The sequence below is a fragment of the Humibacillus xanthopallidus genome (assembly GCF_006716675.1).
GTDB classification, from domain to species: domain Bacteria; phylum Actinomycetota; class Actinomycetes; order Actinomycetales; family Dermatophilaceae; genus Humibacillus; species Humibacillus xanthopallidus_B.
Map to the genome: position 1 here is coordinate 1 of NZ_VFPM01000001.1, position 230686 is coordinate 230686.

187 protein-coding genes, 4 tRNA genes, 1 other RNA gene and 5 pseudogenes (1 of these 197 cut by a window edge) are annotated in these 230686 nt (G+C 69.0%); 73 read left to right on the plus strand and 124 right to left on the minus strand.

Annotation, left to right across the window (positions count from 1 at the left end):
• From FBY41_RS23230 to FBY41_RS00030, 6 genes and pseudogenes are all read right to left on the minus strand, one after another.
• A pseudogene (locus tag FBY41_RS23230) lies at positions 1–520 on the minus strand (hypothetical protein); the annotation flags it as partial.
• Positions 517–1689, minus strand: coding sequence for a glycosyltransferase (locus FBY41_RS00010; RefSeq protein WP_141841404.1), 1173 nt, complete (start codon positions 1687–1689; stop codon positions 517–519). The gene FBY41_RS00010 and the pseudogene FBY41_RS23230, both read right to left, overlap by 4 nt.
• Positions 1690–1761: 72 nt before the next feature.
• Complete coding sequence (locus FBY41_RS00015; RefSeq protein WP_221629176.1) at positions 1762–2328, minus strand: zinc-binding dehydrogenase; 567 nt, start codon at positions 2326–2328, stop codon at positions 1762–1764.
• 68 nt (positions 2329–2396) lie between these two features.
• A pseudogene (locus FBY41_RS00020) lies at positions 2397–2747 on the minus strand (alpha/beta fold hydrolase); the annotation flags it as partial.
• 422 nt (positions 2748–3169) lie between these two features.
• Positions 3170–3508 carry an ANTAR domain-containing protein gene (locus tag FBY41_RS00025; protein WP_185748809.1) on the minus strand — a complete coding sequence of 113 codons (339 nt, stop codon included), beginning with the start codon at positions 3506–3508 and terminating at the stop codon, positions 3170–3172.
• A gap of 524 nt (positions 3509–4032) precedes the next feature.
• Positions 4033–4524, minus strand: coding sequence for a hypothetical protein (locus FBY41_RS00030; protein WP_185748810.1), 492 nt, complete (start codon positions 4522–4524; stop codon positions 4033–4035).
• Positions 4525–4590: 66 nt separating this feature from the next.
• Here FBY41_RS00030 and FBY41_RS00035 point away from each other — a divergent pair, with 66 nt between their 5' ends.
• Together FBY41_RS00035 and FBY41_RS24205 are read left to right on the plus strand one after the other, a co-directional pair.
• Complete coding sequence (locus FBY41_RS00035; RefSeq protein ID WP_141841408.1) at positions 4591–4803, plus strand: hypothetical protein; 213 nt, start codon at positions 4591–4593, stop codon at positions 4801–4803.
• 250 nt (positions 4804–5053) lie between these two features.
• Positions 5054–5275, plus strand: a complete 222-nt coding sequence (locus FBY41_RS24205; protein ID WP_141841409.1) for a hypothetical protein — start codon at positions 5054–5056, stop codon at positions 5273–5275.
• Positions 5276–5749: 474 nt separating this feature from the next.
• On the opposite strand, the gene FBY41_RS00045 is transcribed toward FBY41_RS24205, so the two are convergent.
• Positions 5750–6313 (minus strand): hypothetical protein, encoded by a 564-nt coding sequence (locus FBY41_RS00045; protein WP_141841410.1) that lies wholly within the window; start codon positions 6311–6313, stop codon positions 5750–5752.
• On the minus strand, positions 6307–8352 hold the full coding sequence (locus tag FBY41_RS00050; protein WP_185748811.1) for a GMC family oxidoreductase: 2046 nt from the start codon (positions 8350–8352) through the stop codon (positions 6307–6309). Before FBY41_RS00050 ends, FBY41_RS00045 begins: the two co-directional genes overlap by 7 nt.
• Before the next feature lie 846 nt (positions 8353–9198).
• Here FBY41_RS00050 and FBY41_RS00055 point away from each other — a divergent pair.
• The 3 genes from FBY41_RS00055 to FBY41_RS00065 all read left to right on the plus strand — a co-directional run bounded on the left by FBY41_RS00055 (position 9199) and on the right by FBY41_RS00065 (position 11952).
• Complete coding sequence (locus FBY41_RS00055; protein ID WP_141841412.1) at positions 9199–9666, plus strand: SRPBCC family protein; 468 nt, start codon at positions 9199–9201, stop codon at positions 9664–9666.
• Between the two features lie 56 nt (positions 9667–9722).
• Positions 9723–10481 (plus strand): hypothetical protein, encoded by a 759-nt coding sequence (locus FBY41_RS00060; RefSeq protein WP_141841413.1) that lies wholly within the window; start codon positions 9723–9725, stop codon positions 10479–10481.
• 127 nt (positions 10482–10608) lie between these two features.
• Positions 10609–11952, plus strand: a complete 1344-nt coding sequence (locus FBY41_RS00065) for a wax ester/triacylglycerol synthase domain-containing protein (protein WP_185748812.1) — start codon at positions 10609–10611, stop codon at positions 11950–11952.
• A 395-nt stretch (positions 11953–12347) separates the two neighbouring features.
• On the opposite strand, the gene FBY41_RS00070 is transcribed toward FBY41_RS00065, so the two are convergent.
• Positions 12348–12656, minus strand: a complete 309-nt coding sequence (locus FBY41_RS00070; RefSeq protein ID WP_141841415.1) for a phosphotransferase — start codon at positions 12654–12656, stop codon at positions 12348–12350.
• Positions 12657–12729: 73 nt separating this feature from the next.
• On the opposite strand from FBY41_RS00070, the gene FBY41_RS00075 reads away from it, so the two are divergent.
• Positions 12730–13895 (plus strand): IS3 family transposase gene (locus FBY41_RS00075; protein ID WP_141841416.1). Its coding sequence is split into 2 segments (ribosomal slippage): positions 12730–13014 and positions 13017–13895, totalling 1164 coding nucleotides; the frame shifts between segments, so codons are not numbered across the junction.
• 181 nt (positions 13896–14076) lie between these two features.
• Here FBY41_RS00075 and FBY41_RS00080 read toward each other — a convergent pair.
• The 3 genes from FBY41_RS00080 to FBY41_RS00090 all read right to left on the minus strand — a co-directional run bounded on the left by FBY41_RS00080 (position 14077) and on the right by FBY41_RS00090 (position 15903).
• On the minus strand, positions 14077–14373 hold the full coding sequence (locus FBY41_RS00080; protein ID WP_141841417.1) for an antibiotic biosynthesis monooxygenase: 297 nt from the start codon (positions 14371–14373) through the stop codon (positions 14077–14079).
• Between the two features lie 206 nt (positions 14374–14579).
• Positions 14580–14652, minus strand: a tRNA-Arg gene (locus FBY41_RS00085).
• 57 nt (positions 14653–14709) lie between these two features.
• A complete protein-coding gene (locus FBY41_RS00090; RefSeq protein WP_260439469.1) occupies positions 14710–15903 on the minus strand; it encodes a PrsW family intramembrane metalloprotease in 1194 nt (397 codons plus the stop codon).
• Between the two features lie 102 nt (positions 15904–16005).
• On the opposite strand from FBY41_RS00090, the gene orn reads away from it, so the two are divergent.
• The 4 genes from orn (at position 16006) to FBY41_RS00110 (ending at position 17741) form a co-directional block, all read left to right on the plus strand.
• The gene (gene orn / locus FBY41_RS00095; protein ID WP_141842938.1) at positions 16006–16605 is read left to right on the plus strand and encodes an oligoribonuclease; all 600 of its coding nucleotides are present in this window, start codon (positions 16006–16008) and stop codon (positions 16603–16605) included.
• Between the two features lie 155 nt (positions 16606–16760).
• Positions 16761–16836, plus strand: a tRNA-His gene (locus FBY41_RS00100).
• Between the two features lie 198 nt (positions 16837–17034).
• Positions 17035–17580, plus strand: coding sequence for a universal stress protein (locus tag FBY41_RS00105; RefSeq protein WP_221629177.1), 546 nt, complete (start codon positions 17035–17037; stop codon positions 17578–17580).
• Positions 17581–17668: 88 nt separating this feature from the next.
• Positions 17669–17741 (plus strand) — tRNA-Lys (locus tag FBY41_RS00110).
• A gap of 257 nt (positions 17742–17998) precedes the next feature.
• On the opposite strand, the gene FBY41_RS00115 is transcribed toward FBY41_RS00110, so the two are convergent.
• On the minus strand, positions 17999–18877 hold the full coding sequence (locus FBY41_RS00115) for an SDR family oxidoreductase (RefSeq protein ID WP_260439470.1): 879 nt from the start codon (positions 18875–18877) through the stop codon (positions 17999–18001).
• Between the two features lies 1 nt (position 18878).
• Entirely contained in the window at positions 18879–19556 is a 678-nt protein-coding gene (locus FBY41_RS00120) for an NADPH-dependent F420 reductase (protein ID WP_141841418.1), read from the minus strand.
• Between the two features lie 130 nt (positions 19557–19686).
• Between FBY41_RS00120 and FBY41_RS00125 the strand changes: the two genes are divergently transcribed.
• Entirely contained in the window at positions 19687–20343 is a 657-nt protein-coding gene (locus FBY41_RS00125) for a TetR/AcrR family transcriptional regulator (RefSeq protein WP_141841419.1), read from the plus strand.
• Here FBY41_RS00125 and FBY41_RS00130 read toward each other — a convergent pair.
• Positions 20305–21822, minus strand: a complete 1518-nt coding sequence (locus FBY41_RS00130) for an ABC transporter permease (protein ID WP_141841420.1) — start codon at positions 21820–21822, stop codon at positions 20305–20307. The two genes, FBY41_RS00125 and FBY41_RS00130, sit on opposite strands and share 39 nt — an antisense overlap.
• Positions 21823–21998: 176 nt before the next feature.
• Positions 21999–22961, minus strand: a complete 963-nt coding sequence (locus FBY41_RS00135; protein WP_141841421.1) for an ABC transporter ATP-binding protein — start codon at positions 22959–22961, stop codon at positions 21999–22001.
• Between the two features lie 151 nt (positions 22962–23112).
• On the opposite strand from FBY41_RS00135, the gene FBY41_RS00140 reads away from it, so the two are divergent.
• The 3 genes from FBY41_RS00140 to FBY41_RS00150 all read left to right on the plus strand — a co-directional run bounded on the left by FBY41_RS00140 (position 23113) and on the right by FBY41_RS00150 (position 28106).
• Positions 23113–24060, plus strand: coding sequence for a universal stress protein (locus FBY41_RS00140; RefSeq protein WP_141841422.1), 948 nt, complete (start codon positions 23113–23115; stop codon positions 24058–24060).
• A gap of 288 nt (positions 24061–24348) precedes the next feature.
• Positions 24349–25065: an inorganic diphosphatase gene (locus FBY41_RS00145; protein WP_141841423.1), complete on the plus strand. Its 717-nt coding sequence runs from the start codon at positions 24349–24351 to the stop codon at positions 25063–25065.
• A gap of 488 nt (positions 25066–25553) precedes the next feature.
• Positions 25554–28106 carry a PKD domain-containing protein gene (locus FBY41_RS00150; RefSeq protein ID WP_185748813.1) on the plus strand — a complete coding sequence of 851 codons (2553 nt, stop codon included), beginning with the start codon at positions 25554–25556 and terminating at the stop codon, positions 28104–28106.
• 408 nt (positions 28107–28514) lie between these two features.
• Here FBY41_RS00150 and FBY41_RS00155 read toward each other — a convergent pair whose 3' ends face one another.
• On the minus strand, positions 28515–29468 hold the full coding sequence (locus FBY41_RS00155; protein WP_141841425.1) for a DMT family transporter: 954 nt from the start codon (positions 29466–29468) through the stop codon (positions 28515–28517).
• 124 nt (positions 29469–29592) lie between these two features.
• The gene (locus FBY41_RS00160) at positions 29593–31500 is read right to left on the minus strand and encodes a CocE/NonD family hydrolase (protein WP_185748814.1); all 1908 of its coding nucleotides are present in this window, start codon (positions 31498–31500) and stop codon (positions 29593–29595) included.
• A gap of 283 nt (positions 31501–31783) precedes the next feature.
• Between FBY41_RS00160 and FBY41_RS00165 the strand changes: the two genes are divergently transcribed.
• Positions 31784–34831 carry a glycosyl hydrolase gene (locus tag FBY41_RS00165; protein ID WP_221629178.1) on the plus strand — a complete coding sequence of 1016 codons (3048 nt, stop codon included), beginning with the start codon at positions 31784–31786 and terminating at the stop codon, positions 34829–34831.
• A 95-nt stretch (positions 34832–34926) separates the two neighbouring features.
• Here FBY41_RS00165 and FBY41_RS00170 read toward each other — a convergent pair whose 3' ends face one another.
• Positions 34927–35142, minus strand: coding sequence for a hypothetical protein (locus FBY41_RS00170; RefSeq protein ID WP_141841428.1), 216 nt, complete (start codon positions 35140–35142; stop codon positions 34927–34929).
• Between the two features lie 285 nt (positions 35143–35427).
• Between FBY41_RS00170 and FBY41_RS00175 the strand changes: the two genes are divergently transcribed.
• Both FBY41_RS00175 and FBY41_RS00180 read left to right on the plus strand, forming a co-directional pair.
• Positions 35428–36327, plus strand: a complete 900-nt coding sequence (locus FBY41_RS00175) for an NADP-dependent oxidoreductase (protein ID WP_141841429.1) — start codon at positions 35428–35430, stop codon at positions 36325–36327.
• Positions 36328–36503: 176 nt separating this feature from the next.
• Positions 36504–37301 (plus strand): CHAP domain-containing protein, encoded by a 798-nt coding sequence (locus tag FBY41_RS00180; RefSeq protein ID WP_141841430.1) that lies wholly within the window; start codon positions 36504–36506, stop codon positions 37299–37301.
• 8 nt (positions 37302–37309) lie between these two features.
• Here the strand turns inward: FBY41_RS00180 and FBY41_RS00185 are convergent, their stop codons facing one another.
• The 3 genes from FBY41_RS00185 to FBY41_RS00195 form a co-directional block, all read right to left on the minus strand.
• A complete protein-coding gene (locus tag FBY41_RS00185; RefSeq protein WP_141841431.1) occupies positions 37310–37561 on the minus strand; it encodes a DUF3618 domain-containing protein in 252 nt (83 codons plus the stop codon).
• 61 nt (positions 37562–37622) lie between these two features.
• Complete coding sequence (gene bcp, locus FBY41_RS00190; RefSeq protein ID WP_141841432.1) at positions 37623–38096, minus strand: thioredoxin-dependent thiol peroxidase; 474 nt, start codon at positions 38094–38096, stop codon at positions 37623–37625.
• 62 nt (positions 38097–38158) lie between these two features.
• Positions 38159–38242 (minus strand) — tRNA-Leu (locus tag FBY41_RS00195).
• A gap of 62 nt (positions 38243–38304) precedes the next feature.
• On the opposite strand from FBY41_RS00195, the gene FBY41_RS00200 reads away from it, so the two are divergent.
• The gene (locus tag FBY41_RS00200) at positions 38305–38721 is read left to right on the plus strand and encodes a RidA family protein (protein WP_141841433.1); all 417 of its coding nucleotides are present in this window, start codon (positions 38305–38307) and stop codon (positions 38719–38721) included.
• Here the strand turns inward: FBY41_RS00200 and FBY41_RS00205 are convergent.
• The 7 genes from FBY41_RS00205 to clpS form a co-directional block, all read right to left on the minus strand.
• Positions 38708–40276, minus strand: coding sequence for a molybdopterin-dependent oxidoreductase (locus tag FBY41_RS00205; RefSeq protein WP_141841434.1), 1569 nt, complete (start codon positions 40274–40276; stop codon positions 38708–38710). The two genes, FBY41_RS00200 and FBY41_RS00205, sit on opposite strands and share 14 nt — an antisense overlap.
• Positions 40273–40893: an RdgB/HAM1 family non-canonical purine NTP pyrophosphatase gene (rdgB, locus tag FBY41_RS00210; protein ID WP_141841435.1), complete on the minus strand. Its 621-nt coding sequence runs from the start codon at positions 40891–40893 to the stop codon at positions 40273–40275. Before rdgB ends, FBY41_RS00205 begins: the two co-directional genes overlap by 4 nt.
• Positions 40890–41630: a ribonuclease PH gene (rph, locus tag FBY41_RS00215; RefSeq protein ID WP_141841436.1), complete on the minus strand. Its 741-nt coding sequence runs from the start codon at positions 41628–41630 to the stop codon at positions 40890–40892. The genes rdgB and rph overlap by 4 nt, the downstream gene beginning before the upstream one ends.
• A gap of 117 nt (positions 41631–41747) precedes the next feature.
• Entirely contained in the window at positions 41748–42617 is an 870-nt protein-coding gene (locus FBY41_RS00220; protein WP_185748815.1) for an aldo/keto reductase, read from the minus strand.
• Positions 42618–42699: 82 nt separating this feature from the next.
• Complete coding sequence (locus tag FBY41_RS00225; RefSeq protein WP_141841438.1) at positions 42700–43467, minus strand: MBL fold metallo-hydrolase; 768 nt, start codon at positions 43465–43467, stop codon at positions 42700–42702.
• A 57-nt stretch (positions 43468–43524) separates the two neighbouring features.
• The gene (locus tag FBY41_RS00230) at positions 43525–44193 is read right to left on the minus strand and encodes a DUF2017 domain-containing protein (protein ID WP_141841439.1); all 669 of its coding nucleotides are present in this window, start codon (positions 44191–44193) and stop codon (positions 43525–43527) included.
• On the minus strand, positions 44193–44498 hold the full coding sequence (clpS, locus tag FBY41_RS00235; RefSeq protein ID WP_141841440.1) for an ATP-dependent Clp protease adapter ClpS: 306 nt from the start codon (positions 44496–44498) through the stop codon (positions 44193–44195). Before clpS ends, FBY41_RS00230 begins: the two co-directional genes overlap by 1 nt.
• Before the next feature lie 128 nt (positions 44499–44626).
• Here clpS and FBY41_RS00240 point away from each other — a divergent pair, with 128 nt between their 5' ends.
• Positions 44627–45877 (plus strand): nicotinate phosphoribosyltransferase, encoded by a 1251-nt coding sequence (locus FBY41_RS00240; RefSeq protein ID WP_375869858.1) that lies wholly within the window; start codon positions 44627–44629, stop codon positions 45875–45877.
• 3 nt (positions 45878–45880) lie between these two features.
• A complete protein-coding gene (locus FBY41_RS00245; RefSeq protein WP_141841442.1) occupies positions 45881–46480 on the plus strand; it encodes an isochorismatase family protein in 600 nt (199 codons plus the stop codon).
• A gap of 127 nt (positions 46481–46607) precedes the next feature.
• Here FBY41_RS00245 and FBY41_RS00250 read toward each other — a convergent pair whose 3' ends face one another.
• The 3 genes from FBY41_RS00250 to FBY41_RS00260 all read right to left on the minus strand — a co-directional run bounded on the left by FBY41_RS00250 (position 46608) and on the right by FBY41_RS00260 (position 49613).
• Complete coding sequence (locus tag FBY41_RS00250) at positions 46608–47423, minus strand: DUF6299 family protein (protein WP_141841443.1); 816 nt, start codon at positions 47421–47423, stop codon at positions 46608–46610.
• A 182-nt stretch (positions 47424–47605) separates the two neighbouring features.
• The gene (locus tag FBY41_RS00255; protein ID WP_311769344.1) at positions 47606–48364 is read right to left on the minus strand and encodes an IclR family transcriptional regulator domain-containing protein; all 759 of its coding nucleotides are present in this window, start codon (positions 48362–48364) and stop codon (positions 47606–47608) included.
• Positions 48333–49613: a homogentisate 1,2-dioxygenase gene (locus tag FBY41_RS00260; RefSeq protein ID WP_141841445.1), complete on the minus strand. Its 1281-nt coding sequence runs from the start codon at positions 49611–49613 to the stop codon at positions 48333–48335. The genes FBY41_RS00255 and FBY41_RS00260 overlap by 32 nt, the downstream gene beginning before the upstream one ends.
• Positions 49614–49695: 82 nt before the next feature.
• On the opposite strand from FBY41_RS00260, the gene FBY41_RS00265 reads away from it, so the two are divergent.
• Entirely contained in the window at positions 49696–50550 is an 855-nt protein-coding gene (locus FBY41_RS00265; protein WP_141841446.1) for a hypothetical protein, read from the plus strand.
• A 46-nt stretch (positions 50551–50596) separates the two neighbouring features.
• A complete protein-coding gene (gene fahA, locus FBY41_RS00270) occupies positions 50597–51847 on the plus strand; it encodes a fumarylacetoacetase (protein ID WP_141841447.1) in 1251 nt (416 codons plus the stop codon).
• Between the two features lie 33 nt (positions 51848–51880).
• Here the strand turns inward: fahA and FBY41_RS00275 are convergent, their stop codons facing one another.
• The 5 genes from FBY41_RS00275 to hppD all read right to left on the minus strand — a co-directional run bounded on the left by FBY41_RS00275 (position 51881) and on the right by hppD (position 56902).
• Positions 51881–52336 (minus strand): group II truncated hemoglobin, encoded by a 456-nt coding sequence (locus FBY41_RS00275; RefSeq protein WP_141841448.1) that lies wholly within the window; start codon positions 52334–52336, stop codon positions 51881–51883.
• Positions 52337–52387: 51 nt separating this feature from the next.
• Positions 52388–53242: a hypothetical protein gene (locus tag FBY41_RS00280; protein ID WP_141841449.1), complete on the minus strand. Its 855-nt coding sequence runs from the start codon at positions 53240–53242 to the stop codon at positions 52388–52390.
• Between the two features lie 147 nt (positions 53243–53389).
• Positions 53390–54277 (minus strand): RDD family protein, encoded by an 888-nt coding sequence (locus FBY41_RS00285; protein ID WP_141841450.1) that lies wholly within the window; start codon positions 54275–54277, stop codon positions 53390–53392.
• Entirely contained in the window at positions 54274–55506 is a 1233-nt protein-coding gene (locus FBY41_RS00290; RefSeq protein WP_141841451.1) for a cation:proton antiporter, read from the minus strand. The genes FBY41_RS00285 and FBY41_RS00290 overlap by 4 nt, the downstream gene beginning before the upstream one ends.
• Before the next feature lie 151 nt (positions 55507–55657).
• The gene (gene hppD / locus FBY41_RS00295; protein ID WP_141841452.1) at positions 55658–56902 is read right to left on the minus strand and encodes a 4-hydroxyphenylpyruvate dioxygenase; all 1245 of its coding nucleotides are present in this window, start codon (positions 56900–56902) and stop codon (positions 55658–55660) included.
• A gap of 108 nt (positions 56903–57010) precedes the next feature.
• Here hppD and FBY41_RS00300 point away from each other — a divergent pair, with 108 nt between their 5' ends.
• Both FBY41_RS00300 and FBY41_RS00305 read left to right on the plus strand, forming a co-directional pair.
• Positions 57011–57520 carry an Lrp/AsnC family transcriptional regulator gene (locus tag FBY41_RS00300; RefSeq protein ID WP_141841453.1) on the plus strand — a complete coding sequence of 170 codons (510 nt, stop codon included), beginning with the start codon at positions 57011–57013 and terminating at the stop codon, positions 57518–57520.
• 12 nt (positions 57521–57532) lie between these two features.
• A complete protein-coding gene (locus FBY41_RS00305; RefSeq protein WP_141841454.1) occupies positions 57533–58843 on the plus strand; it encodes an alpha-amylase family glycosyl hydrolase in 1311 nt (436 codons plus the stop codon).
• Between the two features lie 100 nt (positions 58844–58943).
• Here FBY41_RS00305 and FBY41_RS00310 read toward each other — a convergent pair whose 3' ends face one another.
• From FBY41_RS00310 to FBY41_RS00345, 8 genes are all read right to left on the minus strand, one after another.
• Positions 58944–60815 carry a bifunctional metallophosphatase/5'-nucleotidase gene (locus FBY41_RS00310; RefSeq protein ID WP_141841455.1) on the minus strand — a complete coding sequence of 624 codons (1872 nt, stop codon included), beginning with the start codon at positions 60813–60815 and terminating at the stop codon, positions 58944–58946.
• 114 nt (positions 60816–60929) lie between these two features.
• Complete coding sequence (locus tag FBY41_RS00315; RefSeq protein ID WP_141841456.1) at positions 60930–62690, minus strand: DEAD/DEAH box helicase; 1761 nt, start codon at positions 62688–62690, stop codon at positions 60930–60932.
• A 128-nt stretch (positions 62691–62818) separates the two neighbouring features.
• Entirely contained in the window at positions 62819–63763 is a 945-nt protein-coding gene (locus FBY41_RS00320; protein WP_141841457.1) for a zinc metalloprotease, read from the minus strand.
• Between the two features lie 128 nt (positions 63764–63891).
• Entirely contained in the window at positions 63892–64227 is a 336-nt protein-coding gene (locus tag FBY41_RS00325) for a DUF3039 domain-containing protein (protein WP_141841458.1), read from the minus strand.
• Positions 64228–64270: 43 nt separating this feature from the next.
• A complete protein-coding gene (locus tag FBY41_RS00330; protein WP_141841459.1) occupies positions 64271–65140 on the minus strand; it encodes a glutamate racemase in 870 nt (289 codons plus the stop codon).
• The gene (locus FBY41_RS00335; protein ID WP_141841460.1) at positions 65140–65700 is read right to left on the minus strand and encodes a YqgE/AlgH family protein; all 561 of its coding nucleotides are present in this window, start codon (positions 65698–65700) and stop codon (positions 65140–65142) included. Before FBY41_RS00335 ends, FBY41_RS00330 begins: the two co-directional genes overlap by 1 nt.
• A gap of 142 nt (positions 65701–65842) precedes the next feature.
• Entirely contained in the window at positions 65843–68284 is a 2442-nt protein-coding gene (locus FBY41_RS00340) for a DEAD/DEAH box helicase (RefSeq protein ID WP_141841461.1), read from the minus strand.
• A gap of 287 nt (positions 68285–68571) precedes the next feature.
• Positions 68572–68949: a VanZ family protein gene (locus FBY41_RS00345; RefSeq protein WP_260439472.1), complete on the minus strand. Its 378-nt coding sequence runs from the start codon at positions 68947–68949 to the stop codon at positions 68572–68574.
• Between the two features lie 67 nt (positions 68950–69016).
• Between FBY41_RS00345 and FBY41_RS00350 the strand changes: the two genes are divergently transcribed.
• From FBY41_RS00350 to FBY41_RS00360, 3 genes are all read left to right on the plus strand, one after another.
• A complete protein-coding gene (locus FBY41_RS00350) occupies positions 69017–69643 on the plus strand; it encodes an SIMPL domain-containing protein (RefSeq protein WP_141841462.1) in 627 nt (208 codons plus the stop codon).
• 61 nt (positions 69644–69704) lie between these two features.
• Positions 69705–70091: a thioredoxin gene (trxA, locus tag FBY41_RS00355; protein ID WP_141841463.1), complete on the plus strand. Its 387-nt coding sequence runs from the start codon at positions 69705–69707 to the stop codon at positions 70089–70091.
• A gap of 4 nt (positions 70092–70095) precedes the next feature.
• Positions 70096–70548 (plus strand): YccF domain-containing protein, encoded by a 453-nt coding sequence (locus FBY41_RS00360; protein WP_141841464.1) that lies wholly within the window; start codon positions 70096–70098, stop codon positions 70546–70548.
• A gap of 585 nt (positions 70549–71133) precedes the next feature.
• On the opposite strand, the gene FBY41_RS00365 is transcribed toward FBY41_RS00360, so the two are convergent.
• Positions 71134–71436, minus strand: coding sequence for a hypothetical protein (locus tag FBY41_RS00365; RefSeq protein ID WP_141841465.1), 303 nt, complete (start codon positions 71434–71436; stop codon positions 71134–71136).
• Between the two features lie 590 nt (positions 71437–72026).
• Between FBY41_RS00365 and FBY41_RS00370 the strand changes: the two genes are divergently transcribed.
• Entirely contained in the window at positions 72027–74306 is a 2280-nt protein-coding gene (locus FBY41_RS00370; protein ID WP_141841466.1) for an NACHT domain-containing protein, read from the plus strand.
• A gap of 207 nt (positions 74307–74513) precedes the next feature.
• On the opposite strand, the gene FBY41_RS00375 is transcribed toward FBY41_RS00370, so the two are convergent.
• Together FBY41_RS00375 and FBY41_RS00380 are read right to left on the minus strand one after the other, a co-directional pair.
• Positions 74514–75560: a hypothetical protein gene (locus tag FBY41_RS00375; protein ID WP_141841467.1), complete on the minus strand. Its 1047-nt coding sequence runs from the start codon at positions 75558–75560 to the stop codon at positions 74514–74516.
• Between the two features lie 408 nt (positions 75561–75968).
• Positions 75969–76622, minus strand: a complete 654-nt coding sequence (locus FBY41_RS00380; protein WP_141841468.1) for a hypothetical protein — start codon at positions 76620–76622, stop codon at positions 75969–75971.
• Positions 76623–77903: 1281 nt separating this feature from the next.
• On the opposite strand from FBY41_RS00380, the gene FBY41_RS00390 reads away from it, so the two are divergent.
• Positions 77904–79070, plus strand: a complete 1167-nt coding sequence (locus FBY41_RS00390; protein ID WP_185748816.1) for a PD-(D/E)XK nuclease family protein — start codon at positions 77904–77906, stop codon at positions 79068–79070.
• A 24-nt stretch (positions 79071–79094) separates the two neighbouring features.
• On the opposite strand, the gene FBY41_RS00395 is transcribed toward FBY41_RS00390, so the two are convergent.
• On the minus strand, positions 79095–80111 hold the full coding sequence (locus FBY41_RS00395; protein WP_141841471.1) for a DUF7669 domain-containing protein: 1017 nt from the start codon (positions 80109–80111) through the stop codon (positions 79095–79097).
• 368 nt (positions 80112–80479) lie between these two features.
• Positions 80480–81367 carry a cysteine synthase CysM gene (gene cysM, locus FBY41_RS00400; protein ID WP_141841472.1) on the minus strand — a complete coding sequence of 296 codons (888 nt, stop codon included), beginning with the start codon at positions 81365–81367 and terminating at the stop codon, positions 80480–80482.
• A 652-nt stretch (positions 81368–82019) separates the two neighbouring features.
• Here cysM and FBY41_RS00405 point away from each other — a divergent pair.
• Positions 82020–82397, plus strand: a complete 378-nt coding sequence (locus tag FBY41_RS00405) for a VOC family protein (protein ID WP_141841473.1) — start codon at positions 82020–82022, stop codon at positions 82395–82397.
• Between the two features lie 271 nt (positions 82398–82668).
• On the opposite strand, the gene FBY41_RS00410 is transcribed toward FBY41_RS00405, so the two are convergent.
• Positions 82669–83157, minus strand: a complete 489-nt coding sequence (locus FBY41_RS00410) for a nitroreductase/quinone reductase family protein (protein ID WP_141841474.1) — start codon at positions 83155–83157, stop codon at positions 82669–82671.
• A 345-nt stretch (positions 83158–83502) separates the two neighbouring features.
• Between FBY41_RS00410 and FBY41_RS00415 the strand changes: the two genes are divergently transcribed.
• Complete coding sequence (locus FBY41_RS00415) at positions 83503–83817, plus strand: hypothetical protein (protein ID WP_141841475.1); 315 nt, start codon at positions 83503–83505, stop codon at positions 83815–83817.
• A gap of 249 nt (positions 83818–84066) precedes the next feature.
• On the opposite strand, the gene FBY41_RS23710 is transcribed toward FBY41_RS00415, so the two are convergent.
• On the minus strand, positions 84067–85050 hold the full coding sequence (locus FBY41_RS23710) for a helix-turn-helix transcriptional regulator (RefSeq protein WP_260439473.1): 984 nt from the start codon (positions 85048–85050) through the stop codon (positions 84067–84069).
• A 172-nt stretch (positions 85051–85222) separates the two neighbouring features.
• On the opposite strand from FBY41_RS23710, the gene FBY41_RS00425 reads away from it, so the two are divergent.
• Positions 85223–85609, plus strand: a complete 387-nt coding sequence (locus tag FBY41_RS00425; RefSeq protein ID WP_141841476.1) for a hypothetical protein — start codon at positions 85223–85225, stop codon at positions 85607–85609.
• Positions 85610–85804: 195 nt separating this feature from the next.
• Here FBY41_RS00425 and FBY41_RS00430 read toward each other — a convergent pair whose 3' ends face one another.
• Positions 85805–86746, minus strand: a complete 942-nt coding sequence (locus FBY41_RS00430) for an acetoacetate decarboxylase family protein (RefSeq protein WP_141841477.1) — start codon at positions 86744–86746, stop codon at positions 85805–85807.
• A gap of 262 nt (positions 86747–87008) precedes the next feature.
• Here FBY41_RS00430 and FBY41_RS00435 point away from each other — a divergent pair, with 262 nt between their 5' ends.
• From FBY41_RS00435 to FBY41_RS00480, 9 genes are all read left to right on the plus strand, one after another.
• Positions 87009–87305 carry a hypothetical protein gene (locus tag FBY41_RS00435; RefSeq protein ID WP_141841478.1) on the plus strand — a complete coding sequence of 99 codons (297 nt, stop codon included), beginning with the start codon at positions 87009–87011 and terminating at the stop codon, positions 87303–87305.
• Positions 87306–87534: 229 nt separating this feature from the next.
• Positions 87535–87888, plus strand: coding sequence for a hypothetical protein (locus FBY41_RS00440; RefSeq protein WP_221629179.1), 354 nt, complete (start codon positions 87535–87537; stop codon positions 87886–87888).
• Positions 87889–88298: 410 nt separating this feature from the next.
• Complete coding sequence (locus FBY41_RS00450) at positions 88299–88829, plus strand: hypothetical protein (protein WP_141841481.1); 531 nt, start codon at positions 88299–88301, stop codon at positions 88827–88829.
• 147 nt (positions 88830–88976) lie between these two features.
• Positions 88977–89180 carry a hypothetical protein gene (locus FBY41_RS00455; RefSeq protein ID WP_141841482.1) on the plus strand — a complete coding sequence of 68 codons (204 nt, stop codon included), beginning with the start codon at positions 88977–88979 and terminating at the stop codon, positions 89178–89180.
• A 423-nt stretch (positions 89181–89603) separates the two neighbouring features.
• A complete protein-coding gene (locus tag FBY41_RS00460; RefSeq protein WP_141841483.1) occupies positions 89604–89954 on the plus strand; it encodes a hypothetical protein in 351 nt (116 codons plus the stop codon).
• Positions 89954–90571: a hypothetical protein gene (locus FBY41_RS00465; RefSeq protein ID WP_141841484.1), complete on the plus strand. Its 618-nt coding sequence runs from the start codon at positions 89954–89956 to the stop codon at positions 90569–90571. Before FBY41_RS00460 ends, FBY41_RS00465 begins: the two co-directional genes overlap by 1 nt.
• Positions 90572–90689: 118 nt before the next feature.
• The gene (locus FBY41_RS00470; RefSeq protein ID WP_141841485.1) at positions 90690–91517 is read left to right on the plus strand and encodes a hypothetical protein; all 828 of its coding nucleotides are present in this window, start codon (positions 90690–90692) and stop codon (positions 91515–91517) included.
• 350 nt (positions 91518–91867) lie between these two features.
• Positions 91868–92674 (plus strand): ANTAR domain-containing protein, encoded by an 807-nt coding sequence (locus FBY41_RS00475; RefSeq protein WP_141841486.1) that lies wholly within the window; start codon positions 91868–91870, stop codon positions 92672–92674.
• A gap of 1448 nt (positions 92675–94122) precedes the next feature.
• Positions 94123–94428, plus strand: coding sequence for a hypothetical protein (locus tag FBY41_RS00480; RefSeq protein WP_185748817.1), 306 nt, complete (start codon positions 94123–94125; stop codon positions 94426–94428).
• Between the two features lie 327 nt (positions 94429–94755).
• Here the strand turns inward: FBY41_RS00480 and FBY41_RS00485 are convergent, their stop codons facing one another.
• From FBY41_RS00485 to FBY41_RS00495, 3 genes are all read right to left on the minus strand, one after another.
• Positions 94756–95160: a hypothetical protein gene (locus tag FBY41_RS00485; protein ID WP_141841488.1), complete on the minus strand. Its 405-nt coding sequence runs from the start codon at positions 95158–95160 to the stop codon at positions 94756–94758.
• 456 nt (positions 95161–95616) lie between these two features.
• Entirely contained in the window at positions 95617–97218 is a 1602-nt protein-coding gene (locus tag FBY41_RS00490; protein WP_221629180.1) for a cation:dicarboxylate symporter family transporter, read from the minus strand.
• Positions 97219–97301: 83 nt separating this feature from the next.
• A complete protein-coding gene (locus FBY41_RS00495) occupies positions 97302–98468 on the minus strand; it encodes a mandelate racemase/muconate lactonizing enzyme family protein (RefSeq protein ID WP_141841489.1) in 1167 nt (388 codons plus the stop codon).
• Positions 98469–98577: 109 nt separating this feature from the next.
• On the opposite strand from FBY41_RS00495, the gene FBY41_RS00500 reads away from it, so the two are divergent.
• Entirely contained in the window at positions 98578–99333 is a 756-nt protein-coding gene (locus FBY41_RS00500; RefSeq protein ID WP_260439474.1) for a GntR family transcriptional regulator, read from the plus strand.
• 47 nt (positions 99334–99380) lie between these two features.
• Positions 99381–99683, plus strand: coding sequence for a YciI family protein (locus FBY41_RS00505; protein ID WP_141841490.1), 303 nt, complete (start codon positions 99381–99383; stop codon positions 99681–99683).
• Between the two features lie 347 nt (positions 99684–100030).
• Here FBY41_RS00505 and FBY41_RS00510 read toward each other — a convergent pair whose 3' ends face one another.
• Positions 100031–101029: an ROK family protein gene (locus FBY41_RS00510; protein WP_260439475.1), complete on the minus strand. Its 999-nt coding sequence runs from the start codon at positions 101027–101029 to the stop codon at positions 100031–100033.
• Between the two features lie 84 nt (positions 101030–101113).
• Positions 101114–101287, minus strand: a pseudogene (locus FBY41_RS24210) (helix-turn-helix domain-containing protein); the annotation flags it as partial.
• Positions 101288–101699: 412 nt separating this feature from the next.
• Between FBY41_RS24210 and FBY41_RS00515 the strand changes: the two are divergent.
• From FBY41_RS00515 to FBY41_RS00535, 5 genes are all read left to right on the plus strand, one after another.
• Positions 101700–102866, plus strand: coding sequence for an extracellular solute-binding protein (locus FBY41_RS00515; RefSeq protein WP_185748818.1), 1167 nt, complete (start codon positions 101700–101702; stop codon positions 102864–102866).
• A 6-nt stretch (positions 102867–102872) separates the two neighbouring features.
• Positions 102873–103829, plus strand: coding sequence for a carbohydrate ABC transporter permease (locus FBY41_RS00520; RefSeq protein WP_141841493.1), 957 nt, complete (start codon positions 102873–102875; stop codon positions 103827–103829).
• Positions 103830–103839: 10 nt separating this feature from the next.
• Positions 103840–104733, plus strand: a complete 894-nt coding sequence (locus FBY41_RS00525) for a carbohydrate ABC transporter permease (protein WP_141841494.1) — start codon at positions 103840–103842, stop codon at positions 104731–104733.
• 200 nt (positions 104734–104933) lie between these two features.
• Complete coding sequence (locus FBY41_RS00530; protein ID WP_141841495.1) at positions 104934–106700, plus strand: alpha-glucosidase; 1767 nt, start codon at positions 104934–104936, stop codon at positions 106698–106700.
• 468 nt (positions 106701–107168) lie between these two features.
• On the plus strand, positions 107169–108836 hold the full coding sequence (locus tag FBY41_RS00535; protein WP_141841496.1) for an alpha-amylase family glycosyl hydrolase: 1668 nt from the start codon (positions 107169–107171) through the stop codon (positions 108834–108836).
• A 103-nt stretch (positions 108837–108939) separates the two neighbouring features.
• Here FBY41_RS00535 and FBY41_RS00540 read toward each other — a convergent pair whose 3' ends face one another.
• The 7 genes from FBY41_RS00540 to FBY41_RS00575 form a co-directional block, all read right to left on the minus strand.
• On the minus strand, positions 108940–110460 hold the full coding sequence (locus tag FBY41_RS00540; RefSeq protein WP_260439476.1) for a class-II fumarase/aspartase family protein: 1521 nt from the start codon (positions 110458–110460) through the stop codon (positions 108940–108942).
• A 632-nt stretch (positions 110461–111092) separates the two neighbouring features.
• Positions 111093–112100, minus strand: a complete 1008-nt coding sequence (locus FBY41_RS00550; protein ID WP_141841497.1) for a LacI family DNA-binding transcriptional regulator — start codon at positions 112098–112100, stop codon at positions 111093–111095.
• Between the two features lie 381 nt (positions 112101–112481).
• The gene (locus FBY41_RS24120; protein ID WP_185748819.1) at positions 112482–112652 is read right to left on the minus strand and encodes a hypothetical protein; all 171 of its coding nucleotides are present in this window, start codon (positions 112650–112652) and stop codon (positions 112482–112484) included.
• 219 nt (positions 112653–112871) lie between these two features.
• Positions 112872–113081: a hypothetical protein gene (locus tag FBY41_RS00560; protein ID WP_141841499.1), complete on the minus strand. Its 210-nt coding sequence runs from the start codon at positions 113079–113081 to the stop codon at positions 112872–112874.
• A 10-nt stretch (positions 113082–113091) separates the two neighbouring features.
• Positions 113092–114627, minus strand: a complete 1536-nt coding sequence (araA, locus tag FBY41_RS00565; RefSeq protein WP_260439477.1) for an L-arabinose isomerase — start codon at positions 114625–114627, stop codon at positions 113092–113094.
• Between the two features lie 34 nt (positions 114628–114661).
• On the minus strand, positions 114662–115339 hold the full coding sequence (locus FBY41_RS00570) for an L-ribulose-5-phosphate 4-epimerase (protein WP_141841501.1): 678 nt from the start codon (positions 115337–115339) through the stop codon (positions 114662–114664).
• A gap of 1 nt (position 115340) precedes the next feature.
• Positions 115341–116360: a LacI family DNA-binding transcriptional regulator gene (locus FBY41_RS00575; RefSeq protein ID WP_260439479.1), complete on the minus strand. Its 1020-nt coding sequence runs from the start codon at positions 116358–116360 to the stop codon at positions 115341–115343.
• Between the two features lie 112 nt (positions 116361–116472).
• Here FBY41_RS00575 and FBY41_RS00580 point away from each other — a divergent pair, with 112 nt between their 5' ends.
• Together FBY41_RS00580 and FBY41_RS00585 are read left to right on the plus strand one after the other, a co-directional pair.
• Positions 116473–118068, plus strand: coding sequence for a xylulokinase (locus tag FBY41_RS00580; RefSeq protein ID WP_141841502.1), 1596 nt, complete (start codon positions 116473–116475; stop codon positions 118066–118068).
• A 45-nt stretch (positions 118069–118113) separates the two neighbouring features.
• Positions 118114–118683: a DUF2218 domain-containing protein gene (locus FBY41_RS00585; RefSeq protein WP_221629182.1), complete on the plus strand. Its 570-nt coding sequence runs from the start codon at positions 118114–118116 to the stop codon at positions 118681–118683.
• Positions 118684–119116: 433 nt separating this feature from the next.
• Here the strand turns inward: FBY41_RS00585 and FBY41_RS00590 are convergent, their stop codons facing one another.
• The 5 genes from FBY41_RS00590 to FBY41_RS00610 are packed head-to-tail and all read right to left on the minus strand — an operon-like array spanning position 119117 to position 124602.
• Positions 119117–120340 carry an AGE family epimerase/isomerase gene (locus FBY41_RS00590; RefSeq protein ID WP_221629183.1) on the minus strand — a complete coding sequence of 408 codons (1224 nt, stop codon included), beginning with the start codon at positions 120338–120340 and terminating at the stop codon, positions 119117–119119.
• A gap of 2 nt (positions 120341–120342) precedes the next feature.
• Positions 120343–121458, minus strand: a complete 1116-nt coding sequence (locus FBY41_RS00595) for a glycerate kinase (protein ID WP_141841503.1) — start codon at positions 121456–121458, stop codon at positions 120343–120345.
• A gap of 2 nt (positions 121459–121460) precedes the next feature.
• A complete protein-coding gene (locus FBY41_RS00600; RefSeq protein WP_141841504.1) occupies positions 121461–122297 on the minus strand; it encodes a sugar phosphate isomerase/epimerase family protein in 837 nt (278 codons plus the stop codon).
• Entirely contained in the window at positions 122294–123454 is a 1161-nt protein-coding gene (locus tag FBY41_RS00605; RefSeq protein ID WP_141841505.1) for a dihydrodipicolinate synthase family protein, read from the minus strand. Before FBY41_RS00605 ends, FBY41_RS00600 begins: the two co-directional genes overlap by 4 nt.
• Positions 123451–124602: a Gfo/Idh/MocA family protein gene (locus FBY41_RS00610; protein ID WP_141841506.1), complete on the minus strand. Its 1152-nt coding sequence runs from the start codon at positions 124600–124602 to the stop codon at positions 123451–123453. The genes FBY41_RS00605 and FBY41_RS00610 overlap by 4 nt, the downstream gene beginning before the upstream one ends.
• A 285-nt stretch (positions 124603–124887) precedes the next feature.
• On the opposite strand from FBY41_RS00610, the gene FBY41_RS00615 reads away from it, so the two are divergent.
• Positions 124888–125604: a sugar phosphate isomerase/epimerase family protein gene (locus FBY41_RS00615; protein WP_260439480.1), complete on the plus strand. Its 717-nt coding sequence runs from the start codon at positions 124888–124890 to the stop codon at positions 125602–125604.
• Positions 125601–126608, plus strand: coding sequence for a hydroxyacid dehydrogenase (locus FBY41_RS00620; protein ID WP_221629185.1), 1008 nt, complete (start codon positions 125601–125603; stop codon positions 126606–126608). Before FBY41_RS00615 ends, FBY41_RS00620 begins: the two co-directional genes overlap by 4 nt.
• Positions 126609–126613: 5 nt before the next feature.
• Here the strand turns inward: FBY41_RS00620 and FBY41_RS00625 are convergent, their stop codons facing one another.
• The 4 genes from FBY41_RS00625 to FBY41_RS00640 all read right to left on the minus strand — a co-directional run bounded on the left by FBY41_RS00625 (position 126614) and on the right by FBY41_RS00640 (position 130974).
• Complete coding sequence (locus FBY41_RS00625) at positions 126614–127642, minus strand: LacI family DNA-binding transcriptional regulator (RefSeq protein WP_141842963.1); 1029 nt, start codon at positions 127640–127642, stop codon at positions 126614–126616.
• 353 nt (positions 127643–127995) lie between these two features.
• Complete coding sequence (locus FBY41_RS00630) at positions 127996–128817, minus strand: carbohydrate ABC transporter permease (RefSeq protein WP_221629186.1); 822 nt, start codon at positions 128815–128817, stop codon at positions 127996–127998.
• A gap of 55 nt (positions 128818–128872) precedes the next feature.
• Positions 128873–129706 (minus strand): carbohydrate ABC transporter permease, encoded by an 834-nt coding sequence (locus FBY41_RS00635; RefSeq protein WP_221629187.1) that lies wholly within the window; start codon positions 129704–129706, stop codon positions 128873–128875.
• 140 nt (positions 129707–129846) lie between these two features.
• Positions 129847–130974 carry an extracellular solute-binding protein gene (locus tag FBY41_RS00640; protein ID WP_185748820.1) on the minus strand — a complete coding sequence of 376 codons (1128 nt, stop codon included), beginning with the start codon at positions 130972–130974 and terminating at the stop codon, positions 129847–129849.
• Positions 130975–131257: 283 nt separating this feature from the next.
• Here FBY41_RS00640 and FBY41_RS24215 point away from each other — a divergent pair, with 283 nt between their 5' ends.
• The 3 genes from FBY41_RS24215 (at position 131258) to FBY41_RS23565 (ending at position 135295) form a co-directional block, all read left to right on the plus strand.
• On the plus strand, positions 131258–131899 hold the full coding sequence (locus FBY41_RS24215) for a DUF624 domain-containing protein (RefSeq protein WP_185748821.1): 642 nt from the start codon (positions 131258–131260) through the stop codon (positions 131897–131899).
• A 943-nt stretch (positions 131900–132842) separates the two neighbouring features.
• A complete protein-coding gene (locus FBY41_RS00650) occupies positions 132843–134933 on the plus strand; it encodes a hypothetical protein (RefSeq protein WP_141841511.1) in 2091 nt (696 codons plus the stop codon).
• A gap of 35 nt (positions 134934–134968) precedes the next feature.
• Entirely contained in the window at positions 134969–135295 is a 327-nt protein-coding gene (locus FBY41_RS23565; RefSeq protein WP_221629219.1) for a cation:dicarboxylate symporter family transporter, read from the plus strand.
• A 214-nt stretch (positions 135296–135509) separates the two neighbouring features.
• On the opposite strand, the gene FBY41_RS00660 is transcribed toward FBY41_RS23565, so the two are convergent.
• Positions 135510–138449, minus strand: a complete 2940-nt coding sequence (locus tag FBY41_RS00660) for a Tat pathway signal sequence domain protein (protein ID WP_141841512.1) — start codon at positions 138447–138449, stop codon at positions 135510–135512.
• A 336-nt stretch (positions 138450–138785) separates the two neighbouring features.
• Positions 138786–141290, minus strand: coding sequence for a carbohydrate-binding protein (locus tag FBY41_RS00665; protein ID WP_141841513.1), 2505 nt, complete (start codon positions 141288–141290; stop codon positions 138786–138788).
• 1027 nt (positions 141291–142317) lie between these two features.
• On the opposite strand from FBY41_RS00665, the gene FBY41_RS00670 reads away from it, so the two are divergent.
• The gene (locus FBY41_RS00670; RefSeq protein WP_185748822.1) at positions 142318–144252 is read left to right on the plus strand and encodes a glycoside hydrolase family 97 protein; all 1935 of its coding nucleotides are present in this window, start codon (positions 142318–142320) and stop codon (positions 144250–144252) included.
• 148 nt (positions 144253–144400) lie between these two features.
• Here FBY41_RS00670 and FBY41_RS00675 read toward each other — a convergent pair.
• The 3 genes and pseudogenes from FBY41_RS00675 to FBY41_RS00685 form a co-directional block, all read right to left on the minus strand.
• Positions 144401–144888: pseudogene (locus FBY41_RS00675) on the minus strand (transposase); the annotation flags it as partial.
• 176 nt (positions 144889–145064) lie between these two features.
• Entirely contained in the window at positions 145065–146534 is a 1470-nt protein-coding gene (locus tag FBY41_RS00680) for a hypothetical protein (RefSeq protein ID WP_185748823.1), read from the minus strand.
• Positions 146531–146920, minus strand: a complete 390-nt coding sequence (locus FBY41_RS00685) for a hypothetical protein (protein WP_141841517.1) — start codon at positions 146918–146920, stop codon at positions 146531–146533. The genes FBY41_RS00680 and FBY41_RS00685 overlap by 4 nt, the downstream gene beginning before the upstream one ends.
• Before the next feature lie 109 nt (positions 146921–147029).
• On the opposite strand from FBY41_RS00685, the gene FBY41_RS00690 reads away from it, so the two are divergent.
• Positions 147030–148016 carry a hypothetical protein gene (locus FBY41_RS00690; protein ID WP_141841518.1) on the plus strand — a complete coding sequence of 329 codons (987 nt, stop codon included), beginning with the start codon at positions 147030–147032 and terminating at the stop codon, positions 148014–148016.
• A 245-nt stretch (positions 148017–148261) separates the two neighbouring features.
• Here the strand turns inward: FBY41_RS00690 and FBY41_RS00695 are convergent, their stop codons facing one another.
• Both FBY41_RS00695 and FBY41_RS00700 read right to left on the minus strand, forming a co-directional pair.
• On the minus strand, positions 148262–149350 hold the full coding sequence (locus FBY41_RS00695; protein WP_141841519.1) for a DUF4192 domain-containing protein: 1089 nt from the start codon (positions 149348–149350) through the stop codon (positions 148262–148264).
• Positions 149351–149463: 113 nt separating this feature from the next.
• Complete coding sequence (locus FBY41_RS00700; protein ID WP_141841520.1) at positions 149464–149865, minus strand: hypothetical protein; 402 nt, start codon at positions 149863–149865, stop codon at positions 149464–149466.
• A gap of 307 nt (positions 149866–150172) precedes the next feature.
• Here FBY41_RS00700 and mobF point away from each other — a divergent pair, with 307 nt between their 5' ends.
• Positions 150173–156298: a MobF family relaxase gene (mobF, locus tag FBY41_RS00705; RefSeq protein WP_141841521.1), complete on the plus strand. Its 6126-nt coding sequence runs from the start codon at positions 150173–150175 to the stop codon at positions 156296–156298.
• A gap of 215 nt (positions 156299–156513) precedes the next feature.
• On the opposite strand, the gene FBY41_RS00710 is transcribed toward mobF, so the two are convergent.
• The 3 genes from FBY41_RS00710 to FBY41_RS24125 all read right to left on the minus strand — a co-directional run bounded on the left by FBY41_RS00710 (position 156514) and on the right by FBY41_RS24125 (position 159488).
• Complete coding sequence (locus FBY41_RS00710; protein ID WP_141841522.1) at positions 156514–156837, minus strand: histone-like nucleoid-structuring protein Lsr2; 324 nt, start codon at positions 156835–156837, stop codon at positions 156514–156516.
• Positions 156838–157037: 200 nt separating this feature from the next.
• A complete protein-coding gene (locus tag FBY41_RS00715) occupies positions 157038–157901 on the minus strand; it encodes a hypothetical protein (protein WP_141841523.1) in 864 nt (287 codons plus the stop codon).
• Between the two features lie 399 nt (positions 157902–158300).
• The gene (locus FBY41_RS24125; RefSeq protein ID WP_311769377.1) at positions 158301–159488 is read right to left on the minus strand and encodes an HNH endonuclease family protein; all 1188 of its coding nucleotides are present in this window, start codon (positions 159486–159488) and stop codon (positions 158301–158303) included.
• A gap of 623 nt (positions 159489–160111) precedes the next feature.
• Here FBY41_RS24125 and FBY41_RS00725 point away from each other — a divergent pair.
• The 5 genes and pseudogenes from FBY41_RS00725 to FBY41_RS00745 all read left to right on the plus strand — a co-directional run bounded on the left by FBY41_RS00725 (position 160112) and on the right by FBY41_RS00745 (position 165218).
• Positions 160112–161282: pseudogene (locus FBY41_RS00725) on the plus strand (IS3 family transposase).
• 185 nt (positions 161283–161467) lie between these two features.
• Entirely contained in the window at positions 161468–161896 is a 429-nt protein-coding gene (locus tag FBY41_RS00730; RefSeq protein ID WP_141841524.1) for a hypothetical protein, read from the plus strand.
• Positions 161897–161906: 10 nt separating this feature from the next.
• A complete protein-coding gene (locus tag FBY41_RS00735) occupies positions 161907–163091 on the plus strand; it encodes a tyrosine-type recombinase/integrase (RefSeq protein WP_260439481.1) in 1185 nt (394 codons plus the stop codon).
• A complete protein-coding gene (locus FBY41_RS00740; protein WP_141841525.1) occupies positions 163088–164434 on the plus strand; it encodes a tyrosine-type recombinase/integrase in 1347 nt (448 codons plus the stop codon). Before FBY41_RS00735 ends, FBY41_RS00740 begins: the two co-directional genes overlap by 4 nt.
• Before the next feature lie 355 nt (positions 164435–164789).
• Positions 164790–165218, plus strand: coding sequence for a nitroreductase/quinone reductase family protein (locus FBY41_RS00745; RefSeq protein ID WP_185748824.1), 429 nt, complete (start codon positions 164790–164792; stop codon positions 165216–165218).
• Between the two features lie 150 nt (positions 165219–165368).
• Here FBY41_RS00745 and FBY41_RS00750 read toward each other — a convergent pair whose 3' ends face one another.
• The 17 genes from FBY41_RS00750 to FBY41_RS00830 form a co-directional block, all read right to left on the minus strand.
• Positions 165369–168911: a hypothetical protein gene (locus tag FBY41_RS00750; protein ID WP_141841527.1), complete on the minus strand. Its 3543-nt coding sequence runs from the start codon at positions 168909–168911 to the stop codon at positions 165369–165371.
• Positions 168912–169516: 605 nt separating this feature from the next.
• Positions 169517–170191: a hypothetical protein gene (locus FBY41_RS00755; protein WP_141841528.1), complete on the minus strand. Its 675-nt coding sequence runs from the start codon at positions 170189–170191 to the stop codon at positions 169517–169519.
• Complete coding sequence (locus tag FBY41_RS00760; RefSeq protein WP_260439482.1) at positions 170188–171594, minus strand: type IV secretory system conjugative DNA transfer family protein; 1407 nt, start codon at positions 171592–171594, stop codon at positions 170188–170190. Before FBY41_RS00760 ends, FBY41_RS00755 begins: the two co-directional genes overlap by 4 nt.
• Before the next feature lie 131 nt (positions 171595–171725).
• Positions 171726–172187, minus strand: a complete 462-nt coding sequence (locus tag FBY41_RS00765) for a hypothetical protein (protein ID WP_141841529.1) — start codon at positions 172185–172187, stop codon at positions 171726–171728.
• Between the two features lie 47 nt (positions 172188–172234).
• Positions 172235–172573, minus strand: coding sequence for a hypothetical protein (locus FBY41_RS00770; RefSeq protein WP_141841530.1), 339 nt, complete (start codon positions 172571–172573; stop codon positions 172235–172237).
• Positions 172574–172596: 23 nt separating this feature from the next.
• Entirely contained in the window at positions 172597–174225 is a 1629-nt protein-coding gene (locus tag FBY41_RS00775) for a peptidoglycan DD-metalloendopeptidase family protein (RefSeq protein WP_141841531.1), read from the minus strand.
• A gap of 12 nt (positions 174226–174237) precedes the next feature.
• Positions 174238–175719, minus strand: a complete 1482-nt coding sequence (locus tag FBY41_RS00780) for an ATP-binding protein (RefSeq protein ID WP_141841532.1) — start codon at positions 175717–175719, stop codon at positions 174238–174240.
• Positions 175720–175837: 118 nt separating this feature from the next.
• Positions 175838–177391, minus strand: a complete 1554-nt coding sequence (locus FBY41_RS00785) for an SCO6880 family protein (RefSeq protein ID WP_141841533.1) — start codon at positions 177389–177391, stop codon at positions 175838–175840.
• Positions 177392–177408: 17 nt separating this feature from the next.
• Entirely contained in the window at positions 177409–178878 is a 1470-nt protein-coding gene (locus FBY41_RS00790) for a hypothetical protein (RefSeq protein WP_185748825.1), read from the minus strand.
• A gap of 2 nt (positions 178879–178880) precedes the next feature.
• Positions 178881–179930 carry a hypothetical protein gene (locus FBY41_RS00795; protein WP_141841534.1) on the minus strand — a complete coding sequence of 350 codons (1050 nt, stop codon included), beginning with the start codon at positions 179928–179930 and terminating at the stop codon, positions 178881–178883.
• Entirely contained in the window at positions 179930–180241 is a 312-nt protein-coding gene (locus FBY41_RS00800) for a hypothetical protein (RefSeq protein WP_141841535.1), read from the minus strand. The genes FBY41_RS00795 and FBY41_RS00800 overlap by 1 nt, the downstream gene beginning before the upstream one ends.
• Entirely contained in the window at positions 180238–181095 is an 858-nt protein-coding gene (locus tag FBY41_RS00805) for a hypothetical protein (RefSeq protein WP_141841536.1), read from the minus strand. The genes FBY41_RS00800 and FBY41_RS00805 overlap by 4 nt, the downstream gene beginning before the upstream one ends.
• The gene (locus FBY41_RS00810) at positions 181092–181295 is read right to left on the minus strand and encodes a hypothetical protein (RefSeq protein WP_141841537.1); all 204 of its coding nucleotides are present in this window, start codon (positions 181293–181295) and stop codon (positions 181092–181094) included. Before FBY41_RS00810 ends, FBY41_RS00805 begins: the two co-directional genes overlap by 4 nt.
• Before the next feature lie 81 nt (positions 181296–181376).
• Complete coding sequence (locus FBY41_RS00815; protein WP_141841538.1) at positions 181377–182189, minus strand: hypothetical protein; 813 nt, start codon at positions 182187–182189, stop codon at positions 181377–181379.
• A 504-nt stretch (positions 182190–182693) separates the two neighbouring features.
• Positions 182694–183113 (minus strand): hypothetical protein, encoded by a 420-nt coding sequence (locus FBY41_RS00820; RefSeq protein ID WP_141841539.1) that lies wholly within the window; start codon positions 183111–183113, stop codon positions 182694–182696.
• A complete protein-coding gene (locus FBY41_RS00825; RefSeq protein ID WP_141841540.1) occupies positions 183110–183589 on the minus strand; it encodes a hypothetical protein in 480 nt (159 codons plus the stop codon). Before FBY41_RS00825 ends, FBY41_RS00820 begins: the two co-directional genes overlap by 4 nt.
• A gap of 110 nt (positions 183590–183699) precedes the next feature.
• Positions 183700–185166, minus strand: coding sequence for a Fis family transcriptional regulator (locus FBY41_RS00830; RefSeq protein ID WP_141841541.1), 1467 nt, complete (start codon positions 185164–185166; stop codon positions 183700–183702).
• A 192-nt stretch (positions 185167–185358) separates the two neighbouring features.
• Here FBY41_RS00830 and FBY41_RS00835 point away from each other — a divergent pair, with 192 nt between their 5' ends.
• Genes FBY41_RS00835 through FBY41_RS00855 form a run of 5 tightly spaced genes read left to right on the plus strand, consistent with a single transcriptional unit; the run spans position 185359 to position 194095 of the window.
• Positions 185359–187503, plus strand: coding sequence for a hypothetical protein (locus FBY41_RS00835; protein ID WP_141841542.1), 2145 nt, complete (start codon positions 185359–185361; stop codon positions 187501–187503).
• Positions 187504–187505: 2 nt separating this feature from the next.
• Complete coding sequence (locus tag FBY41_RS00840) at positions 187506–189137, plus strand: class I SAM-dependent DNA methyltransferase (RefSeq protein WP_141841543.1); 1632 nt, start codon at positions 187506–187508, stop codon at positions 189135–189137.
• Between the two features lie 31 nt (positions 189138–189168).
• Positions 189169–190341, plus strand: coding sequence for a restriction endonuclease subunit S (locus FBY41_RS00845; protein WP_185748826.1), 1173 nt, complete (start codon positions 189169–189171; stop codon positions 190339–190341).
• Between the two features lies 1 nt (position 190342).
• Positions 190343–193588, plus strand: a complete 3246-nt coding sequence (locus FBY41_RS00850; protein ID WP_141841545.1) for a type I restriction endonuclease subunit R — start codon at positions 190343–190345, stop codon at positions 193586–193588.
• A 51-nt stretch (positions 193589–193639) separates the two neighbouring features.
• Positions 193640–194095: a hypothetical protein gene (locus FBY41_RS00855; RefSeq protein WP_141841546.1), complete on the plus strand. Its 456-nt coding sequence runs from the start codon at positions 193640–193642 to the stop codon at positions 194093–194095.
• Between the two features lie 524 nt (positions 194096–194619).
• On the opposite strand, the gene FBY41_RS00860 is transcribed toward FBY41_RS00855, so the two are convergent.
• The 12 genes from FBY41_RS00860 to FBY41_RS00915 all read right to left on the minus strand — a co-directional run bounded on the left by FBY41_RS00860 (position 194620) and on the right by FBY41_RS00915 (position 206373).
• Complete coding sequence (locus FBY41_RS00860) at positions 194620–198279, minus strand: LysM peptidoglycan-binding domain-containing protein (RefSeq protein WP_141841547.1); 3660 nt, start codon at positions 198277–198279, stop codon at positions 194620–194622.
• Entirely contained in the window at positions 198276–198689 is a 414-nt protein-coding gene (locus FBY41_RS00865; RefSeq protein WP_141841548.1) for a pilus assembly protein TadG-related protein, read from the minus strand. The genes FBY41_RS00860 and FBY41_RS00865 overlap by 4 nt, the downstream gene beginning before the upstream one ends.
• A gap of 125 nt (positions 198690–198814) precedes the next feature.
• Positions 198815–199279 carry a TadE family protein gene (locus FBY41_RS00870; RefSeq protein ID WP_141841549.1) on the minus strand — a complete coding sequence of 155 codons (465 nt, stop codon included), beginning with the start codon at positions 199277–199279 and terminating at the stop codon, positions 198815–198817.
• Positions 199276–199692: a TadE family protein gene (locus FBY41_RS00875; protein WP_260439483.1), complete on the minus strand. Its 417-nt coding sequence runs from the start codon at positions 199690–199692 to the stop codon at positions 199276–199278. Before FBY41_RS00875 ends, FBY41_RS00870 begins: the two co-directional genes overlap by 4 nt.
• A 25-nt stretch (positions 199693–199717) precedes the next feature.
• On the minus strand, positions 199718–199951 hold the full coding sequence (locus tag FBY41_RS00880; protein ID WP_141841550.1) for a hypothetical protein: 234 nt from the start codon (positions 199949–199951) through the stop codon (positions 199718–199720).
• A gap of 125 nt (positions 199952–200076) precedes the next feature.
• Complete coding sequence (locus FBY41_RS00885; protein WP_141841551.1) at positions 200077–200991, minus strand: type II secretion system F family protein; 915 nt, start codon at positions 200989–200991, stop codon at positions 200077–200079.
• Complete coding sequence (locus FBY41_RS00890; protein ID WP_141841552.1) at positions 200991–201884, minus strand: type II secretion system F family protein; 894 nt, start codon at positions 201882–201884, stop codon at positions 200991–200993. The genes FBY41_RS00885 and FBY41_RS00890 overlap by 1 nt, the downstream gene beginning before the upstream one ends.
• A complete protein-coding gene (locus tag FBY41_RS00895; RefSeq protein ID WP_260439484.1) occupies positions 201881–203353 on the minus strand; it encodes a CpaF family protein in 1473 nt (490 codons plus the stop codon). Before FBY41_RS00895 ends, FBY41_RS00890 begins: the two co-directional genes overlap by 4 nt.
• Before the next feature lie 161 nt (positions 203354–203514).
• Positions 203515–204261 carry a hypothetical protein gene (locus tag FBY41_RS00900; RefSeq protein WP_141841553.1) on the minus strand — a complete coding sequence of 249 codons (747 nt, stop codon included), beginning with the start codon at positions 204259–204261 and terminating at the stop codon, positions 203515–203517.
• 61 nt (positions 204262–204322) lie between these two features.
• Entirely contained in the window at positions 204323–204892 is a 570-nt protein-coding gene (locus FBY41_RS00905) for an SAF domain-containing protein (protein ID WP_141841554.1), read from the minus strand.
• Between the two features lie 147 nt (positions 204893–205039).
• Positions 205040–205702, minus strand: a complete 663-nt coding sequence (locus FBY41_RS00910; protein WP_185748828.1) for a PKD domain-containing protein — start codon at positions 205700–205702, stop codon at positions 205040–205042.
• A 227-nt stretch (positions 205703–205929) separates the two neighbouring features.
• Positions 205930–206373 (minus strand): hypothetical protein, encoded by a 444-nt coding sequence (locus tag FBY41_RS00915; protein ID WP_141841556.1) that lies wholly within the window; start codon positions 206371–206373, stop codon positions 205930–205932.
• Positions 206374–206917: 544 nt separating this feature from the next.
• Here FBY41_RS00915 and FBY41_RS00920 point away from each other — a divergent pair.
• The gene (locus FBY41_RS00920; protein WP_141841557.1) at positions 206918–207148 is read left to right on the plus strand and encodes a helix-turn-helix domain-containing protein; all 231 of its coding nucleotides are present in this window, start codon (positions 206918–206920) and stop codon (positions 207146–207148) included.
• 637 nt (positions 207149–207785) lie between these two features.
• Here FBY41_RS00920 and FBY41_RS00925 read toward each other — a convergent pair.
• The 3 genes from FBY41_RS00925 to ssrA all read right to left on the minus strand — a co-directional run bounded on the left by FBY41_RS00925 (position 207786) and on the right by ssrA (position 211282).
• A complete protein-coding gene (locus FBY41_RS00925) occupies positions 207786–208970 on the minus strand; it encodes an ATP-binding protein (RefSeq protein WP_141841558.1) in 1185 nt (394 codons plus the stop codon).
• A gap of 529 nt (positions 208971–209499) precedes the next feature.
• Entirely contained in the window at positions 209500–210579 is a 1080-nt protein-coding gene (locus FBY41_RS00930) for a tyrosine-type recombinase/integrase (protein WP_185748829.1), read from the minus strand.
• Positions 210580–210915: 336 nt separating this feature from the next.
• Positions 210916–211282, minus strand: a transfer-messenger RNA (tmRNA) gene (ssrA, locus tag FBY41_RS00935).
• 276 nt (positions 211283–211558) lie between these two features.
• On the opposite strand from ssrA, the gene FBY41_RS00940 reads away from it, so the two are divergent.
• Positions 211559–214936 carry a pyruvate carboxylase gene (locus FBY41_RS00940; RefSeq protein WP_141841560.1) on the plus strand — a complete coding sequence of 1126 codons (3378 nt, stop codon included), beginning with the start codon at positions 211559–211561 and terminating at the stop codon, positions 214934–214936.
• Positions 214937–215008: 72 nt separating this feature from the next.
• On the opposite strand, the gene FBY41_RS00945 is transcribed toward FBY41_RS00940, so the two are convergent.
• From FBY41_RS00945 to ftsE, 5 genes are all read right to left on the minus strand, one after another.
• The gene (locus tag FBY41_RS00945; RefSeq protein ID WP_141841561.1) at positions 215009–217027 is read right to left on the minus strand and encodes a DUF2207 domain-containing protein; all 2019 of its coding nucleotides are present in this window, start codon (positions 217025–217027) and stop codon (positions 215009–215011) included.
• A gap of 156 nt (positions 217028–217183) precedes the next feature.
• The gene (smpB, locus tag FBY41_RS00950; protein WP_141841562.1) at positions 217184–217657 is read right to left on the minus strand and encodes an SsrA-binding protein SmpB; all 474 of its coding nucleotides are present in this window, start codon (positions 217655–217657) and stop codon (positions 217184–217186) included.
• Positions 217658–217848: 191 nt separating this feature from the next.
• Positions 217849–219351: a M23 family metallopeptidase gene (locus tag FBY41_RS00955; protein ID WP_260439485.1), complete on the minus strand. Its 1503-nt coding sequence runs from the start codon at positions 219349–219351 to the stop codon at positions 217849–217851.
• A 112-nt stretch (positions 219352–219463) separates the two neighbouring features.
• A complete protein-coding gene (ftsX, locus tag FBY41_RS00960; protein WP_141841564.1) occupies positions 219464–220369 on the minus strand; it encodes a permease-like cell division protein FtsX in 906 nt (301 codons plus the stop codon).
• A 12-nt stretch (positions 220370–220381) separates the two neighbouring features.
• Positions 220382–221257 carry a cell division ATP-binding protein FtsE gene (gene ftsE / locus FBY41_RS00965; protein ID WP_141841565.1) on the minus strand — a complete coding sequence of 292 codons (876 nt, stop codon included), beginning with the start codon at positions 221255–221257 and terminating at the stop codon, positions 220382–220384.
• A 286-nt stretch (positions 221258–221543) separates the two neighbouring features.
• Between ftsE and FBY41_RS00970 the strand changes: the two genes are divergently transcribed.
• The gene (locus FBY41_RS00970; RefSeq protein WP_141841566.1) at positions 221544–222788 is read left to right on the plus strand and encodes an alpha/beta hydrolase; all 1245 of its coding nucleotides are present in this window, start codon (positions 221544–221546) and stop codon (positions 222786–222788) included.
• Positions 222789–222792: 4 nt separating this feature from the next.
• Here the strand turns inward: FBY41_RS00970 and prfB are convergent, their stop codons facing one another.
• Positions 222793–223905, minus strand: a complete 1113-nt coding sequence (prfB, locus tag FBY41_RS00975) for a peptide chain release factor 2 (RefSeq protein WP_141841567.1) — start codon at positions 223903–223905, stop codon at positions 222793–222795.
• Between the two features lie 230 nt (positions 223906–224135).
• Here prfB and FBY41_RS00980 point away from each other — a divergent pair, with 230 nt between their 5' ends.
• Together FBY41_RS00980 and FBY41_RS00985 are read left to right on the plus strand one after the other, a co-directional pair.
• Entirely contained in the window at positions 224136–224357 is a 222-nt protein-coding gene (locus FBY41_RS00980) for a hypothetical protein (RefSeq protein WP_141841568.1), read from the plus strand.
• A 178-nt stretch (positions 224358–224535) separates the two neighbouring features.
• A complete protein-coding gene (locus FBY41_RS00985) occupies positions 224536–225459 on the plus strand; it encodes a hypothetical protein (protein ID WP_141841569.1) in 924 nt (307 codons plus the stop codon).
• 104 nt (positions 225460–225563) lie between these two features.
• Here FBY41_RS00985 and FBY41_RS23240 read toward each other — a convergent pair whose 3' ends face one another.
• On the minus strand, positions 225564–227234 hold the full coding sequence (locus FBY41_RS23240) for a hypothetical protein (RefSeq protein WP_185748830.1): 1671 nt from the start codon (positions 227232–227234) through the stop codon (positions 225564–225566).
• 9 nt (positions 227235–227243) lie between these two features.
• Positions 227244–230686: the 3' portion of a hypothetical protein gene (locus FBY41_RS00995; protein ID WP_141841570.1), read on the minus strand. It continues 940 nt past the right edge of the window; only the last 3443 of its 4383 coding nucleotides appear in the window; its start codon lies beyond the right edge, outside the window — the gene reads right to left on this strand; the stop codon is at positions 227244–227246.

Sequence of the window (230686 nt, forward strand, 5' to 3'; positions counted from 1 at the left end):
TGGCATCCCACCGGGGCTGCCACCCGCCGACGATCGCGGCCTCCTCGGGCCAGGTCGCGATGAGCGCGGTGGCGCTGTCGTAGGCGAGCTGGTGCTGCCGGTCGCTGCGGTCGCCCGGCTTGACGAAGGTCGCCACCGGCACGCCGAGCAGGCGCCCGAGCAGAGCCACCTCCACCGACACGTCAGTCACGAAGACGGCGGGCTCGTGCTGCGCCACCCAGGCGGCGATCATCTGCATGCGATCGTGAAAGCCACTGTGCTGCAAGGGTGCCCAGTGCAGCACACCTCCGGCGGTGTGGTCGTGGCCCTCCGCGGCGTCGTCGCGCGGGAGCTCGACCCACCGTTCTGCGGGCCAGTCGTCAGGCCGGGGCGCCGAGCTGAGGATCGTCACGGCGGCCGCCATGCGCGAGCCCACGACGCGAGCCCGGGCGACGTGCCCGGCCCCGAGATGGTGGGCGTACCAGCCGACGACCGCACGGGGCGCGCCGTCCCGGGCCGCAGCGCCCACCCCGGGCGTCACGGGGCGGTGGCCGGCTCGCACAGCGCGCCGGTGGACTCCGCCACACGCTCGCAGGGCGTGGACGGCGCGGTGGCCGCTCGAGCCAGCAGGTCGGCATACAGCTGCTCGTGGCGCTGGCTGATGACGGACTGCTGCTCGGCGCGCGTCTGGGCGTCGGCCTGCCAGTGCGGGCGGTCCCAGAAGGCGAGCTGGACGGCCGAGAAGACCTGGCCCTCGTCGGGGTCCTCCCCCGGCCGCCAGCCGAAGGTCAGCATCGGCTCCTGCTCGACCCAGTAGCCGGTGCGGGGCGCGAGCACCGTCGTGCCGAGGTCGTAGCACGCCTCCACCCAGCCGGAGTGGGTGCCGAAGGCGTAGGGCAGCACGGCGAGGTCGAGCGAGCGCAGGTGCTCCCACAGCTGCTCGTCGGAGCGGCGCTCGTGCACGGAGAGGCGCAGGCGTCCGCGGCCCTGCAGGTCGTAGAGCGTCTGGAGCAGGAAGTGGTCGTGCCGCGGGTGGCGGGGGTCGAGCACATCTGCGTGCAGGTCGACGACGAGCTCCGCGTGGGGCAGGGTCGAGACGGCCTCGGACACGATGCGGACCACCGGCTCGGCCAGGACGTTGGCGCGCAGGCTCTTGAGGTCGATACCGACGACGAACGGGCGCCCGTCGTCGGGCGCACCCGGCCGCGGGGCCCCGACGAGCTCGAGCGGGGCCACGTGCGGGTGTGCGAGCACCTCTGCCGACCGTCCCCAGCGGCGCTCGATCTCGGTGGCGGCACCGGGCGTGAGCGTGATGACGGCGTCGGCAGCCGGCACGAGCACGTCGAGCCGCGCTGTGTGGTCGCGCTGGTCGCTGAAGTGCGGGTTGACGAGGTCGTGCACGGTGAGGACGAGCGGGATGCCCGCCTCACGCAGAGCACACACCCACCGTCTCAGGTCGTCCGGCGAGGCTGCGTCGAAGCCGAAGTGCAGGTGCACGATGTCGAGCTCGTCGGCGTGCTGGCGCACCCACTCGGCGTCGAGCGCCGTGGGCGGCCACCACTGCCCCGGCGGGGCACCGGGCACGGCGGGGTCGTCGAGGTGCACGACGCGGCTCGTGGCGGGTGTCGTGGAGCGCAGCCGCTCCGGGTACGGGTGGGCGCTCGGGATGGCGAGCACGCGCAGCGCTGGGGTGAGTCGGACCGATGGCAACCGAGGCTCCTGGGTGAAGGGGTATGCCCGTCAGTACCCGTTCGCGGCCCGCCCGCAACACGCTCGCCGTGCTCAGCCGGCCACCGTGACGACGACCTTGCCCCGGGCGGAGCCGCTTTCGACCAGAGCGTGCGCGTCCATGACAGACGACAGGTCGAAGACGCCCGGGTCGAGGATCGGCTGCAGCCGGCCGGCGTCGGCCATCGTCGCGGCGGCGCGCAGGATCACGCCGTGATGAGCCCGCCCGAGGCCGGTCAGCAGCGGCAACAGCGTGAAGACGCCGGAGTAGGTCGCCCCCCGGAAGCTGAGCGGCGCCAGGCTGTGGGTGCCCCAGCCGATGATGCTGACGACGTGACCGGTGTAGCGGCGGACGGCCCCGAAGGACGCGTCGAGAGTCGCGCCGACCAGGGTGTCTAAGATGACATCGAATCCCTCACCCCCGGTGGCCGACGCGACATACTGCTCGACCGTCGTGGCGCGGTAGTCGATCGGCTCCGCACCGAGAGCGTGGATGCGGTCCAGGTCGGCCTGCGAGCCCGTGGCGAACACCCTCGCGCCGCGCGCGACGGCGAGCTGTACGGCGATGTGCCCGACACCGCCCGCTCCACCGTGGATGAGGACGGTCTGTCCTCGACGCACCGAGGCACGGTCGACCAGTCCCTCCCAGGCCGTCACGACCGACAGCGGCAGGGCCGCGGCTTCGAACCCACCCGGTCGGAGCCGTGGCGCGACAGGTAGCGGGTCACCTCCCCGGTTCCCATCGAGAAGCCGACGAGGACGGCATCGCGAAGGTCGAGGTGATCGAGCAGCGCCGAGAGGTCGTCGGCGAAGGTGTCGTAGTCGAAGCCCACCGTCGTGTTGCTCGACTTTCCGAAGCCGCGACGGTCGTAGGAGACGACCCGGTAGCCGCTGTCGAGCAGGACCCGGGACTGCTTGTCCCATGAGCGTCCGTCGAGCGGGAACCCGTGGATGAGCACGACCGGCCGACCGGCTCCGTGATCCTCGTAGTAGAGCTCGATGGCGTGGTCGTTCTCGTGGCCGACGGTCAAGGTGGGCATGGGGACCTCCTGGGATGTGGTGCGGACACCGACGGAGGGTGGTCGCCGCCGGAGGGGCGGGAGGGTGGTCGCGAACGACTGCTCCCGGATCCGTCTCCGACTCTGCAACCGTCGGCGGGGCCGGTCATCAGTCACATGACTGCTCAGTCCGTCTGCCAGGTGAGGAGCACTGCACTGGTCGGCATCACCCCGCGCCCAGCTCGGGCGAGAGCCGCGGGCGTTGTGTCGAGGGGTCAGGACTGCGGCACGTCGTCAAGCTACTCGGCAACGGGGCACGGGCTCGGAATCTCGACCTCGCGCTCGACGTCACCTCGCCGACGTGCCTACAGGGAATGGCCCCCTGGCCTCGGGGGTCGGCGTGGTGCCCTTCGACCCCTACCTCGGCAGCCACTCCCAGTTCGTTACCGATTGACGTGTTCTGTTCATTCGATGGAGGGGAACTCGCCGGTCCTCACCACGTCCAACGCCAACTCGTAGAGCTTGCGGTTCTGGTCCTGACTCGTCCGACGGAGCAGCTCGAACGCTTCCGTCTGCTGCATCTTGTGCTGCGCCATCAGGATGCCCACCGCTGCCCCGATGTCACGGCTGTGGTTCAAGGCAAGCTGCAAGTGCTCCGCCTTCGCATCGGCGGCATCCAGCCGTTCTAGCATCTCCAGGATGAACTTCTCGGTCTCCGTCAGAGCCTCGTCCGCGACGGGTGCCGCAACCGCGGCCTCGGCTGCACGGGCGGGCTCCGGCATGGGGCGAGGGGTGGTCGACATCGTGCCGCTCCTGCAACGATAGGACTGAACGCCAGCTGTCTGCTCAACGGGCACGGGAAACCCTAGCCGCGGGGCGTGCATGCGGGAAGATGCGAGCTGCAATGGGTCCTGACCTCATCGGGGCAAGAGCCGGAGGTCGCAGTACAGTCCCGGAGGTTCCGCGGGCTGCCCTTCCGCATCTCGATAGCCCAGCCCGTCGGCGATGTCCTGGTAGGTGCGGCCTTCGATGGCGAACTGGATGGCGCGGACGTGCCGGGCAGCAGCGAGGGCACCGGTTTCGGTGCCGGCGGCTAACGGGGGAGAACCGCCGGGACGCTCATGAGCATCATTATCGCCGACCTCACTCGTAAGGGAGAGGAATCGCCAGCGCTGTGTGTCGCCGGAGCCACCCGGGCTCCCTCAGAATCGTGCGAGGCGCCATCGGACCCCTGAGCCGGTGGCGCCTCGCCTGAAGAGTGCTACACCTCCCCTGTTCGGGTCCTGTCGATTGACGGGTCCAGGTGGTCAGCGCATCAGGGTGACGGTCACGTTGCGTGGTGTCGCGGTGCCGGATGCCGTCGCGGGCGAGACGACGGTGAGTCCGCCGCCCTCGCGCCGTCGAGGACCTTGAGGTTGAGGATGACCTCTGCCGACGCGTACCCCCAGATGGCGCCGATCTGGGTGTAGTAGGACGCGTCGACGACCGTTTCGACCCGGATCCGGCGGACCGCAGCATCCGCTGCGAACGAGCCGCCCACCGAGGCCAGCTGTTGCTGCGAGCCGACCATCAGGAAGTTGTAGTTGGACAGCCGGCCGGTATTGCGGTCCGCGGTCGCGCTGCCCGTCGTCGATCCGAGGGTGTAGGGCTTCGGGATCGTGAGCGTCGACACTGACGTCGACACTGACGGCGGCGGGGGCGGCGGCGGAGGTGGCGGGATCCACCACGATCCGATGTTGATCGAGTACCCGACGAGGCCGGTCCCCAACAGCAGCCGGTCGGCGGCGCGCGTTCCCGCGACGTCGCGGGCCTTGGGCACATCGTCGCGCCGAGAACCGCCTTCGCCTCAGCCGCGCCCTGCTTCGGGTCGATCCCTGTCTCCGTCATGGCCTTCGACAGCTGGGGCGCGAAGGCGGCCCGAGCCTTCTCGAACCGCGTCAGCGCGCCGTCCTGGCCCGCTTCTGCGGCCGCCTCGAAGTCGGCGCGCATCGCCTCGACGTCCAGCCCGGCCGCGTCGACGCCCTTCCGGGCATCCTTCTCGTACTTCTTGGCGAGCTTCTCGAGAGCCTTCAGCTGGCCGTCGAGCTTCTGGCCGTGATCGGCGCGGTCCTTCTCCAGATGCTTTTCGTAGCCCTGCTGCAGAGTCGCCACGTCCCCCGCGCCGGGGCGCTCCCCCGCGCCGGGGCGCTCCTCTGCGCCAGCCTGCGGGGACAGTCAATGAGGCGCCCCCGACCGGGACTGCTGCGTGGATAGTTGACATCTCACCTGCGTCGATGTGTAGGCGACGCAGATGTGCACCATGCCCTGAGCGTGTCCAGGGAGTCCTTCCATGACGTGATTCCGACACCATGACGATTGTCGGGCACCAATCCGGTGCAGTGTTACTGGGGGTCTTTCAGGTCTCGAAGCTACACAACGCGTCCTCCGCTTTGGGGGTGCTCGGCGTGCTCGCGGCGCGCAGGTGGCGCGAGCCTCGTCCACGGCCCATCGGGGGGAGAGAGAGACTGGGACCGGCCGGGCGTTCTGGGCCGGGCCGTCGAAGTTCGTGGCCTGAGGTGCGGCACCGCTGACGAGATCGACCAACGGCCAGGCTGGCCAGGAGGAGGGCTCGAAGGCGGAGCTATCTGAAGCGCCTACTTCAGGTGGGCATCTCGGACGCTGCTTTTCGTTGTCTCCGTCAGGGTGGTTCCTTCCCTCACAGCCCGCTCGCAGCGTTTGCGTGGGCGTCCTCCACGGCGATGGTGTTCTGGTGTGCGAGAACTCCCTTGCATGATTGCGAGCCCTTCATCTCATCCGACGTCCGAGCCACCATTCATCTGACCCGTCGGTGCCCGCGGCAACCAGGGCCGAAAGGCGCGATCAGCTGGAGCGGTGACGAAGAGGTGGCCGACAGACTTCTTGCGGTCCTCGATGGCAATGGGTACGACAGCCGGCGCGCGGCGTGGACGGACCACGGAAGCGCACGTTCAATCCCGATAGGCTCGGACGCAAGGGCAACTACTGCTCGGTCTTCCTCATTGAGTCAAGGTGTGCGCCCTTGGCCTTCAAGCCCTGGGGATCTGTTGTAGCCGCTCGAGGGCGAACCAGCCGACGGGGACGCGTAGGTTCGCCACGGCGAGGAAGGCGTGACCGAGGAGCAGATCGTCCGAGCCCGGCGAGACGTGCACGAGGTAGTCGCGCAGCCGCCCCGCGACGCCTGGCTCGGGCGTCTGAACCGCTCCGTAGTCGAGGAGCAGAGCGTTGAGGTAGCGGTTGTCTGTGGCGGCCGCGTCCACGGGGGTGACGGTGAACCTGGCCCATTCGCGACGGCCGTCGCGCTGGGCTCGCTCGGTCCAGGGCGTGGTCAGGTCGCTGCCGACGACCGACACGTTGTATCCCTCCGCTCGTCCGTCGCGGGTGTGGAAGCCCTTGATGAAGCGCCGGATGCCGAGTACGCGCGAGGTGGCGGGCAGGTTCGTGCCGCGCCACTCCCAGCCGGACAGGGCGTCGAAGTCCGGTGTGCCTCCTCGTCGCATGACCTTGGTGAGCCGCCGGCTGGGTGTGGCGACGAGGGCCAGGTAGCCCGGTGAGGCTGGCGGAAGTGGTTGTGGCTCGGTGGGGGTCACCATGTCTCGATGATCCTTTCAGCGGCGCGGGTGGCCAGAGCCATGACGGTGAGCATCGGATTGACGCCGACCGGTCCGGGGAAGAGGCTCGCGTCGGCCACCGTCAGCCCACGCGTGTCGTGGACCGCGCCGCGTGGATCACACACAGCCGACAGGGGATCGGATCCCATCCGTGCCGTGCCCATCAGATGGACGGTCGACAGGTCGAGGTCGGAGGCCCGGACCCGGCGCGCTGCAGCGCGGCGAAGGTCATCGCCGGTGTGCAGCGGCTGGTGTCCTCGAATCGGAAGGTGCACCGTGTGGGCGCCCGCCGCCATGAGCGCCTCGCTCACATGGAGAACCGCGCGAGTCACCCGGTCAGCGTCGGCGGGCGTGACGGCATACGTGACGGCGACGCCGGCGCTTCCGACGGTTCGGACCCGCCCCTTGCCGGTGTCCTCGACGAGCACGCCGGCGGTGACCATGTGGTTGTAGGCGGTCATCGCCTCGCCGAGGTCGGCCCCGTCCAGCGGGAGCGCGCGAGCGACGAGCGACGGCGGGACGTTGACGGCAGCGAGGACGATCCCCTCGGACTCGAACTCACGCACCTGCAGGGACTGGTGGGCACCCTTCCACCCCTCGACGACCTCGTCGAAGACGGCCGTCACACCGGCCCCCGGGTGGAGGGCGAGGTTGCGCCCTAGCTGGGCGGAGGGGGGTCGCACCCCGGAGCGCTGCAGCAAGGCGGGGGTCTGGATCGCACCCGCGCAGACGACGACCTGACGCGCTCTCACCTCGAAGGTCCTGTCCGGCTCGGCGCCGCCGCTGACGCGCCCGCGAACGCCAACAGCCTGCTTGCCGTTCAGGAGGACACGCTCGACTCGACAGTCGGCCCACACGGTCGCCCCGAACGCCAACGCACGGGGCAGGTAGCTGACCAGGGTCGACTGCTTGGCGCCGGTCGGGCACCCCCACGTGCAGACGTTGCACCCGCCGCAGTGCAGATGGTTGCGCCTGTCCTCGACGACCCGCCAACCCAGCCGCTGCGCGCCGAGACGCAACAGATCCTGGTCGCGTCCGGCCGACCCGGCATCGGGTGGTCCCACTGACAGAAAACGCTCGACTCTCGCGTAGTAGTCGTCGAGGCCGTCGCTCGCGAGGGCGGGGTCGCCGCAGGCGGCGGCCCACCGGGACAGCACGCTCTCCGAGGGGCGGAAGGCCATGCCGCCGTTGACGACGGTGCCGCCCCCGACACAGCGCCCCTCGGCGTAACCGACCGCAGCCCGCCCCAGGGTGGCCGTCGCGCCGCCGTCGCGGTAAAGAGTCCGCAGGGCCCGGGTGGTGGATGTCGTGAACGACTCTGTCGGGTGGTGCGCGCCCTCCTCGAGCACCACCACGGACAGGCCCGCCTCGGCGAGCTCGGCCGCGACGACGCCACCACCCGCACCGGAGCCCACCACGACGACGTCGCACTCGAGCCAGCTCGGCATCTGCGTGCCGGGTCGGATGACACCACCCCGGTCACCAGCCCGGTCACCAGCCCGGTCACCAGCCCGGTGACCACGGGGTCCGACACGACCGGGCCGGTTGTCGCCGAGGGTGTCGGCGTCGGTCGTTGACACCGACTCCCGGGAGCGGCTCCGCAATAGGGCTGCTGGGGGCAGCGGCGCGGGTGTGACCAGCAACGTGCGATGCGACGTGATGTCGCCGGACCACGACTGCAGCCGTTCGGCGCTCTTGGCGGCAATGTAGGGATTCGGGTTGTAGCCCACCCGTGCGCGGACCTGGGGCTGCTCGAAATAGGCCACCACCACCACGTCCCGCAGAAGCTGCAGACCGCGATCGAGCGGCCCCCGACGCGACCAGGCCAGGACATCTCCCGCGATGACCGGGTCGATCGCGCTGAAAGGAAGCCCCCGGCGCGCCCGTGTGCCGTGCTCGAGAACACCGGCCAGAGTGAGCAACGCTCGTCTCGTCATGGGATGGAGGGCGCCGACGAAGGCATCCGCCTCGTCGACGGTGGCCTCGATGAGCTCGTCGGTGAGCCCATCGGGAGGACACACCGCGCGAACCAGGGCGGCGATCACCGGGCGGTGTCGCCCCAGCGCCCCCGTCCGCCCACCACGGCTTGCTTGGAATGGGGTCACGGTCATCCGGCCCCGACATGTCTGCATGGCTCGAGCGCGACCGACGAGAAACCCAATGGATCGGGCGCAGCGCTCACACCCCCATGGTCCCCGAGTCACGCCGTCACCGGGCAGAAACGCTCATGGACCTGGCATCGCCCCTCGCCGACACTCCGAACCGACATCGAGCCAGCCCAGTCCCCGCCTTGAGACCGCGAGCGCCGACACGACGGCCTCGACGTGCACGTTGCCGGATCGGACGACCCGTCCCGCGCGAGGGGACGGCCAGGTGTGTCGGTTCCTCGGGCATGGGCGTCGGGGTCGGTTACGGCCGGGGCGCAGGGAATGTCGTGGCCGCACTACGCCCAGGCACCGACACCGTCATGAAGTCGCTATCCACGTCGCCGAACAGGAGGTGGTCGTCGGCGGGAAGGTCCCACCTGCCGGGAATGGTCCCGCCAGCGACGAAGGCCCCGACAAGCTGAGGCGTCGTCCCGGAAGCCCGGACCAGGTCGGGGAACGCGATGGGCCGGTCCTGGACGTGGTCGACGGGCCGCACCCACCCCTCGCTGGAGACGTTGCCGTACAGACGGTGCGCCTCGAGCACCATCGCGACGGCTACGCACAACCGACGATCAGGCTCGACGTAGTTGCACCAGTCACATACCACCGGCGCTGCGAGCCACCGGTGGGAGGCTTGTCGAAGGACGCGCGCAGGAGTCGAGACGCAGGAGCGGAGCCTCCACAGGCCCGGCAGTTGCGCCGCGAAGGGGTGACTGACTGATGGCACGAGTGCGTGGAAGCATCGACATCGACCGCCCGATCGACGAGGTCTTCGATGTCGTTGCGGACCAGACCAACGAACCCCGGTACAACCCCTCGATGGTCGCATCGCGCCGAGTGACCGGCGGACCGATCGGGGTCGGGACCCGCTTCGAGGCAACCGTGTTGACTCGGGGCAAGCCGCATGAGGTGGAGATCGAAGTCACCGCTTTCGAGCGTCCATCCGAGACGGCGTCACGCAGTGTGATCGAGCGCACCACGGTGACCGGCGGACTGAACTTCACACCCACCTCATCCGGGACGAGACTCAGCTGGGACTGGGACGTCCAGATCGGCGGAGCCGCCCGAGTCCTCGGCCCGCTCATCGCCATGATCGGCCGCCGTCAGGAGCGCGCGATCTGGAGCGGCCTCAAGCGATTCATGGAGAGGGATGCGGCCATCCCTTCCCCGCGGGAGAGATCGGCATGACCATCACGGGTTCCGGACACACATCCGCCGGCTCGGCCGATTCGCAGTCACGTGGAATGCGCGCGCCCCCCGACCCCTCGTGGCGGCGGCTGTACCGGGTCGGCTCCTGGGCGGCCGCGGCATACGTGCTCCTCGTGCTCACAGCCATGGTGCTCCTCGCCGCTGCACCTCTCCCCCCATCATCGGGGGCCGCGCTGCTCGAGTACATCGACGCGCACGGAGTGGTCTACGTCGTGGAGCTGGTGTGCTTCGTCGGGCTCAGCGTGCCAGCCCTGATCGTGTTCACCGCCTGGGCGATGGCGCTGGGGCACGTCGACAAGTCCATGGCGCTCATCGGTGGCCTGTTCGGCGTCGCCTCCGAGATCACGGCCTTGGCGGTCGGCAGCAGCCCGCAGTCCCTCAATGGGGGCCTGCTCACCCTCAGCACCTCCTACCAGTCAGCGACCACGGCCGGCGAGCGCGCCGGTCTCGCCAGCGCGGCGGACGCCGTCATCGCCACGACCAACGCGATGCCCTGGGCCGGGGTCCTGACCGCAGCCGGCATCCTCATCCTCTCCCTGGTTGCATGGCGCGGACCTGTTCCCGCCGCCGTGGCGGCATTCGGCATCCTCACCGGAGCCGTCGGCATCGTCGCCGAGGCGCTGCGTCCCCTGATCGACGTCGGCTACCTCATCTACGGGCTGCTCCTGCCCGCCTGGTTCATCCTGACCGGGTGGAGGCTGAGCACCTTCGGCCGCTATGGCCCGGTCAGCGCACCCTCGACGAGCGACGACTCCGCCAGTAGCCCCACTCCCCCGCCCGAGGCAGCGGAGTGATGAGGTGCCGGCGGCGCTGCACCGCTGCACCGTCGTGCCGGGACGGGTATCGGCGCCAGACGCGGAGGACGGGCCGAACCGGTCCGTGCGACGCGGAAGGTTGCCGGAGCTCCGAGAGGAGAACGTGATGGCCTTCACCCGTCTGCGGATGGACGAGCTCGTCAACGCCTGGATCGGGGACCGCTTCACCCCGTTCCAGCTCGGACTGCTGGCCGTGTTCGAGCCGGGCCCGTTTGCCCTTCCGAGCGGTTCGGTTGACACCGCACTCGTCGCCCACGAGCTGTCGGTCCGCGCCCTCAGTGTTCCCGAGCTGGGCCGCCGGGTGCACTGGACGGGCCCCGGCGAAGGCGCGCCGGTGTGGGTCGACGTCGCCGATGATGTCGTCACGCGACGCGTCGGGACCACCTGGGTGAGCCCAGGCACGGACCTGCCGACGTGGGCGTCCAACCGAGCCATCCTCCGCCTGGACCGCGACCTGCCCCTGTGGCGCGCAGAGGTCGTCGACGGGCTGCCAGACGGCCGCTTCGCCATCCTCGTGGTCGTGCACCATGTGCTCGCCGACGGCATGGAAGGGATGCGCCTGCTGGCCTCCCTCCTCGACGCGGACGCCGATGTCGTCCGCGAGGAGCCCCCTGTTCGCATCCCCGCGAGCCCACCGACCCGCCTCGACCTGGTGCGCGACCGTATGCCGTCATGGCGCGGCGGCGCGCGGGGCCGGCGGCACCAGCCCGCGGGCTGGTCCCCGGGCGAGCCCCGGATGGCGCTCAGGGAGTACCGGGAGTCGATGGCCGCCTTCACCGCGCCGCGTCCGCGGACCTCTCTGCCGAGGGCGGTGGGTCCGACGCGCCGCATGGCCGTGGCATCGGCCGATCTCGGTGCGCTCAGCAGGCTGGGCCACCGTCGGGGTGCGACTGTCAACGACCTGCTTCTGGCGGCCGTGACCCAGGGGCTGCGGGACCTCCTGACCGTGCGCGCTGAGTGCCGGGCGGGACTGTTCGTCAGGACCATCCTTCCTGTCGCCGGCGCGTCCACTCGCCAGGTCGCAAGCATGATGGTCGTGGACCTGCCTGTGGGAGAGCCGGATCCGGCCCGTCGCCTCGCGACCATCGTCGAGCGGACGTCGGCACGCAAGGCGCGCCTGCAGGCCACCGGCGGGTCCGGACCTCATCTCCTTGCCCTGCCCATCCCGGTCGCGAGAATCCTCATCCCGTGGGCCAGGCGGCGAGGCAGCAGGATGATCGACCTCTCGGTGACGAACGTGCCCGGGCCTGTGGCGCCGCTGTGGTTCGCCGGGGCGCAGATGGTCGAGGCCTGGCCGATCGCTCCCCTCGTGCCCTTGGTCGGCCTCACCGTGGCCGCGCTGTCCTACAACGGCCGGCTTGTCGTGACCGTGAACGCGGACGGTGCGGTGCGCGATGTCGACGTCCTGGGCGACGGCATCGCGTCAGCTCTTGCTGTGCCGGCTGACTGAGCGCTTGCACATCAGTCGGGAGGGGTTACCGTCCGGGTCGTCCTCCGTCGGCGCCGTCTCGGTCAGCACTCATCGGCGTCATGTTCACCACCGGGGAGTCCTGCACGCAGTCGTCCATGGAGTACACCTCCGCGGCTGCAGGTGTTATGCCGCCGCCGCGGATGGCCTCAATGGGTCTGCGGCGAGCAACCTCACGGAGCACACCGACCGCGATGTCGACCCAGAGAATCGGCCGGGAGCGGCCACTCTCGGGTCGTCGCCAAGGCGCTCACCGGGGCACGTGTGGTCGCTGTGCCCGGCCGGTCGCTCGTCTCGGTCAACGCGCGGCGCTGTAGTCCTCGAGGAGCCCGTCGATGACCCGCCGCGCCTCAACTGCCGAGGCGTCGTCACGGTCGTCAATGGCCCTGCGGCATAGGCACCAAGACGGGCAGGTGCTCTGCTATCGCAGGCAGCCAGCGGTGCTCCTTCTCCACGGCCAGTGCATACTCTGCGGCGCTTGGAAGCCGCACGAGCAGGTCCTCTCCCAGACGGAAGCTGAAGTTGTCCCACCCGGGCTCAGGGACCGGGGTGACGGGCAGCTGAGACCACTGAGGAAACTGCTCCGCGACGAGGTGATGCACCGTCTCGACGTCGACGGTGAGCCTCTGCGGCGCGGGCCCGAGCTGCGGCACCCCCATGCTGGACGCCTCGCCGTCAACGCTCATGTCCGGGACTGCTGCACGGATAGGTGACACCTGATCTGTGGCGCTGAAGGGCGCCGCTGGAAGGATGTTCACCGTGCCCAAGCCCTACCCCAAAGAGTTCCGTGACGACGTCGTGAACGTCGCTCGCGGCCGCGAGCCGGGCCAGTCGCTCAAGCAGATCGCGGCCGACTTCGGCATCGCCGAGTCCTGCCTGCGTAACTGGATGCGCGAGGCCGACGTCGAGGACGGCATCAAGCCAGGAGCCACAGCGGCTGAGAGTGCCGAGCTGCGCGAGGCCAAGAAACGGATCCGTCTGCTCGAGCAGGAGAACGAGGTCCTGCGCCGAGCCGCGGCGTACCTGTCGCAGGCGAACCTGCCGGGAAAATGATGTACCCGCTCGTCCGCGAGCTGGCCGCCGACGGGATCCCCGTCGCGGTGACGTGCCGGGTCCTGAAACTCGCCCGCCAGCCGTACTACCGCTGGCTGGCGGCACCAGTCACCGCGAGCGACAGAGCCGAGGCGCACCTGGCCAACGTCCTGTTCGACGCCCACCGGGACGACCCCGAGTTCGGCTACCGGTACCTGGCCGACGAGGCACGCGACGCCGGCCAGCAGGCCTGCGACCGGACCATGTGGCGGGTCTGCTCGGCCAACGGCTGGTGGTCGGCGTTCGGCAAGAAGCGCGGCAAGAACGGCAAGAAGCCCGGGCCACCGGTGCACGACGACCTCGTCCAGCGCGTCTTCACCGCCCCGGACCGGAACCGGCTGTGGCTCAGCGACATCACCGAGCACTGGACCGGTGAGGGCAAGCTCTACCTCTGCGCGATCAAGGACGTCTACTCCAACCGGATCGTCGGCTACTCGATCAGCGACCGGATGACCTCCCGGCTGGCCGTCGACGCCCTGGCAAACGCGGTCGCCCGACGCGGGCAGGTCGCCGGCTGCATCCTGCACACCGACCGCGGATCGCAGTTCAGGTCACGGAGATTCGTCCGTGCCCTGCACCGGCACGGCATGGTCGGCTCGATGGGCAAGGTCGGCGCGGCCGGTGACAACGCCGCCATGGAGTCCTTCTTCGCCCTGCTGCAGAAGAACGTCCTGAACCGTCGAGCCTGGGACAGCCGCCAACAGCTACGGATCGCGATCGTCACCTGGATCGAACGGACCTACCACCGCCGACGCCGTCAGGACGCCCTCGGACGATTGACCCCCATCGAGTTCGAGACCATCATGACCAAACCTGCCACTCAGGCAGCCTGACCCCACCTGTCACCTATCCGTGCAGCAGTCCCTCCGGCACGCTGTCGGGCTCGATCGCGCGCAAGCATTCGTCGGCACGCAAGCGTCAGCTCTGCGCTGGAAGTAGAGCCGGGCGTGGTCGACAGGCGGCCATGTGACGCGGGCCCCGGGCCGCGCGAGTCGCCCCAGAACGGTGGCCCGCTCAGGCAGGATCCGCACTGCCGGCGAGGACCTGCATGACCACCAAGGTCGGCTCCGCCGCGAAGCGGCGGAACAACGCAGGAGCAGCAGGCGGTTCAGGCGATGCCCTCATCGCATCGAGCGCCGCACGATCTCGCCAAAGCGAGTGAATCGCCCAATGCCCTTGTCCGTCTCCAAGCAGTCGAGTCTCGAGTAGCCCGTCCGGAAGACCGCCGGCCAGCAGGTTCTCGAAGTCTGCCGTCAGGTCGTGGGCCTGACCTTGATCCACGTCGGCGGACACCATTGTCAGGATGTTCATGAGGCAAGGATCCGATGCAGCACGTGCATTGCCTAGTCCTTGTTCGCCGGGTTGAAGGCGCCATCTGGGCATCTGAACCGCCCCGGGTTCAGTGGAACTCGACGTGCTCATGGGTCCGCCAGGGGCCGTGGCTGCGGATGAGCTCGGTCCTGAAGAGCACTGCGACAGCACATGACATTTCCCAGGTCAGCGGCACAATTGATCGGCGCCCCCGGCAGGACTCGAACCTGCGACCAAGAGATTAGAAGGCTCTTGCTCTATCCGCTGAGCTACAGGGGCTCGTCGCCCCGTGGCAGGCGACGTCCCATGATAGGCAAGCCGGAGCGGTGCGCCCGCTCAGGTGACGGGCGAGCCCACGAAGTCGCGACGGTGCGCGGTGATCGACTCGAGCAGGACGAGCTCGCGCTGCGCCGCGTCGCTCTCGGCGGTGCCGTGGACCAGCCTCGAGCGCAGGAGGGCGAGGTCGCTCGCACTGTCCTGGAAGGCCTGCATCGAGCGTTTGGCGGGAACGCCGCCGGTGCGCCGCGCCCACGCCCGGGCGTCGCGGCGTTGGGCGAGCGAGGAGAGCATCGTGACCTCGCCGTGCGTGAGCCAGCCCGCGTCGGCGTAGGGAGAGAGGTACAGCCCGATGAGGCGCCCCTCCCGACGACGCAGCCAGACGACGAAGCCGACGAAGGCGAGGAAGAGCGGCACCTGGTAGGTGAGGTAGGCCTGGATGAAGCCCTCGAGGCCGGCGAGGGCGGAGAAGTTCCACAGCCCGTGCAGGAGCATCGCGCAGACCCAGCCGCCGAGCACCGCGAGAACCCGCACGAGTGGCCGGCGCGAGGTGACGGCGATGCCGATGCCGATGCCGGTGAGGGCCGTGAAGAGGGGGTGCCCGAAGGGGCCCATGATGCCGCGCACGATGAACGTGCCGGTGAGGCCCTCGTCGCCGTAGAGGTCGTAGGCGCGTCCGAGGTAGAGGATGTTCTCGCTGAAGGCGAAGCCGGCCCCGATGAGGCCGCCGTAGACGATGCCGTCGATGATCCCGTCGAACTCACGCCGCCGCAGAAGGTAGATGAGCAGGATGCCGAGACCCTTGAGGGTCTCCTCGGTGACGGGTGCGAGGTAGACGGCGCCGGTCTCGAACGGGTCGGTCCACTGCGAGTCGACGAGCACCCGCAGCCCGAGGGTGTTGAGGAAGAAGGCGCCGACGACGGCGACGAGCGCTCCCCAGAGGAACGCGAAGACGAGGTAGCGGGCCGGCTCGGCCTCGAAGCGGTCGAGCCACAACAGGGTCGGCACGATGATGAGGAGCGGGATCACCGCGAGGAGTGCGGCGGTCACGAGCGTCTGCGCCGTCAACCGCTCACCGAGGATGGTGAGCAGGACGAGGAGGGCGAGGAGGAAGAGCGCGGCGACGACACCGATGGTGATCGCGGTGCGCAGCATCGGCCGACGGGTCGGGTTGGGCAGCCGACTCCATTGCGGCTGCTGGGCATTCGCTCCCCCGCCGGTCGGCTGACCGGTCGTCACGTCGCCTGAGGTCATCCCCGCAGGTTAGTGCAGTCGTGCGCGCCGGGGGTCGGGCCGGGCGAGGATGGCACCGGCTGCCTTTATGGTGGAGCCGTGAGCGACTCCAACCACAGGGCCATGGCAGACCGGATCGTCTGGATCGACTGCGAGATGACCGGTCTCTCCCTGCGCTCCGACGCGCTGGTCGAGGTCGCTGCGCTCGTCACCGACTTCGAGCTCAACCAGCTCGGCGAGGGCATCGAGGTCGTCATCAAGCCGCCGGCCGAGGCGCTCGAGCAGATGGACCCCTTCGTCCGCGACATGCACACGACCTCCGGGCTCATCACCGAGTTCGACTCCGGGGTGACCCTCCAGGAGGCCGAGCACATCGTGCTCGACTACATCCGCACCTTCGTCCCGGAGCCGCGCAAGGCGCCGCTCGGCGGCAACACGGTCGCCACCGACCGGGGCTTCCTCCTGCGCGACATGCCCGAGCTCGAGGCCTACCTCCACTACCGCATCATCGACGTCAGCTCGATCAAGGAGCTCTCGCGCCGGTGGTATCCGCGGGTCTACTTCAACGCGCCCAAGAAGTCGGGCGGCCACCGGGCGCTCGCCGACATCCGCGAGTCGATCGCCGAGCTGCGCTACTACCGCGAGGCCGTCTTCGTGCCCCAGCCGGGTCCGGACAGCGCGACCGCCAAGGCGCTCGCGCAGCCCCACGTCATCGAGCACTGAGCCGGCCGGACGGCATACGGGCGGCTCGGGAGGGCTCTCGAGGCGCCCGTATGCCGTCCGGCGCGGGGTGGTCATCACCACCCTCGGGCAGCCTGTACGATTGTCGACGCAGTCCCACGACGCCGAGCCCCCGGGCCCGGCTCGTCCTGTGCATGGTGGGTGTAGCTCAGCTGGTAGAGCACCTGGTTGTGGTCCAGGTGGCCGCGGGTTCAAGTCCCGTCACTCACCCCATGGTTCCTGCTCCGTCAGGACATCTCTGTGGCCCGGCACCCTCTGACGAGGGGGTCGGGCCACAGTCGTTCTGCGAGTCGAATGCTCCACGGGCGGTTCCCTTCTCGGCAGCAGGTCGAGGGCTACGCTGGTGAACGGCGGAGGCCGCGCCAGGCGCCCTGAACCGCGACGGCGGCTCTGCCCACGAGAGGGAGTGCGATGACCCGTCACGAGACGCCGCCGCAGCCCGCGCCGTCCCGCATGACCGAGTTCCACGGGCACCCCCTGGTCGTCGCGGTGACCGAGCAGCCGGAGGCCCTCGTCGTGCTCACGGCTGCATCATTGGCCCGGGCGACCGGCGCCGAGGCGCTCTACTTCGCGTTCGTCGACCCCGCGCGCTACGTCGACGAGGAGCTGCCCGACGGGTCCGTCCGGCATCACTCCGTCGACTCGGACATCGGCGACGAGCTGTGGCCGGAGCGGGAGCGCCGCATCGTCCACTGGGTCAGCGAGGTGATGAGAGGCTCCGACATCCCGTGGCACTTCCGCTACCTCGCGGGCCGGGCGGATCGCGCCCTGACCCACCTCGCCCGTGCCGTCGATGCCGCCGCCTTCGTCGTCGGCACCCAGACGCGGCCGCACCGGCGGGCGCGCGACTTCCTCGCTCAGTCGCTGTCGATGCAGCTCGCCCACCGCCAGCACCGGCCGGTCCTCGTCGTGCCGCTCGTCGTCGTGGACTGGCATGCGCCGGGGCCCTGGGAGTGACGTCTGGTCGGGCTCTGCGGCCCGTGTTGCGCTGAGGCTCCGGCGATTTTGTGACGACACGGGGCGGCTGCTAACGTTTCCCCTCGTTGCGCCGCTAGCTCAATTGGCAGAGCAAGTGACTCTTAATCACTGGGTTCGGGGTTCGAGTCCCTGGCGGCGCACTCTTCATGCAGGTCAGAGCCCGGCCCCTCGGGGCCGGGCTCTACTTGTATCCACGAAACACCCACTTTGGATCCGCGGCCGCGTCCACGACGCCCTCCACGGCTGCGGCTGCCACGCCGTTTGACCCTCCCGCCCCCATGTAGACGTCCATGGTCAGGGACGAAAACCTCCTCGACGTGGGACCGGGAACGGCACTAGCCCCGAGGTGGTCAAGGCCGCGTCGATCTCGGGCGTCGCGCTCGGCGGGGGCGACACCTCAGGACGCGGGCCCACCCGTGGCGCGCAGCCCCACGAGCCCGGCCGAGACCTGCCACAGCCGGGCTGCGGCCTCGACGTCGTACGACGCCCGCGACGAGGACTTGGCCCGGCCGTCGGCGAAGTACTTCCCGGAGACGCCGTCGAGCTCGGGCGAGGACGCAAGGTGGATGGAGGTCCTCGCGCCCCGCTCCGGGCTCTTCATGAACGGACGCACGAGGGGCAGCATCAGGCGCATCCACCAGCCCGAGTCCTCCTGGCCGAAGGAGGTCCGGACCACTCCCGGGTGCAGCACGTTGGCCGTGACGCCCGTGCCCTCGAGCCTGCGGGCCAGCTCGTAGGTGAACATCACGTTGGCGAGCTTGGACTGGTTGTACGCGCGCTGGCCGCGGTAGCTTCGCACGCCCTGCAGGTCGTCGAAGGCGAGGCGCCCCATGGCCTGCGCCCCCGAGGACACCGTGACCACGCGCGCGGGCGCGCTGGCCGTGAGCCGGTCGAGCAGCAGGTTGGTCAGCAGGAACGGCGCCAGGTGGTTGACGGCGAAAGTGCGCTCCAGCCCGTCCTCGGTGGTGTGCCGGGTGGCCCAGTAACCACCGACGTTGTTGACGAGGACGTCCAGACGCGGGTATGCCGTGAGCACCTGCTCCGCGACCGCCCGCACCTCCCGCTGCGCCGAGAGGTCACCGGTGAACACCTGCACGTCGCCGGCGCCGGCCGCGCGGATGCGGTCGGCGGCCGCGGCGGCGCGCGCGGAGTCGCGCCCGACGATGCCGACCGTCGCCCCCTGGCGCGCGAGCCCGGTGGCCGTGGCGAGGCCGATCCCGCCGGTACCACCGGTGACGAGCACGTTCTTGCCGGCCATGGTCGTCATCGCGCTCATGTCAGCGCACGATGCTGAAGTTGAAGTTCGCGGTGCCGAGGGTGCCCATGAGCCGCAGCCACACCGGCAGCAGCATCTCGGTGCCGCGGGCGCCGGTGATGTCGCCGAGGTCGATGACGTCGCTGTGGCCGAAGCTCTGCAGCAGCTCGGTCACGGTCGTCTTGGCCGCAGTGTCGTTGCCGGCGATGAAGATCGTCGATGCCGCGCCGAGCTCTTTCGGGTTGACCATGAGGTGGGCGGTGAGGGTGTTGAGGGCCTTGACGACGCGCGTGTCCGGGAAGGCCCGCTGGATCTGCTCGCCGAGCGAGTCCGTGTCCTTGACGAAGAGGCTGGGCGGGAAGCCGTTGCTGAAGTCGAGTGGGTTGGAGATGTCGATGAGCACCTTGCCGGCGAGGTTGTCGGCTCCGGCCTGCTCGAGGGCGGGCATGGCGCCGAACCCGCTGGTGGCGTTGACGACGAGCTCAGCGGAGGCTGCGGCGTCTGCGAATGAGGCGAGCCGAACGTCCGGGTGCTCCGTGGCCCACGCAGAGAAGGGCGGGTTGCCCATGCCGTCGGGCTCGGTCCGGGCGAGCGTCGCCTCAGGGTCACGGGTGCCGACGGTGACGGCGTGGCCCAGGACGGACAGGCGGGCTGCAAGGGCCTGGCCGACCATGCCGGTGCCGAGGACTGCGATCTTCACGGAAACTCCTAGGTGCCTGACATCTCTGAGGTAGACGGACCTGTCTACGTCGATGTCCCGACCGTAACAGACAGATCTGTCTACCTCAACGGTATGCTCGGTCTGGAGCAGCCGAGTCATGAGGAGCCCGATGTCCGCCACCGCACCCGTTCGTCCGAGCGCTGCCCGCGCGCGGATTCTCGAGACGGCGTTCGCGCTGTTCTACGCCCACGGCATCCGGGCGGTGGGCGTGGACCGGATCATCGCCGACTCCGGCGTGGCGAAAGCCACCCTGTACAAGCACTTTCCGTCCAAGGACGACCTCGTGGTCGCCTACCTCGACCAGGTCGACGGCATCTGGACCGCACAGCTCCACCAGGCCGCCGAGGCTGCCGGGCCCGACCCCGCGGACCAGCTTGTCGGCATGTTCGACGCCCTACGCGCCTCCTGCCGTCGCGAGGGCTATCGGGGGTGCGCCTTCATCAACGCGGCAGCCGAGTCACAGCCTGGCACCGCCGTGCACGACCGCACCGTGGCCCACAAGACAGCAGTTCTCTCCTGGGTGCACGGGCTGGCCGAGCAGACGGGCGCGCGCGAGCCGGGCGTTCTGGCCCGGGCACTGACGTTGCTGCTCGACGGCGGCCTGGCCAGCGGCTCGCTCGACGCGAGCCCCGACGCCCCCGACGCCGCCAAGGCGTCGGCACGAGCCCTCATCGACGTCGCGACCCGGGCGCTCACGACCAGGGCTGCGAATGGACACGTCTTGTCCTCAACCGGCTCCGAGGTCGCGGCGTCGGAAGGCAATTGAGCCAACGGCGGCGAGGGCGACCCCGATCCCGCACATGACCAGGGCTGCCGTGCTGGCCCAGGGCTGTTGCGGCACCATCGCGAGATGGGTGAATGGGGACAGGTTCAGCGCCCAGTCGGGCCATTTCAGTGCCGGGCCGAGCAGGTAGAGGATGAAGCCGCCCACGACGACGGCAAGCGGGATGGGAACGGTGAGGCGGGGTGCGACACCGTAGATGCCGACGGTGAGCCCGGCCACGAGCGCCACCACGGGCAGCGTGTTCAGGCTTGCGGACAAGGCGTCGGCGAGGTTGAGGCGGTCCGACCCGGCGGCCAGAGCGCCGGCCCACATCGCCGCTCCGACGACGATGGTGAGGATCGCCGCCCCGATGCCGGTCAGGAGGAGGTGTCCACCGAGCCAGCGCAGCCGCGAGACGCGGCGCGCGAGGATCGCCTCGAGTCGGGACGTTGCCTCCTCGGCTTGGGCGGCGCCGATCCTGAAGATGACGTGGATGGCGACGGCGAGCGCGAACACGAAGGCGATCACGGCCACGAAGCCTTCGAGGGTGAGGGCTGCCTCGAGTCCGACGCTGGCCAGGATCTGTTGATAGCCCTCGTCCTCGGCGATCCAGTCGATCATCGTGCTGACCAGTGCCCCCATGATGGCGGCGATGGCGGCCAGGCCTACGGCCCAGGCAAGGAGTGTCGCCTGGTTGCTGCGCCATGCGAACGCCACGGGGCTGGAGAGCAGGTGCAGGTGTGACCTGCCTGCGGACTCGGGAGCCAGAAGTGCTCCACCGGTGTCGCGGACGGCGCGCAGGCGGATGGCGAGAATTCCCAGCGCGGTCGGGACGGCGATCATCGGGATCAGGGCGAGGGCATCGTCGGCGCCGAACGGCTGCAGCTGGTCGATCCAACCCAGGGGGGTGCTCCATCTGACCCAGGTCCGAGAGTCGGCGCTGTTGCCGACCATGCGCAGAAGGTAGGCCGCGCCCAGAGCAGCCGCGCTCAGCCCGGCGACCCGGCGTCGGACCTCCACCAGCTGGCTGACGACGGCCGTGCCGGCGGTGAAGGTGGCACCCACCGCAGCGAGCCCGACTCCGAACAGGAGGGACCCGGCCCAGGCCTGCCCGGTCAGGCCCATCGTCACGGCGGCGGCTGCACCGACCAGCGTCGACTCCGCCACCAGCAGCGCCACGACGACTGCGGTTGCGGCCGTGGCCCGCACTGGGGTGGCGAGGACCAGGTCGGTGCGATCGAGGTCTTCCTCGCCGCGCAACAGGCGGCTGGTGGTCAGCACGGCCCAGACGGCGACGATGATCTGCATCATCCAGCCGCCGTCCCAGACGGTGAAGCCACCGGCCGTGTCGAGCGCGCGGGGCACCCCGTTCATCATCCTCACGGCCGGGTTGTCCTCGAAGATCGCGAACTGCAGGGGTGAAACCCCTGAGGGGTAGGCGCTTCGGTAGCTGGCGACCTCCAGTGCGACGTAACCGGCCATGACGATGCCGATGATGGCGCTGGTGCGCCACGTCAGCCGGGCGTACAGACGAATCAGGGGCCGCAGGCGGCGCGGGCCAGATCGGCCTGTGTGGCGCGGCGGGGACGGGCCCGCGGCCGCGCTCGATGGCGGTGGACGCCCTGCTGGTGCGCGCGCGCTTCGGCCCACGGTCTCGGTCACCGGCGCTCCCCTCCTGAGCCGGTGGCCGGCTGCCCCTGCAGCCGGCCATGGGCAGCGGCGACGGCTTCTCGTTGGCTGGCCCTGGTGTCGTAGTAGGTCAGGAAGATCTGCTCGAGGCTCGGGGCCCTGCTGTGCAACCGGCGGATCCCCGCACCCGAGAGTCGGGCGACGACCTCGGCCGGTTCACCGACCACCGTCAGCCGCACGCCGCCGTCCATCGGCTCGACGGCCAGCACCTCGGGCAGGTCGGCGAAGGACGGTGCAGGCCGGGCCAGTTCCACCTCGAAGATCGTCGTGCTCAGCTGGCGGAGCTCCGAGAGGGTGGCCACCTCGACCAGATGTCCATCGCGCAGGATGGCGACCCGCTCGCAGACGTCCTCGACCTCGTCCAGGAGGTGCGAGGACAGGAAGACGGTGGCGCCTTCCGCCGCGCACTCGCGGGTCACCGCCTGAAACTCCGCCTCCATCAGCGGGTCCAGGCCCGAGGTCGGCTCGTCCAGGAGGAGGACGCTCGGGCGGGTCATGAGGGCCGCCACGAGTGCGACCTTCTGACGGTTGCCCTTGGAGTACGCCCTGACCCGGCGGGTCGGGTCGAGGTCGAACCGTTCGAGCAGCTCGTCGCGGTATGCGCTGTCGGCTCCGCCGGCCATGTCGCCGAGCAGCTCGAGCGTCTCGCGGCCCGTGAGCTGTGGCCACAGCGACACGTCGCCGGGCACGTAACCCACCGACTGGTGAGCGCGCTCGACGTCGCTCACGGGAATCCCTGCAAGCCAAGCTCCGCCCCTCGTGGGACGGATCAGGCCGAGCAGCAGGCGGATCGTCGTGGACTTGCCAGCACCGTTGGGGCCGAGGAACCCGAAGATCTCGCCGGCTGCCACCTCCAAGGTCAGGGCTTCCAGAGCCACCGTGCTGCCGAAATGCTTCGTCAGGTCCACTGTTCGGATAGCTGCGGACGCCATCTCATCGCCTCCACACGGCCCAGGCGCCGGGGACAGCCTGCTCGGCTGCCCTCTCATTCCACGCTACCCACGCCATGGGCGCTCGTCCGAGAGGTGTGACGCATGGATCAGCTGCCCACGCGTCCCGCGACCTGCAGAGGATGATCGGAGCATGGCTGATCCATCCGGTGTCCCGAACCGCACGGCCCTCTCCGAGGCTGAGGACGAGGAGGGCGTCGGAGCCATCGGGAGCGTCGTGGTCGGTATCGACGGCTCCGAGGCGGACGGGCCGGTCACCGACTGGGCAGCCGACGAGGCCCACCGGCTGGGGGCACCACTACGGCTGGTGCACGCCATCGACCCGGGGGGCCAGATGACGTCCTACGACATGCTGGCCTCCGGCGCGCCCAGCCTCGCGGAACGGCTCAGCCAGGGCGCACACCAGCTCTTGGATGCCTCCTCGGCCCGGGCGCACGCCCGACATCCTTCCCTCGACATCGCGGGGATCGCGCCCACGGGCCGTGCCGCGGCAGCCCTCGTAGGGCTCTCGGATGGCGCGCTGCGAATGGTTGTCGGCGCACCCGCCAGAAGGCATCTGGAGCGAATCCTGCTCGGCTCGGTCGCCCTGCCGGTTGTCGCCCACGCGCACTGCCCGGTCGTCGTGGTCCCCACCGGCACGACCGTCGCCACCCCACAACGCCTCGTCGTCGGCGTCGATGGCAGCCACGGCAGCGGCCGAGCCATCGACTTCGCGCTCAGAACTGCCGAGTCCTGCGGCGCCGCCGTGGCGTGCGTGCTCGTGTGGAACATCGAGGTGGAGGAGGGCGTCGTGGTCACCGAACCCGAGAGTGAGCACTGGTCGGCAGTGGAACGGCGCTATCTCGAGGTCGGCCACGAGGTCGTCGACCCCGTCGTCGCGAGCCACCCCGACGTCGAGGTGAGCATCACGGTGCGCCACGGATCGACTGCCGAGGAGCTGATTCACGCGGTGGCTGACCTCGATGCTGACCTGTTGGTGGTTGGGAGCAGGGGCCGAGGCGGGTTCCGTGGGTTGCTCCTCGGCTCGGTGAGTCGCCGGGTCATCGAACAGGCACGTGGTGTCGTCGCCGTCGTGCGCTGAACAACCGCCCGACCAATCGCACCTCGAGGGGAGGTTTCCGTCTGCGAGCAGGTTGGAAGGGCGGGGGACTCAATCCTTCGAGCCGGAGGGCACCGGCACGATGCTCAGGGCACGAAAAGAAACGGCATCAGGGACCTTTGACCCTTATCGGGCAACGTTCAACACTCCTACCTTGGACGGGTCAGGAACCGTTCCTGGACATCGAGATCGGGGAGTCCCACGGCTGCTCGGAAGGCGGCGGTCGGGGCATTCAGGTGGGCAGAACCGTAGTGTTGAGAGGAACACACCATGAAGGCCGTAATGATCGTGCCAGTCGGGGTGGCGCTGTTGATGTCGCTCGGTTCCGCGCAAAGTCAGGCATTGACCGGAGATTTTGACGGCCACCAGCACAACGGGAGGTCGTGGACGACCGGGCCGAACAACTTCATCTCCGGCTGGACGCCAGGGCCGAACGAAGACGGAAGCTACAACATGTTCGTGGAGATCCCCGCGAACACCAACGAGAAGTGGGAGACCTGCACGGACAAGGCGGTCCTGGATGCAGTGGCCTTCCCTGAATGCGTCGGAACCGTCCCCGGCGAGCGGATGGTCTGGGAGGTCAGGGATGGGTCGCGTCGCGTCGTCTCGTTCCTCAACTACCCGGGCAACTACGGAACGATGCCGCAGACCAAGAGCGGCGACGGCGACCCACTGGACATGATGACCCTGGGCGAGACGCACTACCGTACAGCGCCAGTCTCGGTGAAGGTCATCGGCGTGTTGCGCTGCCTCGACAAGGGAGACGTGGACGACAAGATCATCGGTCTGCAGACGGATCACCCGCTGTACGCGAGCGTGAACGACCTCACCGCCAGCGAGCCCACCAACCTGCCAGTCATGGCGCAGATTCTCGAGCAGTGGTGGGAGAACAACAAGAAGCTCAACGCAATCTCCTGCACCGTCGAGGGGCCGGCCAGCGCCACCACGATCATCGGCGACGCCCACGCCGCGTACCTGGCGGAGTAGAGCAGCACCCGCGCACCCGAAGCCGAGTCGAGGCGGGGACCTTCACACAATTCACCGGCCCCCGCCGACCTTTGGCGCCGCAAGGCAGAGCGCAGCCCGTACGTACCATTCTCGCCGCGGCGCTTGATGGCCTGGCCAGAGCCGCCTTGCTCCTTTTGGCGCGATGGCGAGCAGCTGGGCCGTTGGTGAGTGGCCTTGACAATGCGAGGCCCCGAGCTGCGATCACATTGACAGATCAATGGGCCGCTCAGCCACGGGTACACGGTGGACCCACCGCCCCGTGATGTCGCGGCCGACATATCACCAAATGTACTCCTAATGTCGGGGAAGGACCAGTGCCTCACTCCTCTGGCGGAAGGGGGCCGCTGTGGACCAGCGTGAATGGCGAGTGTTTATCGTCTAGCTTCCAAAGGGGGAAGATCATGAAAACACTTGCTGTGGGGGCTCGAAATTCTCGAAAGGCTCTGAGGTTACTCACGGGCACCGTCGTGGCCGTTGGGATGGCCTTGGGCGGTGCTGCAGCTGGTGGCAATTCAGCCTTCGGCGCAGCCGCAAGCTACACGTATACGAGCACGGCGGATTTCAACGGTGGGACTGCGCTCAACCTGAACACCGCGAACGACGAGCTGAAGCTGACGCCGAGCTTCACCTTCCCGTTCGTATGGGTCCCCGCCAGCGCGCGGGGCACGATCGTGAAGATCAACGCGAACACCGGCGCGGTCGTCGGGGAGTACTGGTCGGCGCCGCAGAACATGGCGCACGACCCGTCGCGCACGACGGTGGACCAGAACGGGAATGTCTGGGCAGGCAACCGGGCGGAGGCCAGCGGTGGTCAGGGCTCGGTGGTCCAGATCGGCTTGAAGGAGGCCGGGCAGTGTGTCGACCGCAATGGCAATGGTGTGATCGACACCTCGGTCGGTCTAGGTGACATCCGGCCGTGGGCCAACGGGTCCTCGGAAGACACAGGCGGTGGCGTGACCACGGCCGACGACGAGTGCGTCATCCACTTCGTCCGAACGACCGGACACACGATCAGGCAGGTCTCGATCGACGCTGACAACCACGCGTGGGTCGGCGGCCCAGGCCTGGTCTCCAGCATCGGCCGGTACTTCGACCGAATCAGCCCGACGGGCACCATCGTCAAGACCTTCAAGCTCCCGGACTCCGGGCCCTACGCGGCCTACGGCGGCCTCATCGACGAGCACGGGGTGCTCTGGAGCGCGGCCGGCCCAACCGGCGAGGACTTCGTCTGGCGCATCGACCTCGCCTCAATACCTGACACGACACCGCCTGCGGTCCTGACCTCGCCAGCGAACTACACGCTCGTGCCGTCCCCCTCTGCATACGGGATGGGCAAAGATCCGAGTGGCAACATCTGGGTGAGCGACTTCTACTCCGGCACGGTAGGCAAGATCAGTCCGGCTGGGTCGGTGCTCGGCACCTTCCTGACGGCCACTTCGGGCAACCGTGGAGTCGCGGTGACAGCCGATGGTGACGTCTGGGTGGCCGGCAGCGGAGACGGACACGTCGCACGTCTGCACAACAACGGCTCGCCCGTCACCACGATCGATGTCGGCGATACGCCGACCGGGGTGTCGGTCGACGCCAACGGGAAGGTCTGGGTGTCCCTGCTGGGATGGAACCAGGCCAAGCGCATCGACCCGGCCACCAACAGCGTTGACGCGACCACTGACCTCGGCGCGGGCGCCGGGCCGTACACCTACGGCGACATGACCGGCAACGTCAACGTCGGTGGGCCGGCAAGCGGAACGTGGACCAAGGTCATCGACAGTGGTACCGCTGGCCAACACTGGTCCACGGCTGACTGGACCGCAGTCCTCAACGGCGGCGACGTCACCGTGACCGCTGCAGCCAGCGCGGACGGCGCGACATACGGCGCCGACACCCCCGTCTCCGACGGCGGCACTCTCGGGCTCACGGGCCGATACCTCAGGCTGACCGTCACGCTCGACAGGACCGCCGCCATGGTGGACGCGGACATCACGCCCGTCCTCGAGGACATCACGGTGACCACCAACCGAGTGCCCGTCGCGGTCGCAGGGGACGACCAGAACGCGGACGAGGGCGATCTGGTCACCCTGAACGGGACGGCATCGAGCGACCCCGACGGCGACACCCTCGGCTACTCGTGGGAGTTGCTGCCCGGATACACCGGGCCGGCCGTGACCCTGTCCGACGCCACGGTGGCTCAGCCGACATTCACCCCGACCGACAACGGCGTGTACACCTTCCGGCTGACCGTCGATGACGGCAACGGGGGGTCAGCGACAGACGATGTATTGGTCACGGTCGACAACGTCGCTCCTGTGATCCAGTCGTTCAGCTCGCCTGCCGACCCCGTGCCGGTGGGGTCCGTGGTCAACCTGTCCGCGACGTTCAGCGACGTCGGCACGAACGACACTCACACGGCCTCATTCGCGCTCGACTCGACCAACGCGGCAGGGACCGTCACCGAGTCGGGTGGCTCAGGTAGCGCGACGGGGTCCTTCACACTGATCCCGGCGGGTGTGTACACCGCGTCAGTGACGATCACCGACGACGACGGCGGCCTGGACACGGAGACAGCCCTGGTTCCGGTCGTCGTCTACGACCCGGCAGGCGGGTTCGTCACCGGAGGCGGACGGATCACGTCGCCAACCGGCGCCTTCACGCCTGACGCCAGCCTTGCCGGCAAGGCAACGTTCGGGTTCGTGTCCCGCTATCAGAAGGGTGCCACGATCCCGTCCGGAAACACCGAGTTCGTCTTCCATGCGGCCGGTCTGAGCTTCCACTCCAGCAGCTACGACTGGCTCGTGATCTCCGGGGCGCAGGCGCAGTACAAGGGCGTCGGCGAGGTCACCGGACTCGGGGCCACCGACAATGGCAGCTACAAGTTCATCCTCACCGCTGTCGACGGCGGCCGCCTGGGTGGGACAGCACCCGACACGTTCCGGATCAAGATCTTCCGTGACGACACCGTCCTTTACGACAACGGACCGGGAACCCCCCTCGAGGGTGGATCGATCATCGTGCACAAGTAGCACTCAGCGATATCTCGGGTTTCGGCCCCGCCCTTCGGCGGGGCCGAAGCGCGCAGACGGAGAGATTTCGGGGAACGGCCATCGTTTGACGCCCTGCAGCTACGCTCCCCTGCTCAACCCTCGTACCGTCAACATGGCCCGGCGTTCCTGCTCAGCGTCAGGTCCTGATCCGTGGTGTACCTCGGTGTTCAATCAGAGTGTTCGGGTGGGCCTGAGGGTGCCGTCACGGCCGATACCGACAGCTTCCGTGTCGTTACTCCAAGGTCCGCTGGCTGCGGAACTGTGGAGGTCAGTCGCTGCTCCGGACGCTGGTTCGAGTCCCTGGCGGCGCACTCTTCGTGCATCTCCGGCACGGGGCTCTGCGTCGCCGCCGACAGGTCGCTGGGCGCTGGCGTTGCCGCACCGTCGCTACGCCTCGGTCTCTCGCGAGATCACCACCGCGCTGCCGCTGGTGTTCATCTCCACGGCTGCTGCCAGCTCCGGCCCCTCCGCTGCGCCGGGGGCGGTGCGGCGGCGGGTGACGAGGAACGAGCCGCTGAGGACCAGGGCGAACCCGATGACGGTCCACACGGTGACGCGCTCGTCGAGGATGAGAACCCCGGCCAGGACGGCGACGGCAGGGTTGACGTAGGTGATCGCGGTGGCCTTGACCGGTCCGATCTCGCCGATCAAGGCGACCATCAACACGAATGCCAGCGCGCTGCACACGACAGCGAGCACCAGGACCGAGGCCACCACCCGACCCGATGGCCATGCCGCGGGCCACGACCCGGCCAGCAGCACGAACGGCACGTAGACGATCGCGGTTCCCGCGAGCGAGACGGCAGTGACGCCGATGCCCGGCAGCTGCGGCATCCAGCGCGCGAGGATCGCCGGCCCCACGGCATACCCGATCACGACGAACGCCATCTGCCCCACGGCGACCAGGTCGGAGCCGGCCACGTCCAGACCGACGAGCGCGGCGACACCGAGCATGCCCACCCCGATGCCTGTCCAGTTCATCGCGGTCAGCTGGGCGGGCCGGCCCATGGCGAACGCGACGGCGACACCGGCGAGCGGGACGGCCGCGAGCAACAGCCCGGCCGTGGAGCTGGGCAGCGTCTGCTCGGCGGAGCTGAGGAAGTACCAGGGGATGACGATCTCGCAGATCGTGTAGGCGGCCATCGGCTTCCAGGCGCGCAGCACCGGCCCCACCTCGCGCCGGAGGAGGACAAGCGGCAGGAGCAGCACCGCCGCCAGGCCGGAGCGCGCGAGCACGACCATCTCCGGGGAGAGCTCCTCGACCGCCACCTTGATGAACAGGTACGGAATGCCCCAGGCGATGCCCAGGGCCGTGAAGAGGATGACACCACGGCGAGTCACCCGCTCATCCTTCCTCACGAGATGGGGCGACAGCTGGCCCCCACCCCGGATGTTTCCCGGGGTGAGGGCCAGCGTCGTTGTGGAGGGCCGCGCTAGGAGCTGGCGAGCGCCCCTGAGCTCGCCGTCACCGGGGCCACAGCGTCTCGTCGAGGTTGGGCAACGTGCCCCGGGCGAGGTTGTCGGTGTCCTCGGCGGTCAGGTGCCCCGGAGCGAAGCCGCTCATCGGGCCGGAGACCGGCAGGTTCAACCGCGTGGAGCGCAGGTCGAGGGTGTACTGGCCCGAGCTGGTGTCGACGGCGATGACACCGTTGCTCGCCCCGCTCACGACAAGACCCAGCTGATGCCCGGCCGGGACGACGAGGTCGTTGGCAGCCAGCTCGACCCTGACCTGGTGCCGGCCCGAGCCGTCGAGACGAGCCCAGCCGCGGGCAAGCACCTGCAGCTGGGTGTTCTGCAGGCGACGGGTGACGTCCTTGTAGCAGGCGTCGTCAGACGCGATGGCCCCTCCCCAGCACGTCTCCGTCCCGAGGGTCAGGGCGCCGTCACCGGTCGCGCTGACACGGTCCATGGAGCCGTAGTCGACAAGCATGACGGACACCTGTCCGACCGGGACGGTGTGGGTCACATCGAGGTCAACCGTCGGCGTGCCCGAGATCCGCACGTCCTGCGTCGTCGTTCCGGTGAGGAACTGCAGCCGGTTCGGGTTTGCGGCCAAGGCAACCGCGTTGGACTCCGACAGGCGCGAGTTGTTGGCGTAGGCGGCGGTGCCGCGGTCCGGGGCTCCGAGCGCCAGCGTGCCGTCGGCTCGAGGGGTGAGCGACATCGTGCGGGCGGACTGGATCGGCCACGTCGTGGACGTCGCCCACTCGTTCGGCGCGGTCTCGACGCGGACGGCCGGCTCCCCGTCGATGCCGTTGTCGATGCCCATGAGCTCGTGGTCGAACCACCGGTTCAGGGTGGTGACCCACTCCTCGCGGTCGCTGTCGAACGGGTCGACGTGCCCGAGGCGGGTGAGCCACATCTTGCGTTGCACGCCCTGCTTGCCGAGGTCGTCCCACCACTTGGAGGCGTTCATCGTCTTGACGTTGTTGTCCTGGAGCCCGTGGACGATGAAGACGCTCGCCTTGACCTTGGAGGCGTCGTAGAGGCTCCCGTCGCGGTAGTCGCGCTCGGCCCAGAAGTCCGTGTAGGCGCCGGTGGCGTCGGCATCGTTGGCGTCCATGGAGGCCAGGCGCGGTGAGCAGTCGGTCGGCATGGTGCGGCGCTGGGCGATGGTGCGCGAGAGGCTGCTGGCGTAGTGGCGCGACTTCACGGCGCCCTGCCAGCGGTTGTAGTCGTACCAGGAGCTGATCGCGCTGATCGGCACGATCGTCTTCAACCCGTCGACACCCGTGGCGGCGACGCCGTTTGCGAGCGTCCCGTCATAGGACTTGCCGATCATCCCGGTGCTGCCGTTGCTCCAGGTGGCATCGACGACGGCACCGCTCGCATCGCGGGCGGTCCCCTTGCCGCCCAGCCACTCGACGACGGACTTGACCGACTCGACGTCGGAGCGGCCGCCCTCGTCGCTGCACCCGGTGGACCGGGCGGTTCCCGCCATGTCGACGGCGACGAAGGCGTAGCCGCGCGGCACGAAGTAGTTGTCGTAGTAGAGCGGGAACTTCGTCGGGCTCCCGTCCGCGCCGTACTCCTTGTACTCGGTCTCGTTGCCGCGGCCGAGGCTGAGGTAGTAGGGGCTGGCGTCCATGACGACCGGCACCCGTGCGGTGCCGTCGAGCTCGCGCGGCCGGATGATGTCGGCGGCGATGCGCTCCGCCTTGCCGTCCCCGTCGAGGTCCGGCGTGTCGACCCAGACAGTCTCTCGGATGGCGTTCGTGTAGTCGTACATCGGCGACGTCATGCCACCGACCAGCGTGACGGGTGGGGTCTCGGTGCTGCTCGTCGGCGCCGCGTGCGCCTCCCCCAGCGTCCCGATGGCCAACGGCGCAACCACGGCGAGTGACGTGGCTAGGGCCAGGATCCTGGCTTTCATGTGAGTCCTTCCTGCCCCCGGAACCGGCGATGTCCCTGTGTGGGGTGAGGGGCTCTGCCAAATGTAGCGATGAATCACCCGAAAAGGGCAGGGGAGAAAACACAACGGGGTCCGACCATCCGATGGCACCCACCGCCAATGAAACGTTCCGCATCTTGCGACCACCCCAGTAGCCAGGGACATGGCACGGGTCGATACGACCCTTGACGCAGTGGTGATATGCGACATATGGTCGCCGCACGAATTCTGAATCGTTTCATTCACATCGTCGTGGAGGATCCCCATGGTCACCGGCCCCACCCCGCAGGACCCGCCCGTGCGCTCGTCCGTCTCTCGCCGCAGGTTCATCACGATGGGGGCCGTGCTCACCGCCGGCGCCGCTCTGCCGTGGTCTCCGGCGCCGGCGGCCGCAGCCGCGGGGACGCCCGATGCCGCCGAGGCGGCGGGATTCGCCCGCAGCTTCCGTCAGCCGCCGACGTCGTACGGCGCCCGCTTCCGGTGGTGGTGGCCGTGCGGCAACGTCGACCCCGACGAGGTCGCCAAGGAGGTCGACGCCGCCGCAGACGCCGGCTTCGCGGGGCTCGAGATCGCCGACGTGCACCACAGCATCCCGAAGGGCCGGCTCGACCCCCAGGCCCACGGCTGGGGCACCGCGCCCTGGGTCACAGCGGTCACCGCGGCTCTGCGACAAGCGCAGCGCCGCGGCATCACCATCGACCTCACCATCGGACCCTCATGGCCCGCCGCCGTGCCGACCGTCACCCCCGACGACGTCGCCGCGTCGAGCGAGCTGGCCCACGGACTGGTGCCTGTCGCAGCGGGTTCCACCTACGACGGCGTCGTCCCTGCCCCCGTCGTGCCGGCCAAGCCCGGCGCCACTCGCGCACAGCTCATCGGTGTCCACGCAGCGAAGGTCATCGCTCCCCCGCCCCGCGCCGGGCAGCCCTCGACGCTCGACCAGGCCTCCGTCGTCGATCTCACCGCCTCGGTGCACGACGGGCGCCTCACGTGGACCGCGCCGGCGACCGGGTCCTGGGTGATCCTCAGCTACTGGCAGAGAGGGTCGGGGCAGGAGCCCGAGGCCGGCCCGCACACCACGCCCACGGCATACGTCGTCGACCACTTCAGCGCGGCCGGCACGGCGGCGGTCACGGACTTCTGGGAGCAGCGGATCCTCACCTCGGAGCTGCGCCGCCTCCTCGCGTCGGCCGGCAACACCCTCTTCGAGGACTCCCTCGAGATCGAGACCGACGCGACCCTGTGGACCCCCGGGTTCCTCGACATCTTCCGCTCGCGCATGGGCTACGACCTCTACCCCTGGCTGCCGGTGATCATCGAGCAGAAGGAGAAGTACCTCTACGTCTTCGCGGGCGACACGACGAACAAGGTCCGCGACGACGTGGCCCAGTGCCTCAGTGACCTCTACGCCGAGCACCACCTGCTGCCGCTGCGCTCCTGGGCGCACGACCTGGGTCTCGAGCTGCGCGTGCAGGGCTACGGCCTCGAGACCGACTCCATCTACGAGGCAGCCCTCTTCGACCAGCCGGAGAGCGAGTCACTCGGGTTCAAGAACCTCGACGACTACCGCGCGCTGAGCGGCGGTCGAGACATGGGCGGTCGCTCGATCCTGTCCTGCGAGGCCGCTGCCTACGCGGGCGGCGCCTACAACACGACGTGGAACAAGGCCCTCCAGACGTTGGGCAGCATCTACGCGGGCGGCGTCAACCAGGCGGTGCTGCACGGCTTTTCGTATGCCGACGCCCCCGGAGCGGCATGGCCGGGCTTCGCGGCGTTCTCCCCCTACTACAACAACGCCGTCGGATACGGCGAGGCGTGGGGTCCGCGCCAGCCGATGTGGCGGCACGTCACCGACGTCGCCGACCACCTGCGTCGCACGCAGTTCGCCCTGCGCGCGGGGGTGAACCGCGCCGACCTCGCGTGGTACCGCCAGAAGGGCTGGACCGCCACCGGCATCGGCGTCGGTTGGGGAACCAGTGCCGCCATCGGTCTCGGGTGGAGCTACGGCTTCATCACCGCACCCCTGCTCAGGCTGGACACGGCGCAGGTCCGTGACGGACGGCTGGCACCGGACGGACCGGCCTACAAGGCGATCATCATCGAGGGCGACCGGTTCCGCGGGAACGTCAGCTCGCTGCAGCTCGAGGGTGCCACCGAGCTCCTGCGCCTCGCCCGGGCGGGGCTGCCCATCGTCTTCGTCGGCGACTGGAGCTCCGCCCTGGCGACCGGGCTCCCCCAGGGCGACGAGGACGCGCAGATCCGTGACCTGGTCGCGCAGCTGCGCTCCCTCCCGGTGGTGCGCACGGTGACCGTCGCGGACGACATCCCGAAGGCCCTCGCCGAGCTGGGGGTCGAGCGCGCCGTGGAGCACGACCCGTCGACCCTCATGCACGTCCAGCGGTTCGTCGCCGACACGGGGGCGCAGAGCCCGAGCCGTCGCAACGGCATCGACGTCTTCTACCTCGCCAACGCGCGGCACGCCGAGAACCGGAAGATCGTCCGTGTCGAGCAGGACGTCTGGCTGACCGCGTCCAGCGCCGGCATGGTCCCCTACCGGCTCGACACCTTCACCGGTGAGGTCACCCCGATCGCGGTGTACGAGGTCGACGGCCGCCACATCCGGATCCGCGTCGCGCTGAACCCTGCCGAGGGCGTGGTCGTCGCCCTCGCGCCGCCGAAGCTGCTCGGCGGGCCGACGCTCGCGACGCCGGCTGTCGGAACGGACGCCGCGAGCATCTCCTACGTCGACGGCAGGCTCGTCGCCCGCGCCACGACCGGCGGCACGTGCACGACGGTGCTGGCCGATGGCCGGGCGGTGCGAACCACGGTCCCCGCGGTGCCCGCTCCCCTTGCGCTCACGCGATGGGACCTCTCCCTCGAGGACTGGCAGCCGGGTTCGTCCGCCACCGATACCACGGTGGCGACGCGCACCACGGTGATGGACGGGCTCACGCCATGGACGAACGTCAGCGGACTCGAGGACGTGTCGGGAGTCGGCCACTACTCGGCTGCCGTCGAGCTCGACGACTCCTGGGACGGGGTCGGCGCCTACCTCGACCTCGGCGCGGTGTTCGACACCTTCCGGGTGCGCGTCAACGGCCGCGACGTGCCGACCCGGTCGGTGCTCTCGACGCGCGTCGACGTCGGTACGGCGCTTCGCCCCGGCCACAACCTCGTCGAGGTGGAGGCCCCGTCCACGCTCTTCAACCGGCTACGCACGGTGAACCCGACGGTGTTCGGGTCGAGCAGCCGACAGGCCTACGGGCTCCTCGGACCCGTGACCATCACGCCCTACCGGGACGTCCTCGTCTGACCGCCGACCTTTCGCGGCGCCACCTGCCGAGATGCAACGGCGGCTCGGACCCTGAGGTCCGAGCCGCCGTCTGTGTCCCCGAGAGGAGGTGGGTTTCAGCAGAAGGACTTGGCGGTCTCGTTCTTGGCCTGGCCCCCGCCGAGGGCCTGAACGAGCTGACCGACGTTGTCGAACCCTGCCACGCCGCCACTGTTGACGGTCTTGTGCACCTGGCCGAAGCAAGCGGCGTCCGCAGGCGCGGCACTGGCGGTGCCGGCGAAGCCGAGCATGCCGAGGGCGGCGATGGACACCGTGGCGAGAATGCGCTTCATGTGACATCCCTTCTCTTGGTGGGTGCTTGTTCACCCATCGCCACTTCTTCCGCGTGGGCGTGGAGTTTGGATGCACCCCGCTCCAACTTTTTTTCTCGCGTGCTGCGGGACCCGCGGCGCCCTGGCCCCCGACACGCACCCGGCGGGCCGCTCCGGGTGACCGGGTGCGCGCGAGTTCGACGGTGTTGCTGACGGGCGGGTCCGCGGGCGCGAGAATTGCACGTGCAGGGGATGGACGCGTCGGGCCGCCGGCGCGGCGCGATACTCGACACCGAAGGACGTCCCATGCGTGCGATCCGATTCCACCAGTACGGCGACCCCCAGGTCCTCACCCTCGAGGACGCTCCCGAGCCCCATGCCGGGCCGGGCCAGGTCCGCATCCGGGTCCAGGCGACGAGTGTGAACCCCGTCGACTGGAAGATCCGGGCCGGCTACCTCCACGAGATGATGCCGGTGAGCTTCCCGGCCATCCCCGGCAGCGACGCGACGGGCATCGTCGACGAGGTGGGCGACGGCGTCTCCGGCGTCGAGATCGGCGATGCCGTCTTCGGCCTGGCCCAGGGAGGCGCCGCAGAGCTCGCGGTCCTCACCGCATGGGCTCGCGTGCCCTCGGGCTGGACGACCGAGCAGGCTGGGGCCGCAGGACTGGCAGCCGCCACGGCCTTGGCCGGGCTCGACGCCCTCGGCGACATCGCGGGCAGGACCGTCCTCATCGAGGGTGCCGCAGGAGGAGTGGGCTCCGCCGCGGTCGAGCTCGCGACGGCTCGCGGCGCCACCGTCATCGGGACCGCGAGCGAGCGCAACCACGAGTTCCTGCGGACGCTCGGCGCCACCCCGCTGACCTATGGTGAGGGCCTGGCCGAGCGGGTCGCGGCGGTCGCGCCGGGAGGGGTCGACGCGGCCCTCGACCTCGCGGGCTCGGGGTCGCTCGCCGATCTCGTCGACATCGTCGGCGATCCCGCCAGGGTCGCCTCCGCAGCGGACTTCGGCGCGCCGTCCCTCGGGGTCGCGGTGGTCGCCGGCACCGCCAATGCCAGCGCGAACCTCGCCGCTGCCGCCGAGCTCGGCGCGGCGGGGCAGTACACGCCTCGCGTCCAGGCCACCTACCCGCTCGAGCGGCTCGCCGAGGCGCACGCGGACGTCCAGGGTGGCCACACCCGCGGCAAGGTTGTCGTCACCGTCTGACGCACCGGCCGCTGACGTATGCCGTCCGGCGGGCTCGGCGGGACGGCATACCGGCTCGGCGGCGGGTTATGGCGTGCGATTTGTCGTATCAGCCTGACGGCATGGGCACTCCGATGGACCATGGAGACACTCACGACTCGCGCAGGGGCGTGTCGGCAAGTCCCGAGGAGGCGGGCATGACCGGTTTCGACAAGGACCTCGACAAGGGCGACCAGTCGGAGGAGGTGGTCACGCCGGACCTGCCCTTCGACGACGACTGGGACTGGAAGCCCGGTGACCGCGACATCACGGTGCGCGGACCGAGCCAGAGCGTCCCCAAGGCGCGCGCCTACACGAGGTATGACCCACCCGGCATGTGCTGCCAGTTCGTCTGGAACTGCATCGCGGCACCCCGCAGCTTCGGCCTCGCCGACGCCAACGCCGCGTGGCAGCGCTCGAAGAACCGCCGCGGCGACGAGAACCCTCCCGCCGGGGCGCCCGTCTACTGGGCCGGGGGCAAGCACGGACACATCGCGATCTCCGTCGGTGGCGGTTCGGTGCGCTCCACCGACTGGCCCGTCAAGGGCAAGGTCGGCGATGTCACGATCTCGCGGATCACCGCGGCCTGGGGCATCACCTACCGCGGGTGGTCGACCGACTGGGCCGGCGTGCCGATCCCCGGCATCGGCTCACCGAGCGTGGTCGGCAAGCTGGGGCGCATCGACGACGAGGCGATCCGCCCGGGCAAGCGCAACGACCACGTCCGCCGCTTCAACGCCGCCCTCTGGTCCTCCATGCCGGCCGACTACCGCGCGGCCCACGAGAAGGAGTGGAAGAGCGAGGCCTCCGACCTCTACGGCCCGGTCAGCCAGGAGGTCTGCTACGACAAGTACGCGATGCTCAACAAGAAGGACCCGAAGAAGTGGCCGCTGCCGAGCAAGCCGGCGTGGCCCGGGCCCGGCCTCATCCGGCTGCTCGGCGGGACGGCCGACTGACCGTCACCTCACCGCCGGCGGCGGAGGAACCCCACGACCACGACGACGGCGACGGCTGCGGCCACCATGGCGGCGATGCGCTCGATGCGCAGCTCACCGTCAGGGGTGTGCGTCGCAGCGTCGAGCTTGAGCCGGAGGCCCTGCGCCTGACGCTGGGCGATGACCTGCGGCTGCGCGCGGTAGGCGAGCTCGTTGATGGTGCCCTCGAGGCGGGCCCGCGTGGCCTGGATGTCCTGCTCGAGACGTGCGGTGTCACTCATGGTGGCTTGTCCTTTCGAGGGTCTGCGACGACTCTACTGGGGGCTCATACCCCGTCGCGTCTCAGTCGGCGATGCCGAGGTCGCGACGCAGCTTGGCGACGTGCCCCGTGGCCTTGACGTTGTAGAAGGCGTGGCTGATCGTGCCGTCCTCGGCGACGACGAAGGTCGAGCGCAGCACCCCCTCGACGGTCTTGCCGTAGAGCTTCTTCTCGCCGAAGGCGCCGTAGGCACGGTGCACCGCGAGGTCGGTGTCGGACAGGAGCGTGATCGTCAGGTGGTCGCGCTCGCGGAACGTGGCGAGCTTCGCCGGAGCGTCCTTGCTGATACCGAGCACCTCGTAGCCGTCGCGCCGGAGGGTCTCGATCGAGTCGCTGAAGTCGCACGCCTGCTTCGTGCAGCCGGGGGTCATCGCCGCCGGGTAGAAGTAGACGATCACCTTGCGGCCGGCGTAGTCCGAGAGGCTCACCGTCTGGCCGGTGTCGTCGGTCAGGCTGAAGGCAGGCGCCTGGTCGCCGGGCTCGAGGCGAGAGGTCATGGATCGCTCCTTCGGTGATGCGGATGGGACGGGTCCGCGCTCGCGCGTGGCGCGAGCTCGGATGGTGCGGACGGCGGGACTCGAACCCGCACACCTAGGGCACAGGAACCTAAATCCTGCGTGTCTACCAGTTCCACCACGTCCGCGAAGCTGCGCCCCCACTGTAGTTGGCGCCACCCCGCGGGCGCCTCGGGGTTACCCTCGGCGCGTGCGCCAGAACGTCGGGTCAGGCAGTCCGTGGGAGTCGGAGGTGGGCTACTCCCGAGCCGTGCGGGTCGGTGACGGCGTGCACGTCGCGGGCACGACCGCAGTGCGCGACGGCGTCGCCCAGGCCCCCGGCGATCCCTACGGCCAGACGCGTGTCGCGCTCGAGATCATCGCGGCCGCGCTCACCGAGTGCGGCGCCTCGCTGTCGGACGTCGTCCGCACGCGCATCTACGTCACCGACATGGCCCACTGGGCCGAGGTCGGCCGCGCCCATGGCGAGGTGTTCGGCGACATCCGCCCCGCCGCCACCATGGTGCAGGTGGCCGCGCTCATCTCCCCCGACCTGCTCGTCGAGATCGAGGCCGACGCGGTCGTCACGCCTCGCGACACCCCTGACCCCGACCTCACTCGACCCTGACGTTGACGACGTGGATGCCGGTCGCCCCGTCGGGTGCCGGCGCCGCCTCGTAGGGAGACTGCACCTCACCGGTCGCGTCGTAGGCGCGCACGCGGATGTCGTGGCTGCCCGGCGTCGCGTCCCACTCGAGGACCCACTGCCGCCAGGTGTCGATGCTCGCGTCGACCGCGAGCCGCGCCGGGGTCCACGGGCCCTGGTCGACCTGCACCTCCACCTTGGAGATGCCGCGGTGCTGGGCCCACGCGACACCCGCGACGGCGACCGTGCCGGCCTTGACCGTGGCCCCCGCCCGCGGCACGTCGATCCGTGAGCTCGTCTTGACCGGCCCGAGGGGCGACCACCCGCGCGGCGTCCAGTAGCCCTGGTCCTGCGCGAAGGTCGTCACCTTGAGCTCGGTCACCCACTTCGTCGCGGACACGTAGCCGTAGAGCCCGGGCACGACGAGGCGCACCGGGAAGCCGTGCTCGAAGGGCAGCGGCTCGCCGTTCATCCGGATCGCGAGCAGGGCGTTGCGGTCGTCGGTGAGGGCGGCGAGCGGTGTACCGCACGTCCAGCCGTCGACGCTCGTCTGCAGCACCATGTCGGCGCCGGCCCTGGGGCCGGCCATCGCGAGCAGCTCGCGCACCGGCCACCCCGTCCACACGGCGTTGCCCGTGAGGTCGCCGCCCACCTCGTTGGAGACGCACATGAGCGTGACGAGCGCTTCTGTCAGCTGCTTGGACTGCAAGGTCCTCCAGTCGATCTCGACCTCACGGTCGACCATGCCGGTGACCTTGAGCTTCCACTCGCTGGCATCGAGGCGCGGCACGACGATGGCCGTGTCGATGCGGTAGAACTCGCCGTTCGGCACGATGTAGGGGGTCAGGCCCTCGATGCCGAGGTCCGCCCCGGCTGGGATGGTCAGCTTCGTCCCCTTGAGCGTCTGCGCCTTGAGCGCCTCCCGTGAGGCCGTTGCCGCCGTGGAGCCTCCGCCGACGAGAGTGCCGACGTATGCCGCCGCGCCGCCCACGAGCCCGCCGACCACCCAGCGTCGGGACGGGTTCGACGGCGTGCCGACAGAGTTCGCCGTGTGGGCGTGGCTGAGGAACCAGAGCCCCGCAGCGACACCCAGCAGGGTGGGAACGACGTCGGCGGGTGCGGCGCCGGGACGGGAGAGCACGGCTGCGGCGCCGACGGCCCCGACCAGGGCGAAGAGCACGAGCGCGAGGGTGAGACGACGACGGGCGAGGACACCGATCGCCGCACAGACGAGCGCGAGGACGACGATGGTGCCGACGAGCAGTGCTCGCTTGTCGTTGGTGCCGAACGTCGAGATCGCGAAGTCCTTGAGCCACGCCGGCGTGCGGTCGATGAAGGCGCCGCTCACGGCGGCCACCGGCGCGGGCTGGCCGCCCGCCGCCCCGACGGCCGTCAGCAGCGCGGCGAGCAGGGTGCCGAGACCGACCGTGAGCAGACCGGCCACGAGCCCGTCCACCGCACCGACCCAGCCGGGCACACCGCGCGCCTCGGGGGCAGCCGGCGTCTGGGGAGTGGTGGGCGGGCTCGTCGTGGTCATGGCCTCAGGTGCTCCTTCAGGTGTGGCACGAGTGCACGGAAGGCAAGCGCCCGGTGCGACACGGCGTTCTTCTCCCCGGCGGCATACTCCGCCAGGGTGCGTTCGTTGCCGACGGGCTGCCCGGATGGCACGAAGATCGGGTCGTAGCCGAAGCCGCCCTCTCCGCGCGCCTCGTGGGCCACGCTGCCGGGGAAGTGGCCGAGCTCGGCCGCCGAGCGGCCGTCAGGCAGCACGAGGGCCGCGGCACACACGAAGGCTGCTGCGCGGTGCTCGTCGCGCACGTCGCCCAGCTGGGCGAGGAGCAGCTCGAGGTTGGCCCGGTCGCCCTTGCCGCCCGACCAGCGGGCGCTGAAGATGCCGGGGGCGCCGCCGAGCACGTCGACCGCGAGCCCGGAGTCGTCGGCGAGCGCCGGCAGTCCGGTGACCTGCGCGGCGGAGGCGGCCTTGAGGATGGCGTTCTGCTCGAAGGTCACGCCGTCCTCGACGACCTCGGGCGCGTCGGCGACGTCGTCGAGCCCCACGATCTCGAGATCGAGACACTCGCAGACGTCGGCGAGGATCTCGCGCAGCTCCTCGACCTTGTGGGCGTTGCGGGTCGCGAGCACGACCCGGCTCATGCGACGACCTCGTCGGCGAGCGCGGCCTGCTGCATCGTCGTGAGGTCGGCGCAGCCGCGGGTGGCGAGGTCGAGCAGGGCGTCGAGCAGCGTCCGGTCGAAGGGCTCGCTCTCGGCGGTGCCCTGCACCTCGACGAACCGCCCGTCGCCGGTCATGACGACGTTCATGTCCGTCTCGGCCGTGGAGTCCTCCGGGTAGTCGAGGTCGAGCACCGGCTGCCCGCCGACGACACCGACGGACACGGCGGCCACCGACCCGGTGAGGGGCTTGGCGTTCCTGCCGATGAGCCCGCGCGAGCGCGCGTCCTCGATGGCGTCGACGAGGGCGACGTACGCGCCCGTGATGGCAGCCGTGCGGGTGCCGCCGTCGGCCTGCAGCACGTCGCAGTCGAGCACGATGGTGTTCTCGCCGAGCGCCTTGGTGTCGATGACGGCACGCAGGCTGCGCCCGATGAGGCGGCTGATCTCGTGGGTGCGCCCGCCGATGCGGCCCTTGACGCTCTCGCGGTCGGAGCGGGTGTTCGTCGCGCGCGGGAGCATCGCGTACTCCGCCGTCACCCAGCCGGCGCCCTTACCCTTGAGCCAGCGTGGCACGCCCTCGGTGAACGAGGCCGCACAGAGGACGCGCGTGCGACCGAACTCCACGAGCACGCTGCCCTCGGCGTGGTCGAGCCAGTTGCGGGTGATCCGCACCTCGCGGGTCTCGTCGGGGGCACGGCCGTCATGTCGTTGCGTCATGCCCCTGAGGCTAGCCATGCCTCAACGCTAAGCCGGAATCGTCGCCGTGGCGACGGGCGCTCCTGCACCGTCCGCAGACCGTAAGGAGCGCCCGTGTGCCTCCGTATGCCGCCTGGCTCAGTCGGTGCGCGCAGCGGAGAGACGGGCGATCTCGTCGCCGGACAGCGTGAGGTCGGCGGCCTTGACCGAGTCCTCGATGCTCTCGGGGCGCGAGGCGCCGGGGATCGGGATGACGACGGGTGCGAGCGCCAGCTCCCACGCGAGTGCCACCTGCTGGGGGCTCACCCCGTGGTCGCGCCCGACCTCGGCGAACACGTCGTGGGCGCTGCCGAGCTCGGCCGCCTTGGCGATGCCTCCGAGGGGGCTCCACGGCAGGAAGGCGAGGCCCAGCTCGGCGCAGAGCTCGAGCTCCGGCTCGCTGCTGCGGAACGCCGGTGAGAACTGGTTCTGCACCGAGACCAGCCGCCCGCCGAGCACCTGCTGGGCCTGGCGGATCTGGTCGGGGTTCGCGTTGGAGACGCCGGCCATCTCGATGACGCCCGCGTCGAGCAGGTCGGCAAGGGCGCCGACCGACTCGGCGTACGGCACCGACGGGTCGGGCCGGTGGAACTGGTAGAGGCCGATCGCCTCGCCACCGAGCCGCTGGAGCGAGGCCTTGGCGGCCTCCTTGAGGTGCTCCGGCCGACCGTCGAGGGTCCACGAGCCGTCGCCCGGCCGCAGGTGGCCGCCCTTCGTCGCGACGAGGACGCTGCTCCGATCGCCCGACCACGCATCGAGCGCCCGGGCGATGAGCGACTCGTTGTGGCCGACCTCGTCGGCGTCGCGGTGGTAGGCGTCGGCCGTGTCGATGAGCGTCACGCCGGCGTCGAGCGCCGCGTGGATGGTGCGGATCGAGCGGTCCTCGTCGGGCCGGCCCTCGATCGACATCGGCATGCCGCCGAGTCCGATCGCGCTGACCTGCCTCGTCCCGATGGTTCGCTGCTGCACAGTGCCTCCTGAGTACGTGCCGTCCGGGTGCGGGTGCTCCCGGACCTCGTGGTCCATACCCGTCACCCCGGCCCGCCCCTCGTCAGACGGAGTAGGTCGCTCCGGGCTTGGCGATCTCCACCTCTCCGGGCCAGACGGCGGCCGCCTGGGCGCGGCACACCTCCGGGTCGTTCCACGCCGGCATGTGGGTGAGCATGAGGCGCTCCACTCCCCCGGCTCGCACGGCAGCGGCGGCCGCCCGCGATCCCGAGAGGTGGATGCCGGTCACCGTGTCGCGCCCGTCGACGAACGCGGAGTCGGCGAGCACGAGGTCGGCGCCGGCCATCAGGTCGCCGAGGGCGTCGCACTCGTCGGTGTCGCCGGTGTAGGCGAGCACCCGACCGCGAGCCTCGACCCGGAAGGCGTAGGCCTCGACGGGGTGGCGCACCCGGTAGGGGGTGACCTCGAAGGGTCCCACCCGGAAGGAGTCGCGGTGTCGCAGGTCGGAGAAGGCGAAGACCCCGAGCAGGTCCTCGGAGTCGACGTCGCCGTAGGCCCGAGCGAGGTGCGCACCGGTGCCCGACGGCCCCCACGTCCTCACGGGGCCGCGACCGGGGCCGCCGGGGACGTACTTCATCATCACGTAGAGGCCGCACATGTCGATGCAGTGGTCGACGTGGAGGTGGCTGAGCAGGACGGCGTCGACGGCATACGGCCTGATGTGGCGCTGCAGCGAGCCGAGGGCGCCGTTACCGAGGTCGAGCACGATGCTCCACGTGCGGCCCTCCTGCTCGGCCTGCACGAGGTAGCAGGACGCGGGTGAGTCCGGCCCGGCGAACGAGCCCGAGCACCCGATGATCGTGACGTCCACGAAGTCGAGCCTAGGTGGGGTCACCGACGCTCGCTGGGACGCGCGGCGTCGGCTGCGTCACACGTCCTCGTCGGTGCCCTCGCCGTCGCCGTCGCGTTCGTCCATGAGGGCGTGCGCGAGGGTCTCCTGCAGCCAGGTGAGGAAGTCGTACCACGCCATCGCGTAGCCGAGCGGGTCGTCGTCGTCGATGGTCTCCATCGCCGCGTGCAGGGCCTCGGCGTCCTCCTCGGTGCGCATGCCCATCCGCTCGCCGAGCAGCAGCCGCACGTCGGTGAGGGCGATGAGGAACGCCGGCGCCTGCGCCGCGTCGAGGACGACGCGGTCCTCGTCGGCTGCCTCGATGCGACCGATCGCGAGGTCGAGGTTGGAGCTCTTGCGCTGGCGCAGTCCCTCCTCGGTGAGGCGCCGGAACTCCGCGGCCACCTCGTCGTCACCCCGGTGCGCGGTCGGCAGGAGCCGGTCGAGCGCGGGGTCGCGGTGGCCGGTGTCGGCGGGCTCGTCGTCACCGCTGCTGCCGGTGCTGTCGGCGCTGCCCGTGCCCTGGTCGGCGAGGTCGAGCGACACCCCCATCGACGCGACGAGGTCGTCGAAGGCGTCGCCCGTGGCCTCGATCTCGGGCGAGAGCAGCACGCGGGTCTGCTGCATGAGCCCGGAGAGGATGAGGCGCTCACCGTCGTCGAGGAGGGCGACGAAGCCGTCGGGCTCACGGAGGAAGGCGCGCGCCATCACTCGTCCTTCTCGAACGTCGCCCAGAGTCCGTAGCCCTGGAGGGCCTCGGCGTCGCGCTCCATCGACTCGCGCGGGCCGTGGGAGACGACGGCGCGACCCCTGACGTGGACGTCCATCATGAGCTTCTCCGCCTTGCTCCTCGGATAGGCGAAGTAGGTCTCGAAGACCCATGTCACGTAGGTCATGAGGTTGACCGGGTCGTTCCACACGATGGTGACCCACGGGACGTCGGGCGCGACGACCTCGTCGAGCGAGGTGACCTCCTCCTCGACGGGCGCGAGCGACAGGCTGGCGGTTGGCACACGCCCACACTAGGGCCCTCGACGTCAGCGGTATGCCGGGTGGCCTCCGCCCGTAGGGTGGCGGGGTGAGCACCCGTGCGACCACCGCCGCCAGCACCGCCCTGCTGACCGACCACTACGAGCTGACGATGCTCCAGGCCGCGCTCGCCTCCGGCGAGGCGCACCGGCGCTGCGTCTTCGAGGCCTTCGCGAGGCGGCTTCCCGACGGGCGGCGCTACGGCGTCGTCGGCGGGACCGGCCGCATCCTCGAAGCGCTCGAGGACTTCCGCTTCGGCGACGACGAGCTGCGCTTCCTCACCGACGCCGAGGTCGTCGACCGGGCGACGCTCGACTGGCTGGCCTCCTACCGCTTCACCGGTGATGTCAGCGGCTATGCGGAGGGCGAGTGCTACTTCCCCGGCTCGCCGGTGCTCGTCGTCGAGTCGTCCTTCGCCGAGGGCGTCCTGCTCGAGACCTTGGTGCTGTCGATCCTCAACCACGACACCGCGATCGCGTCGGCTGCCTCGCGCATGACGAGCGCCGCCGGGGGCCGGCCGTGCATCGAGATGGGTTCGCGTCGCACGCAGGAGGAGTCGGCCGTCGCGGCGGCGCGGGCGGCCTACATCAGCGGCTTCGACGCGACGAGCAACCTCGAGGCGGGGCGGCGCTACGGCGTTCCCACGACGGGCACGGCCGCACACGCCTTCACCCTGCTCTACGACTCCGAGCGCGAGGCCTTCACCGCGCAGGTCGAGTCGCTGGGCAAGGGCACGACGCTGCTCGTCGACACCTACGACGTGCGCCACGCGGTCGACCTCGCCATCGAGATCGCCGGGCCCGAGCTGGGCGCCGTGCGCCTCGACTCCGGCGACCTGCTCATCCAGGCGACCGAGGTGCGGGCCCAGCTCGACGCCGCCGGCAACCACGACACCCGCATCATCGTCACCTCCGACCTCGACGAGTTCGCCATCGCCGCGCTGGCTGCGGGCCCGGTCAGCGGCTATGGCGTCGGCACCGCCCTCGTCACGGGGTCGGGCGCCCCGACGGCGTCGATGGTCTACAAGCTCGTGCAGCGTGAGGACGCCGCGGGCGTCATGCAGGGCGTCGCCAAGAAGAGCAAGGACAAGGCGTCGGTCGGGGGCCGCAAGTGGGCGCTGCGCCGACGCAACGAGCGCGGTGTCGCGCAGGCCGAGATCATCGGCGTCGGCGAGCAGCCGCGCGACGACGGCGACGACCGTGCCCTCATGGTCGAGCTCGTCAGGGACGGCGAGGTGGTCGACCACCAGGACATCCACGAGGCGCGGGCGCGGCACGAGGCGTCGCGCGCTGAGCTGCCGCGTGCTGCCCGCCAGCTCTCACGGGGGGAGCCCGTCATTCCCACCATCTACGAGGAGGACTGAGCCATGGCCGAATCCGAGGGACGTGCGCTGATCATCGTCGACGTGCAGAACGACTTCTGCGAGGGCGGCTCGCTCGCCGTGACCGGCGGGGCCGAGGTCGCACAGCACGTGTCGGAGCACGTCGTGCGGCACGCTGCCGACTACGACCACGTCGTCGCGACCGCCGACTGGCACATCGACCCCGGGCCGCACTTCTCCGACACCCCCGACTACATCGACTCGTGGCCGGTGCACTGCGTCGCCGACTCCGAGGGCGCCGACTTCTATCCGCACCTCACGACTGCGCTGCACCACGTCGAGGCGGTCTTCCGCAAGGGCGAGCACGCCGCCGCCTACAGCGGGTTCGAGGGTCACAGCGACGACGGCGAGGGCTCGTCGCTCGCCGCCTGGCTGCGCGACCACCAGGTCGGTCAGGTCGAGGTCGTCGGCATCGCGACCGACCACTGCGTGCGGGCCACGGCCCTCGACGCCCAGCGCGAGGGCTTCGACACGACGGTGCTGCTCGACCTGACCGCGGGAGTGGCTCGGCCCACGACGGACGCGGCGTTGCGCGAGATGGAGGAGGCCGGCATACGCCTCCTCGGCGCCCCGACAGTGTCGTGAGCCACAGCCACCCTTTCCGGATGACGACCTCCGTCGGGTGACGCCGAGAACGGCGAGCGTGGCTGGTCGCCCCGCCCGCCGCCCTCCGTGGTCGGTGGTCGTCATCCACCACCGATGGAGCCTGCGCTCAGCGGCCGGCGCGTGTCACCTGGAGCTTCTGGTTCACTTCGACGACCGTGCAGTCGAAGACGCCGCACGCAAAGACGAGCGAGACGGACGTGGCCTTGCCGCCGGCGAACAGCCCGTTGCTGCTCGTGACGATCGCCTCCCACGAGTGCACGGCGCCGTCGCACTCGAGCGGGTAGACGAAGAAGAAGCCCTCGATCTTCATGCGGCCGACGGTCTGGGTCACAGTGCCCTCGACGTCGCTCGAGTAGCCGTCCGCGTTGGCGCAGGAGTACGTCCCGCGCAGCAGGAGGCTGCCGTCCCGGTATGCCGTCGCCTTCGGTTCGACCGTCAGCGTGGCCACGGGTGCAGGCGGGAGCGCGGAGAATCCGGCCACGAGGTTGCCGCCGATGACCCCGGCGGTGTCGGAGAAGGCCATGACGTAGTACGTCGTGCCTGCCTCGCCCCGGACGGCGGCGCTGCCCGGCCCGCACGCCACGACGCTGCTGTCCGTGGTCGGCTCGCCGGCGACGATGATGACCCCGGCCGTGAAGTCCGAACCGGACACGTCGACCAGCAGGCCGTCACCGGTGGTGTCGGTGTAGGTGAACCAGACCGAGCCGTTCGTCACCGGGGCACCGCACCGGGTGTTGAGCGCGGCGTCGAGTGCGTCCGTGGTCGCATCGCTGGTGTCCTGCACCACCGTGGAGGGCACGCTGACCGCGACCGCCCCTGAGGGGATGTCGTTGCCGGGTGGAGCCGCGAGGGCGGTCGAGGCCCCCATCGGTGCGAGAAGCAGCGCCGCGACCGCGGCGATGATGAACCTGCGAGTCTTCATGCTGATCCCCTTGATCCCTGTCGGCGCTCGTCGTTGGGCGCCTACCCACCATGACGTTTCGGCGCCACTGGCCGTTGTCGGAATCCGCGAAGACGGGAAGAGTCTTTACCTTTGGGGCGAGTCGGTCAGATGCGGATGCCCGCCGCTGGGAGGAGATCAACCAGTCAGCCCGGGCGCGGGCGTCAGCGCAGGATGGCCGCGAGCGCCTGAGCCGCGCGTTCGAGCCGAGGCCCGATGAGGGCGGCGTCCAGCGCACGGAGCGACACCACTCCGACGGAGGCCTCCACCGTGGGCCGGCCGACCGCGTCGACCCCGCCGACGAGGGCGACCCCTCCGGCTGCGATGGGCGAGGTGGACATCCGCACGATGGGGACGGCGAGCCCGTGGGCCCCGGCCTGCAGCTCACCGTCGGACGCGACGGGGCCGGTCTCGCCGGCCCGCCCGGCAAGGATGGCCCGGCCGGCCGCCCCCTGCTCGAGGCGGTGCCGCGCGCCGGAGCGGTAGGCGACGTGGACGTCGGTCCACGACGGCTCGACGACGACGAGGGCGAGCGCCTCGTCGCCCTCGGCGATGGTCAGGTGGGCCGTCGCGCCAACCGCGTCGGCGAGCTCTCGCAGCACGGGCCGCGCCTCGGCCCGCACGATCGGCGTGACCGCGGACGCGAGACGGCTGATGCCGAGGGCGAGGCGCACCCTCCCGTCGTCGGCGCGGGCAACGAGGTGGTGGGCCTCGAGCGTGGTCACCAGCCGGTAGACCACGGGTCGTCCCACTCCGAGGGCCGTCGCGAGCTCGGTCACGGTCAGTCCAGCGGAATCGCCTCGTGCAGCGAGCGATTCGAGAATCCGTATGCCGCGGTCGAGGGTCTGCGACGCCTCCGACCGCGGCGCTGAAGCCTCGGACGTCACCCGCTCAGCCCTCGGAGTGCACGCCGCCGACGGCACCCGGCCGCGGCCGGCCGAGGCCCTGCGACCACGACATCGCGTAGAGGCCGTCATCGACGGCCAGGCCACCCTCGCCGAGCTCCAGCGGACGGAAGGTGTCGACCATGACGGCGAGCTCGTCGAAGCGCTCGACGCCGATCGACCCCTCGGTCGCCCCGGGCTGAGGTCCGTGCGGGTGCCCGCCGGGGTGCACCGAGATCGATCCCTTGCCGATGCCCGAGCCCTTCCGCGCCTCGTAGTCGCCGTCGACGTAGAACATGATCTCGTCGCTGTCGACGTTCGAGTGGTAGTAGGGCACCGGGATGGCGAGCGGATGGTAGTCGACCTTGCGCGGCACGAAGTTGCAGATGACGAAGTTCCACCCCTCGAAGACCTGGTGGACGGGCGGCGGCTGGTGGATGCGGCCCGTGATCGGCTCGAAGTCGCGGACGTTGAAGACGTAGGGATAGAGGCAGCCGTCCCACCCGACGACGTCGAGCGGGTGGAAGGGCAGCGTGTGCACGGTGCCGACGACGCCTCCCGGGCCGTTCCCGCGGTGCTTGATGTAAACGTCGGTCTGCTCGTCGGGGTCGGCACCGACGTCCTCGGCGAGGAGGGGACCGGCCGGCTGCCGCAGGTCGCGCTCGCAGTAGGGGGCGTGCTCGAGGAGCTGGCCGTACTTGCTGAGGTAGCGCTTCGGCGGCGCGATGTGGCTGTTGGCCTCGATGCAGTAGGCCCGCAGCGGGTCCTTCGTCGACTTCTTCGGGATCCACCGGTGCGTCGTCGCCCGAGGGATGATGACGTAGTCGCCCTCGGCGACGTCGAAGGAGCCGAAAACGGTCTCGACACGGGCCTTCCCGCGCTCCACGTAGACACACTCGTCGCCGATGCCGTTGCGGTACCACGGGCTCGGCGACGCCGCGACGACGTAGGAGATGCGCACGTCACCGTTGCCGAGGACGAGCCGGCGGCCCGTGACGACATCGGCGGCGCGGGCGGCCTTGGCGTCGAAGAGGTCGTGCAGCTTGAGGTGCCGCGGCGTGAGCGGGTGGTTGGGCGTCGTCGACTGGTCGGGCAGCTCCCACACGCGCGAGTCGACGATCGTCGACGGGATGTTGCGGTGGTAGAGCAGCGAGCTGTCTGAGCTGAACCCCTCCTCCCCCATGAGCTCCTCGTAGTAGAGCTCGCCTGCCTTGGGGCCCCGGCCGGGACGACGGTGCTGCGTGTGACGCTTCGGCGGGATGCTGCCGACGGCTTGGTAGTGAGCCATGGCTCCTCGATCATCGTTGACAAGCGTCCGATAATCGGACGCTGGCGTATCACTAATGCCACAGTGGAGTACGCTCCCCCACATGTCAAGGACGCCGCTCTTCGACCGCCTCGTCGACGACGCGGCCGTCTTCCCGCCGGGGCTCGCACCACTCGACGTCGCCGTGCGCGAGCACCTCGACCGGCGGACCCAGCCGTATGCCGGCCACGTCGGCACGCTCCTCGTGCCGGCCGTCGCCGCCGCTGAGCTGGCGCGCCTCGCAGCCGGCGACGAGCGGACGGTGGCACGTGCACTCGAGGTCGGGCTCGTCGTGCGCCCCGGCTCCCCCGTCCAGCCGCTCGTCGAGGCCACGGACCTGCTCCGCGACGAGGCCCGAGTCGTCGTCATCGGAGTCGAGCTCGGCTGGTCGAGCGGCTGGCGTTCGGCACTCGACCTCGACGTGCCCGTCGCCGTCGAGGTCGGCCGCGGCACCGACCAGGTGGCCGGGCTCGACGACATCGCCGCCGCGGTCGACGACGACCACGACGTCATCGCGAAGTTCCGCACCGGCGCCACCCCGTCGTGGCCCTGGCCCGACGAGCACGCGCTCGGCGGCTTCATCGACGCCGTGGTCCTGCACGGGCTCTCGTTCAAGCTGACCGGCGGCCTGCACCATGCCGTGCGCGGACGCTACGGCTCCGAGCAGCAGCACGGGCTGCTCAACGTCATCGTCGCCACCCACGAGGCACTCGGCGGAGCGGAGGCGCCGGAGCTCGCCCAGATCCTGGCGCAGACGAGCGCCGAGCTGCTCGCGGAGCGCGTGTCCCGCCTGACGGCCGTCGACGCGGCGCGCGTGCGAGCCAGCTTCACGGCATACGGCTGCTGCGGGGTGCTCGACCCGCTCGTCGAGCTCGCCGCCCTGGGCCTCATCGCCGAGCACCCGCACCTCGACCGCTGACCCATCCCCGACGCATCCCCCGACGCATCCCCCGAGGAGACCGCACGTGACCACGTGGCTCGACGTCCCGGCCGACCACCCCTTCGGCATCGACACGCTCCCCTACGGCGTGTTCTCCACCCGCGATGCGCCGCAGCGGCGTCGGGTCGGTGTCCGCATCGGCGACCACGTGCTCGACGCGAGCGCCGTCGCCGCGATCGGGCGAGACGCCGGAATGGTCGGTGACGGTCCCGACCTCGCGACCGTGTGGGAGACCCCGAGCCTCAACAGCTTCCTGGCGCTCGGCCGCCCCGCGTGGACGATCGCGCGCGAGTGGCTGACCGAGATCCTCACCGACGACGTGCACCGGGCAGGCGTCGAGCCGCACCTCATACCGCTCGACCGCGTGACCGTGCACCTGCCGATCGACGTGGCCGACTACGTCGACTTCTACGCGAGCGAGCACCACGCGAGCAACGTCGGGCAGATCTTCCGACCGGACAACGCCGCGCTGCCACCGAACTGGAAGCACCTCCCGATCGGCTACCACGGCAGGGCGGGAACGGTCGTCGTCACGGGCACCGACGTCGTGCGACCGAGCGGCCAGCGCAAGGGACCGCAGGACCCCGCACCTGTCTTCGGTCCGAGCATCCGGCTCGACATCGAGGCAGAGCTCGGATACGTCGTCGGCGGCGCGACGGCGATCGGCTCGCGCGTGTCCGTCGACGAGGCTGTCGACCACATCTTCGGCGTGGTCATCCTCAACGACTGGAGTGCACGCGACATCCAGGCCTGGGAGTACGTGCCTCTCGGGCCGTTCCTCGGCAAGTCCTTCGCGACCTCCGTCTCGGCGTGGGTCACGCCTCTCGACGCGCTCCGCGAAGCTCGCGTCTCCCTTCCGGGGCAAGCGGATCCGCCGGTGCTGCCCTATCTGCAGGGTGACGCGTTCGGGCTCGACGTGCACGTCGAGGTCAGCCTCAACGGCGCCGTCGTGTCGCGGCCGGAGCACGCGGGGATGTACTGGTCGCCGGCGCAGATGCTCGCCCACCTCACGGTCAACGGCGCCTCCCTGAGAGACGGCGACCTCTTCGGCTCCGGCACCATCAGCGGACCGACCGTGGGCTCCCGCGGCAGCCTGCTCGAGCTCACGTGGAACGGCACCCGACCGCTGACCCTGCCCGACGGCTCCAGCCGCGGCTTCCTCGAGGACGGCGACACCGTGACGATGACGGCGTGGGCGCCCGGCCCCGGAGGATCGAGGATCGGCCTCGGTGAGGTGACGGGCACGATTCGGCCCGCTGTGCCCCTGGAGGCGTGACCGGGTCCGGTCTGGCCCCCGGTGCCCTCCTCGTCAGCCCACCGGTTCGACGAGCCCGTGCCACGACCACTTCGGGATGCTCAACGCGTCGGGGACGTCGTCCGGTGAGTGGTGGTAGCGGCTCATCGTCGTCGTCGTGGCCCAGGCGAAGTAGTCGTGCAGGGCGCCGCGGAGGGGCTCCTCGGTGAGTCCGACGTCGTCGAGGGCCTCGTCGAAGCAGGCGATGGCCCTGCGGTCCATCTCCTCGTGGGGGCCGTTGCCGCTGTGCATCCGCACGACCTCGGTCTCGTCGCCCATCGTGCGCGAGTAGGTGTCGGGGCCACCGAGCGCCTCACCCCAGTAGGCGGCGAGACGCTCGGAGTGGTCGTCACGGAACCCGTGGCTGAAGGCGTGGCTCACGATCTCGTCGGCAAGGACCCGCTCGTGCCAGGCGTGGGCCAGCCTCAGCATGGCCTCGGAGCCACCAGCTGCGTCATGGAGCGTCTGCATCCATCCACTCTGCCAGTCGCGAATGCGCACGGTCACGGATGGCCCTTGTCGTCACACCCGCTTCAGCCTGAAGGAGTCGGCATCGACTGCGGTCACGTCCTGCTGCGTCCATGAGTCCCTCGCAGTCGCGCGGGTGCTGACGGACACCGCACCCGCGCGGAAGACGTCGAGGCCGCCGGCGTACACGGGGAGGTCCCACGAGTAGCTCCGGCCCGACCAGCAGTCGACGTAGACCCCGGAGGAGCCCTCCACGGTCGTCTTCCTGATGGTCTGGCTCGCCACCGTCGTCACATAGACCATGGCGTCGGACGAGCAGGTCACGGTGCCGCGAAGCACGAGGCCGCCATACGGGTCCAGGTCGGCGGAGGTGTTGACGACGGCCAGCTGCAGCGGTGGCGCAGGCGGCGCGAGGGAGACGTCGATCTGGCCGCGCGCAGCGGCCGTGGTCTCGTCGCAATGCTGCTCGAAGGTGGCCCGGACCGTCGAAGGCAGCCCGTCAGCAGTGAGCGTCAGCTCCTCGATCGTGAAAGTGCCGATCAGGGTGTTGCACCCCCGCCCGTTGCCGCCGAGGTCGAGTCCGGCTCCCACGTCGTTGAAGGGGTAGCGAGTCGCGGAGTACGTCCGCCCGGCAAGAAGCGCCTCTCCATCCGGGGCGTCGAGCTCGATCGTCCACCAGTCACCATTGGCGCCCTCGATGCCGACCCTGACGTGCGAGGCACTGCCTTGCAGATCGATGCGGTCGTTCGGCGCCGTGTACGAGTAGCTCTGGCCCTGGGTGATGTAGTCGCCCGGATCGCCGCTGAAGCTGACGGTGCCCTGCGCTGGCGTGGCGTGCGCCGGCACGGCGACGGCGATCAGGGCGAGCGCAGCGGCCACCAGCGCGGTCGCCAGTCTGGTGCGGATCATGGGGTCCTCCTCGACCGGTCCTTCCGGTGAGGGAACGGTAACGACACCGGTACCCGCTTCGGGGTCTTGTGACGCGACTTTCTGGACGTTTGCTGAAAGAACCGGCCATATCGGGCGAGAGTGCTGTGTCCCGGGCCGGCCCAGACCTCAGCCCTGGCCGCGCGGCTGCTTGCCGACGACGACCTGGGTGCCGCCGACCTTGTCGTGCAGGGCCTGGCGCTTGTCGTCCCAGAGGGGCCACAGGTAGTCGAGCAGGAAGACGATGAAGTAGAGCCCGGAGACCAGCGGCACGATCTGCAGGAGCGAGAGCAGCCGGCGGCGCAAGGCGCTCACGATGTCGAGCGGGCCGGGCCGGTCGACGCGGCGCACGCTGATGCCGACCGCCATCTTGCCGGGGGTCTGGGCGAGCGTCGTCCAGAAGGCGAGGCAGTAGACCGTGACGGTGCCCCACGTGATGAGCCCGACGCGGAACGCCTGCCCCGCGACGTCCTGGGCGATGCTCTGGATCTCGGTCTGGTCCTGGCGCGACGCAGCGTCGATGAGGTTCTCGATGGTCGTGAAGTAGTCGGGGGCGAAGGCTCTCAGCATCAGGTAGGACAGGATCGTGAGGATGACGCCGTCGATGATCCACGCAGCGAGGCGGCGACCCCAGGAGGCGAGCGGGACACCGTCGGCCGTCGTCTTGATCGTCTGCATCCAGGCGGCGCTGGGCGGAGCACCGGGATACTGCGGGGCCTGACCGTACTGACCCTGCTGCCCGTACTGACCCGGCGCCTGCCCCTGCCCGTAGGCCTGCGGTGCCTGCCCCTGCCACCCGCTGCCCTGCGGCATCGGGGTGGTCGACGTCGGCACACCCTGGGTCGCGGCCGCACCGGTCGCGTCGGACGAGGCCGCCTGCGGCGGCTGGCCGCTGCTCTGCGGCAGGGTCGGCGACTTCTTCGGCGCGGTGTGGCTCGTCCACATCACCCCGTCCCAGTAGCGGAGCATCTCGGGGTTGCTCGGGTCGTCGTACCACCCGGAGGGCTGCTGGCTCATGGGTCAACTGTGCCATGAGACGTCGCACCAGCAGCGCCGGGTGGCCCTGCTCGTCCCGCCGTCTGCGAGGCGGCCTCCGCCACCTCCGCCTCCGCTGCCTCCGCCTGCGCCAGCGCGCGGACCCGTCCCGACACGATGGCGGTCGCCGCGACTGTGAGGAGGGCGCCCAGGAGCAGGCTCGGCGCCTCCCCCGGTGCCATCAGGCCGAGCGTGTTGCCCAGGGTCACCGCCGCCACCGGCACCCCGAGCTGGGCCGCGGTGATGAGGGCCGTCGGCCAGGGCTGGCCCGTGACGACCATCACGCCGTGCACGACGAGAGCGGCCGCACCGAGGGCGAGCCCGAGGGTGATGGCGGCAGGATGCGTCCCCAGCTCGCGCAGGTCGAGCGAGGCCCCCAGCCAGACGAAGAAGATGGGGGCGAAGAAGCCCTCGGTGACCGCGAAGAGCTGCTTTGCCACCCGACGCGGCTCCCCGACCGCGGACAGCGCGATGCCCGCTGCGAAGCCCGCCAGCATCACCGAGATCTGGGTCGCGGACGCCACCGCGGCGAGCGCGAAGAGGATGGCGAGCGATGCCCGCAGCTCGACGGCGAGGCTTCGCTCATGCGAGATCTCGCGCACTCGCCGCTCGCGCCCGGACCCGACGAACCACCGCAGGAGGAGCCAGAGCAGGAACGCGCACGCGATGACCGCCAGCGACCCGATGACGGCCCGGCCGGCGTTGGCAGGATCGATGGCGAGCGGGAGCGCGACGATGCACGCGGCATCGGCGATGGCGAGCTGGGGCAGCAGCTGCACCATCATCGGTCCGCGCACAGGGGTGCCGTCGAGGACGGGGAGCACGAGACTGGCCGACGACGAGGCGAGCAGCACGGCATACAGGGCGGCATGGCCGGTGCCGAAGAGGTGCGCCAGCGCCCACCCCACGGGGACCGACAGCACGCCGACGGCCACGGCACGCAGGAGTCCACGCCGCAACCCGGGGCGCAGCGCTCGGTCGCGGACCGGCACGTGGGTGCCGGCGACGAACATCACGAGGGCGAAGCCGACCTCGGCCAGGAAGCTGAAGGTCTGGTTGTCCGGGTCGAGCACCCCGAGGCCGGTCCGGCCGAGCAGGATGCCGACGGCGAGCTCGCCGATGACCACGGGCAGGTGCAGCCAGCGCGGCAGGGACAACAGCGGTCCGATGATGGCCACGAGGCAGATGAGGGCGAGCGTGGCGAATCCCATGGGCCCTCAGTCCGATTCGTGGGAGGCCACGAGCGTGGTCTCCGGGGCGTCGCTCGAGGGACCGTCGTGCATGGCCGCAATCTACGCCGTGCCACCGGACCGCGCAGCGGGTCCGGCCGGTCCCGTGGGCACCGACCGGACCGCGCGTCCGTCAGAGGTTGCCGCGCCGGTCCTGCTCGCGCTCGATCGCCTCGAAGAGGGCCTTGAAGTTGCCCTTGCCGAAGCCGAGCGAGCCGTGGCGCTCGATGAGCTCGAAGAAGACCGTGGGGCGGTCGCCGAGCGGCTTGGTGAAGATCTGGAGCAGGTAGCCGTCCTCGTCGCGGTCGACGAGGATCCTGCGCTTCTGCAGCTCCTCGATCGGCACGCGGACGTTGCCGATGCGCTCGCGCAGCTCGGCGTCCTCGTAGTAGCTGTCGGGGGTGTCGAGGAACTCGACGCCGTTGGCGCGCAGCGCGTCGACGGAGGCGAGGATGTCGTTCGTCGCGACCGCGAGGTGCTGCGCCCCGGCGCCCCGGTAGAAGTCGAGGTACTCGTCGATCTGGCTCTTCTTCTTGGCGATCGCCGGCTCGTTGAGCGGGAACTTCACCCGGTGGTTGCCGTTGGCGACGACCTTGCTCATGAGCGCCGAGTAGTCGGTCGCGATGTCGTCGCCGATGAACTCGGCCATGTTCACGAAACCCATGACGCGGTTGTAGAAGTCGACCCACTCGTCCATGTGGCCGAGCTCGACGTTGCCGACGATGTGGTCGAGCGCCTGGAAGAGGCGCTTCGGCTGGCCCTCGCGCTTCTCGTAGGACGAGCTCGTGGGGACGTAGCCGGGGAGGTAGGGGCCGGCATACGTCTGCCCGTCCACGTGACGCTGCACGAGGGTGTGGCGCGTCTCGCCGTAGGTCGCGATGGCCGCGGTGCGCACCGTGCCGTGCTCGTCGGTGTGGTTCGCCGGCTCCTCGACCACCGTCGCACCGGCGCGACGCGCCTGGGCGATGCAGCGGTCGACGTCGGGCACCTCGAGGGCGATGTCGACGACACCGTCGCCGTGGCGGCGGTGGTGGTCGGCGAGCGAGCTGTCGGGGTCGACGGCGCCCTTGATGACGAAGCGGATCGACCCGCTCTTGAGGACGAAGGCCTTGTGGTCGCGGTTGCCGTTCTCGGGTCCGGAGTAGGCGACGAGCTCCATGCCCCAGGCGCTCTGGTAGTAGTGCGCGCTCTGGGTCGCGTTGCCCGCGACGAAGACGATCGCGTCCCAGCCGGTGACCGGGAAGACGTCGGCGTCCTCGTCGTAGTCGACGAGGCCGACGAGCTGCTTGAGCTGCTCGAGGTCGAGGTTCGCCTCGCGCTCCTGGTCGGTGAGGTCGGCGCGGTGGGCGGGGGCCTGAGACGGCATCGTGTAAGCCATGTCGTGAGAGTGACGGAGCAGCCCGACAGTGGTCAACAGGTGCGCCCCGAGGTGGGCACAGTGCACAAACTGTTGCCCGTATGCCGTCCGGTGCTGGACACTCTGCCCATGACGTCACCGCCCTCACCGCCGTCGCGAGCGGCCGTCGACGCCCTCGACTGCCGCATCCTGCTCCTCCTGCTGCGCGAGCCGGGTGTCGGCGTCCTCGGTGCGTCGCGCCGGCTCGGGGTCGCTCGCGGCACGGTGCAGGCGAGGCTCGACCGGTTGCAGCGCACGGGCGTGCTGCGCTCGATGGCGCCCGACGTCGACCCGGCGGCGCTGGGCTACCCGGTGACGGCCTTCTGCACCCTCGAGATCCGCCAGGGCCGCGGCGGCCACTCCCCCGTCGTCGAGCACCTCGCCGCGATCCCCGAGGTGCTCGAGGCGCACACGATCACCGGGTCGGGTGATGTGCTCATCCGGATCGTCGGCCGAGACAACGCCGATCTGCAGCGCGTCATCGACCAGGTCGTGGACGACGCCCACGTCACCCGCGCGTCGACGGTCATCTCGCTCGCGACCCGCCTCGACCACCGTACGATCCCGCTCGTCGAGCACCTGCTCGACGCCTCGTCCTAGGAGACTGTGCCCGTGACCACGAACCCCTACACGCCCCGGCCGGCAGTCGAGCTCACGCATCCCGAATGGAGCCGTGACGCGACGATCTACCAGATCAACCAACGCAACTTCACGCCCGAGGGCACCTTCCGGGCGGCCGAGGCGCACCTGCCTCGGCTGCGCGACCTCGGTGTCGACATCCTGTGGCTCATGCCGGTGCACCCGATCGGCGAGCTCAACCGCAAGGGCGGCCTCGGCAGCCCGTATGCCGTCAAGGACTACCTCGGCGTCAACCCGGAGTTCGGCACGCTCGACGACCTGCGCCACTTCGTCGCGGCCGCCCACAACCTCGGCTTCCACGTCATCCTCGACTGGGTCGCCAACCACACGGCCTGGGACAACCCGCTCGTCGAGGAGCACCCGGAGTGGTACGCCCGCGACTGGGACGGCAGCTTCCGCCCGACCCCGTGGTGGGACTGGGACGACATCATCGACCTCGACTACGACAACGAGGACCTTCGCCGGTACATGACGGAGGCGATGAAGTACTGGGTGCGCGAGGCGGACGTCGACGGCTACCGCTGCGACGTGGCGGGCTTCGTGCCGCTCGACTTCTGGGAGAACGTGCGCCGCGAGCTCGACGAGATCAAGCCGGTCTTCATGCTCGCCGAGTGGGAGTCGCGCGACCTGCACGTGCGCGCCTTCGACATGTCCTATGCGTGGAGCTGGAACGACACCCTGCACAAGATCGCCCACGGCAAGGCCGATGTCGACGTGCTCAAGGTCTACTACGCGTGGAACGACCGCTTCTACCAGCGCGACGCCTACCGCATGCTCTTCGTCAGCAACCACGACAAGAACGCGTGGGAGGGCACCGAGTACGAGCAGTTCGGCGACGCGCTCGTGCCGGCGATCGTCCTGTCCGTCGTCAGCGAGGGCATGCCCCTCATCTACAACGGCCAGGAGGCGGGCAGCGACCGCCGGCTCGACTTCTTCGAGAAGGACGAGATCGAGTGGCGCGAGGACGAGCAGGGCGAGCTCTACCGCCGGCTACTCGCCCTGCGCAAGGCGCACCCGGCGCTGCGCAACGGCGCTGCGGGTGGGCGGATGTTGCGCGTGCCGAACTCGGCCGAGGCCTCGGTCCTCAGCTTCGTCCGCGCGATCGAGGGCGACCGGGTCTTCGCTGCCTTCAACCTCTCGCCGCAGGAGCAGACCGTGACGCTCGGCAACGGCCCCCAGGCGGGCACGTGGACCGATGCGTTCTCCGGCGAGACCGTCGAGCTGGCCCAGGGCCAGACCTACACGCTGCCGGCATGGGGCCACCAGGTGCTCGTCGGCTCCTGACGCCCGAGCACCCTCCCGGCGGCTCCGCACGCCCGGAGCAGCACGTGGCCCCCTCGACGAGCAGCGTCGAGGGGGCCATCGCACCGCAGGCCGTGTGCCGTCAGGCCGTGATCGTGACCGGGAGGCCGTTGCTCACGAGCTTCCAGTCGGGAACGGCGCTCGAGAACGTCGAGGCGTCGATGACCTTGTTGGCGGTCACCCAGTCGATGATGAGCTGGCGGATCTCGATCTGGCGGTTGTAGACGACCGGCGCGGCCTTGACGTGCGGGAAGTTGCCGCCGCCGGACTGCCGGTAGTTGTTGATCGCGACGACGAACTGCGCCGACAGGTCGATGGGGGCCCCGGCATACGACAGGCCCGTGATGCGGGAGCCGCGTTCCTTGGCGATGTCGATGTCGTAGGTGAGCGCCTTGTCGAGGCCGCCCATGATGTCGTAGTTGTAGTCCGGCGTGCCCCCGGGAGCGAGCGGGGTCACGGCGTTGGTCACCTGCTCCGGCGTGTACGGCCCGGTGCCGCTGCGCTGCTGGAAGTACCACGCCGACTGCTCGAGGTAGTCCTTGACCTGCTGGCCGGTGAGGACGATGCCGATGAGGGTGTTGTCGAAGATGTAGAGACCCGCGACGGCGCGCACCGTGACGTCTCCCTGAGGGATCGCCGCGGCCTTGTTGAACGGTGCGGCGATCGACAGGACCGGGAGGCTCGCCTGCGGCGTGCCTGCGAGCGCCGCCTTGACGGTGACGCCCTGCACGTAGTTGATGAAGTCCATCGCCGCGGTGTCCTCGTAGCGCGACGACGCGGCCGACATCGCCTGCTTCGACGTGCCGATGACGCTGTTGACGTAGGTGAGCACCTTGGCGTGCGACGCGGCGACGGCCCCGCTCACCGCGGGGTCCTCGGGCGCGACGTTGGAGTTGTAGAGCAACGACTCGGAGTGCACGACCTGCCACTGCCCGCGGACCTTCTGCAGGTCGAGCGACATGCGGGTCACCCGCATGCCCCAGTAGAGCGGCTCGGAGAGCAGGACCTTCTTGCCCGTCACCGTGTTGGTCACGTAGCGCTGCGGGATCTCGATGTGGGCGTGGCCGACGAGGATGGCGTCGATGCCGGGCACCTCCTGCGCGAGGATCGCGCTGGCGTTCTCGACGTAGGGCAGCGCGTCGCCCCACGAGGAGGCGCCGTTGTCGCCGGAGTGGCACGCGACGATGACGACGTCGGCGCCGGCCGCCTTGAGGCGCGGCACCATGACCTTGGCCTGCTCGACGATGCCGGGGAAGCGCACCTTGCCCTCGACGTTGGCAGCGTCCCAGATGGCGACGCCCGGCGTGACGAGGCCGAGGATGCCGACCTTGATCGCCTTCGTGTCCGGCAGCTTGACGGTCTTGATGACCCACGGCTTGAAGACCGGGGCGCCGGTGTTCCAGTCGACCGAGTTGGCCGAGAGCAGGGGAAAGTCGAGCTGCTTCTCGAAGGCTCGCAGGGTGTCGAGACCGTAGTTGTACTCGTGGTTGCCGAGAGCGGCGGCGTCGTAGCCGACCTGGTTCATGGCGGCGGCCATCGGGTGGGTCGAGCCCCCGGTGATCGGGTCGATCTTGGCGTAGTAGTACGCGAGCGGGGTGCCCTGGATCGTGTCGCCGGCGTCGATCGTCAGGGTGCGCTCGGCGCCCACCTCGGCGCGGACCGACTTGATGATCGAGGACGCCCGGGCGACGCCGATCGCGTTGGACTTGCTGTCGGCGTACGTCGCGTTCTTGAAGTAGTCCCAGTTGAGGACGTTGCCGTGCAGGTCGGTCGTGCCGAGCACGGTCAGTCGAACGATCTCGCCGTTCGTGCCGGGTCCGGGAGCCGCGGTGGCGGCGGCAGACGGGCCGGCGGCGACGGCCGCCACTCCGGCCCCACCGACGGCTGCCATGGTGAGCAGTTGGCGGCGCGTGGTGGCGGATGCGAGGAAGTCTGGGGTCTTGTCGGTGCTCATCTCGTCCTTCAGGAGGTCGGGTCTGTCCCGTCTGGTGGGGGAACAGGCCGACCCTAGCGCCGCGGGTCGGGCGAGCGGGGCCCCGGACCCCACGCGATCGTGAACGGCAGACGGCTAACGCCGGCCGACGAGCCAGAGGCGGATCTTCTCGATCCGCTCGGTGACCTGCTCTGACGAGGCAGCAGCGAGGTCGGGGCCCCCGCATACCCGGCGCAGGTCCATGTGGACGTTGGCGTGCGGCAGGCCCTTCTGCCTGGCATAGGCCGAGACGAGCGTGTTGAGCTCCTTGCGCTGGGCGGCGAGCGCCCGGTGCGCGGCCACCGGCATCGCGGCCTCGGCGCCCTTGGGTGCCTTCTTGACCTGCCGGCTCTGCCGCTCGCGCAGCAGCGCCGAGACCTGGTCGGGCTCGAGGAGACCCGGCAGGCCGAGGTACTCCTCCTCGTCCTCCGACCCGACCTGCGCGTGCATGCCCCACTGCTGCTTGTCGAAGAGCACGTGGTCGAAGTGCGCGTCCGACTCGAGCGCCTCGAAGGCACCCTCGTCGAGGGCCCCGCTCGCCTTCTCGGCGCGGTTCGCCTCGTCGATGAGCTCCTGCTCCTGGGCCCACAGCTCCCCGATGCCGTCGTCCTCACGCTTGCGGTCGAGCACGTGGTCGCGCTGCTCCTCGAGGCGCGACGCGTGGTCGAGCACGACCGGCACCGAGGGGAGGAAGACGGAGGCCGTCTCGCCGCGCCTGCGGGCCCGCACGAAGCGGCCGACCGCCTGCGCGAAGAAGAGCGGCGTCGACGTGGAGGTCGCATAGACCCCGACGGCGAGGCGCGGCACGTCGACCCCCTCCGACACCATCCGGACGGCCACCATCCACCGCTCGTCGCTCGCGCCGAAGTCCTCGATGCGCTTGCTCGCGCCGAGGTCGTCGGAGAGGACGACCGTGGGGGCCTCGCCGGTCAGCTGACGCAGGATGGCGGCATACGCCCTCGCCTGGGTCTGGTTGGAGGCGATGACGAGGCCGCCGGCGTCGGCGACGTGGCGGCGCACCTCGGTGAGCCGCCGGTCGGCGGCGGTGAGCACGGCGGGGATCCACTCCCCCTTGGGGTCGAGGGCGGTGCGCCACGCGTGCGCGACGAAGTCACGGGTCATCGGCTCGCCGAGGCGGGCCTCGAGCTCGTCGCCCGCCTTGGTGCGCCAGCGCATGCTGCCGCCGTAGGCCATGAAGAGCACGGGTCGCACGACACCGTCGCGCAGCGCCTCCGCGTAGCCGTACGTGTAGTCGCTCGCGCTGACGAGGGCGCCCTCGGCGTCGAGCTCGTAGGTGACGAAGGGGATCGGCGAGGTGTCGGACCGGAAGGGCGTGCCGGTCAGCGACAGGCGCCGCTCGGCGGGCTCGAAGGCCTCCCGTATGCCGTCGCCCCAGCTCTTCGCGTCGCCGCCGTGGTGCACCTCGTCGAGGATGACGAGCGTGCGTCGGCTCGTCGTGAGCTCGCGGTGCAGCGCCGGACGCGAGGCCACCTGGGCGTAGGTCACGGCCACGCCGTGGTAGTCCTCGCTGTGCCTGCCCACGCTGTTGCTGAACTTCGGGTCGAGGCTGATGCCGACCCGGGCGGCCGCGTCGGCCCACTGCGTCTTGAGGTGCTCGGTGGGCGCGACGACGGTGACGCGCTGGACGATGCCGGCGCTCAGCAGCTCGGTCGCGACCCGCAGGGCATAGGTCGTCTTCCCCGCGCCCGGCGTCGCGACGGCGAGGAAGTCGCGCGGCGAGGTGGCGAGGTAGCGGTCGAGGGCCTCCTGCTGCCACGCCCGCAGCTTGCTGGCGGTGCCCCAGGCCGCCCGCTCCGGGAAGGCGGGTGAAAGGTGGAATGCAGCCCCTGAACTCATAGACCGCCCACCGTAGCCGGTCCCCCCGGCCGACATGCCGAGGCCCCGCCGGGTTGGCGGGGCCTCGGGCCGGATGGTATGCGGCTCAGCGGGTTTCGCTCAGCGGCCGCAGTGAGCGGATGGCTGCGTCAGGCGCGGTAGGCCGTCCACTGCGCCTGCATGCGCGAGACCTGCCCGGCGGTGAAGGTGTTCATGCAGCTGTCGTAGGTGTAGTCCATGAAGTTCTTGATCGGGTCGAGGCCCGGGCTCGAGCACGTGTCACGACCGGTCGGGCACTGATAGGCCGGGCTCGCCTCGGCCGGGGTGTCGCTCACGTAGTCGCCCGAGCCGGTGCAGCCGCCCTGGAAGGTGTGGTAGAGCCCGAGCCAGTGGCCCACCTCGTGCGTCGCCGTGTCGCCCTCGTTGTAGTTCGTGGCGGTGCCACCCGGCAGCGACTCGTTGAGCAGGACGACGCCGTCCTGGTTGGTGATCTTCGACTTCGGGAAGGTCGCCCAGCCGAGGAGGCCCTGGCCGATGTTGGCGGCGTAGAGGTTGAGGTCGGCCTTCGTGCCCTGGTAGAGCGAGGACTTCATGTCCCTCTCGGCGCGGCTGCCGGGGGTCACGGTGTACCACGACGCATTGTTCGTCACGGTGGTACCGGCGAGCACGAAGCTGAAGCCCGAGCCGGCGTAGGCGGCGTTGAGCACGTCGATCTGCTTGGTGATCTTCGTCGTGCTGATCGCGCCGGCGCTGCCGCTCGTGATCGTGTGGAAGTAGACCTTGATCGTCGCGCTGACGAGGGCCGCGGAGCCGGCGCCCGGCTTGGCGAGCTTGCCCGAGGAGTCACGCGTCAGGCCCTTGGCCGCGAGGGCGCGGGTGAGGTCGGCCTCGCTCGCCTTGACCTCTGCGGCGGTGAGGTGGTTCGTGTCCTTCGCGCCGTGCATCGCCCGCGCGTCGGACGCCCCGACGTCGTGCGGGTCGAGGCAGGCGGCTGGCGCCGCCCCGTCGGCGACGGGAGAGGCGAAGGCGGGCGCGCCGAGGCTCGCCGCCACGAGGGCGAGCGGCGCCGCGAGGGCGAGGGAGCGAAGCTTCATGGGTGAACCTCTTTCGTCCGTCCCGTGCCGGTCTGGCACGTTCTGCACGGACTCTAAGAGGCGCGGGCCGTCGTTTCGCGCGAGCGCGGGTAAAGACTGCGTAAGAAATGCGGCCCGACCGGGCCGGCTCAGGACCCGCCCGAGCCGCCGTGGTCGCCGTCGCCGCCGTCCTGCGGGTCACGCAGGCCGTCGTAGATCTCCTTGCAGATCGGGCAGACGGGGAACTTCTGCGGGTCGCGTCCCGGCACCCAGATCTTGCCGCACAGGGCGACAACGGGCTCCCCCGACAGCGCGCTCTCGAGGATCTTCTCCTTGCGCACGTAGTGCGAGAAGCGCTCGTGGTCGCCGGGCTCCTGGAGCTCCTCGCGGACCTCCTCGCGCTCGATCGTCGCCGTGCTCGTGCCGCGCAACGGCTGGGGCTCGAACGGGTCGGACTCGAACGGGTCGGGGGGCATCGTGCTCATCCGGCGATTCTAGCCGCGGCCCGACCAGCCGGAACGAACGCCGCTAGCGAGGCGCCAGCGGCAGCCGGGCCGGCAGGGTCCGGGGGCTCGACCCGGCGGCGCCGGCGTCGAGGAGACGGGCGCCTGCCGCGTAGGCGCGCCACGCCTGAGGCGCACCGCCGGGCCGGCCGCTCTGCAGGACCTCCTCGATGCCCGTCGGGGGTGCGGTGGGATCGGGCTCGAGGCCGATCCTGCGCAGGGTCTGGCGGGCGACCGCCACCGGCGAGTCGAAGACGGTGACGTCGCCGAGGGCCGCGACGATGCGCTCGGCGACGAGTCCGTAGTGGGTGCAGCCGAGCACGAGAGCCCGCACTCCCGCGGGAGTCTGCGAGACGGCATACGCGATGCACGCGTCGACCGCGTCGACATCAGCTGACTCGATGGCCTCCGCAAGCCCCAGCGCGGCGACGGGGTGGGTCTCGATGTCGGCGGCGAAGGCGTCGACGAGCCCACGGAGGTAGTCGCTCGACGTCGTCGCGGCCGTCGACCACACGGCGACGGGGCCTCCGGTGGCGGCGGCGGGACGGATCGCCGGCACGGTGCCGATGACCGGGATGCCGGGCTCGAGCTCGGCGCGCAGCGCGTCGAGGCCGTGGATCGAGGCGGTGTTGCAGGCGACGACGACGGCGTCGGGCTCGTGGGGCAGCGTCGCGCGCACCGACTCGAGGATGAGGCGCTCGACGTCGTCCGGCGTGCGCGGGCCGTAGGGCATGTTGTCGGGGTCGAGCGACAGCACGAGACCGAGGTCGGGGCGCAACGCGTGCAGGGCGTCGGCGTAGCCGAGGAGCCCGAGACCGCTGTCCACCAAGGCAACTCGCCTCGTGGTGGCAGCGGACCGGGCTCGGCCCTGCGGGTCGGTGTCGGTCACCGGCATCAGTTCATCGTCGGGTCGTCGGGGAAGTTCGCGACATAGGCCAGGCTGTCTCGCTGGCGGCGCAGGACGGTGCGCCACAGGCCGTCGGGGTCGGCCGTGAAGGGGTCTCGGCCCTCGGCGTCGACGACGTACCAGTCGCCGCGGAGGATCTCTCCCTCGAGCTGACCCGCCTCCCAGCCGGAGTAGCCCGCGAAGATCCGCATGCCCGCGAGCTCGGCCGCGACGACCGGCGTCGGCACGTCGAGGTCGACGAGACCGAGCGAGCCGAAGAGGCGTCGGACCCCCAGCGGCTCCGGCACGTCGCCGGGCACCGTCACGAGGCCGAGCGCCGACGACGTCGAGACGGGGCCGCCCTGGAAGAGGACGTGCGGCGCGGTGACCACGCGCTGCCAGCCCGGGAGCACCGAGTCGACCTCAGCGGTCAGCGGCTTGTTGAGCACGACGCCCTGGGCCCCGGCCTCGTCGTGATGGAGCATGAGGATCACGGACCGGTGGAACACCTCACCCTCGACCGAGGGTGTCGCCACGAGAAGGCGGCCGGTGTGGAAGGTGGAGCTCACCCTCCAAGCCTTCCACACCGCTCGCGCGTCTCGGTCGGGTCGGTGCACTCCGTGACCCGTCCGTGCCGTCCCGACACGCGACGGATCGCTCTCTCGGTCACCGGGGCGATCGAGAGAGCGATCCGTCGGGTCGGGCTGTCGATCAGTACCGGGCGCCGCGGCGCTCGGGGCGGTCGTCGGAACCCCAGCGGGTCACGAGGCCGTCGCCGCGGTCGCCGCGACGACCACGACGGTCGTCGCCGCCACGGCGCTGGTCGTCACGGCCACCGGAGTGGTGCGGGCGGTGACCGCCACGCGCGCCGGAGCCCTGGCGCGGACCACGTGAGCCGGCCGGCCCCCGACGGTGCGCCTGGGGACCCGCGATGAGTCGCTGGAAGTCGCTCTCGTCGATCGGCACACCCGAGGGCGTCATCGCGCCGGTCGCCGCGATGACCGCGTCACCGGGCGAGGCCTTGACGGGAGCGATGTCGAGACCGGCGTCCTTCAGCTGGCGCTCCATCGTCTTGCGCTGGTGCGGCAGCGCGAGCGTGACGACGGTGCCCCTGTCACCGGCGCGGGCGGTACGGCCCGAGCGGTGGAGGTAGTCCTTGTGGTCGGCCGGCGGGTCGACCTGCAGGACGACGGACACGTCGTCGACGTGGATGCCGCGCGCCGCGACGTCGGTGGCGACGAGCACCGGGAGGGTGCCGTCACGGAAGGCGCCGAGGACGCGGTTGCGCTGGCCCTGGTTGAGGCCACCGTGCAGCGCCGCAGCCATGACGCCCTGCTCGCGCAGCTGGAGCGCGATGCGGTCGGCGCCGAGCTTGGTCCGGCAGAACACCACGGTGCGGCCCTCGCGGTTGGCGACCTCCGCCGTGATGACCTTCTTGTGCTGCGGGTCGATGAGGAGCACGTGGTGCTCCATCGTGTCGACAGAGGCCGTCGCGTCGTTGGTCGAGTGGGTCACCGGGTCGGTGAGGTACTTCGCGACGAGGTCGTCGATGCCACGGTCGAGCGTCGCCGAGAAGAGCAGGCGCTGGCCGTCGGCCGGGATCTTGTCGAGGCTCGTCGTGATCTCGGCCATGAAGCCCATCTCGGCCATGTGGTCGGCCTCGTCGAGCACGGTGATGGCGATGTCGTCCATCTCGACCGCACCCCGCTCGAGCAGGTCGTTGAGGCGGCCCGGCGTCGCGATGAGGATGTCGACGCCCTTGTTGAGGGCGTTGATCTGCGTCGTGTAGCTGAGGCCGCCGGCCACGAGCTTGTGACGCAGCCCGACGACGTGCACGAGCGGCTCCAGTGCGTCGGAGATCTGCATCGCGAGCTCACGGGTCGGCGTGAGGATCAGGGCGTGCGGCTTGCGGGGGCGGCGCGGCAGCTCCGCCTCGAGCAGGCGGGCGATGAGCGGCAGGCCGAAGGCGAGCGTCTTGCCCGAGCCGGTCTGGCCGCGGCCGAGCACGTCGCGACCCGCGAGCGCGTCGGGGATCGTCGCGGTCTGGATCGGGAAGGGCGTCGCGATGCCCTCGCGGGCGAGGCGCTCGACGACGCGCTCGGGCAGTCCGAGGGCGGCGAAGCCGTTGTCGGCGGCCACGTCGACCGGGCCTTCGCTCACGTCGGCGCGGGTTGACTTGGTCCAGGTGTCGGCGTCCATGCGCTCGGCCTCGGCATCGTCGAAGGTCGCGGGCGCACGGTCGGCGTCGCGGTCGAAACGGGGGCGGTCGAACGAGCGGCGCTCGTCGCGACGCTGGTAGCCACCGGTCCCACGGTCATTGCGGTCGCTGCGCGCACCGCGGTCGTATGCCGGCCGGTCGTCACGACGCTGATAGCCGCCGGTGCCCCGGTCGTCACGGTTGAACGACGGACGGTCGTCGCGACGCTGGTAGCCACCCGTGGCGCGGTCGTCCCGGTTGTAGGACGGACGGTCATCGCGACGCTGGTAGCCACCGGTCCCGCGGTCGTCACGGTTGAACGACGGACGGTCGTCACGACGCTGGTAGCCGCCGGTCCCACGGTCGTTGCGGTCGCTGCGCGCACCGCGGTCGTATGCCGGCCGGTCGTCACGACGCTGGTAGCCGCCGGTGCCCCGGTCGTCACGGTTGTAGGACGGACGGTCATCGCGACGCTGGTAGCCACCAGTCGCGCGGTCGTCACGGTTGAACGACGGACGGTCGTCGCGACGCTGGTAGCCACCGGTCCCGCGGTCGTCACGGTTGAACGACGGACGGTCGTCACGACGCTGGTAGCCACCGGTCCCGCGGTCGTCACGGCTGTACGACGGACGGTCGTCACGACGCTGGTAGCCGCCGGTGCCGCGGTCGTCACGGCTGTACGACGGACGGTCGTCACGACGCTGGTAGCCACCAGTGCCGCGGTCGTCACGGTTCGAGGGGCGCCGGTCGGACGAGCGGTGCTCGTCGCGGGGCGCGCGCCACTCGCGGCCACCGACGTGGCTCGTGCCGGTCGAGGCCGGACGTGACGGAGAGCCGGCGTACGACGACGGGCCCTGGCCGCGGTGCGGCTTCTTGGCGGAGGCCTTGGCGGCCTTCTTCTCGGTGGACCAGCGGGCCTTCTTGGGCGCGCCGGCGGATGACTTGCTGTTGGACATGCGTATTCAACTCTCTTGACTCGAGCAGACTTCGCCTCGAGCCGTGAGTGACAACCACGACCATGCAGACGAGCCTCAGGCGCATCGTGTGCGCCCCATGTGTACCGGTTCCCGGCATCTGTGCCGTCCGGTGATCGGATCCGCTCCGTGTCGGTGACGGGTCGCGCCCGGTGGCGCGAACTTTCCCGTGGGGTGTCACCTCGTCGGAATGAGCCTGCACGTCGGGCATCCCCGCGGCAGCTCTTCCCTCGTGATCCGAGGAGACCTCGGAGTCGGACCCCGAAAGTCTACCAGCGACGCGGCCGGGCCCTGACCACGAGCGCCGCGGCGCCGAGCGCGACCCCCACGAGATCGAGCGCCGCGTCCCACACGTCACCGGTCCGGCCGGGAAGCACATAGTGCTGCACGAGCTCGCTCAGGGGGGCGTGGACGGCGAAGATGACGACGGCGGCGCGCACCGAGCCCAGAGCCCGCCCGACGGCATACGTCGGCACGGCGAAGACGAGCAGGTGGACGACCTTGTCGGTCCAGCTCACCGGCCCCTCGACGGTGACGTCGGGCCCGTAGAGCGCGAGCAGCTGTGCGACCACGGCGACCACGGCGAAGGCGACCGCGCCGCGGCTCACGCGCCGCGCCCCTGTCGCGCTTTCGGTGGGGGTCGTCATGGCACCGCAGTCTAGGTAGGTTTCGAGAACGTCCCCGCTGCCGGGGCCGCGAGCCAGGAGGATCTGCATGGGCAAGCGCACCGTCACCGTGACCGGCACCGGTCACGCCGCCGTCACCCCGGACGTCGTCCGGCTCGACCTGCGGGTGGGCCACGACGCACCCGACGTGGCCGCGGCGCTGGCGGGCGCATCCGCGGGCATCACCGCCGTCGGCACCGTCGTGCGGGAGCAGGGCGTCGCTGACGCCGACATCCGCACGCGCGACGCGGGCGTCAACCAACGGTGGGACAACACCGGTGTCGCCGTGGGCTTCACGGCGCAGCAGAGCCTCGCCGTGACGGTGCGTGAGCTCGCCGCCGTCGGGCGCATCCTCGAGTCCGCAGCGGCCGCCGTCGGCAACGCCCTGCTCGTCGACCAGGTGCGCCTCGACGTCGCCGACCGCTCAGCCGGGCTCCGTGAGGCGCGCGACGGCGCCTTTGCGGACGCCAAGGCCAAGGCGGAGCAGTATGCCGCCCTCTCCGACGCGCGGCTCGGCGTCGTGCTCGGGGTGGCCGAGGGCGGCGCCGCACCGGTGGGTGGCGGGTTCAAGCTCGCGGCCATGGCCCGCGACATGGCGGGGGGCATGCCGGTCGAGGGCGGCGACCTCGAGATCACGACGAGCGTCACGGTGACCTGGGAACTGGGGCGCCCCTGAGCACCTTGCCAGGGCACGACTCGCGAGGAATACCCCCCGTGGGCCGATCGTTGGGAGAAGCATGGCTACCACTGACCTGACCGCGCAGTCCTTCGAGAAGACCGTTCTCGACAACGACATCGTGCTCGTCGACTTCTGGGCCTCCTGGTGCGGCCCGTGTCGCCAGTTCGCACCCGTCTACGACTCCGCCTCGCAGAGCAGCGACAACGAGGGCATCGTCTTCGGCAAGGTCGACACGGAGGCCGAGCAGTCGCTGGCGCAGGCCGCCAACATCACCTCGATCCCGACCTTGATGGCCTTCAAGGAGGGCGTGCTCGTCTTCGCCCAGCCCGGCGCGCTCCCCCAGTCGGCGCTGCAGGACGTCATCGAGCAGGTCAAGGCGCTCGACATGGCTCCGATCAAGGAGCAGATGGCCGCTGAGGCGGCGTCGGGTCAGGCCCAGGCCTGACGACGTGCGCCTCGTCCTCAACGTCATCTGGGTGCTCTTCGGGGGCATCTGGCTCTGGCTGCTCTACCTGCTCGCCGGCGTCATCGCCTGCGTGACGATCATCGGCATCCCCTTCGGCCTCGCGGCCTTCCGCATCGGGTGGTACGCCCTGTGGCCCTTCGGTCGCACGGTCGTCGACCACCCGGCGGCCGGGGTCGGCTCGACGATCGGCAACATCGTCTGGGTCATCGTCTTCGGGTGGTGGCTGGCCCTGGGGCACATCACGACCGCTGTCGCCCAGGCGCTCACGATCGTCGGCATCCCGCTCGCGCTCGGCAACCTCAAGCTCGTGCCCGTGTCGCTCTTCCCGCTCGGCAAGCGGATCGTGCCGGTCGACGGCAACGGCTACTCCGCCTACGGCCCCGACGTCATCGGACCCGGCCGCACGACATCGTCGGAGGACCTCCACCTGCGCTGAGCGCGCTCGTCCGGAGGAGCGCACCTCCCCCCATCGAAAGAGCAGTCCGTCGCCCCTGCGGGGGGCGACGGACTGCTCTTTCGATGGCAGTGACAGCGTGACGTGGCCACCATCAAGTGGTGGAGGTGGCGGGAACTTCGCCCCTATGCAGTTGACCTGCTGTTTTGTGGCTAACCACGACCGCGTGTCAGCAATGTGACAGAATCCTCAGATCGCTGCTCCCAGCGCCTTGACTGCGGCGCTGGTCCGACTGCCCCGACCGCTGCGACGCACCGCCATCCGACTGACGGCCACGAGGCCCGCCATCTCGGCGACGTTCAGGCCCGCCGTCGGCGACATCTCGATCGGCAAGTTCGGCTGCGGCTGGGGCTGGGCCATCCCGTCGCACCCCTCACCCCTATCGTGACGGTCGGCAGCGTCGTCGAGCGGCCCACCTGCTTCGGCACAGCCGCATCGACACGCCCCTTTCGCCCAGAAGGGGCGTGTGCCGGCGGTCACCGCCAGCGATTCGCCACCTTGCTAGCCCGAGCACCGAGGCATGCTCGCGATGTAGCTGCCGCATTGCCCACAAGCACGCCCGCACCGTCAACGATCCCGCCGATGCGCGACTTGCTCGTCCTGCTCGGTGAACACCCCGACCGGGCAAGCCGGCTCGGGACAGCTCCAGGTCTTGCGCCACTGCACCCGCACGGCACGCCCGAGGCAGGACGCGTCGATCAGCTCGACCTCGCGCCGGCCGTGACTGAGCGCCACCACCCCGCACGACGGGGACCACCTCGGTCCGGGAGGTGACTCCACCCGCACCCAAAGATGCTCCTCGTCCTGAACCACCTCCACCACGTGCACCCCCTCCAGGCCCACCAACAGATCGCAGTTGCCGCAGTACACGGCCGCACAAGAGCAACGCGCAGCAGCACACGCCGTAGGCTCGGTCATCGTCGAGGTCCTCGCGGAGCACAAGCTTGGTCGCTACTGATCCTGAGGGCCTCGACCCCTCCCTCACCGCATCACGGAACCGGGCGTGTCAGCACCGCTCCCACCCCAGGACCCACGAGCCGCTTTCGGAGGCCACCTGGCGGTGCAGGCGGCCGAGGCCCGGCGCCATAGTGGCGGAGGCCGGAGGCTTCTTGGCTCACCACGTTCTCGAAGCCGCGGAATCCTCGCTCTGACGTGGTCACCGGCAGGCGCAGCGCGGTGGCACCGCCAGTCATCGGCGTGGTGCACCCCCGCACCGCCTCGGCGGTCTCCGTCGATCGGCTCAGTGACAACCCGGGTGGCACGAGTCGGGCCTGAGCGCGGGGGTCCCCCTGCCTGAGCCGGCCGCGATTCAGCTAACGGCGCGGCTGAGCCGCCCCGTTGATCTCTTAGCTCCTGATCCAGCAAGTCAACGCGTCGTCTGTCTGCAGTCCGCGTAGGCTGCATCTCCTTGGCGATGATCTGAATGAGTCTGCAATGCACGCCCCGGGGAAGGAATGACGGTGGACCACCCGAAGGATTTTGAAGTGCGAGTCCTCGCAATAGCGCGCGCTATTCATGATCCGCTTGGCCTGCAGGGATCACGAATGATCCTTGGAAAGGAGCGCGACGGGGTCTTCATTAGCGAGGATGCAATTAATGTATATGAGGTGACCACCTCGCCTGCCAAAGCGAAAGCCGTAAAGGATGGACAGAAGCTTGCCGAGCTGGTAAAGCACCTGAAGTCAGCGCGAGAGAACCGGTTCAAGAGTGCTACTGGCTGGTTCGTCACCGCTGGCGAGCCAACGGCAGAGCAACGTGAGGCGATCCGAAGCATTTCTCGAACGAGCACATACGATATACACATTGTGAGCGTGCAGACGCTCCGGGGCCGGCTCTGCAACGTCGAAGGCTACCTAGCTGCTCGAGGCCAGTCTCCCTTCGGGAGCGTCTACTCGGATCACGCTGGTTCAGCGACCGTCGAGCCGAGGATCCGCCGAGCAACGAAGCAGATAGGCGTCAGGGAACTAGCCGCGGAGATTCTCGACGGCGCTCGACTCCTACTTACTGGAGATTTCGGAGTCGGCAAGAGCTTCACCCTTCGTGAGTTGTACTTTGAGTTACGGAAACGCTACTTCAAGCGCCCTGCAGAAAATCCGTTCCCGGTTCATATCAACTTGAGGGAATGTGTCGGACTGCGCACTCCTGCTGAGGTTCTAAGGAGGCACGCTGAGGAGATTGGCTTCTCGGATGACAGAGGCCTGATCTCCGCGTGGCGCGCTGGCTCATGCATCTTGCTCCTTGATGGGTTCGATGAAGTAATACCCAGCAGATGGCTAGGCTCTGCCACAAACCTTCGTCAAGTGCGCTGGGAAGCATTGAGCCCGATCCGGCGCCTTGTTGAAGAAGCGCCGCACGGTGCGGGAATCATCGTGGCTGGACGCGGCCACTACTTCTCGTCCCCGGAAGAGATGCAGTCCGCCCTAGGCCTTGGCCGAGCGGAGACTCTTTTCCTCGACGATTTTGACGAGGAGCAGGCCGACGAATTTCTTGCGGCGAATACACCTGGCTTGAAAGTCCCAGAATGGCTTCCTACCCGTCCGCTTCTACTGTCGCACCTGGTCAAGATTGGCGCGCTTAGTAGTGCCGCTGAGATTGGGCAAATGGAGCCCGCAGCGGCTTGGCGGGTGCTGCTTCAGATGATCTGTGAGCGCGAGGCTCGGATCTACCAGTCAGTTCCACCGCAGACGATCCAAGCCCTTCTGCAGCGACTGGCGACGGCAGCACGGATGAAGGGCGACCCCCTCTCCCGACTCACTGTCGCGGATCTCGAGAGAGTGTTCTTCGAAGTGAGCGGTCGGAGGACTGACGAGGAGGTTTTCCAGCTTCTTCTTCGGCTTCCTGGCCTTGCTGTCACCGAGTCTGGCGCGAACGCCGAGGAGCGCATCTTCGCTGATGAAGTTCTTGCGAGCACGGCATACGGTGAGGATCTCGCTGAGTACATCTCGAGTCCGTACCAAGGTCACGTCCTGTGCGAGGCGGCAACATGGCCGGACTCCGCAGACGATATGGCCATCGATGCCTGCGCTTTGTCGCTCGGCAGTCGTGGAATTACCCCTAGACAAGTGATCGCCGCCTGCGAGAACCGAATGAATCATCACTTCTACGACGCGATCCTTATGGACGCCATTCGAGTGTCCGATGAGGTGGGTGACCATGGATTCCCGGGAAATTTCATCGTCGAGGGGATCTTGGTGCGCCAACTTGCGGTGGGGCCTGAAATGACCGCGCTGGGCAATGCGCACATCCGTGACAGTGTTATCGAGGTGCTCGATATGTCGCAGGTTGAGCGGGCTGACGACTGCCCCACAATTGAAAAGTCGCTTGTATCGAAGGTCCTCGGCCTGACTTCGCTCTCGGATGCGCTGAAGGTTCGGTTCCCGGCGACCGAGATAGCGCAGTTCTCGGCCAGTAATGCCACCACAAATGGCATCATGGGGTTGACGCTCGATCTTGACGATCGAGTTGCATTATCGGTTCTGCATAAGGTCTACGCCAAGCGAGGGAGCGGTCGTAAAGACTCCGCGCTTCCCAGAGGCCTGGATCAGGCCGCGAAAGAGCGATTGCCGCACGTCTTGACAGAACTGCTTTCCTCGGGTTTGCTTTCGAGCACATCGCGCGGCAATGTGGTTCTCTACCTGCCGGTAAAGGGGATATCCACACAGGTCGCTGAACTCCTAGCCGCGCCAAACACCTTCCGACTGTCGGAGGCGGCGACCCTGGTCGGCGCGACGTCGGACTGACCGCCGCGACATTCCGCCGCGAAGCGGCAGTGTCCTTCCACCGCCAATGCGTCGGTCACACTCACTAAATTCTTTCGCAGCACTCGGCCGGCCCAGGCGTCTGGAGCGCACAGCGCTCTTCGACTTGTGGGGTTCAGGGCCGATGGCTTACCAATTTCCTCTTGCCACCAAGCCTGTGGCTCATTACACAGATAGAGGTGCGACAACTCAAGTGTGCGCAGAAGTAGGTGCGGTCAACAGCCGATCTCTGACAAGCCGCTCCTCTTGGTAGGTAAGACCTTCCTCAAGCCGCTCGGCCTCCAGCTTGAGCCAAGCGGCACGCGCCCTCCTCTGCACCCTTGAGCGAGCACCAAGGGTTGCGTAGACAATCGGTAGCGAGGCACATATGAGCGGGGTCAATATCACCACGGCACTTCGGCCTCCCACTTCCTGTATGGAGGCGCCTAGCATGACTGCCCACATCGCTACCCCCAACGGCCAGATGAGCAGTTCTGCGGAGCCGCCTGCGCCACGGGCCACCCACCTGGCCCGAACAGCAGCTGCTAGATCCAAGGCACACGCGGACCACAAGAATGTGGCCCCTCCGCCCAAGGCCATGAAGAGCGCGATCTTCCACCAAGATAGTTTTGTGCCGTCATGGAGAATTGCCCATAAAATGATCAATGATGCAGCGCAGCCCAAAATGATCATAATCCGCTTGGGATTTGCCACCCGGAACAAGAGGACATTCCTGAAGTGCATGGTCCGAAAAGGCAGCGGCGGTGGGCCAGAAGCAAAGTCCTCGGCTACACTTTCGAGTCGCTCACCAAGCCTCCGAGCCTCGAGCCATCTACTGTCCGCGCGAACTTCGGCTATGGGCGCCAGGCCGCAAAGAAGCGCCGCAAGGGTGAAAGGCACAGCGGCCCCCATTGGTCCATTCTTGCCTAAAGCGACGGGGATGAAGAGAACCTCTAGCACAGCCGCGGTGGCGGTGGAATACAGAACGATAGCGTCCAGGGCAACGGCTTGCGCTCGAGCCCTCACCGCGGTTTGCACATCATTGGCACCAGTCAGTGCAACGGCAATCCATAACGAGAGAGCCACCCCGGCAACACCCAGCGCCATCCCCATGACATCATCCTCAACATTACTGTGCCATGAGCCCAACCAAGATGGGAAGGTCCCCCAGTCAGCCTCCAGACCCTTGGCGACCATGAATGAGAGCCCGCTCACGGGCGCGGCAATGAAGCAGGTAGCAACCGCAAAGATGAGCATGCGCTGGCGAGTCTCCCGAACGGCCGATGCCACTCGGCAAACCTCGTCGTCTCGTCTTCCTAGGGGGTGCTCGAGAGGAAGGCGCGGTCCAATGGGTTTGTGCGCGGCCGACGCGGGCGGTTCATTGTGCTGAACCTTTGCAAGGACAAAATTGCTCTGAGCATGTGCGCGGGACTCCATCTACCCTCCACAGGTGCGATCGACGTTGCCAACATCACACCATGGGCTACCGACATCGACGACCGGAAACGTCGTCCAGGCTCGGGGAGGTGGTGCCGGGGCAGGCATTCCCGATCCCGAGATGCGCTTAGCTCGACACCACTTGCAGACTGGGCTGCGTCCTACCGCCGCTTACCGCCCAGTCGCGGGGCGGCGTCCCACCGGCTTTTTTCGGAGGGCGGCCGTCCGCTATGACCGCAGGTTTGCCGGCTGCGTTCCGACTCTCGACCAGTGTCGATCGTTCATCTCGAAAGTCATGGAGCAAGTCTCGATCAGCTGTTGGATCCACTCTTCGCGATCTTCGTCTTTCACCACGATGCTCGGGTAGCCACTTCCGGGGTACATGTGGTGACTGAACGGCCGGACGTCCCCGCCCTCAATGGAGTGCACCTCGAACTCGCGGCCTAACTTTGGCACTCGCAGGTGCACTTTGTATACCGGCGTCTGGCTCGTGGCGTTCCTCACCTGGACGCGGACCTCGTTGATGACTTCTGCGGACCAGGATCCGAACATCGCCTCGATGGTGATCAGCTGTGCAGCAGCGAACTCCACCGCGGCGCTCTCGGCCCGCTGACTGGCGGTCTCCTGCTCTGCCTTTCTCCGCAGATGGTCTTCAAGAAGGAACGCCCGCGCTGCTACGAGAACAGCAGCGATAGTGCCCAGTCCGCCGACCCACGTGCCCACGGCACCAACGGCATCCCAGCGCGACGAGCACTGGTCACTTCCGATACAGGCACCTGCGTAGCTTCCCCACCATAGGCCGGCGGCGAGGCCCACCGCCAGCCCCAACAGTCCCCAAGTGAGCGCTCCCCAGTGACGGCCTTGTCGCGTCTGCTCACTCATGCGGGGTAGCCTAGGTGGCGGCGCCCACCTCAGTCCCCGCCCACGCTGGATGGGCAAGCCGGGTACCCGGCCGGACGGCTTGGAAGCATCCCAGGGGACGCACGGTCGGGCTCGCGAACGTGATCACTCACTCACTGCACCGCCGCAAGGGCTACGCCACGATGGTCGTCGAAGACATCACCCAATAGGCTCGATCGATCGATGCCGGCCGCATCGACCTCAGCGCCACGTTGGAGGGCCAGCGGATCTTCAAGCGGGCAGGTTTCGTCCCAACAACCGCGCCACGCTTGAGACTCGTCCTCTGAGACCCTTCCGGAGCGCCGCCTGCCCTCACCTTGCAGCTGGGCGCGATGCGTCCTTCCGCTGCGAAATTCCCCTGCCGTGGCGAGTTGAGGTACGCCTTAGGACGTCAACGCCCTCCCAACCAGTACAACGCTAGATCTACGTCGCGCGCCGACAGCTGACGACCGCATACGTTTTGGACTTTGACCCTGAGTTGCTCGACAAGAGTCATGTACCTGCCGTACCTCCCTGGGGATGACGACAGCGTCATCCCCAGCCGTCCAAGCCCCACGTGCGCGCGCCGGTCGTAAACGGCCATGCGTGCCGGGGCGGCAGCGACAAGAAGCGCGGAGGCCAGCGCGTCCCCAACGACAAATCCCGGGAGCGGGGACAGGGCTGATCGGCCAGCTGATGCCGCAGCCGGTGTCGCTAGGGCAGGATCGCGGACACTGGCCACGGCCGCCTGGGTCACACTTCGCACGTGCGCGTCCGGGAGCAACATGAGCTCCCGAACCCACTTCGTGTCGGCACGAAGTCGCTTCCAGAAGAGCAGCGCCCCGATGTCCGCTTTCCCGATCGAGGTCGTGGCCTCGATCCGTCCTGACACTTCGACCAGGACCTCGTCGTATGTCTCAGAGACCTCACGAACATAGTCGTCGTGCGCCGCGGCGAGGCGGACAGCTGCACTATTTGTGGGTTGGCAACTCATTCAGGCAGGTTGGCATAGATCTTCGCCGATGCGTCAGACCGGGAGCCGTGCCCGCCCGGGTCGCTTCGCCGCGACGCGGGCGCGGGGAGCGTCGATCCGCCTTCCATATCGCCGACCGAGCGTTCATGTCGGAGGGAAGTGCCCGCCAGTCGAGGCTGGTCGCTGCCAAACCCACGGCGTCGTGTTCGGCACAGCGTTGGGCGTCTGCCAGCCGCGACGCTCTCAAGGTCTCACGGGGACTCGTCGCGCTAGTCTTACCGGGGGAGCGGCGGCAGCTTCGCGGAGGGTTCATGAGCGACGACCTTGTGACACAGCTTCTGCCGACCCTCGCCAGGTCCCTGGAAGTCGAGTTCAACGTCTTCGACGTCATGCACCACGGCATTCACGAGAAGCAGATCTCGAACGCGTTCAGGTGGCTGTTAGAGGCGGACGGCAGCCACGGCCTGGGCGAGGCGTTCGTGGGGATCTTCATTGCCGAAGTGAACCGGAATCTTGTCGGGGTCGAGCCTTTGGAACCCAGCGGGTACTGGGTGCGCCAAGAAGTCAATATCGCCGAGGAGAGCGGCGGTGTCGACATCGCCGACCTCGTCCTGGAGAGCAAGTCCGCGACGCTTGTCATCGAGAACTATGTCACCTCGGATGGCCATGGTCACGGCTACGACGAGTACCTCCAGTACAGCCGGCGCCATGGTCGGGTCGGTGCGGTCGTGATGCTCTGCCATGGGGTGGACCGATCGCGGCTCTCCAACAACTGGGAGAACGCCGCGGTCGTGACGTACCGATCGGTCTTGGAGAGACTGCGTGAATTCGTCGACGTCGACCGCACGTACCGGCTTAGGTTCCCCGAACCCTACTCATTCATCGACCAGATGCATCGCAAGTTCGTGAAGGGAAGCGGGCGAATGGAGGATCGGAAACTGCTCGACTTCGTCGTTGCCATGTGCGACACAGGGGAGGCTGCGCGGTACGCGAAGAACAACATCGACCAGGTCGCAGAGCAGTTCGCGAGCGACCTGCAAGAGCAGGCGCGTGAACGCTTTGGCGAAGGACGCGAACTCCTCCAACGGGTGAAGGACCGACTGAAGGCGTTCAGTCGCGAGGTCCTCAGGCGGCAGTTGGACGCCGCTACGTCGCGCAATCTCGTGCGAAGGGTGGCCGCCAACTATATAGGCAAGTGGCGATGGGAGGTCATCCTTGATCTGGAGGCCACAGACGGTACCGCCGACAACATCCAACTGATCTTCGGTCCCTCCGCGTGGCACACACAGCTTGAGTCTGCACCCGACCGCATTGCTGACCCCGACTACTCACGGATGTTCATCTGGCGTCACAGCACCAAGGAGTTTCGGCAGTCAGCGGTCACCCTGCAAGAAGTCCTCGACGGCATCGACCGCGAGGACAATCGGCTGCGCGACGAGATCCTGGAACTCTTGGGGCAGCGGCCGCTGATCCCCTAGCGTCGACGCGCCGCACACGTACGGTCACTCCCTGGCCTGCATTCCATTCTCCTCTAAGCCAGACGGGCCGGCAGCCTGCGACGACGCGGCCACCCCTCCCGGATAGCCACCGGCGATGAAGAAGGTCATGTCCACCACCTTGGCCCGGGGGTAGAGCCGGGTGGTCGGCTGCCCGGTGGTGAAGTCCAATGTGGGCTCACGCAGCCGGTCGATGGCCGGCGCGTTGGCTTGATAGAAATCCCCGACACGTCGCAGAGCAGCCTGGCCAAAGGTGGAGACGCCAAAGCCTTTCTTGAAGTAGGTATCGAAGGCCGGAACGCAGCCGAATACGCCAAGCATCACCTTGGTCACGAGGATGTCAGATGCTTCGACCGGGCGTAGCGCAGAGCGGACATCGAGGGCGGTCCGATAGAACAGATCAATGCCTGTCGTGTCATAGCCATCGAGGTCCAAGTCCCATACCTGGGCAGGGGCATGGGCGATGGCCTCAATAAGCGGAGCTAGGTGGCGGGCGCTTCGCTGCAGCAGGTCGGATGATCCGCGCAGCATACCCCAACTGGCGAGGTAGAAGCCGAGGTGGAGGCAGCTGGTCTCCATGCCGGTGGGCTCACCCCAGGCTGCGACCGTTGTCCGGTGCTGTTGGAAGTGGTTGAAGCAGTAGTCGAATGAGGCGTACCGCGCGGTCGGGTTGCGATCGCCGAGATATCTCCCGACGGCTTCCTCGATGTCCACCTCGGGCGGCAGCTGCGCAACTGCTCTCCGGGGCTGACCATCTGACTGCGACTTCTCGAGGGCGGGCTCGGCGTCGTAACGCCTGTACAGGCCGTGCTCGATCCGCGTGATGAGCGGCTGCCGGTTGGCGAACATGCCGCGCGACCCGGCAGACGCGTTGGAGGTTGCAGCCTGAATATGCGCGCGGAGTGATTGTTCCTTCACGTCCGGGTAGTGACGGCGGAACCATCCGACCATCTCGGAGGCTCGAAATGGGTCCGTGAGGTGCTCTACACATTCCTCTAGGCGATCCCAGATCGTGTCAGCCACGGAATCATCTTCCCACCTGGTCCTAGCGTGCGCCCCGATCGCAGTAAGCTCAACCGTTCAGGTGCTGATCTGACCGCCAACTTGAACTCGGTGGGCCGTGGACACTCGAGGCTCTGGCGCGCCAGGAAAGACGTCGCGCTGCCCGATGCGCCGACGTCGAGTTCGCTCATGAGGCGGAGGGCTCCACCTGCGGGAGCGACGGACGCTGTCGTGCGTTGGTCAGCATGCCCGGATGAGCGGAGAGCAGATCGGGACCACCCGCTGGAGATGCGTCTAACCGCCGCAAGTCGACCTGACGTTTCGTGGAGGGAATGGCACTTCATGACGCGTGCTGGGGGCCGGATGTCTCCGGGCGTCAGCCAAAGTTCTCAGGCGGGGAACACGCCGCTGGAGAGGTACCTGTCGCCGCGGTCGCAGACCACAAAGACGATCGTCGCGCCCTCGACCTCCTTGGCAACCTGCAGGGCGGTCCAGCAGGCGCCGGCCGCGGAGACACCGCCGAAGATGCCCTCCGCGCGGGCCAGCCGGCGGGCCGTCTCCTCGGCGTCGGTCTGGGTGACCTCTACGGTCCGGTCCACCGCCGACGGGTCGAAGATTTTCGGTACGTACTCCGGTGGCCAGGCGCGGATCCCAGGGATTTTGGAGCCCTCGGCGGGCTGTGCCCCGATGATCTGGATGGCGGGGTTGCGCGCCTTCAGGAACCGCGAGACCCCGGTGATCGTGCCGGTGGTGCCCATCGCGGACACGAAGTGCGTGATCCGTCCGTCGGTCTGGCGCCACAGCTCCGGGCCCGTCCCGTCCTCGTGGGCACGGGGGTTGTCCGGGTTGCCGAACTGGTCCAGGACCCGCCCGCGGCCCTCCTGCTCCATCCGCGTCACGACGTCGCGGGCCTCTTCCATGCCGCCACCTGCCGGGGTGAGGACCAGGTCGGCTCCATACGCCTTCATCGTCTGGATCCGCTCGGCGGAGGCGTCCTCGGGCATCACGATGACCAGTGGGTAGCCGCTGATCGCCGCCGCCATCGCCAAGCCGATCCCGGTGTTGCCCGACGTGGCTTCCAGCAGGGTGTCGCCGGGGGATATCTCCCCTCGCGCCTCCGCGCCCCGGATCATGCTGATCGCCGGCCGGTCCTTGACCGAGCCGGCCGGGTTGTTCCCCTCGAGCTTGGCGAGCAGCACGTTCCCGCGGCGTTCGTTCTCCGGCCCCGGCAGGCGCTGCAGACACACCAGAGGGGTGTCACCGATGACGTCCTCCATCGTGGGGTACGCCGGAGGGTTGCTCACCCGCCCGAGTCTACGGCGGCGGTCGCCGAACAACCGCAGCCGACTACTCGCCCAGCACGCACCCATCGAGCGCAAAGAGGTCCGCGCGGATGACGTAGGTCCGGGAGGCCGTTCACACCCCGGCTCGACGTGCACCTGCGTCTAACCGTCGTCTAACCGGCCGCTTGTGCGACCACGTCGCCACGGTCGTTTGGCGTTATCCCCTCGTTCTGCATTTCATCCGTCCCGGCGGCCAACCGCGTGGCGAGGTCCGGCGACCCTGCCCTGTTGGGGTGTCCGCCGTCGATGACGAAGGTCAGATCCACGACCTCGGAGCTGGCACATTGAGTGCTCCCACCATGGCCGCCCAGCATGGAACGCGGCCGCCTCCGTACCGCGAGAGCGAGGCGAAGGCCAAGGCGAGACGCCGGCGTACCCCTGCCCCCGACTGGCGGACGCTGGGCGTCGCCGATCAGCGTCTCAACGAAGCCGGCTCCCCGCTACCGCCGCCTGTCCGGCACGCCACGCTGGTTGTGTTCGCGGCTGCACCGCGATCTGTCCGTGGTCCGCATCCATCGTGTCACCCCAGGGTGCCCAGATCTTCGCTCGCGCTTGCAGCCAGCGTGCGGCGCCTACTCTCAGCAACATGGACGCTCCTCAGATCACCCTCGGATCCATCAACGTCGAAGCCGCGGATCCGAACGCGCTGGCGACATTCTGGGCAACGCTCACTGGCGGCACACCCACCTCCACCGGCGACTCGGTCTACTTGCCACCCGCGGGGCCGGGCGGGTTCGCGATGTTCTTCCAGCCGCTCACCGGGCCACGCCCCGACCATCCCACGATCCACCTTGATCTGACCGTGCCCTGGGGAACGCGACGCCAAGAGGTCGACCGGCTGATCTCGGCCGGCGCGACAAAGCTCTGGGACGTCCTCGACGAGCATCCGCACGTGCGGTGGACGACGATGGCCGACCCCGAGGGCAACCTTCTATGTGTAGCCGAGCATCCGCCAAGTTCCTGAACGCGCCCACCAACCAACAGAGATCACCACGTCAACGCGAACAACGGCACATTGAGCGTTTGGCGCCCAGGTAGGTGCGTCACACCGCCGAGAATTGGCCGACAAGCCTCCGTCGAGGGCGGTCTGTGTCCGAAGCAGGGTGAGAGCTCTGGCCGGCTTGATCGAGAGCCGGGGTGTACGGTCTGCGAGTCGCGCACCGATCCGGCACGACGGTCGTCACCTGTCCGCTCGCATAACCGCAAACCCGCGCCGCTGGCCCACGCTCTTCGAACTACAGGTAGCTCAACCGGAACACCGGGTAGTTGTCTGCGATGGCACGGATGTCGTCAATGGACGGGTCAGGCTCCAGCCCAAAATAGAACCGCGCCTGCTGGGCATTGGCCTCGGCACCACTGCGTCGGCCGCCAGCACGCAAATACTCGGCAATGATCTCCGGCCTGTCGGACGGCGCGAGCTCATCGACATGGACGGGGTGTGCTCCACGACGGAGGATCACCGCATCGCCCTGAGCTGCCCGAACGTTCCTGACCCACTGCGACTCCCCGGCAAGAGCCACGAGATAGTCGTCGCCTCTATAGCGAGTACGGAGGATAGGAATGCGTCGAACCTTGCCAGAGCGGCGTCCTCGCACTTTCAAAGTCACCGCGTCTCGTGGAGCGAGCCCCAAGGATGTCAGCAGTACACCCAGCCAGTTGAGGCGCCGATACCAGGCCGCCGGCGGCCGGTAAGCCGTCCGCGCTGAATAGTCCTGAGGCTTCATTGTTGATCGACCTTCTCAAGCGATGGCGCTCTCCTGCCGCACGTGCACCTTCGCAGGAGCTCTCCTCCTCCGACAGGGCCGAAGGTCCCGGCCTGAACGACTACAACCGTCGACTCGGATGGCCGCAAACGCCGCCATCAGCGTTCCCGGGACTGCGTCACACCGCCGCCAGTCGACCTCCGTGGCTCTGGTCAGTGGTCCCGCTGAGCGCGGCGTCCGAGACCAGCGGCAGCCGATTCAGTTGGCGCTATGACTCTTCCCGTGGGTTCCTGTGGGTAGTAGCCTGATGGTGGAGAAGTATCCGGGATAGTGACCTTTGGCGCCGGACGAGGGGGTCGAAAGAACATGGCTGAGAGTAAGTTCCGTTTGGAGAGTTTTTCTTCGGAGGATCTCCCGGATGGACTACAAGTGGTGAAGGAGAGCCCCGAAGGGACGAAGATTCTGGCTTACGTAGAGAACGGACGGATCACTCGTTATGAAGCGGAAGACAGTTCTGGAAACCCGCGTTCGGTCTTCCTGATGAAACAGTCGGCGCCTGCCGTCAGCGCCTCCTTGGATCTCCCCTTCTCTGGTATCTGGGATTGGGTCTGTGTACTTGACGATGTAATGCCGTATTGCGTTCACGATTCGTCCGGACCAAAGTTCTTTCCGCCGGCTTGACGGCCCGCGCACCCCATAGATCCGGAGGTGACAGGAGCACTCGCGCCTGAGCGGGGTATTCCTGTGCCGCAATTACGGGGGTCAGCCGTGCGTCACCCCGCTGCCAGTCGAACGCCCCGACGGGATCTTGAGCCCACGTCACCTGCGGCTGACAGCAGTCGGAGAGTCCAACTAGAAAATGCTGGCCACGGCAACGTCGCCGTGTCGGTGGCGTCCCATGTCGCCGTGTCGGTGGCGTCCCATCCCGAGTCACCGTTGCGCGAGCCGCCAGCGAACCTCTGCGCGCTGCCGCACTCCGAGCTTGCGAAGGACAGCCGCGACATGTGACTTCGCAGTTGTCTCTTTGACCCCCAGAGAAGCCGCAATATCGCGATTGCTCGGTCCGTCGATACGAGCGAGAAGCTCGGCCACCTGACGTTCGCGTGGCGTGAGCGTGGCCAGGACGTCAGGGCCTGCTGCGACGCTGGCGAACTGCGAGAACTTGCCAAGGAGCATCGAGCACCGAGCGGTTAGCTCATGAATGACAGCACCTGGCGTCGCCGAGTTCTCGAGCGAGCTCTCCAGGACTTCCAGCGAGTGCTGCAGGCCGTGGAGCTCCTGTGCCACGAAGTTGATCAGGTCCTCGGTGGTTGACATCTCCGGACCGCCGAGTTCGGGATAGAGCTCCGCGAGCCCCAGGCGTTCCTTCTCCGTATCGCGGTGTGAGCGAGCCAAGGCGAGTGCGCTGGCGAGCCACTCGAAGGCGCGCGCGTGCTCGTCGGTAAAGGTGTCTGGCTCGGAGCTCAGGACCGCCATGAACCCAGTAACCGGGATGTCGGAGTCAGCGTCCCAAAGGGGCGTGACGATGGCGTCGCGGGAGGTCTCTTGCTCGTCACCGAACATGTAGCCGCGGTTGATGACGGCGCCATCATCGTCGCGGTAACGGTACGTCTTCTGGCTGGCCATCATCCATGCGGTCAGCCCCTTGGGCCCGTAGGGAAGCACCTCGATGGGCAAAGCTTGTCCATGGTCGAAGGTGTAAGGAAAGGCGGTCATGCCCACTCCCGGCCGGATCAGCGCCACGTAGAAGCTGTCGATGCTGGCTAAGCAGTCCATCGCCACGCGAATCGCGGCGTACAGCCGGAAGTCGTCTCCTCGGGGCGCCATCGAGATGGCACGGTCGGCCAAGCGGAGCACGCGTATCGTCGAATCGCTGAAAGGGGCCAAGCCGTCGCCAGCGGAGCGTGTGGTCACAGTGGCCAGTCAACCTGCATTCTGCCGACCGGTCGAGCGTAGCCACCATCATTATTCGGAGGATGCCCCTGCCCACCCGTTGGCGAATGGGCGCCGAGTGCCCGGCGCTTCATTCTGGGATTGAGCGGCCTGATGCGCTAGGGCTGGGCCACCCGCACGGGAGGAGAGTTGGATGAACGCTCGAAAACTGGCTGCAGGGGCACTCGCGGCCGGCGCCATTTTGGCGGCGAGCGCAGCACCCGCGCAAGCGGCCAACGCTTGTTGCTGGCAGGTCGACTGGGGTCGCACCGGCGGGACCGGCGTCGCGTATCGGAACGCGCCCGCCATCTCGGCGAAGACCGGCGCGTATGGGCTTCCAGCAGGGGCAACTGTTGGCTTGTGGTGCTGGTCGTACGGCGACCGGGTTGGCCCGAACGGCAACAGCCTCTGGTGGCATATCGACGCCTTCGATGGCCGTGGGGACTTCTGGGTCGCGGATCACTACCTGACGACCCCCGCCCCGAACGGCAGGCCGACGCTGACGGGCAACTGTCCTGGGGCCGACGAGACGCCAAATTGACGCAAACGGAAGGTTTCCTGTGCGTCGCGCTGCCCCCGATGACGACCCGGGCGGGGGCGGGGCGGTTTGGAGCATTCCGCCGCCTGCCGACCGGACCCGCTATGACGATTCCGCCGAGAAGAGCGGGATCGGCTGGCGGGCGCGGTCTGCCATGCCGCTATCGCACTCGCAGGCGCGTTGCGAAACCCTTCGCCGTCACGCAGGCCCGTGCATTGGTGATTGCATGTCGAGTGGCACCGTGTACAGGTCGAGCGGCGGCGTGTCGGGGTAGGCCACCGTGTACCGACCACGTTCTGGCTCCTGCCCGACGTATCCGCGGTACGGGTGCCCGGTTCCCACTGGGATGCCCGCGCCGAACAGCATCCGGGCATCGAGGTAGCTAGCCGCCATGATCGGGGTGGTGTCGATCCTCAGTCCGCGCAACTCGTCGGCGACCGGGTGGTCCCCGAACGCGAGGTGGCCACTCGCAGAGCCGATCATCGTCTGCCGGTGGCCGAAGAATCGGACAGCGCTTTCTAGGAGCTGACCGTCGAGCACGGAGTACATGATCACCGGGGCCCGGTTCGTCGTCACGCGCCCCGAGGGCATTACCCGCACCGTCAGGATCTCGCGGCCGGACTCTGAGACGGTGAGGGACCGGCGGGCCGGCTCCTCGACGAAGTCCATGTCGGACACGAACTTCGGGTATCCGAGCAGCAGTCGGCCACTCTCCGCGGCGATGGCCGTGGTCACCGGCATCTGCAGCACGAAGCCGCGGACACTGCGGCCAAAAACCGGCAGGCCGCGTGGTGCGGGCCGCCGACTGACGATCACGCCCACGCTGACCTCGCCGTAGGGCGGGGCAATGTACGGTTCACCCCCGTCGTAGCTCGCCGTCACGTCCTCGTGGCGCATCGCAGCGACAAAGACGACAGCGCGACCGTCGAACCAACGCACCGGGCGTAGGTCGCCAGTCGGGATCGCGGCACGGACCGCTTCGAATGCCGCCAGGTGCAACGTCTGGAACGCAGCAATCCGGTGGATCGCCGTCGGCCCCCTGACCACGCGCCCGCGAAACTCGGCGACAGGTCGTTCCCCAGCCCACTCGAAGAACGTCGCGTCGCGGCCGGACCGGGTCCAGCCCTCCCATCTGCGCATGACTCCCCCGTTCCTAGGTGGTCACTCCCAGACGACGCCACCGGGCAGCAGGAACGCCAGAGTCCTTGGTCCCGAGCATGAGACCTACCGCCGCGCTGGCGGGCGCGTGGTGTTACGTGGTTTGCCGATGGCTCGGGCGACCGCTGATCGTAGTCATGCCGGTGACCCCCGACACGCCCCTCAGATGCCACAGATGGCGCCCTCAATCGTGCCGAGAACAAGGACTGTGCAACGGCACGTGCTGCACCGGATCCTTGGCCTCATGAACATCCTGACAAATCGGTCAGCCGACGTGGATCAAGCCCGGTCCCAGGACCTGACGGCAGACTTCGAGAACCTGCTGGCCGGCGGTCTTCCGGACGGGCTACTCGAGACTCGACTGCTTGGAGACGGGCAAGGGCATTGGGCGATTCACTCGCTTTGGCGAGATCGTGCAGCGCTCGATGCGATGAGGGCATCGCATGAACCGCCTGCTGCTCCTGCGCTGTTCCGGCGCTTCCGGGCGGAGCCGACCTTGGTGGTCATGCAGGTTCTCGCCGGCAGTGCGGATCCTGCCTGAACGAGGCACCTTACTAGGGCGACTGCGGCCCAGACCTGCGTCACATCGGCGCCAGTGGACCATCCTGAACCGGGTAGGAGACTGCCATCGAGCGGTGTCTAGGCCCTCACCGTTGGACTCTCCTTGCTTCTCACCTGCCCTAGCCCGTGACCGCGACACACCGGCCCGATATCTTCGACCTGGTCTTGGGAGGCGTGCCTGTATGGTCCTACTTCGCATCATCGTCGGCGTGCTGTTGATGGCGCACGGTCTGGTCCATCTGCTCTATTTGGCTCCCGACGTGTCCGAGTTCTCTCTTGAAAGGTCTTGGCTGCTGTCGGATCCGGCGCGCAAGCCGGTTGCCTACTTCCTCATCGCGTCCACCGTGATCGCCTTCATCCTCCTCGCGCTGGCGGTGTGGCAGGCACCGAGGATCGACAGCGCCTGGCCGGTGCTCGCTCTCGTCGGCGCCGGGCTCTCGACCGCCGTGCTCGTCCTGTTCTGGAACCGGGCACTCGTGCTGGGTCTGGTGATCAACGCCTTGCTGATCGCCGCCGCCATCCTGCGGCCGGCATGGCTCGAGCGCTTCATGTCCGGGGGGTGATGACTTGGCCACCCCCCGTCCCCGGGGAACACGCACGGACCGCGTGCGGCGTAGGTCGCCACTCGTTCGGTCCTTGGAGTAGATCCGCGCTTCCGTCACACCTGCCCAGCAGGTGGAGCGAACCGGGCGTCGATGTGAGACGGCACGTGAAGGTGGCCGGGATGCGGGAGCTGACGTCGCCGGGCGCACGTTCCAAGGACGCTCGACTTTATGAGCTTTTTCGCCGCGAACCGACCGTCGTCGCGGCGGCTGCGGAGCTTTGCTCGTTTCCTCTGGTGAAGCCGACCACAGTCGGGGACTGGGGTTCGCCAATGCGCGGAGAATCGAAGGAGGCGCCGTCGCGGCTGCCGTGAGTGGTAGCCGGCGCACGAGAGCGCGGTCACCCCGGCGGCTGGGTGGAAGGCGATGCCATGGAAAAGGTGATGTGGCTCGTCCTCGGCGTGACCGTGATCCTCTCCTCGCTGCGCGCCGACCGGAGCGGACGGGCACGGAACGTGGCTCGGGTCGCCCTCGGGGTGCTGTTCCTCATCTTCGGGGCGATGGTCAATGCCGTCTACTTGATCACCGACTGGGACTCCTTCGCCGCTTTCGGTGAGATGTCTCAGTTCGCCTTTGTCCGTGACACGTGGGCCTCCCTCGTCGTCCCGAACACGGGCCTGTTCATCGGCCTGTTGATCGCCGGCGAGGCCATCGCCGGCATCCTTGTGCTGGCCGGGGGACGGTTGATGCAGGTCGGCCTCGTGCTGCTCATGGCGTTCCACGTCGGCCTGCTGTTCTTCGGTTGGTGGCTCTGGCTGTATGCCGTCCCGATGCTCTGTGCGCTCACGCTGCTGTTGCGCGCGGAGCGGCGCGCCGCTCAGACGGGATTGAGCGGGACCGATGTTGATGGCCCGGTCACGCCGAGGGCCGGTGGGGTGCCCCTGCCTGGGGGGCGAGGGTGATGGCCGGCAGGGCTTTGACAGGCGCGGAGCAGGTCGAGCACGCCAAGTCGTTACGGCCGGACTCATCGTGGGGCCCGCTGTTCCAGGCGGGAGGCTGGTCCGCGGTGCTCTACCATCGCATTCCTCGTCATGCGAAGTGGTGATGCCATGGACCGAGTCGGAAAGGTGGAGAGTGGCATCGCCGTGGGCTCGCTGGTCCTGGGAGTGGTGGCCCTGGTCTTTGCCGAAGCTGCCGCTGCCGAGATCCTGCTCGCGATGTTCATGGCATCGATCCTCGTCGTCTGGCTGCTGGAGATCGTCGACCACGCCGGGCTCGTGCACGGGCACGAGGCCCCGATGGCCCACGCCTGACCGGCACCCCACGTCGAGGGGCGAAGCGTCGGTACTCCGGGCGCGACCCTCGGGTCACGCTGAAGGAGGACCGGCGCTGTTGCGGAACTGATGGTCGGCTCTGACCGATGATGAAACCCTGCGGGCCGAGCACTTGGGCCCTGCTGCGCCCTTCCCGGGGGATGGGGCCCGCTTGGCGCTTTCGGCGCTGGCTCGCTACCCGCGAAGCGGCCTTCCACGTGCTGGCAGCACTGGAGGCAGCCGTCGGGGGAACTGACAACCACCGGCCCCGAGGGAGCCATCGAGCCGATCGAGGATCGGAGGGCGGTGCGCGCCCCCGGCAGCGACGGTCCTGTGAGGCCAAGTTGAGGCCGTGGCGGGCGTGTGACAACCGAGACAGGCTGTTACGCGGACGTGCGTTGGCGGCGGACGCAGGCTGGAGGTGTGAGCACCGCGACGAGGAATGAGCTGGACGGCACACTGACGATCGAGCTGGAAGACGCGGCGACGCGCAGAGCGTGGGTCAGCACCTTGGGCCTGCTGGCCGGGATGATGCAGCAGTGGCACTTCGTGGGCCTCCTTGGCGGCGAGGTGCGGTACGAGAGTGACACGTTCTCGGCTCCGTACAGCTGGGGGCACCTGCCGCTCGGCCGGACGATGCTGCCCCGCGAGGAGTGGGCACCGGGGATGGACGAGGCGCTAGATGGGCTGCGCCATGAGATCACGGCCGATGGGTGGCTGACCGCCGGGCACGGCGAGCAGGCGTGGCAGGACCACTACCGACTGAACACCTGATGCGGCCTGTTCGAACGGCGCTTCTCATCACCCTGTCCACGTGCGCGGTGCTGTACGTGCGGTGGGTGCGTCCGTGGCAGCTCACCTGGGGCGCGACACCTGCGGAGGTGGCTCGTCCTCTGCCCAGCGATGGGCTGGTCGCCGCCCCCACCTTCAACGCAACCCGAGCCATCACCATTGCGGCGCCCCCGGAGCAGGTGTGGCCGTGGATCGTCCAGATGGGTCTGACCCGAGGGGGCTGGTACAGCTACGACCTTCTCGACAACCTCGGCCGGCCCAGCGCCCGTCGTATCCTCCCCGAGCTGCAGCACCTCGCGCCCGGCGACGTCGTGCCGATGAGCCCGGATGGCACGCAGGGCATGCCGGTGCACTCCATGGCGGCCCCGCATTCCATGGTGTGGGGCGAGCCCGGAGCCACGACCTGGGCTTGGCAGCTCGACGAGACCGGCCAGGGCTCGACACGGCTCATCACGCGGGTCCGTTCGCGCTACCAGTGGCTCACGCCATCGATCGCGTTCTCCATGCTCGTGGAGTTCGGTGACATCTGGATGATGCGCAAGATGCTGCTCAACCTGCGTCAGCGCGCCGAGGTCGCCGGGCCGGTGAGAAGGCCATGAACGAGCAGTACGGCGGCCACCATGGCCGCCGATCGAGAACGGTCCGGCCGTGAAGCGGTCCGTGCCCGCGCGGGGCCTGAGGGCCGCATACGGGCTGACCGCCGGGACGATCGTGCTCATGGTCGTCGTCTCGGCCGGCGGCGTGCTGGGGTCTGGTGGGCTCTACCAGGACAACCCCCTGATCACCGCCACGTTCCGCGGGCAGGACTGGGTCACACTGCTCGTCGCCGTCCCGCTGTTGGGTGTCGGGCTGATGCTCGAGCGTCGCGGCTCGCTCGGCGGCCGCCTGCTGTGGCTCGCGATGCTCTTCAACGCGATGTACAGCTACCTCTTCTACGCGGTGGGCGCCGCGTTCAACGTGTTCTTCCTCCTCTACGTGGCGATCTTCGGCATGGCCGCGTATGCCCTCCTGTTCGCCGTCCTGCGCATGGACTTCTCGCCGTTGTCGGGCCCCACAGGTAGCCGGACGGTTCGCGGAATCGCGATCAGCTACACGCTGCTGGTCGGCGCGTCCCTCGGCCTGCTGTGGACGGGCATGTCGCTCAGCTACCTGGCGACCGGCGCGGTCCCTGCGCCGATCCTGGCATCCGGGCATCCGACCGGAGTGGTCTTCGCCATCGATCTGGTCTTCATCGTCCCGCCGATGCTGATGAGCGCCGTGTGGCTCATCCGGCGTGCGCCTCCCGGCTGGATCCTGGCGACCCTGATGAGCGTGAGCGGTACGGTCTACACCCTTTCCCTCTCCGCGGCCAGCGTGTCCGTCGTCGTGGCCGGAGCCGGCACCAGCGCAGAGCTACCGATCTGGGCGGCCCTGACTCTCTTCGGTGCGAGCGTCTCCTGGCTGCTGCTGGCTCGCCTGCCCACTGGCGGGCTCACGCAAGCGGATGGCCCTCCACAGGGAACCCGCCAGACCAGAGAGCCGCCGGACGGGCGCCTGCCGGCGTGACGCCCCAACCTCACGGGTTGCCGGTTACCTCTCTCTCGCCGTCTGGCCCCCTCGCGTGCTCCCCAGCCGCCACAATGCGAAGAAACCTGATCTGCAACGGGGTTCGCCGGCTCTGGTTCCCGTTTGGGCCGCGACCGAGACCGAGACCGAAGCCCGAGCGGTCTCGTCGCCTCTTGGCCGCAACGGCGGCCCGGATGCAGGACCATCTCGTGACGCAGGGCTCCCCTGTGGCTCCGCACCTGACATCAGCGGGCCCTCGGACTGCACAGGTCCCCGATCGACGAGTACGGTGAAACTTCAAGGCTTCAGAGGTGAGGCCCCTCTCTCCGAGTACGTCACGGAGGTAGGCCATGACCAATACCATTCCCGATCGGGCCCTGACAGACGTCCCAGGCCAGACCGGCACAGTCCTCCCGCCAGCCTCGGAAGGCGCGCCAGCCCACGACACCGCTGCTGCCAGCCGAGAGCAGATGCTGCTGGCGAAGTTCGACCTGCTCGACCAGCTCTACGCCAACCCTGACCGCAGCGCCGGGTCACTGGCGGAGGTCGCCGCCAAGGCCATAGCGGGGATCCGCTCCGCGTCCTTCGCCGCCATCAGCATCCGGCGCGCAGGCACGCTCCGGGTGCAGGCAGCCACCCACCCCCTCGCCGGCGAACTCGAACGCCTGCAGCGCCAGCTCGGGCAAGGCCCCAGCATCGAGGTCCTGACGCACGGCCGGTCCCACAGTGCCCTGTTGTCCATGCCGACCACCGACGCCTACGACGGCCCGTTCCCCGACCTGGCCCCACGCGCCCGCGACCTGGGAGTAGGCGCTCTGTTGTCGCTGCGGATCGCCACCGGGCTCCAGGACACCAAGGCGGCGCTCACCGTCACCGCGCCCAGCGGCCGCAGCTTCAGCGAGGACGACTTCCTCGACGCACTGACCATCGCCCACCATGCCCAGGGCGCGGTCGGCGCCGACCACGTCACCCACCTCACCCGTGCACTCGACAGCAGCCGGGACTTCGGCGTGGCCATCGGCATCCTCATGAGCCACTACCGCCTGACCCGCGACGCCGCGGTCGAGCTCCTCAAACGAACCAGCCAAGACCGCAACCACAAAGCCCACGTCCTGGCCATGCAGATCATCGAGATCGGCCAGCTCCCCGAACACTGACAACCGTCGCGCGGGCGGCATCCAACCGTCCACCGGCGCAATGTCGTGGAGCGCAAGCATCGCGCCCGGGACGCATCTCCCCGGGTGTGGCCGGCGCGCGGCTCCTCGCAGACGACCGCACCCCTGGCCCTGGCGGCTGCGGGGGTGCGGCCGCGTCCGGCGGCGGCGTGGGAACCTGACGCGGACGTCTGTGTCGGTGGTTCCGACGCTACGGGCGACGTAGGCCGCCCACGCCGAATCCGGGAAGGCTGTGCCGCACGTCACTTCGCTCCGATCCCGAGTAGAGGAGCCGACGTAACGCACGCGCCCGCAGCCGCCTACGTGACGGCGAGGACGACGATGCCGTAGCTCAACAGCCCAGAAACGATGCGGCGGCCGACGCCTCGCGGACCGTCCGAGGGGGGCCCGGCTCCGGTGCGGCAGCCACCGTCTCGACGGCGGTCGAGCCGTCATCTGCAGTCTCCCTCACCCGCACATCCTTCATCGCCCTTGCGGCCGGGTCCATCCAGCCAACCAAGCAGTGACCACTCAGGCGGTCAGCGGAAAACTGATGTGACAAGCTCAGTCCACAGACGCTGGTGTTAGGAAACGCCGTGCGCTATGTCGCAATGCATTGACAGCGATTACCTGCTCCGGCTGACGGGGGCCGTTGCCTAACGGGCCCATGACTGGCGGTCCGGATGCGAGAGCGAAAGACATCTCGTGACCGTCTTGTTCACCGCAGGCATCCCGTCTGGGGTGGCGAGGGAAGATGCGGCTCCTGCAGCTGTGGCAGTTGCCTGCGCGGCGTGGTCAGCTGCTCGCGTGAGCGACTCCCGGACGATGTCGGGGATAGCGATGGGTCGGTCCTGGGCGTGGTCCACGGGCCGCACCCACGCCTCGGTCGAGACATTGCCGTACGGGCCCTGCGCCTCGAGCGCCATCGCCAGAGCGTTGACACCGCGTGGCGAGGCGAGCAGGTGCGGGTCATCCGTAGCCTCCCGCAGCGCGTACGCGAGTCCGTGGAGGTCGCGAGTCCCAGCTGCAGCGTCTGAGATACCCGTTTCAGATCGACTGTGGCGGCGAGGGATTCGGCGTTCGCCAAGCCGGTGCGGTCGTGGCTGATCTCGAGCATGGCTGCGCGGATCTCGTTGGCTCCGATGACCAGGTCAGGGTCCAGCCCACGACCGCGGGACGGTGCGAGCTGCGCCCACGTCGTCGCGAGGCCGACCCAGGCCGTTTGGGCGCACTCGAGCGCGGGCGCGAGGCGAGTGCGGTACTGGCCGGAGTCGATCGAGCCGGTCTCGGCGGCGGCGCGCAGGAGCGTCTGGCTGGCGAAGGCGGTGTGCGCCTCGGTCTGGGCTATCAGCGTCATCGCAGCGGCGGATGTGGTTCCGGCGAGGGCACGGTGGGCCTGGATGTCCCAGGTCGCCAGCGCTTGGCGCAGCCGATCGCTCCGGGAGTGGTCTGTGCTCGCCGTGCAGCGCGTCGGGGAAGGTGTCCGCGACGTAGGAGCTGGCGAGCTGCTCGAAAGCCGCCATCCGGTCGCGCGCCTCGACGGTGCGCTTCAGAGACTCAGCCGGAAGCGCAGCGCGTCTCGTAGCGGGGCGTTCGGCGAGGTCGCGCAGGTCCCGGTTCAGGGCGACTTGCACGCCGTGGGCCCCAACATAAAGGACGTGCATCAACTTTGCCTTGGCCGCGTCGAGATCCGCTTCGACCTCGGGCCGCATCGAGCGGACGTCGGTGCGGCGATGCGGCAACAGCTCAGCGGCTGAGGTGAGGTTCTCGCACACCGTGAGCAGCCGATTGTCGCCCGGCCCAGTCCCGGGCCATTGGCGCCTCCGAGCCGCCTTCATCAGGTTCCCGTTCAGCGTCTGGGGCTGCTCGATCAGCACCCGACCAGAATCCTGGTGCTCGGATTGGCATGTGCTTGGGGACGATTCGGGGAACGCGTGCCACAGGTCGCCGGCGGCTTCGACGACCTCGGCCCCAGGTCCGGACCATGACCCGGCGTCCATCAGCGGGGTGTCCATCAGCACCTCGCACGAGCAGGTCCGAGTCCAGCAACAGCTCACCCACGCTGCGGCCTTCGAGGGCGGGCATCATCCGTGCTCTCGAAGGAGGTCGCAGAGCGCGACGACGACACGGCTGCTGCCTGCTGGCGGCGCCTCGATCGGGACCGTGCGGGTCAGCGCCTCCGCCGCGCGCAGCACCTCGATCGGGACCGTGCGGGTGAGCGCCTCCGCCGCGCGCAGCACCTCGAGCGGCTCGCCATCGTCCGGGCTCGAAGCTGCAGGCGGGACGTCGGCGGGCTCGATGTCGGCGGGCAGCAGGGCGCAGGCTTGGCTGGCGACGAGCCGACCGGCCAAACCGACATCCGACAGGGCGAGGGACTCCTCGAGCCCAGGCACCGGGTCGGTGGCCAGGGGGCTCAGGCAGTGATCCGCGGCAGCCTGCAGGAGCAGGATCACCCTGCCGAGCACCGCCAGGCCGTCCGTGCCCGTCACCGTCGTCTCCCCCCTTCGACGTCACGGCGTCCCCTCTTCGTCGGATTTGCATGGCCGTCTTCATAGCGGATTTTTTCTCGGACTGAACCGCGTCGTCGGCTCCCGCCCCACTCCCATTTCAAGCCACTCCTGTGGGCTCGCACGGGTCAGGGATGGAGGTACGGAAACGCAAGGTGGTAAGTCACCGTCTCAAGGAATCGCCAGCGAGATACTGTCGTGCTTCCCGAGTCCGCTGTTGAGATGTCCCGAGAGGCCTGACGTGCGTTGGAGACGTGCGTCCCGCTTGCGTCGTGGTCGCCGCAGAGGCACCCACAGGGCCACTTCTCAGCATCACGCCGGGTGGCACCCGCCGAAAGGGACAAGGTCCCGAGTGCGGACACGTGCCACTCGAAGATGATGTCATGGAGCGGCGCGGGGCTGAGCTTCCCGGCGCCGCTCCATGCTGGTGTCCGGCTGCTACCTGCTGCGGGTGCTGACGCCCTGGTGGAAGTCCGAGAGTTCGCCGCTGCTGGGGCTGTTGGAGCCGGCCGGGTAGTCCGCGGCTTCGTCCCGCGCGGCGGGCTGGAGGGCTCGTTGGTCCGAAGCGTGGCCGTGGATGTGGTGGCCGCCGTGGACGGCTCCGTCCAGATCGGTTCCAGTGAGGGAGCGCTGGGCATCGTCGTACTCGGCTTCGATCTGTTCAAGCTGTTCGGCGGTGGCGTGCAGGACCAGGTTGGCTTGGTCCTCGTCGAAGTCCTTCTCCCACTTGCCGATGACGATGGTCGCGATGGCGTTGCCGAGGACGTTGATGAACACGCGGCCCTCGTTGAGGATGCGATCGATGCCGACGATCAGGGCCAGGGCGGCCACCGGCATGTGCCCGACGGCGGTGATGGTGCTGGCCAGGACGAGGAACGCTCCCCCGGCGATGCCGGCGGTGCCTTTGCTGGTCAGCATCATGACCCCAACCATGACCACCTGCTGCTGCCAGGTCAGGTCGATCCCCAGGGCTTGAGCCAGGAACAGCGAGGCCATCGTGAGGTAGACGGCCGATCCGTCGAGGTTGAAGGAGAACCCGGCAGGGATGACGATGCCGACCACAGGGCGGCCGATGCCGAGGATCTCCAGCTTGCGGACGAGCTGGGGCAGGATCGCCTCGCTGGAGCAGGTGGCTAGAGCGATCAGCAGCTCGGTCTTGAGGAAGCGGATCAACCCGAAGAGGCTCAGCTTGCACGAGCGCATGATCAGGCCGAGGACGACGAGCACGTAGAGCACGCAGGTGGCCAGGAAGAGCAGGATCAGGTAGCCGAGCTGCTGCAGGCTGCTGGCGCCGTAGGTGGACACGACGGTCGCCAGAGCCCCGAAGGTGCCGATCGGGGCCAGGCGCATGACCCAGCCCACGATCCGGAACACGACCACCGAAAGGGCGGAGATCACGGAGGTCAGGGGCTTGCCGGCGGGGCCGGCCATGTTCAGCGCGACCCCGAAGATGATCGAGACCAACAAGGCGGCGAGGATGCCGTTGCCCGTGATGGCCCCGAAGAGCGACTCAGGGATCATGCTGCCGACGAAGCCGACGAACGTGGCGTGGTTCTCCGTCGCGGCCGAGGGGATGCTGTCGGTGTTCAGGGTTGCCGGGTCGATGTTCATGCCCGCGCCGGGCCGGAACACGTTCGCGACGACGAGGCCGATCAGCATCGACAGCAGCGAGAGGACGAGGAAGTAGCCGATCGCCTTCACGCCGATCCTTCCGGCCTTGCGCAAGTTGTCCATCGAGGCGATGCCGGTGACGACGACGCAGAAGACCACCGGGATGACGATCATCTTGACCAGAGCGATGAACCAGTCGTTGAGCGGCTTGAGGCCCGCTGCGACAGAGGGCAGCAGCACCCCGACCGCGACGCCGAGCACCGCTCCGACTACAACTTGGAACCAGAGCTGCCCGAGCAGCTTTCGAGTGCGGGACCTTGTGGGTGGGCGGTCCTGCAGTGTCATGGACGACATGGTGAAGCTCCTTTGCACGACGATGTGGCAGATAGGCGGCAGGCCGCCCGGCAGGCAGCCCGCGGCAGTGATCACGCATACGTGATCGGGGCTGTCGACCGTGGCGGGACGGCTGGTCGGCGGGGCGACGGGGAGATGGGGCGACGGGCTCGGGTGGCTCAGGTGTGCAGCTCGCGCAGGACCTTGTAGAAGGCGGCCTTGCTCTCGAATCCGATTCCCGGGGTGTCGGTCAGGCCGACGTAGCTGTCCTGCACGACCGCCCCGTCCGCGAAGCCACCCGTCGGCTGGAACTCGCCCGGGTAGGACTCGTTGCCGCCGAGCTTGAGGGCTGCCGCAATGTGCAGGGAGAACTGGTGCCCGCCGTGCGGGATGCAGCGGCGCGAGGACCAGCCGTGCTGCTTGAGCATGTCTTGGATGCGCAGGTACTCGGTGAGGCCGTAGCTCAGGGCGGGGTCGACCTGGATGTAGTCGCGGTCCGGGCGCATCCCGCCGTAGCGGATTAGGTTGCGGGCGTCCTGCAGCGAGAAGAGGTTCTCGCCCGTCGCGATGGGGCCCCGATAGTGCTCGCTGAGGGTGGCGTTGAGCTGGTAGTCCAGCGGGTCCCCGACCTCCTCGTACCAGAACAGCCCGTAGGGTTCGATGGCCCTGCCGTACTCCAGGGCCGTGGCTAGGTCGAAGCGGCCGTTGACGTCGACCGCGAGGCGCGAGGCGTCCCCGTCGAGGACCTCGATGACTGCCTCGATGCGGGCGAGATCCTGGTGCAGGTCCGTGCCGCCGATCTTCATCTTGACGACGCTGTAGCCTTGGTCGAGGAAGCGCTTCATCTCGTCCTGGAGATCACGAAGGGTCTTACCCGGCGCGTAGTAGCCACCGGCGGCGTAGACGAAGACCTTCTCGTCAGGCGTGCCGTCGCCGTGCCGGTCCGAGAGCCAGCGGTAGAGCGGCTGCTCGGCGATCTTGGACGCGAGGTCGAAGAGCGCCATGTCCATCACGCCGACGGCGACGGAACGCTCTCCGTGCCCGCCCGGCTTCTCGTTCTTCATCACGAAGTCCCACGCCCGAGTCGGATCAAGCTGCCCGTCCTCGGACAGGAGCGACTCCGGCTCGGCGTCCAGCAACCGCGGGATGATCCGGCGGCGCAGGATCTCTCCGGCGCTGTAGCGCCCGTTGGAGTTGAACCCGTAACCCACCACGGGCTCCCCGTCACGCATGACGTCCGAGACGACCGCCACGATCGAGCAGTCCATTGAGCTGAAGTCGATCCAGGCGTTACGGATCGACGAGCTGATCGGGACGACGCCCTCATGCACTGAGATGATCTTCATGTTCACCCTCCGTCATAACTTATAAGATACGAGGATGTTAAGGTGGTTCCATCGATCGCACAAGCCCCTGAGCCCACGTTTTGGACAGGGCGTCAACAGGAAGGCCCTGATGAGCACAGGTGACCTCACGGCAACGGCGGCCCAGCCGATGGGCTCCGTCAGCGCGACGAACGTCTTCTCGAGCAAGAGCGACGTCGCCTACGCCGAACTGCGTGCCCGCATCCTCACCGGGGCGCTCGTGCCCGGGTCGCGACTGGACCAGTACGAGCTGGCCGAGTCGATGGGCATGAGCATCACGCCGCTTCGGGAGGCCATTCGCCGCCTCAGCAGCGAGCGACTGATCGAGCTCGGAAGCCATCGCAACGCGCGCATCGCGAGCATGAACGCCGCCGAGGCGCGCGAGCTGTTCGAAGTGCGGCTCCTGCTCGATCCGGGCGCGGCCGTCCTGGCCGCCGAGCGGCGCACGGCTGAGGACATCACCGCACTGCGCGGCGCGGCCGCCCGTCTGCTCCCGGTCACCCGCGCATGGGGCGAGGAGGCGCTCGGCGCGCATCGTGCCTTCCACCGCGCGCTCTACCTCGCCTCTCACAACGACGTACTGATCCGACAGCTCGACGACCTGTGGGACAAGTCCGACCGGTACCGCCGCCTGGGGCTCGAGCTACCCCCCGGCGACGAGCCCCGTACACGCGACCACCGCGAACACCACGAGCTGCTCGAACTCATCGTCGTCGGCGACGCCGCCGGCGCCGGCGACCTGATGCGCGTCCACATTCAACGCAGCCTCACCGCCGCCGCCATCACGGCCTTGGAAGAACGCGAACACGACAACGAGACGGACCTAACGACCAGCGACGCAGGCTGACCGCCATCCCGAGAACTGGGCCACACCGCATACACCCGAAGGACGCCATGCCCCTCTTCGCCGTCACCTACCGCTACACCGGGGACACTGCCACCCGCGACGCGCTCCGCGCCGAGCATCGCCACTATCTCCGCGAGCTCGCCGACGAGGGATCGCTGTTGGTCTCCGGCCCCTACGCGGACGACGAGGCCGCCGGCGCGCTGCTGCTCTTCCGCGGCGAGGAGAAGACCCACACCGAGGACCTGGTCGCACGCGACCCCTTCACCATCAGCGGCGTCATCTCCAGCGTCTCGATCCGAGAATGGGACCCGGTCATCGGGCCGCTGCTGTCGACGCTTTCACCGGACTGATCGGCCACGTCGACCTGACAACTCCTCGGCACTGACGAGCCACCTCATGAGAGAGGGCCCGTTCTCGCGTATGCTTGGGTGGGTGACTCTCCGTGCGCCACCCCGAGTGAGGCGCTGAGCTGCGCCACGAGCCGGATCGTCACGCGGAGCCGTGCCTAGAGGTTTAGCCACCCCGCCCCGGGATGCCGTGACCTCGAGCCCGGGCTCCTCGAGGCGGCAGAACATGGTCCGGTCGGGGCTGGCGAAGGTGGCGTCGAGCACCTTGAAGGCTCCCGGTTGGCTGGCGTAGGGACCTCCATCCTCGGGAGACTTCGACGTCGACTCAGTCATCGGCTTGCCGCCAGTTCTTACACCCTCATCTGCGATGGGCCAGCATGCGCGTCGAGGAGCTTGAAGAGCTGGTGGTGAGCGTGGTCCAAAGCGAGTTTCGTGGCACCGACCAAAACGGCTCTGTCACCGAGAGGACTAGCCACTATTCGCGGCGGCCTGGGGACGAAGGCTGGAACCTGTCGCGAGATGTCGTCTCGAATGAGTTCTGCGATTGCGGCTCCCCCACCGGAGAAGATCAGGACCTCGGGGTCGAGCAGGGTGGCAAGCACGGCCACGACTCGCGCCATCTGCTCCGCCACCCGACGCAGAACCTCGGCGGCTTCATGGTCACCGTGCCGGGCAGCGTCGATCACTTGTTTGCTGCCGACCTTGGCCGCGTCGCCGTCGCTCAACGCGTACAGCGAACCCGGCGATTCCGCCCTGGGACGGCTGTCGGCGACCGCCCGACGTCCCAGGGTCTGGGCCAGGCCGGCAACGCCCGTGGTGTCCCCGACGCCGGCGACAAGTTCGAGAAACGCCAGTTCTCCAGCCATGTGGTGTTGCCCACGCATCAGCTGACCGCCACTGATCAGTCCCGTACCGAGCCGCTCCCCGGATAGCAGCACCACCAGGTTGTCGACCCCGACGCCCGCGCCCTTCCAGCATTCGCCGAGGGCCGCAAGGTTGGCATCGTTCTCGATGACGACGGGGTACGGGAAGCCGCGTCCGATGCTCTTGGCGATATTGACGTCAGCGAGGCCGGGCATGTAGCCGGGCTCCCCGCTGGCAACGACACGACCGGAGCCGTCTACCGGTGCTGCCACGCCGACAGCGACGTGGAGAACGGAGTTCGACTCCACCCCGGCAGCCCGCAGGACGGACCGGATCAGTCGACGTGTGGTGGTTACCCGGTCGCGACCGCTGACGCCTAGGTGTGCGAAAACCTCTGTGCGGCTGGCAAGCTCGTTACCCGCCAGGTCCGAGACCGTGACTGACACCTTGTGGTCGCCCAGATCAATCCCGACCACGCTCGCCATCCGCGCGTTGAACTGGTACGCGCGTGCTGTTCGGCCTGCCCGCCCACGCCCCTCGGGACGCCGGCCGTCTACTTCCACGACTAGCCCGAGATCCATCAGCGTCTCGCTCAGGGTGTGCACAGACGGCCTGGACAGGCCTGTCGCAGCCATCAACTCGGTGGCCGTGACCGACTCGTCCCCAGACCTGACGAGCTGGTCGAGAACGAGAGCGAGGGTCGTGCGCCGAAGTACTGGCAACCCGCTTCCTCCTCGTTCCATAGTCGTTGATTTTGCCACGGCCTGCGACCTTGACAGCGCCCCGCGCCCGCGAGCACACTCTAGGCGATTGATAAAGACGCTAAATCAATCGGCCTCAGGACTGGCCGCGACGCGTCACCGAGCCGGCCATCAGCGCCGGCGACAAGAGCACGAAAAAAGTGCATGAACCGGTCTCATCTGCGTCGTCCCCCGGCGGGCAGGACCCGGACCGGCCTGGCGTCTCCATCCGGGAGCCGCTCACGACTGCGTAGTGCCTGCACTACACGCGAAGGAGACCACCTCAATGAAGAAGTCCCTACCTGCTGTTGCGGGTGTTGTCACGGTCCTCATCACCCTTTCCGCCTGCGGCACCGGCGGGGTAGATGGATCCGGAAGTAAGGAACCGGTTCCCACCCTCAGCGCCGGGGAGAAGGTGAGCGGCGACATCACGTTCTGGCACGCCTACAGCGCAGGCGGGACGGAGGTGAAGACGCTCGAGAAGACCGTCATCCCCAACTTCGAGAAGCTCCACCCGGGAACGACGGTGAAGGCGGTCCAGGTCCCTTCGGACCAGATGCACCAGAAGCTGGTGACCGGCGTCGCCAGCGGCAGCCTTCCCGACGTCATCCGGGCCGACATCGTCACCGTCCCCGAGCTGGCCAAGCTGGGTGTGCTGACACCCCTGAGCGAAGCCATGCCGGACTTCGACACCTACGCGAAGAAGATGTACCCCGGCCCGCTGTCCACGAACAAGTACAAGGGCAAGTACTGGGGCCTGCCGCTGGACACCAACACCAAGGTGGTCGTGTACAACAAGGAGGCACTCAGCGCGGCCGGCATCACCTCGGTTCCAAGGACCCTGGACGAGCTCAAAGCGGCCGCACCGAAGATGGGTGGGGGCAAGTACGTCTTCGCGGAGGGCGGATCGGGAGGGTGGAACCTGCTCCCGTTCATCTGGTCCAACGGCGGCGAGATGACCGATCCCGAGGTCACCAAGGCGACCGGCTACCTCAACGGTCCGAAGTCGGTGGCCGCCCTGCAGATGCTCATTGACATGTACAACGCCAAGCAGCTACCGCAGGCCATCCTCGGCGCGTCCGGCGGGGTGGGGCCCACTGACGGGGTGGCCAAGGGCACCTACGCTTCGATGATCGACGGCCCCTGGGCCTTCCCGAACCTGAAGACCAGCTTCCCCAACTTCGCGCCGCAAACATCACCCGTGTTCAGCGGGGAGGGCGGAAGCATCAGCGTCGTCGGCGGCGAGGACATCGTCATGACCCAGGGATCGCAGAACAAAGCGCTCGCCGCCGAGTTCATCCGCTACATGCTCTCCGATGAGGCGCAGCTGGCCATGGCCGAGACCGGCCAGCTGTCCGCTCAGTCCACCCTCGAGTCAAAAGTCTCCGCGATGGAGCCGTTCTACCAGGCCTACCTCGAGCAGCTGAAGACCGCGAAGGCGCGGCCGGCCACCCCGCAGTGGGCCAAGATTGACGACATCTTCACCAAGGACGCCCAGCAGGCCTTCCAGGGGAAGATGACCGCACAACAGGCCATGGACGATGCAGCCGCCAAGATCGACCCGCTATTGGCGCAGGGCTGAACCCCCATGACCACCACCAGGCTCGCTCCCTCAACCGCCGCCACCGCTCCGGCACGGCGCAAGCGACCGAACCGGGCGGTGTCGGCCCGACACGCCACCCGTTGGTGGGTGCCGTGGGCCTTCGCCGCGCCCGGCATGATCCTGTTCATCGTCGTGGTCGGGTATCCCCTGCTCCGATCCCTGCAGATCAGCTTCTACCAGTGGGCCGTCCTGCCCACCGACGCCAGCACCTTCGTCGGCTTCGACAACTACACCCGGGCTCTGGGCGATGCCGAGTTCTGGACCTCGATGGCCAACGCCGGGATCTACCTGATCCTCACCGTGCCGCTCACATTGATCCTCGGGCTGTTCTTCGCGGTCTTGCTGAACGCCAAGATGCCGGCCCGGACCGTCTTCCGGGTCCTGTTCTACATTCCGGTCGTCACCAGCTGGGTGGTCGTCTCGCTGCTGTTCAAGTTCTTGTTCGTCACCGACGGAGGGGCCGTCAACTGGGCCATCACCGACCTGCTGCCCCTCACTTCAGAACCCGTTCCGTGGCTGGAGCAGCGTGGTACCGGGCTCGTCGCGGTTGCCGCGTTGGGCATCTGGAAGAGCCTTGGCTGGTGCCTGGTGGTGTTCTTGGCCGCACTGGGTGGGGTTGGTGAGGAGCAGTACGAGGCGGCCAGCCTCGACGGGGCCAATGCATGGCAACAGTTTCTCAACGTGACCCTGCCCGGGATCCGCGGCACCTTTCTGTTCGTCCTGGTCCTCCAGGTCATCGGCGCCTTCAACGTGTTCGCGTCCGTGCTCTTGATGACCAACGGTGGCCCGGCCGGCAGCACCGAGGTGCCGCTGACCTACATGTACAAACAGGCCTTCTCGTTCCTCGACTTCGGTTACGCGTCGGCGATGTCGTTCATCTTGGCGATCATCATCGTTGTGATCTCGATTCTGCAGTTCAAATTCTTCCGCGAGAAGAACTAGGGAGCCAGACATGACCACGCTCACACAATCTGAACCGTCTCGTTCAACCTCCGCCCCGGGCGAGCACGGCCCGAACCGGCGGCAGATCAAGCCGCTCACGGTGCTTCGTTTCTTTCTCGTACTCGTCGGCGCGTGCGTCATGGTGTTGCCATTCCTGATGATGGTCTCCACATCCTTGGAGCCCAACACGGCCACCCTGCCGACACCGCCGCACATCTTTCCGCTGAATTTCACCACTGAGAACTACTCCGAGGCGCTGGGCAGCAGCAACTTTGGTCTGTACTTCCTCAACTCGCTCTACGTGGCCGTGCTGACCACCTTCTTCGTGGTGCTCATCTCCTCACTGACCGCGTTCGCCTTCGCGAGGTTCGACTTCAGGTTCAAGAACGTGCTGTTCGGCCTCCTGTTGGCCGGGTTGATGATCCCGGGAATCGTGCTCATCGTGCCGCAGTTCGTGCTCGCCAAAACCCTTGGCATGACCGACTCGCTAAACGGTCTCGTCTTCTTCTACACCGCTGGCCAGATCGCCTTCACCACCTTCTTGCTCCGCGGCTTCTTCGAACGAGTCCCCAAAGAGCTCGACGAGGCCATGACCGTCGACGGCACCACCGTCTTCACCCGGTTCATTCGCCTGTACCTTCCCCTGGCCCGACCGGCGCTGGCTACCGCCGCGGTGTTCGCGTTCCTCGGCGCTTGGGACGAGTTCGTATGGGCACTTACCGTCATCAGCGACGCCGACAAACGCACCCTCCCGCTGGGTATCGCTGCGTTCCAAGGCGAGCACGGCTCCGCATGGGGCCTGGTCTTCGCCGGTTCCACCCTGGCCGTCATCCCGGTCATCATCGTCTACGTCGCTGGCCAGAAACACCTCATCAGCGGCATCACCGCGGGCGCCGTCAAGTGAACTGAACCACCGCCCAGCAGTGCCGCACGCGTCCAGCGGCGAACCGGCATCACCTCCGACGGGCGGGGCGATGTTCACAGGTGCCGGAACGCGTGGCGGGTCTGCTTCCAGGTCTTGGCCGACTCGCCACACCGACGGCTGCACGGCTGGCGCGACACGCAATCTAGCCGCAATCTCGATCACTCTCAGGAGGACCAGCCATGCACCAGGCCACAGCCGGCCGACCGACCCACAACTCTGCCGATCGCCCTGAGGGGTGGTGGAAGTCGTCCGTGGTCTATCAGATCTATCCCCGCTCGTTCGCCGATAGTAACGGCGACGGCATTGGCGATATCCCCGGCATCACGGCGAAGGTGGGCTACCTGCATCGACTCGGGATCGACGTGGTTTGGCTGTCGCCTGTCTACCGGTCGCCGATGGACGACAACGGGTACGACATCAGCGACTACCAAGACGTGGACCCCCTGTTCGGCACCATCGCCGAGCTCGACGAGCTGATCGCCGAACTTCACAGCCGCGGCATGAAGCTCGTGATGGACCTGGTCGTCAACCACACCTCCGACGAGCACCCGTGGTTCATTGAATCGCGCGACGCAGCCTCACCCAAACGCAACTGGTATTGGTGGCTGCCCCCGCGGGACGGCTTCGAGCCCGGTGGCGAAGGCGCGGAACCGACCAACTGGGGCTCGGCATTCTCTGGTTCGGCGTGGAAGCTGGACGAGGCCAGTGGCGAGTATTTCCTGCACATGTTCTCCCCGAAGCAGCCCGACCTCAACTGGGAAAACCCGGACGTGCGCCACGCCGTCTACGAGATGATGAACTGGTGGGTCGACCGCGGCGTCGACGGGTTCCGGATGGACGTCATCAACCTGATCTCCAAGCCGACGTGGATCGGCGACGGTCCCGTGGGCCCGGACACCAAGTACTCCTCCTGCTTCGCAGCAATCGAAAACGGGCACCGGCTGAACGAGTTCCTCGCCGAGATGAACGCGGCGGTCGGACTGAGCGAGCGTCGGCTGATCACCGTGGGTGAGATGCCCGGCTCGACCATCGAGAGCGCGCGGGCGGTCACCGACCCCGCCAACCGCGAACTCGACATGGTCTTCACCTTCGAGCATGTCGGCCTTGACGCCAGGCCGGGCGGGTCCAAGTTCGACCTGCACCCGTTGACGCTCCCCGCGCTCAAGCAGAATCTCAACGCGTGGCAGGTCGGGCTGGCCGACGTGGGTTGGAACTCGCTCTACTGGGACAACCATGACCAGCCCCGCGCCGTCTCGCGTTTCGGCGACGACTCGCCGGAGCACCGGATCAATTCAGCCAAAACCCTGGCCACCGTGCAGCACATGCACCGCGGCACGCCGTACGTCTACCAGGGCGAAGAGCTGGGCATGACCAACACCTACTTCACCCACGTCGACCAGTACCAAGACATCGAGTCGGTGAACTACCACGCCGATGCGATCAGCCTCGGTCTGGAGGCTGAGACCGTCATGGCCGGCCTCGCTGCCAAAAGTCGAGACAACGCTCGTACGCCGATGCAGTGGGACGACTCGTTGCAGGCCGGCTTCACCGACGGCATCCCGTGGCTACCGGTCAATCCCAACTACGTGACGATCAACGCCGCCGCGGCCGAAGCCGATCCGAACTCAGTGTTTCACCACTTCCGTCGACTCATCGAGCTTCGGCGGACTCACCCAGTCCTCGTCGAGGGCCGGTTCAAACTGCTGCTGCCCGACCATGAACAGATCTGGGCGGTGACTCGGACCCTCGGCGACCAGGTGCTGGTGATGGTCGCCAATTGCTCGTCGGAGCCGACCATGATGCCACTGGCTGCGGTGCCCGACCTCGCCGAGGCCCAGATCCTGCTGGCCACCCATGGACCCGCCACCCTGGAACGCCTCGAGCCCTGGGAGTCCAGGATCTACCTCCTGGACAGTGGCAACGACCTCGCCCAACCGGCGCCCTGACCAGACCTAGACTCCATGACCACAACGCCCCTCCGGGGGATCCCCTCGGGTTGGGCGTGGGCCATATCCCAGACATCCCTGCATTCGCGGCACCCAAACCTGTCGACCACGCAAGCCTGGGTCGACGTGTCCCCCGAGCTGCTACAGGTGCTGCAGGCGAGCTCGGCATCGAACCGACCGGCACTCAGGCCACATCGGCAGAACGGCTAGAGCTATCAAGGATATGCATGAGATAGGGGAACTCCATTGTTCCTCGTTCGCAACCACATTTGATTTGTGAGATGCCGGCTGCGTGCGCCACGCCTCCGGAACGTCGGCTGTTCGACGCCGACCTGTCCGCGGCTGGCGATAGGGCTACCCCACCGCCTACGGGGACATGGCACGACTCACCCAAGACCCTGCGAATGAATGACTTACCGCCTCGCCGTCCGAACCGCAACAGACCAAAGCAGAAGGGCTACTATCGCAATGGGACCGACCTGGCTCGACGACGCCGTGATCTATGAGATATATCCGCAGTCATTCGCCGACTCAGACGGCGATGGCGTCGGCGATCTCCGCGGCGTGATCAACCGAATGGACTACATCGCCTCCCTTGGCGTCGACACGTTGTGGCTCAACCCATGTTTCGCCTCGCCGTTCGTCGATGCTGGCTATGACGTCTCGGATTACCTACAGATCGCACCGCGCTACGGCAGCAACGACGACATGGTCGAGCTCGTCGAGGAAGCTAAGCGACGCGGCATCAGGGTGCTGCTCGACCTGGTGGCCGGACACACATCCATCGAACATCCGTGGTTCCAGCGCGAACTGCACGCGGAGGGCCGTGACCCTCAAGGCGACCAGTATGTCTGGTGCGAAGAGCTGCCGGCGCCGTCGTGGTCGACTGACATCCCAGGCACTCCGTCATGGGTACTCTCGCCGGGCCCCCGGCGCGGCTGGTACCTCAAAAACTTCTACGACGAACAGCCGGCGCTCAACTTCGGCTGGGCCGAGACAGTCGAGAGTGAGCCGTGGCGGGACGCGGTCGACGCCGCTGGACCGCGCCGAAACGTGCAGGCCTTGAAGGACATCATGGCTTTCTGGCTCGACCGTGGGATAGCGGGATTCCGCATCGACATGGCATTCTCTCTGGTCAAGGACGACAGCGTCGGAAACCGTGGCCTGCCGCTAACGACAGCGATTTGGCGCGAAATCCGAACCTGGCTGGACGCCACCTACCCCGACACGGTCATCATCCCCGAGGGCAACGAGCCCCGCACCGACCAGCCGCTGGCGTTCGATGCCGACTTCTTCCTCGTCATCATGGAAGAGCACGCCAGCCTGTTCGACAACCATGCCGCAGGCATCCTGCCCTTTCAGACTCCCAAGCGGCCCTTCTTCGACGCCGACGGTCTCGGCAGCACTCGCACGTTTCTCGACGGCTGGAACGCAGTCAAGAGCTCCCACCCGGACCGGCTCGTGGTCATGTCGACCGCCGACCACGACTTCGACCGGCTGCGCTGTGGCCCAAGAACCCCCGAACAGCTCGGTGCTGCCCTCACCTTCCTCCTTACCTGGGGCTCGGTGCCCTGTATCTACTACGGCGACGAGATCGGCATGCGTTATCTGCCGAATATGCCGAACGTCGAGGGGGCCATCTGCAACCCCACCTACAACCGGGCCGGATGCCGTACGCCGATGCAGTGGAACGACAGTCCCAACGCCGGGTTCTCAGGGGCTGCCCCGTCCGACCTCTACCTGCCGATCGATCCCGACCCCGGACGCCCAACCGTAGCGACCCAGGAGAAGGAACCCGACTCCACCCTTAGCCTCACCAAGAGCCTGATCTCGCTCCGTAAAGCCAATCCGGCCCTCGGCGCCCAGGCCTCAACCCGCGTCATTTACCCCGGCTACCCCTTCGCCTACATCCGAGGTGAGACCCACCTCGTCGTTGTAAACCCACGACGAGACCGAGCCATCCTCATGGAGAACGAAATCGCTGGCGCCCGCCCACTCCTCGTCAACGGCGTCTCAATCCTGAACAACACCCTGACCGTGGAAGGATTCGGCTACGGAGTATTCACCCTGCCCTCAGGTTCGGACGGGAGGGCAGGGCCGGTGTCGAAGTTGCGCACTGGGACACCGGCAAGGTGATCTGTCCTCGGAGCTGGGCGGTCGGCGATCAGGAAGATCTATCGACCCGGCACGGAAGCGTCACAACGGACCGAGCAGCCGGCGATCACGCTGTGCGCCCACGTTAGGTGGTGTGACGCGCGCCCTCGGCCAGGCTGGCTGCTCGCTCCCTCGCTCTGGAGGCGCCCTGTCGAGCCAGCTGCGCCGAGAGACCGGTAAGGCCGGACGGCTCCAGAAGTGTGTCGAGCTCGCCATGGCTGAGGTGTTCGCGCACTCGGGGGTTCCGCGCCAAGTGCGCGGCGAAGGTCCCGCCCCGCACAACCACTGCCTGTGCGACGTCGTAGACCACGTCGTGGGCGGCCTGCCGTCCGATGAAGCCTCCAAGGCGCAGCATGACCGCCTCGGAGGTGATCAGCCCTCCGGAGGTGTCGACGTTCGAGCGCATCCGGTCGGCGTGCACACCGAGGTTGTCCAGGATCAGGTGCACCCGTTCGAGCAGGTCGCCTGTGAGAATCGAAGACTGCCGCGTTGCGCGTTCCAAAAGAGCCGGTGCGTGGTCGCCCTCATGTCCGACGATGGCGCCCTCCAAGGCCAGAGGCACCAGGGCGCGGATCTCGGCGGAGATGTTCATGACGTCCTGGGCCAGCTGGGGGTTTCGTTTGTGCGGCATGGTCGAGCTGCCGACCGTACCGGCGGGCACTGGTTCCTCCAGCTCGCCCACCTCGGTCGCCATCAGGGTGTAGATTTCCAAACCGATCTTGGCCCCGGTCGTGGCGAGGAGTCCCAGAACGAGCACGTACTCCGCGAGGTGGTCGACGATGCTGCGGCCCGGGATGGCCATGCTTCCGAGGTGCAGGCGATTGGCGACCGCCTGCTGGACGTCGGGGCCGAGCTCGCCGAGGGAGGCGAATGTGCCGGCCGCCCCGCCAGTCATGGCGACGAACAGCCGCGGTTGGAGTTGTTCGAGGCGGTCCGCGTGCCGGATGAGCTCGTCAGCCCACGCTGCGGCCTTGAACCCGAAGGTGATCGGCAGCGCGTGCTGTCCGTGGGTGCGGCCCGCCATGAAGGTCTCGGCGTGCTCGTCGGCGAGGTCCGCGGCCACCCTCAGAAGCCGGCCTACCTGGCTGACGATCACGTCGAAGGCCCGCCGTAGCACGATCAGGTCGCCGGTCTGGGTGATGTTCTGGGTGGTCGCACCCCAGTGCACCCATCCCCCGTGCTCCTCGCCGACCGCTCGGCTGAGCTCGACGACCAGAGGCATCATCGGGTGGCTGGTGCGATCCATCTCGCGGCGCACCCGGTCCTGGTCGAGGCGGTCGACGTCGGCGGCCTCGGCGATGGCCTTGGCGGCCTCGACCGGGATGATTCCTAGCTCCGCCTCAACCAAGGCCAGCGCGGCTTCCACGTCCAGATAGGCCTGCCACCGCCGAGGGGTCTCGAACATGTCGCGGATGCCTGGATGGGGAACTCGGCCGTCGGTGAACCGGGTGTTCTCCATGAGTCGGTGATCTCCTCTGCTCTGAGTCATCGTGCCTTGCTGCGTTGCTGGACGGTGGCTACATCCTTTGTCCGCTCCGGCGGTCAGGCCCTCGGTCAACAGTCGTTCGCTACCGAAGGGCAGCAGCACGATCGGCAGTGTCAGCACGACTCATCCCCCCATCAGCACGGTGCTGGGCACCTCGATTCTGTTCGCGAGCTGAGCGAGCCCCAACGAGACCGTCCACCTGTCTCTCTCCTCGGCCAAGCCGACGAACCCGGCCATATCCCTGCTGTTCAGCTTCTTGGCGGCGGCCAGAACGCTGGCATAGCTGGTCGGGGCCGTGAGCCCTGCCTTGGCGAACAGGTCCGTGCGGTGGAGCAGCGCTTCAGGCCATGCATCACTCGGGATGGCGAGCGGCTTCTTGTCGTTGGTGACCAGCTCGAGCGCGTGCTCGGAAACGTCTTCCGGTCGAGCTGGTCCAAGACCTTCTCGGTCGCGTCGGTGTCGATCAGGTCGTTGGCCTCGAGCACCCCCAGGCCGGTTCCGCCGATGGCGTCGGGAAGGTCACCGGCGTCGTCGGACGATCCGGAGCAGGCGGCCGAAGCCGTGAGGGTGCCGGCGAGTACCGCGGTAACGGCCAGCTTTCGGGCAGGGAAGGGCACGGGGGATCTTCTCTTTGAGCGGGGGATGGGGGCTGGGATTGCGAGATCCCCAGCGGAGATCAGTTGCTAGATCGATCTATCGGACTCAGCGAAACACCTCGGAAGGCGAGTGTCAACGGGTTGATCGCGGGACAGTCAGGAGTGGCACCCGCAGGACCGGCGGACGACGAGCTCAGGCGCCGCCCGCTGCACGACCACCTGTCCACGTGGCTGACCGATCCGCTCCACCAGTAGCCGACCAGCAGCGGCACCGAGGCTCCCGCCATGCGTCGCGATGCTCGTGAGAGGCGGTTCCCACAGCGCCGCGGCCGCGACGTCGTCATACCCGATCACCCGGAGCACGTCGGCGGCGCCGGCGTCGTACAGTGCCCGGTACAGGCCCATGGCGATGCTGTCGCTGTGGCAGATGACCCCGTCCGGGAGGCTTTCGCCGTCGAGCAGGGCCCGACCGCCTGCCAGGCCCCCCTGGCCGCTCACCTCCCAGACGCTGCGGGTCAGGGCCGAGGCGGGCAAACCTGCCTCCGCCATCGCAGCGCCCACGCCACGGATGCGGTCCCGCCGGGAGAGGATGCCTTCGATACCGCCTAGGTAATGGATCGTGCGACAGCCATGCTCCAGCAAGTGTTCCGCGGCGAGGCGACCGCCGAGGACGTCATCCGCGCCCACGTAGCTGCTGTTCCCATCGTCAAGGTAACGGCTGACGAGGACGTGAGGGAGGCTCCACTCAGCGAACTCGTCGAGCAGGGCGGCAGGTGTGCCCGTCGCAGGGATGAGGGCCAACCCGTCGACACGCTGCTCGCGCATGGTCTGCAAGGCGCGTCGCTGCTCGTCGACGTCGTCTCCGGTGTCGGCCAAGAGCGTCGCGAAACCAGCCCGCTTCAACTCCGCATCGAGCCCTCCGAGCACCTCGCCGAAATACGGGTTGGCGATGTGGGTCACCACTACGCCCACCACACTGGTGCGCTGGGTCCGAAGCGTCGCGGCACCGCGGTTGTAGACGTACCCCATTTCTCGCATCGTCGCGAGCACACGGTCACGGGTCTTCGACGACACTCGCCCCGTGCCACGCAACACCAAGGACGCCGTGGCGCGCGAGACCCCCGCCCGTGCCGCCACATCCGCCAGGGTCAGTTGCTCAGTCACATCCGCACCATAGAACCCAAGGCACCCCAATGCCGCCAAGCCCCATGTTTCCAGGGACAGCGAGCACTAGACCCTTGGCGTCAGGGGCAAGGCGGGTGTCTCGCCTTGGGCCTCAGATCGGTTGTCACCTATGCATGCATCGGTCCCGTTCCTCCGGCCACCTTCTCGTGCGTCCATCCGGCCATGTGACGGCGGCCGCAGGCGCTGCTACGTCTCGTGACCTCGGACATCGATACCCAGGAGCGGAGCAGAACGCTTCATGCGGCGCGCCACCAAGATGGCAGCGCCCTCGCCCTCGAGCCGGGCAGGGTTCTCGCTGATGGAAGCCTCGAGCACGGGTCTCTGTGGCGCTGAGGCGGCAGCTGAGCGCGCCAAGACCTGTTAGAGCACCGCTGTCGGAACGGCCGGCAGCGCCTCGGCGTGCGCGGTCTCGGAGTCGGGGTTGTACCGGCTGTCGACGTAGATCATGTTGCGCTCCCGGCCGCGAGTGGCCATCACGTACGGCGGCTCCCGCATCGTCGTTGACGTGACAAAGGCGTGGGCAGTGTCCACGGTCCCGCCTTGGGCGCGGTGGGCTGTCGTGGCGTAGCCGAGCTCGACGTGAGCATGGACGTATTCAGCAGGAAGACGTGCCACTCCCCCAACCGCTTCACGGCGGACCGACAAGCCGCCATCCGGCCGCAACGCGACCACGACCCAAGAAACACATCCCCGCAGGTCGGAGCCCTTTATCGCAGGTCATACGATGGAGCTGGCGAGGGGACTCGAACCCTAACCGCCTGTGTGCCAGTTCGCTGTGCCGGGGTCGACGTAGACGCCTTCGAAGCTGTGGTTGTTGACGAGGTTGGCGTTGAGCCCTCCGTCGCCCGAGAGGTTGATGTCCTCGTAGAAGAGCCCGAAGAGCAGCGGGCTCACCGGGCGGTGTGCCTCGGCTGCGCGGACGGTGACGGTGGACGTGCGGGCGACGGCAGTGGCGCTCATGGTGGCTTCCTCAGACGGATAGGTGGCTGGCAAGGCGGTGGTAGGCGGCGCTCCAGCGCAGCCGGTCGCGGACGCCCTCGACGGACGCGGCGTGGTCGATGACGACGAGCTCGGTGCGGAGCATCTCGGCGAGGTGGCGCATCTCCGGTGTGCCGACCGCGGTCGAGAGCACCGTGTGGTGCGGGGCTCCCGAGAGGATCCACGACTCGGTGGATGTGGCGAAGTCCGGTTCCGGACGCCACGTGGCGCAGGCGACGGGAAGACACGGCAGGGGTTCGGTGGGCTCCACGACCTCGACCTCGTTGAGCGTGAGCCGGAAGCGGTCTCCCAGGTCACTCATCCCGACGACGACGGCAGGCCCCGGGGCTGCGGTGAAGCGCAGCCGGACGGGATCCTCACGACCGCCGATGGCGAGGGGGTGGATCTCGAGGCTGGGGATCGCTCCGGCGATGCTCGGGCAGACCTCGAGCATGTGGGCGCCGAGGATGCGCTCTTGACCGGGGGTGGTGAGGTCGTAGGTGTAGTCCTCCATGAAGGAGGTGCCTCCCGGACGTCCGACCGCCATCGCCTTGACCGTGCGCAGCAGGACGGAGGTCTTCCAGTCACCCTCGCCGCCGAAGCCGTAGCCGTCCGCCATGAGGCGCTGGACCGCGAGGCCCGGGAGCTGGCGCAGGCCGGCGAGGTCCTCGAAGTTCGTCGTGAACGCGGTGAACCCGCCCTCGACGAGGAAGGTCCGCAGGCCCCACTCGACGGCGGCGCCGTAGCGCAGGGAGTCGTGCCGTTCCGCTCCGGGACGCAGTTCGGCCGCGACGGCATAGGTGTCGAGGTACTCCTCGACGAGCCCGTCGACGGCGTCGACGGGGGCGCTGTCGACGAGGTCGACCAGCTCGGTGACGCCATAGGTGTTGACGGACACCCCGAAGCGGATCTGTGCCTCGACCTTGTCACCTTCGGTGACGGCGACCTCACGCATGTTGTCCCCGAAGCGCGCCACCCGCATCGTCCGCAGCTCGTGCGCGCCGCGGGCCGCGCGGGCCCAGGCCGCGACCCGCTCACCGACGACGGGATTTGACACGTGTCCGGCGACGACGGCACGCGCCAGCCCGAGCCGGCCGACGACGTGGCCAAGCTCCCGGTCGCCGTGCGCGGCCTGGTTGAGGTTCATGAAGTCCATGTCGATGGACGCCCAGGGCAGGCTCGCGTCCGCCTGCGTGTGCAGGTGCAGCATCGGCTTGCGCAGCGCGTCCAGCCCGGCGATCCACATCTTGGCGGGCGAGAAGGTGTGCATCCACGTGATGACCCCGGCGCAGTTCGGGTCGGCGTTCGCCTCGAGGATCGTGCGGTGCACCGAGGCGGCGTCGGTGAGCACCGGCCTCCAGAGCACGTCGACACCCAGCCCCGCGCCGTCGGGCCCGGCCGAGCCGAGCTCGCCAGCGACGCGACGGGACTGCTCGGCCACCTGCCTGAGGGTCTCCTCGCCGTACAGCTCCTGGCTTCCGGTGAGGAACCACACCGTCAGCGGACGTGGGGGGATGGTCGTGGACATCATCGTCTCCTGTTCTGGGGCGTCGGGGCGGGGCTCAGTGCTGCCCGTAGACGTTCTGGTAGCGGTCGTAGAGGGAGTCGACGTGCTTCGGCTCCAAGGGGGTCGGCTCACCGAGCTGGCGGGCGATGTGCACGGTCCGTGCCACGTCCTCACACATCACGGCCGCCTTGACCGCGGCGCGCGCGTCAGGCCCCACCGTGAACACGCCGTGCTGGCGCATGAGGACGGCCGGGGACCGGCTGTCACGGAGCGTGTCGACGACGCCGCGACCGATGGAGTCGTCGCCGATGAGGGCGAACGGCCCGACAGGGATCCCACCGCCGAACTCGTCGGCCATCATCGTGAGGACGCACGGGACGGGCTCCCCGCGGGCCGCCCAGGCGGTCGCGTACGTCGAGTGGGTGTGCACGACCCCTCCGACGTCCGGCAGGGTGCGGAAGACGTACGCGGCGGCGGCGGCGTCGGACGAGGGTACCCGTTCGCCCTCGACGACACGGCCGTGCAGGTCGCAGACGACCATCGCGTCGGGCGTCAGCTCGTCGTATGGCACGCCCGAGGGCTTGATGACCATGAGGTCGTGGCCGGGGACGCGGGCAGCGACGTTGCCCGCGGTCCATACGACCAATCCGTAGCGGGTGAGTTCGGCGTGCAGCGCGCTCACCTCCCGTCGGAGGGCTTCGACGGCCTCGCGCGCCTCACCGGCGATACCCATGTCAGGCCTCCGTCCGGGCAGTCGCGGTGCTACCCCGGACCACGAGGGGCGCGGGGAGCAGGCCACCGGTGGGTGGCTCGTCGCCGCGCAACACGGCCGTCAGTACGGCGATGGCCTGTCGGCCGACGGTCGTGAAGTCCTGGTGCACCGTGGTGAGTGGTGGTGAGAGGTAGGCGGCCTCGGGGATGTCGTCGAACCCGACGAGGGAGACGTCCTCGGGGACCCGAAGGCCTGCCTCGCGCAGGGCACGCAGGGCGCCGAGGGCCATCTGGTCGTTGCCGGCGAACACGGCGGTCACGCCAGCGTCGTCGGCCAGCCGCTGCCCCGCGGCGTAGCCCGAGGCAGGGCTCCAGTCGCCGGGAAGGAGGTCGGCCGCGGGCAGTCCGGCGCGCGTCATGGCAAGCCGCCATCCGTCGAGTCGTGCCCTGGCCTCCGACCAGTCGAGCGGGCCGGAGATGTGCGCGATCCGGCGGTGGCCGAGGCGCAGGAGGTGCTCGGTGGCCGCGACGGCACCGGCGACCTGGTCGACGCCCGCACTCATCGCAGCACGGGTCAGGTCACCCTCGACGACGACGACGGGCAGTGTGCCCTGGCGTCGACGCGCGACGTCGACGGCGGCGTCGTGGCCGGCGACGACCACGAGGCCTTCCACCCCCACTCGCGCAAGGTCCTCCACCGCCGCAGCGAGGGTCTCGGACGTGATCTCGTCGAGCTCGATGTTCGTCACGGAGAAGCCGGCGGCACGGGCGGCGACCGACACCGCATGCTGGGCGCTACGCGGGCCATAGAAGGCTCCGGCCGCCGTCACGATGCCGACCATGCCCGTGCGACCGCGCACGAGGGCCCGAGCAGCGGTGTTCGGCTGATACCCCAGCTGGGCGATGGCCTGCTCGACCTTGGCCCTGGTGCTCGGGCGGATGTGCGGGTGGTCGTTGAGCACCCTCGACACGGTCTGGTGGGACACCCCGGCCAGCTTGGCGACGTCACCCATGACGGGGGTGCGCGGCGTTGCCTTCTCCATGTGCACAGCTCCTTCTTGTCGATCGTCATTGTGAGCGTTAACATTGGAGCATGTCAATGGGGATGAGAGTTTTCGCGCGATGTATGTTCACGATCACATTGGACGATGTGCGATGACGTGGGAGCGCGAGGTGGTCGAGGCCGGGCGCGTGGTCCTCGGCATCGAGCTCGGCTCGACCCGGATCAAAGCGGTGCTCACCGACACCGCCGGCACGCGGGTCGCCGCCGGCACGCACGCCTGGCAGAGCCATCTGGAGGGCGGGCACTGGACCTACGCGCAGTCCGCGATCGACGCGGGTCTGGCGGCCTGCATGACCGACCTTCGCGGCGACCTCTCCGCGACCCACGGTCTCGAGCTCCGTCGGGTGGCAGCACTCGGGGTATCGGCGATGATGCACGGCTACATCGCTCTCGACGAGGACGACCGATGGCTGGTCCCGTTCCGCACCTGGCGAGACACCACCACCGCCACGGCGGCAGGCGAGCTCAGCCAGGCCCTCGGAGTCAACATCCCTCAGCGGTGGTCGGTCGCACACCTCTACCAGGCGCATCTGGACGACGAGGCCCACCTGGGCAGGTTGGCTCGTCTGACCACCCTCGCCGGCTGGGTGCACCGACGACTGACCGGTGAGCACGTCCTCGGTGTCGGCGACGCCTCGGGCATGTTCCCCATCGATCCGGCCACCGGCACCTACGACGAGCGGCTCCTTGCCCGCGTAGACGACTTGCTGCGGTCGTCATCCAAGGGGACCGGAGTCGCCCGACCTCTCGTGCAGCTGCTCCCGCGGGTGCTCCCGGCCGGCGTCCGCGCCGGCGTTCTGACCGTCGACGGAGCCCGACTCCTCGACGAGACCGGCACGCTGGCCGCCGGATCACCCCTCTGCCCGCCGGAGGGTGACGCCGGGACGGGCATGGTCGCCACCAACAGCGTCCGTCCCGGCACGGCGAACGTCAGCGTCGGCACGAGCGTCTTCGCGATGACCGTCCTCGATGCGCCGTGGCGCGGAACGGACCCCAACGTCGACATCGTGTGCACCCCTGCGGGCCACCCCGTCGCCATGGTCCACGCCAACAACGGCGCGAGCGAGCTCGACGCGTGGGCCGACGTGTTCGCCGACTTCGCCAGACGACTGCAGGTCAACCTCTCTCGCGACCAGGTCTTCCGCATCCTGCTGGAGTCTGCCGCCGACGGCGCCAGTGACGCCGGAGGGGTCATCGTCCACAACTTCCTTGCAGGCGAGCCCGTTGCGGGAGTCACCACCGGCCATCCCCTCGTGGTACGCAGCACCGGCCACCGACTGAGCCTTCCCGACCTGGTGAAGGCTCACGTCTACGCCATCTTCGGCGCACTCGCTCTGGGGATGCGCTCGCTTCGTGATGCCGGCGTCACCACCGACAACGTCGTCGCGCACGGCGGCGTCTTCCGCACCGAAGGCGTTGCCCAACACGCGCTCGCCGCCGCCTTCGACACCCCGGTCACCGTGCTCCAAGGGGCCGGCGAGGGCGGGGCGTGGGGCATGGCCGTCCTCGCGGCCCTGATGGTGCGCGACGAGCTCGATCTCGCCACCTTCCTCGACCGGACCGTCTTCGCCACCGCCGCAACCAGCGTGGTCACCGCCGACCCCGCGGAAGTGGCCGGCTTCGCGGCATACCTCAGCCGTTTCGACGCACTACTCCCCCTTCAGGAAGTGGCAGCTCGATTGGGCTGACCCTCACGCCCACGACACGGGTCGGCGAAACCCTCGTGCGGAAGCGTGGCGACTTTCCCATGCCATGCCGCATCCTCACGCCTGGCGTCATCCAGGGCTGGGCAGTTCAGTCTCGAACCTCTGCCGGGTCCTGGTTCGCCCGGAAGCACTTCCTCCTCGGGAGCTGCAGGAGCGGAGCGCTACGCGAAGCAGCTCGCCGGGCACTGGGCGTGCAAGGGCAGCGCAGCCGAGGAGGACGGTGCGACCGTCATCCACTTCGACACCGGGCAGGTCGTCCGCCTGATGTCGGATGCCGGGCTGCTGCGGGTCGAGGCGTCGGTTCCCGACGACGGCGACCCGGAGCGGTTCGCGTTGGTGGTCAAGGACCACCTCGAACGCTTCGGCCAGCGGGAGGAGCTCGACGTGGTCTGGCCCTTCAACCACTTCGCCTCACCGCACTGGTTCGCTGCCGACGGCGGCTGGCTGGCTGAGCCTGCGCTCGGCCGAGCGCTTCGCGCGCTCCTGCGGGTGGGTCACCGACCGCTTCGGCGACCGCATGGCGTATGCCGTGACGCTGAACGAGCCCAACCTGCCGCGGTCGCTCTCCTGGGTCGACCGGCCCCCGTTCGTTCGTGATCTAGAGCGCGCGGCCCTTGAGGCGGCCTCGGCGGCAGCCGGTGTCGAGCGATGCCGACAGCTCCACTCGTGCATCGGGATGGTGCCGCCCGGGGAGTACGAGCACACTTGCTACCGAAGCCAGATCAGGCAGGACGCACCCGCATGACGACGGCCACGAGACCCAGACGCTTCACCCTCGTCGGCCAGGACTGGGGTGGACTGATCGGCCACACCGATCTCGACAACTCGGGTCCTCCCAGGCCACCTCGGGCGCATCCCGGCACCGACTGACGACGTCCCGTGAGAAATCACGTCGCCGCCGACCGCGTACGCCCGACATCGAGGCAGGCGCCCCGCCGATCCTGCCAAGCCAATGATGTCCGCGCACGGCACCGCTGCGTCCCCCAGCCAGAGATTCACGGGTCGTTGCGACGAGCGACCGTCAGTGCCCTCAGGCTTGCGACAGTGCTCCCGCGAAGGACGTGATCCTGTGCAGCGTGGGCAATAGGGCGGCTTGGTAAGCGTGATAGACGTCGGGGCGCCCGACCCAGACAGAGCAAGCGGGTGAGTTGTCCGGGGACAGCTCGTGCTGCCACGAACCACTGCGCGCGTCGATGAAGAGCTCCCTGGCGTGGTCCCACCACTTGTAGTACAACGTGAGAGGTTCGACTGTCCCGAGCGCCTCCTGCACCGCCCATGCCGCCGCGATGGCCTCGGTGACGACCCAATGCAGCCGATCCCGAACGACGGGCATCCCGGCATAGTCCGTCGTGTAGATGAATCCGGTCCGACCGTCCACGCTCCAGCCCTCGAGCGTCGCACGCTCGAAAAGCGAGACCGCATCCTCGAGCATCCACACCGGGGCCGCATCACCGAGGGCGGTTCGCACTTGAAGGGTCAGCCTCGACCACTCGAAGAGATGCCCGATGGTCACGCCGTACGGCCGGAAGGGGTGCGCCGGCGCGTCGATGTTGTAGTCCCACACCGGCTCCCACGACTCCGTGAAGTGCTCAGGCAGGCGGAAAGAGGACTCGGCGGCAAACCCGTGCACGACACGCTCGACGATCTCGGCACAGTATGCGACCCACTTGGCATCCCCCGTGACGTCCGCGGCGGCCAAGAGCGCCTCAACCGTGTGCATGTTGGCATTCACGCCGCGATAAGGTTCCAGCTCAGTCCAGTCCCGGTTCCAGACATCGACGGCCAGGCCGTCGGCCGGACGCCAGAATCGCTGGTCGAAGACCTCCACCGCCTCATCGAGCAACGCCCTGCCGCGAGGATGTCCGCTTGCTGTTGCGCTGGCGGCGGCCAAGATGACGAAGGCGTGTTCATAGGCTCGCTTGTCAGTGTGTGCAACGCCGGCCCCGTCTATCGCCGCAAACCACCCTCCGTAGTCGTGGTCCTTGAGCGTGGACTCGAAGGCTTTGACTCCCTGGTCCACAGCGTCTGCGGCCCTGGGATCTCCCTGCAATGCCTCCAAGGCTGCAACGTGGGTCATGCGAGCGGCGATCCACAGCTCGACGCCCTTGTCCTGAATCAGGCCTCCGGCGCCGTCGAGCCAGCCGAAGCCGCCCGCCGGATGGCTGGCTGACAAGGCGAGCTGCAAGAGCTGGCGGCGCTGGTCCTGGAGCCAGAACATGTGCTCGTTGGTGGGCTTGGTCTGAGCGACAGTCATTGTCATTCCACTTCCCATGCGTCGTCGGTGTTGGTGCCCGCCCGCTCCGCAAGGCGCATCCCGGCCTGCCGAAGCCAACGAGCTGGGTTGGCCATGGCCTCCTGGGCCGTGCCGGCGAGATCTTCGAGAGCTACGACCTCGGCGATCTGCGACCTGGCCTCGGGCGCGGCCTGCCCGACGACGGCCCACAGGGGCGTCGTCGGCTTAGCTGCCAGTGATACCCGGCCGACCACCTTGCCGTGGAAGCTCTGTGCGTCCAGACGCCCTTCTCCAGTGACCACGAGGTCGGCGCGTTCCGCCAGCTCGTCGAGACACGTGAGCCGCGCCAAGGCCTCCGAGCCCTTGACCAGGCGGCCTCCCCAGAGCGCTGACAGGCCGAACGCCGTACCACCGGCGGCCCCACTGCCCGGAGCGTTCCCCTCTTCGCCGACGACGTCGCGGAGCGTCTGCAGCCCACGTTCGAGCAGCTGGACCTCGTCGGCAGCCGCCCCCTTCTGGGGTGCGAAAGCGGCAGCCGAGCCGGCGGGTCCAAGAAGTGGCGCGTCAACGTCCACCAGGACCTCAACTCCATCTGGTGGCGGGGGGATCATCCGCGAGACGTCTATTCCGGTCAGGTCGACCAGATGTGAGCCCCCGAGCGGCAGACGAAGGTGACCGGCCCCCAGAAAGCGAGCCCCGAGCGCCGTGAGCGCGCCCGCGCCGCCATCCGTGCTCGCCGATCCACCGAGTGCAGCGACGATCCGCCTCACCTGGGGGTGTGTGGCTGCCGCAGCTAGCTGCTGGCCGAAACCGAACGTGTGAGCCCCCAGAGGATCGGGCTGAGGCAGCAGCGGAAGTCCGGACGTCACGGCAAGCTCCACGACCGCCGTCCCGTCCGGCAACAGCAGCCAGCCAGCCATCGTGGGTCCGGCCGGGCCGAGCACCCGCGTTGCGATCTGCTGCGCGTCAGGGGTTGTCGCCTCGATGACGTCCAATGTTCCCTCGCCGCCATCGGCCATGGGAAGGCAGCGCAGCTCGTCCTGAGGCCGGACCGCGCGCCACCCGTCAGCGATGGCCTCAGCTGCGTCCTTAGCTGCGATGCTGCCCTTGTACGAGTCGGGTGCAATGACAACACGCATCGTCAGGCCACCACGAGGTCGAGGTACCTGCGCTTCATCGTCTCGAGGACGGCGGCAGGGTCGGCCGCCCAGATGTCGGCGTTGAAGATCTCCACCTCGATGTCGCCGGTGTATCCGGCAGCGGTCACCAGCTCGTGGTGGTAGCGAAAGTCGATGTGCCCGTCGCCCATCATCCCCCGCGAGAGCAGTGAGTCGGCAGGCAACGGGGTTATCCAGTCGCACACCTGAAAGCTGGCAATGCGGTTGGCACGACCGGCTCGGGCGACCTGCTCCTCGAGCTGTGGGTCCCACCAGACGTGGAAGGAGTCGACCACGACGCCGACGTGCTCGGCCGGGTACGGCTCGGCGATGTCGAGCGCCTCACCGAGGGTGGCCAGCACGCCGCGGTCGGCGGTGAAGATCGGGTGCATCGGCTCAAGCGCAAGGCGCACCCCGCGCTTTGCCGCGACCGGCACGAGCCGCTCGATGCCCTCGCTGACGCGGGCTCGTGCGGCCGGCAGGTTGCGTGACCCGTCCGGCAGCCCGCCGACGACCATAACAAGGCAGTCGGCCTCGAGGGTCGCGGCCTCCTCGATTGCGCGCGTGTTCTCGGCCAGGGCAGCCTCGAATGCGACGTCGTCGGCGGCGGTGAGAAAGCCCCCGCGACACAGCGAGGACACCCGCAGCCCGGCCGCGTCGATGAGTGCTTTGGCCCGGCCCAGGCCAATGTCAGCCAGCGGCTCGCGCCACACCCCTATGGAGTGCAGGCCTGCCCGGACGCACCCGTTGACTGCCTCGGGGAGAGACCACGAGTTCGTCGTCTTCTGGTTGAGCGACAGCCGCTCCAGGCCGGTACTCATCGGCCCAGCCCTGCCACGGCGAGCAGGTGCCGCATCCGCTCTGCGGCCAGGTCCGGGTCCGGCAGCAGCCCGGCGGCGTCGGCGAGCCGGACCGTGTCGGCCAGGTGTACGACACTGCGTGCGCTCTGCAGGCCACCGACCATCGTGAACCCGGGCTGGTGCCCACTCAGCCACGCCAGAAAAGCGATGCCCGTCTTGTAGTAGTAGGTCGGAGCCGCGAACACGTGTCGCGCCAGTGGCAAGGTCGGCGCGAAGGCATCGTCGTACGCGGCCATGTCGCCGGCGTCCAGGGCGGCCAGGGCGGCCCCGGCCGCCGGGGCGATGGCGGCGAAAATGCCCAGCAGCGCGTCGGAGTGGTGAATCCCGTCCCCCTTGATGAGCTCGGGGTAGTTGAAGTCGTCCCCGGTGTAGAGCCGCACGCCCTCAGGAAGGGCCGCGCGCAACCCCTTCTCGTGTTCGGCGTCGAGCAGGGACACCTTGACCCCGTCGATGCGCTCGGCGTGGTCGGTGATGACAGACAGGAAGTTCTTCGTGGCGACCTCGACGTCGTCCGATCCCCAGTAGCCGGCCAGTGATGGGTCGAACGCGGTCCCGAGCCAGTGCAGGATGACGGGCCGCTCACACTGGCTGAGCAACAGGTCGTAGATGCGGGCGTAGTCCTCGAAGCCGGTGGCCAGCCGCGCCAGCTGCCGGCTGGCCATGACGATCGCTTGGGACCCGGTCGACTCGACGAATCCGAGCTGCTCCTCGTACCCGGCCAGAACCTCGGCGAGGCTGGCGACTTCGGCTCGCAGGTGGTCGGTGCCGGCACCGGACGCGATGCGGGCGCCCTCGGCATTGGCCTGGTCCGCTGAACGCCGGATCAGCTCGCGCGTTGTATCCCAGTCCAGGCCCATGCCTCGCTGGGCGGTGTCCATCGCCTCTGCGACCCCGAGTCCGTGGGCGAACAAGTGCCGGCGGAAGCCGAGGGTCGATTCCCAGTCGACCACCGCCGGTGCTCCGGGGACGTTCTCGCCGAGCGGGTCGGCGACAACGTGGGCCGCACCGAACGCGATGCGAGTGCGGGCCGCCCCATCGGGGATCGTCCACTGGGTCGGCTCCCGCAGCTTCAGACTTTGCCAGGTACCGTCGCCGCGCGGCAGGTCGAGGACAGTCATGCCGACAGCTCGCCGAGTTCGATACGGCGACCCTGCGCAGAGGACTGCAGCCCGGCCTCCGCCAGACGGACACCGCGCGCGCCGGCGAGGAAGTCGTAGACGTGCTCGCCCTCACCGACGACATAGCGCAGGAACTGCTCCCACTGGGCCTTGAACCCGTTGTCGAAGACCGCGTTGTCCGGCACCGGGTGCCACTGCTCGCGGAAGGGGGTCGCCTCGATCAGGTCCGGGTTCCAGACGGGCTTCGGCGTCTCTGCCCGGTGCTGGGCGACGCAGTTGTGCAGCCCCGCTACCGCACTGCCTTCGGTGCCGTCGACGTGGAACTCCACGAGCTCGTCCCGGTGCACGCGCGTGGACCACGAGGAGTTGATCTGGGCGATGACGCCGCCTTCCAGCTCGAAGATGCCGTACGCGGCATCGTCTGCGGTCGCGGTGTAGGGCCGGTTCTGCTCGTCCCACCGCTGGGGGATGTGCGTGACGGCCTTGGCGGTGACGGCCTCGACTCGACCGAACAGGTTCTCCAGCACGTAGTTCCAGTGGCAGAACATGTCGGTGGTCATGCCGCCGCCGTCCTCGGAGCGGTAGTTCCAGCTGGGGCGCTGCGCCTGCTGCCAGTCTCCCTCGAACACCCAGTAGCCGAACTCCCCGCGAACCGACAGGATGCGACCGAAGAAGCCTCCGTCGATGAGTCGCTTGAGCTTGAGCAGGCCTGGCAGGTAGAGCTTGTCGTGCACGACGCCGTTCTTGACGCCGGCCTTTGCTGCAGCTCGCGCTATCCGCAGTGATCCCTCCAGCGACTCGGAGATCGGCTTCTCCGTGTAGATGTGCTTGCCTGCGGCGATTGCCTTGAGGATGGATTCCTCGCGCACGGTCGTCAGCTGGGCGTCGAAGTAGATCTCATCCTCCGGGTTTGCCAGTGCCGCGTCGAGGTCGGTCGTATACCGGTCGACGCCGTGTCGCTCTGCGATCTCCTTGACCTTCTCGAGGTTGCGCCCGACGAGGACTGGCGCGACCTGCACACGCGAGCCGTCGGCCAGCTCGACCCCACCTTGGTCACGGATGGCCAGGATGGAGCGCACGAGGTGCTGTCGATACCCCATGCGGCCGGTGATGCCGTTCATGATGATGCCGATGGTCTTGGTTGCCATGTCACGTCCTCAGCTCGTACGGAAAGCGCTTGCCCACTAAGGTATATGGCCATCCGCACCTTCGCAAGACGTCTGGGTAAGCGTTTCCCGAGGCACCTAGGGGCTGCATTCCGCCGCGCGCACCCCAGGCGGTGGGGTCGACGACCCGTAGACTGGCCATGGCCTGGAAAGCGTTTACCTGTAATACTGGGACCGTGTTCCGCGGCTATAAAGGAGTGAGCTGTGCTAGATGTGGTCCCAGATCGCACTCTCGGGCTCTGCTCGGTAACATTGCGGCAGCTGTCCGTGGAACGCGTGATCGAAGTGGCTACGGCTGCAGGGCTTGGCTGCATCGAGTGGGGCGCTGACGTGCACGCGCCACCTGATGACCTTGCCCGACTGGACGAGGTTCGCCTCCGCACCGAGGACGCGGGCCTACGCGTGGCCTCCTACGGCTCGTACTGGCGCGCCGGAGTTGATGTCACCGCGCAGGCCCGCCGGGTGATCGAGGCGACGCAGCGACTGGGCACCCACCGTGTCCGGGTCTGGGCCGGTGCCGTTGCCTCGGCGGACGCCGATCCCACGACGCGCGAGCGCGTCATCGCGGCAGCACGCGAAGCAGCCGATATCGCGGCAGGACACGGGGTGTCACTGTCCTTCGAGTTCCACGCCGACACCCTGACTGACAGCGCCCAGAGCACGTTGGACCTGCTCCGGGAGGTGGACCACCCGTCTGTGTCCACGTACTGGCAGCCGCCGAACGACGTCTCCGACGCCGCCGCCCTCCACACCCTGAGGCAGGTCCTTGACAAGGTCAGCGCTGTCCATGTGTTCTCCTGGTGGCCGGCAACCCATCGCCTTCCACTTGTCGGTCGCCGCGACATGTGGCGCGCAGCCCTCCAGGTTCTGGCCACTCGGACGCCGGTGGACCTCCTGCTGGAGTTCGTCGTCGACGACGACCCCGACCTAGTGGCCTCAGAGGCTCGGGCGCTGCGAGCCCTGACAGACGGGAGCACCCAATGACCCACACGCCTTCGGCGGCACTCGCAATGGCTGCCGACCTTGCACCTCGGCTCCTGAGCGCCGCCGCTCAGTCGCGCCTGAAGTCCGCCTACCACGTCGACACGGCTCAAACCATCCGTGACTTCTCGGAGGAGGACGAGGCGGCCCTCGCCGGCGTGGAGGTTCTCATCACCGGGTGGGGCTCGCCTCGAATCGACGCCGAGGTGCTCGCGAAGCTCCCGAAACTCAAGGCGATCCTGCACGCCGCCGGGTCCGTCCGCGGCCACGTCGACCCGGCGGTCTGGGACCGGGGCGTAGCAGTCACGTCGGCCGCGCAGGTGAACGCCCTGCCGGTGGCCGAGTACACGCTGGCAATGATCCTGTTGAGCGCCAAGGAGGTCTTCCGTGCCCAGCAGCTCTACCACTCCGGAGGCCGGGTCGACACCCTCGAGGAGTTCAAGGAGGCCGGCTGCTACGGGCGTCGTGTGGGGCTGGTGGGCGCCTCAAGCATCGGGCGACGCGTGCTCGAACTCCTGTCCCCGTTCGACCTGGAGATCTGGCTGCATGACCCGTTCGTGAACCAGGCAGAGGCCGACCGCCTCGGTGTCCGGCTCGCCAACCTTGACGAGCTTTTGAGTTCCTGCAGCGTCATCAGCCTCCACGCTCCCCTGCTCGACTCGACCTATCACATGATCGACGCCAGGCGCATCGATCTTGTTCGGCAGGGCGCCACTCTCATCAACACGGCTCGCGGGGGTCTGGTGGACCATGAAGCACTCGTGACGGCCCTTGTCTCCGGTCGCTTCCGGGCGGTCCTGGACACCACAGATCCGCAGGAGCCGCTACCCGCCGACTCGCCGCTGCTCCACCTGGACAATGTCTTCGCCACGCCCCACGTCGCAGGAGCCCTCGGCAACGAGCTGTTTCGCCTGGGAGACCACGCTGTCGACAACGCGGTCCGTCTCGCAGAAGGCCGCGAGCTCATCGGGTTGGTCACCGCCGCGCAGCTTCAGACGATGGCCTGAGTGGCCTAGCGCGCCGAGTGGCGCGGCGTGCTCTCGCGGATCAGGACCTCGCCCCGAATCCGGCGGGTGCGGTGCGCCCCCCCCGCCGATGCGGTCGTGACGAGCTCGAGTGCAATCTCGCCCATGCGCTCCAGCGGCAAGCGAACGGTGGTCAGCTTGGGATGCACGTCACGAAGTGTGGCGATGTCATCGAACCCGGCAAGGGCCACGTCGCGCGGTAGATGCAATCCGGCATCTCGGCAGGCGGCCATGGCACCCACAGCCATCACGTCGTTGACCGCCACGACACAGTCCACCTCTGCCCGCGACTCCAAGAGGTGACTCATCGCGTCATGACCGCCGTCGCGAGTGAACGCACCATGGAGGACCACGGGCGCGGGCAGTCCCACCGCGGCCAGACCCTCACGAATACCTTGCACGCGGTCCCGCGCAGTGAGCAGCCGCGCTGGGCCTGCGAGCACCGCGAACCGCTGATAGCCCAAGGAAGCCAGCTGCTGGGCAAGCGCTTTGGCACCGCTGCGGTTCTCGACGACGAGGGTGTCAAGAGGCAGCTTCTGCTGGCTGATGACGACGACACGCCCGCCGGCACGCTCAAACGCTTCACATTCCTCTCGCAACCGAGCCAACAGCTCAGGGTCGTCAACACGACTGCCGGCCAAGATCACAGCCCGACTCCGTTGGCCGCGAAGCACTTGAAGGTAGTCGAGCTCTCTCTCAGGACGACGCATCGTGCTGCCGAGCGTCACGAGCAGGTGCGCCTCCTCCGCGGCACGCATGACGCCGGCGGCAATCGCCGCGAAGTAAGGATCTGCGATGTCATGGACAATGAGCCCCACAACGTTTGTGCGACCACGCGCCATGGCCTGCGCAGGCCCGTTCGCCGCGTAGTTCAGCTTCGCCGCAGCGATGAGCACCCGCTCCTGAAGGTCCTGCCGAACCTTACGCGTGCTGCCGTTGAAGGCACGTGAGGCCGTCGCCAGGGACACGCCCGCCTCATTGGCGACGTCTTGAAGCGTCACTGGCCCCGGCGACATGGCGTTCACTGCAGATCCTTCATCGAGTTGGATGCGGCGCCCGGGACGGGAAGCGCCTTCCCAATGCTAGCGCGGTCGAGGCGTGCATGCGGCGGGACGTGGCAGCTCCCCTCCTTTATCTCCGGACCTCCGCTACCCATCGCCACGCGTCACCTCAACCGCTTTCACGCGCAGGAGGGCCCGGTCGGCGGCCATCGTGGTCCCCTTCGTGCCGTGTCGAGCGGTCAGTCAGGCCCGATGCTGAGATTCGAAATGGACCTCTCGACGAGCAGCGATGTCCAGAGACGTTGGAAGGCGCCCCCATCCCCAGGGGCGCCTTCCAGGCTCTCACTCGAGCGGATACTGGCCGCCAACTATCCTTTGAGACCGGCCGAGGCCATTCCCTCAATGAAGTACCTCTGGGCTGCGATGAACAGGGCGATCATCGGAAGCACCGCCAGCGTGGCGCCAGCCATCAGGTAGGCCCACTGCACGTTGAGAGGGTCCTGCGAGAAGATCGCCAAGCCCACCTGGATTGGCCGAAGCGAGTCATCCCGTGTGATGAGCAGGGGCCACAGGAAGCTGTTCCAGGCTGCACCGATCTGGAAGACGGCGACGGTGATCACGGCGGGCTTGATGAGCGGCAGCATGATTCTGAAGAAGATCCCATACTCGGACAGCCCGTCGACCCTGGCCGCCTCGGCGAGCTCCTCCGGCAGGCTGACGAAGAACTGGCGAGCCAGGAAGATGTAGATCGGCGCGATGGCGTGCGGAATGATGAGTCCCCACCACGAGTTCAGCCAGCCGATGCCGCCCTGCCCCGTGATGCTGTTGCCGCCGAACAGCGGGATGGACTTCACGACCAGGAACTCTGGGATCAGGATCGCGTAGAACGGCACCATGATGAGGATCACGACGAACGCGTTGAGTGCCTTGCGGCCACGGATTGGTGTGCACGCGAGCGCGTAGCCGGCGGAGGTGGCAAAGAGCAAGGTGAGGGCCGTCTGCCCGATCGTGAGCACGGCGGTGTTCAAGAAATACCGCGCGAAGGGTGCTGCTGTGAGCGCCTCTGTGTAGTTCTGGAACCGCAGCTGATCGGGCAGCCAGGAGAACTCCGTCAGCTCGGACGGGGACTTCAGCGAGGTGAGCAGCATCCAGACGAACGGTGCGACCATCGCGACGGCGCCGAGAGCCATGACGGCGGTCAGGGCGTACAGACCGCGGCTTCGGCGGCCAGGGGCTGCGTGCGGCCTAGACATCGGAGCTCACCTTCTGAAGTCGCAGCCCGATGAGGGTGAAGACACCGATGAGGACAACCAGCACCACGGACTGCGCAGCCGCATACCCGAGCTGTAGGCCCTGGAACGCGTTCTCGTAGATTTCGTAGGTCATCACCGTCGAGCTCGACCCGGGCCCGCCCTTCGTCATGACGAACACGAGGTCGAACACCTGGAAGGATGCAATCGTCGACGTGACAAAGACGAAGAAGTGCGCAGGTCCGAGGGCTGGCCAGGTGACGTTCCAGAAGGTCTGCCACCGGTTAGCGCCGTCAAGCTGAGCGGCCTCGAGCTGGTCCCTGCTGACACTCTGCAGGGCAGCCAGGTAGACGACCATCTTCGCACCGAGGCCCTGCCAGACCCCCACCAGCATCAGCGACGGCAGTGAGAGGTTCGGGTTGGTGAGCCACCCCTGGGGAGGCAGTCCAAACAGGCCCAGAACGCTGTTCGCCAAGCCGACGTCCGGCTGGTATATCCAGAGCCACACCGTTGCCACGGCGACGGTTGCGGTGACCTGGGGCATGTAGTACAGCACCCGCATGGCGCCCCGGGCACGGATACCGGAGTTCAGTCCGAGCGCGATCAGCAGAGCGACTGCCATGGCGATAGGCACCGTCACCACGGTGTAGAGCACCGTGTTGAGCAGCGCCGTCCGCCAGCGGTCATCCGACATGAGCTGAACGAAGTTGTCGATGCCGACCCAGTGGTATGCGCCCAGGAACTGGTAGTCGGTGAAGCTGAGCGCCACGAGCATGACCATCGGCAGGAGCAGGAACACAGCTGCGTGGACCAGGGCCGGGGCCAGCATGACCCACCCGGCGCGCTTCCGGGACCCTTGCAGGCCTTGGGCCCTTCGCCTCGGGGCCCTGGGTGGCGGGGCAGCCGTTCGCCCCGCCACCTCGGTCTTGATTGCTGTCATGCTGACCTACCTCCGGTTGCTCGCCGTGCCTACTTGCTTGCCAGGCCCTGCAGGACCGTGGCCGCGTCGGCCTTGCCGAGCAGCACCGTGTCCAGCTGTGCACCGAAGTTGTTGCGCACCTCGAGCCAGTTTGTGCTGCCACCCTCGAACACCATGTGGTCGAGCTGGGTGGCCGCGAAGGCACTCGCGGGGTTGCTCTTCACCACGTCGAGCTGGTCGGCGCCGTCGACGGCAGGGACGCCGAAGTTCAGCTTGGCGATGTCCGATGCCGCCTCGGGTGAGCTGAGCAGCTTGATGAAGTCGTAGCTGGCCTTCGGCAGCTGCGACTGGGCGCCGACGGAGGCGAGCTGGCCGCCGGAGAACATGGCGGTGTCCTGCTCCTTGAGGTTGAAGAAAGTCAGGTCGTCGCAGCGGGCCTGGCCCACCTTGGCGCAGTCGATGTAGCCACCGGCCACCCCCATGGCCGCCTTGCCGGTGAAGACGAGGGGCTGGCCGTCCGGGGAGGCGAGGCCGAAGTCGCTGACCTTGTCGTCGTTGATGAGCGAGGACATCTCGTTGAGCGCCTTCTCACCCTCGGGCGTGGCGAAGTTTGGCTTGCCATCCTTGTAGAGGGGCTGGCCGAGGGCGCCGAGGAAGGTGACGAAGTCCTGACGGTACGACGTCGGAGGGGCCCAGAAGTCGAACCCGGCCTGGGTGAGCTTGCCCCCGTCGCGCTTGGTGAGCTTGATGGCATCCTCCCGAAGGTCCGCCCAGGTCTGCGGCGCCTTGGACGGGTCCAGGCCGGCGGCAGCGAAGGCCTTCTTGCTGTAGGCCATCGGCTTGGGTCCGAAGATGAGGGGCACGGCGTAGATCTTGCCGTTGTACTCTGCGGCGGAGAGGGCAGGAGCCGCGCCCTTGTTCAGGTTGTCGTTGGTGACACCGAACTCGCCGAGGTCCTTGAAGACGCCCTTCGATGCGAACGGGGGGATCCAGCCGATGCCGGTGACGTACACGTCGTAGCCCTGGCCGGAGGCGATGGAGGTGGAGATCTTCTCGTTCAGCGTGGCGAAGGTGGCGAAGTCGGGCTCGACCTTCACGTTCGGGTAGGTCTTGTGGAAGGCGTCGATGACCTTCTGGAGGGCAGCCTTTCCCTCGTTACTTGCGGGGTACGAGGGCACGAGTACTCGGATGGTTCCGGATGCGGATGTCGGGTTGCCATCGGCACCGCCGCCGGAGCCGCTGCCACTGCCACAAGCCGACAGGGCGACGATGGCGGCGACAGCCACCACCGCTGAGGGGGCGAATCGCTTGGACACTTGGAGCCTCTCTTCGTTGAGCGGAATGCGCTTTCCCGAGCACTATAAGTGCAGGCGGACCTAGCGGGCAAGCCCTTTCCCGTGATCCATCTTGAACCCTCGTCCACGACGACGCAGTTCACGTAGCCACGATAGGATGCGTGTCATGTCGTCCAGCGGGCCGAGTCCCAACGGCGGGCCTGCCGACGGCCCAGGCAGCCCGGGGGAGTTGCCCAGGTGGCTCGCCCTACCCGGCTACCTTGTCGTCCTCAACGTGCTGGCACTGGTGGCCTCACTGCCCGTGGTAACAGCTGCATCGTCCGCGATCGCCCTCCAGCGAGTGCTGGAGACGCTACTAAGGGATGGGGAGCCTGCACCCGTCGTGGCCTTCTGGCGCGCATGGTCTCGTGCGCTCAGGGACTGGACACTCGTTGGACTGGCGCTGTCGCTCGGTTTTGCCGGGGCTGCAGTCTCAGCCGTCTTCTGGCTCCGGATGGCCTCCCCCGTCTCGGCTGTGGCCCTTGTGTTCCTGCTCGTCGCCGTCGCCGTCGCAACGGCGACGTGGCTTGCGGCGCTCGAGTGTGCCGCACACGCGAACCCGCCCACCGTGCGTGGCGCCGTTCGCCTCCTAGCCCCCGTGCTGGTGAGATCCCCCCTCGCTGCGGCGGGGGCTGCGGTAGCCACCTTCGCGTGGTTGGCGCTAGTCGGCCAGAAGCCGGTCATTCTCCTGGTGGCCGGGCCCATGGTTCCCGCGCTGGTGGGTAGATGGGCGTTCCACAGACGAGCAGCTTCCGAAGGACGGCCCTAGATTCGGGCAGGCCAGGGCGGGGTCAACGACGGAATGGAGTAGCAGGCTTGGACAACGCCTACGCGGAGCGCCGCTCTGACACCTTTGCGCGAAGGGTTCGTGAGAGCACGTCTGCCGGCAGTTCGAAAGAGACTTGCCGGCATGCCGGGCATACCCCGCCGCGACGGTCCAGTCGCCAGAGACTTAATGAAGCGTCTGGGTCTCGTGGCCGTCGTCATGCGGGTGCGTCCCGCTTGATCTGGCTTCGGTAGTCGGTGTGCTCGTACTCCCCGGGCGGCACCATGCCGATGCTCGAGTGGAGCGGGCCGTGTTGAACCACAACACGCAGCCGCCGGTCGCGAACTCAAAATCGGTGATCGTGCTCAGCGGCCGGTCGTGGAAGACCGGCGAGGTGATGCACTCGGTCATGTATGGCGCGATCGGGCCCTCCATCAGCGCGTTGAGGCCCCAAGTCAGGCGGCGTGCTCGAAGGTCTCTTCGAGGCGCAGGAGCGGCACGGATGATGGCGAAGGTTTCGCGGGCGAAGTATCGCTCGCGGACTCGGAGGGTGTCGTGGCGGCTGTCGCCGCGCGCGCGTCGCCGGACGGCGAACTCGCGGGTCCGGGGGGTGGTGGGTCAAGCGGTTGCTGGCGATCGTCCGCAGAGCGTTGGCTCGGCTCGGTCGCCGCGACGGCTGAGCCGGTGCCGGTGGGTCTGCACTGTGGATGCCGATGCGCAGGTGCGCATGCGTCGGACCGCGCAACAGTCGTCGACCGGCCGGGTCCGGCCGCTACCGGCTGGGCGAACGGATGATTGCGACACGGACCAACAGGTGATTTACTCGCGGCAAGCGCTTTCCACTCTTCGACGCCACGGTCTGTTCGATGCGAGCAACGTTCGGGCACCGCATTGTCGGCCGGTCAGCGCCTTCGACCACGCAACTGCACTCATCCAAGGACGCCCCATGTCGACAGCGCGCCTGCGCCCCTTCCTGAGCCTGTGGTTCGGCAACTTCTTCGAACCCTTCTATAGCGACGCGGAGGCCACCAAAGCGGGAATCGCGGACGCTGCCGGCCTGGGGTTCACCAGCATCAACTTGGACTCCAAGGCGTGGCGGGACTTCTTCGACCGGTACGAGGGCAAGCCCGCCAGCACCTATGTCGCCATGCAGGAACTGATGATGGACGAGGCCGCCCGTCACGGCCTCGACTACACCTGTCTGGCCCTGTACCTGTGCGGGGACAACCTCTACCCGTCCATCCGGGACGTGCCATCCGTGCGCGGGGAGGAGCCCTCGCGACCGGACGGCACCCTAATGGGCACGTACAAGTACTGGTCGCGCGTCGCTCAGGACTCGATGGTCGAGCACGTCCGCGGACTGCTGCGCCTCTACGGGGCGGGCATGCACCGAACCCCAGAGGGCAAAGTCGTCATGCAGACGATGTTCGACCCGATTCCGAAGCCGAGCTTCGACGAGGAGGGCCGCACCAAGTACCTTTCGTGGCTCGCGACGCGCTACGAAGGCGACATCTCCACCCTGAACCAGCGGTATGCGCTGGACTCTCCGGGCTTCGACGCGCTGACCCCCCATGAGTATTGGCTGCGGCCCGAGGAGCTGAACTGGGTCGGGTGCGCACGACCGAGTGTTTCGGACTTCGCGAAGCGCACCCCTGACTTCCACCGCTGGGTGGATAACCAGACCCATCTGGCCGACGTGCTTCAGGACTACCTGCGCACGATGCGACGCCGATGGAACGAGCTCGACACCGACCTCTTCGTCGAGCCGGTGTTGCACCAGTGGGGTTACTTCTTCAACCCGCCGGGACAACCCGACTGGCAGACAGGGCAGCGGGCACTGGACGTGTACAAGAGCGCCGAGCACGTCGACGGAGCGCTGTTCATCGCTTCACCCCTCAACGCGGAGAATCGCCCGGATGCCATGGCCCTGAGCGTCGAGGCGTCCATCGCGCGTTGCGCGAACGCCGGCAGGGCGTTCACGGGCGGCCTCTACCTGGGCCGGCACATCAACCAAGACGTCTACCGGACCGTGCCGCCGGCCGAAGCCATCGCGACCCACGTCGCCAACGGGGCCTCCCGGATCCACGCCTATGGGTATAGCGGTCTCGACGACGGGGGTGTCATGTTCCGCATGGATGAGCTATTCCGGCAGTCCTTGCGGGCGGGTAATGAGTGGGCGGCGCAGGTCATCCCGCTGCTGGACGGGCGGGAGCGTGCGAAGGAGGTTGCGATCCTGTTCCCGGCCGAGATGAGCCTGCTCGAGCCGCTCGAGGTCGACACCGACGGACGGCATCGGATGGACCTTCTCGGCTGGTACGAGCAGTTCACCGACTGCGGATGGCACGTCGACATCCTGCACCCCGACCAGGTCGTCTCCGGGGCGCTGCTGCGCGACTACCAGCACCTCGTCATGCCGACCAACTCCCTCTACGACCTCGCCGACGACGCGACCAGAGAGGCGCTCGAGGCTTCGGTGCGGGCGTTCGTGGAGGGCGGCGGAACGGCGTTGCACGGGCCTGGCTGCAAGCTGGCGCAGAGTGCGCTGGGCGTCATCGAGCAGGAGCACCCGTTCGACTGCATAGCGTGGCGCGAGGACGTGATCCCGCACGGCTGGTCGACGGTGTCGTTCGAGACCGGCACCGCCCTTGGGCGGTTCATCCAGTCCGGCGCCAGCGCCATCTCCGAGCACACCATCGGTCAAGGGCGCGTCTACTCCTTCGGCTTCCAGTGCGGGTACTCCTACAGCCGCGCGTCGATGCCCATCGTTCCCCCTGAGTACGGCAAGCGCGAGATGCATCCCGTGGTCTTGCTCGAGCAGACACCGGTGGAGCTCCTGGTGGGCCGCTCCCCTCTTATGACGATCGCACCGCTCAAGGGGGTGGAGTTCGCCCGGTTCGGCAACCAGCTTCTGGTCACGAATCATCGCGCGAGCCCGATCGACATCAGCGCCATTGCGGCCAGCCGTGCGATCGCGCAGACCCCGTCGGGGCCCGGACTTCTCGCCGGACATGCCGCTGTTTACCTCGAGCTTGCCTAGAGGGCTCGCTCCCCGGATGCCACGGACACGGCAAGCTGCAGCACGCAGGCGCGCGTCGTGACTCGGACGCGCTCGTTGTGGAGACGGGGTACTGCTTCAACCTCGACGGCGCGGCCGTTTACCTATCGCTCGCCTCGATCTACATCGCGCAAGCGACGAACACCGAGCTGTCCGTCGGGCAGCAACTCGGCCTGCTCGCCGTCATGCTCCTCACGTCCAAGGGAGTGGCCAGCGACGCCGGCCGGCTCGCGCCGGTCGAGTCGCCGAGCGGGTTGGGAGTGGCCCTGCGCCGTGCCATGAGCAGGGATGGGGCCGGGTGGTCCTCGCCTTGCGCGGCAATAAGAGCACCGACGGTGGCGTGACCCTCCTGACGACTGTCGGAGCCGAGCTCCCGACCGACTCAGCGGAACTCGGGCAGCAGGTCTGGTGTGATCTCCGTCTATGACCGCGTAGGCGTGGCTTCCCCGCCAGCCGCACCGGGACCACGCGGTAACCGCCGGCTCCGCTCAGCATGCCCTGCGCTTCGGTACGGCCCCGCGGGGGACCCCCATGGGAGCCTCCCGCGGGGGCTGGCGCTTACGCAGGGGCTCGCGAGCTCGGGTCGAACAGGACGACTGTCTCCCCAGGCGCGACATACCGTTGCTGCTGCAGGGTGACGCGGGCCCCGGTGGCGCAGTCGATGCCTGAGCCGGACGCTTGGGCTCGCCACGCGAATGTCTGGTCCGACGTGGTGTTCATCGCGATGTGGTATCCGGCATAGGACAGCGAGTAGAAGGGTGCCCTGCCGACCCCGATCGACTCGACGCCAACTCCTGTCGCGCCGAGCGCGGGGTCCATGTCGCTGGGGGTGTGCGCGACGGGAAGCCGCTCGCCCGCGAAAGCCTGGTGAAGGGTCGGCCCGGAAGGAGCCCAGCCGCCCGGCACGAGGGTGTTGCCGTCGCTGTCGTTGATCGCGTAGTCCCAGCAGACCCAGTCCTGCACGGTGAACGTGCCGACGGGCGGGGTCGACCCGAAGTCGACGTCACACCGGATGGTCGCGCTGCGCTCGAGGTCGGGACGGAGCAAGTGGACGCGCGACCAACGGTTGACGGCCTGCCGCGCCCGCCAGTACAGCGAGACGTAAAGCAGCTCGTCGCCTCGCTTGAGCGCAATCACGCCGTCGAGCTCGTCGGTGAAGAGGAAGTCGGGCTGGTTCCAGCCTCCCGGCAGGCGCGCGGGACTGGTCGCCTGCCGCAGAAACGTGGGCAGATCCTTGGTGATGAATTTGCTGGCGGTCAGGCCGATGCGTGAGGACAGGTCGGTGTGCAACAGCTCCAGCATCGGGCCGAGCTGGCCGTCTGCCACGAGCTCCTGCGTCCACCCGACCAGCTCAGGGGTGGGGAACGTTGCCGCAAGCTGCATCGGGTTGATGTCCTTGTCCACCGGCACCGCGTAGTCGGCCTCGCCGGGGTAGTGCTCGTTGCGCCAGCCGATAATTGTCTCCAGCTTCATGACGCGATTGCCGTCGGTGTCCGCACCCTCGTGGCGGAACCATCCCCGAGCGGTGAGGACCTTCAGGATCTGCTTGCGCAGGATCTCGTCGGTGGCGGAGATCGCCCCGGTCGTGACTGCCTCGTAGATCGAGGTGAGCAGGTCGGCCAGGATCTCGCCGTAGCCGCCGACGTACCCGAGCTCCCGGCTCAGGCCTTTGGGGGTGTAAAGGTAGTAGTGGTGGCCTAGCTTCCACTTCTTTGACCCGTCTGCAAACTCACCAGAGCTCAAGGGGGTCAGGCCGACCGCCTCGTACAGCCATTCACGGGCCTGCGGTTCGGGCCAGGCGTCGGTCGGCGACAGGAGCGTGAGCGCCTTGTTGCACAGGTAGATGCCGAGGCTGGTGAACTGGACCTGGTTCGTATAGTGACGCTGGTTCTGGCGCCAGTGGTCGCGGCTGGCGAGGAGCATCTCGCGGTATGCGCTGCGTCGGCTGGGCAACCCGTCGGCCTTGGGCGGATCCCCGGCGGTCTGGATCAGGTCGACGTCGTCGAACCAGGCCGTCCCTTCACCGCGGACGCGAAGGTCGATGCGCACGCTCGTCGCGTCGGAAGGGACCGTGACATCCGCGATGATCTGGGTCCAGTCCTGGCTGCCCCTGAGGTTCCCGAACTTCTGATCGGCCTTGGCGGCGCCGGCGGCGGTGTAGAAGATGACGTCCAGGTAGGCGCCGTCGATGCCTGAGAGGTTCTCCGTCCGACACCAAGCCGACACCCGGTAGGTACCGGAGCCGACGAGCGGTCGGTACTTGCCGTTCAGGCTGACGCCAACCGTGCTTCCCGACGTCCCGTTCGGGTTCGCGACCACTTTCAAGGACGCCGTGCCGCTATGCCGGGCCTGGGTGTCGACCTCTTGGGTGCCAGTGCTTCCGCTGCCCCACGTCGACCTCGCCCACCCGACGAGTCCAACTTCAAATCCTGGGTTGGTGACCGCGGTCGACCCTTGGGAAACAGGCCGGTCGAGCAGCGGTTCGATGTCGGCCCAGAGCCGGTCAATGGCTTGGCCAACGCGCCCGAAACCGAGCCACTGCTGTCCTGATGAGGTGAGCAGGGTGGAGTCCTTCTTCCACGCCAGGTAGTAGGCGTCGATCGCTTCGGCGACCTTCGTGACCGCTCGCGGCTGATGGTAGGCGGGACCGTCTGGCCACTCGTAGCCGTGCACGAGCGTCATCCAAGCCCACGGGTCCATCGTTGAGGGTGGGGTGGCGTCCAGCAGCGCGGCCTGGTCGTTGAGGACACGGTCACGGACGAGCTGGATCGCGGCCGCCGAGTCGTCGGCCCGCTTGCCGAGCCCCGCACCCGGTCCGAACTCGTCGTCCTGACCCGGGGTGAAATACGGGTCGGTGTGCGTGTAGGCCGCGTAGATGGGCCGCGTGGCGTGGGTCATGGGCTTGTAGAACGCCTGAGCGCTCCCGCCGTAGGCCCAGATCCGTCCCATGGCGCGGATCTCGACCTCGAGGCTCTGACGCCCTTCGGTCATCCGCTCGGGCAGCGGGATCGTGTGCAGGAAGAAGTGGCCGGCGATGCGGGGGCTGAGGCTCATCTGGTCGAGGTTGTCGACGGGTCCTTGGTCGAACCAGCCGACGATCTTGCCTCCCACGAAGAGCTGAAGGCGCCACTCGTCGTTGAGGTCGGCCCAGTCCTCACCCCAGAGCTTGATGGACAGGTAGGTCGTCTGCTGGGGGTGGACCTTCATGGTGAAGGACATGGTGCCGCCCCACATGTCGGCGGGGTCGTTGGCGCCAAGGACGCGAGCGGTCTGGCCGACTGCCCCTGTCATGCAGCTGGTGAGGGTGCCTGTGAGCTGGTGCGCCGCCTCGGAGGCAGGCGTGCCGAAGACGAGACGGTCCCGGGCGGCCGAGGCAGCGCCGTCTGCAGGTCCCGCTGTCCCCGCCGATGCCGGCTCGCCCGTGACGGCCCACAGGTAGGCGCCCGCGGCGCCAACGGCCCCGTACTTCATGATCTGTCGCCGGCTGAACTCAGCCATGTGTGGTCTCCTTTGTCCACTCCCCGGCACCGTTCGCACCTGGGGTACTGCCAGCGCTGCGAACAGCGCGCTTGTCGTGCACCTTGATGTCGCCGATAACCGGCGGCGCTTGCTGACGCTGCCGCACTCTCCAGATCTCAGATCCGGTTGAATGGCCATCGCCAGGTCGCGCAAACGCCTGCGTTCACCAAGCGCGCGTCCGCGCTACTTCAGCGTCGACGCGCAAATGCGAAGGTTTTCGCAAGCCGGTGGCATGGTGGGGCCGCCCGGTCTACGTCGGGAACGGCCGCCCCGGATGGGTGCGGAGCGGCCGTTCCGTTTCGCGTGCCTGCTCGGTCAGCCGACGGCGACGCTCACCGACTTTCGCGTGACGTCGTGGCCGTCGTCGCCGACCAGGACGATCGACTGGTCACCGCTGTCGCGAGGGGTCCACACGATGACGTTACGGTCGAGCCGTGCCCCCGGCGGCAGGGTCTCAGCGGTGATCTTCACCGCGTTCCCGTCCGCGTCGTAGGCCGACACCGGGATGCGAACCTCTGAACCGGCCTGCACCAAGTCGGGGACCTGCACCGTGAGCTGTGGCGGCTCGGCGTTCACCGGGTCGGCTTGCACCTGCTTGAGGACCAGCGGGGCATCCACCGTAATGAAGAGCAGGTGCGCTCGCTTCGGCGATGGCATGAGCGGCAGCCTTGCAGTCCTCAGCTGTCCGTCAGGCGAGGCCGGCAGCACGCCGACAGCGATCGGGTCCGACGTCATCGTGTCGGAGTGGACCGTGACCGAGACCGGTCCTGCGCTGCGGTACCGCAGCGCCAAGGTCTGTGCGCCAGACTTGAACTCGACGGGCGGAAGCGCGATCGCGCTCTGTCCTTGTACGAGAAGCGCGGACTCGGCGCCCAGGACGGTCGAGTGACCCTCGGGGGTACCCATCACGGCCGTTGCGGGAGTAGCGACGTAGGGGTCGACGCCTTCGGTCCAGCGGACCGTGCCCAGCGAGACGTCCGCGCCGCCAGTCTGCACGAGGTAGACGTCCTTTCGGCCGACCACGGCCCGCGCCTCCTGCGCGCGCTGCACCGGCAGCCACACGCCACCGGTGTCCGGCAGTGCGTACGTTGCCACGGCCGGTCCGTCCGGGGACCCGGTGCGCAGCTCGAGAGTGGCCGGGCCGGTGGTTCGGACCTTGGCCGTGAAGGACTGGGCGCCGTTGTCGAAGTCCAGGTCGCGCCAACCGATGGAGGCGCCCGCTGGGAGGGTGACAGACTTGTCAGGACCGGGCTTCGTCCCCTGCTGGGCGGGGGCGGCGGCCGCCACGTTGTCCAGCTGCGCGGACCCGGACGCGACCTTGATCCAGTCAACCGCGCCCTGCCAGTGGTACACGTTGTTCGACCCAGTGAACGTGAGCACGATGGTGTGCTTGCCCGTCATCGGCCGTGTGAGCCGTGTCGCGGTCGTCTGGAAGATCGTGTACCACCCTGTCGGGGCGATCGTGGCGTTACCGATGAGCTCGCCGGTGGGCGAGTCAAGGTGGACGGCCACCTGGGTCGGCACGGTTGTGCTCGCCCCACCACGCAGCAGGAACGTGTCCCGCGGAACGTCACCGAAGTCGAAGTTCGCATACTTGATCCACCCGCCCTGCTGGATGTCGCGCACGATGAGTCGCGACCCGTCGGCGTCGACCCAGGGGTCGTTGCGGACGTCGTTCTTGCCTGAGGTCTCCGTCCAGTCGGCAGCGGCGACTCGCTCGAAGGAGGGGTCCGGGCCGTAGTTGCCGTTGGGCGCCGGCGGACCGGCGGGCTTCCCCGATGATGCTGCGGCGGCCGGCGTCCAGAGCAGGTCGTTCCAGTCCGAGCCGATCTGCTTGGCCATCGCGGACAGGTTCGGCATGTCCTTGTCGGCCACGCCGAGCTCGTAGTGGTAGTGGTTGTAGATCAAGGCCTTCAAAGGCGAGTTGACGTTGAACTCGCTGAGCTTGCCGGTGAATTCACCGCGGGTGGTGGGCGACACCTGCTTGTAGAGGGTCGTGGGGTTGAGCTGGTGGGGCGTCCACGGGACGTCGTAGCCCAGGTTGTACTTGGCGAAGAACTCCGCGCCCGAGAGCAGCCTGTTGTTGCGGTAGGCGAACAGGTCGGTCCCCAAGTCCCCGAGGTTGCCCTCGCGGGACTGGATCCACGTGGTCTGCGCGATCTCGGCCAGCGTCGTCAGGTCTCCGTGGGCGTGCGGCTGGTCGCGACCCATCTCATTGAGCTGGCCGTTGTCCCTGATCTGACGGTCCAGTGAGAAGTCCTGCCCAGGGACGGGATTCGTCCCGACGGTGGCACGGTTCAGGTACTTCGCGAAGAGCGCCTTGTCGTCGAGGAAGACGGCCGCGGCGAACAGGGCAATGTGCCCGTAGCCGGCCTGGTTCTGGAACATGTCGTCGCGGTCGACGCCGACGGGCGGCGGTGATGCCACGATGCGCAGCAGGTGGCTGAATGCGGCCGTGTCCGCGTCGGTCCAGCCGGATCCCTCCGTGTACCTGAGGATCTCGGCGGCGCTGGCCATCCGTGCAACACCTGGGGCGGCATGGATGAACTCGGTCAGGTTGGTCAGCTTGGCGGACCACTGGCGGATGATGTCGAGTGCCTTGTCCCGGTAGGCTGGATTGCCGGTGACATACCACTCCAACGCGTTCGCGTGGGCCGCGAAGCCGTCAGTGCCGATGGTGTACTCGATAGGCCGGTTGAACCCCTCGACGACCGCCAGCGGCCCCTGAAGCCGGTAGTCGCTGCTCGCGCGCGGATCCTCCCGCACCTGCTCGTAGGCGCTACGCCAGGGTTCGACGCCCTTCTGCACCATGTCCCGCATGAGGTTGAGCTCGTCGCGAGAGCTGACGATCCCCGGGTGCGCGAAGCCTGCGGCGCTGATGACAGTGCCTTGGCCGCGACCGATGTCCGGATCGACGATCGCGGAACTCCCGACCGTCGAGGCGACCAGGCCATCTACGCCTGAACTCGCGGCTTGCGCGCGGTCGACCGAGCCAGCGCTTACCAGCGCGAACGCCAGTGTGGCGGTGAAGAGAGTTGTGAGAAGCCGACGCCGGCTACTCAGTGAAACGTGCATTGCGATCTCCTGTGACCTTCTCAATGTGGCGGTTGCCCTCGCGCGTGACGTGAGCTTCTGAGGGTCGGGCCTCTGATACAGCCAGCCGACCACTAGGGCCGCGCCTCGTTCGCCGATTCCTCTGTGCCAGTTGGCCCCAGAGTTGTTCTGCTCAGATATTCGCTTGCGGAATGCGCTTTCCAGCCTACGGCGTGATCACCATACTGGCGCGGTTGTCCAAGATCAACCCCTTGGCCGAAGCGACTGTCGTGGCACCCGGTCGAAAGTTGAGGCTGCCCGGCATTCGTCGTCCAGGCGGGGCGGCGCCGGGAGCCCGCCCTGGTCCTGCGAAGCAAAGGCCGGCCAAGGGCGACCGCCGCGTGACGGCGGCACTCGGCTCAGCAGGTCACGCATGTGCCCGCTCATGCAACCGGCAACCGCCTCCAACTCTTCGAGCGACATCGCCGAGCTTCACCCCATCCATCCCCCCGGCACCACATGCTCACCGGAGCCCAGGCGAGCTCAACAGGACGGAGGGGCTCTATGCCGCCGTACTCGGGCGGGGCCCCGTGCACGTAGACCTGTTCATGGCGGACATGAGCTTCACCAACCTCTGGGCTGGGGCCTCAGGCAGCTCGAGCCAAAGGACGCGGGGCCCATCACATGGGTCCTCAACGGTGGCAAACCGCACGTACGGCGCCAGAGATACCGGGTGGAGGCCCAGGTCTCGACACATTCGCGCCGAAGACCTACCATGTTTGCGGTAAACGCTTTCCAGCATAGGAGTCGACTGATGTTCAATGGTCAACCGATCCGGCGTCGTTCCGTACTACATGGAGCTGCGGCCGCTGCGTTCCTTGGCACTGTGGGCGCCAGTCGTGCGGCTGCCACCAATGCGTCTGGCCAACCCCACGTCGTGCAGTCGCCAGATCATCGGCTGCTACTGAAGCTGTTTCACACGCCCGCGGGGCTTTACTGGTCGATCGTCCACGACGGCTTCGAGGTGGTACGTCGCTCTGATCTCGGGCTTCTCCTCGCGGGGGACACAGAGCCGCTCGGTGCGGGGGTCAGTCTGCTCGGGAGTTCCTTGGCGGAGAGCCGCAATTCCTACCGGCCGCCCTATGGGAGGTTCGCGGATCTGGATGAGAGCCACAACGAACTGACGTCGCGCTTCTACGACTCCGCTCGCAGAGTGGAGTTCCTTGTGCAGGCCCGGGCCTATAACCAGGGTGCAGCCCTGCGGTTCGTTCTCTTGCGCGCCCCCGCGCCTGCGCTAGAGCTGCGAGGGGAGTCGACGACCGTCGTCCTGCAGTCGGGGTCCCTCGTGTGGGCCAGCCGCGACGAGAGCGACTACACGCGTGTACCTGCTCACTCGATTCCAGTCAGTACCAACCAAGTGTCGGACGTGGGCCCTCTTGCTGACACACCGGTGACGATTGAGGTGCCCACGGGGCATCGACTGAGTTTGGCCGAGTCCGCGCGCGAACACTACCCGCGCATGCTTGCCTCATCCGTGGACGGCCAGACAGACACTCTCGGAGTACACCTCGCGACCTCGGCTCAACGTGGAGGTGGCCCCACCGATACGACCTTCGCCGTCGAACTGCCGTTCATCACACCATGGCGCACACTCACGATCGGCGCGGACGCCAGTGCGCTGGTGGACAACGGCGACCTTGTCACGCTGCTGGGACGGGAGAACATCCTCGGAGACACTTCGTGGATTCGCCCGGGCAAGGCATACCGCACGGGGCTCACCACCGCGGCCGGCATCCAAGCGGTTGATCTTGCTGTCGTCAGGAACCTGCAGTATGTCCACTTCGATGCTGGGTGGTACGGCCCCGAGTTCAACAACTCGTCCGATGCCACCCGCCCCATCGACGCCTTGGACCTGCGACAGGTCATTGACTATGGCCGACAGCGCGATGTCGGCGTCACTGTCTACGTGAATCGTCTGGCCGCCGAGCGGCAACTTGACGAGATCACCGAGCTCTATCCCGAGTGGGGCGTTGCCGGAATCAAGTTCGGGTTCCTCAGGGAAGGAACGCAGGAGGAGAACGACTGGACCTTTGAGGCCATTCGCAGGTTCGGCGAGGCTCACCTGTTGGTCAATGCTCACGACAATCTGCGCCCTGCAGGACTCGAGCGCACGCTTCCGAACTACATCACCATGGAAGGTGTCCGAGGCAACGAACATTTTCCCACTCCTCGCCACAACGTGGCCCTTGCCCACACGCGCAACCTCAGCGGACCGATGGACTACACCATCTGCTACAAGCAGTCGCGGCTGCAGACCACTTCAGCCCACCAGTTGGCAATGGGCGCCGTCTACTACTCCGCCTTGTCGTGGCTGTATTGGTACGCATCGCCCACCCAGTTCCTGACTGGGCCCTCCGAACTGTCCTGGTTCGACGCCATGCCGACGACATGGGACGAGTCTCGCGCGCTGAGCGGCGACGTAGGTGAGCATGTGGCCATTGCCCGTCGACACGGCCACACGTGGTTCCTCGGGGCAATGACGAACGAGTCACCTCGACAGGTCCACCTCGACCTCTCCTTCCTTAAAGAGGGCCGATGGACGGCTCACCGCTACGCGGACGGCACTGCCTCCACGGATCCCAGAGCCACCCCGGTCGTCCAAAGTATCGAGGCAGTCGACTCTTCCTCCGCGCTCGCACTGGACTTGGCGCCCGCCGGTGGTCAGGCCATCCGATTCGAGCCGGCGTAACGCCACGCCGCTACTCGCGATCGTGGCAGGACGCCCGCGAGACGCGTCGTGTCCCCGGCGAGGTGTCCATTGCCACAGAGGCGCCACGATCCGTCCGCAGGCGGGGGCACGACACCGCAGGGCCCGCCTGTTGGTTCATCAGGCGCCTCCCGCCGACCGAAGTTGCGCCCTTGACCGTGCGCCCTGGCCTGCTGCCGGCGCGATGACCCGGCAGCTGCCGCAGCGCGTCCCGGATCACGGTGATGTGCTCGACGACCGTGTTGGAACCGGCGTTGCCCTTGCGCAGCAGCACCGCCAACGGTTCGCCCGTCCCGTCGCTGCAGTGGTCGACGAACCCAGTCAGGGGATGAAAACCGAACCCGCGTTTGAACGTCGGCGCCGCCTGCTCCTTGTCCGAATGCGCCGTCACCAGCGTCCCGTCCACGTCGATCACCAACGGCTTGTTCGCGCTGGCCTCGTGGTCCGAGGCCCGGTCCCCGGCCAGGAACCAGGCCTGCGCGCGGGCGGCACGGGCCGAGTTGATCGCCGTGAGTGTCTTCGTCGCATCCTTGGCGAGGGCGGCGAGGGTGCGCGAAACCGTCGCGTCCGAAGCGACCGTCCCGTACACCCCGGCTCCGCGCGCAGCAGCGCGACATCCAGCTCGCTGCGCTCAGTTGTCCCGTCGCTGATCACGAGGCAGGTGTACGAGATCCACAGGCGCCATCGATCACCTGGTCGCTGGACTGCTGGTAGCTGGTCCCTCTGCGGCCCTGGACATACTCGCCGTCGCTCCCCAAATGAGCTTGGGAGATGAAAGACAGGCGAGACGACGATCACCTGACGCATGAGCGGCTGCGTGCCGCTGCTTGGCACGCGGGGCGCTGAAGAACGTGATGGGGCCCCGAATCCGGCTTTGGAGCAAGCAATTTCACCTGGTGCGCGCCGTCCGGGGCACTGATGAAGGCGGCGGCCCCGGCCGCTGTCGTGACCGCCTGGGTGACCCGCTCAACTGCGCGCGTGAGTGAAATCCGGACCAGGTCCGGGAGCGCGACGGGCCGGTCTTGGGCGTGGTCGACGGGACGCACCCATGCCTCGGTCGAGACGTTGCCGTACGTGCCGCGCGCCTCGAGCGCCATCGCCAAGGCGTTGACACTGCGGGCCGACGCGAGCACATGCGGGTCCGCTGTCGCCTCCAGGAGGGCGTACGCGAGGTCCGTGGACGTCGCGAGCCCGAACTGCAGCGTCTGGGCGACCTGCTTCAGATCCACTCTTGCGGCCAGGGTTTCAACGCTCGCAACACCGGTGCCCTCGTGAATGATCTCGAGCGTCGCGGCGCGGATCTCGTTGGCTGCCGTGACCAGGTCACGCTCCAGCCCACGACCGCCAGACGGTGCCAGCTGCCCCCACGCCGTCGCGAGGCCGACCCAGCTCGCTTGGGCGGACTCGAGCGCGGGCGCGAGGCGGGTGCGGTACTGGCCGGGTTCGATCGAGCCGGTCTCGGCGCCGGCGCGTAGCAGCGTCTGGCTGGCGAATGCGGTGTGTGCTTGGGTCTGGGCGATGAGCGTCATCGTCGCGGCGGTGATGGCGCCGGCCAGGGCACGATGGGCCTGGATGTCCCAGGTGGCGAGGGCCTGCCGGAGCCGGTCCGGCTCCGGAAGTGGTTTGTGTTCGCCGTGCAGCGCTGCGGGGAAGGTGCCCCAGACGTAGGAACCGGCCAGCTGCTCGAAGGCCGCCATCCGATCACGCGCCTCGACGGTGCGTTTCATCGACTCAGCCGGCAGCGCGGCGCGTTTCGAAGCGGGCATGGCGGCGAGGTAGCGCAGGTCGCGGTTCAGGGCGACCTGAACTCCGTGGGCGCCGACGTAGAGGACGTGCACCAACCGTGCCTTGGCAGCGTCGAGATCCGACCGGACCTCGGGCCGCATCGGGCGGACATCGGTGCGACGACGCGGCAGCAAGCCAGCCGCCGTGGTGAGGTTCTCGCAAACCCGTAGCAGCCGATCGTCCCCCGGCCCCTCTCCGGGCCACTGGCGCCGCCGGGCGGCCTTCATCAGGCTGGCGTTCATCGTCTGGAGCTGCTCCATCAGGACCTGGTCAGGATCGCGGCGCTCGAATTCGTTTGCGCTTGCCGACGATTCGGGGAAGGCGCGCCACAGGTCGGCCGCGGCTTCGACGACCTCGCCCCAGGTCCGGACCATGACCCGTCCGTCCATCAGCGGGGTGTCCATCAGCACGTCGCGCACAAGGAGGTCGCAGTCCAGCAGCAGCTCCCCGACGCTGCGGCCCTCGAGGGCGGGCATCATCCGTGCTCTCGCAGGAGGTCGCACAGCGCGACGACGACTCGGCTGCTCCCCCTGGGCAGCGAGTCGATCGGGACCGTGCGGGTCAGGGCCTCCGCCGCGCAAACCAGCTCGAGCGGGTCGTCACGGTCCAGGCGCGACTCGGCGGTCTGGATGTCGAGGAGCTCGATGTCGGCAGGCAGCAGGGCGCAGGCTTGGATGGCGGCGACCCGGGCTCCCAAGCCGAGATCCGACAGGGCGAAGGACTCCTCGAGCCCGGGCGGCGCCGGGTCGGCGGCCAGGAAGTTCAGGCAGCGATCCGCAGCAGCCTCCAGGAGCAGGATCACCCCAGCGAGCACAGCCAGGCCTTCTGCGCCCGGCGTCATCGTCTCCGGTGTCTTCGACGTCATGGCGCGTCCCCTCTTGGTCGGATTGGATGGCTGTCTTCATCCACGCAGACAGCGCCAGCGGCGATCCGCCTCGGCGCGGGCCTGTGGATAACCCACGGGGTGTCGGTGCGTGGGCGGACACTGGGCTTACGGACGAAAGCCGGGCGGCCGCCTGCTGACGATCAGCCAGATCTCGACTGATCGGGCGGCGTTGTCGCTCGGCATGGGGGTGGGTGTGATGGGGGTACCGCTGACCAGGGTGCTGGCGCAGACGCCGAGACTTGCCGTCAGCACTGTTGTGACGGCGGCGCTGGCCGCGCTGCTGCCGGGCCCAATCGGTTGGCTCCTCTTCCTCAGCGTCCTATGTCTGGGGCTCGCCCTCCTGGCCGGCGCCGGCGAACACGCGGCGGTACGTTGGCTGTTCGGTGCCCGCGCGTTGACGCCAGCCGAGGCTGCCGCGCTGGCACCCGCGATCGTCCTGCTCTGCCAGCGCGGCCTGGGACCGCCGCTGGTTCGCCTGTACCTCTGGCCCGGGGGGCGCACGGTGTCCGCGAGCGGGGCGGGTCGGCGATCCGTTCTCGTCTCCGCGGAGCTCGTGTCGCAGGTCCGTCTGGGCCGGCTCCCGGCGGATCAAGCGGCTGCCGTGATCGCCCACGCGGCGGCCCTCGTCGGGGTCGGAGCCGTCCGTTCCGAGCTGGGGATGCGGCTGTGGACGACGCCGTGGCGGTTCCTACGCGGCCTCGCCCGCACCGTCGGCACCGCCGGCGGGCGGCTGCCGCTGGTGGCCCTCATGTGGCGGGCACGCTTCGTCGTTGCCCTGGTCGCCCTCGGCCAGGGCGTCAGTTCCGGTCAGCTCGAGGCTGTCATGGCCGGCGCGTTGAGTGCGGCTGTCGTCGCCTTGAGCTACCTCGCGCCCCGGTGGGAGAAGGCGTGGGCCTCGGGGCTGCAGGCCTTGGGGGACGAACAGGTCGCACGCGCCGGCCTGGCGGTCGCGTTGGCTGATTTCCTGCTGCGGCAGTCACGCTCGGCCGCCACCTTCGAACGGGTCCACGCTCTCGAGCTCGCTCACGCCTCGCTACAGCCGCCGAGTCCACCGGTCAGGGCGACGCGACGCTGACAGGCGACTCGAGCGACCGCGAGCGCGCGGTCTGGCACGCCGAGCCATCAAACCTCCCGCCCCACGCCCGACCGCACGGGGCAACGGTGATCGTCGTCAGTGATTCCCACGTGGAGGGTGGGCCCTCGGGAGCTGGGATCGCGTTCATCAAGAGTCGATGCCCTATGCCACATGCTCCGGCCCGCCGAGGCGTTCGCCGAGTCCGGTGCGTGCCACCGCCCGGCTGGCGAGGACTCTCTCCGCTCTCACCGGTGTGGACCACCAGGGCCGCGGCCGGCTGGGGGCTTCGGCGGCTCGTGGATCGCGCGGCGCAGACCCACGGACTTCGACGATGCGGACGGGTCATGCTGGGGTCCGTCCAGATCGTCCGGGACGGTCCAGGTCCAGGGGTCCATCCCGAGCTCCAAGGCCACGTCGATGAGGCGCGCCATCGGGTAGGCGGTGCCCGCCGGAACCCGGTCCAGTGCGACGCGTGCCTTAACGGCGTCGCCGTCGAGCCAGTGCGCGAACGCGGTCAACGACGCGACCGCAGCCACCGGCGGCACGGGTACAGCGGTGGACTCCGGTGAGGTCGCGTCCGCGGGGCTCTCGGGGCACCGCGTCAGCAGGTCGCGCCACAGCTCGGCGTGGCGGGGTGGGGTCGAGCGTTCCATCGAGGCCCAGGCATGATCCCGAAGCGGGGTGTGCTGCACGTCGGCGATCAGGCGTGCCGCATCAGCGTCCGGCAGGACGGTGTGGCTGGCCGCCCCACGGTCCAATGTTCTGCTGATCCATTCCCGCTCGGCCTCGCCCAGGCGGCCGCCGCACGCAGCCGCTGCGGCTCGCTCGGCCGCAAGAACCATGAGCTGGTCCGGCACCGCTCGGCCGGGTGCGTACGCCTGCCGCAGCTGCGCCGGGGTCGCGAAGGGTGTCGGACGCTCGAGCAGGAGGAACTCTGCCGTCATCAGGTCCCGGTCGCTCTGGGTCACCTGACCGTGGTGCGGTCCGTCCAGGCGCACCCAGTCGTCGCCGTCGACCGCCACCGCACCGATCACCGGGACCTTCGGCTCGAGCCGCTCCCGGACGGTGTCGCACACCTCGCGCGCCAGGTCCGGCTGGTCGGTGTAGGCGAGCAGCACGACACCGACGCCGGCGCCGGCATACGCCCGGGCGAGCCCCTCAGCGACCGCCAGCGTCTGGGTGACGCCACGGGGCAGGTTAACCCTTGCGACCGGGGCGCCGCCGGTCACCTCGGGGACGACCACGAGGGAGTCTTGCGGGTGCACTCCGAGGAAGTGTGGGACCGCGGCGACCACCTCGCTCATGTTGTGCAGCACGAGGTTCTCCTGGCTCACGATGCGCTCCTTCGCGTCGAACGGCAGGTCACCTCCCAAAGCCACGCACCGGCCCGTCGGCGATCACCCTGCATTCGGCTGCTGCGGCCTCGCCTCCGTGTCACGTCTGGGGGTCACGGCTGAGGGCGGTCCGGACCTGAGGAACTCTCCGGCTTTGGGTCGCCCATCTGCTTCCGCTCGAGGTTCCGGTCCGGGCGCTGCTGGTCGCCGCCGAGCCGGCGCAGCCGCGCGATGTCCTGTCGGGTGAGGCTGGGACCGCACCACTGAGTCACCTCGGCCGGCGTGAGGTGCTCACCGTCGAGCAGCTGTCGCAGCGCTGCACCCGCGCGCTGCTCGTACCTAACGACGGCAGAGTCCCGCTCCCCCAGCGCGACGAGCACCTCCGTCGCACTGGCCGCCAGCCGCTTGTCCCGCTCCTGCCGCTGCGCCCGTAGCTTCGCCTGCGCATCGAGCGCAGCACGGCGCGCCGCCTGTCGCACCGACGGCCGCTCCCGTCGGCCGGTGGGTTCACTCATGGTCCGCCCCTTCTGCTGCACGGCTTCTTGTCATCGACGTAAGCCGCGAGAACGCTGCCCGGCGATCACTCCCAGGGATCAGTCCCCTCCATCCGATGTCGTCACCAGGGACGACAAGGTGCCGTCGCGGCTCAACCGCCACACCCAAAGTCCGGATCCCTGCCGTGATCGACGCGACCGTGCCAAGCCGCGTACCCCCAGCGAAACCGCAACCGCCCATGTCACACACACCTCATGCATTCCCGGTCGTTTCAGTTTCAACCACCTGAACGCCTAGGCGCCCCAGTGGGCTTTGGTCGGTGTGACGATGTCCATCCACAAGCTCACGGCCGGGAGCGGGTACGACTACCTGACCCGTCAGGTCGCGGCGCAGGACGCCACCGACAAGGGCCACACCGGCCTGGCCAGCTACTACGCCCAGAAAGGCGAGACGCCAGGGGTGTGGGCCGGCTCCGGGATCGCCGGCATCGACGGCCTCGAGGCGGGCGATGTCGTCACCGCGGAGCAGATGCAGGCCCTCTTCGGTTCCGGTCACCACCCCCTCGCGCAGCAGCGACTGGAGCGGCTCGCCGGCCCTGATCTGACCGCCGGTGACTACCAGGCGGTGACCCGGCTCGGGATGCCGTACAAGGTCTATGGCAGCGATGTCAGTGCGTTTCGGGTCGAGGTCGCCCGCCGGATCCATGAGCTCGCGACGGAGCTCGGGTCCCGCCTCGGTGGCGATCTCGGTGGCGGTTCGGACGCCGTGGTTCCGTTGGCGGATCGGGCGCGGATCCGGACCGAGGTGGCGACCGAGTTCTTCCGTACGGAGCACGGCCGCGACCCCGCCCGCGGGTCGGACGGCGCCCGGGAGATCGCCGCCACGATCGCGAGACACTCCCGACCGCGGACGACCGCGGTCGCGGGCTATGACCTGACCTTCTCCCCAGTGAAGAGCGTGAGCGCCTTGTGGGCAGTGGCCGATCCGGCGACCGCCGCCTTGATCGAACGGGCCCACCTGGCGGCCGTCGGGGACGCGCTGCGGTTCCTCGAGGAGCACGCGCTGTTCACCCGGACCGGAACTAACGGGGTGCGTCAGGTCGACGTCCGGGGGCTGGTGGCGACCAGCTTCACGCACCGTGACTCCCGCGCCGGGGACCCCGACCTGCACACCCACGTCGCCGTCGCGAACAAGGTCCAGACCCTTGACGGGCGCTGGTTGAGCATCGACGGGCGGGTGCTGTTCAAGGCCAACGTGTCCGCCTCCGAGACGTACAACACCGCCCTGGAGAAGCGCCTCCACGCCGACCTCGGCCTCCGCTTCACCGAGCGCGACACCGAACATGTCCAGGCGCCGGACACGGCCAATGTCCGGGAGCGTGCGGTCCGTGAGGTGGTCGGGGTCGACCCCCGCTTGAACGAGCGCTGGTCGGCCCGCCGGGCGGCCGTCGTGGCCCGGCGCGGCGAGCTTGCGCAAACCTTCCAACGCGACCATGGCCGGCCCCCGACCGCGGTGGAGTCGATCCAGCTCGCGCAGCAGGCCACCCTGGAAACGAGGGAGGCGAAGAAGGCCCCGCGGAGCCTGGCCGAGCAGCGGACCACGTGGCGGCGCCAAGCCGTGGAGGTGCTCGGCGACGAGCACGCGCTCGACGCCATGCTCCGCGCAGCGACCGCCCCAACCGCCTCACGACGAGCCACAGGACGAGCCACCGCGCGGGCCGCCGGCGAGGCGGCCGGAGGGGTGGCCGGGGGACGGGTCGACGCCGGCTGGATCGACGCGACCGCAGCCTCGATCGTCACCACGTTGCAGGCCTCCCGGAGCACGTGGCAGGTGTGGCACGTCCGCGCCGAGGCTCAGCGCCGTCTCCGCGCCGCCGACTCGGTCGAGGTCGCTGCGGGGGCTGTCGACGCGGTGGTGGGGCTGCTCGTCGACGAGGTCCTGGACCGCCGCTCGGTGCGCCTCACCAACCAGGGCGACGGCATCGCTGAGCCGGCGCAGCTGCGGCGCCGGGACGACTCCAGCGTGTACACGGTGCACGGTGCGGAGCTGTTCACCTCCGCCACGGTCCTCGCCGCCGAGCAGCGACTCCTCGCCGCTGCCGGGCGGCTCGACGGGGCCACCGTCGACACGCACGATGTCGAGCTGGCGCTGCTCGAGTCGGCCGCGAACGGGGCCACCCTCAACGCCGGCCAGACCGCGCTGGTGCGCGGGATGGCAACCTCCGGGGCCCGGCTGCAGCTGGCGATCGCCCCCGCCGGAGCCGGGAAGACGACCGCCCTCCGCGCGCTGGCCACCGCGTGGGCCAACGGCGGCGGCCACGTCATCGGCCTCGCCCCGTCGGCAGCGGCAGCGGCCGTCCTCCGCGACCAGATCAGCACCCCCACACCCGCACCCAGACCAACCTCGGATGCGACGCGCAGCGTCGGCAGCACCGTGACCGCCGGCCCGGCGTCCGCGGTCACGGACACCCTCGCCAAGCTCACCTGGTCCATCGCCCGCGGCGACCTGCCCGACTGGGCCGCCAGCATCGGCCCGGGCACCCTCGTGATCGTCGACGAGGCAGGGATGGCCGACACCCTCACCCTCGACGCCGTCGTCCGGTTCGTCACCGCCCGTGGCGGGTCCGTCCGCCTCATCGGGGATGACCAGCAGCTCGCTGCGATCGGCGCCGGCGGGGTCCTGCGCGACATCTCCCGCAGCCTTGGCGCGCTGCGTCTGACGGAGCTGATGCGGTTCACCGACCCCGCCGAAGGGGCCGCTACCCTCGCCCTGCGTGAGGGGGCACCGGAGGCGCTCGGGTTCTACCTCGACCAGCACCGCGTCCACGTCGGCGACCCCGCCACCACCACCGAGGACGTCTTCACCGCCTGGCGCGCCGACGCCGACCGTGGCCTGGACGCCATCATGCTCGCCCCCACCCGCGAGCTCGTCGCCCAGCTCAACCACCGCGCCCGCGCCCACCGACTAGCCCGTCAGCAGCCGAGCACCCAGCCCGGCATCGAGGTCACTCTGGCGGACGGGAACGCTGCCTCGGTCGGGGACCTGGTCATCACCCGGTCCAACGAGCGCCGGCTCCGGTTGACCGCGACGGACTGGGTCAAGAACGGCGACCGCTGGACCGTCCTGGCGGTCGGGCAGGACGGCGGGTTGCGGGTCCAACACACCCGCCACCGGCACACCATCACCCTCCCCGCCGGCTACGTCAGCACCTCTACGGAGCTCGGCTACGCCAGCACCGTCCACGCCGCCCAAGGCGTCTCCGCGGACACCATGCACGGCCTCGCCAGCGGGCAGGAGTCACGCCAGCAGCTCTACACGATGCTCACCCGCGGCCGGGTCGCCAACCACGTCTACGTCCAGGTCGTCGGCGACGGCGACCCGCACACGTCGATCCACCCCGACACCCTCGCGCCACCGACCGCCACCGACATCCTCGAGACGATCCTGGCCCGGGACCACTCCCCCGTCTCCGCGACCACCCAGCTCCGCGACCGCGCCGACACCGCCCTGCTGCTCGGGCAGGCGACCGCCCGCTACACCGACGCCCTGCACGTCGCCGCCGAAGACCACCTCGGCCCCGACACCGTCCGTCGCCTGGAACGCAACGCCGAACAGGCCGTCCCCGGACTGACAGACCAGCCTGCCTGGCCCACCCTCCGCGCGCACCTGATCCTGCTCGCCGCCCACAACCTCAACCCCCTCACCGCCCTCCGCGTCGCCGCGGCGACCCGGGAGCTCGACACCGCCGCCGACCCCGCCGCCGTCATCGACTGGCGCCTCGACAACCCGCTCCCAGGAGACGCTGGCGGAGGACCGCTCCCCTGGCTCCCCGGCATTCCCCCAGCACTGGCCCTGCAACCGAACTGGGGCGAGTACCTCACCCGCAGAGCGGAACTCGTCACCACCCTCACCGCCCAGGTCAAAGACGCCGCCGCCACCCACACGCCCGCATGGGTCACCCACACCCCTGGACGCCCGGACGCCGGTGTCCTCGCCGACGTGCAGGTCTGGCGGGCCGCGACCCAAATCCCCGACAGTGACCGGCGCCCCACCGGGCCACCACAGCAGCAGAAAGCGGCCGCCCTCTGGCAACGCCGACTCACCACCGCACTGCACGGCACCCGCGCCCCCGCCCTGCAGGAATGGGAACACGTCCTGCACGCCGCCGCACCCGGAATCCGCCGCGACGACTTCACCCCGACCCTGGCCGAACGACTCGCCGCCATCTCCCGGGCCGGGCTCGACGCCCGCGGCCTCCTCCGCCGAGCCACGGCCCTCGGGGCGCTACCCGATGACCATCCCGCCGCCGCCCTGTGGTGGCGCCTGAGCCGCCACGTAGCTCCCTCTGTCGCCACCGACCCCGACCACCGCGCCGTCGCCCTCACGACGTCATGGCTACCACGCGTGTCCGAAACCTACGGCCCCACCGGGGCCGAAGAGCTGCAGGCCAGCCCCTGGTGGCCAGCACTGGTCACCAGCATCGACCACGCCCTGCAACGCGGCTGGACCCTCGACGACCTCCTCGACACCCACCCAGGCACGGACGCTGACCCTCAGCTGACCGAGGACCTCGACGACTGCCAGGCCATGGTGTGGCGAATCACCGTCCTGACCGACCCTCCCCCGCCGGCCGAGGACCTCGACGAGGACCCGCCCCCCGAGGACGACCGGGCCTCGGTCGACCACCCCGCCGACCTCCACCACGCCGACCAAGAACTCGAACGCGAACTCGACCGCGGCACAATGCGTCTCAGCGAGGCGCCCACCCCGGAACAGTGGCAGCAGCTCGTCGACCCGAACACTGACCCGACGCCCGACAAGGGCACCAACCCCACTGAAACCGACACCGAGGACCGCGACCAGGCCGACCAGGTCGCTGCTGCTGTCGAGGTGCGGCTGCAGCTCGCCGCCATGGTCCGCGACACGATGGGACCCCTGCCGCCCGACGACGACGACGTCGAAGCCATGGTCGCCCGCGCCGCACTCTGGGACGACTGCCCCGTCAGCCGCGAGCGGCTGCTCGAGATCAACCAGCTCACCCTGGACTACTTCCGCGGCCAGCTACCCGGCAGCTGGGCCGACACATACCTGCACGAACGCTTCGGCCCCGCAGCCGAATCGGCGACCGGACGCCCCGCCGGGCCAGTTGCGACTGTCCTGTCCGGGTTCGCGCCGGGGTACGCGCCCGCCGGGTGGGCCACCCTCGTCACCGCCCTGCGCCACGCCGGGGTCACCGACGGGGAGATGCTCGCCGCCGGCGTCGCGAGCCGCGCCCGCACCGGCAGGGTCATCGACCGGTTCCGCGACCGTGTCATGCTCCCGATCACCCGCGACGGCGACGTGCTCGGCTTCGTCGGACGCCGCCACCCCGACCTCGACCACACGCCGCCTGCTGGACCGTCCGGCGCTGCCCAACCCGCGGTGCCGAAGTACCTCAACACCGCCGACACACCCCTGTTCCACAAGGGCGCCCAGCTCTACGGCATGCCGCCGTGGCCCCTGCCCGGCGACACGGCCCTCGTCCTCGTCGAGGGCCCGATGGACGCCATCGCGGTCACCCTCGCCGGCGGCGGAGCCTACGTCGGCGTCGCCACCCTGGGTACCTCTCTCACCCACGAGCAGACCGCGCACCTCCTGGCGACGGGTCGACGTCTTGTCGTGGCCACCGACGGGGACCTGCCAGGCCGAGTCGCCGCCGAGCGAGACTTCTGGATCCTCGCACCGCACGGCCTCTCCCCCGCCGTGGCCCTCTTCCCCGACGGGTCAGACCCCGCCGCCGTCTTCAGCCGCCAGGGCCCGCAGGCGCTGCACGCCACCCTGCAGCGCGCTCTGCCCCTGGCTTCAATGCTCATCGAGGAGCGGCTCACCAATCTCCCTCAGGAGGCGGCCCTGCAAGAGGCCAGCCAGGTCCTCGCCGCCCAACCAGCCACAGCATGGGGCCCCGGCAGCCGACGCTTGGCATCGCGGCTCGGGGTCCCGCTGCCGAACGCACGCGCCTGCCTCGCCGGCTACGCCGAGGACTGGAACCGCAACCCGCGCGCCGCCGCCCGACAGCAGATGACCGCCACCCGAGAGGTCCGCGCGCGGCCTGAGGCGTCCGCGGAGCACCAGCCGGTCGACCGGTGGCTCAAGCTCGCGCGGGAACTCGACCCCCGGCTCCCCGACCAGAGCGACTGGCCCGCCCTGGTGTGCATGCTCGACCAGGCACACCAGGACGGACACGACGTCGCCGCCACCTGCAGGCAGCTCATCGACGAGAAGCCACTGCAGGACCAGCCCGCCCAAGAGCTCCGCCGCCGCCTCGCCGCCCAGCTCCCCGACCACGACCCTGCGTTCAACGAGCTGCCGTTCAGCGAGTCCGAGACGCCAAACCACTCACGAACCGGCGCCGCCATGGATCAGCGAGCCGGCGGCGTCAGGAACGCGCCCGGCCCGGATCCCGTTCGGCGCTGAGGTCACCAGCCTCGACCCCCAGATGGTCGTTGACAGCGGGTATCGGGATCCATGGACGTACACCAACGTGCCACATGCGAGTGGCTCGAGCGCGATGACCGTCGCCAGTCCAGATCCCCGTGACGGCCCCAGTTGACTGGTTCGGCTTGGGCACCCTCAACAGGCCAGAGCGCCCAGACCGTCGTCGGTCCGGGCGCTCTCTGGCATTGCGCGTTCTAGCGGGCTGCGTCGAACGCGGCAACAATCCGCTGCGGGATCCGTCCACGAGCGGGTACGTCGTGCCCGTTGCTGTGCGCCCAGGCGCGGATCTCCGCGTTGCGCGAGGCGCCCACGGCTGCAAGCCGTTGCCGGGTGCGTGCGGGCCGGTCTGAGGTCCGAGCCCGCTCCGTCCAGTGCCCGAGAGCCTTGCGCAGCGCTTTCGCGTTCTTCTCCGAGAGGTCAATCTCGTAGGACTTGCCATCGAGGGCGAATGTGATCGTCTCGGCCGCCTCAGTGCCGTCAATGTCGTCGACCAGAGTGGTGATCATTTGTTGGGCCATGAGGCGATGGTAGGGGCGGGTCACTCAGGTAACGCGCCAACGCCTTGAACGAACGTTCGCTTGCGGCGAGAAGATGCACGTTCGTCTGCACGTGGCTAAAGGCGGTGCGGCAGACTCCGCGCCCCGCCGGGGCGTCCACGGCGACCAGCCCCGCGCGTTAGGGGTGGTCACGTCGGCACCTGTGCCGACGGCTGCGGTTCTCAGCCGTCTGCGGGCTCGCAGGGATCTGCCTGTGGCCGAGAGTCGTACGTTCGAGACCAAGCGTCGAGGATGGCTCGTGCTGGCGAGTCGGCGTCCACCGGTAGCGAGACGACCTCTCGGGTGCTTCCCTTGCGGACCATCTCCGCGTTCTCGGCAGACATGACCACGTCCAGGGGGTCGAGGCTGCGCCCCTCCCGATCGGCCAACAGTTCGCGGCGCAACATTCCGGCATACACCGGCTCGACCGTCTCTGTTCCGTGCGGGCGGACCACGAGAACCCGTGCCTCGGTGGCCGCGACCGCGACGGCGAGGGCTTCCTTCGCGGTGGCCAGGACGGTCGAGGCCAAAGCGGTGGCGTACAGGGCGTTGCGGTCGGTCTTGGTGCGCTTGCGCAGTGTGGGCTTGCCGCCGGGTGTGGTGTCCGGCCGGTGCTCGGGCACCATGTCGATTCCCCCGTAGCTGACGACTGCGGTGACGTACCGGGCGCCGGTGTCAGGGTCGGTTCCGGCGTCGACGCAGGTGGAGTCGCTGGCGTTGTCGGCGAACGCCTCGTCGACGGCCTCGATCACCGTCTCGGGCTCGTGGGTTTGAAGCGCCTGCCATCGCTCGTCGAGATGCCACTGCTCCAGCTGGGCGGCGATGACCTTGCCCGTGTGTCGGCGCAAGGCTTCGATTGGGGCCCACTGCCCGGCCCAGGTCTTGGCCTGCTTACGCAGTGCGCGCTTCCATACCGGCACACCGGCAGTGGCGCTCTGGTAAAGCTCGCGCCCCACTGCTTGCACCGAGGCGGGGTCCGGCCCGGTCGGGACTGGCAGGACCTGCCGCGAGGACTGCGGGAACGTCGCGAAGTGCAAGGTGGTCAACGACTGCTCCACGGCGGCGATGTCAGCGATCTGCTGGGCCCGTTCCGCGGCTCGGGCCTGCGCCTGCAGCTGCGCGACGGTGGGCTGCCGTGGCCGGGCAGAACCCGCCGAAGTACGGCCTGAAGAGCCGGACGCGCGGACCGTGGCACGCCGCTGGCCACCACCGACGGCTGTCGAGACCGTGATGGGGCCGGCCCCGGACGAGATCCGGGTTCTGCCCGCGCCGACGTGCACCCGGGCAGCCCGAGGCCCGATGCTCGTGCGCATGCCGCGGGAGGAGGCGCGCACCCGCACTCCTGGGGCGATCTTGAAGCCGACTGAGAGCCCCATCTACCTGCCCTGCCTTTCGGTGACCGCAGTCAGCGGCTGGTGTTCATGTGTGGTCGCCATCGGTGGCCCTCAGGCCGCTCGCCAGCGGGCCCGGATGTCGCCCGACTTGAAGGTGCACCGCATCAGCGTGCCCGCGCTGGTGTAGCCAAGGGCTCCCTGCGGGGAGCAGAACGCGCCGGGGTGCACCCCTTGAGTCGGCGCCGGAGGCTGGGGTACTGGGCTCGGAGTGGGCTTGGGGGCTGGTTGAGGCAACGGCTTCGGGGAGGGCGCAGGCCTTGGGGCCGCGTAGAGGGGGAACCCGCCGAGCTTGGGCACGGCCACCGTCGGCACTCTGGTGGTCGCGCAGCCGGTGAGGACCGCGACCATGGCGGAACGTTCCGCGGGGGTCACCGCCAGCCGGTACTTGGCCTTCACCGCGACCTGCCGCGCCACGTACGCGCACCGGTACGCCTTTGCCGGAGGCAGCCACGTGGCCGCGTCTCCGGAGCCCTTGGCAGCGTTCACGCCCGAGGAGACCGCCAGCAGGTTGAGGGTGTCGTTCGCGAAAGTAGTCCGCTTGGCCTGCGGCCAGCCGGCTGCGCCCTTGACCCAGGCGTCGGCCAGCGCGACCACGTGATCGATCTGCACCGGCGAGGCGGACGAGGTGGTCCGGGCGAAGCGGACCGTCTTGGCGGTGTAGGGGTCGGTGAGTCTGCCGGTCATCACCGTGCAGCCGTTGGTGCCGGACTTGAGGGTGACGTCTTTCAGATCGCGCCGCAGGGTGTCGTTGCGCTGGTCGCAGCCGTTGCGGTCGGTGTCCGTCCAGGCCGGACCGAACTCGTCACGCGAGTACCCAGTCATCGGGCCGCGGCCCTTGACTGTCAGCGTCCCGACGAGCGCCAGGGCGGTACCCGGTTGCGCCCCGGCGATGGCGGACTCGACCGGGTCCGTGTCGGGGGGAGCCGGCTGGACGGTGACCGGGCTGGTCGGGCTCGGGGCGGGCGCCGTCGTCGCGGCGGACGCGCTCGACGGTGGCGCCCCGATCGTGCCGGCCGATGGGGGCGCTGACGTGGGGACCGTCGCCGGGGACACGGCCGTACCGACGGCCACCGCGACCAGCGCCCCGACGAGCGCCAGAGCTCCGGCGGCCCGGGTCGGCAGGTGCGCCCAACCCACGCGGCCCCGGATCATGGTCACGACGGCGACGACGAACGCGAAGAGTCCCGCAAGCAGCAGGAGGCCGCCGATGCCTGAGGTCAGGCCCGCCAGCGCGGTCACAGCCAAGCCGCCCCAGCCGAAACCCGCAGCCAGACGTGCCCGGTCTCGCCGGGCAACTGGCGCCGTAGGTGGCTGGGTCGGGGTCTTGGGGGGCGCCAGCGCGGGGGCGACTGAAGAGTGGGTGACGCCGACTGAGGGACTGGCGTCGAGCCACGGCGGCCGTAGCGGCGCCATGGACCCGTACGCGACCGCGCTCTCCTCGCCAGGCGCGGCAGAGGCGACAGGCGGTGCCCACGCAGACGGCGGCAGGCTGCCCGGCACGTCAACCGCGTCAACCCAGTAATGCCAGTCGGGCGGGGCAGCCGGCCAGGACGGGTCGGGCAGCCACCCCGATGATGGCACCCACCCCGCCGGAGGAGCCGGCCAGCCAGGGGGCGGGTTGAACACAACAGGCATGGTGAATCAGCAATCCTTCGTCTGGTCTCAGCCGGCTCCCCCGGGCCGCCTGCCGCACGCTACCCTCGCCCGTCCAGGCAGGTGCGCACTTCGGACAAAAAGACAGACGAACGCGGACACAGGCGTGGTCAGCTCGCGGCGAAAGACGCATCCCGTTGGGGACTGCTGACGGTCTGGTTGACACCTGATCTGTGGCGACGAAGGTCGCCGCTGGAAGGATTGTCGACATGCCTGCAGCCCACCCCAAGGAGTTCCGCGAGGACGTCGTGGCCGTCGCCCGACGCGGCGAGGCCTCGATCGCTCAGGTCGCCAAGGACTTCGGGATCTCCGAGTCCTGCCTGCGTGGCTGGCTCAAGAGCGCCGACGTCGAGGACGGGATCCGACCCGGCACGACACGGCAGGAGTCCGAGGAGCTTCGCGAGCTGAAGAAGCGAAACCGCCTGCTGGAACAGGAGAACGAGGTCCTTCGCCGGGCCGCCGCGTACCTCTCCCAAGCGAACCTGAAGCTGGGCCAGTCCCCAAAATGAGCTACCCGCTGGTCCGTGACCTCGCCGCTGACGCGATCCCCGTCGCGGTGACCTGCCGGGTGCTCGGATTCTCCCGCCAAGCCTTCTACGCGTGGTGCGCTGCACCGGTCAGCGACGCGAACTGGTCGATGCGTACGCCACGCACGCCGCCTACGCCATCCACGCCGAGGACCCCGGCTTCGGGTACCGGTTCATCGCCGACGAGCTGACCGAGGCCGGTCACGAGGTGTCCGAGCGGCGGGTCTGGCGGCTGTGCTCCCAGGCCCGGATCATCTCCGCACACGCCCGCAAACGCGGCACCTCCCGACGGCCCGGGCCCCCGGTCCACGAGGACCTCGTCGAGCGCGACTTCACCGCCGCCGGCCCGAACCAGCTGTGGCTGACCGACATCACCGAGCATCACACCGCCGAAGGCAAGCTCTACCTGTGCGCGGTCAAGGACGTGTGGTCCCGCCGGATCATCGGCTACTCCATCGACGAGCGGATGACCTCGCACCTGGCCGTCGACGCGCTGCGGATGGCGGTGGCCCGCCGCGGCGGAGCGAACGTAGTGGCTGGTTGCGTGGTCCACAGCGACCGCGGCAGCCAGTTCCGCTCCCGCCGCTTCGTCCACGAGCTGACCAGCCACGGCCTGTCCGGCTCGATGGGCCGAGTCGCCTCCAGCGCCGACAACGCCGCGATGGAAAGCTTCTTCGCCCTGCTACAGAAGAACGTGCTCGACCAGCGGCGCTGGCGCACCCGCCACGAGCTACGCCTGGCCATCGTCACCTGGATCGAGCGGACCTACCACCGCCGACGCCGCCAACGCGCCCTGGGCAAGCTCACCCCGATCGAGTTTGAGACCCTCAACCACGCCGCATACGCGGCCTGAAACACCACACCCCGCGTGACAACCAGATCGTCAGCAGTCCCTTGCGCGCCGGTGCCGAGCCGTGCGGCCACCTCGTGAGGTGCGTGATGAAACCGGATCTGCCGAATAGCGGGCGACACAACCCAGCAGCCACCGGGTCGAAACCTTCGTGCCCCGAAGGCGGTAGGCCCGGATACGGTGATGCGATGAACTCGCCCGTGGGGGCCGACAAGACGGCGTCGGGACTGCAAGACTCACGCGATCGTACGAAGGCTGTCGCGCGCTGGGCCGTCGGAGTCAGCTGGGTCTGGGTTGTGCCGTTGGCAGGCGCCGCCGTTGTTGTTGCCTACCTCTCTCTGCTCTTTGTCGGTCTCGCTGCGGAAGCGCTCGGGGGCCAGCAGACGCCGTGGGCCATCACCCTGGCATTGGGGCTGCCCGCCCTCGGGCTTCTGCTCGCAGCGGCGGTTGGCTTGGGAATAGCGTTCGTGGCGGCTCGGTGGATGAGCCGCCTGAAGGCATTGGCCCCCCTGCGTCCGTGGTTGATCGGCACGAGCGCTGCTGCGCTTGGCGGCGCGGCCGCAATCTCCCTGTTCTGGGCGGCCATGACGGGAGTCGGCCGCGTGGGCTCCTCTTAGAGGGATCCCGATGTCCGCTCATGCTTGTTATGCACGTGATCTTGCAGGACATTTCGATGAGCCGTGGTGGCTGTTCGCCTCTGATGTTGGAGGGCCTGAAATGCCTGTCTTGTATCCGTGTCTGATCCGTTCTCGTCGGCCGTCTGGGGAGGTGGTGGTCCGCCTCGGGGTGCCGCTGGTGGACGACTATCTGGAGTTCTTGGAGGGTCGGTGCCGGCCGAACACGGTGCTGGCTGCGGCGTACGACCTGAGGGTGTTCTTCACCGTCGTGGCGAAGGACCCGCCCGAGGTCGTACCGGCTGATGTGCTCGGGTTCATCACCGCCCAGCGGACCGGCCGCATCGAGTCGGGGCTGGTCGCGGCGGTCGCCATCGACGGTGAGCCGGCGGGGGTCGCGACGAGCACGGTCGCTCGGCGGCTGTCGAGCATCTCGGGATTCTTCGGGTACTTGCAGGCCCGTGGGGACGTGGCCGCGAACCCGGTGCCGCGGGGACTGCCCACCCGTCGCGAGCGGTCTCGCCCTGGGCAGGGGGTGCCGTTGACGCGTCGGGTCCGGCGGCTGCCGAGGATCCTGACCCCGGCCGAGGTCGACGCGCTCCCGGCCCAGCTGCGCACCCACCGGGACCGGGCGATGGTCGCGGCGATGGTGCTCGGTGGGCTGCGTCGCTGCGAGGTCCTCGGGCTGCGGATGCAGGACGTGCGGGTGGCCGAGCGCCGGCTGTTCATCGCCGACGGCAAGGGTGGGCACCAGCGGCTCGTTCCGGTGTCCTCCCGGTTCTTCACCGAGCTGGCCAGCTATCTGGAGGCGGAACGACCGCGCACCTCCGGCACCGATGGCACCGATGGCACCGATGGCACCGACCGGGTGTTCGTCGTCCTCAAGGGTCCGAACCGTGGAAAGGCGTTGAGTGTCAGGGGAATCGACGAGGTGCTGGCTGGGGCGCGGCGGCGGGCCGGGCTGACGCACGGGACCTGTCACGAGCTGCGGCACACCTGCCTGACCCGGCTGCGGGAGGCCGGGATGGCGCTCGAGGCCGTCCAGGCCCAGGCCGGGCACGCCTCGATCGAGTCGACGAGGATCTATCTGCACCTGGCCGATGACTGGCTCGCCAGCCAGTACCGCAAGGCCGCCGAGGTCATCGACGCGCAGGTCTTCGCCGGCCACCCGGACGCGACCCTCGGGAGCCGGCCATGACCACCACGACGATGGCGAGCACCGCGACGAGCACGTCGATCAAGCGGCGAGGGACCTCTGGCCCGGCGCCTGGCTCGCCGAGCGGTAATCCCCGGGGCCACAACGGGATGGCGCCGATGCGGACCTGGGCCGAGCTGGACGCGGCACGTCCGGAGCTGGCCGCGACGATGCGCCGCTACCTGGAGCAGATCGGCTGCGTGCTGCGCCCGGGCAGCGTTCGCAACACCGACCAGGCGCTGCGCTCGTTCGCCGGGTTCCTGCTCGAGCAGGCCCCCGAGGTCACCACCGTCGCCATGGTCACCCGCCGCCACATCGAGGGATACAAGCCGTGGCTGGCCGCCCGGCCCGGGCAGCACCAGCCCCGCGCCTCGACCGCGACCCTCGCGCACCGGCTCGGGACGCTGCGGATGTTCTTCGTCCGGATCGACGAATGGGGCTGGGAGCAGGCCCCGCCCCGGGTCCCGATGTTCCCCGGCGACCTGCCCCGCCAGGACCACCCGCTGCCCAAGGCCCTCGACGACGCCGCCGCGGCGCAGCTGCTCCGCGCAGCGCACAACGACCCCCGGCTGCTCGTGCGCGTGACCGTCGAAGTCCTGCTGCGCACCGGGCTCCGGGTCGGCGAGTTCACCGGGCTGCGCGCCGACGCCGTCGTCCTGATCGGCTCCGGCCCGTGGCTGCACGTGCCGGTCGGCAAGCTCCGCGAGGACCGCTACCTGCCCCTACACCCGCAGCTCGTGGCGCTGATCGATGACTACCGCCGCGAGCACGTCCCGCCCGGCCACCCCCTGCTGCTGCCCAGGGAGAACGGCCGACCTGCCGACCGGCACTCCGTCACCCGGATCCTGAACAACGTCGCCGCCGCAGCCGGGCTGGGCCACATCCACCCCCACATCCTGCGCCACACCCTGGCCACCCAAGCCATCAACCGCGGCATGTCCCTCGAGGCCATCGCCGCGATGCTCGGGCACCGCTCCCTCGACATGACGCTGCGCTACGCCAAGATCGCCAACCGCACCGTGGCCGACGAGTACTTCGCCGTCACCGAGAAGGTCGACGCCCTCTATGAGCAGGCCCGCGCCGTACCGGCCGACGTGCTCGGGCCGAACCTGGCCCGGCTGTCCCGCGAGCACCACCGCCACCTCGGAAACGGCTACTGCACCAGGCCGCCCACGCTCGACTGCGCCTTCGAGTCGATCTGCGAGACCTGCACCTTCTTCCAGACCAGCATCGAGTTCCGGCCCACCCTGCTCGCCCAGCACGACGACGCCGCCGCCAAGGGACAGACCCACCGAGCCGAGCTCTTCACCAAGCTCCTCGACCGCACCCACCACGAGGCCTCCTGAGATGACCACCCCACCCCGCCCGCCCGCCCCACCACACCACGGCCTTCCTCGATCCATGCCGCCCCGTGCCGGTGCGCCCGAGGCGTCAACGTGGAGCACGCGCAGCGCAGCGAGCATGAACGACGTTGACACCGACCAGCACCGGCACACACTCGGCAGCGAGGAAGGACCGCTCAACGAGCCCGGCACCCACCCGGATCACGTGCATAATGCCGCCGTGCGGATGGTCGACAGGCGGCGAATAGACGCACCGTGATCTGCGATTCAGGATCTGACACATGAGCTGTGGCGCTCGCACCGTGGTTGACTCGTTGTGAGGGACCTCCCCGGAGTGAGCGAGGATGACATGGCGTCGATGGCACAGCGGTTTTGGAAGGCCAGCAACGCTGTGGCGGTGTGGATCTACCGGCGCACCGGCGGGACGGTCGGCGGCAGGGCCAAGGGAGGAAGCCGAGTGCTGCTGCTCACCGTGGCGGGCCGCAAGTCCGGGAGGGCGCACACGGTGCCGGTGGCGTACGTCGAGCGCGACGGCGCCTATTACCTCGCAGCGACCGCTGGGGGCCAACCGAAGGAACCGCAGTGGGTCCGCAACCTGCGTGCGGCGCCGACGGCGACCGTCGAGGTCGGTCGCGAGCGAAAGGCGGTGTCGGTCGAGGTGCTGGCAGGAGCCGAGTCCGAAGCGGCGTGGAAGGACGTCATTGTCGCTACCTACCCGTCCTTCGGCCCCTACGAGGCGAAGTCGGGTCGCAAGATTGCGGTCGCGCGTCTGACCCCGACTGCGTGACTGGCTCATCCTGTCAGGGTCTCCTTGGCATTGAGGCCCATGGACAGCCCGTTCCCACGCCCGCCGTGCAGGGCCCCCAGGGGCCCGAGTTGGCAATGTATGCGATGACGGACTCGGTCCTTGGCCCGCATACCGGGGTCTGCTGCCGGACTAGAACGTCGCGGTGATCGCTCCGAGGTAGGCCGAGCGCAGGGCAGTGTAGGTCGTTATTAGAGTCTTGATTGGCTGTCCCCAAGTCCAGTAGTCAAACGAAGCAGTGTTTGCGGTCGGGTCTACGCTTACGGGTGATTCGACTGTGATGATGTGCGTCCCATCATAGGTGGGGTGCAGCAGAGACGTGCGTATCCACAAGGCGAGGTGGTTGTCGGTGGTCCTGCGCAGGCCGCCGATCTCAGCGTCGTCCCTGTCGTCGCATATGCGCACGCTGCTGTAATAGCCGGTCTCCTCGTACCATTCACTGAGTTCCTTTGCGGAAGTGCTCATGGCTATTGTCTCATCGGGTGCCCCTTCGTAGTCGAAGAACCAATTCTCACTGTCTCGGAGGGCTGACATCACCATCCAGTCAGCCTGCGGCGGCATGGGTCCGTACTTCTGCACAAGCGCGTGGAAGTCAGTCGCGCGCAGGTCCGATCCGGGTGCCACTTTGAGTTCTCCCAGGTAGCCTACGCCCGCCCCGTAAAGCGCCTCAGCGAATTTCTGGAAGTCTCCGGAGTTGCGTTGAATTGCATGGTGGAGGAAGGCCGCGGCAGTGCAGAGACCGACTTGTCCTTGGTCAACCTTGTTTGCATCGGCAGAGAGTTCGTGGATGCGGGTAAGGACCGTCGTGGCGTCTAGGCCGGGCCATGCCTTGCGTCCGGTGAGTTGCCCAGTGGGCGAGCCTGCGCCGGGCTGGCCCGTCGGCGCACCTGGTGCTGTTGGCGCCGCGGCTGACCCGCCTCCATCGAAACCGAGGACTCCGTCTTGACGCGGCGTGCTGGTCGCTCCGGGCTTGACGACCGAGATCGTGCCAGCTTGGTCATCGAGACGTCGAGCCTCGTTGAGCCGAGCACCTGTGGCAGAGACGGTCTGCTGGCCGTTCCTCGTGCCTGCACTCGCGGTCGACCCACCGCTGGCCCCGCCGGAGAGCATCCCGGCGGCAGACGACAGGTTCTTGCTGGCGGCCTCGATCGCCGCGCGTGCGTTCTCCCCTGCTTCGCCGGCAAAACCCTGTGCTGCGGTCAGCGCGCCGCTGAGCCCCGCTTGTGCAGCTCCGATCGTGGCGGCCAAGCCGCTCATGTCTCGGAACATGCCTCCGCTGTTGACCGCAGCCAAGATTGCAGCGGTGCCCGCGAAGTCGGGAGCGGGCGGCGGCGTCATTATGGTTAGGGATGAAGGCGCTTGGCCCTCTATCTTCACCGACTCAACGCCCTGCTGGGCCCTGCTGCCGCTCTGCTGGGCGGCGATTTCGGGTGCGCTGATGGGGATGGGCGAGTCGGCCCAGTTCCAGAATCTCGTCATGTCGAGTTTCTCCGCGCCGGTACTGCGCCCGAGTACAGCCTCCGCGAAGACCCCGCCACTGGGCAGTGGCACAACCGTTTCGCGGCTCACGCCAGACCGCAGTTTGGTCTGCTTGAGCATTGACTGCCAGCGAGGGTCATCCTCGATGTTCGCCGCGAGAACAACGTAACCGCCAGTGACGGTGATCGGATCCGGGTCGCATACATTCAGCAACGGCTTGCCGCTGAAGGTGTAGGCCGACAGGGAGCGGAACCAAGTCGACGCGTCGACACTGCGGACAATTGCTTCCTGGTAGTAGGAACTGTGCGCAACGAGGTGTCCGCGAAGGCGTCTGTCCTCCTCAGGGCTTAGCGTCTGAACCTCGAGAATCGGCACCATCGTCTCCGCTCGCTTGAGCCCCTCGATGATGACGTGGACCGTGAACGCAGACGTCTCTGCGGTACGGATTGTGTAGTTCACGGCCAGCACGCCTGTAGCACCCTCTGGAGACGTCTGCCGCACCTTGAGAGATCGAATGTCCGCGGGCCCGGGTATGCTCGACCAGTATGCGACGCGGTGAGGAGCGGCATCAGGCCAGACCGTTGAGGGACTTATGACCTTGGTGCTCCCATCTAGATAGGTCACCTCAAGGGCGTCTATGCACGAGTAAGGCGCGGATACGAGACCCAGAGAACTCGAGACGCTTGAATAGCCGACTGGGAGTAGCAGTCGATCGGCAAAGGCGGTATTCGCACCAAATCCCTTCTGCCAGCTGGATTGTTCTACGGGCACGATGCTTGGAACGCGCGGGAAGCGAAGCACGCTCGAGCCAACCCGGTCGATAAGGGAGGCAATTTCGGGTGTCAGCGCGGCAGACGCCAGAGTATCCCGATATCGGACTATGAGGCTCGTGTCGGTGAAGTCGGGGTCTTGAATAGGGATGAACAAGGCTGGCACCACGTCGACCAGTTCACTGATGACGCGGTAGAGCTGCACGACCTCGAAGTACTCGATCGTCAGTGCGTGTAGATGGTTGTAGTTGGTTACCGCACGGGTGGATATCTCCTCCTGCTCACTCTGGGATACCTCCCGCACAGACGACGCCCAATGGCTACGGGCCAAGCTGGATGCTTGGTGCGTGCTGTCCGTTAGCCGCTGAGTCGCTTCAGCGGCGACGTCGCGCATCCCCGAGGTGGACGCCCAACTGAACGTCGAGCCTCCAGCTGAGCTCTTGCCGGCGGAGACCCCGATTCCGAGCGCGTCTCCAGCGGCCCCAGCAAGGGACAACCGTCCGTAGCTGCCCTTTCCGGCGGCTCCGGTGCCGGTGCCGTAGCCGGCGGAGAAACCCGCACCGCTTCCCCAGCTGCGGGACTGAGAAGCCGAGGAACCGTGTTGGCTCTCATACGCGACCGCGCGGGTGACCTCGGAGAGGGACCTCGCTCGGACCACATCAGACACAAGCACGTCGGTGTCAGCACTGGTGTCCGTAAGGGACGACTTCAGCTGACGCGCCCAGTCGATAACGGCCACGCGCGTGCTTTCTCCAGGGGCCAGAGCTAGGGAGTGCAACAATTGGCCGAGTGCTGTCCCTATCGGGAACCAAGACTGAGAGAATGTGACAAGGGCACCGAGTGCGGGCCGTGCCTTGCGTTGACCGGGTGCCAGATCAACAAGAGGCACAGCGCCTCCTTGTTCCACCGGAACTGCCGTCCCCGTGACCGTCCCCACTTCCTTGTCTAGGAAGAGTCGTTGGTACTGAACTCGTTCAGTTGGGAATCTGCCTGCAGACGGGACAATCACGTCCTCGTAATCAACTTCGCCCGCGTCATCACTCACGAGCCCGGTGCCGATCTTGAGCCACCGCTCTGCATCGAGATACGGCCGCCACGCTGCGAGTTCGGCGATCGTGCTTGTCCCTAGGGCCTGTTCCACCGATGGGCCGACGTCGTTCAGCCTGCGCAGGGCTTTCACCGGGAGGCCTGCCAGCAACTCAAGTGGCACGGCCCTGTGATCACTCGTCAACAAGTCACCTGGCACGACACCGACTCGCGCGTCAACACCGTCGTATCCGGTGCTCGCGGCGACAAGCCGACGGGCATCGCGAAACACACTTGCAGTGGCAAGGTCATAGATGGTCTCTATGCCGAGCTTGGTCAACACGGCGGCGGCCGCCGCCGTCACGCCCGGCATCTCGGAGACGGGGCCTCCCGCATCCATACGATCATTGTCGTGATGTAGTTCCTGAGATCCAGCCATCTCGACCTGCACCGCCCCTTGTCGTGTTCCAGAACCGTTCTGGGCCGGCCCGGGGCATCCCAACCCCACCGGTCGCCACGAGTGCATCCGGCGTTGGTCAGGAGGCCACGAGCCCGACGGGACGACGTCCGCCTCGAGGAGGCACGCACCACGGGCTACGCATTGTGTAGCCCGATATGTGCACCTCGCCCCGCTATGCCAGTGAAGCACCCACATCGGTTCGACAGATATGGCCCATGGACCTAGATTTCTTGATTGTCCGACCGCTATAATTCGCGCACGAAAACGGAATCTTGGGAAGAACCTAGACCTGCAAAGACGTCGACAGTTCAATTAGGGGACGATGCGGGGCATCGTTTGAAATGTTAATGCTTATGGCATCGTTTGCATCCAGGCGACCGCGTGCGGCCAAAGTGGGTGCGTTCATAGTGGGACTTGTGTCACAAGTCGAGGCACGCCCTATCTGGGCGGTTGGACGCACCTTCCCGGCCTGTCATTCAAGCGATCCTCGGCCAGGACGCACGTCCGTTCCGGCGGTCCACCAGTGCCCTGCAGTCGGAGTTAGCTCATTCCTCGGCGTCGTCAAGGATCTCGCCGGTCTCGAGGTCGACGACTTCGGGGGTGAGGTGTCCGGTGTCGACGAGGTGCAGCCGCAGGGTTTCGCTGGGGTCTCGCCGTGTGGGTTTCGCGAGGGCTTCGTCGTGGGCGTAGACGGTGTCGCGTTGCTGGACGGCCCGTTCGGCGCCGTGGCGGTTGTAGCGGCCGCGGGCGGGCCAGTCGCTGTGTCCTTCTTCGCAGTGGTCCTTCAGGCGGACCCGGAGTCGTTCGGTGAACGCGGGCAGCGAGTAGCGGTGCCATTCCTCGAGTGCGTCGCTGGTGAACCCGAGGCCGGCGCGGCGGCGCTGGTCGGCCAAGACAGCGATCTCGTGGACGAGGTGGGGGTGCTGGGGCCAGCAGGGCGGGATGATGCCGACGATGTCCCAGACGTATTCGAGGTTGAGCCAGGCGACGACGTGGTCGAGCCAGGTCCAGAGTTCGCGCCGTAGCTGGGGTTCCCGGATGCTGGTGGGGTCCCAGGGGCGGGGCAGCATGCGCAGGTCGCCAAGGGCTTTCTTCTGCTCGGCGGTGCCGTTGGCGGCGAGGTGCAGCTCGCGGTAGCAGTGCGTCAGTCCCCGGCCCGGCTCGGGGAAGGGGCGGACCATGGGGGTCGGCGGGAACTGGGGCTCGGAGGTGATGCTCATCGCCGCACCGGGAACTGCGGCGTGACGTTCGGACCGTCCTCGGTGTCGCTGGACAGGCCGTGCCGTCGCGCCTCGACGAGAGCAGCCGTGGAGCGGGCCTCCGCGGTGACCACCAGCCGGCGTCGGTCGCCCAGCTCGGCGCGTGCTGCGGCCTGCTCGGCGAGGAGTCGCTGGCCGGTGCGTCCGTCGACGCACCGGTGCAGGGCGGCGATGATGGGTTTGCCGTTCTCGGCGACGACGAGGGCGTGCCGTTCCTTGAGCTGGCGGACCTCGGCGCCGGTGAGGATGGGGATGTCCTCACCGGCGACGTTCCGTCCGCCGCGGTGCCCGCTCTGCCAGCTGGTGCGGGCGACCCTGACGGGTCCGAGGAGGTCGCTGATCTCCTGGTTGAAGGCGACGTCCTTGGAGCCGCCGAAGAGGACGAGAGTGTTCGTCAGCCCGAGCAGCGTCCGGGCTTCCTGGTCGCCGAAGATCGCGGTGAGCTGGGGCCGGGTCTGCGCGGCCCAGATGAAGGAGATCCCGAGGGCGCGTTCGTTGGCCATCCGGGTGCGTAGCGTGGGCAGCGGTGCGGTGGAGGGCAGCTCGTCGAGGCAGGCGAGCATCGGCGGGCAGAGCCTGCCCCACCGGGACTGGTTCGCGGCAGCGAGTGCCGTGTCGAGGACGTGCTCGGCGACGGCTGTCATCAACGGTGACGCGCTGGCGTAGGGGTCCTCGCGCCCGAGCAGGTAGATGGTGCCGCGCCGAGCGATGACGTCGGCGACATCGGTCGCGGGACGCCCGGGCCCGGGGACGCAGCGGCGCCGGATCGGCTCCTGGAAAAACAGGCTCATCGTCTGCTGCACGGTGGTGATCGTGTTCCCGGCGGTCCGGTCATCGCCGCGGAGCGCCCCGAACAGCAGCCCGTGCCAGAACGGCGCGGCGTGCGGGTGCTCCCGCAGGATCTCCGTCGGGTCGGTGGCGCTGAGCGGGTTCGCGACCCAGCGCAGCACGTCCTGCAGGGTGCGGCCGGTCAACGCGGCCGCGTGGAAGTAGGCCTGCAGGACCTTGGCGGCCTCGGCCGCGTAAAACCGGGCGGCGTCGTCTCCGTGTCCGCCGGCGACGGCGCCCTTGACGGTGCCGGCGGTGAACGCCTTCGCGCGCCGCTCGGCGAGCATCGGGTCGACGCACCCGTCGATCGGGTCCCAGACCAGCTCGGGCAACCCGGCTGCGGCACCGAAAGGGTCGAGCACGACACACGGCCGGTCCCCCGTGGATCGGGCCGTCAGGCTCAGCAGCAGGTCGTCGAGCTTCGTCATCGTCACCAGCGCCGCGCCGGGCGCCTGCAGCAGCGCAGGGATCAGCGCGTCGAGGGTCTTGCCGCTGCCCTGCGGGCCGATGACACCGGCGGTGCGGTCCCACGGCACCCACAGCTGCCCCCCGCGTGGCTGGGACGAGGTGCCGAGCCGCCATCCCACATCGGTCGGCTCGAACCGCGCCCTGGACGGAGACCACGGCCGCGATCGCGGCGTCCTCGCGCCCGTCAACGTGGTTGGCATCATGACCGGTCCTTGCCGTAGAGGTCGGGGCGGGTGATGGCCCGGACGCGGTGCAGCCGCCGGCGGCCGAGCAGCGTCTGCGCCTCGGCCTTGCTGGCCATCCCGTGGACGCGGTGGGGTCCCCACCGCAGCCACAGCGCCCTCCCCGCCCAGCACAGCACCACGAGGATGATCAGCTCGGCCCCGGCCACCCAGGCCCGGACCGCCGCCGGTGACGCCGCGCCCGCCGTACCCGACGTGGTTGTTGGTAGCCCGGCGCGGGCGTCTCCGGCGAGGATCCCGGGCACGCTGGTGAGCAGCGCGTCTCTCGGAGGGAAGGAGAGACCGCCGCCGGCGGCGAGGTTCGCGCCGGCCCGGCCGGCCTGCACCCCGAGCACGAGCAGCAACAGCACCGTGACCGCGAGCATCAGCGGGATCTCCCACGTGAACGGGTACGGGTTCGAGCGTCGTGACTGCTGCATGACCGGCCTCCTTCACGAACCAAAGCCGCGGCCACCCGCGTGGGCGTTCACCGCCGCCGCCCATCCCGACGATCCAGGGGTGGGGACGGGTGTGCAGGGCTCTCGTGGAGGCGTTGGTGGCGCCACAACCAGGCCGCCGGATCTTCCCCACCGTTGCTGCCATCGAGGGTGGGCTGCGCCCAGCCGCGAGCCCGAACGACGCTGTGCCAGTGGAACGCCGGGTCGGAAGGGTCGAGCTCCTGCAGGGCGGGCTCGGCCTCGGTGACAGCCGCACCAGCACCCCCACCAGCGCCGGCCGGGGCGGCATCCAGTCCAATGTCGCAGGACAGCTCCCCCGGCGCGGGCTGGTCGAGGTCGTCGGCCGACTCGTCGGGGAGGTACCTCATCCGGATCACCTGAGTCACCCGGATCACCTGGTCACGGTCGGCTGGTCGGCCATGTTGCCGACCCGCCAGATCTCGAAGATGTGGTGGCCCGGCCCGGCGGCGTAGGAGAAGTGCCCGACCCCGAGGGATCTCGAGCGGGCCTCGATGGTCGTCCGGGTCGCGGGGTCCCACACGAGCATCACGTGCCCGATCCGGGACGGGCCGAGGTAGGAGTCCCAGAAGATGACGTCGCCGGGCCGCTCCGTCCCGGGCTGGACGCGGAAGCCGTTGCCCTTGGCCAGCCAGGCCCGCTGCGCGCCGGCGGTGCGGGGCATGCTGATCCCGATCCGCGCGAACGCCGCCTGGACGAGGGAGGAGCAGTCCCACGCGTCCGGACCGCCCGCGCCCATGACGTACGCGTCGCCGGCCTGGCTGCCGGCCCACTGCAGGAGCTGCCGTACCCGATCGCTGGTCAGCGGCGGCAGCGCGGGATCGCCGCCGCCGTCGTTGAGGGCAGGCGCGTCGCATCCGGTCGGGTCGCCGAGGACTATGCCGCCGCCGTACGCGTGGGCGTAGTGCAGGACGTCGTTGACGTACCAGGTGGCGTGGTTGTACGCGTACAGGGCCCTGACGACGCCGTCGGGTCCGTCGGCGACGCCGGAACGCACGAGGTAGTTCGCGGCGGAGGTGATGCTGTCGGCGTCGTTGCGGATGTCGACGATGCCGTCACGGTCGCCGTCGACACCGACCGCCGAGAACGTGGCCGGCATGAACTGCATGAGTCCTTGGGCGCCGGCGCTCGAGGTGGCGCTGGTGCTGCCGTGGCCGGTCTCCTCCATGCCGATGCCGGCGAGCAGCGTCCACGGGATCGCGTACCTCGCGGCCGCAGCCTGGTAGAGCGCCTTCACCTTGGCCGGTATCGGCAGGGGCGGGTTGCGCAGCGACGCCTGCCGCGGGCTGCCGGGCGCGGGAAGCTCGAACCCGATCCCGCCCTCCATCACCGTGTCAACGGAGTCTCCCGCTCCCCCAGTCGCCGCGCCGTTGCCTCCCCCTCTTCCTCCGGCGGCGGCTGCTGACGTGACGGTCGTGCCGGCGGTGACGGCTTCGCCGTTGAGGGGTGCGCCGTGCGCGAGCATCCACGGGACGGGATCGGTCGCGACGCCGGCGACGAGGATCTCGAGGTGCAGGTGGTTGCCCGTGCTGGTGCCGGTGCTGCCCTCGACGCCGAGCCCCTCCCCGGCCGTGACTGGCTGTCCCCGCCGGACGTCGACCCGGGCGAGGTGGCCGTACCGGCTGGTGACCCCGCCGGCGTGCGTCACGTCGACGTAGTTGCCGTAGCCGTTGCGGGAGACCCCGGCGAAGGCGACTCGGCCGGGGCCGATCGCGACGACCGGTCCCGGTCCGGGCTGGGAGACGAGGTCCTGCCCGGAGTGGTGCTCCCACCGCAGGTGGATGGGGTGGAACTGCTGGCCGAACCCGCGCCTACTGACGGTGTACCGCTGGGTGAACGGCGGGCGCCACTGCCCCGTCGCGGGGATGCCGGTGCCGCAGGCGACGGTCCGCAGCTGCTCCCCCGCTGCAGGGCCGGCGACCGCCATGACCAGCACCGCGGCCGCGATCGGGATGCCGGCCAGCAGGACTAGCGGCAGCAGGATCGCGGCGATCTTCTTCACTGCCAGTGCCTTTCAGCCCGCCGCCGCGAGGGCTTGGTTCGTGAACGTGAGGTTCCGTTCGATCGGGTGCAGGACGGTGGCGACCTTGTAGTGCTGGTCGCCGACGCACCACAGGGCGCGGCCCTTGCCCTGCATCGCCCAGCCGGTGACGAGGTCGCGGGCGATCGGGCCGAGGCCGAGCATCGTCTCGAGCTCGGCCGCGACGGCCCGGTCCTGCCCGTGCAGGATCTTGATGTCGGCCAGGTGCAGCAGGTCCTTGGCGATCGCGACGGCCTGCGAGCCGCTGTCGCCGGCAGAGAGCAGATCCGAGGGTTTGTGGGCGATCGCGAACTGGACGTCCCCGTCGCGTCGGGACAGGCGCAGGTCCGCGTCGAAGCTCTTGACGGCCTCGGGGCCGAGCCGCAGCTGCTTCCATGACTCGTCGCGGACCACGACCCGCACGTCCCCGGGGGCTGCGAGCTCCCGCATCCCGCGGCCCCAGGAGTTGAGGCAGGTCAGGGCGATGCCGACGGCTTCGTCGCCGAGGGGTTCGAGCCGGGACAGGCTCAGCGACTGGATCGGGGCGGCCCAGTCCACCTGAATGGTCGTGTGGTCATCGAAGAGGCCGGCCAGTGCCCCGGAGACGAGCTGCCCGAGCGCGTCGCGCAGCATCCGGGTGTCGTCGAGGAAGTGGCGTTCGTCGGCGTACCGGCACTGCGCGACGAGCTCGCTCGTCGGCGCGTCGAGCAGCCGCCACAGGTGCGGGATGGTCGTCTCCCGGAGCCGGGTGTTGCCGTGGGCGTAGCCGGTCAGGTGTGCCAGCGCGGCCTTGACGACGACCTCGTCGGTAGGCCCGAACGGCACCCGCCGGTCACCGATGCGTTGGGAGCCGACGAGGCCGCGGACGAGGGTCAGCCAGCGGGCGAAGACGATCGCCGCGCGGCCTTGCGCGGCCTCGGCGCTGAGCTGGTCCCAGCCGGTGATCAGCGGACCGAACGCGAGCGGGTTGATCCGTGCCGGCAGGCCGTGGCCGATCGCGAAGGGTTCCACGCCGAGGAACCGGCAGAGCGGCTCGTACTCGTCCTTGGGGTCGCCGAGGACGAGGACGCGGTAGCCGAAGTCCATCATCCGCAGGCAGAACGCCTTCGTCGTGGCGGACTTGCCGCGGCCGGGTTTGCCGAGGCTGAAGATGTTGGGGTTGGTGACCGGGACGGTGTCGTCGAGGACCCAGCCGAGCGGGTCGGCGTAGAACGATCCGCCGGAGAGCAGGTCGATCCCCATCTGAGCCCCGGTTGGCGGCAGACCGGGGGTGGAGATGAACGGCCACAGCACCGGCGCCTGCTCGGAGGTCATCCGCCACGTCGAGACCGGCGCCGCCCCTGATGCCCACCCCCGGCCGGGGCGGCGGGCCCCCCGCGGCGGGACGTGCCGGAACAGCCGGGCGTCCTTGGGCGGGTGCAGGGCGGGTGCGGCGGAGGGCAGCTCGTGTCCGAAGTCCGACAGCAGTCGCGACATATCCCTACCCTCGCCGCCCCGACCGCCCCGACCGCCCCGGCCGCGCCGTTTGCTCACGTCGATCGACCTCACGTCAAAGGGATTCATGTCGCGCGGTGTCATGTCAGTCCGCCCCCCTTCAATCGGCTCGTCGGGTGAGGCTGACCCCGAGCGGAACGGTCGACGCGGCGAACGCGACGTCCTGGGCGAGGTCGAGGCGCAACGGGGCGAAACCGGCCCGTCGCACGGACGCGTCCAGGTCGCGCCCGAACGCGGAGACCCGGGCGGTCTTGGGGACGGTGACGGTCACGACGGCATACGGGCGGGTGAGGCTGTTGCCGCGGGCCAGCTTCGCGTCGAGGCGACGCACCTTCTCGCTCTCGTCACTCGCCTTCGCCCGCTTCTTGACCTTGGCGCGGTGCCGCAGCTCGTCGCCGATGTCAGCGGCCCACTCGCTCGTGGCGCTTTGCCGGTTCGCGACCGACGCGGTCAGGATCGGGTAGCAGACCATGAAGGAGCGCCGCTCCCCCGGCGCGGTCGGAGTCAGCGCGGGTGCGAGGGCTCCCATCGCGGCGCCCCGGACGGGCAGCTTCACCGTCGAGGAGATCGAGTTCCACGCGTCGTGGCTGTAGTGCCGCACGGCCGGGTCCGCCCCGGACGGCCCGGCCATCGCCCACGGCACATCCGCATTGATCCCCGCGTTGATCCCCGGGTTGCCCTGAGAAGTGGTGGTGGTGTCGGCGGTGGGGTTGGTGTCGCGGCCGGCGAGGGCGTCGATGATCCCGGCCCGGTCACCGGGCGCGAAGCCGGTGCGGCAGGCCAGCGCCAGCTCCGGGCTGGTGAGCCAGGCGACGCTGGTCATCCCCATCCCGCCGCGCAGCTGCGCCTCGAGCTCGTCGGCGAGGCTGTAGAGCACGCGGGCGCGGCCGTCGAGGCCGCCGCCGGACTCCTTGGCCTCCCGGGCGAGCCGGCCCTCGGGGACGACGACGGTGACGAACGCCTCGGTCCGGACGCTGGCCCGGGTGAGGTTCGCCTGCAGCTCGTCGTTGACCTGACGGGATGCCAGGGGTCCGGTGGCGCGGCGGTGCCTGGCGATCCACTGGTCGCGTTCGGCGCCGTCCTCCGGGACGGTCCGGACCAGGAACACGACCGCGTCGACCAGCTCGGTCCGGGCGGCGAGGTCGATCAGCTCCCCCAGCCCGGCGCCGAGTCGTTCGCGCTGGTCGAGCTCGGCCAGGCCGATGCCGGGGTGGATCACCGACGCGGTCAGCGCCCACGTCCGGCAGCGGTGGTCCTGGATGATCGCGGCCCTGCTGGACGTGGCGCCGCGCGGGGGGCCGTCGTGGATCCGGACACCCTGGAGCACCCCCGGCAGGTCCGGCTCCTCGAGCGAATCCGCCTCTCCCGTGGACGCTTTCGACCGGAACCGGGTCCACCCGGCGAGGCCCCCGACCGCGAACGACAGCGACGCGAAGACCCACCCCACCGCCGACCGTCCACGGACCGGCGTCACCGTCACCAGCACGATGAACGCCCACAGCAGCGTGAAAAGGGCCACCGACGTCCACGCCGCCTGCTGCATCGCCCACGCGATCGGCAGAAACGACAGCGCGACCGTGGTCAGCTGCCACCCGGACAGGCCGAAGAACCACCCGATCCGGGCCCTCGAGTAGTCGGAGTAGATGACACCCATGACACGCTCCCTCTCTCTTATGCCGGGACGGCGGGCACAGCGCCCGCGGCAGCCGCTCCACCTGTTCCACCGGCGGCGCCCGCAGTACCAGCCGGTATGCCGCTGCCTTCGCCGCCGCCGGACATCCCCGTCACCCCGGGGCCGGTCCCCGACGGCCTAGCGGGCATGGACGGTGCGCTCGGGAACGAGGGCTGACCTTTGCCATCCGTACCGCCGGTGCCGCCACTGCCGCCACTGCCGTTGCTGCCGTCGGTCCCGTTGCCGTCGGCGCCGTTGACCGCCGGGTTGTCGTCGTCGCGCCGCTGGTTGGGCTGCTGGTTGCGCTGCTGACTGTTGCGCCGGTCGGAGCTGAAGTCCGGGACGTAGCTGGAGTCCCCGACGCCCATCTGGTTGGTCAGGTCCGCGCCCATCGCCGCTCCCCTGGAGCCGACGGTCGCGACCAGACCCAGACCGGCTGCGGCGAGGCCGCCGAAGCGGCTGCTGGTGGAGCTCTCGCCGGCGCCCTCGGCCTGGGAGCGTCCGTGCTCATCCGTGCTCGACGCCGCCGCGGAGGTGGAGTCGCCGGTGCTGCTTTTGCCGGCGAGGACTCCGCTGAGGCCGCCTTGGGCGGCCATCCCGGCGCGCAGCGCGGCGCCGGAGGAGGTGCCGGGGTCGGTGAACGCGAGCAGGTTGAAGAGGGCGAGCGGGCTCGCGCAGCCGATGCAGATGAGGATGACGCCGGGCACTGCGGTGCCGATGGCCTTCTGCAGGTCGTCCGTCATCCCGGTGGCGACGCCGGAGGTCATCTGCACCCCGACGCCGAGGACGAGGACCATCAGGACCGGGGTGAACGCGGCGGCGTGGAACCAGCGGAAGCTCTTCCAGAACCAGCTGCGACCGAAGTCGGACGACAGGCCTGCCGCGGAGATCGGTGTGGTCGCGGCGAGGACCATGAGCGCCCCGGCGCGGGTCAGCAGGACGAGCAGGTGCCCGATGGCGGCGAAGACCAGCACGATGCCCATCAGCCCGAGCACGGTGGCGACGGTGCCGTCGGAGATGTCGGCGACGTCGATCGGGGTGCCGAGCGGGCGGAACTGCGCCCAGCTGTCGACATGCAGCAGCGTGGCCATGAGGGCCTTGGTCAGGCCGCCGCAGGCGGCGAGGACCGCGATGCCGTAACCGATCCAGGCGACCCACACGAGCAGGAACTGGCCGGTGCCGACGAGCACCTGCCCGATGGAGCGGCCGTCCCTGCGGAAGGCGGCGATCCCGAGCTGCGCCACCGTGAGGATGAGCATGAGGCTCAGCCCGATCCAGAACGTCACCCGGTAGAGCGACCCAGCGGGGCCGCCCTCGCTCAGGTCCGGGGTGGTGAAGTCGTCGACGATGCCCAGGACGAGCCTGAGCAGCCACAGGCCGGCGTTCCACAGGCCGAGCATCGCGGCCGTCCAGCCGTCGGCGATGACCTTGCCTGCAGCGGATGCGAGGTAGGAGAACGGGTCGAGCATGCTCAGGACCCCACGCTTCCGGCAGCCGCCCCGGCAGCGGGCACAACCCCAGGCGCCGCATCGGGCGCATCACCAGTGTCGGGACGGGCGTCGGGAGCGAGGGGTGCGTCGACCCAGGTCCGCCACCCTGCCTTGATGGCCAGGTCGGTGCCCGGCCACGTCGACGGCGCCGGGGCGGGGCTCGGTCCGGGAGCGATTAGCCACCGGCCCCCACCTGCCTCACGTCCCCCGCCATTTCCCGCTTCACCGGTGCCGTCGGCGCTTATGCCATCCGTCCCGCCGGTCCATTGCATGCGTTCGCAGTGGCCGTAGGCGACCCGCGCGTCGGTCGTGATGACGGCCTGCACGTCGAGCAGGACGCAGGCGAGCACCCAGTCGTCGCCGTCGACGCCCTTGACCATGCCGGCGACCGGGGTGACGCTGACCGTCACCCCGGGGTCCTTGCTCTGCCCTTGTCCGGCTGCGGCGAGGAAGGCCTGGACGTTGCGGGTGAGCGGCCAGTCGGCCACCTCGACGGCCCCGGTCAGTGTCCACTGGCGGTGGACGTCGTTGACCTGCGGGATGGACATGCCTTGCAGAACGGTGGATTCGATCGCGGCGAGCTGGGCCACTGCCCCCGCCGGGGTCTTCGGGAAACCGGTCGGGACGCCCGAGGGGCCGGTCCGCGTCACCGCCGGGATGAGCAGCGTCGGGGCGGGGTGGGCCGAGGGGACACCGCGTCGGGCACTGTCCGGGTCGACCTCGAGCATCGGTGCAGCAGCGACACGGTCGCGGTACGCCTGACCCCTCGCCGAGCCGGCCGGTGCATCCCGGCCGGCATCGCCGGGGATCTCGGCTCGAGTGGTCTCCCCGATGGCCGGGGATCCGGGTGAGGAGGATGCGCCGAGGGAACCGAGCGCGTAATAGACCGCCAGCCACAGGCCGACGAGGAAGACGAGCGCGGACAGCACACCGCTGGCGAGAACGGTCAGCAATTGTCGCCGGTCCCAGCCGCGGGCGGTGCCGTCGTGCAGAGCAGCGGATCGAGCGGGAGGTCGGGTGGCGGGTCGCATCAGACGCACCCGTTGCCGGTCATGGCGCTGACGATCCCCGGGAGGATGAGGTAGCCGATGACGGCCACGAACACCATCGCGAGGCCGACGACGCCGGCCTTGCTCGCGTGCGGCATGCCGAAGATGCGGCCGCCGACGACGGCGCCGATGCCGACGACGATCCCGAGGGTGAAGAGGATCCCAACACCCCACAGCACGTAACCCATGAGCTGGTCGGCATAGACCTGGGCGCCCGGTGGGGCCACCGGGCACACCTTGTGCGGCAGGGCGGCATACGCGGCCGAGGCGTTCTGGGCGGTGGCGGCGTTCATGATGGGAGGTCTTTCTCGTGGATGTCGGGACGGGCGAGCCGGAGCAGGGTGGCCGCCGCGCGGAGCAGCGCCGGCGGGAGGGGCTGGGAATCGAGGCCTCGAGCGGCGAGCCCTGTGTCGGTCGGGATCTCGACGAGCCGGCCGCACCGCTCAAGTTCCCGCGTCCGCGGGCCCTCGGATGCTGCAATCCCCCGCGGCCAGCGCGCGCGCCGGGGACCGACCACGCCGGCCACCACGTCGGCCACGTCGGCCAGGTCGTGGTCATCCAGCAGGGCGAGTGCCCCTTCGAGGCGGCGCAGTCCCGGCACGGTCGCCGAGGTGACCGCGATGACCGTGGGCGCGCGGCGCACTTGCTCGGCCAGCCAGGACGACCCAGCGAGCAGCTGACCCAGCTCGCACGAGACGTCAAGGACGCTGAGACCCACCGGTTGTGTCGGCGCGGCCGGCAACGGTACGTCCACCGAGCCGGTCACGTCCGCCGTGATGCGCTCGAGCAGGACCCGGTCGCGCCGGCCCTGCGACCAGCTGTTGCCGGTGTGGCCGAGCTCCGCGGTGGCTGCCGCGGCCAGTCCTGAGGCGGTGGCGGTGGCGCACTCGATGACCCGCGCGGCCCCTGAGGCAGTCGCGATCGCGACGGCAAGGGTGGTGGCGCCGGCGCAGCCGTGGCAACCGATGACCGTCAGGACCGGCTCGCTCGGCTCCCACACCACATCGGACGTCGACGTGCCGGGGGTTGGGGAGGTCGCGCGCCGAAGGTGGCCGCCGCTGCGGAACTGGCCGGCCTGCACGGCCAGCCACGCCCGCTTCAGCTCGTCCGTGCTCACCGCCCGGCGCGGGCCGGCAGTGGTGGTCACGACGGTCCTGCATCGGACGCCCTGCGGCGTGCGTCGAGGGCTTGCCGGAGCGCCTCGGGGTCGAGCCGTGAGAGTGCCACCTTGGCGCGCTGCACCTCGTGCAGCCGCTCGACGCAGGCAGCGAGCTCGTCGATCGTCGCGACCTCCGTGCTGGCGAGGTCCATCAGGCGCTCGGCGTCTCTCGGGTCTGTCTCTGTCACGGTTTCTCGCACGGTCTCTCGCACGGTCACTGTCATCACCTCGCCGCCTAAAGCCCGCCCGCATCGGCTGGCGGTCACCGGTCACGCCGGCACCTTCGCGGCCGTGACACCTCGGGCGTCCCGCAGGGCGCGGATGGCGCGGCTGGTGCGCCGGCGGACCGTGATGGCGGCGACTCCCCGCCGACCGGCGACCTCGGCGGAGACGCCGTTGCCGAGCAGCCCCGCGTGGCCACGCCCCGACCTCAAGGTCTGCTGCCGGTCAGCGGCCTGCGCGACGTCGACCAGCAGGGACCGGTCCTCGTCGGTGATGACGCCGCCCACGCATGCCCAGTCCAGCAGCTCGGCCAGTTCCTGCTGCGCCGAGGTCTCTGCGGGCTCGGAAGGCTCCGCCGACATGGCCTCCCAGATCGTCTCGGACGGCGCGACCGGGAAGGTCCTCGCCCACGTCGGGTCCGCCGCCGCCCCAACACCGAGGTCCCGCATGACCGCCTTGCGGGCATTCATCAAGATGTTCGCCGCGACCCGGTGCCCCCGCTGCCAGCGGAAGGTCCGCGCCTCCATCCACAACGCGGCCGCCAGCATCTGGTCGATCCGCGGGGACAGCGTGAACATCCGGGAAGCCAGAAGACTCACCCCCGGAAGCAGCACCCACGCCAGAGCCCCAGTCGCGACGACGTCGTCACCGCCCTCAGGCGAGGACAGCTCCGCCAACGCCAACAGCACCGCGTCGGCGTCATCGCGCTCGGCCTGCCGCAACCACGCCGGCAGCTCCAGCAGGTCCCCCACCACACCCAGCACCGGGTGGGCCGACACCCACCCCGGCCACCGAGACCGAGCCACCCCCAGGACGTCACTCTCCGGGTCACCCAGACCCAGCTGCGTCGCGACACTCATCATGAGCTCCTTCCGCCGTGTAGACACGGCAGGAAGGTCGCTCTCAGACATCCCCGGGAATGTCACCGCCTTCGGGCGCCCGCACCTGGGGGACGTGGTGCGCAGAAGGGGGGGTACAACGTCCTGACCTGCAACGATGCGACGTACCCCAGGAAGTCGAGATTCGCGCCGCGCCCTGCGAAACCTCGCCCGAAGGGCGCTTCGAAGTGATCTCGACCCGTCCTCGTGTCGCGACCCGGAGCAGACCCCAACCGCGCGGAAACGTCCCTGCCCGAGGTCTTGGCACTCTCCTAGACCGATCCGTGCAGAAGGCTCACGACAACCGCGCCGCGCTAGCGGTGGCCCGTCGTCACAAAGATGATCGACAAGGTGAGGTGGCATTCAGCTGGGGATGCTGGGTTGCTCTCGTGTCCGGTCCAAGGGGCTTTCTCGGGCCTTACGACGCGCTGACCAACGAGTTGACGGCGAAGGCTCACCAGCTCTGACCGCCGATACTCGGGCATTTCACGAGGCCGCGCCATTCGTGCCCAGGTGCGGCGACGAAGGCGATGACTCGTCATTGACCGACTCGGATGCGCGACGCCGGGGCCGCCGTTGGGTGGCCGACGTGCTCACGTACATGGCCATCCCCAGGACAAGGAGGGTCAGGAGGGCCGCTGGCCTGTCGTCGCGCTGCTCGCCCTGTCGCGCGATGATCGTGAGCAGGTCCCTCGCAGTCCAGCCATTGACCACCGACTGCTGTGGTGCGCCGCTGGCAGCCTTTTGGTTGATGCTGTCGTCGAGCAGAACGCTCGAGATGGCGGCGTCGCTCGTCGTGCTCCGGGGCGCCATCCCGAAGAAGACGCCGATGGCCGCGATGGCGAGGATGAGCGCTCCCACGATCCGCACGACGGAGCGCTGGTTGCGCGCGCTTGCAGCCTTCATCGCTTGGTCCAGTCGCTGCAGCCGCTGGACTCGAAGAACTTGTCGCTCTTCTTGATGGTGACGACGACCTGGCCGGCGCTGTTGCCGTTGTCGATGATCGAGCCGAGGCTGTCTCCTCCCGTGAGCCTGGCCCAGTAGCAGTTTCCACTCTCGGGCTTCTTGGACACGTAGGTGCCGGGCTTGACGTCGACTCCTACCTGGTAGGTGCCGTCTCCCGCCATTGCGACTGCCGGAGGCGGCGGTGGTGCCGTCACCGTCTTGGTCGGGCCAGGCACCTCCACGGTCTGCGTGACGGTGGGACCCGCGATGGTCTCCTGCGGCACCTCGGGGGCGGGCGCAGTGACAGTGACGGTCGGTGCCGTCGCCAGGGCCGCTGTGGCGGAGCTCTCGCCGCTCCCGCCTGACCCGGAGGCCGCACCGATGCCGAGGGCGACCAGAGCCGTGGCTCCGTATCCGATGACGTGCTTGATGTTCATGTTTCTTCCTTCAGTTGTCGGGCGCCACATGCCGCAGCACCCGGGATTTCGTTCTTGGTCAAGCTGAGCGGGCCAGCCGCCACCCCTCCGCAGCGACCGGCCCGCGTCTTTCAGGCAGCGCCGCTGGCGCGCCCGGTCTCGGGGGTGTAGTCGGCTTCGAGGTCGGCCGCTTCCATCGCGACGCCGGCCAGTGCATCGAGCGCCCGCGACAGGTGCCCCTCCACGCCCGTCTGCACGGTGTTGCACTCCTTGTCGATGGCGTCAGCGCCCCTGCGGATCGATCCGGAGGTGGTTCGGATCTTGTTGACTCGATCGAGCAGACCCATCGCAGCGACGATCTCCTCCTCGGCGGTCTCGAGCCCCTCGACGTCGCGCCGCGACGCGGCGGCCAGCGCACTGACGCGCATGAGTTGGACCACGGTGCGTAGCAGGTCGCTGTCGTCTGCTGCCGGGTCGAAGGCGATGACGACCCGGCGGGCTCCGAGCACGCGGATCGTCTGCCCCTTGTTCTGCTCCGCGGTGCGGACGACGCCGATCGACGCGGCCGCAGTGCGGTTGCGCTCCGCCTCGTCGAGGTAGTCGTTCCAGATGCGGCCGTCCGTGGAGTCGTGCATCTCGAGGACGACCCGGGCGGCTCCTCCCGCGATGGTCAGGACGCCGTCGCCTTTCTTGCAGCGCTGGATGGTGCCCATGAGTCCTCCCATGTCGGTGTACTCGTCGCCGAGGCCGGCTGCGATGCCCTCCATGACCGCGTTGACCTCCAACTCGAAGATGCTTCCCTTGAGGGGAGTGACGCTCGCGGTGCGCGAGACAGCCGCGGCTGCGGCCTTCTGGACCTCTACCGCCTTGGCGAGCTCGTCGACCTTGCCGACGAGAGCGAGGTGGTTCTTGTCCATCGCATCGCTCAGCACCTGCTGCTGGTCTGCGAGCGTCTTGGCTTGCTTGGCGAACGGCGACGTCGGATCGGCGGGGTCGAACTGACGACTGACCCTGACTAGCAGCTCGTCGGTCTGCTTGAACGCCTGGTCGCCGATCTTGCGGCCGACGGACTCGAGCACCGGCCCCAGCTTGGCGAGCAGCTCAGGGTTCTCGCCGCCGAAGATCCGCTCGACATCGGCGCGCAGCCCATCCGTCGTCGACTTGACCGTCTCGGCGTATGCCGCGCGCGTCGAGGCGCCGGTTTCAGCGATCACCTTGCGCACGTCGTCCGTGGCCTTGGCGACCGCCTCGGCAGCGGCCTTGACCGCGGATCCGGTGACGTCGGCGGCTTGGGCGCTGGACGCCTCCGTGCGGGCCGCGACGTCAGCGACGAGCCGTTCCAGCTCGAAGGTGTCCTGTGCTCCACCGGCGGACGCGATGGCCTGCGCCCCGACGGCGAGGGCCTGCGTGACGAAGCCGCCGAGGTCAACGCCGGCCATCTCCATGGCCGGCACCGCGACGCCGCGGCGACCGGTCGACCAGCGCAGCGCCTCGGTGGCGACAGCCGGGTCGACGACCGTGAGCTGGGTGATGACGAGTGCGCTGGCGGCGGGGTCGAAGGATGCCGCCGGAAGTGTGGGGCCCGAGTTCTCGTGCATGGTGGCCCTCCTGGGGTCCATCGGCTGCGACCGTCGCTGCCGTTGACCCGAGACTGGCTTCCCAATCCCTGTCTCGCTCGCTCGATGGTTGATAACCAGTGTTATCAGTGTTCGGTCGATTGATCTCCGCCATAGGGTTTAGCGTTGCCGCACGAACCCGGACACACCGGGCCCGCCACCGGAGAGGGGTACATGTCGCACCTATCGACCCTTCAGCTCTCCCTCTCCGACGTGGCCCGCCTCGCAGGTGTCCGTCGCCCCGTCGTGTCGATGTGGCGCAACCGTGAGCTCGCCGGCCACCCCTTCCCGAAGCCTGTCGCCGTCGCCGCCGGCCAGGAGCGATTCGACGCCTTCGAGGTTGTCGACTACCTCGCGGCGACGGGCCGTGGCAACAACCCCGAGGCGCGCGATGATCTCGCCGCGCATGCCCAACTCACCGCCATCCCCGACGTGGACGAGACGACCTCGTTCGACGGTCTGACCGCACTGCTGTGCCTTGCGGCAGTCACGGGCAACCCTCTGGGTGACCTGGATGGTTCCTCGCTGAGCTCGTTGGCTGACAAGATCGACTCGGACGACACGTTCCTCCGCCGAGAGATCGAGTCACTGGGCGCAGCCGGCCCGGTCTTGGCTGCTCACGCTGAGGCGCTGGCCGACGCGTCCTACTCCCCCGCCTCGGCGTTCGAGCTCCTGCTGCGTCAGCAGCTTGCTCGCACCCTGCCGGGCCACGCGGCGGTTGCCCTCAGGGCCGACGCTCAGGCAATGGTCGGAAGTCTCGCCTCGGCGCTGGCGTCCGAGAGCGGCATGGTCTCGCCCGTCTTCGTCGACGTGACCGACGGCAGCGGTGACCTGCTGCTCGCCACGGCCCGGGTGTATGCCGGAGAGTCGGCTCCCAGCCTCGCGTCCGTCGCGCTCGACACCCGATCGGCGCGTCTCGTGCGCCGCCGCCTACGGGTCCAGGACCTGCACCGGGTAGACGTGCTCGTCGATGACGCGGGCGACTTCGCGATTCCCGACCACACGGGCGGTGCGATCCACGTCCTCCAGCTCCCACCTGCCGGTCGACCATCAATGAGTGACGTCGAGGTCCTCGACGCGATCGCCGACCTCGTCGTCCAACTGCGCGACGACTCGCGCATCGTGGTGATCGGCCACGCGACCGCCCTGACGGACCGCCCTGGCTCCAACGCGGTGGACCGAGCCCGGGATGCGGTCCTGCGCTCCGACCGGCTGCGCGCGGCGGTCCGGCTGCCGAAGGGACTTCTCATCCGCTCGCCGCGCAGGCACCTCGCACTGTGGGCGCTCGGCCCGGCGCACCCCGATGTTGCCGTCGGAGACCGATGGACCGTCACCGCGGACCTTTCTGAACGCGAGCTCACTCCGACGACCGTCGAGGACCTCCTCACCGACATCGTCGCGGCGATGCAGAACGACGCGGCCGTGCGGCGTCACGCGTTCCGGTTCTCCCGACGCGTTCGCACGGCGTCGCTCCTGCCGGGGAGCCGGCCCCTCGTTGACAGACCGCACTCTCCCGTCAGGCGCCGCACTTCTGGCACTGAGCTGGTTGCCCTGATCGACCGGCTGGCGAACGAACTCCACTCCGAAGCCTCCGCCCTGAGAGTCGAGCCGACCGAGGCCGTTGAGCCTGCAACCGCGCCGCAGCGCACCCTCGGGGACGCGGTGGCTGCCGGCGAGTGCCGCATCATCTCCGGGAACCGAATTGACCCAGAACATCTGACCGCTGCCGACGGGCGCGTCGCGATCGGGCCAGACGAGCTGCTCGGGGCCCGGTCGCTCGAGGAGCGCCGCATCGACGTGCTGACGTTTGCCGGCACCTACCCGTCCGCGCGGTTCACCGAGGCCGGCGACGTCGTCTTCTGCACCACGCCGCGAATCGCAGCGATCGTCGACCACGACGGTGGGTCCGTCGTCGTCAGCCCGGCCCGCGTCGCACGGATAAGCCGCCACCCGGACCATGGCTGGCCGCCCCTGCTGCCCGACGTCCTCGCCAGCGACATCAATGCCATCGGCACCCCAGAGGAGTCCGGCGCGACGCGGCGGCCGGACTGGCGCCGGTGGCCGATCCGCCGAGTTCCTAGCCAGCAGCGCGACCACCTCGCCGCGACGCTCACGGCCCTCGAGCGGGAGCGGCAGGAACTGCGCACTCGACTCGACGAGGTCGAAGCTCTCGCCGCCGCCGTCACCGAGGGCGTGACCGCCGGGGCGCTGACGATCACGGCCCCGCCAACCAGCACGCCGGCATACGACACCGAACCGCAACCCGACACACCAGCTCACCCGCCGCGCACGAACTCGCCCACCACGGAAGGATCCTGACCATGCCGCCGAGGAAGAAGGTCGACCCTGCGCGCTCAGCCGCGCCGTCGACGATGAAGGAGCTCAAGGACACCCTGTGGAAGGCGGCCGACAAACTGCGCGGGTCGATGGACGCCTCGCAGTACAAGGACGTCATCCTCGGCCTGGTCTTCCTCAAGTACGTCTCCGACGCGTTCGAGGAGCGCCGCGGCCAGATCCGCGACGAACTCGCCGCCGACGGGTGGGACGAGGCGCAGATCGCGCCGCTGCTCGACGACATGGACGAGTACACCGCCCACGCCGTGTTCTGGGTACCGCCGACGGCCCGCTGGGGCTACCTCGCCCAGCACGCCAAGGGCCTGCCCGCCCAGGACGGGCAGCCGCACAAGAACATCGGCCAGCTCGTCGACGAGGCCGTCGACCTGCTCATCGGCGCCAACCCGTCCCTCAAGGGCGCGATGCCGCGGATCTACAACCGAGACAACGTCGACCAGCGCCGGCTCGGCGAGCTGATCGACCTGTTCAACTCCGCCCGGTTCACCGGCCAAGGCGTCTCCAAGGCCCGCGACCTGCTCGGCGAGGTCTACGAGTACTTCCTCGAGAAGTTCGCCCGCGCCGAGGGCAAGCGCGGCGGCGAGTTCTTCACCCCACCCAGCGTGGTGCGCACGCTCGTCGAGGTCCTCGAGCCGACCGAGGGTCGCGTCTACGACCCGGCCTGCGGGTCGGGTGGCATGTTCGTGCAGGCGGAGAAGTTCCTCGCCGCACACCACCAGGACAAGACCGCGATCTCGATCTACGGGGAGGAGCTCAACGAGCGCACCTGGCGCCTGGCCCGGATGAACCTCGCCATCCACGGCCTGAACGGCAACCTCGGCGCGGTTTGGGGCGACACGTTCGCGATCGACCTGCACGCCGACGTGCAGATGGACTACGTCATGTCCAACCCGCCCTTCAACATCAAGGCATGGGCCCGCAAGGAGGACGACCCCCGCTGGCGCTTTGGCGTCCCGCCCGCCACCAACGCGAACTTCGCCTGGATCCAGCACATCATCAGCAAGCTCGCCCCCGGCGGCAGCGCCGGCGTCGTCATGGCCAACGGGTCCATGTCATCCAACTCCGGCGGTGAGGGCGAGATCCGCGCGCAACTCGTCGAGGCCGACCTCGTCGCCTGCATGGTCGCCCTGCCCACCCAGCTGTTCCGTAGCACCGGGATCCCCGTCTGCGTCTGGTTCTTCGCCAAGGACAAGACGGCAGGTGCCAACGGGACCGTCGACCGGTCCGGCGAGGTCCTCTTCATCGACGCCCGCGAGCTCGGCTACATGGTCGACCGCGCCGAACGCGCCCTCGCCGACGACGACATCGCCAAGATCGCCGGCACCTACCACGCCTGGCGCGGCACCACCTCCGCGGTCGCAGGGGAGCTGACGTATGCCGACGTGCCCGGCTTTTGCAAGACCGTGTCCTTGGCGGACATCAAGGCGGCTGACTACGCCCTCACCCCCGGCCGCTACGTCGGCGCCGCCGAAGCCGAGGACGACGGCGAACCCATCGACGAGAAGATCCAACGACTCACGAAGGAGCTGTTCGCCCAGTTCGACGAATCCGCCCGCCTCGAAGCCGCCGTGCGCGAACAGCTCGGGAGGATCCATGTCTGAGTGGAGTCGTGTACGGCTGGGCGATGTCTTGATGATCAAGCACGGCTATGCATTCCCAGGGGAGGGCTTTGTCGAGGACCAGAACTTGCCAACCCTTGTGACACCGGGGAATTTCGCCCGCACCGGGGGCTTCAAAGCGGCCAAGACAAAGACGTTCCGCGGTGACTTTCCGGCCGAGTATTGCCTACAGGCAGGGGACTTGATCGTTTCGATGACCGATCTCAGCAAGGAGGGAGCAACGTTGGGGCTGCCTGCGATCGTGCCCGATGATCGGGTCTACTTGCATAACCAACGCATTGGGCTGGTGCAGGTCATGAACCCCCAGAGAGTCGACAGAACCTTCTTGAACTACCTCTTCCGGACGGACAAATACCGAGCCCATGTGCTCGGCACAGCCTCTGGAAGCACTGTCAGGCACACCAGCCCCTCGCGGATTTACGATTACGTCGCCGAAGTTCCGAACGTCCACAAGCAGCGGGCGATTGCGGAGGTGTTGAGGGCGCTCGACGACAAGGTCGCCGCCAACGCCAGACTGGCGTCCACGGCCGTTGAGTTGGCCGACTCCTTGTTTGCGATGCGCGTAAGGGGGATTCAGCCATCTCAGACCTTCGCCGAGGTGGCGGTCGTCAAGGGAGGCGGCACCCCGAGCACCAAGGTCGAGGAGTACTGGAGCGGGTCGGTCCATTGGGCCACTCCGACCGATGTGACGAACCTGAGCGTTCCGTACCTCGAGTCCACGGGCAGGCTCATCACCGATGACGGCTTGGCTGCGTGTGCATCCGAGCTGCATCCCGAAGGCTCGATCCTGATGACGTCTCGGGCCACGATCGGCGCTTTCGCCATCGCCCAGGTCCCGATGGCGGTCAACCAAGGGTTCATCGTGGTGAATGCCCACGACCCCGAGGCGCAGTGGTGGCTGTTCCACGAGATGCGCAGCCGCGTGCCTGAGTTCCTCAGTCACGCGAATGGCGCCACTTTCCTCGAGCTCAGCCGAGGAAGGTTCAAGGCCCTCCAGGTCCGTCTCCCGGATCCTCCGGCTTACAAGGACTTCGCGGCGACCATAGACCCACTCCATGAGCGCGCCAGAGCTGCCAGCCGAGAGAGCTCAGAGCTAGCCACCATTCGCGACACACTGCTGCCGCAGTTGATGTCGGGCAAGATCAGGGTCAGGGACGCGGTGCGGGTCGTCGAGGGGGTCGTGTGACATGACGGGGGATGTCGGGGGTTTCGGCGGGTCGGGGTTCTCGGAGGCCGAGTGGGAGACGCTCGCGCTCGAGGGCTTGGCTGAACACGGCTGGGTGCCGCGGGACGGCAAGTCGATCGCGCCGGGCTCTGGCGAGCGGGAGTCGTGGGACGAGCTCGTCATCCCGTCGCGCCTGCTCGCGAAGCTGCGGGAGCTGAACCCGCTCGTGCCGCCGGACTACCTCAAGCAGGGCGCCGCGGAGATCCTGCGTCCAACCTCGGGGGACGCGCTGACGGAGAACCACCGGACGCACCGGTTCCTCGTCGAGGGCTACCGCGGCATCAACTGGATCGACTCCGACGGGACCGAGCACAACCCGACGATCCGGCTGGTCAGCACGGACCCGGGTGAGAACGACTGGCTCGCGGTGAACCAGGTGACGGTCCGCTCCCGCGACGTGGAGCGCCGCTTCGACCTGGTGCTGTACTGCAACGGGCTGCCGGTCTCGATCGTCGAGCTGAAGAAGGCCGGCACCCAGACGGCGGACGTCGCGGCCGCGCACGCGCAGCTGCAGACGTATGTGCGGGAGCTGCCGATGTGCTTCCGGTTCGCCGTGTTCACGGTCGCGACGGACGGGGTGGTTGCCCGGTACGGGACGCCGTTCACTCCGTTGAACCACTTCGCGCCGTGGAATGTCGACGACGACGGACAGGAGCTCGGGTTCGGCGCCACCAGCGGGCTGGAGAATCTCGGCACCGGCCTGGATCACCTCATCGACGGCGTGTACAACCAGGAGAGGTTCCTTCAGCTCCTGCGCAACTTCACGGCATACGACCAGGGCGCCGAAGGGTTGGCCAAGCGGATCGCCAAGCCGCACCAGTACTTCGCCGTGAACAAGGCAGTGTGGCGCACGATCCAGGCGGTCGAGTCCGACGGCAAGGCCGGCGTCGTGTGGCACACGCAGGGCTCCGGCAAGTCGATGGAGATGGAGCTCTACACCCACTACGTGCAGCGGCATCCGAAGCTGCTCAACCCGACCGTCGTCGTCGTGACGGACCGGACCGAGCTCGACGGGCAGCTGTTCGACGGGTTCCGCCAGAGCCTGCTGCTCGCGGAGGAGCCGCGGCAGATCACCCGCCGCGCCGACCTGCGCCGGGAGCTGTCCGAGCGGACCACCGGTGGGATCTACTTCACGACGCTACAGAAGTTCGGCCTGTCCAAGGAGGAGCGCGACGCCGGAGAATCCCACCCGCTGCTGTCCGACCGGCGCAACATCATCGTCATCGTCGACGAGGCGCACCGTAGCCACTACGACGACCTGGACGGATACGCCCGTCACCTCAGGGACGCCCTGCCTCGGGCGACGCTCATAGCGTTCACCGGCACCCCGATCTCCCTCGCGGAGCGAGACACGCAGGCAGTGTTCGGCGAGTACATCGACATCTATGACCTGAGCCGCGCCGTCCGCGACGGGGCGACGGTGCCGGTGCACTTCGAGCCGCGGCTGATCAAGGTGTCGTTCGCTGAGGGGGTGAGCGAGGACCAGCTCGACGCCGCCGCGGACGAGCTGACCACGGGCCTCGACGACGTGGAGCGGGATCGGATCGAGAAGAGTGTCGCCGTCGTCAACGCCGTCTACGGCGCGCCGGCAAGGATCGCGAAGCTCGCCGAGGACCTCGTCGGGCACTGGGAGACCCGCCGCGACGCGATGTGGCCGTTCATCTCCGGGCCGGGCAAGGCCCTGATCGTCGGCGGCACCCGGGAGATCTGCGCGAAGGTCTACGACGCGATCATCGCGCTGCGGCCCGACTGGCACGCCGACGAGATCGACAGGGGCGTCATCAAAGTCGTCTACACCGGCGACCCGACCGACACCCCGCCCGTGTCGAACCACGTGCGCCGCGAGTCGCAGAACAAGGTCATCAAGGCCCGCCTCAAGGACCCCGACGACGAGCTCGAGATCGTCATCGTCAAGGACATGATGCTGACCGGCTACGACTCGCCGCCGCTGCACACCCTCTACCTCGACCGGCCCCTCAAGGGCGCCCTGCTCATGCAGACCCTCGCCCGGGTCAACCGGACCTTCCGCGGCAAGCAGGACGGGCTGCTCGTCGCCTACGCCCCGCTCGCGGAGAACCTGCACAAGGCCCTGGCCGAGTACTCGCCCGAGGACCAGGCGAGCAAGCCGTTGGGACGGAACATCAGCGCCGCCGTCGACCTGACGAAAGACCTCATCGGCCAGCTCGACCGGCTCGTCTCCGGCTACGACTGGCGGGCCGACTACTCCGACCGGCGATCACGGGGTGACCAGAAGGCGTACGCGTACGTCGTCAAGCACCTGGTGAACTACCTGCGCGACCCGCGCACGCCTGGCAACGAGGTGCGGCAGTACGCCGAGTTCGGCGACAGCGAGACGCTGGCGGCGGCATACCGCCGGTTGAGCAGCCAGTTTGCCCGCGCCTGGGCCGTGTCCGCCACCTCGCCGGATCTAGACGCGCTGCGGCCGACCGCGAAGTTCTACGAGGAAGTGCGCGTGTGGATGGCCAAGCTCGACGCCGAGGAGCGGCAGTCACGCGGCGAGCCGATCCCCGAGGACATCCAGCGACTGCTCGGCGCCCTCATCGCCGAGAGCACCGAGACCGGTGAGGTCCTCGACATCTACGAGGCGGCCGGGATGCCCAAGCCCAGTCTCATGGACCTCGGGCCTGACTTCGTCACCAAGGCGCAGCAGGCCGAGAACCCGCACCTGGCGATCGAGGCGCTGCGCGACCTCGTCGCCAAGGAATCGGTCAAGGCGACGGGGACGAACACGCTGCGACAGCAAGCCTTTTCGTACCGGATCGCCGAGCTGATGCGCAAGTACACCAACCAGCAGCTGACCTCGGCCGAGGTCATCGCCGAGCTGATCGAGCTCGCCAAGGACGTCGTGGCCGAAGGCTCGCGGGGTGCGATGTTTACGCCACCGCTAGACCAGGACGAGCTCGCATACTTCGACGCCGTCACCACGAACGAGTCGGCCGTCGACGTCATGGGCGAAGGGGTGCTCGCCGATATCGCCCGCGAACTCGTCGCCATCATGCGGCGCGACATCCGCACCGACTGGACCGTCCGCGAGGACGTGCGCGCCAAACTGCGCACCTCCATCAAGCGGCTGCTGATCAAGCACGGCTACCCGCCCGACCAGCAGCCAGGCGCCATCAAGCTCGTGATGGAGCAGATGGAGGCCATGGCCCCCCGATACGCCCAGCAGGGTCGTGATGCCACCTGAGCCGCCGCTTCGGCATCGAGCAAATCCCACCAGCGAGGAGGTTATCGGACCATGCCCGCCACGAAGATCCAAGACGAGACGGAAGTCAGGCGCTGGTTCGACGAAGGACGGACCTACCAGTGGATGGCCGACGAGTATCTGCGCAAGTACCGTCTGGAGATGTCACAGTCGGCCTTCAGCAACCTGCGGCGCCGCCGCGGCTGGGAGCGCCGAATCGCTCGGAACGACGACCTGATCCCTTGGGAAGTGAACATCGAGCACCGTTGGGCATTTGTCATCAGAATGCTCCGCTTTGAGGGTCGGGTCAGGAGCGGCAAAGAGGTTAGCCGCGAGGATCAACATGTCTTGACAATCTGGAAGAGCAATCTCCGAGCCCGAGGAGAGGTGGTGCACTACGACCCCAACACTGCGAAGGGATTCCAGTACGTCAAACGTGGTCCGGATGACGGCGACTTGATCCGAGAGCCGAGCAGGAAAACCACGAAGCGCCGTTCCGCGGATCGGTGACGACAATGACCACGCCTAGGGCCCAAATGCCGCGCGCCTGTCGCCTAACCCGAACACGCGGCGGCTCACCCCGAGCCGCTCCTACCCGCGGCGAATTGGCGTTAGCGGCAGACGCCCTTGAGCTCCCCGAACAATTTCGATCCCGTTGGCCTCCCTCGTTGCCGGCCAGCCTCCAGCACCGTCTCTGCAGGACTGTCGTGTGCCGGACCGTACGAGGCCGTCACCGTGTGACAGGGACCAGCATCTCAGCCGGCAGCCACTGTTGGACAAGCGTGTCGTCCGCTTCGACGAGGTAGACCACTAGGGCCCTCCATGGCCCATCCGGTTGTTGCTGCCAGCGCACGACGAGACCCGGGTGTGGTCCGCGGGCCGTGGATGGGCCGGTGACCCAGCAGTGCTGTCGAGCTGGGGGCGCGGCGGGAACGGGGTGTGTGACGCCTCGTCCTGATCCTCCAGCCATGGGACCATTATGGGACAGGTGTTCGATCCACTTTCCTTCGGCCGGAGCACCCGACCTCCTCCGCTCAGCTGGCGTGGCGGGTCCGTTCCAGCCAGTCCTTGGCGGCGATGACCTGCTTCGTGCGGTCGCTGAGCTCCGGGGGTGCGCCCTCGCCGTCCGAGCGGTTGAGGACGTCTTCGCGCAGGATGCGGTCCGCCTCGGCGTGGCGGCCTTCGGCGTCGGCGATGGCGGCGAGGTCTAGCCGCGGGATCTCCTCGTGGGGCGCGGCCAGTGCTGCGGTCTCCGCGGCGAGCCTGGCCCGGCGGAGGTCGCCTGATCGCAGGCTGTGGGTGGTGACGAGGTGGGCGACGTCGACGATGGCGCACAGCAGGTGCTGGTCGATGCGGTCGCCGTCGACGAGCCAGTACCAGCGGTCCTCTTTGAGGCTGCTGAAAGGTTGGCCCTGGACGAGCCGGAGGGCGGCGTCGAGGTCCTCGATTCCTTCGGGTCCGCGTGCTTCTCCGCGGACTCGGAGGCGGCGGAAGAGGTCGGCGTCCACGAGGACGTCGACGACCTGGTAGACGCCGACGCCGCGGGCGAGGGCGGCGGGGGCCTTCCGGGCGTCGGGGAGGTGCTTGTCGCCGGTGCGGGGGTTCACCCCGAGCCAGTCGCGCAGGATCCGGATGTAGTCGCGAGCCTTGGCCTGGGTGATGTTGAAGGTGTCGGCGAGCTCTGCCGGGGTGGCGCCGTGGGGGCGGGTGGCGAGGTAGGCGAGCATCTCGGTGAAGTAGTGCTTCCGTTTGGTGAGCGCTGTTCCGCGGGTCCGGGCGCTCACCGGCCCGAGCAGGGTCAGGCGTGGCAGCCGGCAGTCGTCGGACCACCACGCCATGAGGTCAGCATCCAGCGTGGGGTCCGCGTCGAGAACGGCGTCGCTGACTTGTGGTGTGACCTTGGGTGCGAGTGCTTGTAGGTCTTCTCGGGTCGTCGCACCCTCGTGGAGGTACTCCTCGTCCTCGAGGTCCAAGACGGTGGTGAGCGGTTCGTCGACGCTCTCCTCGTCGAGGGTCCGGGGCAGGGTGTGTTCGTCGCGGAGGGCGCCGGCCTCGTTGGTCCATGCCCGCCACCCGTCCACGGCGTCGGTGGTGGGGATGGGGACGTCGTCGAGGTCTTCGCTCTGGGCGAGCAGGGCTGCGCAGCCTTGGGCTTCGTCTGGGGTGAGGCCGACCGCGACGAGGTCGAGCCCGACGGCCGGCAGCAGGACTCGCCCGCCCGCCGACACGGTGATCTCCATCGCTGGGGGTGCGCTACTGGCATCCATGTGAGCGAGCTCGCCGCAGACGACGACGCTGGTGGCGGTGCGGCCGGCGTGGGCGTGGATGAGGTCGACCAGCTGAGTCAGGGCTGGAGTGGTCGCGGCGGGATCGGCGGCGTCGAGGATGAGCAGGCGGGCTGGCCAGGCGTCGGCGCCGGTTTGAGCGGCCCGGGCCGTGGCCACGCCGTCGCCGAGGTCCCCGGCGATGTCGTTGGCCCGGTCGAGGGTCGCGATGGCTTCGGTCAGGACGTCTGCGGCCGGGTCGCCGCCGGTGTGGACGCGGAGCCGGTCGGGGTTCATGGCGGCCACCTCGGCGCCGACGCCGATCATGTCGACCTTCACACCGTGTGACCAGGGGTTGCAGGCGATCTCGGCGAGCAGGTACCTCGCCAGGTCGCGGCTGAAGTCGGCGTCTCCGGTGATGCTGACGTCCAGGTCCTCGAGGTTGAGCAGCCAGGGGTCCCCGGTGTCGCTGGCGCCGATCGTGACCAGCAGGGGGTACGGCGCGGGCTGGTCCGGCACGGCAGGTCCCACAGCGTTGAGCGATGTTGATGCCGGCAGCGTCCAGTGCAGCTGGTCGGGTGTGCCCTGCCAGGGCGCGGCGAGCCCGGCCGGGCTGATCAGGTGCAGGCGGATCGTCGAGTCGGTCAACTCGACGGCCGCGAGCTGCGGGACGACGCTGCCGGCCCGGGCGTGGGCGGCGGCGAGGCGGCGCAGGATGTCGTCGAGATGGTCGACGGTCGGGGCGCTGTCGCCGCCGACCACGAGCACGGTCTTCTCCACCGGCGCCAGAGCCGGCTCGGGGGTGGCGATCGTCCGGCCGGGCCGGCGAGCTCTGAACTGGGCTGCCCGTCGCCGGCGCAAGCCCAGGAGCATCGACCCCGCGAGGAGCGCTCCCGCCCCGGTGAGGCCCGTCAGCATCCAGGAGGCCGGCATGTCGCCCTGATGGTCCGTGACCGACGGTTCCTCGACTGACGCCCCGGGAGTTGCTGTCGGCGCGGATCTGCTGGTGGCTGTGCGGTTTTCGGCTGGTCGGGGCGGCGGTTGTGTCGTCGGTGTCGCGCCCTCGGCCGCGGTCGTCGTCGAGCCGGCCACGCCAGTGGATTCTCGGGCTGGGGCGGGTGACCATGTCTTGCCGCCATGCTCGGGTGCTGGCCGTTGGGGGACGTGACCCTCCGGCGACGGGGCGGGCGTGGGCGGTGGCTGGGTGTCCGGTTCGTCGACTGCCGGGATGGTGAGGACCCATCCGGGGCGGATGAGGTCCGGGTCGCGCAGCTGTTCGCCATCCGGCTGGGGGGTGCCTGTGGAGGCGTCGAATATCTCTGGGTAGCGGTTGGCAGCCCCCAACTGCTCCTGGGAGATGCCGGAGAGGGTGTCGCCCGGCTGCACGGTGACGGTGCGTTCCCCCGTGTCGTCCGCTTCCTGGTGGCTCTCGGGTGCCCGGTTCGCTGGTGCGGCTGCGGTGGGCACGGTCAGGGTCCACCCCGGCTGGATGAGGTCCGGGTCGGTCAGTCGCGCGCCGCCGGGCTGGCGGGTGTCCTTGGAGGCTTCGAAGATCTCCGGGTACCGGCCCCCGACCCCCAGCCGCTCCTGGGCGATCTGGGAGAGCGTGTCCCCCGGCTCCACCGTCACGGTGTTCACGGTGTTCGTGGTTTCTGCGGTGACTGTGGTGGTCTCGCGGGGGATGACGAGCACGGTGCCTGGGGTGAGGAAGCCTGGCCTGTCTCCGAGTACGTCGGTGTTGAGGGCGGCGATCTCCGTGAAGCGCGCCCCGGTGCCGAGGCGCTGTTCGGCGATCGACCACAGCGACTCGCCCCGTTTCACCGTGTGGGTCGGCAACGGCGGGGCACTCCCCCGCTGGCTCCCGCGGCTGGTGCTCAGGTGGTCTCTCGCCGCGGCGGCGACTCCGGTGGCGGCGTTGACGGGTCGCGCTTCCTGCGGGGTGCCGTTGTTTTCCGTGTGGGCCCCGGCGGGGATCTCAACAGCGGCAGCGACAACCGCGGGTGAACTCGCGATCGTCGCGGCCTTGGCCGGCTGGGCGCCGACGGGTGCGGTGATGAAGAGCAGCAGCGCGGCGCTGACCAGGTTCCGTGCGGCCACCTGGGGCATCGCCAGCCCCGGGAGCCGGGGAGCGCGGACCCCGCGTAGCCGGGAGATCACCTCGAGGACAATGGATCCCGCGAGGAGGAGCCAGGCAGCCCAGCCGACGATCGTGAGCACGCCGAGCACGAGGGACCCGTCGTCCGGGCTGGTCAGCGCCGCCCACAACCGGCTCATCGAGGGCACGGACGGGATCGTGTCCGGTATGGGGTCGGCGCCCACGGTCAGCAACGCGGCGGGGAGGCCGAGCAGGATCGCGGTCAGCCCGGCCGCCGCGGCCAGGCCGATCAGACGGGCCCGCAGCCGGGCGCCCCGCTCAGTCCCGAGGGTCATTGCTCGACCCCGTCGACGGAGCGGGTGGTGCGGGAGTCGGCGGCCCCGTGGACGGTGAACGAGCTCAGCCCGATGATGCCTAGGAACGTGCACTCGTAGGTCGCCGTGGTGGTGACGTGCACGGTCTGACCGTCCACGACCGTCGCGGTCCCGGTCAGGCCCGACCCGGCGAGGTAGGTCTGGGCGGCTCTTCGGGCGGCCGTCGGGTCGACGGTGACCCCGTCGCCGCGGACCGCTGCCGCCGCCTGCAGCTGCTGGCCGCCGGCGCGGGCAGCCTGGCGGGCGACGTCCTGGGCGCGCTGCTGGGCGCCGACCTTGCCTCCGAGGTCGACGGCGAGCCCGACGAGGATGATCATGACGAGGCCGCTGGCTGCCAGCCAGATGCTCACCGAGCCGCAGTCGCGTGCCATCCTCGTAAGTTGGCGGCGTTCACGAATTGTCCAGCGCTCAGGGCTCGGTCGCCGTGTCGCCGTGCTCGTCGTCCACCTCGTGCTCGTCGTGCTCCTCGTGCTCCTCGTGCTCGTCGTCATGGTCATCACCGTTCTCGGTAGGTGTCGATGGCGGACCGCGTCGTGGCGGTGACGGTCTTGCTGCCGGGGACGCCGGGCGCGGACAGGTCGGCGAGGTTGACCTCGCAGGTCACGGTCGCGGTGACCTGGGCGGGGGTGCCGACCGGGGCGGCGAACCCGGTCGTGTCGACCGCCACTGCCGTGCTGGCGCAGGTGATCCCTTGGCTGGCCAGGGTGGAGCTGGCTGAGGAGGACGCGGCCCCTTCCGCGTCTCCTTGGGTTCGGGAGATCGACGCCGAGCGGGCTGCGCTGTTGGCGGCCGCCTCGACGGCCTGGTGCGCGATGGCCATCCGGCCGGCGAAGATGATGAGCGCGACGAAGAGCAGGAACGCGGGGACTCCGATCACGGTCTCGATGACGGCCGAGCCACGTTCGGTGCCCTTCTGACGGCACTGGAGACGGGGGCACCGGGGGTGTGGAGGGCTGCTCATCGGGTGATCCGTTCGACGGGCACCGTCGCCGACTGCCGCACGGAGGGCGACCAGCCCGGGATGACGCTGAGCGAGGTCCCGGTGACGGTCACGGTCGCGACCTGCGTCGTCCGGCTGCTTGTGACGTGGGTGCTCTTGAGGACGTCGTCGCCGCCGGCCGCGGCGACGAAGGATGCCGCGGCGGCTGCCCCGGCTCCCCCGCTGCCGTCCTCGACCGAGGAGGCGCGCGCTCCTTCCTGCGCTGCGGCGATCGCGACGGACCTCGCGTGGTAGAACAGCGCCGCCTGCATCCCGAGGAACATGACCGTGAAGAGCACCGGCAGCAGCAGCACCATCTGGATCGAGGCGGACCCGCGCTCGGATGGCCCCGCCGCGGTCCGGCGGCGCTGTCTGGGCGCCCGGGTGCTGCTCACGCTCGGCCTGCGGATCCGGTGGCTGTTATCGGATGCTGCCGGCCTTGGAGGTCACGTAGTTGGTGATGGCGGCGACGACGATCCCGACGATGCCGATGATCGCGACCGCCCAGATCACCATCTCCATCGTGACCGCACCCCGGTCCGGGACAAGGTCCTCACTGGGCTTCGGGTTGTGTGCTCGGCGGGCCTCCAGGGTGGCCGCCCTGTCCGTGAGGGTGGCGCCGAGGATGTGCAGGGTCGCTGCGAGGTAGTGCATGAGTCTCTCCTGTCGTCGTGTATCTGCCGGATGGTCCCGAGTTTCCCCGGGGTGTTCACGAGCGCTGGGGTGGTGCGGGTAGTGCGAATTCGTTTGCGGTCCAGTCCTGGTGGAGTCCTCTAGAGTCAGGTGTCGCCCATGACCCGCAGCAGCGCGGGCGCGACGAGGATGGCGAGGAAGATGACGCCGAGCAGGCTCATCGGGATGGACATGCGTTCGCCGACCTCGTTGGCCTTGGCCTTCTCGGCGCCGAGCATCGCGGCGCGCATCCCCGCGGACCGAGCGCGCAGGTTGGAGTAGATCTGCGCGCCCTCCTCCCCGGAGAGGCGCGTGATGTCGGCCAGGTCCTGCAGCTCGGGCAGGCCGAGCTCGTCGGCGAGGTTGCGCAGCGCGTCCCACGGGGTCAGGCCGGACCAGCGGGTCCGGGCCAGCTCCTCACCGAGGCGCCGGAACACCCAGGAGTCGCCGACGTCGGCGGCGGCCTCCATCGCCTGCCGCGGGCCCGCTCCGCTGTTGCGTTCGAGGGCGACGAGGTCGATGTAGGCGCCCAGAGCGCGAGCGAACTCGGCACGGGCCTTCTTCGCGTCGTCGCGGGCGTTGTAGTCGGGCAGGAAGAAGAAGACCACCGCCGCTCCGAGGGACGCGATGACGGGGATGACGACGGGGACGGGCAGGCGCAGCAGGGTGAAGAAGGTCGCGAGCAGGGGCGGGGCCAGCAGCCCCAGCCCGGCGAACATCAGCTTCTCCCCGTAGAAGCGGCTCACCGGGATCCGCAGGATCGCCAGCTCCTTGACCGGGACGCTGCCCCACGCCCCGGCGGGCAGCGTCTTCATCCCCCACAGCCCGAGCCGTTCCCGCGCATCCGTCCCGCCCGCCTCCGCTTGGCCGAGATCTCCGCGGGGCCGGGTGTTGTTGGGTGAGAGCCGATTGAGGGCATCACCCAGGTCCGGGTCGGCTGGGGTGAGACGCCACACGATCAGGGCGACGCCGAGCCCGACGAGCCCGCCCGCGAGGATCGCCAGCTGCAGTCCAGTGGGCATCAGCGAGCCGCCTCCTTCGCGGCCGCGCCGATGAACCGCGGAAGGCTCGCCCCGATGGCCATCCGCTTCATCCAGACCAGGGTCGCCACGTAAAGGCTCAGCATGACGACGAGGATGATCTGTCCGAACGGGGTCGCGTAGGGGGTGATGTAGTCGCCGGTCAGGGCGAGGACCGCGAGGACGCCGATGGTGATGATGGTGACCCACCGTGCCGTCGAGCGCGGTTTGGCCCGGTCGGCCTCGATCTCGCGTCGGGCCCTCACGTCGGCGGCGACGGACTCCGCGAGGGCTTCCAGGACGCTGGCGACGCCGGCGCCGCGGCGGCGGGCGCCGAGGATGAGGTTGGCGGCGACGAGGTCGCCGGTCGCGTCGTCGAGCTCGTCGGCGAAGGCCCGCAACGCCCGTTCGGTGCCCCACCGGGCCCGCAGCCGGGACGCGAGCCGGGTGACTTCGGGCCGGATCTCCTCCGGCGTGGAGCGGAGGGTGGAGATGAGGGCCTGCTCGAGGCCGACGCCTGCGGTGAGGATGCCTGACAGGGAGCGGGTCCACTCCTCCATCGCCTCGAGGCGCTCGATCTTGCTCGCCGACTCCGGCGAGGACAACAGGTACGGCAGCCCCGCCAAAGTGGCTGGGACGATGAGGATCGCGACGACCCACCCGGTCAACACTGCCGCCAGGACACCGATCGCGAGACCGGCCAGGAGCAGCCGCTGGCTGCGCCGACTCACCCCCGCGAGCCGTGGCCGGCGTGACCCTGGCGACCCGGGCGACCCGGGCGGGCGCCGCCGGCAAAGCGAGTCTGCTTCGGCCGGTCGTGGCCGGAGGCCCAGGACGAGCCCGAGCAGGCCCGCGACGACGAGCGCGCCGGCCACGGCCGGGATCAGCGGCGTCATGACGCGGCCTCGTCCCCGAGCCCGTGACCCTGCCCGTAGAAGCCGGCCAGGTCGAAGCCCCACTGCTGCAGGTCGCGGTAGTCATCCGGCAGCACGTTCGGGGTTGCCATGCGCGCCCCGGGCGTGGTCGCGAAGACCTTCTGCACGGCGTAGCCCTTCTCCCGCTCGCCCGGGGTGACGGTGATGACCTCAGAGACCCAGCGGGCCCGTTGCGTGGTGCCGTCGGCAAGCGGGCTGGTCTCCAGGTGGACGTGCACGACGAGGTTGATGCTGGCGGCGATGGCGCGCACGGCGTAGTCGTGGGTCACGTGCGGCCCGGCTTCCATAGCGCAGGTGACGAGCTTGTTGATCGCCCCTTCGGCGTTGACGGCGTGCGTCGTGCTGATTGACCCGGCGCCGGACTCCATCGCTTTGAGCATCGCGAGGATCTCGTGGCCGCGGACCTCGCCGACGATCTGCCGGGAGAGGTTGAACCGGAACGAGTCGAACAGTGCCTCGCTGAGGGTGAATTCGCCCGCCTGCCGCCCGTCCGCGCCGCGCTCGCCCGACCCGGGCCGGGCCTCCCACGCGAAGACGATCGGGTGGGTCTCGGTCAGCTCGTGCAGGTGCAGCTCGTACTCGGTCTCGAAGGTGCCGATGATCTCGTGCCGCGGGATCTCTGCGCACAACGCGCGCACCAACGTCGTCTTGCCCGCCCCCTGCGCCCCCGACACGACGATGGACTTGCGGGCCCGGACCGCCGCCCGCAGGAACGAGGCGGCCGTCTCGGACAGGTTGCCCCGCGCCACGAGATCAGCGAGGGTCACCTGCCGCAGCCGGTGCCGGCGGATCACCATCGACGGGCGCGGCATCACCCACGCGACCGCGGCCAGCCGCGCCCCACCGTCCAGGCGCAGGTGCAGCTTCGGCTGCGCCTCGGAGAACGGCCGCGCGTTCGCCTCGGACCGGCTCGCCAGGAACACGAGGAAGTCGATGAGCTCCTGGTCGCTGTTCGCGACAGCCGGACCGGGCACCATCCGCCCGTCGGTCAGCTCGAGGGTCACCCGGTCGCAGCCGGTGACGATGATGTTCTCGACCCGGTCGTCATCCACCAGCGGCTGCAGCCTCCCCAGACCGAACAGCGAATCGTCCAGGGCCTGAGCCATCTCGTCCTGCTCGGCCACGCTCCACTGGGCCTGCCCCGCCTCGACCCGGGCCACCGACTCGTCGTTGAGCAGGTCCAGGATGATCGCGCGCCCACGCTCCCGCTGCACGAGCTGCGATAGGTGCGCCCGCTCCTCCCCGAGAGCGGCGCTGAGCCGGTCGGAGGCCTGCTGCCGCAGCGCCGCCACCAGCTCCCAGTCCAGCTCGTTCCCGTATGCCGCCCGCACCGGACGCAGGTCCCCCCGAGTCCGCTCGGGCAGGTCTGGCGACGAAACTCGCTCTGGGTCACGCTCGGGCGTCGGCCGCATCGTGAAGGTGCCCCGCACGCGCCCAGGCCGCGACGGAGCCGAGGTCCCTGCCGGTGGTGACGCGGGCGTCTGCGCTGCTGGCGGTGTCGCGAACAGCGGCAGCGACGTCGGATCGGTCGGGTCCATCGAATCCCTGGTGTCCGCCGACCGTGCAGGGCTCGAGAAGCTGGCCTGCTCGTTCATGCTCGGGCTCCGATCGGGCTACGGGAAGGCTGACCGGCGAGCTCGGCCCGGTTGTTGGCCACCGTCGAGTCGATCGCGTCCCGGGCCGCGGACAGGCTGCGCACGAGCGGTGACGTGTCGAACTTCCGCGGCGCCTTTGCGCCCCTACCGAACACCTGCGCTGCAGCGGGATCCCATGCGAGAGAGGCGATCACGAGGATCTGCAGCACCTTGCGGACCTCACGGGCGGTGTAGGGGTCGCCCTCGCCCACCATCAGCAGCCCCAGCGACGCGGACCCGCCGATGCGCTCGAAGCCGGCCCGCAGCGTCTGCGCCCAGGACCGGGCCCCTGACAGCGACACCAGGTCCGAACGCGTCGTCAGCAGGCACAGGTCGGCGGCGTACAGCAACGGCTCCGGGAACCCCGCGAGGCCCAGCCGGCCGGCGTCCACGATGACGTCCTGCCCCGTCCGTTCCAACGTCTTGAGGGTGGCCGCGAGGGGCTCCCACAGCGGCACCAGGCTAGGCGCCTGCGTGTGCGAGCGGGTTCCCGGCAGCAACGAGGCCGAGGTTCCCTCTATCCGCACCGCCGCCTCGGGGATCGCCTGCTCCAGCTGGCCGTGCCGGTGAGCCAGCGCGAGGTCAATCAGGGAGGCCGTCGGGGCGGTCAGTCCGCGCAGATACCCAGCGAGGACGGAGGACCCGCCCGTCGGGTCGGCTTCGACGAGCAGCGCGGGCCGCGGCCAGGTCAGCGCGAGGCCCACCGAGGAGGTGGTCACCCCTGGTGACCCGGAGGCGGAGGTGAGCACGATCAGAGCCATCAGGTCACCGCTCCCGGCTGTCGAGCACGAGCGCGACCCTGCCGGTCGCGGCGCGTGCGGCGAGCTCACCGGCCTCGTCCTTCGGCACGAGTACAGACACGACGGTCTTGTCCTGCTCCGCGCCCGGGTGCAGGCCCACCACCGTGGCGGTGACCTCGACCGGCGGGCCGTCGGTGGCCTCGCCCTGCGCGCCCGGGGTACCGACGATGCGTACGTTGTCGCCAGCCTGCAACGGCTCGCCCGGCATCAGCGAAGCCGGCAACGCGACCCCCACGACCGACTGACCTGCCGGGGGGATCACCGATCGCGTGACCGACTCGGCCGTCACGAGGCTCCCGGCAGGCATGTCCATCGCGGCGCGCCGCCCCACCAGGTCAGGCAGGCTGCTCCCGGCGACGGTCCGCAGGGCCGGGTCGACACCGACCTGGACGGTCATCAGGTCGGCCTGGTCGATCGTCTCCCCGCGGGTAATGGTCGCGCGGACCGCGACGACCTCGTGGGTGTTGCTCGTCGAGGTCCACGCCCACACCCCGAGAAGCGCACCGAGGCACACGGCGGCGACCGAAGCGACCACGAGGATCGGGCGGCGCCTCAACTTCGGGGCCGGAGCCACCTCGCCGGAGCTGAGCGGAGCCGGCCGGGCTCGTCCGTTCCGCCGGCCAGCGTCTGTGCTGTCCGTGCGCCCTGTTGTCACGGTCATCCGCGTTCCCCCGTCGACCCGTTACCGATTGATGACTTGGCTCTCGCCCATGGTGATGTTCGTCGTCCGAGACAGGTCCAGCGGAATAACGCCGCTCTCCCCGACCCCCGCCCACGTCACGCTCCAGTAGCTCGTCGCAGTTACGGCGTACGAGCCCTGGCGGGTGTAGGTGTGACCGCAGTCGGGGCTCGACTGTCTCCCATAGGAGTCCGCGTACGGGGTGCCCTTCGTGAGACACACGACCTGGGTTCCGTCGCCCATGTCCCACACAACCTTCTTGACCTTCGCCGTCGCCCGGACCGTGAAGCCGGCCGCTGACGCGGTCCGGGTGATCGGGCCCCACGTGTTCTCTGCGGCGCCGTCCACCCACATCCACGTCGGCAGCCCGATGATCCCGATGCTTCCCGGCCGCGGCTCGGGGACGATCCCGATGGTGACCGCCTTCAGCTGCATCGCGTTCATGGCCCGCCGGGCCAAGACCCGCGGGTCCGGCGGCGGAGGTGCCGCCGATGGTGGCCCGGCGGCCCAGAACAGCAATACCCGATCACCGTTGACGTCGTTGCCGGCAACGAGGCACTGGTAGATCGCGCCGTCGTCGTGGCCACCCCAAATGGGGGTCGTCTTCGCGGGAGGCGGGGAGAGCGCCCCCATGAAGAGACACGTGACCCCGTTGACGTCCAGCATGTTGGACGCGTCGCCCCCCGGCCCGGCGCTTGAGCCGCCCGCAGCGGCGTCGCCAATCCCTGAGCCCCCACCGGATGTGCCGCCGGAGTTCCCTCCTCCACCGGCCCAAATGATGCAGTTGCCCATGTCGCCGTACTTCTCGCACGTGGGACTGTCCGCCCTGGCGGTCGTTGTTGCGCCGAAGGTCCCGGCGGCAAGAGTCGCCACGAGGATCGCGGCGCATCTGGCTAGCACGAGTCCGCCTTGGGTTGGACGTACTCCACTCGCCACCCATCAGGACTCGGGTATTCGCGGTTAACCACACCGACCAGTCGAAGACCGGTCGGCTTCCGACTGGCCGGCACGATTGACTTGCCCCTGCTGTCTACGACGTTGACGCCTGTGACGTCGTAGCAGACCAGGAACGTCACAATCGGGACTGCCGGAGGCGTGGATTTGAGGTCCATGGTGAGGTCGGTCTTCACATGCTGGACCGACTTGAGCTTCGTCTCCCCCGTCACACGGATCTTCTGTGCCTTGGCCGCGTTGAGAGCGTTCACATTGTCGACCAGTGCCGTGCCGCTCGAGGACCCCTCGAAGAACGAGGGGCTGGTCTTGGCCGGCTCGTAGAGACCGCGCGCCGCGTCCCTGTAGTACCTCGCCACCATCCCCCGGGCCTCCTCTTGTGCCACCTGATCGGGACTCGTCGTCGTCGGTGCGTTCGAGGTCGAAACCGAGACACGAGACGTCGCGGACGATGTAGGCCTCGACGGAGTGGAGGCACTCGTGCACGCCGCAAGCGCAGCCACCGTGATGGCGGCTGCGATGGCCGCGCCCGCTCGCCTGTCTGCTCGAGTCATGTCGTCTCCCCGGTCTCAAGAGATAAAGCCCACTCACCTCCGCCTGGCGATCAGCGTCGGGTCGGCGATTTTCACGATATGACTGGTCTGCCCGCCTGAGCACACCCGAGGGCTACCTGTGGATATCGACCAGCAAGTGCCACGGCCCCTGTGGATTCGCCCGATTTGCGCCTCATGCAAGTCCATGGCACCACACACGCGGCCATCGCGCAGTTCGAGACTCAAGACCATCGGGACGTGGAAGGAGCTGCAACCGCGCTCCCGCAGTAGGACATAGGGGGTGGCCTGCAGCGTGGCCTCCCGTGCTCAAAGACGCGCGAGATCTGAGGTGATCGCCCGAACGCAGTGCCAGGGCTTTGGAGACTGGGAGGTCACCATGAACCAGAAGCACCGTCGCGAGTTCGAGTCACTCGCTGAAGCAGCCGAGCGAACAGGCCTGAGCACGAAGACGATTCGACGGCGCATCGCCAGCGGCGTGCTCGCCGCGTATCGCAGCGGGCCCCGCGTGCTTCGGGTCGATCCGAACGACGTCGACCAGATGATGGTTCGCCTCCCGACCATGTCCGCAGGGCCGGAGTCCATGGGGGCACGGCGCCCTTCCCGTTGAGCCCGCAGGCAGCGCGTGAATCCGCTTGCCGCAAATCCGGCCTGCCTATCCGGTTTAGCACCGGCATGATCAGTCCCGTGGGCCCTTACGACAACACCGGTGACCCGACCCAAGTGGGAGCACCGGACGGGCACGGCTTGTTCGGCATCATCGACGAGGATGCCGATGGACTCCTGTGCCACACCTGCGGCTGGCGCGGCTCACACTTGGGCCTCCACGCCTTCAAGTCTCACGGGATCAGCGCCCGGCAATACAAGCTCGAGCACGGCCTACGCCGGTCCAAGGGACTGGTCGCCGCAGCGGTCCTCGAGAAGCTCGCCGAGCGCGGCGCAGCCCAAATGCCCTCACGAACAGGGCTCATCGCTGCACGTGATCCCGGAAAGGCCACCGCCGCACGACTCGCTGGTGGGATGCCGCTCTCCCCTGCGGGGGCTGCAGCTTCGGCGTCCGGTCGCCAGACGCCTCGTGTTAAACGCCGTGTGGAGATCGTCGTCACGTGCGGAGAGTGCGGCGCGGAGTTCTGCCCGCTCCGCGGGGCGCGTCGGCGGAAGTTCTGCACGCGATCCTGCGCCAGCCGCTTCAACCGCCGCCGTGCGACTCTGTCTGCACGAGCTGTCAACGAAACACCGAGTATGGGTCATGAAGCATCTGGGTCAGGTTGACGGGTGATGAAGTCCGCCATGCCGGGGACCGTGAAGGCGATCCGCCCGTGCTCTGGGGCATACAGCAGCCCCTTGGAGATCAGGGCGGCCCTCGTGGGCCCCAGGCTGGTCGGCTTACGGCCCAGGCGGCGGGCGACCTCTCCTGACGAGCTGACCGCATCCCCATCCACGGCCATCCCACGCAGGTAGGCCTGTTCGCTGCGGGTAGCCCGGTCCCACCGGGCCCGGAAGAAACCGTTGTCCAGGGCGTTCCGGCCCAAGGCGGCGCCAACGCGAGCATCGTGGACGGTGATCACGTCCGCGCCGAGAGCGCTGTTCCACGTGTCCTGGCCGTACTGCTGGAGGAAGTACGGATAACCGCGGGCCTCATCCACGAGCAGCGCCACCCCGGCGGCCTCCCAGCTGACGCCAGCCCGCTCCGCAGGCACCGTGAGCACCTCACCGGCGATATCGCTGGGCAGGGCAGTGATCGGGTAGAACGCAAACAGCCGCTCGGCGTACGACTTCGCCTCGGCAACGTCTTTGGGTAGCGACGGAAGGCCAGCGAGACAGAGCAGGAACGGCCAGCCCTGTTGCGATGCCCGGTGCGCGATCGCGCAGAGGGCTACCAGCTCGTCCATGGTCAGGTCCTGAGCCTCGTCGACGAGGACGGCCACGCCGACACCTTCCTCACCCGCGCCGTCGCTCAGGTCCTTGACGAGCTTGTCGAGGTCGGTCTCCAAGACGCCGGAGTCGGCGCCTCCACCGGGCGAGTCGGCCAGATCCACGCCAAAGGACCACGTGCCCGTCGAGTCGTACGACGCCTTGAACGACAGGGCAGTCTTCAGGGCACGCAGGATCCGGCGGCCCGAGCTGGGGCGTGCCAGGTCCGAGAGCGGGCCGTACAACGCCTCGCCCAACGCCACCCGCAACGTCTTGCCCGCACCGGCCTCGACCTGCGCCACCACCCAGCCATGGCTCTCCGCGGCCTTCGCCATGGCGGTCTGCAGGACGGTCTTGCCCACGCCGCGGAGCCCGTAGAGGGCCACCGGTTGAACCGAGAGGCCAGCCATCACCCGATCCAGTGCCACGGCCCAGTCCGAGAGCTCGAGGTCGCGGCCCACCAACGCCAGCGGTGGACGACCCGCCCCCGGGCTGTACGGATTGCGTCTGGCCTCCATGAGCGCCCCATCCTCTGACCATTTATGCGCAAATCTAGGTTAGCGCTAGACAGGCACCAATTTCGTTAGACGCACTGGTCTCGGAGGGAGGACGACCGTCGCGGTGGCTCACCGGCACCCGACCAGCGACCCGTGACGACCCCGGCGTCCCTGCGCCTCAGTCAGGCGCGGCCTGCGCTATGGGTCCGGACCCGCCTCAGCTTGCCTGGCCGAGGTCGAAACACGCGCTCGAGTTTGGCGAAGAGGGGCTCAAACACGCACCGTTCGTGGGCGGTCACCCGGCGGACCCGGCGAGATGCACGCGCCTAGCGTAAGGAGCTACTGACCCCTGGCGGCGGCCAAACGACTGCGAGCGCGGGCCAGCTGGCCCCAAGGTAACCGCCGGCAAGCCCACTTCCTCCGCGTGTCGATTCACGTCTTCGCATCGCACGTGCATCGCACGGAGTGTCGGCATCGGCTCTACCCGAAGTGTTAGCCGGTCTAGGGAACCCCAACTGCCCCATTCCGCCAGCGCGTGGCACTCGGGAGGCTAGGAATCGATCTCTCTGCTCAGCAGTTCGGTCAGGGCGCGATCGCGCTGGGCAGTCGCATGCTGGTAGCGAAGCGCCACGGTGACGTCAGTGTGCCCGCCGCGATGCAGGAGTTCAGCCAGAGTCGCTCCCTGCTCCGCATACTTGCTCAAGCCCGTGTGCCGCAGATTGTGGAAGTGGAAGCCTGGTCGGCCTGCCTGCTCCCTCGCCGCCCTCCACGCGCGATCTAGGGCACTCTGGGAGACACGCATACCGCGGCCATTGGTGAGGACCGGAGCAGTGCGCTGAGAGGCCGTGTAGATCTGGAGGTGCTGCGTCAGCCCGGGCAGGAGCGCGGCTGGCACGGCGACACTTCTGGTGCTACGCGCCTTCGGTGGTGTGAGGGCGTTCGCCTTCACGTTCCACTGTCTACGCACATGGAGCAGTGCCCGCTCGGGGTCGTCTAGGTACTCCAGATCCCGTCGTTGCAAGCCCAGCAACTCCCCGATGCGAAGGGCGCACCAGGCGGCCAGCGGCACGGCGATCCGCAGGGGGGCAGGCATTGCTTCAGCGAAGGCCCTGACCTCTTCGGGCAGCGCGACGTCTCCTTGCTCATCCTCGGGGCGCACTCTTCGATGCTTCGGTGCCTCGGGAAAGTCGAACGTCTCAAGAGCGCCGGCCTTGGCCTTTACCGCCGCGTTGAGCATCGAGCGGAGCACGATCACCACGTTCGGCGCTACACCATTAACGCGAGCGTCTGGGTGCCGCGTCGAACGCTGGCGTCCTAGGGCAGCAAGATGGTCGGCTACGCGCTCGGTGGTCAGGTCGGCCAATCGGATGTCACCGAGGTCATCAAGAATGTGGTTCTTGAGTACGGAGCGGTACGACACGACGGTCGCCGGTGAGCGGTCAGGGTTGGCTTCTAGGGCGAGGAGCCACTTCTCGGACCACTCCTTCAGCGTCATCGATTGGGCTTCGACCCGCGCGACCTCGGCCTGGCGGGCGGACCGGCGCTCTGCTGGGGGCACGAAACGACCGCGAGCAATCTGCCCGCGAGTGATGTCGAGCGCCGCGCGTGCATCCGTAAGAGTGTCGAACATGCCAAGGGAATGCGTACGTCCCTCGTAGTCGACCCTGACCCGGTAACGACCTCGATACCGGGTGACCCCCCTCGGCAGCTTCGCCGGTGCAGCCATGCGTCCTCCAGGAGTCTTCCCGTTCAGTGAGGGGTCGGGCCTGGGCTACACGAGGTCGACCACCGCCTGTGACAGCTTGTGACAGCTGTGTGACAGTTTTCCTGCCGCGCCAAGTCTAGACATGACCTGTTGTGTCCGCACCACAGACAACGGCTGATCTGCACGTTTGCGCAGATCAGCCGTTATCTCGAGCGCTGAACAGCGTGCGGAAGCGAACAGCGTGACGTGGCCACCATCAAGTGGTGGAGGTGGCGGGAATTGAACCCGCGTCCGATGACGAGAGACCAGAGCTTCTCCGGGTGCAGTGCGCTATGGCTTTTCTCGGCCCCAAGGCTCGCACGCACACGTCCCCTGACAGGCCCAGTTGAGTAAGAGTCCCGCGCAGCCCCTCAACATGACTGCACAGCAAGTCCCCTAGCTGACGCCAGGCACTGAGTCGGGAACTAGCTCAGGCTGACGGACTTCGAGGCTCGCTCAGGCGGCGAGGGCGAAGTCGGTGCGCTTGGAATCGGCACCTATTGTTTTGCGGGGAGCGTTAACGAGATAACCCCACATCCTCGACCCGCTTCCTCTGGTGTGTCGACCACCGTCGAAACCGATCACCCCCATGGGTGTAGCTGGGGGTCCACGTCACGCTGTTCACTTGTCAACCTGCGGCCTCGCGAGACCACAGTATGCCTTGGTAACGACGGCGCGGTCCAAGCCATTCCCGACGGCCGGTTGACAGGCCTCGGCCGGCGTGCGCGACGGGCCCGCCGCGGCGTGGACGCGAGCGGATGCCGCGGGTGCACCCCACTAGGCTGCCGTCGTGGTCGCCGAGGACCACACCCCGCGACGCCGCTGTCGTGGGAGCGTGCAGACCGCCCCCACCCCTGGAGGTCCGATGTTCCGCAAGGTGCTCGTCGCCAACCGAGGCGAGATCGCCGTCCGAGCCTTCCGGGCCGCGACCGAGCTGGGGGCGCGCACCGTCGCCGTCTTCCCCTACGAGGACCGCAAGAGCGAGCACCGGCTCAAGGCCGACGAGGCCTACCAGATCGGCGAGGAGGGCCACCCGGTCCGCGCCTACCTCGACCACGAGGCGATCGTCGCCCAGGCCGTCGAGGCCGGCGCCGACGCGATCTATCCCGGCTACGGCTTCCTCTCGGAGAACCCGCTCCTCGCGGAGGCCTGCGACGCGGCCGGCATCACCTTCATCGGGCCGCCGGCGTCGGTGCTGCACCTCACCGGCAACAAGGCGCGCGCCATCGCGGCCGCCCGCGCCGCGGGCCTGCCGACGCTGCGAGGCTCCGAGCCCGGCACCGACCTCGACGCCCTCGAGGTCGCCGCTGCCGAGATCGGCTTTCCCGTCTTCGTCAAGGCCGTCTCCGGCGGCGGCGGTCGCGGTATGCGTCGCGTCGAGTCCCAGCAGGGGCTGCGAGACGCGCTCGAGGCGGCACAGCGCGAGGCCGAGTCGGCCTTCGGGGACCCGACCCTCTACCTCGAGGAGGCCGTGGTCAACCCGCGCCACATCGAGGTGCAGGTGCTCGCCGACAGCACGGGTGAGGTCGTCCACCTCTACGAGCGCGACTGCTCCCTCCAGCGGCGTCACCAGAAGGTCGTCGAGATCGCGCCGGCCCCCAACCTCGACGCCGACACCCGGGCCGGCATGTGCGCCGACGCCGTCGCGTTCGCACGCTCGATCGGCTACGTCAACGCCGGCACGGTCGAGTTCCTCCTCGGCGAGGACGGGCGCTACGTGTTCATCGAGATGAACCCCCGCATCCAGGTCGAGCACACGGTCACCGAGGAGGTGACCGACCTCGACCTCGTCGTCATGCAGATGCAGATCGCGTCAGGCGAGACCTTCGAGTCGATGGGCCTGCGCCAGGATGACATCGCGACCAAGGGCTTCGCGATGCAGTGCCGCATCACGACGGAGGACCCGGCCAACGGCTTCCGGCCCGACGCCGGCACGATCACCGTCTACCGCTCCGCCGGCGGCGGCGGGGTGCGGCTCGACGGTGGCACCGTCTTCGTCGGCGCGGAGGTGAGCGCCCACTTCGACTCGATGCTCGTCAAGCTCACCTGCCGGGGTCGCACCTTCCCGATCGCCGTGCGCCGGGCCCGACGAGCCCTCGCCGAGTTCCGCATCCGCGGCGTCTCGACCAACATCTCCTTCCTCGAGGCCGTCCTGGCAGACCCGGTCTTCCAGCAGGGTCTTGCCACGACCTCGTTCATCGACGAGCGGCCGCAGCTGCTCGCCTCGCGGGTGAGCGCCGACCGCGCGACCAAGCTGCTCACCTACCTCGCCGACGTCACCGTCAACCAGCCCAACGGGCCTGTCACGACGCGAATCCGGCCGCGCAGCAAGCTGCCCCAGCTGCCCGACGGTCCGGTGCCCGAGGGCGCCCGTGACCGGCTCCTCGCCCAGGGTCCGGCCGCCTTCGCCCGTGCGTTGCGTGAGGCCAACGACGTCGCGGTCACCGACACGACCTTCCGCGACGCCCACCAGTCGCTCCTCGCGACCCGGATGCGCACGCGCGACCTGCTGCACGTGGCGCAGCACGTCTCGTACCTCACGCCGCAGCTTCTCTCGATGGAGGCCTGGGGAGGTGCGACCTACGACGTCGCCCTGCGCTTCCTCGCGGAGGACCCGTGGGAGCGGCTCGCCGCCCTGCGCGAGGCGATGCCCAACATCCCGCTGCAGATGCTGCTCCGCGGCCGCAACACGGTCGGCTACACGCCGTACCCGACGGCCGTCACCGACGCGTTCGTGCGCGAGGCGGCCCGCACGGGCCTCGACATCTTCCGCATCTTCGACTCGCTCAACGACGTGTCCCAGATGCGTCCGGCCGTCGAGGCGGTCCTCGAGACGAACACGACGGTGGCCGAGGTCGCGCTCTGCTACACCGGCAACCTGCTCTCGCCCGGTGAGAAGCTCTACACGCTCGACTACTACCTCCGTCTCGCCGAGCAGATCGTCGACACCGGCGCCCACGTGCTCGCGATCAAGGACATGGCCGGTCTGCTGCGCGCCCCCGCGGCCGCGACCCTCGTGCGGGCCCTGCGCGAGCGCTTCGACCTGCCGGTCCACCTGCACACCCACGACACCGCGGGCGGCCAGATCGCGACGCTGCTCGCGGCGATCGACGCCGGCGTCGATGCCGTCGACGCCGCGACCGCCACGATGGCCGGCACGACGAGCCAGCCCTCGCTCTCGGCCCTCGTCGCCGCCACCGACGACACCGCCCGCCCGACCGGCCTCGACATCGAGAACGTCTTCGCGCTCGAGCCCTACTGGGAGTCGGTGCGCCACCTCTACCGGCCCTTCGAGTCGGGCCTCGACTCCCCCACCGGCCGGGTCTACTTCCACGAGATCCCCGGTGGCCAGCTGAGCAACCTGCGCCAGCAGGCCATCGCGCTGGGCCTGGGCGACCGCTTCGAGGCCATCGAGGACATGTATGCCGCGGCCAACCGGATCCTCGGCAACATCGTCAAGGTGACGCCGAGCTCCAAGGTCGTCGGCGACCTCGCCCTCGCCCTCGTCGGTGCGGGCGCCGATCCGAAGGACTTCGAGGACGACCCGCAGCGCTTCGACATCCCCGACTCCGTCATCGGCTTCCTCAACGGCGAGCTCGGCGACCCACCCGGCGGCTGGCCGGAGCCCTTCCGCACCAAGGCCCTCGCCGGCCGTCAGGCCAAGCCCCGCCTCACCGAGCTCACCCCCGAGCAGGAGGAGTCGCTCGCGAGCGCGCCTCGCCGGACCCTCAACGAGCTGCTCTTCCCCGGCCCGACGAAGGAGTTCGAGAGCTCGCGCGAGTCCTACGGCGACCTCTCGGTGCTCGGCACGGTCGAGTTCCTCCACGGTCTCGAGCCGGGCGCGGAGTACGAGGTCGAGATCGAGCAGGGCAAGCGCCTGCTCATCGGCGTGCAGTCGGTCGGCGACGCAGACCCCAAGGGCATGCGCACGGTCATGTGCACGCTCAACGGGCAGTTCCGTCCGATCCAGGTGCGCGACCGCGGGGTCGAGGCCGACGTGAAGTCCGCCGAGAAGGCCGACCCCGGCGCGGCGGGTCAGGTGGCCGCGCCCTTCGCCGGCGTCGTCACGCTCAACGTGGCAGAGGGCGACACCGTCGAGCCGGGTGGCGTCGTCGCAACGATCGAGGCGATGAAGATGGAGGCCAACATCACCTCGACCACGGGCGGCACGGTGTCGCGCGTCGCCATCGGGGCCCACCAGCAGGTCGAGGGCGGCGACCTCCTCGTCGTCATCACCGCCTGATCGCAGGCCCCCAGCAACGGAGTCGGGGGCCAGCGCTTGCGGATCCGGGTGGCCTGCGGGTGGCTCGCCGGCCTACCAGGAGCCGGACGAGGAGCCGCCGCCACCGCCACCGCTGAAGCCGCCCCCACCCGAGAAGCCGGACGAGCCGCTCGAGCCGGGCGTCGAGGTGAAAGTGCCCGTCGAGGTCGTCGAGAACGAGTCGACGCCGTTCGCGATGCTCGTGAAGTCGGGCATCGTCGCGCCGCTCCACAGGTACCACGACGGCATGACGAGCGGCTGCCCCGCCGCCTCGGCGGCCTGGGCAACCTTCGCGAACGTCGAGGCCCACCGGTCCGCGACACCGAAGACGACGGCATACGGCAGGTAGCGGCTGAAGACGTTGCTCGCCTCCTCGAACTCGATCTGACCGGCCTCGGCGGTGACGAGGTACTCCTTGAAGCCGAGCGACTGGGCGAGCACGGCCGAGCCCTCCGCGGTCTTGGCGGCCATGCGGCGGCCGAGCAGCGTGACGATGCCGCCCGAGACGATGAGGCCCGCAGCGAGCGCGAACCCGCCGGTGAAGCCGGTGCCGACGATCGCCTGCAGCGCGCCCTGCCCGAAGAAGAGCAGGAGGAAGCCGCCGACGACGAGCAGCATGCCGAAGCCCTGCCAGACACCGCGCTGGGCCTCGGGGGAGGTGCGGAACCAGTGCCGGCGCACGACCTCGCGGTACATCTCGGCCTGGATGGCCTTGAGGGTGCTCGCGAAGGTGTTCTTCAGCTCGGAGAGGACGACGACGTCGCCGCGGCTGCCGAAGACGCCGTCGAGCAGCTTGCGCTCGTAGGGCAGGAGCCGGTCGTCGCTCGGCCCGGGCTGACGCGTCAGCGTCCAGTCGGTGCGGCTGAAGAACCCGCTCCCGGCGTTCTCCTCGATGGTGAGGTAGCCCCGCACGGCGAGGTCGATGATCGTCGCCGAGACGTCGATCGGGTTGGCCGTCTCGTCGATGATCGTGCCGACCATGCCGGGCTGGACTCCAGCCGGCGGCTGGAACTGCACGGCCACCGTCGTGTGGCCACCCCTCACCGTGGGCGCACCGACAGCGGTGGGGGTGCCGTCTCCACTGGCCCCGGAGCCGGAGGACGGTGAGAGACCGGGGGTGAGGTCGGCATACCGCTCGTCACGGCCGCGGGTCCACACGAGGGTGCCCATGACCGCGAGGGCGAGGACGGGCGCTCCGATGCCGGCGACCCAGGCGGCCGCGTTGAGGGCGGGCGCAGCCGCCGAGCCGACGGAGCTCGCGCTGTCGCCCTCGAGCACGACGGGCTGCACCGAGTCGAACGCCGCGGCCGGGTAGGAGGCGAGGATGGACATGGCGTCGCCGCTCACGAGGTTGGCCGCAGCGAAGGTCGAGGGCTCGCCCGCTCGAGCGGCGCAGGCGGTCGTGGAGCCCTGGGGGCCCTGGAAGCAGGCGACCTTCGTCGACGCGTCCGGCGCCTTGACCTCGATCTGCACCGCATCGCGGGCCGTCGTCTCGTTCGTGCCGAAGACGTTGTAGTACAGCTCGACGGTGCTCGCCTGGTCACTGCTCGTCGCCGGCTTGCCGTCGGCCGTGATCGGGTTGAGCACGTCGTGCAGCGTGTAGGCCACGACGTAGACCTGTGTGCCGCTCGTGTACTCGGTCGGCGAGCCGATGCGGATCTCCTGCGCGGCCCCGTTGTCGCTCACCCGGAACTCGTCGGGCGCGCCCGAGGGGCTCGACACCTCGACGTCGGTGAGGTCGAAGTAGCGGTAGCGGCCGGGCTCGTCGTTCCAGCCCATCCGCACGATGATGTTGCGGAAGATGCCGTGCCGCTCCTGCCCCGGCGGGAAGCGCCAGGTGATCGTCTCGGTGACGCGCATGCTGCCGTCAGTCTGCACGTCGTAGACGGCCTTGAACGACTGCATCCCCTCACCGGTCGCGCTCGACGCCGCGACGGCGGTCGACGGCAGGAGCAGGAGCACGGCTGCCGCGAAGAGCAGGGCGAGCACTCCACCGCGTCCCGTCGCGCGGGGCCGACGCGAGCCCCCCGTCGCTGCCACGCCTCGGCGGTGGGCCGCCCTCGATCCGGTCATCGCTGCCTCCACGTCCTTGGTCCCTGCATCCTGACACTCGACGGTGGCCACGACCCAGCGGTTCCGGACATGTCGCAGGTCCCGTTCCTGACGGCCCTCGTCGTTCTGCGGCGTCGTTCCGCTGCGGCGTTCCGCTGCGGCGTTCAGCGGCGGCGTTCAGCGGCGGCGGTTCGCGGCGCTCATCGCGCGCTGGGCCTCGCGGTTGTCCTGCCGCTCGCGCAGGGCGTGCCGCTTGTCGTACTCCTTCTTGCCGGTCGCGATCGCGATCTCGACCTTGGCGCGGCCGTCCTTGAAGTAGAGCGCGAGCGGCACGATGGTGCGCCCGCTCTCGCGCGTCTTGTGGGCGATCTTCTCGAGCTCGGCGCGGTGCAGGAGCAACTTGCGCTTGCGGCGCGGGGCGTGGTTGTTCCACGTGCCGTTGAGGTACTCGGGGATGTGGACGTTCTCGAGATAGAGCTCGTCACCGGTGAACATCGCGAAGCCGTCGACGAGCGAGGCCCGACCCATGCGCAGGGCCTTGACCTCGGTGCCGGAGAGCACGATGCCTGCCTCGAAGGTGTCCTCGATGAGGTAGTCGTGACGCGCCTTGCGGTTGCTCGCGATGAGCGAGCGCCCCTTCTCCTTCGGCACCGGACCGTTCCCTCCTGCTCGTGCCACGGCTCTCGCAGCGTCCCCACGCTACCCGAGAGGGGCTGCGCTCCCCGACTCGGTTTCTCCCGTATGCCGTGGGGCGGGGTAGGTGGGACGCGTCACCAGCTGTGGCAGTCGGGTCGCCAAGGCCGAGCGCGAGGGCCGCGGCGCCCGTCTGGGCACCGCGGGCCTCACAGCCACGAGCGCGGGTTGACGGGCGTGCCGTCCTCGTAGACGCCGAAGTGCAGGTGGCAGCCCGTCGAGTAGCCCGTCGTCCCGGAGTAGCCGATGAGCTGGCCGCGGTTGACGCTCCCGCTGAACTTCACGATGGACGTGAGGTGGTTGTAGGTCGTCACGAGGTCGACGCCGCGGTGGATGCCGTGGTCGATGACGACCTGGTTGCCCCACCCGCTGGCGCGCCAGCCCGCACGGATGATGTCACCCGGCGCGGCGGCATACACCGGGGTGCCGCAGGGGATGCCCCAGTCGAGGCCGTCGTGCAGCATCCACTTGTGCAGCACGGGGTGCCACCGCATGCCGAAGCCAGAGGTCGTCGGCCCGACGGCGGGGTACGACAGGTAGTTCGAGGGTGTGGTGTTGGTGGGCACCGTCACGGGGGGCGGGGTCCTCGGGGTGTACTTCCTGCCCGCCTTGGCCGCGGCGGCCGCCTTGGCCCGCTCGGCCCGGATCTGGGCCTGGCGCTCGCGCTCGAGCTTGGCCTTGAGGGCGGCGATGCGCTTCTGCTCGGCGATGCGGGCGAGGCGGGCCCGCTCGACGAGGATCGCCTGGAGCCGCGCCGACTCGGCGCGGGCCGAGGCGAGGTCGGCGGCCTCGTTCTGCTTCTGCTCGTTGAGGTCGGCGGCATAGGCGACCTGCTGACCCTTGAGGGTGTCGAGCTCGGTCTTGGCCGCTGCCGCGTTGGCGGCGGCCGTCACGGCGTTGTTCTTGGCGACGACGGCCTGGTTCTTCGCCTGGGTCGCGGCTGCGGCGGCGGACTCGGCGGCGGCGAGGGCGGCCTCCGCCTGGCGCTTCAGCTCGGCGATCTCGCCACGCACCGAGGTGAGGTAGGAGCGGGTCGAGGTGTTGTCGGCCGTCATCGCGGCGAGCTTGTCGATGGTGTCGCTCGCAACCGTGCTCGCCGTGTCGGCCATGACGAGCCGGTTGGCGAAGTCCTCGGGTGACGTCGAGCCGAAGACGAGGCCGAGCTGCGACTCCTGCCCCGCCCCCTGGAAGACCTCTGCTGCGTAGGAGTCGAGCGCGTCCTGGCTCGACACGAGCTCGGTGGCGCTCTTCGCGAGCTTCTCCTTGGCCCGCTGCTCGTTCGCCTGGGCGACGGCGAGCTTCTGGGCGACCTGCTCGTTGTGGGCGCGGGCGCGGGCCTCGGCGGCGATGGCCCGGCGCTCCGTGGCCTCGGCCGCGGCCTGCGCTGCCTCGGCCTGGCGCTGCGCGGCCTGGGCCGAGGCGACCCGCTGCTGCGCGATGGGCAGAGCCGCGTTGGTCCGCTGGAGGTTGACGTAGGCGGTGGCCAGCTTGGTGTTCGTGCCCTCGAGCTGCTGGCCGAGGGCAGCGATGCGCTGGTCGTTCTTCTTCTTCTGGTCCGAGATCGAGTCGGCGCGCGCCACGAGGGCGGAGCCGAGCGAGATCGAGCACGCGACGACGAGACCGGCGGCCGTCAGCGTGGTTGCTGCCGACACCTCTCGCTTCTGTCTCTTGTGCCACATAGGCTTCATTGGTACCACAGGACCCGCCTGTTGGGGAGGGCCTTGACCTCATTCGCCCCCGTTCGGACCGCTTCGTGGCCTCTCGTCAGACGCGCAGGTAGCGCCTCAGGGTGACCCACGAGGTGACGGAGGAGAGCACGACGACGCCGCCGATGATGAACGGCGCGACGTAGAGGACGTCGGCCACCCCGATGAAGGCCGTGTCGGTGAGGGTCTCGGAGAGGAAGCCGACGACGCCGTAGCGCACCGTCGCCCAGAGCATCCCCATCGCCAGCGCCGCGCCGAGGACGCTCGCGATGACCGTCTCCATGACGAACGGGAAGCGGATGGTGAAGTTCGAGGCTCCGACGAGCCGCATGATCCCGGTCTCGCGTCGCCTGCTGAAGGCCGTCTGACGGATGGTCGTCGAGATGAGCATGACGGCGGCGAGCACCATGAGCGAGGACAGCGCGATGGCGGCCCACGAGACGGTGTTCATGAAGGTGAAGAACTTCTCGAGGAGCTTCTTCTGGTCCTGCACGTCGGCGACCCCGGGCATGCCCTTGATGGAGCTCGCGACGACGTCGAACTTGCTCGGGTCGCTGAGGTTGACCCGGTAGGAGTCGGCGAAGTACGACTCACCCGCCCGGGCGAGCGGGGAGTTCTGGTACGTCTGCTTGAAGCGGTCGAAGGCCTCGTCGCGCGACTCGTAGAAGACCTGCGAGACCGTGGGCTTGAGGGCGTCGAGCTCGGCGCGGATCGCCGTGCGCTGGGCATCGGTCGTCGGCTCGCCGGCGCAGTTGGTGAAGCGCGTCTTCTCGGCGCAGAGCAGCACGGTCACCTGGACGCGGTCGTACCAGTAGTCCTTCATCGTGTCGACCTGCCGCTGGCCCATGAGACCGAGGCCGAGCAGGTACATCGAGATCATCGTGACGATGACGACCGAGAGGGCCATCGAGAGGTTGCGGCGCAGACCGTTGCCGATCTCGCCGAGGAGGAACTGGATGCGCATCTCGTCTCCTGCTCAGCGTCCGCTGCCCTGGGCGGCGGCCTGCCGCTCGCCGTCGGGAGCCTCGTCATCGACGTGTGCCGCGGGGTCGGCCTCCGCTGCGGACCCCGCGCCCGTGGGCGCACCGTCGTCGTAGCCGTCGGCGACGGCAGGCTCGGGGGCCCGGGTCGGGATGGGCCGGTCGTCGAGCTCGATGCGCGGGATGCTGCCCGTCGTGTACTCACCCGCCTCGACGTCGCCGACGAGAACGCCGTTGTCGAGCCGGATGACGCGCTTGCGCATCGCGTCGACGGTCGCGAAGTCGTGGGTCGCCATGACGACGGTCGTGCCCGTGCGGTTGATGCGGTCGAGCAGCTGGACGATCTCGAGGCTGATGCCGGGGTCGAGGTTGCCCGTGGGCTCGTCGGCGAGCAGGATCGGCGGCCGGTTGACGAACGCACGGGCGATCGCGACACGCTGCTGCTCGCCACCCGAGAGCTGGTGCGGGAAGCGCTTCTCCATACCCGCGAGACCCACGAGATCGAGCACCTCCGGCACCGTCGAGCGGATCCGGGAACGGGGGGCGCCGAGCACCTGAAGGGCGTAGGCGACGTTCTGGTGCACCGTCTTGTTGGGCAGCAGGCGGAAGTCCTGGAAGACGCAGCCGATCTGGCGACGCAGCGACGGGACCTTGCGGTCGGGCAGCCGGTCGAGCTCGCGGCCGGCCACGGAGAGGCGACCGCCCGTCGCGTCCTGCTCCTTCATGATGAGCTGGAGCATCGTCGACTTGCCGGAGCCGGACGTGCCGACGACGAAGACGAACTCGCCACGCCCGATCTCGAGGGAGATCCCGTCGACGGCGGGCCGGGTGGACTTGGGGTAGGTCTTGGTGACGTTCTCGAAGCGGATCATCAGTCGGTCACTTCCACGGCCGCGCTCATGAGGGGGCTCGGCCTCGCTCGGCTCGGTCTTGCGCCTACGAGGCTACGGCGACAACGGCGCAAACCGGCGTTACCGAAGTGTCGGGCGTGGCGTGAGAGGTCTGCCGCCCGACCCACGCGCCCGTCTGACAACCCTGTGAGATCCCAGTCACTTTCGCCCCACACCCCCGACCCGGCGAGACGATGGAAGTGGAGCCACTGGCTCTCGGTGGCCCACGTCCGGCGGACGTCACCATCGGCCTGAGAAGGTGAGCGGCATGGCAACCATGCCGACCCAGTCCCTCCAACCCGCGGCGAAGCCCTCGCAGCCAGCGCCGGCCAAGCGCCGTCACCACGTCTGGCGGTGGGTCGCGGGCGTCCTCGTCGTGGCGCTCGCCCTCTTCGGCGGGTTCGCGTGGTACTTCTCGGGTCGCATCGAGTCGGGGGCGCTCGCCTCCACCCCGGCGGCCTACGAGCCGGTCTACGACGACGTGCAGGTCACTGCGGTGACGCCGACGACCGTCACCCTGGCCAAGGGCCCCGACGTCGCCGAGAACTTCGACGCACCTGCGATCTACGGCCTCGCCTGGGCCGGTGGCAACGGGCACATCGGCATGCCGACCGTGAACTCCGACGGCACCGTGACCCGGCCCCTCGCGATCGAGAGCGGCACCGCTCCCACCGTGGGAGCCATGGCGGCGGTGGACCGCGCGTACTGGTTCGGGATCCCGACCACGTGGACGGCCGAGGCCACGAGCCCGACGGTGCGGACGGCATACGGCGTCGTCATCGGCGGCAACCCGGCATGGTTCTTCGCGTCGCCGACCGGTGACAACTCGACGGTCGCGATCTTCGTGCACGGGCAGAACGGCACCCGCCTCGACGGCCTGCGCTTCGTCGACGTGGCCCGACGGGCCGGCGTCGCCTCGCTCGTCATCAGCTATCGCAACGACGTCGGCTCGCCCGCCGATCCGTCAGGGCGGCTGCAGTACGGCCAGACGGAGTGGCGTGATCTCGACGCCGCGGTCACGTGGGCCAAGGACAACGGGGCCACCCGGATCGTGCTCGTCGGCCAGTCGATGGGTGGGGCGATCGTCGCGGCGTTCCTCGAGAACTCCAGCCAGAAGCAGGACATCACGGGCGTCGTGCTCGACGCGCCGATGCTCTCGCTCGACGACGTCGTGACGTACAACGCGCGGGCCGCCCTGCCCGGCGGTCTCGCCGTGCCGACCCCCGTCATCAAGATCGCTGAGCAGATCGCGACGTGGCGCTACGGCGTCGACTGGGCGGGGACCGACTACCTCGACGACACGTCGTGGGTGCGTGCACCGACGCTCGTGCTGCAGGGCGCCGAGGATCCGAAGGTGCCGCTGTCGATCGCGACCGACCTCAAGAGCGCACAGCCGGACCTCGTGACGCTGCAGGTCTTCCCGACGGCGCAGCACGCGGAGGCGTGGAACGCCGACCGTGAGACCTACACCCAGGTCGTGCGCGGATTCCTCGAGGGGCTGAGGGCGAGCTGACTGCTCAGTCCGCCGCGCGGTTCTGGGCGATCTGCCAGCGGATGCCGGCCTCGATGAAGCCGTCGATGTCGCCGTCGAAGACCGCGCTCGGGTTGCCGGTCTCGTAGTCGGTGCGCAGGTCCTTGACCATCTGGTACGGGTTGAGGACGTAGGAGCGCATCTGGTCGCCCCAGCTCGCCTTGACGTCGCCCGCCATCTCCTTCTTGACCGCGGCCTCCTCCGCCTTGCGCTGGAGGAGCAGCCGCGACTGGAGCACGCGGAGGGCGGCGGCGCGGTTCTGGATCTGGCTCTTCTCGTTCTGCATCGACACGACGATGCCGGTCGGCAAGTGCGTCATGCGCACGGCCGAGTCGGTCGTGTTGACGCTCTGGCCGCCGGGACCGCTCGAGCGGAAGACGTCGATCTTGAGCTCGTTCTCGGGGATGTCGACCGAGTCGTCGCTCTCGATGAGCGGGATGACCTCGACAGCGGCGAAGCTCGTCTGGCGCCGGCCCTGGTTGTCGAACGGGCTGATGCGCACGAGCCGGTGGGTGCCGCCCTCGACGGAGAGGTGCCCGAACGCATACGGCGCGTTGACCTCGAAGGTCGCCGACTTGAGGCCCGCCTCCTCGGCGTAGGAGGTGTCCATGACCTTGGTCGGGTACTCGTGGCGCTCGGCCCAGCGCAGGTACATCCGCATGAGCATCTCGGCGAAGTCGGCGGCGTCGACGCCGCCGGCACCGGCGCGGATGGTGACGACGGCGGAGCGCTCGTCGTACTCCCCCGACAGCAGGGTGCGCACCTCGAGCTCGCCGACGTCCTTCTTGAGCTTGGCGAGCTCGCGCTCGGCCTCCTCGAGGGTGGCCTGGTCGGACTCCTCGGTGCCCATCTCGACGAGGGTCTCGAGGTCGTCGATGCGGGAGTCCATCGTGATGACGCGGTCGCGCTCGGAACCCGCCCGGCTGAGGGCACTCGTGACCTGCTGCGCCTTGTCGGGGTCGTCCCAGAGGTCGGGGGCGGAGGCCTGCTGCTCGAGGTCGTCGATCGTCCTCGCGAGCACGTCGAGGTCGGTCACCCCGCGCACGGAGTCCATCGTCGCGCGCAGTTCCTTGATCTCTTGCGTGAAGTCAACAGCCACGTTGCGACAGCCTACGGCAGCGCCGCGGTATGCCGCGTGCGCCGTGGTGCTCGCGGGTGCGGTCGCCGAGGTGGTCGAGCCGCTCGACGGCCGGGTCGCAGGAGTGCGCACGATGCCGAGCGCGTGTGTGGAGGTGCCGAAATCGTTGCAGTGCCAGTGCCGTCCCGTCCGCTGGCGACCACTAGGTTTGCCCCGCTTTGACCGCCTCCACACCGTCTCGAAAGGACACCATGAGCGTCCGCACGCGCAACCGCACACGCACGAGCACGATCGTCATCCTCATCTGGCTCCTCATCGGCATCTTCGCTGCCTTCCAGCGGGGCTACTTCGGCTCGGCCGACCCCAGCTGCAGCCGGATCGGCAGCGCCGCGCTGACCGTCATCGCCGGCCCGCTCAACTACATCGGGCTCAACCCGAAGGTCGGCTGCTCGACGCCGCAGCCCTCGGAGTAGGCGACGAGGTAGCCACGAGCGAACGAGGAGGGCCCGTCCGGACGGACGGGCCCTCCTCGGTGCCCACCGTCGGCGCCTGCACCGGGGAGTTCTCCCCCTTGTCCCTTTCGTCCGCCCGGGGCACGATGCGAAGGCCGGCCGGGGACCGACCCCGCCGGGTCAGGGGAAGGACAGGGGTATGCGAATTCGTGCTGTGCTCGTGCGGCTGCTCGCCGTGGTCGGGCTCATCGCTCCGATGGGGGTCGTCACCGCGACGAGCGCCTCGGCGGTGGACTGCCCATCGCGGCTGGGGCTGAGCTGGTTCACCGACAACTTCGATGCGGGGACGACGATCCCCTACACCAACACCGACTACGTGGCCCAGGGCCTCGCCTACTGGAAGGCGAAGGACTGGCTCATCACGTCCTACAGCGACGACACGTGGTTTCCCGGCCGCAACATGATCGCGGTGAAGACGCGCGGCGGCACGCTCGTCAAGCGGGTCTTCGTGCAGTACGGCGACGGCGCGGAGATCGAGGGCCACATGGGTGGCCTCTCGGTCGCGGGCGGCAGCCTCCTGCTGTCGACGAGCTCGAACGGCAAGAACCTCTTCCGCTTCTCGCTCGAGGCCCTCGACCGGGCGCCGCACAACACCGCGCTCAAGACCAACGGCGCCTGGTCGGTCAAGGCCAGCTCCTACAACACCGTCTCCGGGGGAAACCTCTACGTCGGCTCCTTCAGCTCGGCCCTGACGGGCACGTCGACGATGTGGCGCTACGACCTCACCTCGACGCAGGCGCCGACGGGCACGCCGGTCGCGATCAGCACCCCGACGCGCGTCCAAGGCGCCGTCGTCGCCGACGGTCACTACATCTTCAGCACCTCCTACGGCCGCGACTGCTACAGCCGTCTGAAGTTCAAGAAGGTCAGCACCGGTGTCTACGGCCGGTCCATCGAGATCCCTCCGATGAGCGAGGGCATCGTCAGGGTGCCGCGCGGTGACGCCGGACCGGTGAGCGACTGGGTCTACGTGGTCTTCGAGTCAGGCTCGGACCAGTACCAGGACGCGACGATGCGCCAGTTCCGGTACCAGCACGCGTACCTCACGGCACTCACTCCGTGACCCGAGTGACCCGAGTGACCCGAGTCACCTGAGTGACCAGATGGCCCTGCGGGTCGTGCGGCACGGCATACGCCCATGGGGTATGCCGTGTCGCCGGGACTCGCTCAGCTGCTGGGCGCCCGCCGCACGTCCGCCTCGTCGTGGACGAGACCGCTCGACCCGGGGCCACGTCCGGTGCGCTTGACCCGGCCGAGCCAGACGTGCGTCGAGCCGTCGACCCAGCGCGCGGACTGCCACTCCCGCACCACGCGCACGCCCGCCCGGGGCACCTCCTCCTCGGGGATCTCGAGGCCCTCCGGCGCGAGCACCTGCCCGCGGGGCAGCACGGCCTCCGGGCCCGTCGGGCCGGGGCGCTGCTGGAGGCTCTTGCGCAGGTGCATGACACCCGGCGCCTGCTCGACGGGGACGAAGGGGATCCAGTGCTCCGGCACGACCGACTGCAACCGGTAGACGAGCTCGGACGATCCCGCTGGGGGCTGCGAGGGCGTCGCCGCACGCGCCGCCTCCGACAGCCGGTCCACGGGCCGACCCGCGGCCGAGGCGACGGTCGACTCGATGCCCCACACGAGGTTGGCCATCTCGTCGCGGAGCAGCACGGTCTCCTCGACCGGGCGTGAGTGCAGGGTGTCGACGACGGTCGGGAGCACGACGAGCACCGGCTCGGACGAGCCGTCGGGCCGGCTCGGCCGATAGAGGCCCCAGCGCGCCGGTGCGGCCGCGGGCTCGATGAGGAAGCGCTCGCCGAACGTGTCGGTGACGACGACGGAGTCGACGCGCACGAGGCTGCCGACGGGGACGTCGACCGGCACGACGAAGTGGTCGTTGCCGTAGACCGAGGCGAACTCGACGAGCAGCATCCGCGCGAGGTCCGGCCGCTCGGCGCTGACGCGGCCGAAGCTGATCCGCGAGTCCTCCAGCTCCCACCAGCGCGCGGACGGCATGCCGGCGAAGGTGGCCGGGGCGGGCAGGAGGGTGCGCACGATCGTCTCCGTCGTCGCCTCGCTCGCCGTGGCGCCGAGACTCGCGCCGGGAGCCACGTCGAGGTCGGCCCAGTCGAGCCGGTTGCCGTCGTAGCCCTCGGCGCGCAGCACGGTCTCTCCCGTCGGGCCGGCAGCGGCCACCTCGAAGGAGTACTCGAGCCGCGAGCTCTGCCACGCGTCCTCCTCGGGCGCACCGACCGACAGCAGGGGCTGCGCACCGGCCCAGGCCGAGAGCGCATCCGAGACGCGGTCCGCGATGGCGACGGGCACCGCGACACCGGAGGGGAGGCCCTCCGCGGCCTGGACCGCCGTGCGCAGGTCGATCCCGTCGGGGATGCGCCCGTCCGTGGCACGCAGCAGGGCGGCGGTGCCGTCGTCGACGACGGCACCGGGGCGAGCGTGTGGGCGGTAGGCCGCCGCGAGCGGGCCCACGGCCGCGCCGAGACCCGCTGCACGCAGTCGCGCGACGACCTCCCGACCCAGGTCGAGCGCGAGGCGCAGGTCGGCGACCGTGGCCTCGGTCTCACGCTCGACGAAGGTCTCGAGGGGCTGGCCCGCCGGAAGGTCGGTCGCGGCGGCACCCGCACGACGGAAGCGCGTCAGGAGGTCGGCGTGCGCCCTGACCCGGGCGAGGACGGGAGACCCGGCGTCGTCACCGCGCAGCTCTCCGAGCTGCCACTGGCGGCCGAGCATCCAGAGCGGGTCGGCCGTGCGCGCCTCGAGGCCGGGCGAGAGGTCGGCGACGCGGCAGCGCGGCTCGAGACGGGTCCACGTCGTGACGGAGGGAGTCGGCATGGGGTGCTCCTAGACCGGTGCTGCGTCGGGGGTGAAGTCGGTCGTCGGCACGGCACGTGCGACGTTGACCGGGAAGTAGAGGCCGGGGAGGAACTGGCCGATGCGGTCGAGCGCGGCCGGGTCGACCATGCGCAGCCGGGCGAGGTCGATCGTCTCCGACACCGTGTCGAAGAGCACCGCAGGGGTCCACGTGGGCGACGCGTCGGGGGGCACGGCGACGAGGAGGGACTGCGGTGGGGCCGAGCCGGGGGCGTCGTACTCGAAGGCGACCGCGGCCGTGCGGCGCTCGTCCGGCACCGTCTCGGTCCACTCGTCGACGAGCAGACCGCACACCGGTGCGAGGGGATCGAGACCCATCGGTGCGGCCACGACGAAGCCCGCCAGCCCCTCCCCCGGGGTGTCGGCCGAGCGGGGCAGGGCCCGCCACAGGTCGCCGGGGACGTGGGGCAGCTGGGCCACCCGCAGGGTCGGGCTCACCAGGGTCGCGGCAGGGGCCTCGAGCGCGTCGGCACCGATGAGCGCGGTCTGGAGGCGGTCGGCACCCTCGCGCACTCGGGCGGCCCGGGCCAGCCACGCACTCGAGGCCCAGGGGTCGCCGCCCTGCAGGGCGGTGCTCGCGGCGAGCGAGGCGGCGAGGTCGGGCTGTTCCGGGTGCGACACGCGTGGCAGCACCGGCAGGTCCTCGCCGACGAGGGCAGCGAGCCGTCGCCGCTGGCGGTCGGCGGTGGCCTCTCCGGCGAGCACCGCCGCGGCCGCCGCCAGACGCTCGAGCAGCGCCTTGCGGGTGCGTGCGGCGGCCTCGACGACGGCCTCGGCATGTCGCGCCAGCCGTGGCGGCGGGACAGCGCCGATGATCCCGACACCTGCGGCGACGAGCAGGGCTGCGCGGCGGGTGGACTCGTCGCCGGTCTCGAGGTCGTGGGCCGCCGCCGTGAGGGCGACCGTGACGGCTTCGGCGCGGTTGAGGATGTGCTGGTGGTCGACGAGACCGTCGGTCGGGGCGCCCGGCTCGAGGTCCGAGGCGACGACCGGCCGCGACTGCAGCAGGAGGGCGCGGACCCCGGCGACTGCCGTGAGGAACTCGCCCACACCGAGACGGTCAGCCGGCCAGGCCGGGTCCCGCCCGAAGTCGAGGCGCAGGCTCCACTCCGGCGTCACGTCGGAGGGCGCCACCGTCCACGCGTCGAGCGCGATGCGCTGCTCGAGCTCGCCGCCCGACGGCTCCGGGCCGCGCGGCGGCATCATGACGCAGTCGATCGCGGCGAGGAACAGGGCCGAGAGCTGGCGCGCCTGGACGTGCGTCACCCCCTCCGGCGAGGTCCACACGAGCCGCACGAAGACACGTCCCGTGCTCGGCAGGAGCGCCGACGCGATGGCGTCGAGCTCCGGACTGGCCATGGCACGCAGCGACGTCGTGGCCGGGTTGGCGGGAAACTCTGCGCGAGAGGCGGATTGGCCGTTCGAGAGGACGAGCAGGCGGTGGCGGACGACGAGCCCCGACGTCGGGGTCGCGGCGACGTCGAGCTCTGCCGGTGGCGGCACGACGCCTCGCGAGACGGTGTCGAGGCTGGCGGCCGCGCGCGCCATGTTGCCCTGGAGGGCGTGGTGCACGCTCTCTGCGAGCAGGGCGTCGTGCACGGCGTCGACGGCGTCCTCGAGCACGTCGAGCACCTCGTCAAGGGCGACGTGGTCCGCATCGGTGGCACTCGCCGCCGGGAGCCCGTCGCCCCAGGGGAGCGTCGGTCGCCGGCGCAGCAGGGCGAGTCCGTCGACGACGCCCCCCGGCAGCTCCGTGCGCCTCAGCGAGCCGTCGGCCCGCACCTCGGTCGCCTCGGACGGGGCGAGCTCGCGAAGGCGCGGGAGGAAGCGGTCGAGGAACTCGCGTGGATGCTCGTGCAGCGCCCGCTCGAAGAGGTATCCGAGCAGAGCCGGCAAGGGCTGGCCCTCCCGGATCCCTTGCAGCACACCGGTCGCCAACCGCACGCGACGCGAGGTGAGCTCCACGGCGAGTGGGTTGTCGGGGCCGGCGCCCCGCGCCCGGAAGCCGCTGCGCAGCACCGCGGCTGTCGTCGCGTGGGCGATGGACGGCGAGAGCACGTGACCCGCACCGGGCGTCCGCGTGAGCGGGAGTGGCTCGTCGGCGACGGGCTCGGTCTGCTGGGGCGCCGGCCCGTCGGGCAGCAGGTCGACGAGGACCCCGTAGCCCCCGAGGTGCGTTCCCGCCGGCTCGGCAGCCCGGATCGTGGCGAGCCGTTCCGTCGCGTAGCTCGTGATCCAGGCGTCGAGGCGGTAGGACGCGAGCCCCAGGACGCCGCCCAGGTGTCGCTCCAGGTCGGAGGCCGACGCGGAGCGCAGCGATGCGAGCGCCGCCCGCACGTCACGCACGCCCGTCGCCGGAGGGAAGGTCGACGACGACTCCGTGAGGGCCGCCTCCAGCGACGGCCATCCCGGCACCGCCGGAGCGAGCCGCTCTGCGAAGGTCGGCACGACGTCGGCCGGCAGGATGTTGTGCAGCTCCTGGCCGTCGCGGGTGCGTGCAGCCGGTATGCCGTAGCGCCGGGAGGCGTCGTCGGCGGCCGCCGAGTGCTCAGCGAGCAGCGATGCCCGCGCCAGGCGGTAGAGGAGCGGAACCCTCACACCACCCGGGCCGGTCTGTGCCGCAAGGGTGGTCGGCGACAGCGGCCCCGAGAGCGTCGTCAGCCACTGGGCGACGGGCGCGGTCGTGGGCGCATCGACGAAGGGGGTGTGGAGCGGGAAGGCGTCGGTGGCGTAGACCCCGCGGGCCAGCAGTCCCTCCGAGGCCGCCGGCCGGCCGAGCTCGGCGAGCAGCGGCCCGGCGACCGCGGCGAGCCGCTCCTGCCAGTCGTCGGCGAGCCGGAACTTCGCGAAGCGCCAGAGGGAGGCGACGTAGTCCGGGCCCAGCAGGCTGCGGGCGGCCACGGAGCGCGGCCGGGCATCGGTGGCGAGGATGTCGAGCAGCACCTCCCCGGGGTCCTGGACGGGCAAGCCGCGGGCCAGGGCGACCTCCGGCGCGAGGATGCGCGGCACGTTGTCGAGCGACGGGCGCCACACGTGGTCGCGCAGCGCGCGGAGCAGGGAGATGCCGTCGGCGTGGTTGCCGGCCTCACGACGGACGTAGCGGTCGAAAGCCAGCGCGGGCAGCACGGCATACGGCTGGCGACCGATGCGCAGGCCGGGCAGCGGGCCGTCGGCGCAGACCCAGTCGACGAAGTGCCGCCGGACGCCGGGCTCCTGGGCGGCGGCGCTGACCCCGCCCGTCGGCACGTCGAGCAGGTGCCGCATGGCGTAGCCGAGGGTGCCGGGCCACAGGGCCCGACGCATGTCGGCGGCCCGGGCCGCATCGGCAGAACCCCCACCCGCGGCGCGGCCGAGGGCGGTGGGCGCCGTCTGTCGCACGGGGACGTCGCGAAGGCGGTCCGGGCCGTCGGCTC

Coding starts and splice junctions, on each gene's coding strand:
- FBY41_RS00840 (WP_141841543.1), top strand. CDS start 187,506: ATGCCGCCGAGGAAGAAGGTCGACCCTGCGCGCTCAGCCGCGCCGTCG.
- FBY41_RS00315 (WP_141841456.1), bottom strand. CDS start 62,690: ATGAGTTCAGGGGCTGCATTCCACCTTTCACCCGCCTTCCCGGAGCGG.
- FBY41_RS00610 (WP_141841506.1), bottom strand. CDS start 124,602: ATGGCAACCAAGACCATCGGCATCATCATGAACGGCATCACCGGCCGC.
- FBY41_RS00425 (WP_141841476.1), top strand. CDS start 85,223: ATGAACGCTCGAAAACTGGCTGCAGGGGCACTCGCGGCCGGCGCCATT.
- FBY41_RS00130 (WP_141841420.1), bottom strand. CDS start 21,822: ATGGCCGGTTACGTCGCACTGGAGGTCGCCAGCTACCGAAGCGCCTAC.
- FBY41_RS00580 (WP_141841502.1), top strand. CDS start 116,473: ATGACGTGGGAGCGCGAGGTGGTCGAGGCCGGGCGCGTGGTCCTCGGC.
- FBY41_RS00860 (WP_141841547.1), bottom strand. CDS start 198,279: ATGACCCTCGGGACTGAGCGGGGCGCCCGGCTGCGGGCCCGTCTGATC.
- FBY41_RS00665 (WP_141841513.1), bottom strand. CDS start 141,290: ATGCGGGACATGGTGCAGAAGGGCGTCGAACCCTGGCGTAGCGCCTAC.
- FBY41_RS00835 (WP_141841542.1), top strand. CDS start 185,359: ATGTCGCACCTATCGACCCTTCAGCTCTCCCTCTCCGACGTGGCCCGC.
- FBY41_RS00685 (WP_141841517.1), bottom strand. CDS start 146,920: ATGACGTCGAAGACACCGGAGACGATGACGCCGGGCGCAGAAGGCCTG.
- FBY41_RS00115 (WP_260439470.1), bottom strand. CDS start 18,877: ATGAGCGCGATGACGACCATGGCCGGCAAGAACGTGCTCGTCACCGGT.
- FBY41_RS00625 (WP_141842963.1), bottom strand. CDS start 127,642: ATGTCGCCGGGGCCAGTGACGCTTCAAGACGTCGCCAATGAGGCGGGC.
- FBY41_RS00470 (WP_141841485.1), top strand. CDS start 90,690: ATGGTCGTCGTCTCGGCCGGCGGCGTGCTGGGGTCTGGTGGGCTCTAC.
- FBY41_RS00345 (WP_260439472.1), bottom strand. CDS start 68,949: ATGACGACCCCCACCGAAAGCGCGACAGGGGCGCGGCGCGTGAGCCGC.
- FBY41_RS00410 (WP_141841474.1), bottom strand. CDS start 83,157: ATGAAGCCTCAGGACTATTCAGCGCGGACGGCTTACCGGCCGCCGGCG.
- FBY41_RS00325 (WP_141841458.1), bottom strand. CDS start 64,227: ATGAGCACGATGCCCCCCGACCCGTTCGAGTCCGACCCGTTCGAGCCC.
- FBY41_RS00520 (WP_141841493.1), top strand. CDS start 102,873: ATGACCACCACCAGGCTCGCTCCCTCAACCGCCGCCACCGCTCCGGCA.
- FBY41_RS00575 (WP_260439479.1), bottom strand. CDS start 116,360: ATGGAGAAGGCAACGCCGCGCACCCCCGTCATGGGTGACGTCGCCAAG.
- FBY41_RS00795 (WP_141841534.1), bottom strand. CDS start 179,930: ATGCGACCCGCCACCCGACCTCCCGCTCGATCCGCTGCTCTGCACGAC.
- FBY41_RS00465 (WP_141841484.1), top strand. CDS start 89,954: ATGCGGCCTGTTCGAACGGCGCTTCTCATCACCCTGTCCACGTGCGCG.
- FBY41_RS00390 (WP_185748816.1), top strand. CDS start 77,904: ATGAGCGACGACCTTGTGACACAGCTTCTGCCGACCCTCGCCAGGTCC.
- FBY41_RS24205 (WP_141841409.1), top strand. CDS start 5,054: ATGACGATTGTCGGGCACCAATCCGGTGCAGTGTTACTGGGGGTCTTT.
- FBY41_RS00300 (WP_141841453.1), top strand. CDS start 57,011: ATGACGTCACCGCCCTCACCGCCGTCGCGAGCGGCCGTCGACGCCCTC.
- FBY41_RS00590 (WP_221629183.1), bottom strand. CDS start 120,340: ATGACTGTCGCTCAGACCAAGCCCACCAACGAGCACATGTTCTGGCTC.
- FBY41_RS00350 (WP_141841462.1), top strand. CDS start 69,017: ATGGGCAAGCGCACCGTCACCGTGACCGGCACCGGTCACGCCGCCGTC.
- FBY41_RS00505 (WP_141841490.1), top strand. CDS start 99,381: ATGCCCCTCTTCGCCGTCACCTACCGCTACACCGGGGACACTGCCACC.
- FBY41_RS00830 (WP_141841541.1), bottom strand. CDS start 185,166: ATGCACGAGAACTCGGGCCCCACACTTCCGGCGGCATCCTTCGACCCC.
- FBY41_RS00985 (WP_141841569.1), top strand. CDS start 224,536: ATGCGAATTCGTGCTGTGCTCGTGCGGCTGCTCGCCGTGGTCGGGCTC.
- FBY41_RS00885 (WP_141841551.1), bottom strand. CDS start 200,991: ATGCCCACTGGACTGCAGCTGGCGATCCTCGCGGGCGGGCTCGTCGGG.
- FBY41_RS00890 (WP_141841552.1), bottom strand. CDS start 201,884: ATGACGCCGCTGATCCCGGCCGTGGCCGGCGCGCTCGTCGTCGCGGGC.
- FBY41_RS00980 (WP_141841568.1), top strand. CDS start 224,136: ATGAGCGTCCGCACGCGCAACCGCACACGCACGAGCACGATCGTCATC.
- FBY41_RS00140 (WP_141841422.1), top strand. CDS start 23,113: ATGGCTGATCCATCCGGTGTCCCGAACCGCACGGCCCTCTCCGAGGCT.
- mobF (WP_141841521.1), top strand. CDS start 150,173: ATGTCCATCCACAAGCTCACGGCCGGGAGCGGGTACGACTACCTGACC.
- FBY41_RS00735 (WP_260439481.1), top strand. CDS start 161,907: ATGTCCGCTCATGCTTGTTATGCACGTGATCTTGCAGGACATTTCGAT.
- FBY41_RS00600 (WP_141841504.1), bottom strand. CDS start 122,297: ATGAGTACCGGCCTGGAGCGGCTGTCGCTCAACCAGAAGACGACGAAC.
- ftsX (WP_141841564.1), bottom strand. CDS start 220,369: ATGCGCATCCAGTTCCTCCTCGGCGAGATCGGCAACGGTCTGCGCCGC.
- FBY41_RS00850 (WP_141841545.1), top strand. CDS start 190,343: ATGACGGGGGATGTCGGGGGTTTCGGCGGGTCGGGGTTCTCGGAGGCC.
- FBY41_RS00145 (WP_141841423.1), top strand. CDS start 24,349: ATGAAGGCCGTAATGATCGTGCCAGTCGGGGTGGCGCTGTTGATGTCG.
- rph (WP_141841436.1), bottom strand. CDS start 41,630: ATGACGCAACGACATGACGGCCGTGCCCCCGACGAGACCCGCGAGGTG.
- FBY41_RS00570 (WP_141841501.1), bottom strand. CDS start 115,339: ATGGGTATCGCCGGTGAGGCGCGCGAGGCCGTCGAAGCCCTCCGACGG.
- FBY41_RS00525 (WP_141841494.1), top strand. CDS start 103,840: ATGACCACGCTCACACAATCTGAACCGTCTCGTTCAACCTCCGCCCCG.
- FBY41_RS00260 (WP_141841445.1), bottom strand. CDS start 49,613: ATGGCTCACTACCAAGCCGTCGGCAGCATCCCGCCGAAGCGTCACACG.
- FBY41_RS00495 (WP_141841489.1), bottom strand. CDS start 98,468: ATGAAGATCATCTCAGTGCATGAGGGCGTCGTCCCGATCAGCTCGTCG.
- FBY41_RS00105 (WP_221629177.1), top strand. CDS start 17,035: ATGACCCGTCACGAGACGCCGCCGCAGCCCGCGCCGTCCCGCATGACC.
- araA (WP_260439477.1), bottom strand. CDS start 114,627: ATGTCCACGACCATCCCCCCACGTCCGCTGACGGTGTGGTTCCTCACC.
- FBY41_RS00135 (WP_141841421.1), bottom strand. CDS start 22,961: ATGGCGTCCGCAGCTATCCGAACAGTGGACCTGACGAAGCATTTCGGC.
- FBY41_RS00630 (WP_221629186.1), bottom strand. CDS start 128,817: ATGGCTCTCGGCGCCGTCGCGATGGTCGCACCGTTCGTCTGGATGCTG.
- FBY41_RS00125 (WP_141841419.1), top strand. CDS start 19,687: ATGTCCGCCACCGCACCCGTTCGTCCGAGCGCTGCCCGCGCGCGGATT.
- FBY41_RS00070 (WP_141841415.1), bottom strand. CDS start 12,656: ATGAGCGTTGACGGCGAGGCGTCCAGCATGGGGGTGCCGCAGCTCGGG.
- FBY41_RS00185 (WP_141841431.1), bottom strand. CDS start 37,561: ATGAGTGACACCGCACGTCTCGAGCAGGACATCCAGGCCACGCGGGCC.
- hppD (WP_141841452.1), bottom strand. CDS start 56,902: ATGGCTTACACGATGCCGTCTCAGGCCCCCGCCCACCGCGCCGACCTC.
- FBY41_RS00245 (WP_141841442.1), top strand. CDS start 45,881: ATGGCCGAATCCGAGGGACGTGCGCTGATCATCGTCGACGTGCAGAAC.
- FBY41_RS00310 (WP_141841455.1), bottom strand. CDS start 60,815: ATGAGCACCGACAAGACCCCAGACTTCCTCGCATCCGCCACCACGCGC.
- FBY41_RS00680 (WP_185748823.1), bottom strand. CDS start 146,534: ATGATGCCCGCCCTCGAGGGCCGCAGCGTCGGGGAGCTGCTGCTGGAC.
- FBY41_RS00670 (WP_185748822.1), top strand. CDS start 142,318: ATGTTCAATGGTCAACCGATCCGGCGTCGTTCCGTACTACATGGAGCT.
- FBY41_RS00285 (WP_141841450.1), bottom strand. CDS start 54,277: ATGAGCCAGCAGCCCTCCGGGTGGTACGACGACCCGAGCAACCCCGAG.
- FBY41_RS00475 (WP_141841486.1), top strand. CDS start 91,868: ATGACCAATACCATTCCCGATCGGGCCCTGACAGACGTCCCAGGCCAG.
- FBY41_RS00535 (WP_141841496.1), top strand. CDS start 107,169: ATGGGACCGACCTGGCTCGACGACGCCGTGATCTATGAGATATATCCG.
- FBY41_RS00620 (WP_221629185.1), top strand. CDS start 125,601: ATGACCCACACGCCTTCGGCGGCACTCGCAATGGCTGCCGACCTTGCA.
- FBY41_RS00320 (WP_141841457.1), bottom strand. CDS start 63,763: ATGAAGCTTCGCTCCCTCGCCCTCGCGGCGCCGCTCGCCCTCGTGGCG.
- trxA (WP_141841463.1), top strand. CDS start 69,705: ATGGCTACCACTGACCTGACCGCGCAGTCCTTCGAGAAGACCGTTCTC.
- FBY41_RS00330 (WP_141841459.1), bottom strand. CDS start 65,140: ATGCCGGTGACCGACACCGACCCGCAGGGCCGAGCCCGGTCCGCTGCC.
- FBY41_RS00910 (WP_185748828.1), bottom strand. CDS start 205,702: ATGCTGGACGTCAACGGGGTCACGTGTCTCTTCATGGGGGCGCTCTCC.
- FBY41_RS00160 (WP_185748814.1), bottom strand. CDS start 31,500: ATGAAAGCCAGGATCCTGGCCCTAGCCACGTCACTCGCCGTGGTTGCG.
- FBY41_RS00700 (WP_141841520.1), bottom strand. CDS start 149,865: ATGAGTGAACCCACCGGCCGACGGGAGCGGCCGTCGGTGCGACAGGCG.
- FBY41_RS00080 (WP_141841417.1), bottom strand. CDS start 14,373: ATGAACATCCTGACAATGGTGTCCGCCGACGTGGATCAAGGTCAGGCC.
- FBY41_RS00045 (WP_141841410.1), bottom strand. CDS start 6,313: ATGGTGACCCCCACCGAGCCACAACCACTTCCGCCAGCCTCACCGGGC.
- FBY41_RS00925 (WP_141841558.1), bottom strand. CDS start 208,970: ATGGAGGCCAGACGCAATCCGTACAGCCCGGGGGCGGGTCGTCCACCG.
- FBY41_RS00290 (WP_141841451.1), bottom strand. CDS start 55,506: ATGGGATTCGCCACGCTCGCCCTCATCTGCCTCGTGGCCATCATCGGA.
- FBY41_RS00595 (WP_141841503.1), bottom strand. CDS start 121,458: ATGCGTGTTGTCATTGCACCCGACTCGTACAAGGGCAGCATCGCAGCT.
- FBY41_RS00500 (WP_260439474.1), top strand. CDS start 98,578: ATGAGCACAGGTGACCTCACGGCAACGGCGGCCCAGCCGATGGGCTCC.
- FBY41_RS00025 (WP_185748809.1), bottom strand. CDS start 3,508: ATGTCGACCACCCCTCGCCCCATGCCGGAGCCCGCCCGTGCAGCCGAG.
- FBY41_RS00940 (WP_141841560.1), top strand. CDS start 211,559: ATGTTCCGCAAGGTGCTCGTCGCCAACCGAGGCGAGATCGCCGTCCGA.
- FBY41_RS00265 (WP_141841446.1), top strand. CDS start 49,696: ATGTCAAGGACGCCGCTCTTCGACCGCCTCGTCGACGACGCGGCCGTC.
- bcp (WP_141841432.1), bottom strand. CDS start 38,096: ATGACCTCTCGCCTCGAGCCCGGCGACCAGGCGCCTGCCTTCAGCCTG.
- orn (WP_141842938.1), top strand. CDS start 16,006: ATGGCAGACCGGATCGTCTGGATCGACTGCGAGATGACCGGTCTCTCC.
- FBY41_RS00770 (WP_141841530.1), bottom strand. CDS start 172,573: ATGAGGTACCTCCCCGACGAGTCGGCCGACGACCTCGACCAGCCCGCG.
- FBY41_RS00205 (WP_141841434.1), bottom strand. CDS start 40,276: ATGACCACGACGAGCCCGCCCACCACTCCCCAGACGCCGGCTGCCCCC.
- FBY41_RS00710 (WP_141841522.1), bottom strand. CDS start 156,837: ATGGCCCAACAAATGATCACCACTCTGGTCGACGACATTGACGGCACT.
- FBY41_RS00820 (WP_141841539.1), bottom strand. CDS start 183,113: ATGAAGGCTGCAAGCGCGCGCAACCAGCGCTCCGTCGTGCGGATCGTG.
- cysM (WP_141841472.1), bottom strand. CDS start 81,367: ATGGAGGACGTCATCGGTGACACCCCTCTGGTGTGTCTGCAGCGCCTG.
- FBY41_RS00800 (WP_141841535.1), bottom strand. CDS start 180,241: ATGAACGCCGCCACCGCCCAGAACGCCTCGGCCGCGTATGCCGCCCTG.
- FBY41_RS00455 (WP_141841482.1), top strand. CDS start 88,977: ATGGACCGAGTCGGAAAGGTGGAGAGTGGCATCGCCGTGGGCTCGCTG.
- rdgB (WP_141841435.1), bottom strand. CDS start 40,893: ATGAGCCGGGTCGTGCTCGCGACCCGCAACGCCCACAAGGTCGAGGAG.
- FBY41_RS00510 (WP_260439475.1), bottom strand. CDS start 101,029: ATGGCGAGCGTGGTCGGGATTGATCTGGGCGACCACAAGGTGTCAGTC.
- FBY41_RS00730 (WP_141841524.1), top strand. CDS start 161,468: ATGAACTCGCCCGTGGGGGCCGACAAGACGGCGTCGGGACTGCAAGAC.
- FBY41_RS00660 (WP_141841512.1), bottom strand. CDS start 138,449: ATGGCTGAGTTCAGCCGGCGACAGATCATGAAGTACGGGGCCGTTGGC.
- FBY41_RS00375 (WP_141841467.1), bottom strand. CDS start 75,560: ATGCTCATCTTTGCGGTTGCTACCTGCTTCATTGCCGCGCCCGTGAGC.
- FBY41_RS00855 (WP_141841546.1), top strand. CDS start 193,640: ATGCCCGCCACGAAGATCCAAGACGAGACGGAAGTCAGGCGCTGGTTC.
- FBY41_RS00785 (WP_141841533.1), bottom strand. CDS start 177,391: ATGGGTGTCATCTACTCCGACTACTCGAGGGCCCGGATCGGGTGGTTC.
- FBY41_RS00175 (WP_141841429.1), top strand. CDS start 35,428: ATGCGTGCGATCCGATTCCACCAGTACGGCGACCCCCAGGTCCTCACC.
- ftsE (WP_141841565.1), bottom strand. CDS start 221,257: ATGATCCGCTTCGAGAACGTCACCAAGACCTACCCCAAGTCCACCCGG.
- FBY41_RS00740 (WP_141841525.1), top strand. CDS start 163,088: ATGACCACCACGACGATGGCGAGCACCGCGACGAGCACGTCGATCAAG.
- FBY41_RS00430 (WP_141841477.1), bottom strand. CDS start 86,746: ATGCGCAGATGGGAGGGCTGGACCCGGTCCGGCCGCGACGCGACGTTC.
- FBY41_RS00880 (WP_141841550.1), bottom strand. CDS start 199,951: ATGCACTACCTCGCAGCGACCCTGCACATCCTCGGCGCCACCCTCACG.
- FBY41_RS24215 (WP_185748821.1), top strand. CDS start 131,258: ATGTCGTCCAGCGGGCCGAGTCCCAACGGCGGGCCTGCCGACGGCCCA.
- FBY41_RS00755 (WP_141841528.1), bottom strand. CDS start 170,191: ATGAGCATCACCTCCGAGCCCCAGTTCCCGCCGACCCCCATGGTCCGC.
- FBY41_RS00230 (WP_141841439.1), bottom strand. CDS start 44,193: ATGGCGCGCGCCTTCCTCCGTGAGCCCGACGGCTTCGTCGCCCTCCTC.
- FBY41_RS00405 (WP_141841473.1), top strand. CDS start 82,020: ATGGACGCTCCTCAGATCACCCTCGGATCCATCAACGTCGAAGCCGCG.
- FBY41_RS00280 (WP_141841449.1), bottom strand. CDS start 53,242: ATGATCCGCACCAGACTGGCGACCGCGCTGGTGGCCGCTGCGCTCGCC.
- FBY41_RS00865 (WP_141841548.1), bottom strand. CDS start 198,689: ATGGCACGCGACTGCGGCTCGGTGAGCATCTGGCTGGCAGCCAGCGGC.
- FBY41_RS00170 (WP_141841428.1), bottom strand. CDS start 35,142: ATGAAGCGCATTCTCGCCACGGTGTCCATCGCCGCCCTCGGCATGCTC.
- FBY41_RS00065 (WP_185748812.1), top strand. CDS start 10,609: ATGGCCTTCACCCGTCTGCGGATGGACGAGCTCGTCAACGCCTGGATC.
- FBY41_RS00745 (WP_185748824.1), top strand. CDS start 164,790: ATGGCACAGCGGTTTTGGAAGGCCAGCAACGCTGTGGCGGTGTGGATC.
- FBY41_RS23240 (WP_185748830.1), bottom strand. CDS start 227,234: ATGCCGACTCCCTCCGTCACGACGTGGACCCGTCTCGAGCCGCGCTGC.
- FBY41_RS00380 (WP_141841468.1), bottom strand. CDS start 76,622: ATGAGTGAGCAGACGCGACAAGGCCGTCACTGGGGAGCGCTCACTTGG.
- FBY41_RS00845 (WP_185748826.1), top strand. CDS start 189,169: ATGATCAAGCACGGCTATGCATTCCCAGGGGAGGGCTTTGTCGAGGAC.
- FBY41_RS00750 (WP_141841527.1), bottom strand. CDS start 168,911: ATGGATGCGGGAGGCCCCGTCTCCGAGATGCCGGGCGTGACGGCGGCG.
- FBY41_RS00815 (WP_141841538.1), bottom strand. CDS start 182,189: ATGAGTGTCGCGACGCAGCTGGGTCTGGGTGACCCGGAGAGTGACGTC.
- FBY41_RS00605 (WP_141841505.1), bottom strand. CDS start 123,454: ATGACTGTCCTCGACCTGCCGCGCGGCGACGGTACCTGGCAAAGTCTG.
- FBY41_RS00560 (WP_141841499.1), bottom strand. CDS start 113,081: ATGAGCGCCACTGCCGTCGCCCGCACGTCCACCGTCACCGTCCGCGCA.
- FBY41_RS00765 (WP_141841529.1), bottom strand. CDS start 172,187: ATGCAGCAGTCACGACGCTCGAACCCGTACCCGTTCACGTGGGAGATC.
- FBY41_RS00930 (WP_185748829.1), bottom strand. CDS start 210,579: ATGTTCGACACTCTTACGGATGCACGCGCGGCGCTCGACATCACTCGC.
- FBY41_RS00790 (WP_185748825.1), bottom strand. CDS start 178,878: ATGCTCGACCCGTTCTCCTACCTCGCATCCGCTGCAGGCAAGGTCATC.
- FBY41_RS00340 (WP_141841461.1), bottom strand. CDS start 68,284: ATGTCCAACAGCAAGTCATCCGCCGGCGCGCCCAAGAAGGCCCGCTGG.
- FBY41_RS00435 (WP_141841478.1), top strand. CDS start 87,009: ATGAACATCCTGACAAATCGGTCAGCCGACGTGGATCAAGCCCGGTCC.
- FBY41_RS00780 (WP_141841532.1), bottom strand. CDS start 175,719: ATGTCGCGACTGCTGTCGGACTTCGGACACGAGCTGCCCTCCGCCGCA.
- FBY41_RS00240 (WP_375869858.1), top strand. CDS start 44,627: ATGCTCCAGGCCGCGCTCGCCTCCGGCGAGGCGCACCGGCGCTGCGTC.
- FBY41_RS00165 (WP_221629178.1), top strand. CDS start 31,784: ATGGTCACCGGCCCCACCCCGCAGGACCCGCCCGTGCGCTCGTCCGTC.
- FBY41_RS00635 (WP_221629187.1), bottom strand. CDS start 129,706: ATGCTGGCCCCGGCCCTGGTCCACGCAGCTGTGTTCCTGCTCCTGCCG.
- FBY41_RS00530 (WP_141841495.1), top strand. CDS start 104,934: ATGCACCAGGCCACAGCCGGCCGACCGACCCACAACTCTGCCGATCGC.
- FBY41_RS00035 (WP_141841408.1), top strand. CDS start 4,591: ATGGCCTTCGACAGCTGGGGCGCGAAGGCGGCCCGAGCCTTCTCGAAC.
- FBY41_RS00415 (WP_141841475.1), top strand. CDS start 83,503: ATGGCTGAGAGTAAGTTCCGTTTGGAGAGTTTTTCTTCGGAGGATCTC.
- FBY41_RS00180 (WP_141841430.1), top strand. CDS start 36,504: ATGACCGGTTTCGACAAGGACCTCGACAAGGGCGACCAGTCGGAGGAG.
- FBY41_RS00250 (WP_141841443.1), bottom strand. CDS start 47,423: ATGAAGACTCGCAGGTTCATCATCGCCGCGGTCGCGGCGCTGCTTCTC.
- FBY41_RS00920 (WP_141841557.1), top strand. CDS start 206,918: ATGAACCAGAAGCACCGTCGCGAGTTCGAGTCACTCGCTGAAGCAGCC.
- FBY41_RS00090 (WP_260439469.1), bottom strand. CDS start 15,903: ATGACCTCAGGCGACGTGACGACCGGTCAGCCGACCGGCGGGGGAGCG.
- FBY41_RS00970 (WP_141841566.1), top strand. CDS start 221,544: ATGGCAACCATGCCGACCCAGTCCCTCCAACCCGCGGCGAAGCCCTCG.
- FBY41_RS00060 (WP_141841413.1), top strand. CDS start 9,723: ATGCGCGCGCCCCCCGACCCCTCGTGGCGGCGGCTGTACCGGGTCGGC.
- FBY41_RS00650 (WP_141841511.1), top strand. CDS start 132,843: ATGTCGACAGCGCGCCTGCGCCCCTTCCTGAGCCTGTGGTTCGGCAAC.
- FBY41_RS00275 (WP_141841448.1), bottom strand. CDS start 52,336: ATGCAGACGCTCCATGACGCAGCTGGTGGCTCCGAGGCCATGCTGAGG.
- FBY41_RS00945 (WP_141841561.1), bottom strand. CDS start 217,027: ATGACCGGATCGAGGGCGGCCCACCGCCGAGGCGTGGCAGCGACGGGG.
- FBY41_RS00870 (WP_141841549.1), bottom strand. CDS start 199,279: ATGAGCAGCCCTCCACACCCCCGGTGCCCCCGTCTCCAGTGCCGTCAG.
- FBY41_RS00450 (WP_141841481.1), top strand. CDS start 88,299: ATGGAAAAGGTGATGTGGCTCGTCCTCGGCGTGACCGTGATCCTCTCC.
- FBY41_RS00055 (WP_141841412.1), top strand. CDS start 9,199: ATGGCACGAGTGCGTGGAAGCATCGACATCGACCGCCCGATCGACGAG.
- FBY41_RS00825 (WP_141841540.1), bottom strand. CDS start 183,589: ATGAACATCAAGCACGTCATCGGATACGGAGCCACGGCTCTGGTCGCC.